Below are 226,651 nucleotides of genomic sequence, written 5' to 3'. Positions count from 1 at the left end.
GGTGCACGATGCCCAACTCGACGAGTTGCGTGCCGCGGGCTGTGCTGAAATCCACCAGGAGCATGGCTCCGGGGCAAGCCGGGCGCGGCCAGTGCTGGCACGGTTGATGCGCGAGATCAAGCCGGGAGAGGTGCTGGTCGTTGTACGTCTGGACCGCTTAGCCCGCTCTGTGGGCCACCTTCTTGAGGTGATCGAGGCCCTTGAGACGAAGAAGGCTCATTTCCGCTCTATCCGGGATCCGATCGACACCTCGACGCCGCAAGGCATGTTCTCCCTGCAAGTGCTTGGCGCGGTCGCGCAGCTGGAGCGCTCCCTCATCTCGGAGCGCACCAAGGCCGGCATCAAGGCTGCCAAGGCGCGAGGCAAGAAGCCCGGGAATCCGGGGATGCGTGAACGCCAGCCGGAGGCCATCCGAAAGATCGCTCTCGCCCGGGAGAAGGTCTATCTCGATGAGCTGATCACCGGTGCTGACCAATGGATGCCGACGGTTCAGCGCATGCGCCCCCAGCACCCTTGGGACGATGTCGTTCGGGTCCTTGCCGACAGCGGGCAGTCGTGGACTGTGGCCCGGCTGCGCCGCGCTGTCGGCAAGCTCGTCTCGCAGCATATGGCGGACCCTGCCCTCCTCCGCCCTGCCCCACGCAAGAACCCAAAGGATCGCCTCATGACGCTGATTGCCGGCATCGCCATGACCGACCCAAGTCTCTCGCTGCGGGATATCGGCGCACAGCTGGAGCGCATGCGGGAGCTCACTCCGCGTGGCGGCCTCACATGGTCAGCCTCCTCCGTGAAGAAGCAACTCGACCGGGCGCGAAAGGTTGGGCTGGCACTGCCAAAGCCCGGCTAAGACATCGTCCCGGTGCCTCGCTGAGAGATGGAGATCTCAAAGGAAGAGGGGCAGCGGGTAACACCAGCAGGGATTGGGTAAAGGCTCTGCGTTTCATAGTGCCTCATGCTCTATGATCGGGTGCCGCCACTCACCTGAACCTTGTGCTGGACGGACAGTGAACCTAGGCAAGATCAGCACCCAGGCAGGTAGTCTATCGGACACTATGATGTCCGCTGGTAAAGCTCTTTCTTCAGTCGAACTGGATGACGTCGCCCCGCCTCTGCTTTCGGCGCAGCCAAATTTGGGGGCTTCGGTCCGCGCCATCCGACAATAGTGATCCCGGCTCATTTGAGGATCAGTGCTACATCACCAAACAGACTCTTCTTAATCGAGGGCACATTAAGCGAGCCCGTGTGGGCGTCGGGGTCGCAGCAGTCGAGGATCAAGTACTGGATCTATTCGTCGGTGGCGCCCTAAGTCTCGCGCGTTCCTTTGCAACGCCCCAATTCAGGGCCGAAATCGAGGGCAACATTACGGATTCGATTTGTTGAAGAACTGGCGGTCGCGCGTGAACCCGAGAGTTGCCCGCGGGCAACTCGAACCTCTCCGCAAGAGCAAACGCTATCGCGGAGGCCGACCGGACGAAGCCCGATATCCCCAATCGTGGAAGACGGGGGATTTGCGGACTTGCCCGACTAAGCCCACAGAACGGAGCTAACCTATGCATGGTAAGCGCTTTCGTAGGCTTAAGGTGTCGCCTGCCAAGAGACACATGGGCCCTCGATGTTCTGGGGACAGAGACCCCATCGATGCGGACCTAGAAGGCCAACGGTGAACAAGCACATGTCTGCAATCATGGCATTAGGGGAAGCTATGCCCCAGACGGGCTGGTCGCCTGCAAACTCGAGAAGTCTGAGGCGGCAGAGGGGAAAAAGTTCGTCAACACCCTTGTGCCCGGCGAAGAACATCGCCAATCGGAGACGACCATTATCATTATGCACCTTCGCAAGATCGCTGCCTATCGCGGCATGTGGACCATCGAAACTTCCGCTGACACCTCAGTCTTCGTACTCAATGAGAGACATAGAACCGACGAAGAAGCGCTAGGGCTCGACATTATCAATCGAGCACGCAACGCAGCCTATTTTTCAGTGACGGCGCAGAAGCAGTCGATTGTCAGTTGAAGCAAGTTGCCACCGTACACTGATCGTTCTCGCTACGCCTTCATGCGGGAAAGTTGCCCGCGGGCAACTTTCCGCCCTCAAAGCGGCTGTGATAATGCTGCGCCGGATCTTGTGCCGGTAAGGATTCGTTTACCTTTAAGTCCTTGCTCACAGGGTAGAATCAGGTAAAGGTCACGAAACTTAACGTTATTGTTAGCCGGAAGCGTATCAACGGATTGCCATCGTGACATCACTCGCGACGCTCAAAAAAACTAACCCGAATACGGCCATCCAGAAGCTCGTCGGCGCACACGCGCGCGAACTCTCTGAGAAGCTGCAAGCTCATCGGCTAAAGCTGTTTCCCCCGACTGCCAAGAAAACGGTGAGGAGGTTCACGTCGAGCGAGGTCGCGGACCTGCTTGGCGTCGACCCCGGCTATCTTCGGCGCATCAATCTTGAAGGCAAGGGACCGCAGCCGGAGGTGACTGGCGGCGGTCGCCGTTTATACACAGTCGAAGATCTCGCGGCGCTGCGCGCACTTTTAGATGAGGGCGCAAAGGGCGGTCGCCGCTACCTTCCTCATCGTCGCCCTGGTGAGCACCTCCAAGTCATCTGCGTGGTTAATTTCAAAGGTGGTTCGGGCAAGACTACGACCACCGCTCATCTGGCGCAGCATCTCGCGCTTCACGGTTATCGGACCCTCGCAATTGATCTTGATCCTCAGGCGTCGTTGTCCGCCCTTCATGGTTATCAGCCCGAATTCGATGTCGGCGAGAACCAAACCTTATATGGCGCGATCCGCTATGATGATCAGAAACGGCCTATCTCAGAGATTATCCAGCAAACCTACTTTCCGAATCTCGATCTCATTCCAGGCAACATCGAGCTCATGGAGTATGAGCACGATACGCCTAAGGCGCTCGCTGACAGCCCTGGACAGGGACTATTCTTCACACGACTCGACAGCGCCTTGTCGGAGGTGCAGGACCGGTACGACGTGATCGTAATCGACTGTCCGCCCCAGCTGGGGTTTCTGACTATGACGGCGATGTGCGCAGCAACGGCTGTCCTCGTAACGGTGCATCCACAGATGCTGGACGTCATGTCCATGTGCCAATTCCTCATCATGACATCGGAACTACTCGAGGTCGTGGCGAACGCCGGCGGCAACACGGGCTACGACTGGATGCGCTATCTCGTGACGCGGTACGAGCCAGGCGACGGGCCGCAGAACCAAATGGTTTCCTTCATGCGGTCAATGTTCGAGGAGCACGTTCTCAATTATCCGATGCTGAAGAGCACCGCGATCTCGGATGCAGGCCTCACGAAGCAAACGCTTTATGAAGTTGGCAGAGAGAACTTCAGCCGATCAACTTACGATCGGGCCATGGAAGCACTCAACAACGTTAACGGCGAAATTGAAAGTTTGATCAAGCAAGCATGGGGGAGGGCATAATGGCTCGCAAAGGTGTCCTTGCAGACCTGATCGAGAAAAAGTTGCCTGCGGGCAACTCGGACACTGACGGGGAATCCGGAGCCGACAAGCAGACACAGACTGCGCCACCTTTCCAGGGTGCCATAGGGACACGCGGAGCCATTGGAGCGATCTCCCGCTCCATCGCCGGATTGACCAACGCAGCGTCCGATGCCGAGAGGCTGCGCACGCAACTGACGTCTGGCCATGCGGTCGTTGAGCTCGATCCGCTGCTGCTCGATCCGTCGCCAATCGCCGATCGCTTGAACGGGCATGACGTCAGAGAATTGCTTGAGTCTATAAAGGCGTCCGGCCAACAGGTCCCAATTCTGGTCCGACCACACCCAGAGACGCAAGGGCGCTATCAGATCGCCTACGGCCATCGCCGCGTCCGAGCACTAGCGCAAATTGGGCACCCGGTGAAAGCCGTTGTCCGCCAGCTGACGGATGAGGAACTCGTAGTCGCCCAAGGTCAAGAGAACAATGCTCGCCGCGACCTCAGCTACATCGAGAGAGCACTCTACGCCTCACGACTCGAGAAAGCTGGCTATAATCGCGAGACCCTGATGGCGGCACTCGCCGTCGACAAGACGCAGCTCTCGAAACTAATCTCCTCGGTCGCGAAGATCCCAATAGATATCATTGAGGCCATCGGACCTGCGCCTGAGATGGGTCGTAACCGTTGGGTCGCGCTGGCTCAGAAATTCGATACCGACGATCAGGCCGTCTTCATCGCGCGCAGTGCAATCAGTTCGGCCGATTTCGGAGATGTCGAAACAGACCGGCGCTTCGAGATCATCGAGAAGACCCTCCAGGAGCCGAGGCCAGAGCGCCCGAAGGCCGAGTCCGTTGTTTCAGCTTCAGGTCGGAAGGTCGGTCGGATTTCCCGTTCCGGGCGCGACCTGAAGATCTCGATTGACAAGAAATTCGACGCCGCGTTCGTGGAATTCCTTGTTTCCAAGCTTCCAATCCTCGCGGACGAATTCTCGAAGGCGAGGAAGAAGGACACGTAGTTATGTAGTGGTGGCAAAGCAAAAAGGCCCACGAAGCGTCAACTTCGAGGGCCTTTCGAACCTCACCAGGGTGGCAAGGCAGTAGTCACGCACTCCTTATGCCATCCCCGAGAATCACGGTCAAGGCACCGATTCGGTGAGCGCTCTCGCTTTGCCCTCGAAAAGGAGGGTAGGGTGCACATTGCATCGACAGGAGGTCGGCGGCTGGTCCATGCCGCTTTGGCCGCGAAGAAGTTTGCCCTAGAGGCGGGCTGTACAGTCACACGTAAAGAACTCTCGGCTGCAGCGCGGGACGCGGAGAAGGCGCTTGGGTTGCGTCCTGCACAGCGCTTGGTTCTATCTGAGCTCGTCGCCTGCTGGGGTGAACAGGAATGGGAGAAACTGCTGGTTTGGCCCTCCAACGATCGCTTGGTGAGCCGCACGGGGCTCAACGCCCGCTCGATCCGGCGCATCATCGTTCAGCTCACGGACCTCAAGCTGATCGTGGCGAAGGACTCGCCTAACGGCAAACGGTTCGCAATCCGGAATTTCGCGGGCGACATCATCGACGCCTATGGCTTCGATCTCACGCCGATTTACGTCAAGCGACGGGAGTGGACCGCGATGCTGGCGGAGCAAAAGGTCATGCGTGAAATCCGCAGGCGGGCTTACGGCGAGGTCACAGTGGCCCGCAGAGCCACAGAAGAGGCTCTTAATGCCTTGGCGCAGCATTTTCCAGGCCTCGACCGCTCAGACATTGAAGGCCGGTACAGGGAGCTCTTGAGCCGCACGCCGACACGTTCGATGGCAGAGCTTCCAGGAGGCCTCCTGCTGGACTGGCAGAATCTGAGAAACCTTGCTGAAGAAGCTTTTTATCAGTCCGGCAATGGCGGACTCGGAGTCCAACATAATGAAACAGATAAAGGATCTCCTAGTGAGACTTGTACAAAGGGCTTTACGAAGACTAGGGCGGTTCTGCCTAAAGAGTGGCCAGGGGAGCACCTGTCATCGGAATTGATCCTGGAGGCCTGCCCCACCGTCTCGGACTATGGCCGTCCCATCCGCACCATCGATGAACTCGTCGGGGCAGGGCGCTACCTGCGGGCCTCCCTGGGTGCCCATGAAAGCGCCTGGACTGAGGCCGTTGCCGAAATCGGGCCGGTGAGTGCCGCGGCCGCTGTCATTTACGTCCTGCAGCTCTACGACAATGATGTCTCAAGTGGCTTACAGAAAATCCGCAATCCCGGCGGCTACTTTCGCGCGCTGGTCCGCATGGTCAAATCCGGCAAGATCAACCTTGAGGTCGAACTGCTCGCAATGCGGCGCAGACGCCTGGCATGATGGGTGTTTCATAAGTTGGAACAGGATGTACATGACCAGCGTGACGACTGCCGAGGCCTCGGCATTTATGGAAGACCAAATGCAGTCGGATCCCGGGTTCCCACTGCCCGCATGCTGGAGGCCGAAGTGGTCCTGCGGTTCGCCGACTTCATCCTGACGCCGTGTGGCGCGGGGGCGATAGCCAGCGCGTCAAAAGGGCATGCATCCGAGTCGTCCTCGTGTCTCAACATTACGCCGGATCAGGGCTGAGCCTTTAGCGAGGACCTGCTTTTAAGGCTTCAATTCGAGCTTTGGTTACCTTTAGCTCTGCCATTACGGGTAAGTTAGCAGTGCTTGACCAGTATCGGACCCACTAGCGTGATTATTGAACAAATCTTGCGTCCCCTTGTGCATTGATTGAAGCGTCTTAAACTGATCGTTTGAAGACGTCTTTCAAGCCATTCTGTTAACCGGCCGGGGAGGGGAGGGCTTCCCCGAAGCCGACGAAAATGCTTTGAAAACAAGAGCTTTAGCGGCTCGGCTGACGGGCAGAGACCGACCGATATCTCCATGGTCAGATCGCACCCGACGCCGCTCACGATACCGTCCGAGAAAACAGCGTGCATCCGTAGGGCACGGCGTAGTGAATTTCTGTTTATCTTCGCGTGTTCCAAACGCACTCAATTATGTCAATAGCTTAGCGTTTAGAACGAAGCGTAGCTTTCGGGATGCGTGAGGCCCGAAGACTTTAGATGAGCGAAGCCTTGCTAGGATCCAAGCCGCTTCTGCTGCGCGATCGAGCCAGGGCAAGAGGCGGCGAGCCGCCCCCTGAGGATTCACGACAGCAGGAGAGGGGTAAACAAGAGCCTCCTCGAAACTGGCTGCCACGCGTTGCGTTATCAGGGTGGCACGGAGTGTGTGTTGAACCTCATGAGGTTTTGCCATGACCATGTCGGAGATCACCAACAAGCTCAAGTACGACATCTCGGATGCGCTCAGGCGTGTGGCCGGCAAGCTGCCGTTCCGCAAGGAAGGGCAGGGTGGCCCGTCTTCCGCGGGTAGCAATCGGTCCGGCTCCAAGACATGAGCCGACGCGGTGGGACGCTCACCGAGCGCCCCACCCTTGACGGATCGGCCAGGGCAGCAGGTTCCAATCTCATCGGTCACCGCAGGAACAGGGGACCCCCCGATTGTCCGGCCGGACGCTTGCGGGCTCGCTGAAGCCTCCTCATATCCAGGGTGTCTTCCGCCCGAACCTTCATATCATGGAGGACCGAATGAAGCTGAAAGGTGTCGATCGAACCATTCTGGTGCAAAGCTCGAACATTGATCTGGGCGACATGCTTCCCGACTATGCCCGGACAAGCATCCTGCAACTGGCGAGCAAGTACTTCGGGCATCTGAGCGCGGCTTCTGTGCACTTCACCCGAGAGGGCGCCACGTATCGGTGCACGATCAACGTTCAGGTGGGCACGCTCAAAATGATGAGCGGCGAGGCCAAGAGTACCGATATCTATGCCGCCTTCAGGCTTGCGCTCGAGAGGGTGGCCAAGCAGCTGCGGCGGGCCAAGCGCGCGTTGCGCGAGGACAAGGCCGAGCGTTTGGATAAGCATCTGGCTTGGCTTGGATCTATGCGGCGTCGGTCCGCCGGTCGTCACCTCGAGTGGCCCGCTCACGGCGGGCCGGTGGGGATCGATCACGGCGGATCCCATCGAATGGCTGCCGAGTAGATCCGGCGTTAGCTCGGCCTCTCGCCAAGTCCCAGCACGGGACGGGAGCAGACTTCCCCTGTGCCCTCCTGTCCCGGCTGAAGAAGGTGCCGCGCGGATCAGGCGATCAGCGGGCTTGACTGGCTCGCCTTAGTCGAGCGGTATCCTTCTCCTGTGCAAACCAGATCGGAGTTCGAAAGCATTCTCGGAGGCCAAGATGCCCAGCACCTTTGTCCCTGATGAGCCTTTGACACCAACCCACCCGCTCCGGGGAGATCCGGCCAACCGCCACTCTGAAAGTCCAGCGGGCCCGAGTACGTCCCCAATCCGATACGACCTGTTCCGAAGCCGGGATGAGCCGGAGCTCTACTGCGCCGTTCCGGAGGACCGACCTGCACCCGCCTTTCTCGGGTCCGAGCCATGGCAGGTGGCTGGTCAGATGACCGAAGCCGACCCAATGCCTTTGGGCTTCGACCGAGAGGCCGCAAGGATTGGGGTGTGCCTCAACGGGTTCTACCTGTTCGTGGCTTTCAGCCCGATTCCAGGACTGAAATCGAATGGGGGATCGCCCGCTATTGCGGCCCACTCAAAGCCTGGGCGCACCCCGCCGGGAGGGCATACTGAGCCCTCTTGAAAACCGAAAAAGTCCTTCCTACCATCAACGATGCCAAGGCTCTTGACGAGCTTGGCGGATCGGGCGCCGGTGGTGTCCGGCGCTCTTGTGGTTACGTTGCTCTAAGGGAGGATGTAGCTATGAGAACGGCGTTTGATTTTTCTCCTCTGTATCGCTCGATGGTGGGCTTCGACCGGCTGTTCGACCTGATCGATCAAACTAATCGTCTCGAACAGGCGCCCAGCTGGCCGCCCTACAATGTCGAAAAGGTCGGCGATGATCAGTACCGCATCACGATGGCGGTGGCGGGCTTCTCGCCTGACGAGATCGAGATCACCCAGAAAGAGAACGTGCTGCTCGTGGCAGGCCACAAGCACCCGGAGCAGGAGAACGGACAGTTCCTGCACCGCGGCATCGCCACACGTGCCTTCAAGCAGAGCTTCAGCCTCGCCGACTACGTGAAGGTCCGGGAGGCGAAGCTCGAGAATGGCCTGCTGACGGTGGATCTGGTGCGGGAAGTGCCGGAGGCGATGAAGCCCCGTCGCATCGAGATCGGGACCGGCGGTAGCCCCAAGACCATCGAGCACGACAAGGCAGCCTAACGGCTTGATCAGGGGTGAGGTCGACGCTGGTCAGGGATCGGCGCTGACCTCAGCCGCTTGGCTCGAACTGAACAGACAAGGAGGATGACACCATGAACATGCGCGATCTCATCCCCTGGGGTCGCAATGAGCAGACGACCCCGAGCCGCTACCGCGAGGAGGGTGATCCCTTCATGACCCTGCATCGCGAGATGAACCGGCTCTTCGACGACGTCTTCCGCGGCTTCGACATGGCGCCGCTCGGCAGCTTGAGCCGGATGGCGGGCTGGCCGCATGTCGAAGTCGTCGACAACGACAAGGATGTCCTCATCTCGGCGGAGCTGCCGGGCCTTGAGGACAAGGATGTGGAGGTCCTGATGGGCGACGGCGTCCTCACCATTCGCGGCGAAAAGAAATCCGAGATCGCGGACAAGGAGCGCGCGTTCAGCGAGCGCACCTACGGCCGCTTCGAGCGCCGCATCCCGCTCGCCTGGGAGGTCGAGGAGGACAAGATCGACGCCAGCTTCAAGAACGGCGTTCTCACCATTACCCTGCCCAAGGCGGTCGTGAGCCCGCCGGAGGTGAAGCGCATCGCGATCAACCGTGCGGGCGAGGAAACCAAGCATTAGCCGCATGAGAGCTGGGCCCGGGAGGCTGGCTGGCTGCCCGGGCCCCACCCTTTGCTCGATGGAGGAAGGACACCATGGATCCAGTGACCGTTGACCTGCAGCTTACCCATGACCCGTCAGCATCGCCCTCTCCACTGCAAGCCCACAGGCGAAGTGAGACGCCCGGAGCTGAGAGCCTTCCGTTCAGAGATCCGCAGGAGGTTCTGATGCACCCTGGCTTGGGCGTCGGCGCGAAGCGGGCCATCCTCGCGGCCTGGGTCTCGGATGCTTGTGCCGTGGAGAACCTGCCGACCTGGCGCAAGCTGCCCGGGACCGGTGCTCTCGTGGCGCTGGACGACATCCTCGACGCCCTACAGGCGCTCGATGGCCGCGCGCTCCACTAGACGGGGAGGGTGCCGTGACCCCATTCAGCCCGCGAGACTGGCCCCGCCTGCCGGACTGGCTCGACCCGCACCAGGGCCGCCGCAGCCCGCGGGAGATCAATCGGTCGGCGCTCGAGCGCTGCTGCATGGCGCTGGCGTTCTGCCTGTGCTTTGCTGCCCTCGCGCCACCGCACCTGATGCCCCTTGCGTTCGCCGGTCTGCTATTCCTGGCCGGGATCGCGTCCATCGGCCTCGCTTTCGTGCGAGGCGACCATCCGCAGACGTCGCACCTGACCGCCTGGGACGAAGCGGCGCTTTTGTTCACCGCGAGCCTTGGGCTGCGCCTCTGGCTTGGGCCGGTCCCGGTCACCTGAGATCTCCAAATCAACATCATCGACTTGCACCTGGAGGAGTGCAATGGAGCAGCAGACGATTGGAACGAGACACAGCCGACTACCACCGGCCTTCCTGACCCGAGAGCACGCTTGGCCTAAGAAAGTAGGGGAGGGCGGTCCCGAGCGCCCGATTGGCCTCTCGCATTGGCCAATCAATGCGCGGGCGGCAGGCGCAAACCCTACTGGAATTGTGCCCTGGGCGTCCCGGCTGCACGACCGCGCCAGCCGCTTGGACGCTCCCTTCCTGCCGGATCTCGACCGGGCCTTCGTCAGTCCAGCGTCCGTCTTCGACACGCCACACGATGTAGTGCGCCATCCACTGCTGACGATCGACTGCAAGCGCGAGATCTTGCAGCGCTGGGCCTGGGACGAATATCTGCTCGACCTTGCCAACACCGAGGGCATGCCGGAAAGCGAGCCCTCGCGACTGGACGAAGTCAAGGCGGCCCTGCGGCTGGTCAACAGCGAGCGCAGCCCCGACCCGGCAGCACCCGCGGCCTTTATCGTCCCTTACCACTGGGATGAGGCAACCCTTGCTGCTTAGCCAGAGTGAGCGTCGCCGAAGGCTCTAAGGCTATGTGGTCACTACGGCGGATGAGATTGCGGTCGGGAGCGAGGAGCAGTTGTGATCGGCCATCGGCGTGGCGCCAGTCAGGAGGCCTTGAGGCAACTTGCCCATTGGAAATAGCCTTGGATCGATTATGGCAGAGCATTCGACAACGGCGAGACTGATGAGGGTAGGGACAGATCGAGTTCTGAGACCGGGGAACAGCCTATGAGACACGCCGATTTCCAGATTGGCTGCGAGTTCACGACTCTCGCCGGCCGCTGGCGCTGCACGGATATCGGCACTCGTACCATCGTGGCGATCAGGACCGACCTGGTTGAGACCAGAACCATCATCGACGGGCACCCAGTCAGACGGTACCTCACGCGGGAAGAGGCTGAACTCGAAGGATGGTTCAACGGCCCACCCTATGTGCTCCCCGAGGTCGTTTTCGATGAGGACGGCATAGTGGAATGCGAACCTGTTCGATCAGGGGACTAATGCCTGATGAGGTGCGCTTCCCGATCAGAGTGGTGCAAACCGTGTCCATCACGCCGGTTGAGCGCAAGACCGGACGCTGCAATCCCGGTGAGCGTGGAACGCCAGGCTGCCATGGCCGGAGCAGGGGCGCTCCTGTCTGCCGCGAGCGAGTGCAGTGAAGGCCTTCTGACTTTTAATCAGAGGGTCCTGGGTTCGAGTCCCAGCGCGCTCACCAAACTATATCAAGCACTTAGCTGCTGATTGGGTTTGGTCCTGCTTCCCAGAAAACCGGATTGGGAAGCGTATGGGAAGCAAGCTCAACTGAGGGAGCTTTTCCTCTGCTATCGCATCGGTTCACCCGCAGGCCGAACCTTACTGCCAGAATCGGTCAACGTCAGGAAGCAGCCAGAGGGCGGACCTTGTTACGGTCGCGCTGAATGACTCAGATTGACCCGATGCGGACTTTTCCTTGGTTGGCTCGCAGTTTCTGCGGCTCTGTTTCAAATGGGTTAGAGCAGCCCCGATAGGCCGGGGGCATGCTGGCAGGTGGAGCAGGTGGCTTTCACCGTGGGTTCCTCAAGCAGCCTCGCTCACATACCCGTTGGGACCGTGCGCCCGCCGCGGTTCGGCTGAAAGGGAGGCTGAGATCGACATTCCGCCTGGGCTGAGACGGCCCCTCTCCAGTAGTGTGGTGAAGGTTCTGCAAATCGCCTGAACGGGGCGGTCATGGCAGGATGGTGATGTCCAAGTCACCCTCCGAGAGGAGCCCCACCATGACCAATGCGAAGGATAAACCTGCCGCTGCCGCCATCAAGGACCTTCTGAGCCACAGCCCGGACGGGCTGCGCGAGATCGTGTGCGCCGTCATGCAGGAGCTGCTCGAAGCCGAGATGACCGACGCCCTCCAGGCCGAGAAGGGCGAGCGCACGGCCGCCCGCCTGGGCTACCGCTCGGGCTATTACAGCCGCACCCTGGTTACCCGCGTGGGTAAGCTCGAGCTGCGCGTGCCGCAGGATCGGGACGGGCGCTTCTCGACCGAGCTGTTCGAGCGCTATCAGCGCTCCGAGCAGGCGCTCGTCGCCACCCTGGCCGAGATGTACGTGCAGGGTGTGTCCACCCGCAAGGTCAAGGCGATCACCGAGGAACTGTGCGGCCACAGCTTCTCGGCTTCGGCGATCTCGGCCATCAACAAGCGCCTCGACGACAGCCTGGCCCAGTTCGCCGCGCGCCGGCTCGAGGAGGCGTTCCCATACCTGATCCTGGATGCCCGTTATGAGAAGGTGCGCGAGGGCGGCATCGTCGCCTCGCAAGCGGTGCTGATTGCGGTGGGCATCGACTGGGACGGGCGGCGCCAGATCCTGGGCGTGGAAATGGCCAACCGGGAAAGCCAATCCTCGTGGCGGACGTTTCTGCTGGGCCTACGTGAGCGCGGTCTCTCAGGCGTTGAACTGGTGGTGGCCGACGACCATGCCGGACTGCGGGCGGCGATCCGCGAGGTGCTGTCAGAGGCCGTCTATCAGCGCTGCTATGTGCACTTCTTGCGCAATGCTCTCGATCACCTGCCGCGCAAGGCCGATGATGACTGCCTGCAGGAGCTGCGCTGGCTGTACGACCGCCGCTCGGTTGAGGAGGCCCGGCGCGATCTGGCGAGCTGGATTGCCAAATGGGAGGCGCGCTACCCGCGTCTGGTGGCCTGGGCCGAGGAGACGATTGAGGAGACGCTGACCTTCTACCGCTTGCCGCGCCAGCACCACAAACATCTCAAGAGCACCAACATGCTCGAACGCCTCAACGAGGAAATCCGCCGGCGCACTTACGTGGTGCGGATCTTTCCCAATGCGGCGTCATGCTGCCGACTGGTGCGGGCGCTGGCGGTGGAGACGCATGAGAACTGGCTCGAGGCGCACCGCTACCTCAACATGGAGGACCTGAAGGAGCACAAGAAAATCGCTCTTCGCGAAGCCGCTTAGCCAGCCTGCTGAGCCGCCCTGCTTTGCAGAACTTGACGCACACAATCGCCTCTCCCTTCTTCGTGCGGCAGAGGCTTATGTCCCGGCTCTACAATTTGAGCCGTTTGGCCGGATCATCCGGAACACCGTCAGTGACGTGTGACCTGGGGGTCACCACGGGCCCGTCGCCCCGCGACAGGGCCCGTTCCATGTCGGCCACGTGATTGGGGTCATCGCATAGCGCTGGAGGCACAGTTCCCTTTCCGCTCGAAACCTCGCCTCTTCATCGAACAAGGGATGACCTCTCGCGGTTTTAGCCTCCAACCGCCCGTCGCTCCGCTCGATGAACCCCAGGGGAAGCCGATGCCCCGCTATGACTTTCACCTGCGCTCCAAGGATCGGTTTGTCTGGGACGAGGAAGGCGTGGATCTGCCCGACCCGACGACCGCCCAAGGGGCAGCCGACAAGGTCGCGGCGGAACTCCACGGCGGCCTGCTGCATGAAAGCAAGGTGGCCTGCTGCTGGACCGTGGCAGTGACGGGCGAGGGCGATCAGCTCATCCATGTCACAGCGCTCTGAGACCCTCGCCGAGACCCAGGTGAGCGACGCCCTCAGGGCCGAGCTGACGGGCTACACGCCTTGTTCTGGCAGGCGTCCGGCGTAGGTGGAATTACGCTTCCTCCCGCGTGAGGATCGCTCTCATTATTCCAAGCTCCCACAGTGGGTGCGGCAACAGTGGGTCGAGCTCCGCGTCAATCTCCTTCATCCGTGTGATCTGCCGTTTGACCTGCGCCCGGAACCGCTGATGTGCCTCGCGAAGTTGCACGGTTTCCAGCCAAACGACCTCAGCGCGCCTGATGAGCGGATCGTCGACGACGTCCGTGATGCAGTCCCTTCATTCCCGATCCCGACGTTTCGGAGGATGCGGAGAGATCGACCGATCCAGCAGCTTGCGAGATGCCTCGATCACGCGTTTGGTCTCCTCGACCGTCTCCCTCGCCAGCTTAAGCGAGAGATCGACAGAGCGCCGATGACTACCGAGGCTTCCCGACCGAGCATGGCGATCAGCCTTCGTCTTACTCATCCTGATGATCGAGCCACTCCGCCGCAAGCGAAAGCGTCGCCTGGAACAGGTAGTGCCCGCCCTCGTCTCTGACCTTCACGGTGAAATCCCGCCGGTCGCCATCGGGCAGTTCATCCCGGGCAATGTCCGGCAGTACCTTGATGGCCGCATCGCGCATCGCTTTGCGGCTCTGGCACAGGTTCCCCACTTCGTCGCGGGTCAAGCGTTCCCCGTCGTTGATGTCGAAATAGAAGCGGTCCATCAGATGCTCCCTCTGCTACAGGCGGGAGCGCACGCATCTCTCAGTCACCGGTGCCCTGATCACTCATACCGGCGATGGTGGACAACGCTGCGGAGATGGTTCCGTTTCGGCGTGCCTCACAGACACGTGTGGCACCTGCTTTCCGGCCATCCCCCTCCTCGGAGCCATCTGCGGAGCTTTGAGGCCCTGGGTGCTACGGCCGAACGCCAAATGTTGCTCTTGTCACGTCTCGGAAGTTGTCCTGATCTGGACCTTCGTGGGCTATCTTGAGTCTTGAACACGGGCTCGAAGGGCCGTGAGAGTATCGCTTGATGCCGAGTGACTGACGTATTATCCCGTATGTTGAAACATGATTAGCACACCTAGGTTGGCCGCCTTAAGCGCAAAGCTGGAGGCCGGTAGCCTGACAAACAATCTTACAGACCGGTCTTTGGAATTGCATGGAGTGCCTGTGTCTGCCGTTCTGACTCGACACAATGTTACGGTTCTCGGCCATGGTGAGCAGCCCATGCTCTTTGCCCATGGCTTCGGTTGCGATCAGAACATGTGGCGCTTCATCACCCCTGCCTTCGAGGACCGTTACAAGATCATCCTGTTCGATCATGTTGGGCATGGTCATTCCGATGCCGCTGCCTTCGACCAGAGGAAGTACAGCTCGCTCGACGGCTACGCCGACGATGTGCTGACGATCTGCCAGGAGCTGAACCTGACGAACGTGATCTTCGTCGGCCATTCCGTCAGTGCCATGATCGGGGTTCTCGCCGCCATTCGGGAGCCGGAGCGGTTCGAGCGATTGGTGCTGATTGGACCTTCGCCGCGCTACATCGACGATGGCGACTACGTCGGCGGCTTCAAGCAGGAGGACATCGAAAGCCTGCTCAACTCCCTCGACAGCAACCATCTCGGCTGGTCGAGCACGATGGCCCCTGCGATCATGGGCAACCCTGCTCGTCCCGAACTCGCCGAGGAACTCACCAACAGCTTCTGCCGCACGAACCCGGAGATCGCGAAGCATTTCGCCCGCGTGACGTTCCTGTCGGATAATCGGGCCGACCTGCCGAAGGTCAGGACGAAGACACTCATCCTTCAGTGCTCGCAGGACGTGATTGCCCCCGAAGCGGTCGGGCGCTACGTGCATCAGAACCTTCCGGGCAGTGAGTTTGTCCTGATGAAGGCGACCGGACACTGCCCGAACTTGAGTGCACCTGAGGAGACGATTGCCGCCATCGAAGCCTTTCTGCGCAGTTCAGCTCTCAACAAGTCGGCGGCAGAGTGAGCATCGACCCTAAGGCGATCATCGAAACCCCGGAGGAACTCTACGAGAGCGCCCCCTGCGGCTATCTCTTGACCCTGCCAGATGGCACCATCATACGAGCCAACCAGACGTTCCTCACCTGGATCGGTATGGAGCGGCAGGACCTTGTCGACCATAAATGCGTTCAGGACCTTCTGAGCATGGGCGGCAGGATCTACTACGACACTCATTTCGCGCCGCTCCTGCGGATGCAGGGCTTTGTGAATGAGATCGCCTTTGATCTGATCTGCGCTGATGGGCGTTCCTTGCCGGTTCTCGCCAATGCTGTCCAGAAGCGGGATACCGGTGGGAACCCTGTCGTCAACCGCATCACCCTCTTCAATGCCACCGACCGGCGACAGTACGAGCGAGAGTTGCTTCTCGCGCGCCAAAAGGCCGAGCAGGCCGTCGAGGAACTCAAGCGCCTGAACGAGACCCTGGAGGAGAGGGTGACGCACGAGGTTGCCGAGCGCTTGAAAGCCGAGGCGGCGATGCGCCAATCGCAGAAGATGGAGGCCGTGGGCCAGCTCACGGGGGGCGTGGCGCACGACTTCAACAACCTGCTCACCGTCATCAAATCGTCGACCGATCTCCTCAAGAGACCGAACCTGTCCGAGGAGCGGCGGGCCCGCTATGTCGCCGCGATCTCCGATACCGTGGATCGGGCCGCCAAGCTCACGAGTCAGCTTCTCGCCTTTGCCCGGCGCCAAGCCCTCAAGCCTGAGACGTTCGATGTGGGGCAGGCCGTTCGGATGCTCGGCGACATGGTCGGCACGCTGACCGGGGCACGGATCCAGATCATCACATACTTGCCCGACGAGCCATGTTTCATCAGTGCCGATCCGAGTCAGTTCGACACAGCGCTGATCAACATCGTGGTCAACGCGCGTGACGCGATGGACAGTGAGGGCCAGATCACGATCACTGTGTGGCCGGCCGAAAGAATGCCCGCCGTCCGGAGACACGCGGCGGTCAAGGCCCCTTACGTGGCGATTTCAATTGCCGACACTGGCTCAGGCATCCCTGCCGATCAGATTGATCAGATCTTTGAGCCGTTTTTCACCACAAAGGGCGTTGGCCAGGGCACGGGCCTCGGATTGTCCCAGGTGTTCGGGTTCGTCAAGCAGTCAGGTGGACAGGTGATTGTCGAGAGCGAGATCGGCCAGGGCACCACATTCACGCTGTACCTGCCCCGTGTCATAGCCCCTCTCGGAGTGGCGGCTCCAGAGGTGGAGACCACTGAAGATGGGCACGGCACCTGCGTGCTGGTGGTCGAGGACAACCGCGACGTCGGCACCTTCGTGACGCATACGCTGGCCGAGTTGGGCTACCGCACGACGTGGGTCGAGAATGCACAAGCGGCGCTCGACGAGCTGGCGACATCTCCAGGCGCCCATGACATCGTGTTCTCGGACGTGGTGATGCCGGGCATGAACGGAGTGGAGTTGGCGCGCCAGGTGCAACGGCTCTATCCCGATCTGCCGCTGGTGCTGACGAGCGGGTACAGCCACGTGCTCGCTGAGGGGGGTCACGGGTTCGAGCTGTTGCAGAAGCCCTATTCCGTTGAGGCCCTGTCACGCGTGCTTCGCAAGGCATCGCAGAAGCTGCGCAAGCAGTCACGGGCCAAATAGCTTAATCCTATGGACCCTTCGAACGGCTTGAGGTTCGGCTTCGGCTCACGGTCCAATTCCTTGTGCTCCAACCTCCGGTAGGTGAAATCGTCTCAGTCGTGGGTCGAAAGGTCGAGCAGATGATCGAAGTCAGCCATTACGCGGTCGATCAGCTTGCGGCGGCGCAGATCGCTTGCATTCAGGCTCTGCGCCAGGAGGCCGAGTAGATAGCGTGCCTTCTCGACCGCCTCCGGCCAATCGGTAGCCGGTGCAGCCGCCAGAAGGTCTTCGAGTTCCGCCTGTCTCGTGCGCAGCGCTTCCTGGTCGGCTTCGACCTCGGACCGCAGCCGTCGGAGGTCAGTGGCCTTCTGGGCTGCCATACCGCGATGGGCGTCGAGATTGATTGGTTGATCAACCATGGCGGGTTCCCCTCTGCTTTGTCGCTTAAGCTCTCTCGGCCAGAAGCCGCGCCAGCGTCTTGGCCGGCTGGACATCCTGGCCGACAGGCTCGGGCGGCACGAGATGCCACGCATGTGCCCGAAGCGCCCATCCCACGTCCGAGAGGCTGCCGAGCGGCTCGTGCGGCCAGGCGGGCTCGCCCGTGGGCGTGAGGATCATGAACTGCCGTGAGGCCTTCATACCGACACGAGCGACATACAGGATCTCATCGCCCTGGCGGAGCAGCGCGACCGGTTCGTAGATCTGCGATCCTTGAAAGAAGGCGTCGCCGCTGGTCAAATGACGGACACCTGGGCCGCGATCTCGCTTTCGCGCACGGCGCGCTCACCGAAGCCGGACGATTTGATGCGGTATGATACTTCACCCGTTTGGTCTGCCGGCATGAGACGCGTCACCTCGTAGATGCCGCTTGCACTTGCACGCTTATCCGAAATACGCGGATGGGTAATGCGAACCAACTGATGAACCTGATACTTATGGGACATTCATTCCTCCTGGGCTTAACTGTGATCGCGCAGGGCAGAGTGGGTAGCCGCTGCTGGTCGTTCGCCTGTACAAACGAAAAAGCCGCCCCACGCGGGAGCGGCTTCAAGGCTTAAAAGCTCAGGTTATGGTCTGAGCCGATCATCAAGATCACGCGTTCTCGATGTTGTTAACGGCGATCTTGCCGGATCGGCGGTCTTCAGCCGTATCAAAGGCAACCTTCTGGCCTTCAACGAGGTTGCGCATGCCGGCACGTTCGAGGGCTGTGGCATGGACGAATACGTCCTTGCTGCCATCGTTCGGCTGAATGAAGCCAAAGCCCTTCATGTCGTTGTAGAATTTTACAGTGCCCGTAATCATAGGGGTGGCCTTTCGCGATTGCTGTAAATGCACGTGAGCAAAGGCGCGCAAGAGCGCGACCGCAACTCAATTCGTCGATGTAATGGTAAGAAAGTCCGAACGTGCGCCTGACAGTGTCAAAAGCGAAACGACCCGATTGTCCGGCCAAAATCCGATAAAAATTATATAGGCTCTTTCTTAATTGATAACAAGTGCTGTGTGTCTTCGTCGTTAGAACTGGACAGAAATTAACAGCGCTCGATGCGATCTAGGGATAGAACTGTGCTTAGCTGGGACCGCGGCTGCTCGGTATTATTTGGCCCATCGCATGTCCCTTCAACTGCCGCCAGCCCGGGTTCCAGCCCACGTGACATCATCGGCAGCGCTACTTTGTGCGAACAGAGGCATTTCAGCTTGGGTACGGCACCTACCTGCGCCAACCGGGAATGTCTTCAAATGGACGAGGCTGACATTCTCTGAACATCTGCTTTCCGTCGCAACTCGGTCGAACTCACGACCGAACAAGCGGATAGGGCATCGTACCTAGTCATGGCCTACTGCGTACGGGGCCAGCGACAGCTCTCCGGCGAGCAAGGCACGGGCGAGCGCATCGCGTTTCGTCTTGGACAGGCGCTGCAGTGCATTGTCCGGTCCCTCTAGCGCCTCGCGCGTGCCGCCCGCCCGCATTAGCTCGGCCAGCCGGGGCGTCTTGCTCTTCGTCATCCGGTCGGAAAGCACCTTCGCACCAGCCCCGACTATCGGAGCGGCCGCCGGCTAGCCTGCCAGAACCCCACTGACCACCGCTGCGGTCGAGGCCGCCGTGCCGAGCGCGCCCGATTGCGGCGCGAGCTCCCGCGGCCGGCATAGGCGGTGAGGTTACGGCTGAGGGAGCCACGCGCGATGCACTCGGCCAACGCACTCTCGTCAGCCGTCATTGCAACTCGGGCAGCGGCGGAGCGGGAACCGCTGCGGAGATCGGATGGCGGCTGCGAGTATAGCCGCAAAGGCTGACCTGAATCCCAGCGGCAATGCCGCAGGTGAAATTAGCAACCCGCCAGGTTCGCTCTGGCGGCCTCCCATAAGTCTCTGGTCTGCGCGATGGGCAAACGAGAACTCAACCGGGTCGAGATCCTGGCTCGCTGGAGAGCGGCCATCTCACTCCAAGCATCACTTGAGACACAAAGAAAAAAGCGTCCCTCGTGAGAAGGACGCTTTAGGGCCTGGCCCGTAGGGGCAGAAGAGAGCCAGAGGGTCATCAACATACGAGCGACAGCTTGGTTCCTTAGAATGGTCTAATAATCCTCGAAGCTAGGTCGCATTCCGGACAAGGTTGATTTTAAGTTAACAACCTCCCGTAGGGGCAACTATGGGCCGGGGGCCGCGCCCAGACTTCATAAGGATCGGGCGCGGCCTATTCCCGGATCGACCCTCTTTCTATCCCGCCCCGCTATACCCTCAGCATGACCTAAGCTGAGGGCTACGCGTTGAAGGGCCCTTGCTCGATCACAAGCGACAGAGCAGCTCGAAGTACCGTCTTGCCGGCTTCATTCCTCACATTCACGACAAAGCTCCGGCGGTCCGCATCTGGGAGAGCATCACTGACCATGTCTGGTAGAGCTTTCTGAGCCTCAATCCTGGCAGCCTCGATATCAGGTAATTCTTGGCCGGTTTTGTCCGGATAGAATTGCTCACCATCAAAGGTATCGAAGAAAAAGCGAGGCATTAGCACTCCAAGCCAGTGATCTGTGGCTATCAACCGAGGAGTGAATGTTTGGTTCAGCCTCTTGTGCGAGACCCGCACTCATCACCTGTTCCCGCGACACCACCGCCATCTCCGAACTCACCGGCCAGCCCGTCAACACCTGGTCTGAGGAATGGCGGTCCCATACGGACCGTTTCGCGAATGCCGTAGGCTCAAGCAGCGACATCCTTCAAGAGGCCGATCACCTGAGAGATCCTGTAGGGCTTCGACAGGATGATCCCTCCAGGAACAGGTTGCATCTGCTCAGCATAGCCTGTCACATACAAGACGGGGAGATCCGGGAAGCGCTCGCGGTAGGCCTTGGCCACCTCCCAGCCATTAGCCTCCGGCATGCGAATGTCGGTCAGCAGGGCATCCAGTGCAATGCCAGCCTGCAGGAGACTGAGGGCCTGTCCGCCAGTTGCCGCTTCCATGACCTCGTAACCGGCATCCTCCAACTCGGTCACGGTCATGTCCCGGACAAAGGGATCGTCTTCAACGACCAGAATTTTCATGATGCTCCCGCCCTATGGTGGGCATACATGGAGCGTTCGGTGAGGGCATCTAGAGGCAAGCATTCCTAAAGCGTCTCATCGGAATTGCACGGCCTGCCGAGGACGACCTACGCCGGAGCCGTGATCCCTTGACCCTCTTCAGGCGCGAGGCCCCAATCGTCCCCTGAGAAGCGGAGCTTGAGCACGGATTGTCGTGGTGCAAACCTCTGCGCCTTCATGCCATGGCCTCGGCATGACCCCTCCACGTGACCCTCTCGGAAGGAGTACCTCGGCGGGGCTAAGGAGAGGTATTCCTAAATAGGATATTCTCCCTCGTGAATAACGGGGGACTTGCATGACCCGAGAGCAAGTCGAGCGTGTGGCAAGAGCGTTCTACGAGGCCGAGCACCCTAGCGAATGGTGCGAGGCTGCCGAAGCTTCCCAGGAGCATTTCCGGGAGCTTGCTCGGATGGCTATCATCACGTTTAACCACCAAATGGCAGCTTACCGGTCAGCTGCGGCACCGAAACGAGTGCCTCAGCTTACTTTGGCGCTCTGAGACTATTGTCGGGATCCCCTCCGCCCTTTCTGGGTTTTATTCCCAGCGCAGGGCTCAGGGAAAATGACAGATAATCGACACGGGGATGAAGCGCTGCAGAGGCTGGCACGCACTCAGGCCAAGCTCTCTCGATATGAACGCAGGATCGGAATGATCCTCGCAGTCCTGACCTTCGCCGCCATTGTGGCGCTCGGGCTGCTGATCGGCCATATCGCGGGCCTGACGTGGCTGTCGCACTAACGGTCCTTTCGCCTCCTGCCATCACCCGGGGCTTGACCGACAGCCGCATTTCTCCACCACTTCAGGGGCATGGCCGCGCCGTCTGAGGCTGTCTTGAATTTGAAGACAAGAGCCCGCTTAGCGGACGGCGCAGGAGGTACGCCAACGCGGGCGGGGCGACAATGGTTAGCGGACTCGATGAGACAGATGCGGCGCGAGATCAGAAGCGACGCGAGCTGAAAGCGCGCTTTGCTCAGGAAACCCGAGTTGGCTGGCCTACTCTGGTTGCCATTCTCATCCCCATCGTCACCGGCACAGCGATAGTAGCTTACCTCCTCCTCAAAACACGCGGCTGAGAAGTTCATGGAAACGGTGCGCAGGCTTGAGGACGCCCGCAGCCGTCGCGGTCACGGAGCCGAGCCGTTTCTGCCAGGACGGCATCGGCGCGGGTCATAAGGCGATCATCCTCAGTGTTCATGCAAAAGAACCTTCTATGTTGATTGTTCTGGCCCAAATGTAGGGGGGAAGGACGCAAGATTAACATGGGTCAAGGACAGACTTACACCTGTCTGTAATGCTCACGGCATCATCAGTAATGGCCACGGTGCCAGGGCTAGACAGTGCGAATGCTACAGTTTTCAGAACTGGAAACGTCATGGTGCCTGCACCTTCCCCGTCCGATCCCCACCCGCTCATCCGCAAGCTGGAGAGCATTGCCGTCCTGACCGACGACGAGCGGCAGGCGCTGCTCGACCTGCCGATGCAGGTGACCGCCATCAAGGAGGATCAGGACATTGTTCGCGAGGGCGACCGCCCCTCCCGCTCGTTTGCGATCCTGAGCGGCTTCACCTGCACCTACAAGATCACCGGAGACGGCAAGCGCCAGATCGTAGCCTTCGGCATCCCCGGCGACATGCCCGACATTCAGAGCCTTCACCTGAAGGTGCTCGACATCGGCGTGGCGACCCTGACTCCGTGCAACGTGGGCTTCATCCAGCATGAGGACCTGTGGGATCTCTGCATGCGCCACCCGCGGCTCGGCGCCATCTTCTGGCGCGAGACCCTCGTGGAGAGCGCCTCTTTCCGTGAGTGGATCCTCAATGTGGGACGGCGGGAGGCTTATCCGCGCATGGCGCATGTCCTGTGCGAGTTGCTGGTGCGCCTCAGAGCGGTGGGCCTGGCAGAGGATCATAGCTGTGATCTGCCGATCACCCAGGTCGAGTTCGCCGACGCACTCGGGATCACGACGGTTCACGCCAACCGGGTTCTTCAGCAGATGCGAGCTGACCGCCTGATCAAGACCAAGGGAAGCCGCCTGAACATTCCCGACTGGGAGCAGTTGAAGGCAGCAGGTGACTTTGACCCGACCTACCTGCACCTCAGACCGGATGAGGTGGTTACATGACCCTCACGCTTCAGCCGGTGCGGGTGGCCACAGGTGCCGAGGAAGAGGGTATGCTGGTCTTTGATCACGAGCGGCGGCTCCGAGCTGTACTGATCCATCTCTCGCCTGAGAACGAGGTGGCTCCTGGGCATTGGTACCTGGAGGCGGGCTTTGACCATCTGGACGGGTCCAACCATCCCACCTTTGCCGATCTCGATGCGGCACAGCATTGGATCAGCCAGCGCCTGGATCACAACAGAGGATGACGAAGGATTATGCCCCGATTCTTGTTTCACCTCAGAGGTGGTCCGAACAGCTTCAGTCCGGACGACAGCGGACTTGAGCTGCCCGACACGGAGGCAGCCTACCTGGAGGCGTTCAAAGCCGCCAAGGATATGGCGCAGGAATGGCTCCGCTCAGGCCACAACCCGAGATCTTACGCCTTTGAGGTGATGAATGCAGCCGGTGAGCTGGTTCTGGAGCTACCCTTCTCCGAGGTCTTGGACCATCAGGCAGGCCATCGGCCGGTCAAGCTGTCCAGAAGCGTCAGGACAGCTAAGAAGCGCGGCAAGCGAATGCTGCGCCTGACGGCTGAGGTGGCGCGGCAGGTCGAGATGGCCCAGGAGAATGTTCGCCGCTCACAGGAACTGCTGAGAGGTTTCGGCAAGAGCAGCGTCATTTAGGGCCGCTTGCCGAGCCTTGCGCTCCTCTTTCCTCTGCCAACGTCTCCAGACGCTTGGCATCGTCGAGGAGTTGGTCCCTGGCCTCGTTGAAGTTGAGCTGTCGAGCCATGGTCCGGATCTTCTCGGCCTCCCGCCGATACTCAGCAGCCATAGTGGCTTGGGGGTGCCAAACGGACATAATCGTAAGCCTCAGGCACTCAAACCGATGCCCATCCTGTCGATCTTAACACATGTTAGTCCGTTGTCTGACGCAAGTTAACCAAGAGTGACAATGTGACCGAAGCCAAGGGCGCGCTTCGGCAACCGGCGACCTTCGACAAACGGCCCCTCCGACGGCAACTCATGCATCGATTTTCCTTGGAGGAACAAATATAAATTGAGTTTTCCTGCCGAAGCACAAAGTTTTTAGGAAAGGCTAACATAGATCAATGGCAGAGATTTATTTATGATATATATTGTTATTATTATCAGCAACCGATCATAGGCGCTGATACCTGAGAGAGACGTGTGCTCCCGCCTGCAAACAGGAGGAGTGTCACATGCACGCTTCTTTCCAGTCCCAAGACAATCCGCTCATCCGCAAGCTGGAGAGCGTCTTCACGCTCACTGCTGAGGTGCGCCAAGCCCTCAGGAACCTGCCGATGCAGCTTGCTGTCATCAAGGACGATCAGGACATCGTACGCGAGGGCGACCGGCCTACCCGGTGCTGCCTGATCCTGAGCGGCTTTGCTGCCACCTACAAGATCACCGCAGACGGCAAGCGCCAGATCACGTCCTTTGGCATCGCTGGTGACATTCCCGACCTGCACAGCCTGCACCTGAAGGTGCTGGACAACAGCGTCAGTACCCTGAGTACCTGCCGGGTCGGCTTCATCATCCATGATGACCTGCGCGATCTTTGCGAACGCTACCCCCGGATCGCCGCCGCCCTCTGGCGCGAAACCCTGATCGACGGGGCGATCTTCCGCGAGTGGATGCTCAACATTGGGCGGCGCGAAGCCTACAATCGGATTGCCCACCTCTTCTGCGAGATGCAGGTGCGTTTGAGCGCGGTCGGCTTGGTTGAGGACTACGCTTATGATTTGCCCATCACCCAAGCCGAGTTAGGGGATGCGCTGGGCATCACCACCGTTCACGTCAACCGGGTTCTGCAACAGATGCGAGCCGACGGCCTGATCGTGACCAAGAGAACACGGCTGGCCATTCCTGATTGGGACAAGCTGAAGGAAGTAGGCGAGTTCAACCCGAGCTACCTTCAACTGGAGCAGGGCGATCTTGCCGCTCCGGACGTAGATCAGGTCTGGCCCAGCCAGCGGCGCGCCTGATGAGCGTGATCGGAAATTCCATTGGCATCCGGAATGTCGCGTTCTGGCACTCCTGAGACCTAAGCTCGAAGGCAGCAATCCTCATCGAACCGGACATTCCGAAAGCGCAAGGAATCTCGGTTCCTGACCCTAACCGGACTATTACAGCCGACACGGTTATTCACGCCGATGAATGCCGCCGAGGCACTCACGTCGAGCCTCAGCCGACATCTTCGACGGGTGTGATCATGATCCCGATTTTGCACCCAGTTCTCGGGCCAAGCCGATAAAGGCCTTCAGGGCAGCCGATGGATTGCGCCGTCCAGGGTAGTAGAGACAGAGCCCACCAAAGGGTGGCGTCCAGTCTTCCAGCACGCGAACGAGGCGTCCGGCTTCGAGGTCAGTACGCACGTCTTGTTCCATGAAGAAGCCGAGCCCGATGCCCTCCAGAACAGCAGTCCGTGCCAGGCTGGCTTCGTCCAGTGTGATCGGACCGCTCACGTTGATCTGGGCCGTCTGGCCGTCTTTCTCGAACTGCCACCGATACAGGGAGCCGTTGGGCAAGCGAACACGAATGCACGGGTGATGGAGGAGGTCAGGCGGAACCCGCGGCTTCCCATGCTTCGCGATATAGGCCGGCGAGCCAACGACGGCATACCGCTGTGGCCGCCCAAGCGAAACCGCAATCATGTCACTGGGCACGAGGTCGGCCCTCCGCACCCCAAGGTCGAAGCCGTCGGCGACAATGTCGACCAGTCGTCCTTCGGTGACGAGATCGACATGTACCTGCGGATAACGGCGCAGGAACTCCAGCACCAGCGGCGAGAGGATCTCGCGTGCCGCCATGGCAAAGGCGTTGATGCGCAGGGTGCCTGACGGCGTGGCCTGCTGCGACCGCACGGCTTCCATGGCACCATGAATGTCCTGCAAGGCAGGGCCGACCTGTTCGATGAACAGGCGTCCGGCATCGGTAAGCGAAACGCTGCGCGTCGTCCGATTGAACAGGCGCACGCCGAGGTTTGCCTCAAGCTTGCCGACGGCATTGCTGAGCGCGGTCGTCGACATGCCTAGTTCGAGCGCTGCGGCCCGGAACGAAGCCTTGCGCGCTATAGCGACAACCGCGTCGAGATCGTTCAATCCGGGTTGGTACATTGTCCTGTTTTTCGAAACGCTTCATCCATTTTTATCCCGCTTATCGAAACAGGTGTCCAGGGCTAAATCGGGGAGGACATTATCTTCGAACCGAAGGAGCTGCCGGATGAACCTACCTTCCCCGATCCAGACCTATTTCGATGCTGACAGGAGAAGCGACGGCGTTGCACTGATTCACGCCTTCTCACCCGATGCCGTCGTCAGGGATGAGGGCCGGTCCCATGCCGGTCATCAGGCCATCGATGCGTGGTGGCATGACGTGAAGACCAGGTATCGGCACGTGATTGAGCCCCTCGAGGTGGCCAGGAACGGCGATTTTGCAAAAGTCCGTGCCAGAGTGGCCGGCCAATTCCCGGGCAGTCCCGCCATGCTCACCTTCGCGTTCCGGCTCGAAGGTGACCAGATCACAGGCCTGGAGATCGGCGCATGACCGGGTTTCTCACACTCGAAGGCAAGCGCGCACTCATTACCTCGGGTACGCGTGGTGCGGGTGCGGCCACCGTCGCGCTGTTTCGCGAACTCGGCGCACACGTCCTGACGGCAGCGCGGTCCCGGCCGGACGCGCTTTCCGAGACGATGTTCGTCGCTGCCGACCTCTCGACCCCTGAGGGCTGCGCCACCCTCGCGGCTGCGGTGCATGAGCGGTTGGGCGGGGTTGATGTCGTGGTCCACATGCTGGGCGGCTCCTCCGCCCCGGCGGGCGGCTTCGCAGCTTTGGGCGACGCGGAATGGGCCAAGGAGCTCGATCTCAACCTGATGGCAGCCGTCAGGCTCGATCGCGAGCTCGTGCCCGCGATGGTCGAGCAGGGCCGTGGGGTCGTCATCCACGTCACGTCCATCCAACGGGAGCTGCCGTTGCCGGAGGCGACGACCGCCTATGCGGCCGCGAAGGCTGCGCTCTCGACCTATAGCAAGAGCCTGTCGAAGGAAGTCTCGCCGAAGGGGGTGCGCGTGATGCGGGTCTCACCCGGCTGGATCGAGACCGAAGCGTCGGTGCGGCTGGCCGAGCGGCTCGCACGGGACGCCGGCACCGATTACGAGGGCGGCAAGCGGATGATCATGGAGTCGCTTGGTGGGATCCCGATCGGCCGGCCTTCGACGCCGGAGGAGGTGGCGAACCTGATCGCCTTCCTCGCCTCCGATCGCGCCGCGACCATAACGGGCGCTGAGTATGTCATCGACGGTGGCACCGTTCCCACCGCCTGAGCGGTGCAGCATGCCCTTTCGTAAGGCCATCGGCGGCAGGAGCGGTGAGTTGGATCGAGAGTTGTTGCGACCGCGCTCTGCATCTCGTTTCAAAAGTGGCCCTGCCGGAATTCGTGCCGCACGCGATTGACGGATAGCGCATGCAACAGCCTCTATGCATCGAAGGTCTCGAATTGGCACTCCTGAGATGTAACCGCGTGGTCCGCTTCAGCGGGGAAAAGCCGACGTTCATCGAGAGGTCGGGAAGTGAAGGTTTGACCCGATGTATGGACCGGCCGTGCGTCGCAAGAGGCTTTTCGAGATGGCGAGGTTGGTCTTGCGCTAATGTATCCGGCCCATGTGGAGCGATTGCTCCTGGCCATCATGGAGATCCGCGCGCATCGGTTCTCATAAGCGGACCGGCCCTTCATGGCCAAACGGGTCACCAGAGCCCAGATGCGACGGCGCGACCGTTCTCCATCTCGTGTTCCTCTCGCAGACCTCGGCGAGTTCCAGGCGGTTGATGCAGGGGAGGGGCGATGCTGCCCTCAACCCATTACAGCCGCTGTCCGTGGTTCATAGGTGCGGTTCTGGCTCAGCACGCTCCAGGCAATCCGCGCCAGCTTGTTGGCTAAAGCCGCCGCCAGCACGTTGTGGTGCAGGCGTGTGGACGCGGCGGTGAGCCATGCCCCGAAACTGTGTTGGCGCCACTTGGCCGGCCAGAGCAGCAGCACGCGAGCGGCCTGAACCAGGAGCGAGCGCAGGTAGCTGTTGCCGCGCTTCGACAGGCGGCCCAGGATCGTGCGGTCGCCCGTTGACGTCTGTTTGGGCACCAACCCGAGCCAGGCGCCGAAATCACGTCCTCGGCTAAAGGCGGCGCCGTTGCCAATGGCGGCTACCATGGCGCTGGCGATGATCGGTCCCACGCCTGGCACGCTCATCAAACGCTGGCAGGCTTCGTCTGCCGCTACGAGAGCTTCAATCTCGTCGGTGACAGCATCGATGCGCTCATCCAGATGATGCCAGTCCTGCATCAAGCCTTCGATCAGGCGTACCATACGCGGCGTGAGGACATCGGCGCGTTTGGCCAGGATATCGGGCAGCGCTTGCCGCAGGGTTCGCAGCCCCTGTCGCACCGCAATCCCGCGCTCGAGCAGGAAGGCGCGGATCTGGTTGACCACGGCCGTGCGCTGGCTGACCAAGCGGGCGCGAACACGATGCAGAGCTTGCAGGTCGAGTTGCTCGACTGTCTTCGTAGGCACGAAGCGCATCGTGGGACGCTCCACGGCTTCAGCAATGGCCTCGGCATCGCGGAAATCATTTTTGTGGCTCTTGCGGAACGGCTTCACGAACTGCGCCGGGATCAGCTTCACATCATGGCCAAGGGCCAGCAACTGACGGCTGAGATGGTGAGCGCCGACGCAGGCTTCCATGCCGATCAGGCAGGCCGGCATATTGGCCAGGCGTGCCTCGATCTGTCCGCGAGAGAGCTTCTGGCGCAGAACGATGGCGCCACGGACATCCAGGCCGATGAGGTGGAAGCTGTTCTTGCCGATGTCGATGCCAAGAGTGGCAATGGGCGGAAGCGGGGCTTTAGGCATGGCTCAGATCCTCGTGCTGGGCGCCCCTGATGAAGGGTGCGCCGGTAAGCACGGCCGGTCCATCCCATTAGCGGACATTGAGGCACGACGGACAAGCATGAGGTCGCAGCGAAAAATCCATGCGCTGCAGGAGTGCACGGTTCATGTTTTATGCGCGGACACCGACCTGCCCGGCGGCGAGGCGCCCACGCAAGCGTGGCGCGGCGAAGTCCAGGAAGCTGCGCATCTTGAGCGGGAGCGCGCCCTGTGTGCTGTGCAGGAGATACACCGGCAGCGGCGCAGGCTCGAACGCCTCAAGGACGATCCGCAGCAAGCCTTCCTGGACGGCGCTTGCAGCCTGATACGACAGCACCCTTGTCACCCCCACGCCCACTGTCGCAGCCGCAAGCGCCGCTTCTGCCGTGTTCACGGATAAGCGCGAGCGCACCGCCACCGTGAGATTTCGGCCCTTCGCGCCACCCGTAAAGGCCCATGTCATCGGAGAGCCAAGCACATCGAAAGTAACACAGGGCATGTTGGCAAGGTCACCCGGCTCCTGTGGAACCCCATGCTTGGCGAAGTAGTCGGGACTCCCGCACGCCACCTGCCGCACGGACCCGACGCGTGTGGCGACCAGGGAGCTGTCGGGCAGGGTGCCGATCCGCAAGGCCACGTCGATGTGGTCTTCCAGCAGGTGCACGTTCCGGTCGGACAGGAGCATTCTGACATGGATGTCGGGAGACATTTCGAGGAACTCACTGACCACAGGCACCACATGGAGCCGGCCGAACACGATTGGCGCGGTGATGACGAGTTCGCCCTTGGGAACCACATGCTCTCCGGCCGCCGCTCGCTCGGCCTCGCCGACCTCATCGAGAATGCGCTTGCACGCCACGACATAGGTTGTCCCTGCATCAGTCAGCGTCAGCCGGCGTGTCGACCGGGTGAGAAGGCGCGTGCCGAGGTGCTCTTCCAGGTCCGCGAGCTTCCGGCTGACGGTTGGCAACGGGATCTTCAGACGTCGGCTGGCACCGGTGAAGCTGCCCGCTTCGACCACGGCAACGAGGATCGACATCGCCTCTAGGCGGTCCATGGACTGTTCCAAAAATTGAGACAATCTCTCTCATAATTAGCAGGTTATATTGACTATCGGAAGAAGCCACCTTGCTCAGACCGGAACAAGCACCGGTCCCAACGCAGCCAGAGGAGTTCCGTCAATGTCCCGTATTGCCATTCCCGCTCTTGACGAAGCGCCGGCCGCATCGGCCCCCCTCCTGGAGGCCGTGAACAGGCAGCTCGGCGTCGTCCCCAATCTCTTCCGGCTGGTCTCAATCAGCCCGGCCGCACTGACTGGCTTAACCACTCTCAGCGGGGCACTCAGCCAGACGCTCGACGTCCGGACCCGCGAGCGCATCGCGCTGGCGGTCGCTCAGGTGAACGGCTGCGACTATTGTCTGTCTGCCCACACCTCTCTTGGCCTCAGCGCCGCCAAGATCAGCCCGGAGGAGATCGCGCTCAATCGCCAAGGTCGCTCCGGCGATCCGAGGGCTGACGCGGCCGTGCGGTTCGCCGCAAAGGTCGCAGAAGCCCGCGGCCGCGTCGGCGATGCCGATCTGCAAGCCGTCCGGGCTGCAGGCTACTCGGACGCGCAGATTGTCGAAATCGTCGGCCTCGTCACGGAGAACATCTTCACCAACCTCATCAACAACGTCGCGCAGACCGACATCGACTTCCCGGTCGTGTCGGCGGCCGAGCTCGGCAAGGCCGCCTGAACGAAAGACGGCATCCGGCGGCCTTCGTGCCGCCGGATGTTCGGTCGGCAGAGGATACGATCATGGCCTACAGCTTCCTGGACATTGCTTCGACTCCAAGCGTGAAGGCGGCCCAAGAGGCCAACGGAAGCCTGGAGTTCTGGTCGGATTTTGCGGGCAACCGAGCGTTCGACCGGTTCACCGCAAGCGAGGCGGCCTTCATCGCCGAGCGTGACAGCTTCTACATGGCAACGCTCTCGGAGAGCGGGTGGCCTTATGTCCAACATCGCGGCGGGCCGGCTGGCCTCCTCCGCGTGTTGGATGAACGGACGCTGGCCTGCGCCGACTTTCGCGGCAACCGGCAATACATCTCGGTCGGGAACCTGGCGGCCAATGATCGGGCGGCTCTCGTCCTGATGGACTATGCCGGGCGTCGGCGACTGAAGATCTATGCGCATGCCAAAGCGGTCAGCCTTGCCGACGCACCGGACCTGGCGTCGGAGCTGGCCCTTCCCGGGTACAAAGCCAAGGTCGAGCGGGCTCTCGTGTTCCGTCTCGAAGCGTTTGACTGGAACTGCCCGCAGCACATCACGCCGCGCTTCACCCTTGCCGAGATTGAACAAGGCCTCGCCGCCATGCGGGACCGGGTCACTCACCTGGAAGCCGAGAACACCGCATTGCGAGCACGGCTCGCAGCCGATGGAGAATAGCCATGCAGGTCACTGATCGTCCGCCTGTGCCCTTTCATCGTCGAGACCGCAACGCAGAAGGCGCGTCTCGCCGAGGATGCCTGGAACAGCCGCGACCCCACCCGTGTGGCGCTGGCCTCCACGCCTGACAGCGAATGGCGGAACCGGACCGGGTTCCTGACGGGGCGGCCTGCCATCGAGGCGTATCTCGCCCGGAAATGGGCCCGTGAACTCGATGATAGGCTGATCAAGGAGCACTGGGACTTCCGGGAGAACCGAATGGCCGTCCGCTTCGGCTACGAGTGGCACGACGACAGCGGCAATTGGTTCCGCGCCTATGGCATCGAGCTGTGGGAGTTCGATGAACAGGGCCTGATGCGGCGCCTAGCCAGCATCAATGACGCGCCGATTGCAGCGACGGATCGCAAGTTCCTCTGGCCCCTCGGCCATCGCCCGGACGATCATCCAGGATTAAGCGATCTCGGTCTCTGATTGTGCAGGGATCTCGGTGTAAGCCAGGAAGGTCCCTTCATGGCACACCTGAGACCTAAACCCGAGGGCGGGATTCCTCACCTAACCAGACATTCCGAAAGGCCAGGGAACATCAGTGCCTGACCCAATGCGGGTCGCACGGGGCCGATGCCGAACTGCTGCATTGGAAATGAGACATCCCAATTGCTCCGCTCTCAGGCAGGCGGCTCGGGTCGGCTACAGCAACTGTATTCCATTTGCTCGAGGGAGTCAGGACGGCCTCCGGGTGTAAGGTCGAACAGCGTCCACAATGGCTCCACTGTACCCAGATGCCTCATGTCCTGGCCCGGATCGGGCGGTTCGAAGACAAGCTCACTCGCCCAATGAAGCCGAATGGTGCCGTCAGCGTCGCGCCTGAACACCGTCATGATCGGGACCGGCTCGCCGTCGGGGCCGTCACCGCCATAGTCACGGCGGAAGCTGTTTGCCGATGCCGACAGCAGCCGCACATGCTTCCACCCCTTATCCTGCGCGAAGGCTGCCACTTTCTCGATCGGTGCCCTCGCCACGATAACGAGACTGCCGCCCAATCCCTCGAAGTGCGGCATCGTGCCCTCCCACATGTCGATCAGGGCGGTGCAGGAGGGACACGGTCCTTCCGCGAGCGGCACGGTCGCCATGGCTCCTCGCGTCGGTCCTGGCCGCGGATCCTGGGAGTGACGGGGGAACATGTAGTGGTAGACCATCAGTGCGTCGCCGCCGCGGAACAGCTCGGACATCTTCACCCTTTGCGGTGTGCCGTCGGCTCCGATGGCGTCGAAAACATAGTCTTCCAGTACTATCCCTCCTGCTGGAAGGCGCCGGAGCTCGGCCGCTACGGCCTCCATCTGACGCCGCAGCGCGATCTCCCTTTGCAGCAGAGTGTTTCGCGCGGTGCGATATTCCGGCGTTTCATTGGGAAAGCTGATGCCCACGCGCGCCTCCGGCTAGCGCTCTGGGCTCGCAATTTAGCACTCCAGAACTCTCGCTGAAAGTCCACACTGGGTCGATTCCGCCGTTCGCGATTGGGCCAGCGAATGTCGGCTTATGGCACACCTGAGACCTATGCTCGAAGGCAGCAATCCTCATCGAACCGGACGTCCAGTAAGCGCAGGTAATCTCTGTTCCTGACTCTGGCTGTTTGCACTTTACGACCGGCGTTGAAGCCCCCGAGCGTAACAGCCGCGGAGGGCGTACCGATTTGCCATCGTTCATCGAACCAACGTGTGTGCAGATCGCCGGAGTCGGCAGCCGCCCGCAGGGGCTGCGCTCGGGAGCTGCCACTCGTCAAGTTCGTCGGTGCGGCCGAATAGCCTCACTCTCTTCGCGCAGCGACTTGTCATTACACCTCATGGCCGTTTGTCCTTGATGACAAGCCTGCCGACCACAAGCTCGTCGATTTCAAGGCGGCCGACCCGCGCCTTTCCAATCACCAACCGTCCAACGGCGAGAGCGCCAACTGCAAACACACCCAATGCCATAGCACCGAGTGCCAAGGCACCTACAGAGGAAGCGCCTATCCGGACCGTTCCGAGTGCTGCATTTCTTATGGTAGCCGAGCTGGCGGCGGTTCCGTTCCGCCTGACTTCATGACGTCCTATGCGATCGCCCATCATTATCCTGGTCTCCGCAAGCTTTGGGAAGCTGGTTCAGGCAGAGATTGCCCGGATGCGGCCGCCCTCGATATGAAACCATCTGGCGAGGCAGAATTCCGATCGTCAAGATCCGCACGAATACGGCACGCTTGTGATGCTGACGATCGGGCTTCGGAAAAGGCCACTACTGGACACGTAGAAATCCTACCGTGCTGGGAGGAGCCCGTGGGGATATGAACCCTCAGGCTGAACAAGCAGGTTGCTGTACTGGCCGGGACTTCCAATCATGTACGGCCGCTCCCGGTACACCGCAGACGAAGGAGCTTGGTCCGCGGAGACGTGAAAGTTTGACCCTGGCTGTCGTCTAATCGCTCGTTGGAATGCAAGCCCTTTTGGTGCCGAGGCTGTGGTTTGCCGGGAGCAGTGTCGTCTTCGCGGTCGACAGCAGTCGCCGCATGATGGGGCTTCGCAGGAGGAACCTTCCAAGGTGTCAAACGCACGCTCCGGGCCTATGGGCGCGTCGGTGCAACAGCCTAGGCGGAATGGTTCATCCACGTCCCGGCAGGGACGCCTCGGCACGCCTCAGGACAGGCGCATAGCAGTTCTGGCCGGTCAGGCGGTGGCGCTGATTGCCCAGTTGAACGGCTGGCCGGATTTCAGCATCGCGTGCATGATGACCGCCAACTTGCGGGCTACGGCCACAGCCGCGCGCTTGAAGCCGACCTCGGCCAGATGGGCCAGGCCATCGGCATCATTGGCGTCGGTTTTGTTGGGCGCCATGGCGAGGGCGGCTTTGGCATGGCGCGCATCGATACAGATCGCCGGCAGCCCCTCGGTCTGGAGCGCATGATAGAACCACACCGCCAAAGGCCCGGTCTCGAACACCACCCGCTGGGCCGCAGGCGCACGCTTGCGGACGATCTCCGCAATCAGGGTTGGATCAGACGGGCATTTGCCGCGCCAGATCCGCTTGCCGTCCCGCCGCACGGAAATCGCCGTCTCTTTCACCGACACGTCAAGACCGATATACTCGCCCATGGGTGTTCTCCGTTCGATGCTTGGGCCCGGCGTCCAGTCGAGAGCCCGTCATTCCATCTTATCGGGGAACAACCACCCGCTCTTCCATGCAGTGACCATCCGGTCTTAGGGCGACTCGCTCCGCGATTACCCAATGTGTCAAAACGCGAACGAGCACCGCCTCCGACGAACTATTTGTACAATTTCATGCTCCTAAACCGGGGATTCCCCGGTCTGTTCAGGCTTGCAAAAAATTAGATTGCTCCACGGAGCCGCGCATTCATATTTTGACACGGTCTCGACCCATTGCGGCCCTAAACGGTGTGATCGGTGAACGCCGTACAGGATGGAAAGCGGACATTGGCGCTTCTCACCATATGCTCTGCATGCCGAGTACTCACCGAAGAACGTTTCGTATGACGGGTTAAGGTATCCCGATGATGAAGATACCAGTGGCCGCCGCGGCGGCTCTGATGCCCGCAAGCGCCATGGCGATGCAGGCCATGCCGGGTTCCGCCCCGGGCGTCACGCGTACCGATCACTCGTGGAGCAATATCGATGCGCGCCTGAATGGTCTCGCGGCCGGGGATGCTGAGGTCGTGCCGCTGCAGATGATCGAAAAGTGAGGAACGCGGGCGGATGGAGGCGAAAGGGTGTCCGCCCGCGTCCCCTCGCTCAGTGGAACGGCTTGAACGCCGCCGTCAGTTCCCGGGCGAAAATCATCGGCTGCTCCCAGGCGGCGAAGTGGCCGCCCTTCTCGGCATGATGATAGTAGATCAGGTTGGGATAGGCCTTCTCGGTCCAGCTCCGCGGCGCCTCATATTGCTCGCCGGGGAAGACGCTCACCGCCACAGGGATCTTGACGCCCTTCGCGTTGAAGAACCCTCCCTTGTACTCCCAATAGAGGCGCGCCGCAGACACGCCCGTATTGGTCAGCCAGTAGAGCGTGATGTTGTCGAGGATCTCGTCCCGCGTCAGCTCGCCGGTGGCGCTCTCATAGCGGCCCAGGGCCTCGGTGACCGCCGCCGCGGGCTGGCCGCCACCGTCACCATGGTCGAGCATATAGGCGGCGAGGGCGACGGGCGAATCGGCAAGGCCGTACAAGGTCTGGGGCCGCTCCGCCATCATCCTATACATGGCCACATGCTTGTAGGTGAAGAGGAGCTGCTCGTAGGCGCGTTTTTCCTCGGCTGAGAGACCGACAGGAGACGGATCGCCGGCCAAGGTCGCCTTGTCGATGTCCGCCGGAACGGTCCCGGGCATGTTGGTATGAATGGCGAGCAGCCCTGGAGGCGCTTGCAAGCCCATCTGGTCCACCACGAAGGCGCCCCAGTCGCCGCCCTGGGCGACATAGCGCTGATAGCCGAGGCGCTTCATCAGCACGTCCCAGGCCTTGGCCATGCGCTCGGGACCCCAGCCGGTCGCAGTCGGTTTGCCGGAGAAACCGTAGCCCGGCATCGACGGGATCACCACGTCGAACGAGTCTTCCACCCTGCCACCATAGGCAACCGGGTCCGTCAGCGGGCCGATCAGCTTGAGCTGTTCGATGATCGAGCCCGGCCAGCCATGGTTGATGATCAGCGGCAGCGCATTAGGATTCTTCGAACGGACGTGGATGAAGTGAATGTCTTGCCCATCGATGGCGGTGACGAACTGAGGCAAGGCATTCAGCTTCGCCTCTGCCGTGCGCCAGTCATAGTCCGTCGCCCAATATCGGGCGAGGTCCCGCATCGTCGCCAGCGGCACACCCTGAGACGAGTCCGAAACGGTCTCCTTCTCCGGCCACTGGGTCGCTGCAATCCGCTGGCGAAGCTCGTTGAGCGCCTGCTGCGAAAAGTGGACTTCTGGGAACGGACGGATCGCCGCGTCTTCGGTGACGTTAGCGGTCGTGGTGGCAGCTGCCGGTGGGCCACTTGCCACCTGAGCCAGCGCGGTCGTTGCAAGCATGGCCGCGGCGGCGGCAAGGGTCGTCATGGTCTTGGTCATGTCATCCTCACTTTCCGGACAAATCGTTGATCACTTCATCCGTCGTCCGGATGGCGTGAGCGAAGGTGGGTCCATTGATTTCATGCGCGGCATGCATCTGCGCGTGCCCGAAGGCGGCGGTCGCGTCGCGCACCAACGTGACGTGGTAGCCAAGCTCCATCGCGTACTTGGCAGTGGTCTCGATGCAGGTGTTGGCCAGCAGGCCGACAATGATCACGTGCGTGATGCCGTGCTGCTTGAGCTTCATGTCGAGATCGGTGTTGGCGAAGCCGCTCTGACCCCAATGCTCGGAAGCGATGATGTCGCCCGGCTTGGGCGCGAAATCAGGGTGGAATTCGCCGCCCCACTCGCCGCGGGCGAAGTGATGACGTTCCATGATCTTGCGCTGGGTGGGGCTGGGATGGTCCCAACTCTCATAATCACCGGGTTCCCAGCGCCGATGCGGGACAATCGCCACCTGGACGCCGGCCGCGCGCACGGCCTTGTCCAGCCGGCGGAGGTTGTCGAGCAGCCCGACCTCCTCGGCGACCGGCTTGAGCTGCGGGAAGACCTTCCCGTCCTCATGCAGGAAATCGTTGAACGGATCGACCAGCAGGTAGGCGGTCCGATCGATGGGATAGCTTTGCTGTGCCATGTTGAATCTCCAGTTGATCTTGTGGATCGTCAGTTCCTGAGCGCGGCCCGCTCGATGCTGGCCGCGAACAGCGGCGTTTCGCTCTGGTTATGGGCGATGGACATCGGCTGGCGCTGCGCGCGGAACAGGTCGAACGGGACACCCTGCCGGTCAAGGAGTGCAATGAACTCCGCGGTGCCGCGCGAGCGGACGTGGTTGGTGAACTCGCAGCGCTGGTCGTCGATGGCCTTCACGCTCAGCTCCCAAAGGACGTGGATCGTGGTCCGGCCGTTGGGGGTGAAGATATCAGAGACCGAGTCCAGGATGAGATGGTGTTTCTCGCCCAGGGTCTCGACATAATGCTGCACCATCGGCACGCCGCCGATGACCTCGACATTGATCGACATCCGCTTGCCGTCGGGCGCGGTGGTGACGCCGGCCGCGACATGGGCCGGGGAACAGCCCTGATACTCATGCTCGGGCAGGGTGAACGCCCATTGGGGCAGGTCGATCGTGTCGATCGGTGCGTTGATGACCGCGGTGAAGCTTGAATCGACGATTTCGTGATCGTCCCATGCGAAGTCCGCGGGAGCCTGTGCCGTTTCCGTCATGGTCATTCCTTTCTGCGCATCGGCCGCAGCGCAGCCTGTTGCATTGCTTTCGACAGTAGCTAGATATACACTATGAAAATCATAGCGACAAGTAACTATGAAAAAGAAAGCGACAATGGACGACACCCACACTCCCCCAACCCTCTGCCCGGTGGCCCGCGCCGAGACGGTGGTCGGCGACCGCTGGACCGTGCTGATCCTGCGCGAGCTGTTCATGGGCAGTCATCGCTTCGAGGAGATCCAAGCCCAAACCGGCGGCACGCCGCAGATGATCGCGGCGCGCCTCAAGACACTGGAAGCGGAGGGGCTGGTCGAACGGCGGCTCTACAACGCGCGACCAAAGCGGCACGAGTATCACCAGACCGCCAAAGGTGAGGCATTCTATCCGGTGGTGTTGGCGTTACGCGCCTGGGGCGAGACCTGGTGCAAGTCGCCCGGCGAGGGCATCGCCGTGCAGTATACCCATCACGCGTGCGGCAAGCCGACGGGAATGGGGCCAGTTTGCGAGAGCTGCGGCAAGCCCTTGGTGCGCGATGAAATGACTGCGAAGCTCAGCCCGGCCTATGCTGAGGAACGCGCCGAACGCACCCGTCGGTTCAAACGCAATGGCTAGGCGCCGGCCCAACGCGGGATCCCTTAGGCTACGCAGTGGCTCCACAAATTCTCGGGTAGGGTCGAGCGCCTGCATAACCCGATCATACGCGTTCAAGCTGTCCGGTTCCTTGCGGTGTGCCGGCTCGATCTCGGCAGTCTGGGTCGAGGGCTGGACCGCGTCGACCACGCTTGCCGTTTCAAGCTCTAACCGGCCCCAGATCAAGCCGCTGCGTCGGGCAGGCAAAGCCGATGCCTCTTGCTGGAAAGCGGATGCCATGACTGCTTGGCTGTTCTAATTCGGGCACTGGTTGACCGTTTCCTTGAGACGCTCGACGAGCCATCGCCCCGCCGGGCCGGGTGGCCGGTCCGAGCGGTGGACGGCATGCATCTGCATTTGCAGGCCGATCGTCCAACCGGAGCTCTCGATTTCGACAAGGGCGCCGCTGTCGAGGTCTGCCTGAACCACTGCCCTCGGCATGCTGCCCCAGCCGAGTCCGTAGCACAGGAAGGCATGCTTGGCACCGAGGTCGGCGAGCCGCCATGTCTTCGGCGACAGTACCCCGAACTCGCGGCCCGCCGACAGTTTCGAGCGATCGGACAGGACGAGCTGCACATGCTCTGCAAGGCGATTCTGGGGGATTGGGCCTGGGATCTGCGCCAGTGGATGACTGGCGGCGGCGACGAGGACGAACGGAACGCCGATCAGGTGCTCCTGCGTCAACTGAGGGGGGATCTCCGGAAGCGATCCAGCCACCGCGAAGGCGCAGCGTCCATCGAGCACCGGCTGAAGGACAGCACCGAGCGCCTCGACCTCAACCCGCAGCGGCGTGTTCGGGAACTCGGCCTGGAAGCCGCGAACGGCATGCGCCAGCACCTCGATCGGAAACATGACATCGACGGCAATCGACAATTCGGACTCAAGCCCGCCGGCGAGGGCGCGAGCCCGCGCCTTGAACCCGCTCATCCCCTGTGCGACAGCCCGGGCGTCTGCGAGAAGAGCACGTCCGGCATCCGTGAGCACGGGGTAGCGTGCGCTGCGGTCGAACAGCTTGACCCCGAGCTGGGCTTCGAGGTTCGCGAGTAGCTGGCTGACGACGGACTGGGCCCGCCCAAGCCGCCGTCCGGCCGCCGAGAAGCTGCCTTCGTCTACTGCGGCCAGGAACGTCCGCACCTGATCGAGCGATACACCGTCCAACATCCACCGGTCCCCGTCCATCTGTTCAGCCGATAGATCGTATCGAAAAATATAGGCTTCTGCAATGGATGAGCCCTGGCTATCTCTAAACCATCCCATTTGGGACGGCGAATTCACAGCGGGCATCCGCCCGCTTTTACAGAGGTGAGAACCATGAAACTTCTCCACGTCGACTCCAGCATCCTGGGCGAGAGCTCGGTCAGCCGCCGCCTGACCGCGCAGATCGTCACCGCCGAGCAGGCTGCTCATCCCGCCATCGAAGTGATCCGGCGCGACCTCGCCACTCACCCGGTTGCGCACCTGTCCGGGGCCCACCTTGCCGGGCAGGGCGCATCGCCGGAGGATCCGTCCCTCCTGCGGGATTTGGCGGAAGGCCAGGCTGCGCTTGAAGAGTTCCTGGCTGCCGACATCGTGGTGGTCGGGGCACCAATGTACAACTTCACCGTGCCAAGCCAACTCAAGGCCTGGATCGATCGCTTGGCCGTGGCTGGCCGCACCTTCCGCTATACGGCCGAGGGGCCGGAGGGCCTCGCAGGCGGCAAGAAGGTCGTCGTCGTTTCCACGCGCGGCGGCTTTTATGGCCCAGAAACCGCGAACGCTGCCCTTGAGCACCAGGAGAGCTACCTGCGCGGCATCTTCGGCTTCTTCGGCATCACCGACCTCAGCTTCGTGCGCGCCGAGGGTGTAGCGGTCGGCGAGCAGCAGCGGGCCGAGGCCCTTCAGGCCGCCGAGGCGCAGATCCGCCGTCTCGCGGCCTGAGCCTACCACTCTCTCGATATCTGGAGACACGAGATGAATACCTATACCTCTTCCGCGTCAGCACTGGGCCGGGTGCTTCTCGCGCTGATTTTCGTGATCAGCGGCTTGGGCAAGATCGCTGCACCAGTAGGCACCGTCGCTTACATCGAGATGACCAGCCTGCCGCTGCCGTGGCTGGCCTATCTCGGAGCCGTGATCATCGAGGTCGGCGGAGGCCTGCTGCTCGCCGTAGGATATCAGACCCGGCTCGTCGCTGGGGTAACAGCCGGCTTCACGATCGCAACCGCACTCGCCTTCCATTACAACTTCGGCGACCAGAACCAAGCGATCCATTTCCTAAAGAACATTGCCCTCGCCGGTGGCCTCCTCCAGGTGGTCGCATTCGGCTCCGGGCATTTCAGTGTCGATGCATGGCTTGGACGCCCAGCATCTGGTCGGATATCGATCGGGGACCGGCAGCGCGCCTGACCGCTTGATCTGGCGCCCTATGCGAGCAGTGCTCTATAGAGCACTGCTCGCATAGGGTATCCTTCCGTTCCCGCTTGCTGAAGGAAGTTGCTCGCTGGCAGTTCAGGAAGGTCCGGTTCTGGCAGATTTCGTTGAAAAAGTCCTCGTGATTGGCGGCAGATCGTGATTCCCTGATGAGGCATTCTCAGCAGGAGGATCGGGCCATGATGGGCGAGCGTCTCGTGATGCAGGAGAGCCTGTTCTATGAGTTTCGGCTCGAGGACCACGTCCCGTCCGATCACCTCCTGCGGCGCATCGACCGCTTCGTCGACTGCTCCGGGCTGCGCCAGCATCTGGCCGGCTACTACAATGCCACCGGCCGACCCTCGGTTGATCCCGAGCTGATGATCCGCATGCTGCTGATCGGCTACTGTCTCGGCATCCGCTCCGAGCGGCGGCTCTGTGAGGAGGTGCACCTGAACCTCGCTTACAGGTGGTTCTGCCGCCTCGGGCTGGAGGGCAAGGTGCCCGACCACTCCACCTTCTCCAAGTGCCGGCACGGGCGCTTTCGCGAGTGTGACCTGTTCCGTCACCTGTTCGAGGCGGTGGTGCAGCGTTGCCTCGACGAGGGGCTGGTGAGTGGTGAGGGCTTTGCGGTCGATGCCAGCCTGATCCAGGCTGATGCCAACAAGCAGCGCTCCCTGGCAGGGTCCGACTGGACCGCGCTCGACCACCCGCAGGATGCTCCGCGGGCCGTGCGCGAGTATCTTGCCACCCTCGATGAGGCCGCCTGGGGTGCGGCGACAGAGGTTGAGCCGAAGTTCGTCTCGCCTTCTGATCCAGCGGCTCAGTGGACCGGAGCACTGCGCGGCCCGGCGTTCTTTGCCTATGCCGACAACTACCTCATCGACCTCAAGGCCGCTGTGATCGTGGACGTGGAAGCCTCTCGCGCGGTACGTCAGGCCGAGGTGGGGGCTGCGCGCTCCATGCTCGAGCGCACCGCTGAGCGGTTCAGCCTCAAGCCCGAGCGGCTGGCGGCGGATAGTGCCTATGGTTCGGCCGAGATGCTGCACTGGCTCGTGGACGAACAGAAGATCGAGCCGCACGTGCCCGTCATCGACAAATCCGAGCGCCAGGATGGCACCTTCTCGCGATCAGACTTCAAGTATGATCCGGAAACGGACGCCTACGTCTGTCCTGAGGGCAAGACCCTGACCACCAGCGGGCGGATCGTGAATGAGGGCACGAACCGGCTCTACCTAGGCAGCACCTTCGATTGCGGTCCCTGTCCGCTGAAGGAACAGTGCTGTCCCAACACGCCGGCGCGCAGGATCCCGCGCAGCATCTATGAGCATGCCCGGGAGGTCGCGCGCTCATTGAGAGACACGCCAGCCTTCGAGCGGTCACGTCAGGGTCGCAAACGCATCGAAATGCTGTTTGCTCATCTCAAGCGGATCCTCAAGATGGGACGTCTGCGGCTGCGCGGTCCGTGCGGGGCTCAGGATGAGTTCCTGCTAGCGGCAACGGCTCAGAATCTGAGAAAGCTTGCCAAACTGGTCACTTCACCAGAGCCTCATATGATCCAAGGAGCCTGAGAAGGCCCGAAGGATACCCCTCACCAGTCCTAACCTCAACAAGGCAAGCTGCATCGCTGCCCTAGCCCGTCTGGATACCGACTTTGTCAACGCTATCGGCACGAAGCCGAAGTAGGCCGAAGGTCCGCTTGAGCTAGGAACACCGGACGCTCGGGAGGCTACGGGAGTTATACTTCCTTGCTCATAGGAGACATTCTTCTGGTTGCAGCACCTCACTCAACAGAGCGAGATTGCGTCAGCCCTGCATCCCAGACCGTCTGTTCCGCCAGATTGCGGGTGTCCTGACGAGCAGGGTATAGAATGCCGGATATGAGGGTTCTGGCGCTCGATCATCTGGTTCTCGCGGTGCACGATGTCGCGCGCACGTGCCGCATTTACGAGCGGGTTCTGGGCATGGAGCCGAAGCAGGAGCGTCCCGGCAAGTGGTCGCTGCATTTCGGAGCCCATAAGATCAGCCTGCAGGATGCCCAGGCTGCCCCCAACATTGCCTGTGACACCGTTCCAGGCAGCGGCAACTTCTGTCTTCTGACCACCACGCCCATCGAAGAGGTGGTGGCGCATCTTGAGCGTGAGGGCGTAGCGATCGTTGACGGACCTGGCGAGCGTGCCGGTGCGACAGGAACCCTCCTGTCGGTCTACTTCAAGGATCCAGACGGCAATCTGGTTGAGATCAGTAATTATCTTCCGTGAACGACTGTGTACGGGAATTTATCTATCGACCTGCGAGGGGCTGACTGGCAGGGCTTGGTCTTCTTGCGGCAGCCGTTGCCCCAATCCTGGATTCCCATGCCGATCCCCCATGGCAACTTCTCAAACCAGAACCGGAAACTCAGGGCGCGTCACACGTCTGAAATGAACCGCATCGGACAATGGGACCTCCTCGACAACCTTGGAGGTTATGGTGTCCGCTTTCACTCGGCGAAGCTTGCTCCAGACCAGCGCCGCCGCCGCGCTGGCCGCGCCCTTCACCGGGTTCAGCACCTCCGTAAGTGTGGCCCAGGGCGCACCCTTGTTCCGGTTTGGTGTTGTGGCTGATCCCCAGTATGCCCCGGTGCCGCCGCGCAGAACTCGGTTCTACTCCCACAGTCTGTGGAAGCTGAGCGATGCAGTCGAGTTCTTCAACGGGCAGGAGGTGCAGTTCGTGGTCACGCTCGGGGACATCATCGACCGGCACTGGGAGAGCTATGACCATATCCTGCCGATCTATGACCGCCTGAAGCACCCTTACTTTTTCCTCCTCGGCAACCACGACTTCGAAGTGGCTTCGGATTATCTCTCATCGGTTTTGCGGGTGACAGGTCTGAAGCGCGCCTACTATGACTTCACGGGCGGTGGGTACCGGTTCATCGTCCTCGACGGCAATGACATCAGCCTGTTTGCCCATGCCAAGGACACCCCGAAACACAAGCTGGCCGCCGAGAAGCTCGACCAACTCAAAGGCGTCAACGCTCCCAATGCGCAAACCTGGAACGGCGGCATGAGCGAGGAGCAATTCAGGTGGCTCCAGCAGACGCTGGATCAGGCTGAGGCGGCCGGCGAGAAGATCATCATCTTCAGCCATTACCCGGTCTACCCTGGCAACGAGCACAATATGTGGGATGATCAGCGCGTCGTCGATCTGGTGTCGAAATACAAGAACTTTGTTGCCTACATGAACGGCCACAACCATGCGGGAAACTACGGCTCTACAGCGGGAAAGCACTTCCTGAACTTCAAAGGAATGGTCGAAACGCCGGCCCAAACGGCCTATGCAGTGGTTGAGGTTTATCCAGACCGCCTGGAGGTGAAGGGATATGGGCTTGAGGAGAGCCGAACCCTCCGCATTGGTTAGCGGCGTCCTGAGAAGGGGCCGGCGCAAGATCTGTGTCTGAACGAGCGCTTAGGTCGAACGGATTGGGAATTTATCAGGCGTGACTTGAAGCCTGATCCTTGATGTTAGAGGGGATCGAGCCCCTCACTCCAGCCGATCCTCCGGGCAGATGCATCCCTCCTGTCAACGTACCCACAGCGCTGTATGGCTGTTCAGATCCCCAAACCAACTCGTGGTAGGCGGTTCGTTAGCTCGACAGGCCTGCTTGAGAGCGCACGTTCCTGCTACGTACTCCGTTAGCGCTCAATCGGGAGCAGATCTTGCGTTGATCCCATACTGGAACGGCCGGATAGATGTATCTTCCGACGTTGCAACAACCCCGGGAGCCTGAGCCGCAGTCGCGGCGGCAGCAGCGGCTACTGGGGATATGAGCACCGTACTGAGCACGGCCGCGGACAGGAATTTGGTAAGCTTAGTCATTTCAATTTCTTCCATTGGCTTGAACTGACGGTCTGTTAGCGGGAAAGGGGCGACGCGAAGTTGACCGCGCTGCATGTCAGATCTCCTGGCGGCCATCGTGCCCGCATCGCTGGGTCCGGCGGCTGGCAAGGACGGCTGCCAGCATCAGACCGCCGATCAGTCCGACATGCGCGAGAAAGCTGTTACGATCGTGAAAGCGCGCGATCGGGTCTGTGATCGTCCAGAAACGGTGGGCGATGAGCGTCGCGAGTCCGGTGAATACGCCGAGCGCCCCTGCTCCGAGCCATGCCCATCGGCCCAGGATAACCAACACCGATCCGCCGAGCTGGACGATAATTGTCATCGCCACGGTCGCCCATGCTGGCTCGAGGCCAAAATGGTGCGCCTCGGCCAGCGCCCCCGGTAGGTCGATCAGCTTGGCGATACCGGCCGTCCAATAGGGCAGCGTGAGCAGCGCACGAGCGAGCGTCGCGAACCAGCGGCCTTCGAGCAGTCGCGCGATTATTGGTGCGGGGGGCATTGTCATACCGCCCAGCAGCCGCATCCAAAGGCACCCCAGAAGGCGCGCATATCAGATGCCGGCACATTGGCCGCGAGCGCGGCCGCATGATCATGGCCGTGGACCGTGCAGGCACTGACGCAGCCGCAGGCCGATGCGAGCTTGGCCGCGGCAGTGGGCGTGCGGCGATGGCCGCCAAAGGTCGCAACCGGTGTCCAGTCAGGCATCGGCTTGGGAAGCTCGGGCGCGAGATCGCGATATTCGCCCTGGCCGTGCACCACCTCGCCCCCAAGCATCGTCAACGCGGAGACGATGTGAACGATTTCGTCTTCGGGCACGCTGAAATAGTCGTCGCTGAGGATCGCGAGATCGGCAAGTTGGCCGGCCTTGATCTGGCCCTTCTTGCCCTGCTCGTTGGAGAACCATGTATTAGCCTCCGTCCAGAGGCGAAGCGCCGTCTCGCGATCAAGCCGGTTGGCGGGCGGATACAAGCGCAGACCGCCCACCGTCCTGCCGGTCACCAGCCAGAAGAGTGAAATCCAGGGATTGTAGCTCGCGACGCGCGTCGCATCGGTGCCTGCGCCCACCGGCACACCGGCCTTCATCATCCTTGCCACGGGCGGCGTCGCCTCGGCGGCCTTCGCGCCGTAGCGCTCGACAAAATACTCGCCCTGATAGGCCATGCGGTGCTGCACCGCGATGCCACCACCCAGCGCCGCGATACGATCGATGTTGCGGTCACCGATCGTCTCCGCATGATCGAAGAACCAGTGGACGCCGTTGAAGGGAATGTCGCGATTGACCTTCTCGAACACGTCGAGCGCGCGGGTGATCGTCTCGTCATAGGTCGCATGGAGTCTCCAGGGCCAGCGGTTCTCGACGAGCAGGCGGATGACCGGTTCGAGATCTGATTCCATATTTGGCGGCATTTCGGGGCGGGAAAAGCGAAAATCCTCGAAGTCGGCGGCCGAATAGACGAGCATCTCGCCCGCGCCGTTGTGGCGATAGCTGTCGTCGCCATGGCCGGGCTTTACCTGGCGGGCCCAGCCCGCAAAGTCGGCCAGTTCTTCCTTGGGCTTTTGTGTGAAGAGATTGTAGCTGATACGCAGCGTCAGTTCGCCGTCGCGGTGCAGTTTTTCGATGATTGCATAATCATTCGGATAACTCTGATACCCACCGCCCGCATCGATCACGCCGGTGACTCCAAGTCGGTTCAACTCGCGCATGAAATGGCGCGTCGAGTTGAGCTGGTATTCGGGCGGCAATTTCGGCCCCTTGGCGAGCGTCGCATAGAGGATCGTCGCATTGGGCTGGGCGAGCAGCATCCCGGTCGGGCTGCCCTGCGCGTCGCGCACGATCTCGCCGCCCGGCGGATTGGGAGTATCCTTGGTATAGCCAACTGCACGCAGCGCTGCGCCGTTGAGCAGCGCGCGATCGTAGAGGTGGAGGATGAAGACAGGTGTGTCCGGTGCGGCGGTGTTCAACTCGTCGAGCGTAGGCAGGCGCTTTTCGGCGAACTGATGCTCGGAAAAGCCGCCGACTACGCGCACCCATTGGGGTGCAGGTGTATTGGCGACCTGCCTCCTGAGCATCGCCATCGCATCGGCAAGAGTGGACACGCCGTCCCAGTGCAGCTCCATATTGTAGTTCAGCCCGCCGCGGATGATGTGCATGTGGCTGTCGATCAGCCCGGGGATGATGCGCCGGCCCTTCGCGTCGATGATGCGCGGATTTTCGCCGGCCGTGGCGCGTACTTCGGCCTCAGTCCCGACGACCGCGAAGCGGCCGTCGCGGATCAGGATCGCTTGGGCCGCGGGATTGGCTCGATTGAGCGTCGTGACCTTCGCATTTGTCAAAATCAGATCGGTGGCAGCCATGGTCTTGCTCCGGGAATGGGCTAAGCGGGGGTGCGCAAGCAGCGACGCGGCGGTTCCGCCGAAAAGCGTGTCGCGGCGGGTGATGCGGGGATCAGGCCTTCCCGTTGGGGTCGTCTGGCAACTGTCCCATGACATGCTCGGCGCATTCGGTCCTGACATAGGCGGCGACCTGATCGCCCTTCATCAGCCGCTTGGCCACAGGCACGATCTGTTCACCCACCAGCATGCCAAACAGGCCGAGTAGCGCGATCGTCGGCGGCGCGGGCGAGCGAACACCCAAGAGGCTGTAAATGACGCCGACGACCAGCCCAGCGCCCAGCGACAATAGATAGGGTTTCATCGGGAGCGGCTCGCTGTTGTGTGGCCGGGGACATTCGACCCCGGCACGTTTTGATCAGTGACCGCCTTCGGACGCGCCGAACATGGTCTTGCCGTAGATGATGCCGAGGCCATAAGCGCCGCCATATTTCATGGCGATGCCCGTGGTGAGTTCATAGGTCTCGGCGCGTGCCCAATCGCGCTGCAGTTCCAGCAGATATTGGAGCGAAGTCAGCGGCCGCACGCCGCCCTGGATCATGCGTTCGACGGCGCGTTCATGGGCTTCGGCGGAAATGTCGCCGCAGGCGTCGGTGATAACGTAAACCTCGAATCCCTGGTCGACCGCGGACAGGGCTGGCCCGACGATGCAGACCGAGGTCCATAGGCCCGCCAAGACCACGCGATTCTTGCCGATCCGGTTGACTTCGGCGATCACCGCCTCGTCTTCCCAGATGTTCATCGATGTTCGGTCGATTTGCGCATGCGCGGAGAAAGGTTCCACCACTTCGTCAAACATCGGGCCCGAAAAACTCTTCTCCGCGACGGTGGTGAGGATCGCCGGCACCTTGAAGCCGGCGGCGCTAGCGGCGATCAGGCCGGCATTGTTGCGCAACTCGACCGCATCGATCGATTTGGTCGCGAATGCCATCTGCGACTGATAGTCGATTAGGATTAGCGCATGATCAGTCGGGCTGATCAGTGTGGAACCTGGTTTGACTTGGGCCAGTGCCATTGGAGCACTCCTTCGTTGCTAAGGTGAGTCGTCCCTGCGTAGCGCTAGGCAGAGAGTATTTCCGCCATGCGCTCGCCGATGAGGATGGAGGGAGCCTGTGTGTTGCCGGTGGTAATCGTTGGCATGATCGAGGCGTCAGCAACCCTGAGGTTCTTGACGCCGTAGACCCGTAAGTGGCCATCAACGACGGACTGATTGTCTTGTCCCATCTTGGCGGTTCCAGAGGCGTGGTGCATCGACGTCACACTGTCACGAATGATGTTGTCGAGCGCTTCTCCGGCCGCATCCACGGGCAGAATTTCACGATGGGCATAGGCGGACATTGCCGCTGAGTTGCCGATCTCGCGGCTGATGACGATCGCAGCACGTAAGGCTTCCAGATCTCGCACGTCGCCGATCATGTTTGCGTTGATCTCCACGGCATCGCGGGAATCGGCGGACTTCAGACGCAAGTAGCCGCGGCTCTTCGGACGAGCCAAGGCCGGCGAGATGGACCAGACGTTGGGACCGGCAAACTGAAGGTTTCGCTCGGACACGTACGGACCCTCGACGTTGAAGATGTGCAGGTCCGGCACATCCAGGTCCGGGTTGCTCTTCGCGAAAAGATTGGCCTCAGCCCCGTTGCTACGGCCGATTATTGGTTCCGACGCCTCCCACAGGACTGAGCTGAAAATCGGGTGGTCCTGCATGTTCCGTCCAACGCCGGGCAGGTCCGAAATCACGGGGATACCGAAACTCTCGAGGTGGGCACGTTCGCCGATACCGGAAAGCATCAGCAGCTTGGGGGTCTGGAATGCGCCGGCTGAAAGCACGATTTCCGAAGCGGCCCGGATCGTGTGAACCTGGCCCTGCCATGCGAATTCCACGCCGACGGCGACCTGGCCGTCGACGATCACACGATTGACGTAGGCCGAAGTCAGGACGGTCAGGTTCGGCCGATCCATCACGGGATAGAGGTAGCTGGCGGCGCTGTTCAGCCGGCGTCCGTCGCGAATGCGCACATTGGTTACTGCGCCGCCACCGGAGCCCACTTCCTGCAATTCGCCATTATGGTCATCGTGGATCGAAAAGCCGCGGCTCGCCGCACCGGCAAGAAACGCGTGGGCGAGCGGGTGCGGGTTCATCGCCGGCTGCACGAAAACCTCACCCCCGGTTCCACGGCGCAACGGATCGGCCGGGCCATGCCAGTCCTCGATGCGCCGATAGATGCCGAGGATGTGGTCGTAGCTCCAGGCGCTATCGCCGGCCGCCTTAGCCCACCCGTCGAAATCATCCTTGTGGCCGCGGGCCCAGACCATGCCGTTGATGCTGGTGCTGCCGCCGAGCGCCTTGCCCATGGCTTGGGCGATCGAGCGTCCATTGACGCTCGGAGATGGCTGCGCGGCGAATTGCCAGTCTGCCGGCGTGCCCTGATTGAAGAACCAGGTCTCGGTCGTCAGAATGCTTTCGGTCAGATCGTCTCCGCCGGCTTCGAGAAGCAGGACGTTGGCGTCCCGGTTCTCGGCAAGCCTACGGGCGACCACGGCTCCCGCGGCTCCAGCCCCAACGATGATGTAGTCGTAATAAGGACGGAGTGCGGCGCGGCGTGCTTCCTGATTGGCCGAAATTGCCAAATACTTGTCCGCAAGGTCAGCTGCCGTCGCGGCAGGCACGCCCGTTATGACTGCTGCCGAAATGAATGCCTGTTTGGTCAGCTCACCCTTGTAAAGCTGCCCCTCGAGGACGCCCAGCATGACGCCATTGAGGTCGGTGTGCGCGGTCATGGTCATTGCCCTTGCTGAAAAGCAGCGCACGGCTGCGAATTGACCTTGACTCTAGGCTCGGCTAATTATGGCAGCAATGACATATAACCCTGACTTTCGGCCATGACGATGGAAGCGAAACCGCGCCTGATTCTCTTCCTGGCCTATGAAGGAATGGGCCTGCTCGATCTCACTGGGCCACAAACTGTTTTCTGGTCTGCCTCCGAAATGATGCGGAAGGAGGGACGTCCCGGCTATGTGCGCCAGACGGTGAGTCTCGAGGGAGGCCTCGTCCGCACGGCGGAAGGCACGGAACTTCGCACCACGCCGATCGGCGAGGTTCAGGATTTCGACACGATCATCGTGCCCGGCTCGCTCCAGATCGAGGCGGTGCTCGAGAAGCATGGCCTAATCGAATGGCTGAAGCGGGCTTCTCACCGCGCGCGCCGGACCGCATCCGTGTGCGCCGGTGCTTTCCTCCTCGCCGAAGCCGGGCTTCTCGATGGCCGCAGGGCCGTCACCCACTGGGCCATGTGCGATGACTTCGCCAGCAGGTATCCGCAAGTCGACGTCGACTCGAATGCAATCTTCGTTCGCCAGGATCCGATCTGGACGTCAGCCGGTGTCAGTGCAGGGATCGATCTTGCCCTCGCGCTGGTTCAGGAGGATTGCGGGCGCGACGTGGCAATGCAGGTTGCGCGCCAACTCGTAATCTACGTCAAGCGCCCTGGCGGACAATCCCAGTTCAGCGAAATTTTGAAGGTGCAGAGTGAAGACACTGACTCTTTCGAGCAGTTGAACCTCTGGATCGAGAAGAACCTGAACCAGAATGATCTCACCGTCGAGAGACTGGCTGAGCAGGCCAGAATGAGTCCGCGCAATTTCGCACGCCGTTACAAGGAAAGGACCGGCCGCACGCCAGCAAAGGCCGTCGAGATTCTCCGGCTCGAAGCCGCCAAACGAATGCTAGAAACCTCGCCCCAAAATGTTGACCACATCGCACGCTCATGTGGCTTTGGCGATGAGGAGCATATGCGCGTCACTTTCCAGAGGCACCTCGGCGTATCGCCGCGAGACTATCGCAGAAGGTTCTCCACAATCGCCTGAACAACGGTGAGGGATGGGGGCAATCTTGGCGGGTTAATACGTGTCGCCAATGCTGTTCCAATAGGGATCAGCGCAAGATCTGCTCCTGATTGAGCGCTAAGGTAGAACGTATCGGCAACTCTTTCGGCGAGGAGATCAGATCTGACTCGCTACATTGAAATAGAGGAACGCTCCCGATCATCTGCTAACACATTGCTACTTCAGCACGAATCCTATGCGCCAGACTCAGCACGACGAGGCCACTCTGACGACGCATTCAGTGGTGCTACCTTTCCCATCCATGTGTTCCACTCAGCGCCACGTCTCAGACATCCAAACCAAGCCGAACAAGGCTTTGAGGAGTTCTATTCGTCTGCTTGAAGACACACGTTCTTGCTACGCACTTCGTTACCGTCCAATCAGGCACGGATCTTGTGCTGATCCCAGGATGGCTGGGTCGAAACGACTGAGGTTGTTGGGCCGGATTAGCCAGCCATTCGGTGCACATTTTTGTATCCGCGTGTATCGGCGCAGGCGCCCTGGGGCAGTCCGATACACGCAAGCCTCATCCCTGAAACATCCGATACACACAAGCAGCGCGATTTTTCCACCAGCGGGAGGCATGGCGCCTCCTCGGAAGGAAGAGCAAATGAAAGCACGCAATCTCTTGATGGCGGCCGGTGTAATCGCAATCGGGGTACTTTCGATTCAAGCGGCCCAGGCTCAGCAACAGCAGATCCAGCGCACCGATCTGGTGCAGAAGGACATCAGCGTTCCAGGGAAGGAAGTTGTCCAGGTGAGAGTCGACATCAATCCGGGTGTCGTATCGGTCAACCACAGCCATCCGGGCGAAGAGGTTGCCTACGTGCTCGAGGGCACTCTCGAGTATCAGCTCGGGGGCCAGCAGCCGGTCACCCTCACAGCAGGCCAGTCGCTGTTCATTCCGGCAGGAGTGGCCCATACCGCCAAGAATGTCGGCACGGGCAACGCCTCGGAGCTGGCAACTTACATCGTCACAAAGGGCGCCCCTCTCCTCGAACCCGTTAAGTGAGGTTTCTGATGGTCCTCGAAAAATGGAGGCACGCTTCTCGAAAGGTACGCTTTGGTCTGCTCGTGCGGGAGTTTTTTGTTGCTCCACTGATCTCTTCAGGATGTGCGCCATGGCTTGACCGGCCGCTTTTGGCAGATTTACGAAGTAGACCGAATGTGTGAGGAAGGGGACAAAGAAATTTTTGATGCATTGGCAATTTCTTCGGGTGACCCACGGCAGGCATTCGCAGTCCAAATTCACGCGAGATAGCCGGAAACGCCGTCCCACAACAGTTTCAACGCCGTCACGACCAGCAAGCCGTAGCAGGCCCGGTAAAGCTGACGCTGGTCCAGCCTGCCGTGAAGCCGCCACCCAAGCCAGACGCCGGTGGGAATGGCAAACAGGCAAGCTGCCATCAAGGTCCAGTCGCTGCTTGCCGGTTTCACCAGCAGCAGCCACGGCACCGCCTTGGTGGCGTTGCCAACCGTGAAGAACAGGCTCGTCGTTCCCGCATAGACTTCCTTGCTGAGGCCGCGCGACAGCAGATACATTGCCAGCGGCGGTCCGCCTGAATGTGCCACCATGGTGCTGATGCCCGATGTGAGACCGGCCGCGATCGCCTTCGGCGACGAACGGGGGCGGATCGTCACCGTGCCGCCTCCCGCAAACCAGAGACCAACGAAAATCAGGGTGATCACCGCCATCACAATCGCGATGGCGCGGTGATCCAGAACACGGAACAGCCAATAGCCGAGCCCGATCCCGATCACCAGCCCCGGCAACAGCCGCACAAGGTCGGGTTTTGACCAGGTTGAGGGCTTCCAGTAGCGCAAGGCGAACAGGTCCATCGCGATAAACAAGGGCGCGAGAAGGCCGCCGGCGGTCACCGGGTCCATCACGAGCGACAGCAGCGGTATGCCGATAATCGCGAAGCCGCCGCCAAACGCACCCCTCATGAAGGCGATCAGGAACACGGCGGCAAAAGCGACCAGGATCGTGGCCGCCGTCAGCTCTGCCGCCGGGGTGGCTATCATCACATTCTCGCCCAGTTGGGAGTGGTCATGAAGCCGTGGACTGCCGCTTCGATCTGGGAGCGCACGAGACCCATGTCCTGAAGGGCGCCGTCGTCGAGCTCGCGAAGCTGTGCAATGGCGGCGCGATGGCCGAAATAGCGCGTGATCCTCGCCCAGCAGGCGGTGAAGGTCCAAAGACCTGCGCCAAAGCGCTTCGTCCCCACAGGCCGCACGATGGTTGAAAGGGTTGCAGTCATGTCTCGTCTCCAGTGCTTGCTCCGCCGCAACTCCCGGTGCAATTTGGTTGATGTAAGTATAATGCTCCTCTAATTTACTCGGCTCAATCAAATCATTGTACTCGGTGCAATAAATGTCGAAGTCCGAATATCTAAAGCTGGCCGATGCCCTCGCGGCGGACATCGCCGATGGCACGCTCAAGCCTGGCGACCGCCTGCCGCCCCAGCGCAGCTTCGCCTACGAGCGCAGGATCGCGGTCTCGACGGCGAGCCGCGTCTATGCGGAGCTCCTGCGCCGCGGCTTGGTGGTCGGCGAAGTCGGCCGGGGCACCTACATCGCGGGTGACGCCAGGCGCGGCTTGGCAGCGCCAAGCGAGCCGCGCGGCATCCGGATCGATCTCGAGTTCAACTATCCGATCCTTCCCGATCAAACGACGCTCATCGCCAAAAGCCTGGAGGGCCTGACAAAACCTGGAGCGCTCGATGGCGCCTTAAGACAGGCGACCAGCGTCGGGACGCCGACTGCCAGAAGCGTCGCCGCCGCGTACCTGTCGCAGGGCGCATGGTCACCCTCGCCGGATCAGCTCGTCTTCACCGGCAACGGACGGCAAAGCATTGCCGCCGCGCTCGCCGCCGTGGTGCCCACGGGCGGCCGCTGTGGCGTGGAGGCTTTGACCTATCCCTTCATCAAGGGGATCGCCGCCCGGCTAGGTATATCGCTGGTGCCGCTGGCGATGGACGAAGCCGGCGTACGGCCTGGTGCGGTCGAAAAGGCGCACCGTGAGGCCCATCTCTCGGCCATCTATCTTCAGCCGGCAGTCCACAATCCTTTGGGCATGACGATGCCCCCGACGCGCAGGGCTGATCTCGTGCACGTGGTCGAGAAGCTCGATCTTCCGGTCATCGAGGACAATGTCTACGGCTTCCTCGACAATGAGCCGCCGCTGGCCGCAATCGCACCGGAATCCTGCATCGTCATCGACAGTCTCTCCAAGAAGGTCGCTCCCGGCCTGGCGCTTGGCTTCATCGTGCCGCCGCAGCGGCTGCGGGAAAGCGTGATGGCATCGGTGCGTTCGGGCGGATGGACCGCCTCAGGCTTTGCGTTTGCGGCGGCTCAGCGGCTCATCAGCGACGGCATTGTTGCCGAGCTGGCGCGGCAGAAGCGTCTCGATGCTCGCGCGCGTCAGAAACTCGCGGCCGATCGGCTTTCGGCGTTCGAGGTCCAGGCGAACGACAAATCCTATCACCTTTGGCTGACGCTGCCGGCGCACTGGCGTTCGCAGACCTTCGTTGCTGCCGCGGCCCGTCGCGACATAGCCCTGACGCCCTCGACGACCTTCGCCGTCACCCCGGGCCATGCGCCGAACGCCGTGAGGCTTGCGCTGGCGGGTCCGACCATGGATCAGCTCGATATTGGACTGCGCACGCTGGCCGCGATGCTGAAGGCCAGGGAGGACGATTACGCTTCGACCGAATAAGCGAGGTACGGTTGTTATCGCAGTGGCTGTTGCGCCGCCATAGCCGTTGGGCTGAACCGACTGACCGATTTTGGCTCCTGGCAGATTTTGTTGAAAAACTCCCGGTGGCTGCTTTGTCGGTCTATTAATAGCGCCAGAGCGCCAGATCAGGCCCAGCATCTTGTATGCTGACCACGCGAGAAACGGCGGTTGCAGACTTTTTCAACAGTATCGGCACTTCACGGAAGTAAAGCAAAGGTCTGCTTGAGATGCGAACACCGAACGTCCTGGAAAGGCCCGGGATTCCCCAGTTTGACCTGGGGCCGCCCTTCCGATGCCTGTCGTAGGATGCCGGTAGCTCATTGCTTGGGAGCCTGGTTACATGTGCTGCCTGTGCGTTTAGAAGGGCGCTTCCAACCGCAAGATCGCAAACTCTTGGCCCGTCTCCTCTACAATCTCGACGGTCAGATTCTCCTGTCGGAGGCGGCGGGGCAAGTAGGCCCGAAAGTGCCTGGCGACCCGGTGAGCCTCGCGCCAGGCGGTCTCCAGATCGGGGAGATGGTGGATCTCGAACTCCTGCACAAAGCAGATGCCACTCGATGCATTGAAGACGTAGCGCGGCATGATCTTTCCCTCGGGCCGGAGCCTTTTTGCGACGATGTCGGACGCTCCGCTATCAACCAGATTAACCTCCCGGCTCTCTTCTGGGCTTGAGCTCGGAGCCAGCCTCTTGGTCCCCCAAAGGACCACTGCCGGGTGAGACCAGCTCGAAAATCGCCTGCGCGTCCGGGATCCCCGGTAGCACGAAGGTTCCAAGCCGCCGTGTGGTCTCCGCCGGAAAGCAGGCCGCCACCTCCCGGGAACACGCCGCGGCCGCGTTCGCGCTCTTGGCGACTGACTCCAGCCGGCTGACGAAGTTGACCGTGGGACCCACGACCGTGAAGTCCAGCCGATCCGGGCTGCCGATATTGCCATAGATCACGGAGCCGACGTGCAGGCAGCCAACAAACCGTAGCCCTGCGATCGGCTCGGCCCCGAGCAGGGCCGCCTCCAATGACCGACGCGCGAGCGCACGCCTGCTCCCATCCACCCTCCTCAACTCGAAAGATGGCCAGCACGCCGTCACCGATGAACTTCAGCACGTCCCCACCCTCGGCCTGCACCGCGCTAACCACCAACTCCTGGTACTGGCCCAGGCGCTCCAGCAGCTCATAGGGAGGTAACTGTTCGGAGAGGGCAGTGTACCCGCGCAGATCGGTCAGCAGCACGGCCGCTTCGATGGCCACCTGATCACCGCGGCGGATGGCGCCGCCGCTAAAAAGGGACTGAGCTCCTCGATGAAGGCCATGGCTGCCGGGCCGAATCCGCCGGGAGCATCGGTGGTGAACGCAGCCCCTTGCACCGAGCCGTCTCCATAGACGATCGGGAGGGCCAGGTAATCGGTGCTGCCATCCGCAGCGAGTTCGAAGAGCACCGGATGGTCATGGGCTGGATCGAGGTCTCCCAGGGAACGCTGGAAGCGGGTTCGCGTCTTGATGACCTGCTCGAAGGGGCTGCCGGTGAATGAGCTTGTCGCCAGGACACGGCGGGGAACGGTGTACTCTTCGGCTCCGGTTTCGCGCATCCAGATCACCCCCCAGGCACCGATCAGCGGATTGATCAGCCGCTGTCCGATCCGAACCCGCCAGAGCGGAATGCCTGCGGCCACGAGCCGTTCGCAGGTTTGGGCAACGATCTCGACGGGGGAGAGAGCCACACGTGCCGCGCCAACCAGCCACGTGGCGAAGTCGACGACATTAAAGTCGGAGATGCGCTGATGGGGCATGGCGTATCCCACCTGTGCGTTGCGGATGCCGGACGGATGCAGCAAACTCATTCGAAGCACTCCCGACGATTATTCGGCCAGCCCTGATATGACACAACCCCGCGTAACGGCAGTCCTTGCATAAGACGGAAGTCAGTCTACTTCCGCATTGAAGCGGTGAACCGACGTTCGAAGGACCGCAGCGACCGAACCTATGCCGCTTTCCCACCAAGGTGAGAAGGCGTATCCTATTCAAGTTCGTTCAAGTCCTCGTGTTGGACCTTGGCTCCCGACGAGCCATTTTTTGATCGACAGCTTTGTCGAAGTCACTCCTGTGCCGCATAGTTTGCGTCATCCGATAGCGTAATCGGTCCGACGGTGTGCCTCTGCTGTGGTTCACGCGCGTGGATGTTTATTGCCACTCTCAAGGCACCCATACCTAAGGAGCCAGACATGAGCAGTACTCAGGTACATGATGAACCCGCAACCGAGCCTCCGCGAGTGCGAGCGGTCGATATGAAGCTCGAGGTCATCGTCATCCCTGTTGCGGACGTCGATCGGGCCAAGCGATTCTACGACGGCTTAGGGTGGAGGCTCGACGCCGACTTCGTCAAGGGCGAGGCATTTCGGGTCGTACAATTTACGCCTTCTGGCTCGCCGTGCTCGATCCACTTCGGCAAGGGCGTCACGTCCGCCGAGCCGGGTTCGGCACAGCGAATGTATCTCGTCGTGTCCGACATCGAGGCGGCGCGCGCCGAACTCGTCGAGCGCGGTGTCGATGTGAGCGATGTGTTCCACCGTGCCGCCGTCGGGGAGGGTCCCCTGAGCGGACCGGATCCGGAGCGGCGCAGTTACAACTCATTCGCCACGTTCAGTGACCCGGATGGTAATAGCTGGCTCTTGCAGGAAATCACCGCGCGACTGCCCGGACGCGTCGATGCGGCTGACACGACCTTCACCTCGGCGGCCAAACTCGCGGCTGCGCTCCGCCGGGCGGCGGCCGCACATGGGGAGCACGAGAAGCGAACCGGCCAGCATAATGAGGGTTGGCCGGACTGGTACGCCGAGTACATCGTGCGCGAGCAGGCCGGCAAGCCGCTGCCCTCATGAGCACTGGCCCGGTGGCCTACCGCTTGCCGTTCGGACAGGATCAACGTGTCGCCCACTGAAAGACATCATTGCGATCCTCAGTGCGGCACTCATCGCAGGCTCGTGCCATGACCCAAGTCTTCGACGCCATCATCATCGGGACCGGACAGGCGGGTCCCTCCCTGGCCGGGGAGACCAAGGGCTTCATGAAGGTGGTCGCCGACGCGGACACGAAGCAGATCCTGGGGGTGGGGCGACGAGGCGATTCACGGCATCCTGGACATTATGAATGCGAGAGCGACCTATCCGGTGCTGCAATGGGCTGTTCCCATTCATCCGACCGTCTCGGAACTGATCCCCACCGTGCTGGGAGACCTGAAACCCTTGAATTGAGGCTGCCGCGTTGCAGGACGTAAATGCTACGCGCGACAGGCTTATCTCGCGAGCCGATGTCCTGATGGCCGCCCGGTGTCCGCTTTTGATGCTGTGGGCCGCTCCCACCTATCGCTGAGGCAGCAGGGCTGCTTTGAGCAGTTAGCGACCCAGGACCAGGTGATCAAGGCCCACCTACCTGAGAAGGAGAGGCTGTCATGCCCTCGCTGACGCAATCCACCATCACCACGCGCCGGGACCAGATGTTTCCCATCCTCAAGCCAGCCGAGATGATGCGCCTGTACCGGTTTGGCGAGGTCCAGCGCTACCGCGCTCATGAGCCTCTGGTCCGGAGCGGGGAGGCGGGTTATGGCCTCGCCGTCATCCTGACCGGCAAGGTCGCGGTGACCCGGTATGACGAAACAGGCCAGCAGGAGCCGATCATCACATATGGTCCCGGTGGGTTCACGGGCGAACTGGCTCAACTATCTGGGCATCCGGCTCTCGTGGACGCCCATGCTCTGGAGCCGGTGGAGGCCCTGATCATTCCCCCCGAGCGCCTCCGGGGGCTTCTGGTGGCCGAGGCGGAACTTGGAGAGCAGATCATGCGAGCTTTGATCCTGCGGCGTGTCGGCTTGATCGAAGCAGGAGTCGGCGGACCGCTGATCATTGGACAGGCCGATGATGGCAATGTGTTGCGGCTCGAGAATTTCCTGGCCCGCAATGGCCATCCGTACAAGAGATTGGATCCCATGGGCGATCCTGCAGCGGGGACACTGATTGAGCGGTTTCATATCGCTTCGGAACATCTGCCGATTATCCTGTGTCCAAGTGGCCAATTGCTGCGCAACCCCACCGAGTTCGAATTGGCCCGCTGCATCGGACTGGTGGGGGCGCTCGATCCAAACCGGATCTGTGATGTGGTTGTCGTTGGGGCGGGGCCCGCGGGACTTGCCACCGCCGTCTACGCCGCGTCCGAAGGCTTATCCGTCCTGGTGCTCGACTGCCGCGCGTTCGGCGGCCAAGCGGGCGCCTCTACCCGAATCGAGAACTATTTGGGCTTTCCGACCGGAATTACCGGCATGGCGTTGATGGCTCGCGCCTACACACAGGCCCAGAAGTTCGGGGCCGAGATGGCGATACCGGACGAGGCCGTTGGGCTTGAGGGCGGCATATCAGGAGGCGGTCCATACGTGGTGCATCTGCTCAATGGCGAGAAAGCCCGCGCCCGGTCTGTGGTGATCGCTACGGGCGCCCGCTACCGGCGGCTTGATGTTCCGGACCTGGAGCGGTTCGAAGGCGCGTGCGTGCACTATTGGGCCTCGCCTTTGGAAGGGAAGCTCTGCTCCGGCCAGGAGATTGCCCTCGTCGGCGGCGGCAATTCCGCGGGTCAGGCCGTGGTCTACCTTGCTAGCCAAGTGGCGAAGGTGTGGCTGCTCGTCCGGGGGCGGGATCTTGGGACGAGCATGTCGCGCTATCTCGTCGACCGGATCGAAGCTCTTCCCAATGTGGAGATCATCACCCAAGTTCAAGTCACCGAGCTGGAAGGACAGCCAGGCCGGCTGGAGGCGGTCCGCTGGCGCCTGGCAACTGGGGAGGAAATCCGCCAGCCGATGCGGCATCTGTTCTTATTCATTGGTGCTTCGCCTAACACTCAATGGCTGGAATCGTCGCAAGTGGCGCTGGACCCCAAAGGTTTCGTTCTGACCGGAGCCGATGTGGCTCCGGGCCGGAGGCCATTGGAGACGAGCCTCACCGGCGTCTTCACCGTCGGGGATGTCCGTTCCGGTTCGGTGAAGCGGGTGGCCGCGGCGGTGGGCGAAGGGGCACAGGTGGTGGCCGCGCTCCATTCATTCCTGACGAAAGACACGATTCTGACCAAGGTCTACAGCGAGACCATGTTGCAATAAACCGTTCTCGGTTCAGTATCGCCGCTGCGGTGTCGCTTAGCACGGGCGAACAGGTTTTGACCGACCAAGCCGCGAAGCGCAAACTCCACATTGGCTCAAGGTCCGGGTTCGAGCAGGACACAGGAGACCGAACATGACCGCTTCAACGTTTCTGTTCGCCACGGGGATCGAGAACAGCTATCCCACGATCAACGGCGGTCGGACCCGCATCGATGAGATGGAGAAGTGCGGACACTACACCCTCTGGAAGACGGACTTTGATCTACTCGACGAGGTCGGGATCCACTATCTCCGCTACGGTCCGCCGATCCACACGACTTGGCTCGGGCACGGGCGCTACGACTGGGACTTCTGCGACCAAACCTTCGGCGAACTCTATCGGCGTAACGTCGTGCCGATCGTCGACCTGTGCCATTTCGGCGTGCCGGACTGGATCGGCAATTTCCAGAACCCCGAGTTTCCCGAACTCTTCGCCGGGTATGCGCAGGCTTTTGCCGAGCGCTTTCCCTGGGTCCAGTTCTACACGCCGGTCAACGAGATGTTCGTTTGCGCCGCGTTCTCAGCTGCCTATGGCTGGTGGAACGAGCAGATGCAAAGCGACCAGGCTTTCGTCACCGCCCTGAAGCACATCGTCAAGGCCAATGTGCTCGCCATGGGGGTGATCCTCGACGTGCGTGCGGATGCCATCTTCATCCAGAGCGAGTCCTCGGAGCACTTCCACCCGGACTGCCCCGGCGCGATCCCGCTTGCCGAGTTCTACAACGCCCGCCGCTTTCTCCCGCTCGATCTCAACTACAGCCGGCGGGTGGACTCGGACATGTTCGTCTACCTCATGGACAACGGCATGAGCCGGGACGAGTACGAATTCTTTATAAGGGCCAACCTCAAGCGCCACTGCATCATGGGCAACGACTACTACGTGACCAACGAGCACCTCGTCTCGGCCAACGGCCACTCTAGCGCCTCGGACGAGGTCTTCGGCTATGCCGAGATCACGCGGCAGTACCATGACCGCTACAGGCTGCCGGTGATGCACACGGAGACGAACGTCAAAGAAGGCCCGAGTGGCGATGAGGCGGTCAAGTGGCTCTGGAAGGAGTGGTCCAACGTTCTGCGCGTGCGCAACTCCGGCGTGCCGATGATCGGCTTCACGTGGTACTCGCTCACCGATCAGGTCGACTGGGATACCGCCCTGCGGGAGGAGAACGGCACCGTCAACCCACTCGGCCTGTACGATCTCGACCGCAACATCCGGGCGGTGGGACGGTCGTACAAACAGCTGATCCATGACTGGTGCCAGGTCCTGCCGGCCCAGAGCGTCTGCCTGCAACTGTCGATCACGCAGCCCCGCGACTTCGACAAGCCGTTCGCTCAACGTGCGCGGAAGTCGATGAAGTGGATCTGCGAGAGAACGCCCAGCGAGCCTCTCATGGCCAGCTAAATCAGTCTCAATAGGTGTTCAACCAGTTTTCACCCTAGGCTGCTATAACGTCATTATCTTTCCACGGCGGGTATTGTTAATGTCCACCAGAGCAAGAGCTATTCCGCACTCTCGCCACTTCGACGATCTTTGCGGAAATGGGAACTTCACCCTTAATTGCCCGTAGTTTGCACTTGAGCCACGTCGGTGGATCCTTCCAAGCTTGGCTGTCACTCATGCTGCAACCCTGGAGCTGAGTTCGTCCAGTTCCGCGTTCATTAGCGCCATGGCACGGGCTCGACAGGCAACCTCGATGGCCGAGCCCAGGTCAGGGTGGAGGAGCTTGGCTACGCGCCGGCGGACCCGGTTGATGTCCGAGCGGGTGGCCGGTTTTTCCGCGTCGATGATCAATCTCGCCGCGTCGCAATACTGCCGGACGCAGATGGCGGTTGTGCCGTTGTCGCTCGAGAATGCAATCGCTTCCGGAAGCGAACCGATGATCGCAATTCTTCGGGACCAAGGCTTCACATCGAACTGTATATTTGAGCCGCTTGTGTCGCCAACAAAGACCACCAGACAACCGCGGCCGTCTGTGATGAGCCGGGCTGACCAGGCAATGGAGTTCTCGTCGACGATCGTGGCCCCGTAAACTCGTGTGCCATGCGAGGAGGCGGGATGCGCCATCAGATACAATCCGAGGGAATGGGTCTCGCCCGAGTTCGGATTCGTGATGTCGAGAGTCAGAAACCTCTTTGCATACGGAAGATCGTTACCGCTGGTAGAATGAGGAGTCTGGCGGCGAACAATCCGCGACAACTTGTCCGTCATAGAAGAGTGACCGGCGACTCTTGCGATTCCTGCCAAAATGGAACCAACCAATAGCATAATAAGATCCTCTAACCCGTTTTACTAAAAGCCAAGACATCTGCACTCGCCTGCCAGTCACCAGCTCTCTCCAGCCGTCATGTTCTTGCGACTTTGCTGCCCAGACTCTGCGGTTTTTGGAGTGCGTGCTGTTTCGGCTACTGGCCTGTCGACGAAGTTACCAAAACGTGCCCTCCAAGCGAAACCCAGTCGAGGCTCTTGTTACCTTCACTCTTGATGTAGACGTAACCGGTCCGATACCACAGCAGCACCTCGTTCCTATTGTTGTCGAGGATGAAGTCGCCGCGGTCCGTGCGGGCCATCAGCACAGCATGGCCCTCGCGGTTCTCATCCAGCACGACGACCATGCGCAGTGCGCGGCGTGAGAGACCAGCGTCCACCAGGATGCGGCGCTTGAGTAGCTGGTAATCCTCACAGTCACCATAGCCGTCGGCCGGATAATCCCAGCGGTCGATCACGCCCCAGTGACTGATGTCTTCACGGGGAGAAACCATGGTATTGACGTGCTTGTTGACGGTTATGATCGTCTTCCAGACCTGATCCGTGAGTTGAATCCTTTCAGTCTCAGACGGGTCGACTGCACACTCGGCTGCCATGCGCACGCAGAATTCATTCCAGGCTGCCGTCGGCTGAACGATCTGATCCGCTGTCGGAATCCACGCTGCTTCATCCCCCTGATGGGATTCATCCGCGTGAGCCCGCGGGGCTTGGACGAGCGCCAGAAGCAAAATAACGGTGATGGCGATGGCTCGCAGAAACCATGCAAGGTTGCCTCGAGATGGGATGTCTGGATCTTTAGCAACGATATGATTGTGCTCTCCATCCGAAGTCGGAGGCATATAGGCCTTCGTATTCATGAAAAGTCTAGCCTGAACCATTGATCGGGCTTGCGGCGGCAGGACTCTGATGGAGACCCGCAGGCGCCGTGGCGATCTGAATTGGCGGACAAGAAGCGTTAACATCGTGCGAGCTCTCCTGAGGCTCCCTGCAATGGCGACAGGCGCAATGTACCGGTGCGCTTTGCGTCATAGAATCCTCAAAGCCGGCACGGGACCGTTGCGCGAGACGGAATAATCCTTGCCCGCCCCGGGACCTCAAGAGACACGGTCGCAGGGAGCGGGAGCTTCGATTGTGGAATCCGACAAGACCTACTTGGCTCCGACAGCAGCGAAAGGCGAAGTGGCAGCCTTCATCGCATCGTACCGGTGAAGATCATCCGTCCAGTTGTGGCACGAGCCAGCATGGCTTGATATCGATCGTCTTCTGTCTGTGTCGCGACTGGGTGGACCGGTTGGCATCACAGACGCAATCGACGGCAGCTATCAGCTCGTCGTCCGATAAGGATAGGTCAAGGCTGTCGATATTGGATCTGCCTGGGGTTAATCTGACCTCCAGCCAAAGCAGAGATACCTGCGACAGTCCCGATAGCTTGGACAGCCGACGCTCGAGGCTCGGATCGTATGGGATCGCGATCGTGCTTGAACTTTCGATCTCAGCCGTCAGAGAGAGTTGAACATGGGCACGACTGGTCTGTTCTCGTTCCAGTCGCGATCCTCATCAGAATTAGGCTCGTATCCCGTCGACGGCGCGAACGGCTGAAGAATTCCATTCCCCATCAACATGAGATCCCTGGATAGGCCATGGCTGCAAGGGAAGGCGTTTCAGAGAGCTGCCCTTGCTGATGCTGATCAGGACCGATCCACATCCAAGACCGCTTCGACGAAGGCCTGCGGCGATTCTTGCGGCAGGTTGTGGCCGATCCCACCGGTGATCAGCCGATGTTCGTACCTGCCCGAGAACTTCCTGGCGTAGGCTGCCGGATCCGGATGGGGAGCCCCATTGGCATCCCCTTCGAGCGTGATGGTCGGCACGGTCACGACCGGGAATTCGGCAAGCTTCTTTTCCAGTGCATCGTATGGCGGCTCGCCGTCTGCCAGCCCAAGCCGCCAGCGATAGTTATGTACGACGACGGCAACGTGGTCTGGGTTCTCGAAGGCTGCGGCGCTGCGGTCAAATGTGGCATCGTCAAAGTCCCACTTCGGTGAAGCGAGCTGCCAGATCAGCTTGGCGAAATCGTGCCGGTATTTTTCGTAGCCGACCCGACCGCGTTCCGTCGCGAAATAGTACTGATACCACCATTCCAACTCGGCCTTCGGTGGTAATGGTACCTTACCCGCCTCCTGGCTGCCGATCAGATAGCCACTCACGGCGACAAGGCCTTTGACACGCTCCGGCCAGAGCGCCGCGACGATATCCGCGGATCGCGCTCCCCAGTCGTAGCCGGCGAGGATCGCCTTCTTGATCTTGAGCGCATCCATGAAGGCAATGAGGTCGACGGCGAGCGCCGACGGCTGACCGTTGCGGATCGTCTCGCTGGACAGAAAGTGCGTTGCTCCATGACCGCGCAGATAAGGGACGAGCACCCTGTACCCGGCGGATGCCAGCAACGGAGCGACATCGACATAGCTATGAATGTCGTAGGGCCAACCGTGCAGAAGGATCACCGGGGCGCCGTCAGTGGGGCCGACGTCCGCGTAACCGACATTCAGGAGGCCGGCGTCGATCTGCTTGAGCGAGGGGAACGATGTGTTCGTCCCCGGCTTAAGGACGGACAGGTATCCCGGCGCTGTCTGGCCGGATCCCGCTATCGCAGAACTGATCACGTCCAAGTCCGCTGCGGCAATGAGAATGGCTGCGGTGCCAAAAAAGCGGCGACGACGCAGATCGATTTTCTCAGGCGTGTCAGTCTTGCGCATCTTGGATCTCCTTCGCTCAACGGTTGGTCGCACAGTGCTGGTTGCCGTCCGGAGGTGGCGACTTTGGCCGCCGCCGATCACGCGTTTTACTCGAAGGCAAAGGTTCATCCGGATACCGGGTCCGTCAGGAGGCAGCGCAGCTGCCGTGCGCTGCCCCCTCACTTCCATCAGCGCAGTGACCGGAACGCATCCCGGATCTCCTGGGTGAAGAGTTCCGGCTGTTCCCAGGCCGCAAAGTGCCCGCCCTTGGGCAGCCGGTTGTAGTGAATCAGCTTGGGAAACGCTTTCTCAGTCCAACTGCGCGGCGCAGTATAGATTTCGTCCGGGAAAGCGCTCACCGCGACCGGAATGCTAACGCCCTTGGGAGCGAAGAATGCGAGCTTGCTCTCCCAAAAGAGACGCGCCGACGAAACACCCGTGTTCGTCAGCCAGTAGAGCGTGACGTTGTCGAGGATATCGTCGCGCGTGATCCCCTCCGACTGCCCATCGAAGACTCGTCCGATAAGCTTCTGGCTGACCGCATCATGGTCGAGCATCCACGCGGCAAGGCCAATGGGCGAATCCTCCAGAGCGTAGAGCGTCTGCGGACGGTTGCCCATTTCGTGCGCGTAACCCACGCGGTGCTTGTAGAAGAAATCCAACTGGTCCCACGCATATTGTTCGTCAGTCGAGAGACCAGAGGGCGCTGGCCCGCCGGCCAGGGCCGCTGAAATATTGTCAGGGAGGGTTCCCGGCATATTGGTGTGGATGCCAAGCAACCCCGCGGGCCTCTGAAGTGCCATTTGCTCGGAGATGGCATCGCCCCAGTCACCGCCCTGTGCGACATATTTCTTGTACCCCAGCCGGTCCATCAGGACGGCCCAGACGCGCGCGATGCGCTGCGGATCCCATCCGAGCTCCGTGGGCTTGCCGGAAAAGCCGTACCCTGGAATGGACGGAATGACGACGTCGAACGCGTCGGCCGCGGTCCCGCCATGAGCGGTCGGGTTGGTCAGCGGGTTGATGATCTTCAGCTGCTCGATAATCGAACCCGGCCATCCGTGCGTGATGATCACCGGCAGCGCGTTAGGATCCCTCGACTTGACGTGGATGAAGTGGATGTCGACGCCGTCGATGTTGGTGACGAACTGCGGCAGCGTGGCGAGCCGCTCCTCGACCTTTCGCCAGTCGTACTGGTTCGCCCAATAATCGGCGAGCTTCTGCATCGTCGCGAGCCGCACGCCCTGCGAGTCGTCCGCCACCAGCTCCCGGCTGGGCCATTTAGTTGCCTGGATCCGCCGCTTGAGGTTGACAAGCTCGTCATCGGACGCGCGGAACTTAAACGGCCGGATCGCTGTGTCTTCCGTCACTGTACCCGCTTGCACGGTCTGCGCGGCCAGAGGCGTGGGGATCAGATCGACGGCGAGCACGGCTGCCGACGCGGCCAGAAATACTGCGGCTGAGCTAGCTAGAGAGTGGCGCCGAGTAGGCGATAACGGTAGTGCCTGCACGATGATTCTCCGTGATAAGATTAAGTTTAGACGGCTGGCCCATGCACGGCCGTTGGGCCGAGACCTAAGATTGGCGGAGGTCGAAGCGAATAGTCGCCATCTGGGAGACACTCTTTCGCGATCCGGTTGAATGGCCGCTTCAGGATCGCTCGAGTTCTATGGTCAACGCGCGAAATCCGCGCAACCAGTCGCGAGATCACCTTCGGGCAACTGGCAAGCGCGCATGAGCGGAGCCTCGGGAGCCCGCGCTATGCGAGGGATGCAACCAGCTCGTCGGACTAGAGAATAGTCTCCCTTAGCTGGCTAGTAGGATAGGGGCTATGCGCGTTCGGACGCTACAGCCCCGGTACGTGGTCTGGCAAGGCGAGCTTGGTCGTAAGGCCGAGCTTTGCCATGCATAGCCCTAGTGGAATTGCCGCAACGCGAGTGAAAGTCTATGATTTGGCTATCATTACTCCTCCAAACGTAAGAATAAGTGGAGGACATATCAGTGGACCGCCTCGACGCCATGAAAGTCTTTGTGGCGGCGCTCGACGAAGGCAGCCTCGCCGGTGCCGGTCGCAAGCTCCGCCGCTCTCCGGCCGCAGTCAGCCGGGCCATCGCCTTCCTGGAGGAGCATGTCGGCACCGAACTCCTGCACCGAACGACACGATCGATCAAGCTCAGCGAAGCGGGGGAGCGCTACGCTGCCGTCTGCCGGCGCGTGCTCACCGATCTTCAGGAGGCCGACATCTTGGCAGTGGGCGAGCGCTCGGTGCCGCGTGGCACGCTCGCCCTGACAGCGCCGGTTTTCCTCGGCGAGACGGTGTTGTGCCCGATCATCGATGCCTTCATGGATGCCTATCCGGCCGTGTCGGTGCGTCTGTATCTGCTGGACCGGCTCGTGAATCTCATTGATGAAGGTATCGACGTTGCCCTGCGCATTGGGCACCTCGCCGACTCGAGTCTGGTGGCGACCCGGGTCGGCGAAGTTCGGCGCATTGTGGCGGCGGCACCGCGTTATCTCGCGCACAATCCCCGGATCATGGAGCCGGCGGATCTTGCAAAACATCAGATCATCGCGTTCGCAGACCTTGGGATTGATTCCTGGAGCTTTCCGCCACTGGACGGATCGTCTGCTCCCCGCACGGTGCACTTCACACCGCGGCTCATCGTCAACAGTATCCGAGGAGCCATAGTCTCTGCCGCCAGTGGCCGTGGTGTGACGCGGTTGATGTCGTACCACATCGACCGACAGGTGCGTGAAGGGTCATTGGAAATTGTACTCAAGGACTACGATGACCGGCCTTTACCTCTCCATTTGGTTTCGCCGCAGGGGCGCCTTTCCGTTCCGAAAGTACGCGCATTTGTGGATATGGCTCTCCCACGGCTCCGAAGTCACTTCGCCCATGCGAGCCGTGATGCCGAGTTTGCAAGAAAGAGCGATTCGCTCACACTCTGAAAAAGACCGCGCCAGAAGCGACTGCTTGCTGATATAGCGACTGAAGCCGCTGCCGCTAGCAGCAGCTGTCCAGTTCGCTCCTGAGTGCAGCCCAGGGAGCGGCGATCCGCCGTCCTCACCACTCGCACTCAACCGTGCAACGAAAAAGTGTCTACCGATCCGCGGCTATTCGCAGCCACATCGAGCGGGACTAGAGCATCGGCGGTTCTGACTGAATCAGAGGCTATGCGGCGTGGCGGCTTCGTGATTCATTTGTCTCAGCCCTCTTCCTGGGAGGAGATGAGCGATGACCAAGTCCTATTCGCTGGATCTGCGCCACCGGGTGGCGCGCTTTGTCGAGGCGGGCCATCCCTGCCATGAGGCTGCCCGCCACTTCGAGGTCTCGGTCGCCTTCGTGGTCCGGCTCATGGCGGCCTATCGAGCCACTGGCAGCCTGGCACCTAAGCCGGAGGGCGGCTGGCGCTACTCCAAGCTCGATCCGCATCGCGAGTTCCTGCTCCAGCGTGTTGCCGAGAAGGGCGACATCACCATGCCGCAGCTCGCGGCTGAATTGGCGGCCTGCGGCACGAAGGTCATGCCTGCGTCGATCTCGCGCTGGTTCATTCGCCAGGGCTACAGCTTCAAAAAAAACGCTGCGGGCCAGCGAGCAAGGACGCGCCGACGTGCGCCAAGCGCGCGATCATTGGCGCAGCAAGCGCCAGCCGCGCATGCAGCAGGAGCCGCATCGTCTGGTGTTCCTGGATGAGACCGGCACCTCCACCAAGATGACGCGCCTGCGCGGGCGCTGCCGCAAGGGAAAGCGGTTATGTATGAGCGCTCCCTTTGGCCATTGGAAAACCCAGACCTTTGTCGCCGGGCTGCGGTGCTATGAGCTGACGGCGCCCTGGGTGATCGACGGGCCGATGACCCGTCAGATCTTCGAGACGTATGTCGAGACGCAACTGGCGCCGACGCTCCGCCAAGGCGACGTGGTCATTCTCGACAACCTGCCAGCCCACAAGAGTGAGAAGGCCGCGCGGTGTCTGAAGCAACAAGGCGCCTGGTTCCTGTTCCTGCCCCCGTACAGTCCGGACATGAACCCAATTGAGCAGGCCTTTGCCAAGATCAAAGCGCTCCTGCGCAGAGCTGAGGCCCGAACCCTCGACGCGCTCTGGCGCGCCATCGGTGACATCTGCAACTTGTTCGAGCCAGGAGAATGCCGCAACTACTTCACCGCCGCAGGCTATGGATTCGTCTGAACGTCCGATGCTCTAATTGTCTGGTGGCGGAACGTTGTTGGGACCAAGTGCGTTGCGCGATTGAGGAGTATGCTTGGCGCTTTGACGGCCTGCGGCGCCGAGCTCCTCATCGCAGGAGGACATGATGCACTCCCTTCATCCGCAAGCCCGCACCACTCCAGCCGTCCGCCAGGAGATTGCCCGCTCATCCGAGCCGACGGGCGTGCTGGCCCAGCGCTTCAGTGTGAGCACCGAGACGGTCCGCAAATGGCGCAAGCGCGGCCCCAAAGACTGTCAGGACCACAGCAGCCGGCCGCACAAGCTGCCCTGGAGGGCCACCGAGGAGGAACGCGCCATCGTCTGCGCCCTGAGGCAGGCCACCGGCTTTCCGCTCGACGATCTGACCTTCGTGGTCACGCATTTCCTGCCGCATCTCAACCGTGATGCGGTCTACCGCATCCTCAAGGCTGAAGGCTTAGGCCGCCTGCCACCGGCGCAGCAGCGCCAGCGCCGGAGCGGCACCTTCAAGGACTACGATCTCGGCTTCGTGCACATGGACATCAAACACCTGCCCAAGCTGAGAACCGCCAATGGCGAGAGCCGCAAACGCTTCCTCTATGTCGCCATCGACCGCTGCTCGCGCTGGGTGCACCTGGCCGTCAAAGACGACGAGCTGGCCATAAGCGCGATTGCCTTCCTCAAAGAAGCGATCCGCGCGTTTCCCTTCAAGGTCACCCACGTGCTCACCGACCGTGGCTCGTGCTTTACCGCTGATGGCTTCGAGGACGCCTGCCACCAGTTGAAGGTGGAGCATCGCAGGACCAAGCCCTACACGCCGCAAACCAACGGTCTCGCCGAGCGCTTCAATGGACGGGTGCAGCGTGAAGTGCTCGGCATCACGATCTACAGCCATGGGGATCTGGAGACGCTGCTCAAGGGCTTCAACCAAGCCTACAACAGAAGACGCCAGCGCGTGCTCAAGGGGCGATCACCGGACGAGGTCGTGCGAAGCCGCTTGGTCGCTGAGCCGAAGCTGGCCAATCGGCGCGCGAAGCCACCCGATCCACACGCTTTGCCTCAAGCCCTCCAGGTCGTCGCTCACGCCAAGGAGGTCTCGCATCCAGACATCTAGCACTACAGTTGCACCTTGCGTTTGCGATGTGAGGTTTGCGCCATCGCCTGATGCGCGCGTCGCCACGCGGACCAGGCGATCACGAAGGCAGGCTCGATCCGACGCTGCTGGAGGCGGGTGGCCACACGGCGGATTTCCTGGACAGACCATCGCACCAGCGCTGGAGCCGGGCTTCGTCGTTTCTTTTTTGGGGTGACGTGAGAGTGTTGGCGCGCTCGCGCACCACCGCCATCATGGCAAAGGCCAGCATCACCAGCGAGACATGCCGGTGCCAGCCATGCCACGAGCGGGTTTCGTTGTGCGTCAGCCCCAGCTCCGTTTTGGCGGTCTCGAACGCATCTTCGATCGCCCAGCGCTGGCCCTCGACCCGCACCAACTCTTCGATCGACGTGCCGGCCGGGCACCAGGTCGAGAAGAACGCCAGATCCCCATCAGCGATGCTGCGTCGGATCAGCAGGCCGCGCGTCCACAGGCCGGTGAGGTCTTCGTTGTACTCATCCGCCTCGAGATCCGCCAACTCTAGATAAGCCCATTCGTACAGGCGCGCTCCCTTGGTGCCGTCTCCCGCCGACAGGCGTCGCCAAGTCCCGGGAGCAAGAGCCTTTGCGATCTGCTCGGCCATGCCGGCCACCTCAGGTTTGTCGCCCCAGGAGTTGAACTGATCGGTCGCATGAGCGCCGAGCACATAGCCCTTGCCGGCCCGGCGCAACAGCATCTCGATGGAGCCCACGCCGTAGATGGAGTCCGTCGCCGCCCAGTCGAACGGCACGTCAGCCGCGATCGCGCGCTCGATCATCTCGGCGGCGATCTCGGGTTTGGTGACAAAGCGAATGGCATCCGGCACCTGAGCCGCCGTGCGGCGCTCGGGCGTGTTGGTCCAGTCCTTGGGCAGATAGAGCTGGCGATCGATGAAGGCGCAGCCCTTCTCCGACACGTAGGTGGCAAACACGCCGATCTGGCAACTGGTGATCTTGCCCGCCGATCCGGTGTATTGTCGGCCTACCCCGCACGAGCGCTGGCCTTGCTTGAGAAAGCCGGTCTCGTCGATCACCAGCACCGCCCCGGGTGAGGCGAGCGTCTCGAGCGCATAGTCGCGCACCATATCCCGCAGCGCATCGGCGTCCCAGTGGCTGCGGCCGAGCACCGCCTGCTGGCGCCAAGGGCCCGAATCGCCGGCGGCTTCCGCGCGCATCCAGCCGGTCTTGCGCCGCTCCGGCCCCAGCAGCCCGTCGAGGAAGGCGGCGGCCGAGGCGGCGATGCTGGGATGGGCAAACAGCGATTTGAGGTGAGCTTTGACCTGACGCAACTCCACGCACCAGAGTTCGAGCATCTGCTCGACGGCCACACCGGTCATGGCAGCCTCCTGTGTCAGATCAGGAGGTAATTAGCGCAAAACCGACGGGTGCAACTGTAGTGCTTCTGTAATGGGCCGTTGGGTGTCAAGCCCCTGAGTGACTGTCCTGTCGCCGAAGTCTTGCTTCTGTTCGGGGTCGACGCGAGGCCGCCCCACCATGCCATCAGAGAGGATGCGGTCAGCCCATCTAAGGCGCGTGTTCCACCTCGATGAGATGCTCACGGCACTACTTACGGCTTGACCGCCTCCATCGTCCCGGCGACGGGACCTCAGGAGAACGGGACGATCGCCGCCCCGTTCCGAACGCTTGTTTCTCCTATGCGGCAACGCCCTCCCGGTTCCAGCGGAAGGTGGTGCCGTCGATCCAGATGCGATGCAAAATGACCGCAAGCTTCCGGGCCAGCGCCACCTTGGCCCGCCGCATGCCGCGCCGCTTGGCCACCTCCAGCGCCCAGCGCTTGAGCGCAGAGAAGCGCACCGCGCGGGTGAGCAGGATATGGGCTCCTTCATAGAGCGCCGTGCGCACCATCGGATCGCCCACCCGGCTCACGGCTCCCGTGATATCCGTCTCGCCCGACTGATACTTCTTCGGGGTCAGGCCAAAATGCGCGCCCACCGCCCGCGAGCGCGAGAACCGCTCAGGATGATCGACTGCGGACGTGAAGGTGACCGCGATCAGCGCGCCAACGCCTGGCACGCTCATCAGCCGCCGGCAGACCTCGTTCTTCCGGGCGATCGCCAGCATGGCCCGATGCAATCGGGCAAACTCCATTTGCAGCGCGTCCCGGGCGCGCAGCATGGCTTCGGCAATCTTCTCCAGCATTTCATGACCGGCCGTGAGGGTGCGCACCCGGGCGGCAAACTGGCCCTTGCTGATCTCGCCGACCTTCAGGCCGAAGCCGCGCAACAGCCCACGCAGGCTGAGCTCGACATCACGCATCTTGGCCTGCAGCTGCTTGCGGGCCATGAGCAGCGCCCGCACTTCTTGCGCCGGCGGCGACTTGCAGTGGACGGGGCGGAACCAGCCCATGCGCAGCAGTTGGGCGATGCCGCGCGCATCGCGCCGGTCGGTCTTGACGATCATGGCCGAGAGCGCCGCCTTGACATGCCGCGTCTCCAGCAGCACGACTTCGAACCCAGCCTGCACAAGGCCGGCATGCAGCCACTGCGAAAGTGGCCCGGCCTCCAGGCCGACGCGGGTGAGCGGTAGGCTCAGGCTGGCGAGAAAGGCCGCAAGCGCCTCCGGCTCGCTGGCGACCTTCGCCTCGCGGACAATCTGTCCGGAGCCATCGAGGATGCAGACGCTGCTCAGTTCCAAAGACACGTCGATTCCGGCATAGTAGTCCATGGCTGTCCCTCATGATGCTTGGGGCCGATCCGCTCGGACCCCGTTCCAACACACATCACTCTGAGGGACAGCCACCCCGCTCCGCTACTGCGTGAGCGGCAGGCCCATTACGGCATCTAACTCTGTGCTCAACAGCATTGTGCACCCTGACTGACAGCGGCACCAGAATTACTCAGGGCGAAGATCCCTATCACTGCTTCCGATTGGCTACGCGAGGAGAGGCAAGGACTCGCGATTGATGCTGAATGGGAAAGAAATGCTGAGGCGCCGTCGCGCTGCTCAGCGTCCGATAAGCACCTGCATTGCTATCGAACCAGAACGCGATCGACATGAGTTCGAATGGAGAGACTGCTCGTATAACAGGCGGCAACTCCCGAAAGGACAGCTTCTATCCATTCAATGTGCGGCAGGACGGGTATTAAGACGACAGCCGGTCAGGAACAGGTTCGCGCACATTCTGGCCCGTGCCGCGATCTCCTCCGCATCGGGCGCGGCGCGTTGGCCTAGCATCACGGCGCGCTGTGGCTCCATGACCATCATGCCGCGCAACATGTCAGCCGCGACACCAGGATCGTCGAGCGCGATCACTCCCTGATCGCATTGCCGACGCAACCAGCCCTCAATGGCCTCACGGGTGCGCCGGAAGGCGCCCTCGTAAAAGGCCGCCCCAAGCTCGGGAAAGCGGTCGCTCTCGCTGGTGACGAGCCGCGTGATGGCGATGACTTCCTGGTCAAGGGCCAAGTTGCCGTACGCGCACAGAATACGCTCAAGCGCCGCCTCAAGCTCGAGGGTTCCGATGACGGCCTCATCGATGGCCAGCATGAAACGTCCGATCCGCTCGGAGCACATGCTTTTGAACAGATCCGCCTTGGTGGGGATAAGGCGGTACATGGTCTTGGTGGAGATCCCGGCCCGTTGGCCTACGGCAGCCATGGTGGTGGAGGCGTAGCCGTTTGCCCGGAATTCCAACGACGCGGCCTCAAGGATCAGATGCCGGGTCTCCTCGTCGGAGCGGATTGGCGGGCGTCCACGAGAGCGCCGGGTCTTCTCTGCAATTTCGCCCATGACGGTTTTCCAAATTCTGATTGACATTGCCGTTATAGAGCTTATTTTGGAAAACATCAAGTTTCCTAAATTGGTCAGGACCGGGATGTCCAGGTCCCCCAAATGGGAAAGGGGTATTCCGATGTCCCAGCAGTCAGCTCCCTTCACGGCCGAAAAGCCTGCTTTAACAGTACTCAGTCCCCACCTGACTAACCGCGCTCCCGAGCCTGATCCAAGCGCCGCGCCCGTTCAGGCGGATCCCATTGGCCGCCCGGCTGGCACTAGGCGCCGGCTGCGCGCTCTCTTGTTGGTGGGTGCCGGTCTCCTCGCCTTGGCGGGAGCCGCCGACTACGGGTGGCGCTACTGGACCGTCGGGCGATTCACGGTGTCGACGGACGATGCCTATGTCCGTGCCGACAACAGCACAATCGCGCCGAAGGTGCCGGGCTATATCGCGGCTGTGCTGGTCGGCGACAATGAGCGCGTCAAGGCCGGCCAGATCTTGGCCCGGATTGACGATCGCGACTATGCGGTGGCGCTGGTACAGGCCAAAGCCGACCTCGCCGCGGCCCAGGCGACAGCAGACAACAAGGAGGCCGCACTCGCCGCTCAGCAGTCGCTGATTGACGCGGCACGCGCGACGATTGCTGTCGATCAGGCCAACGAGGCCTTCGCCGAGCAGGAGGACCGGCGTTACGCCGCCCTTGCGACCAAGGGCTTCGGAAGCGTCCAGAATGCCCAGCAGGCCTCATCCCGGATCGCGGCCGCCCGGGCGGCGGTCACACGCGACGAAGCGGCCCTCGCGAACACGATCCGACAGACCGATATCCTGAAGGCCGAACTGGCTCAGGCCCATGCGGTACTGGCCCGGAGCGCAGCGGCGCTCAAGCAGGCCGAGCTGAACCTGTCTTACACCACCATCACCGCGTCGGTCGATGGTGTCGTCGGGAACCGGACATTGCGGGTGGGCCAGTACGTACAGGCCGGAACGCAGCTGATGGCCGTTGTGCCGGTCGATGCAACCTATGTCATTGCCAATTACAAGGAGACGCAGCTGACCCATGTCCGGCCTGGGCAGCCGGTCGAGATCGATGTCGACACCTTCCCGGGCGCCACCTTCAGCGGGCGTGTCGACAGCATCGCGCCGGCCAGCGGGCAGGAGTTCGCCCTGCTGCCGCCCGACAATGCCACCGGCAACTTTACAAAAGTAGTGCAGCGCATCCCGGTCAAAATTGTTCTCGACTCCGGCAGGCCGCTGGCTGGCCAGCTCAGGCCCGGTATGTCGGTCACCCCCAGCATCGATACCCGGACGCCCGAGCACCGGATCGCTTCGGAGGCCGTCATCAAAGGGTAGCTTCAAAAAACCAGAACGACACACTTGCCAGAGGCACGGCCATGTCCGACATGACGCTCAATTCCTCGCACTCCCCATTATCTGCCACCCGCCCCGCCGACAAGGCCAGCCTGACCGCGTGGGTGGCCGTGTTGGCCGGCATGATCGGGGCGTTCATGGCGATCCTGAACATCCAGATCACCAATGCTTCGCTCCTCAACATCGAGGGCGGCATCGGCACCGGCGTCGACAACGGCGCCTGGATCTCGACCTCCTACCTGATTGGCGAGATCGTGGTGATCCCGCTGACAGACTATCTGAGCCGTATCTTCTCGTTCCGGCGCTACATCATCACCAGTACGATCCTGTTCCCGCTGTTCTCGATTGCCTGTGCCTTCACCCATGATCTCGGTTCGATGATCGTCATGCGTGGCCTCCAGGGCTTAGCCGGCGGCGTCCTGATCCCAATGGCCTTCACGATGGTCCTGACCAAGCTGCCGAAACCGCAGCAGTCAATAGGACTTGCTCTCTTTGCCCTGTCGGTCACCTTTGCCCCGGCGATCGGCCCGACTATCGGCGGCTATCTGACCGAAAACTATGGCTGGCAGACGATCTTCTTGACACTGTCGGCGAATTGCGCGGCGATCTGAGCGGGCGCATGATCTGGAGCTTCACCGAGCAGGAAGGATCAGCCATGAGCCTTCACCCAGAGCCGATCGGCGCGATCCCGACGGAGACTGCCCGCATTGCCCGCGCAGCGTTTCCCAAGAGCACCACCATCATGCGGCTGCGCGACGAGTTCAGCGCGCTCTACAGCGACGCCGACTTCGCCGCCTTCTATCCGTCGCGAGGCCAGCCGGGTCTGGCGCCCTGGCGCCTGGCGCTGGTCACGGTGTTCCAGTTCCTCGAACAGCTGAGCGACAGGCAGGCCGCCGATGCGGTGCGGGCGCGGATCGACTGGAAGTACGCGCTCGGGCTCGAGTTGGCCGACCCCGGCTTTCACTTCAGCGTGCTCGCCGAGTTCCGCCAGCGGCTGGTGGATGGTGGCGCCGAGCATTTGCTGCTCGACCGCATGCTCGAGCACTTCAAGGCACGCGGCCTGGTCAAGCCGCGCGGCAAGCAGCGCACTGACAGCACACATGTGCTCGGCGCCGTGCGTGACCTGCATCTCTTGGAGCTGGTCGGCGAGACACTGCGTGCCACGCTCGACGATTTGGCGGCCGTTGTGCCCGAATGGCTGCGCTCAATCGCCCAGCCGGTCTGGTTTGAGCGCTATGCGCACCGGATCGAGGACGGCCGCCTGCCCAAGAGCCAGGCCAAGCGCGAGGCGCTGGCGCTCGAGATTGGCGCCGACGGCTATCGGCTGCTCGATGTGCTGGATGCGCCCGAAGCTCCGGCTGAGGCGCGCGCGGTGCCGATGGTGGCTCGGCTGCGTCACGTCTGGCAGGTGCATTTTGCCCGAGAGGACGGCCGGCCACGCTGGCGGGCCGGCAAGGAGCTGCCGCCGGTCGGCGAGCGACTGCAGTCGCCCTATGATCCGGAGATGCACTACAGCACCAAGCGCGGGCACGAATGGTCGGGCTACAAGGTCCACGTCACCGAGACCTGCGATGATGACAGCGCCCATGTGATCACGCATGTGAGGACCGGTATGGCCATGCAGTTTGACATGAGCTGCACGGCCGAGATCCACACGAGACTGGCGGCCAAGGGTCTGTTGCCTGCCGAGCATTTTGTCGACTGCGCCTATGTCAATGCCGATCTGCTGGTCGACAGTCGACGCGACCACGCGGTGTCCCTCGAGGGGCCGGTGCGAAGTATCTCGACGTGGCAGATGCGTGAAGGGCACGGCTACGATCTGGCGCAGTTCGTCATCGACTGGGAGCACGAACGGGTCATTTGCCCCCAGGGCAAGATCTCGGTGACGTGGCGCATCCGGCGAGGCCGTGATGGCCTTGAGGACGTCAATGCCCAGTTTAGCCGTTCCGATTGCGGTATTTGCACGGTGCGGGCACTTTGCACGCAGGCCAAGGAGGCCCGCCGCAATCTCTACTTCCGACCTCGCGAGAAGCATGAGGCGCTGAATGCGGCCCGCGCCCGCATGCGCGATCCTGAATGGCAGGAGCGCTACCATATTCGCGCCGGTGTCGAAGCCACGCTGTCGCAGGGCGTGCGCGCCTTTGGCCTGCGGCGCAGCCGCTACATCGGGCTGGCAAAGACCAGCCTTCAGCACGTCTGCACGGCCGTGGCGATGAACGTCTCCCGCATGATCAACTGGCTTGAGGGACGGCCACGTGCCAAGACGCGCGTGACCCGCTTTGCTGCCCTGGTCGCCGCCTGAATTCGCCGACAGTGTCATCTTCTTCATCAACTTGCCGCCCAGTGCCGTCATGGTCGTGGCGCTCTTCCTCACCCTTGAGCGCCAGCCGATGCAGCTGTCGCTTCTGAAGGAGGGTGACTGGGCCGGCATCATCACCATGGCCATCGGCCTATCGGCGCTGCAGACGGTTCTCGAGGAAGGCAATAAGGATGACTGGTTCGCCTCACCGTTCATCGTTCGGCTCGCCATACTTGCCGCTGTCTTCCTGGCTGCCTTTGTGGCGATCGAGCTCACAGTCAGGAAGCCGCTCATCAACCTGCGGCTCCTGACACGCCGCAACTTTGGCGCCGGCGTGCTTGTGCAGGTCCTCGTCGGTTTTGCACTGTTCGGCACGGTCTATATCCTGCCGCAGTATTTGGGCCAGGTGCAGCACTACAATGCCGAGCAGATTGGCAACGTGCTCGCCTGGACAGGACTGCCGCAGCTCCTTCTGATTCCGCTCGTGCCGATTCTCATGAAGCGCTTCGAGCCTCGCTACATCACGTTCGTCGGACTTGGCTTGTTCGCGGCGAGCTGCTTCATGAACACGACGCTGTCGCCGGATACGGCCGGTGACCAGCTCTGGGTTCCGAATATCGTGCGGGCAATCGGCCAGGCTCTGGTGCTGACGCCGATCAGCGCGATTACCACGTCCGGCATTGCACCGAGCGAAGCCGGCGCGGCCTCGGGCCTGTCGAACATGTTGCGCAATCTCGGCGGCGCAGTCGGGACCGCCATCCTTGGCACGATCCTGACCAAACGCGAGCAGTTCCACTCGAACATCATCGGTCAGACGGTGACGCTCTACCGTGAGGAGGTGCGTCAGAGGATCGCCGATCTGACGCAGTACTTCCTGTCGCATGGTGTCTCCGATGCGGCCGCAGCGCAGCACAAGGCGCTTGCAGCCCTCGGCTCCTCCATGCGGCGGCAGGCCCTCATCATGGGCTTCAGTGACACTTACGCCGTCCTCGGCGTGGTGCTGGCGCTGGCCGCCCTGGTGTTGCTGTTCACACGCAAGGTGAAAGGCGCCAGCGATGCCGGCGGCGCTCAGTAAGGACGATCACAATGAACATGTTTCTTGCAGAAATCATTGAGGCTCACGGCGGTCTTGATCGCTGGCGATCGTTCACCCTTGGGGAGGCAACGATCATCACGGGCGGCGGCCTCTGGGGCCTCAAGGGCCTGATCCAGGATCCGAACCCGCGGCGCATGACGGTGTCTCTTCATGAGGAACGCGCCTCGCTCAAGCCATTCGGCGACCTTGACTGGCATACGGAGTTCACACCCGAGCGGATCGCCATCGTTCGGAGCGACGGCTCGATTGTGAGGGAACGTACCCACCCAAGAGCGTCGTTTGCCGGTCATGGCCTCGACACGCCCTGGGACCCGCTGCACCGGGCCTACTTCAACGGATATGCCATGTGGACCTATCTCACGACCCCGTTCCTGTTCAGGATGGCGGGGGTCCGGGTCCAGGAGGTTGAACCCTGGGCCGAAGGGAGCAGGACCTGGCGCGTTCTGCGGGTTGAGTTTCCGGACTCTATCGCCACGCACAGCCGCGTTCAGGACTTCTATTTTGGAGAGGACCTGTCCCTGCGCCGGCATGACTACACCGTCGATGTCGCCGGCGGGTTTGCCGCGGCGCAGATCGTCCACGACTACATCGAGGCCGATGGGATTCGCCTGCCCAGCAAGCGGCGGGCCTATCTGCGCGGGCCTGACCACAGACCCAACCTGGATGTCCTGCTGGTTTCGATTGATGTCAGCGAAGTCCGGTTTACCTAGACTCTCGTATGGCTCGACGGCAGCTATGATCGCCGAACTGACTGGCAATGCCATATGACACTCAGGGCGCAGCAGTGGATGAGCTCCGCGGAACCACAAGCTTCGAGGTGAGTACCTGAACGATTTCGCCCCGCTGATTTCGGGTCTCGCTGCGCAAAATCACGATGCCCCGGTCCGGTTTAGAGCGGGACGGGATGATCTCCATGACCTCACTGACGACATGGAGTTCGTCGCCGGGACGGGTCGGCTTCGGCCACGCGATCTCGCCCCCCGCGCCGACAAGGCCGCCGGCGATGGGTGCGCCGCCGTTCACGAGCATGCGCATCGTGAGAGCGGCCGTATGCCAGCCGCTGGCCGCGAGGCCGGCAAAGAGCGACCGGGCTGCAGCCTCCTCATCGAGGTGAAACGGTTGCGGGTCGAACTCCGCCGCGAAGTGTTTGATCTGCGCGGCATCCAGCCTGTGGGATGCGCTGGTGAAGGTTTGGCCGACGTGCAGGTCGTCAAGAAACAGATGCTCTCGTTTCTGGCTGTTTGAACCGCGCCGGGATTCCCGGAGGCTCCAACTCCTGACAGGATGGAGCCATGACGAAGCGAACACCCCCATATTCACCAGAGGTCCGCGAGCGCGCGGTCCGGATGGTTTTCGATCACCGCGACGAGTACGCCTCGCAGTATGAGGCGATCCTGTCGATTGCGGCCAAGATCGGCTGCTCGCGTGAGACGCTGCGGCACTGGGTGCGGCAAGCGGAGCGCGAGCAGGGCCTGCGCCCCGGGCCGACGAGCGCGGACCAGGAGCGCATCAAGGCGCTCGAGCGGGAGGTGCGCGAACTGCGCCAGGCCAATGAGATCCTGCGCAAGGCCAGTGCGTATTTTGCCCAGGCGGAGCTCGACCGCCGCTCCAAGCCATGAAGGCGTTTATCGACGAGCATCGTGAGATCTACGGGGTCGAGCCGATCTGCCGTGTGCTGCCGATCGCCCCGTCGACCTACCATGAGCACGCCGCCCGCAAGGCCAATCCCGACCGCAGGCCGGCCCGCGAGCGCCGGGACATCGACCTGTGCCAAGAGATCCGCCGGGTCTTCGCGGCGAACTTCGGCGTCTATGGGGTTCGCAAGGTCTGGCGCCAGATGCAGCGTGAGGGCATCGATGTTGCGCGCTGCACGGTTGCCCGGCTGATGCGGCAGATGGGTCTCCAAGGGGTGGTTCGCGGCAAGAGTATCCGGACGACCGTCAGCGATGGCGCAGCCCTATGCCCGCGCGACCGGGTCAACCGGCAGTTCACGGCGCCGCGGCCGAACGCCTTGTGGGTCAGTGACTTCACCTTTGTCGCGACCTGGTCGGGCTTTGTCTATGTGGCCTTCGTAATCGACGCCTTCGCCCGCCGGATCGTGGGCTGGCTTGCGTCGCGCTCGGCCCGGGCCGAGTTCGTGCTCGATGCCCTGGAGCAGGCTCTCCATGACCGGCAGCCCTGGCGAGCCAACCTCATCCACCACAGCGATAGGGGAGCTCAAGGCGGATTCAAACGGTCGTCGCAACAGGGATTCTGTTGACCTGCCGCAGCCACTCGTCAAGCGCCTCTGCAGGGGTTTTCCAGCCCAGCGTCTTTCTCGGCCTTGAGTTGAGGACGGCCGCCACGGCAGCAATCTCCTCGGCGCTGTGCGCACTCAGATCAGTGCCTTTCGGGAATTACTGACGCAGCAGCTCGTTGGTGTTCTCGTTGGTACCACGCTGCCATGGGCTTTGCGGATCGCAGAAGTAGACCTGGACGCCCGCATCAATCTTGAGACGGGCATGCTGAGCCATCTCGGCGCCCTGATCCCAGGTCAGTGATCGGCGCAGCCCTCCCGGTCAGGCGGATTCGTGCCCGGATCCGTTACACTCCTTCGCGGGCGAGGCGCAGAGCGGCCTCTTGGCCCGAGCGCAGAATCGTCTCGGAGAGAGCAGGATCCGTCGCGACGCGGGCAAGCTGTAGCGTGCCGATCATCAGCCCGAAGATCGCATAGGCGGTTTCCGTTGCCTTCTCCTCGGGGAAGGAGGAGGGCAGTTCGGCCGCGATGGTCGCGACGATCTCACTTGCCGCATCGGCCATGATGTTGCGGGTCTTTGGATCGTTGCGGGCAATTTCGGGCGCGAGCGCGGCGACGGAGCAGCCTGCCTCCGGCTGGTCGCGGTGCACCGGGCGCAGATACCGACGCACGATGGCCTCAAGCCCGTCCTCGCCCCGCTCGCGGGCGGCCTTTGCCTCCGTGGCCCATGTCTCGCGACTGCGCGCCTGGGCGGTTGAGAGGGCCTCCCGAACGAGATCGTCCTTCGATTTGAAATGGGCATAGAAGCCGCCATGGGTCAGCCCGGCATCGGCCATCAGGCTGGCGACCCCGGTCCCCTCGATGCCCTTGGCGCGGAACCGCGCTCCCGCAATGTCGAGGACGCGTTTGCGGGTCTGCTCCTTGTGGCCCTTCTCGTAACGCATGGCCGAACTCCGTTGGATCTGGACTTTACATTACGCCCATCATGTTATATGTCAAACATCATATAAAGGAGACGCAGATGTCGTCGCATGATCCGGTCGTGATCGTTTCCGCCGTTCGCAGTCCGCTCGGACGGTTCCAGGGCAGTCTCTCGGGGCTGGGCGCCCCGAAGCTCGGCAGCCATGTCATTCGTGCTGCACTCGATCGCGCCGGGCTTTTGGCCGAAAAGGTCGACGAGGTCCTCATGGGCTGCGTGTTACCGGCCGGTCAGGGGCAGGCGCCAGCCCGCCAGGCTGCCCGCCAGGCAGGCCTGCCGGACGCAGCAGGCGCGACGACCGTCAATAAGGTCTGTGGTTCCGGCATGAAGGCGACCATGCTGGCCCATGACCTCATTCTGGCTGGCTCGGCCGGGATCGTCGTCTCCGGCGGCATGGAGTCCATGTCCAACGCGCCGTACCTTCTGGCCAAGGCACGCAGCGGCTACCGGGTCGGTCACGACCGCCTCATCGACCACATGATGATGGATGGCCTCGAGGATGCCTATGAGGGCGGGCGGCCGATGGGGGATTTCGGCGAGGCGACGGCGGAGGTCTATCAGTTCAGCCGGGCCGATCAGGACGCTTATGCAATCGAGACGCTCACCCGGGCCCGGCAGGCCATCGGGGAGGGGAGCTTTGCAGCCGAGATCGCACCGATCGTCATCACCGGGAAGACGGGCGACACGGTCATCGACACGGACGAGAACCCACTGAAGGTCTCACCGGACAAGATCCCATCCCTGAAGCCGGCCTTCCGGCTCGATGGCACGATCACGGCGGCGAGTTCCTCCGCCAATGCCGACGGGGCGGCGGCGCTCGTCCTCACGCGCCGCTCGATCGCCGAACGCGAAGGCCTCCCGGTCCTGGCAGCAATCCGGGGGCACGTGACCCATTCCCAGGACCCTGCCTGGTTCACCACGGCGCCGATTCCGGCGATCCGCAAGCTCCTCGACAAGGTGGGCTGGAGCGTCGGGGATGTCGACCTATTCGAGATCAATGAGGCTTTCGCGGTCGTCGCCATGGCAGCACAGCGGGATCTCGGCATCCCACGCGACACCCTCAACGTGAATGGCGGCGCCTGTGCGCTCGGCCATCCCATCGGCGCCACCGGCGCGCGCCTGATTGTGACCCTGCTGCATGCGCTGGAGCGCCGGGGGCTGTCCCGCGGGATCGCATCCCTGTGCATCGGCGGCGGCGAGGCAACGGCCATTGCCGTCGAGCGTCCAGCCTGAATGGGCCGTCCAATCACCCGGTTGCGTACTCTCTCATGAAAGGAATGAACCATGAGCCAAGGACAAGGAACAGCGCTGATCACCGGTGCTTCGGCCGGCATTGGGGCGGTCTATGCGGACCGGCTCGCCCAGCGCGGATACGATCTCGTTCTCGTCGCCCGCGACGCGGCGAAACTGAACGAACTCGCGTCTCGTCTGCGCGATGAGACCGGCGTGATGATCGAGGTGCTATCAGCCGATCTCGCCGACGCGAACGATCGTCGCAAGGTGGAGGCACGGCTCCAAGCCGATGACATCACGATGCTGGTCAACAATGCCGGTATCGCGGTCTCCGGTCCAACGATCAGCATGGATCCCGAGCGTCTCGATGCGATGATCCACCTCAACATGGTGGTGGCAACTCGTCTCGCTCGGGCCGTTGCATCGGGTATGGCGCAGCGGCGGAAGGGCGATATCGTGAACATCGCTTCAGTGGTTGCAATTCGAGGAGACCAGCCGGCTATCAGTGTCGGCTACGGGGCGAGCAAGGCCTATCTCCTCGCCTTCAGCGAAGGGCTCGACAGCGAGCTCTCGTCCTACGGTGTGCGCGTGCAAGCGGTGCTACCGGGAGCCACGCGCACGGAACTGTGGGCGAAGGGCGGAATCGACATCAACACCCTGCCACAGGAGGTGGTGATGGAGACGGGCGAAATGGTCGATGCCGCGCTCGCGGGCCTCGATCAGGGAGAGCGCGTCACGATTCCCTCGCTGCCGGACATTGCCGACTGGGTCGCTTTCAAGGCCGACCGCGCGGCGCTCGGTCCCAACCTGTCCCGTCGCCTACCGGCGGATCGCTACGGCAGCAGGAGTTCGGGCTTGGCTCCTCTGCCAAAGGCCTCGTGAGCGTGATGGCTGCCGGTCGGTGTCCTCATCAGCCGGCTCCTCGTCGCGGTGATGGAGGCCGCAGAGTTGTTGCTCACCATTGGCAGACTATCGGCCCTACTTCACCTGGCAGAATAATATGAGGGATGGGCTGTGAAGTCAGGATCTACGAATGGCTGTTTCTGGCACGGGGCTGACCTGGGCCGAACTTTTGCAAGAGCAGAGTGAAGCGGACCTTCGCATGGGCTCGCATAAAGGCTCGGTTTGACCTGCTGCTGACATTCAGCCATTTCCGCTCAGCCGCTCGATGCGCATCATCCCGCAGCCGGGGGCGCGTCGGAAGGGCTGTGGTTGAACCAGTATACAACCAGACCGCCTGATTGATGATCTCGGCCGGGCAGCGGAAGCTGCGGTAAGGGTTTCATGTCGTGCTCATGCCCAGGACCTGCCACAGACCCGAACTCTGGCCAATCTGACAGTACCCGCAGAGCCGTGAGATCCCGATGTTGGACTGATTTGATCTCGACCTACGAAGCACGTCTTCGCATCAACCATCAGTACTGGCTATGCGCCAAGCCGTTTCCTCAGACGTGGGACCGAAAAGTCCAGGAAGGCGCGCAGTTTCAGTGGCACCTGCCGTTGGCTCGGATAGATGAAGCTGACCGGGATGGGAGAGGGCTCATACGTCTCAAGCAGTGTCACGAGCGCACCTAAGTTGACCAACTCGTCGATCTGATAGGACAACACCCGGGCAATGCCGACCCCGGCGGTTGCGGCGCTCACCGCCGCCTCGACCGAGTTCACGACGAGCCGGGATAGGATCGGAACAATCTGCGGGACTCCCACCGAATGGAAATCCCAATTGCTCCCAAGCACCAAGTCTTCGTATGCCACACAGTCGTGCGCGGCCAGATCGGATGGTGTCTTTGGCACACCTCGTATTTTCAAATAGCCTGGGCTGGCGCACAGCACTTGGCGTATCGACGCAACACGCACAGCAATCATGCTGCTGTCGGGCAGTTCGCCGACGCGCAGCGCGAGATCGACATTCTCCTCGAGCAGATTGACATTCCGATCGTTCAAGAGCACGCGCATGTGAATGTCCGGATAGGTACGCAGGAATTCCGCGACGACGGGCACGACGTGGACGCGTCCCATGACTTGCGACACGCTGATGGTCAGTTCTCCCCGGGGGGTCAGGTACTCTCCGGCAGCCGTGCGTTCGGCCTCCGCAATGTCTTCCATGATCCGCCGGCATGAGGCGACGTAGCTGCGCCCAGCGTCGGTCAGTGTCAGTTTGCGGTGGCCACGCAGCAGCAAGCGGATGTTCAGGTGCTCCTCCAGCTCCGAGACCCGTCTGCTGACCGTCGCCAGGGGAAGGCGGAGCTGGCGGCTGGCGGCGGATAGGCTCCCCGTGTCGACTGCGGCAAGCAGGACGGTCATGGCGTCAAGGCGGTCCATAGCCTTTCACCCAGTGAAAGGATGCCTCCCAAGTTTACCGTCTGATCTCCCAAACGGGAACGGCCTATCGTCTGCGCGTCGGCTCTGAAAGCCGGCAAATCCCAGCGCCGCGTGAAGGAGACAATGCAGTCCCCGGTCTTCGTGGATCGAAGCCTGGGACGAGACTCGCTTGGAACAAAGGAACGAAATCGATGCGCAAGGAAATCTTTGCTACCGCGTTTGCCGCTCTGTCATCCAGTGTCGTCTTTGCCCATGCCGAACCCGTGTCTGCCGGATCATCCGTCAGCGGGGCCGTCACCATCGCGCCGACCAGCAAAGCCGACGCAATCCTCCCCTTCCGCGTCCACGTGCCGGATGCGGACCTTGCCGACCTGAAGCGGCGCCTCGCGGCGACCCGCTGGCCCGACAAGGAGACCGTCTCGGATCGTTCGCAGGGCGCGCAGCTCGCGAACCTCCAAGAGCTCGTGCGCCATTGGGCCACGGATTACGATTGGCGGAAGGGCGAGTCTAAGCTCAATGCGTACCCGCAGTTCATGACGAACCTTGATGGTGTGGACATCCATTTCATCCACGTCCGCTCGCGCCACCCGAACGCGATGCCGCTGATCGTCACCCACGGTTGGCCCGGCTCGGTCTTCGAGCAGATCAAGATCATCGCTCCGCTCACCGACCCAACCGCGTTCGGCGGGCGGGCCGAGGATGCCTTCGACGTGGTGATCCCGTCCCTGCCGGGCTACGGCTTCTCGTCGCGCCCCACCGAGACCGGATGGGGCGTGGAGCGCATCGGCCGTGCCTGGGACGTGCTGATGAAGCGGTTGGGGTACACGCGCTACGTTGCCCAGGGCGGCGATTGGGGAGCCGGCGTCGTCGAGGCGATGGCGCGGCAGGCGCCAACGGGACTGCTCGCCGTCCACACGAACCTGCCGGCGGTGTTCCCGCCCGACGCTGCCGAGGTGATCGCCAGCGGCGGGCCCGCACCGGCGGGACTCTCCGCGAAGGAGCGCGCGGAATTCGATGCCATGCAGACATTCATCAAGACCGGGGGCTGGGGCTACCTGACGATGATGAGTGCGCGACCGCAGGCCGTCGGTTACGGCCTGACGGACTCGCCCGCCGGTCTGGCGGGATGGATGCTCGTCCACGGCGGGTTCGGCAAGTGGACCTACGGCAAGGATCCCGAACAGCGGCCGACTCCGGACGAGGTGCTGGACAACTTCTCACTGCATTGGCTGACCAACACCGTATCCTCTGGAGCAAGGCTCTACTGGGAGAATCGCGATCAGAACCTCATCAGCGCGGCTGCGCAGAAGACCGATGAGATCACGGTCCCGGTGGCGATCACGACATTCCCGGACGACGATCTCTTTCGGGCGCCTGAAACGTGGGCGCGCCGCGCCTTCCCCAGCCTGATCTACTTCCACGACGCCGAAAGGGGCGGGCACTTCCCCGCCTGGGAGGAGCCGGTGATCTTCACCCGCGAGCTCAGGGCGGCGTTCAAGCCGTTGCGCGAACCGAACTGAGACGAGCGTGCGGTAAGCAGTTGCCGCTCCGCTCTTTCCCGACAGGCAGGCCCGAACATCGAAACCGGAGGAGATTGCAAATGACCATGCCCACGAACACCCTTGCCGCTATCGCGGCTGGAACGCTACTCGCCACGACCGCCTTCGCCCAGAGCGCGAGGGACGTCCGCGGCGCTACGCCTTACTTGTCCGTCGAGAACGAACCCGCACCCAGACTGATCGTGGATCCGCCTCTCGCCGAAGGATTGGCCCAAGGCGTTTTCTGGGCCCAGTACCGGGTGGAGAACTTGCGCATCGTGCCCGTGTTTGGGGCAGGCGCCCTCCAGGCATCTCCACGGATTGGCCACCTGCACGTCATCGTCGACGACCTGCCCTGGTGGTGGGCCGATGCGAGTGACAACAACACGATCGACATCGCCGGGCTGCCGCCCGGCAAGCACAAGGTGAAGATCGCGCTGGTCGACGCCAACCACCACGTCATCCCCGGCCAAGTGGTGACGGTGCCGTTCACCGTGCCCGCCTCGGCGAAACCCGCTCACGAGCATCACGACGATTAGCCTCCGTGCGCAGCGCCAGCAGGCGCTGCGCACGGAGGCGGAACGCAGAAGGAAACCATGTCATGCCCAACGACGAGGAAGGAGAAAGGCTCATGCTCAAGAATAAGACGGCGCTGATCACCGGTGGCGCTTCGGGAATCGGATTGGCCTCGGCGAAACTGATGTACGAGGCGGGGGCCCGTGTGGCGATCACCGGTCGCGACCAACTCAAGCTGGACAGGGCACGTGCGGCCATCGGGGATGACGTGCTCACGCTCCAGGTCGATGCCCTCTCGACGGAAAGCCTGCGCAACATGGCGGCAACGATCAAAGAAGCGTTCGGAGGCCTGGATGTGTTCTTCGCCAATGCCGGCGTGGCGTACACGACACCGTTGTCGACGACGACCGAAAGTGCGTACGACACCCTCATGGATACCAACGTGAAGTCCGTGTTCTTTTCGCTCCAGGCGGTGGAGCCGATCATGCGTGAGGGCGGATCGGTCATTCTCAATACCGCATGGCTCAACCAGGTGGGCGCCCCTGGCCGCGCTGCGCTTTCGGCGTCCAAGGCGGCGGTCCGTTCCTTCGCCCGGACATTCTCGGCAGAGCTGAGATCGCGGCGCATCCGCGTCAACGCGGTGAGCCCCGGTCTCATCGATACCCCCATTCTCAGGGATGTCGGACAGTCGGAGTTCCCCGGTCAGACGGAGACCGAATTCAAGGAGTACCTTGCCGCGGCCGCGAGACAGATCCCGTACGGCCGGCTAGGACGTCCCGAGGAAGTGGCGGCCGTCGTCCTGTTCCTGGCCAGCGACGCGTCAGGCTACATGCTGGGCTCGGAACTGGTCGTGGATGGTGGCCTCGCTGAACTGTAGGAAGGCGTAACGCCATCGGCCTTCGCGCGGACAAGGTGCGAAGGCCAGCACCGACAGAGCGGTGGTTCAGATCTTGTCGAAGGGAATTCCTTGACGCTTACAACTCGATCCATGCTCTCGCGAGAATTTCCGAGGCGGTATGTTAACTTCGCTTCCTGGTAGCACGCTCAAGATTGCTGGTATGAATCTCCGAGGACCCGCAGAGCAGGGAGGTCCTGGGTGTAGGGCTGGTTTAATCACGGGCTACGAAACCCATCTGGGCATCAACTATCAGTGCTGGCTACACGCTAATCCGCTCCCTCAGACGCGGGAGTGAAAAATCCAGGAAGGTACGTAGCTTAAGTGGCACCTTGCGTTGGTTTGGGTAGATCAGATGAGCTGGAAGGAGAGGAGGTTCATATTCTTCCAGCAATGTCACCAGCAAGCCCGACTTTAGAAAATGACTGGCCAGGTATGACGGGATCCGGGCAACTCCAGCCCCGGCGACTGCGGCGCTAGCGGCGGCCTCGACCGAATTCACGAGGAGCCGGTAGGGGATCGGGACAATCTCGAGCGTCTCTTTCGAACCGAATTCCCAATTTGACCCGCCTGTCCCGGGTATAATCGCACGGTCGTAGGCCACGCAGTCATGCGAGCCCAGGTCGGAGGGTTTCTTCGGCACACCATGGGTTTTCAGGTAAGCAGGGCTGGCACAGAGCATCCGGCGGAAATATCCCACACGCAAAGCAATCATGCTGCTGTCGTCTAGTTCGTAGACGCGGAGCGCAAGATCGACATTCTCCTCGATCAGATCCACCCTCCGATCATTCAGAAACACGCGCATGCGAATATCCGGAAAGGTGCGCAGAAATTCCTCAACGACGGGCATGACATGGACGCGCCCCATGATTTGCGACACGCTGAGGGTCAGTTCTCCCCGTGGCGTCAGGTACTCGCCGGCGGCACTGCGTTCGGCCTCCGCAATGTCTTCCATAATCCGTCGGCATGAGGCGACGTAGCTGCGCCCAGAGTCGGTCAGTGTCAGTTTGCGGCTGCCGCGCAGCAGCAGCCTGATGTTCAGGTGCTCCTCCAGTTCTGAGACCTTTCGGCTGACCGTCGCCAAAGGAAGGCCGAGCTGACGGCCAGCAGCGGAGAGGCTCCCCGCGTCGACGGCGGCCAGCAGAACGGTCATGGCTTCGAGGCGGTCCATAGCCTTTCACCCGGTGGAAGGATGCCTCCCGAGTTTACCGTCTGAACCCCCAAACCGGAACCGCCTATGGTCTGCACGTGAGCCTTAGGACGAGCTCCGTCGCGGCTCACCCATTCGACTGCCGGGACAGGAGCTTCACCGGTTACGGAGGACCACATGTCACCGTCAAACGCAGAAAAGCCCGAGCGCGTCCTGATTGCCGAGTCCAACAAGGTTTTCCGCGAGAGCCTTGCCGAGCGCCTGCGGTCGAGCGGCTTTGAGGTGGTGATATGCCTAACCGGCGAAGGCGCCTTTTCCCTCCTGAGGGATTGGATGCGTCCGATCGACTGGCTGTATGCCAGGGCGGATCTTCCCGGCCTGATTGATGGATGGATCCTGGCGGATGAGTACCACGACCACCATCCCGGTCGGGCTGCGGTGATCGCCGTTTCTGCCGAGCGTCTCTCCGGCCAGGGCCATGTCGTCCTGAGGAAACCATCCCTGGCTGCGGCACTGGACGCTATCCACGCCGTCGCCACGATGGAGAAGCCAGCCCTGTCCGCAGCTGCCGCGGAGGCGGATCCGGAGAACCTCGCTGCATGAACAAGCCTCCACTCACCAATGGGCACACGGGATCGAACCGGCCAGGCAGTGAACAGGCCGGCCATGCGCGTCGACGGCGCGTTCATGGGCGCCCTGCGGGCACAACGACGAAGCCCCCTCTCGGGGCCTACGGGGCTTTCCTCCTGCTCGGCCTGATCTGGGGTACGAATTTCATCTTTATGAAGTGGGCGTCTGCCTCGATCAGCCCGACGCAAATCGTCCTGCTGCGGGTCCTGTTCGGGTTCCTGCCGCTCTTGGTATTCGCGGTCGCGACGGGGACGCTGCACTGGCGTGACTGGCGCCACGCCCACCACTTTCTCGTGATGGCGATGCTGGCGACGGCCTTCTACTACATCGCCTTCGCCAAGGGCACGGCCCTGCTTCTGTCGAGCGTGGCCGGAATGCTGAGCGGCGCCATACCACTCTTCACCTTCGTCACCGCTGCCGTGTTCCTGCGCGAGGAGCCGCTGAATGTCCGCTCGGTTAGCGGAACGCTGCTTGGCTTCCTCGGCGTCCTCCTGATCGCACGGCCGTGGAGTCACGATATCGGCGCGGTGAACGTCGCAGGCGTCCTCTGGATGGTTGCGGGCTCGTTCAGCGTCGGCTGCTCCTTTGTGTACGCCCGGAAGTTCATCAGCCCGCTCCGGCTGCCGCCGCTGGCGCTGACCACCTACCAGATCGGGCTCGCCCTCGTAATCCTGTTGGCCACCACCGATCCCGGCGGTATTATGCAGATCTTCGGCGACATCCGCGCCTCGCTCGGCCTCATCGTTGGACTGGGTTTCCTCGGTACCAGCGTCGCTTACATCCTCTACTATTTGATCGTCGATCGGCTCGGCGCCGTGGCCGCCTCAAGCGTCACTTATATCCCGCCGGTGGTCGCGCTGGTCATCGGAGCGGTCCTCGCGGGAGAGCCGGTGCAGGCGGTTGACGTACTTGCGATGGCTACGATCCTCGTCGGCGTCGGCATTCTTCAGTCGGGCCGGACGATCGGGAAATCCTAGGAGGACTGAGCCCGTAGCCCATTGCGTCGGGCATTCTCCCTAGAAGTCTGGACATACTTCCAAATGAGGAATTGGCCATGCCGACTTACACTGTCAGAACTGCCAATCTGGCCCTTACCGAGGATCAAAAGGAGCGGATCGCGGCGGCGATTACCGCTGCTCACAACGCTCACACCGGCGCACCCGCCTATTTTGCCCAAGTTATATTCGACCCTCTCGACGCTGGCAGTCACTTCCTGGGGGGCAAGCCGAACCCGACCCCGCATGTGTTCGTGCAGGGCCTGATCCGGTCGGGCCGGGCCGTCGAGGTCAAAGCGGGCCTTATCCAGCAGATCGTGGAACAGGTCAGCGCCGTCGCCGGCCTCAGTACCGAAGATGTCTGGGTTTACCTCCAAGACATTGCCGCGACGCAGATGGTTGAGTTCGGGCGATTCCTACCGCAACCGGGCGCCGAGGATGAATGGCGAAAAGGCTTCTCGTCACAGAAGCTCGCGAGCATGGCTCGCGCTGGTATCAAGGTCTGAGGCTTCGGCTCGGGTAGACAGCCGAAACGGCATCATCAGGATGAGTGCGAGCTGATCGCGGCGGTTCATAGGTGAGGGACAAATAAGACCCACCTTTCTCGCTAGGCCCGCCACCGTTTCCCGGCTGATGTAATCAGCCATGCCGTGTGGTTGTGCTTCCGGTTCCCGCTCAGGCTTTATATGGTTGAGGAGATGGTCACTGCCTAAGACATTGCGATCAGCCATACAACCATGCAGCATTGTGGCAACTGACTGGTACGCTATCGCTTGCTGAAGGAAGTTGCACACTGGCAGTTCAGGAAGGCACGGTTACATGCGTCCGACCAAGCTCCTGATCACGACATGCAAGTCTCGATTGCCCAATCCGTCTGCTCCGCCGTGAGATCCGGCATTTCTGCAGACTCTGGACCGTGACCCAGGGGGCTCCGAACCGCTGTGAAGAAGCCTTTCAAGGTGTCCGACTCCCACTGGCCCAGAAAACTTCCTCTTCGATACCCACGGTATAGCTCCATTAATGGAGCCGGACGCTAGCTAAAGGACTGGTTTAAGTCTGGGGGCGGCTGCTAGCGAATGCCAGAAATTTGTCTCACGTCATCAAACTGTGATCCAGAATTGAGACTTTTCTCAAAAGCACTCAAAAGTAATGTTCGCAGACTGATTTAGGGGGCTCATGGAGAGGAGGACCCCACATGCGGAAAAGTTTTCAGCCTGATAGCAGCACCGAGCAACGCAACGGGGAGGACGCGGCCACTATCGGCGTGAGTGAGATCGAGGTGACGGCGCGGACTATCCTGCGAGACCGAATTGAGCGCTCACCCTGGTATCCTAATCTGTCAGAAGAAGATCGCTCCGAGCGCATTGCCCATGACGTAGAATGCTATTGGCCCACAGTGATCAATGAGGCCGCTCGCCGTCTCAATCGACAACGCGTACAGCAGACCAAGCGCAGCGGGTTCTAATACTTCACCCGGGCCTTGTGCGATGTCTTAGACACAGAGGTGTCGCGCCATGACGCACGCCGGCGAGGCTCACCGCTGGGCCGATCAACTGGATAATCTCGTCGCCCGAATTGCTCCCCGCTTTGGTCACATCGAGTCGCGCCGCTATGCCCGGGCTTATCTGCAGGATCTACTCTCGCCGCGTGACTTCTCCTACTCGGCGATCCTGCTATACGGTCGGCGAGGGGGAGAATGAAGATCTGTGAGGCAACAATGTCCCCCTGGGCCTTAGCTCTCGTTGCACTTCTTCAAATGGCTGGATCGCCATATTGCAGTGCAGTCGTCTTCCCAACTGCCCCTTAGATCCTAATGCTCCCCCATTGGCCAGCAGTCGTCGCGGCCGCCATCGCCTGGGATGCCTTGCTGGATCTGACCCCTACTAGCAAAACGAATATCAGGAGCGGCTGCTTTCCAATACATTGCCGCCGCCGGATCTCAATGAAACTCATGAAAAGGAAGCAGCTTGTCTGAATAGGATGCGGCGCTCGCCTGCGGCAGCGAGTAGGCAAACCTATCTCAAAGTGCAGGCAACCCTATCCCAACGTGCAGGTCTATCTGCTTCTTTCGATAACGGACCCTAGCAGGCTGCACGGTATCGGGGGCCCAGGACGTGCGCGATCATGGTCTCGCCACCAGAGGAGCAACAGGAGACAACCATGAACCTGCACAACACCCCACACCCCTCAGTCAAGCACTGCGCCGACAAGGTAAACGCGAGGTACATCCACGGTAGACCGGAGCACGAGTCGGTTCCGTCACGCTACGTGCTGAAGGTCGGCACGATTGACGTGACGGTGGTCAGCGATGGGGTGCTATCGCTGCCAGGCGCGATGTTGGGCCACAATGCCGACCCGGCCGTCCGGGAGGCCTGGCTGGAGGACAAGTTCCTGCCGCCGGATGTGCTCGAGTGGGCGCTGAACGTCGTCGTGGTGCGGAGCGGCGACAGGACCATCCTCATCGACGCTGGGATCGGGGCGGAGTTCCCGGACTTGAAGCGGGCCGGGCGGTTGGTCCAGCGACTGGACGACGCTGGCATCGATCTCGCATCCGTGACTGACGTGGTGCTGACCCACCTGCACATGGACCACATTGGCGGGCTGCTCGTCGACGGGGTGAAGGAAGTGCTGCGTCCGGATCTGCGGATCCATGTGGCGGCCGCCGAGGTCGAGTTCTGGGAGGCGCCCGACTTCTCCCACGTCTCCATGCCGCCGGGGTTCCCGGACGCGCTTCGAGAGTCGGCCAAGCGGTTCTTGAAGGAGTACCGCAACCAGCTGCGGCCGTTCGAGGACGAGCACGAGGTGGCGCCGGGGGTGCGCGTCCAACGCACCGGCGGCCATACCCCCGGGCACAGCGTGGTCCGGCTGGCGTCCGGCGGCGACCGGCTGACGTTCGCCGGCGACGCCGTGTTCGCGGTCGGGTTCGAGCACCCCGACTGGTACAACGGCTTCGAACATGACCCCGAGGAGGCGGCCCGCGTCCGGGTCCGTCTGCTGCGGGAGCTGGCGGCGAACCGTGAGTCGCTGTTGGCCACTCACCTGTCGTTCCCGTCCGTTTGCCATGTGGCGGTTGATGGCGACGTCTTTCGTTGGGTACCGGGCCCCTGGGAGTACTAAACGCTTGTTGGGTTAGGGCCGAACCAGCCTAGATGAGGGCGCCGCGGAGAACCATCGCGCCATGATCGTCTGTTCGTGCAATATGTTGAGCGATCAGGATGTGCGCTCCGCCGTCGCGGCGGAGGCGCCGCGCTCGACCAGCCAGGTCTATGGCTGTCTCGGCTGCCGCGCCCAGTGCGGTCGCTGTGCGCGCACCATCCGCCGCCTCATGGACACGGCGCTCGGTCCTCGCAGTCGTGACTCGGCCGCCGCCGACCGGCCTTCGGGGAGTATTGACCGCTTGTTGAGCTAGGGCCGAGCTAGACAACAATGCGTTTGAACAACCGGTCGATCGCTGCCTCGTACGACAACGCCCGTATTGCGGTGTCGTACGAGTTCGCCGGCTTCGGCTCCTCCACCGCGAGCGGGTCGGCCATCTCGCGCCCGCGCCGGTTCGCGAAAGGCTGTCTGCTCCACCCGTGCGGTCGCTCGCTCCAACGTCACTGAGCGGGCGGTAGGCCGGTCAGCAAAGTGCCGGGGGCGTCCGCCGCAGTCGGACGAGGACCTGGTGCAAGGAGAAAAGGAGTCTGACGCGGCCGTTTATCTCCCTGATATGGCGACACATCCACCCCACTTGGCTTCGGATGCGGAAAGCGCCTGTTCCTGGGTGACCGGTCGATGAGTAGGGGATTGGCTTGAGGTGCGCCATCCAGAATGCCAACGGGAGGGATGGTAGGTGGTTCTCTTCGGAGCACGGACGAACAATCTCGTCGAAGTCTGGCCAGCCTCTTTGGCTCGCTGGCTCTTGCTCGCCAGGCTCGTCGTTGCGCTTGGCGCCTGCGTTGCCCGGCCTGGATCCACGATCCTGGAGCCGGAAGGAGCAAAGCGTAGTGACAGCAGCGTCACCATCTTTCTTGCGACACTGCGAACGCCAGAGCCTGGATTGGGAGCTGCATTCAATAGCGTCCCATACGAGATACTTCGCTTCGCTCGGTACGTGATCTCGATCCCACCAACACACCGAACCGATGAGATCGAGTGGCCAGGTGACCCGCCTGATCCCGCCACTGATTTTGGCACGCCCGAAGCCGAGCGTCTCTCGGAGGCCGAGTTCCGATCGGTGGCGGCGGCACCCGGAGGCCGTCGATGAGCACCGTCTCGTTCCTCAACATCGGCATGCACGGGTACATCAACCCGACGCTTCCGGTCGTGGCAGAACTCGCTCGGCGTGGTCACACGGTGACCTACCACACCTCCCCCGCGTTCGCGGCCCAAATTGAGGCCGCTGGTGCGAAGGTCCAGCTCTATTCTGGGGGCGACCTGCCCCTGCCGGATCCGCCGATCCCCCTCGCGATGCTGGAACAGCTCGCACGGAGCGCCCTCGGCCTGCTGCCCGGCGTGCTCTCGGACCTCAGTGGCACCCGGCCCGACCTGATCGTGCACGGGGCAGCCTGTCCATGGGGCGCGGTAGCCGCGCGTGAGCTCGGTGTGCCGGCGGCGGCCACGTTCACCACGTTCGCGTTCAACAGGCAGGTTCCCAGCCCCACCGGCATCTCCCACGAGTTGGTGGCTGCCGCGGCGGCTCGTCCTCGCATCGGCTGGGGCTACGTCCGCGCGCGCTGGGCCCTGCACCGCGGCTACGACACCGGCGGACTGCCACTGATCGACCTGATGAACGCGCGCGAGCCGCTGAACCTGGTCTTTACCTCTAGCGCGTTCCAGCCCGGAGCCGACGCATTCGACGCCTCGTACCGGTTCGTCGGGGCGAGTGTCGGTTCCCGCCTGACCGATCCGGAGTTCGACGCCGTCCGGCTTGAGGATCCTGTGCTGTACGCGTCGCTGGGCACGGTGTTCGATGGGGGGCCCGCCCTGCTGCGGACCTTCGCGACCGCGCTGGCGCCGCTAGGTGGCACCGTTGTCGTCTCGACTGGGCACACGGAACCGGCAGACCTGGGTCCGCTGCCGGCCAACGTGCTGGCCCGCCGATCCGTGCCGCAGCTCCAAGTGCTGGACCGGGCGGCGCTCTTCGTAACGCACGGCGGCATGAACAGTGTCAATGAGGCCATGCGGGCCGGGGTGCCAACGCTCGTCGTGCCGCAGGGCGCGGACCAGCCGCTGGTGGCCCGGCGGGTCGTCGAACTCGGCGCTGGCCTCGCGCTCCGCACGGAGGATGCCACTGCGGAGACGGTGCTCGCGCTCGCCCGGAGACTGGACGAGCCGCGCTTCCGTGAGGCGGCAGCTGCACAGCGTGCCGCACAGCAGCAGGCCGGTGGCGCCCAGCGTGCGGCCGACGAACTCGAGCAATACCTCGACGCCGCGCGCGGCGGCACCGTGACCGATCGAGCACGGGGGCACTGAACCATGTCGACGACCGTCGTTGTCCTGCTGGTCCTCGCTGGACTGTCCGAGAGTGCCGGGCGGGTGCTGCCCCTGGTGGCGCGCAGACCCAACCTGTCCCCGCGGCTCGTGGCCGGGCTGATGGTGACCGGCACCGTCGTCGAGGGCACGATGATCGCGCTGTGGCCCCTCGCCGCGTGGACCATCGCCGACCTGATTCAGCCGGTCATGGCGCCTGACGCGGCTCCGCTGACCGGCACGACCGGGCTCGTCTGGACACCCGCCCTGGTCGCCCCGCTACTCCTGACCGCCGTCCTCGCGTTCCCGCTCCTTGGGCCGTTCCTGCACATCCTGCTTGTGGCCGGTGTCGGGGCAGGGCTGGCCGGTCCGCTCGCCGCGGCGTCGGGACTGGGCTGGTGGACCGCGGCCGGGTGCATCGCCGTCGCGGGGGTCGGGCTCGCCGCCACGGTCGGGGTGGTCCGGCGGCTGATCGCGAGGATCATCGCGGGCGTGCGGGAGCCGGAGGCGATCGTATGAGCGAGCTCCTCCTGCTCGTCGTCCTCCTGGCGCTCGGCCCGGTCCTGGTCGCCGAGGGCTTGCTCGCCCGCTACGAGCTGATGCTCTACACCATCGGCCGGCGCGGACCGGTCGCTACGCTCCCACCCGAGGTGCCCTACGCCAGGGGGGCCGATCCAAGGCGACCGCCGGACGCCTACGTGGTCTATCTGGACGGGATCGGCAAGCGCCGCTTCACCGATACGCGCGACGGCGGCCAATTCGTCAAGGCCGTCATCGCCGGAGCACCGGAGCTGCGCGTGCTGGGCCAGATCCAGCCCTACTCGCCCCTGGCGGACCCGCTCGTAGGGCGCCCGGTGTGGGACTGGCTCCGGCGGCACGTCGGCATCATGCTGTTCCTGCACAATGTCATGCAGACCTTTGTGGCCGCCGACCGCCGATACCGCCCGCTGTACAACCGGGCAGTGGGCGCCCAGATCGCCGACCAGCTCCGGCTCGCAGGCTACGAGCCCGCCAGTGGCATGCCGGTCGTCCTGCTCTGCTACAGCGGCGGCGCCCAGGTGGCCACCGGCGCGGTTGAGGAGCTTTTCACTCAGCTTTGCGCCCCCCTGTGGCTGATCACGCTCGGCGGTTTCCACAACGGCGCCAACGACCTCACGCATGCGCTCCACCTGTATCGGCTCACCAGCACGAAGGACTGGATCGAACGGGTGGGCATCGGACTCTTCCCCCAGCGCTGGCGCCTGTGGCGGCGCAGCGCCTGGAACCGGGCCCTGGACGCCGGGAAAATCACGGTGCACTCGCTCGATCCGGCAGCCCACATCGGCCCGCAGAGCTACATCAGCCCGACGGCACGGCTCGCCGATGGGCGCAGCTATCTCGACCGCACCACCGAGACCGTGATCGAGATCATCCGGCGCAACTGCACGACGACAATGCTCGGAAGGAGAGAAAGTAATGGATAGAGGTTGAAGCGTTCCTCGACGAGAGCTTGGTTGAGGTCTGGATCAACGAAGGTTGCGTCAAACCGCTCTCCACTTAAGCGGAGCAAATCCACTGGTTGGGCTGTGCCTAAGCCTAGGGTGGCTAGACCCAGTGCTAGGCGCACTATCGAAGCGCAAAGGATACCCTATGCTTCGGCATAGGAGAGTATCGCCTTTTGGTCGGTAGCCGGTCGCTTTCCGATATTGAAAGATGATTGTAGGAGCATTGAAACGCATGAGCGGCAGTTGCTTCAAGGCACTTGATCCAATGCCAATTGGAGGACTGGCAGGTGGTTCTTGACCGAGCAAAGACGAACCATGTCATCGCAGGCTGGTCAGCCCACGCGGTTTGCTGGATCATGGTCGCCACAATCGTGGTTGCGCTGGGCGCGTGTGTCACACGACCTGGACCCGAGGTTCTGCAGCCCGCAAGAGCGAAGTGGGGCGAGAGGAGCGTCACCATCTTTGTCGCGACCCTGCGAACGCCGGAGCCCGGATCGGGAACTGCATTCAGCAGCGGTCAATCGCAGACACTTCGCTTTGCCCGTTACGTGATCTCGATTCCACCGACCCACCAAGCTGATATGATCGAGTGGCCAAGTGATCCGCCTGATCCGATGACCGACTTCGTTACAGTCCACGCGACGCGCCTGTCCGAAGCCGAATTCCGATCCGGCATCGCCGGCACGAAAGGCGACGGGCGGCCCATCCGGCTTTTCGTACACGGATATAATAACAGCTTCCAGGAAACGGTTTATCGGCTCGCGCAGATTGCCGCGGATGCTCACGACAACCGGGTCGCGGTGCTGTTCGCTTGGCCGTCCCAGGGGAAGCCGCTGAGCTATAGCGCCGACAGAGCCGCTGCCGCAGCATCCACGGATGGCCTTGCCCGGACTATCGAAATTCTCGCTGAGGAGCCGAACGCGCGGGTCGTGTTGCTGGCTCACAGCATGGGAGGATGGCTCACAATGGAGACGCTGGCAAAAATGAGCCGCGAGCGTCGGCGAGCCGTGATCGAGCGGTTTTCGAATGTCGTGTTGGCTGCTCCTGATATCGATGTCGTCGACATGGTTCGCCAACTCGAGATCATCGGCCGGCTTCCTCGTCCACTCACCCTGCTGGTTTCGAGCGATGACAGTGCTTTAACCCTGTCTCGCATCATCACCGGTGGCCGGCGTGTCGGTGCCGACGATGTCCACGATCCATGGGTTCAGGCTGCGGCCAGGCGATACGGCGCCCGCGTGATCGACATCTCGGAGCTGACGACGACCGACAGCTTCAAACATGCACGCTTCACCGCAATGGTGGCGCTCTACTCGAAGTTTCAAGCGCAGATCGAAAACCCGCTGGCCAGACGCTACGCTGGACCCGGTGCATTCGTGTTTAGAGCCGCGACCTCGACGCTAGAGCCAGTCGACAGGTAGACGGCCAATCTGATGAGCACACTTGGAGGTGGGCGAGACAAGATGACGTCATTGCAAGGAGCACATGGTGCCGGCATCTCAGCTCCCGGGGTGGATAAGCCTTCTGGAGCCCGGACCACGCTTTATACCGCTCTTGTCCTGGGCCTGATTGGGGTCACGGCCGGGATCCTGCTCGCCATGGGCCGGACGGCGATCTGCACCTGCGGGACGATTGAGCTCTGGCACGGGACAGTCAAGGATTCGGGCAATTCCTAGCACCTGACGGACTGGTACACTCCGTCCCACATCATCCACGGTTTCTTGTTCTATGGCGGAACGTGGCTCGTTGGATCCGTGCGAGGGCGACCACTGCCGCTGGGCATAGCGCTCCTGATGGCTCTCGGGGTCGAGTGCGCATGGGAGATCGCCGAGAACACGAACACCGTCATCGACCGCTACCGGGCGACGAATATCGCTCTCAATTACTACGGTGACAGTGTCATCAACTCGGTTATGGATGTCGGCGCCATGATCCTCGGCTTTTGGCTCGCCCGTATCTGGCCCGTCTGGTTAACAGTAGCGGCTGCTCTACTCATGGAACTGATCGTCGGGTACTGGATCCGGGACAACCTCACCCTCAACATCATCATGCTGATCTATCCCATCCTGGCTATCAACCAGTGGCAAGCGGGGACTTAGCGAGCTCTATTGCAGGCAAGACGATTACTCTGCTTCCGACCGGAACACGGCGATAGAGGTCGATGATATCCTGGTTGAGGAAGCGAACGCAGCCAGAAGAGACCATCGTGCCGATTGTCCATGGCTCAACAGTGCCGTGAAGCCGGTAAAGAGTGTCCTGTCCGTCCCTATACAGATAGAGAGCCCGCGGACCCAGGGGATTTTCAGGTCCGCCCTGCAGACCGCCCGCATGTTTCGCATAGCGTTCTGGATCTCGACGGATCATATCTTGCGTTGGCGTCCAACGCGGCCATTGCACCTTTCGCCCGACCGAGGCGCTCCCCTGAAAGTTGAAAGCCTCCTCCTTGCCGACCCCAACGCCATATCGGATCGCCCGGCCTCCATCCATAACGAGATAGGCATATCGTTCGCCGGGATCGACAACCACGGTGCCGGGTCGTTCCGCCGTGGAGTAGGAAACCTCACGGCGCCAGAATCTCGGGTCAACTTGCGTGAGATCGACGTCCTGAACCGGGTATGGTTCATCATCCAAGGCAGCATACATTTGCGAATAGAAGGGATCGATTCTTGGTTCTGCTGGCTCCATTACGGCGGTTTCAGGACTTGAAACGCACCCTGTGAGCATAGCAGACCCCATCGCCAACACGGCCCGTCTCGTCAACATTGCTTGGCAGTTCCTCAAGATCGGGCTGCACGTAACGTCGAGAGGAGCCGTCAGTCTATTGCCGATGCGCTCATATGCATCATAACTGCGAGGAATAGTCAGGCTTCACGATGCCGCCGGCTGCTTGAGCGGGTCGATGCCCTCAACGGCTTTCAGGCGCGGAACCACGAACTCGGTGAATGCTCTGACGGCAGGGCGCATGAAGCGAACAGACGGGTACGCCATGAAGAGGTCATGTGACCTGATCTCATATTCGGGAAGAGTGCGGACGAGGCTGCCGCTCTCCAATTCGTCACGGACGAGTAGATGCTGGACCGGTCCAGCAACCCTGCCTGACAGGAGAGAGTTCACGATCACATTAGCGTTGTTTGTCCGAAGGTTCGCACGAACGCCTACTTCGACTTCCTTGTGACCACATTGAACGAAGAGGGTGTCGTGTGGGGATAACACCGCCGCGGTCGTCACTAAATCGATACCTGCAAGCCTGTCGAGCGTGTCGATTGGCCCGTGGCAGGTCAGAAAGGCAGGCGATGCGACCAGGATGCGCCGGACATGACCCAGGCTTCTGATGATGAGGCCCTGCCCATCGGGGCGGCCATACTTGATCCCCAGGTCATAGTTCTCGAAGACGAGATCGACAACACGATCTTCGAGAACCAGGTCGATCGAGACGGTTGGATGCCGATCCTGAAACGCCATGACGATGGAGTGAAGATGCTTGGCTCCGATGCATGTTGGCGCGTGGACCCGAAGCAGGCCCTCGATCAATCCCATATTGCGCCGCACACCTTCGAGAGCGGCCTCGATGGAGGCAAGCGCAGGCTGACATCCTTCGTAGAGCGTCAGTCCGAGCGGTGTCGGCCGGACGATACGCGAAGACCGCTCAAGCAGGCGCGCACCAACGTGGGTTTCGAGATTGCGCAAGTGCTTTGTCACGGCAGGTTGCGATACGCCGAGGTCCTTTGACGCAGCGGTCACCGAGCCGCGTTCGACGGTACGAACGAAAGCTCTGAGGGCAAGTGCCAGATCCACTCTAACTTCCTGGTTATGGCCAATCCCGAACATAACGGATCGCCCTTTGAAGCAACCCGAGAGCTCAAGTGAGAATGTTTAGGTGCCGGATCGTTGGGTCCTACGGGTCAATCCGGTGGTGAACTCTGACGGTTGAGCAGCATCGTGCTTACCCGCCCCACCGTGAGCGGCCGAACTGGCCTAATCGTGCGTCCGCAGTTCTGTGATGGCAGCAATCAAGCCGGATTGATACTTCTCCCGTAGGAGCGCCATCACATTGCTGGCACTTCTCTCCCCAACTCTCTTGACCAGAAAGCGGTCTAGGCTGTCCTGTCTGGCACGGCACCGATCAAGTGCTTGCTCTGCAAGTTGCTCTGCCGGCTGGTTCGCCTGAAGCCTGCCCTTTAGGGCAGATGCGGCACAGACCTGCCATTGATCGTTCAGAACTTTCGCCTCCTCATAGACGACGAAAGGGTCGAACTCATCCGCTTCGACAGAGGGACCGACGAGCAATGAGCCGACCAGGCATCCGGCGGCCAACGCACTACGCCAGCCATTCACTCGGGTACGAGCGAATAGACAGTTATCTGGTTGTCCGGCTAGCGGAAGAACGCGATGAGCGGGAGCCAACGGGACATCATGCATGCTCATGCGCACCAGTTGAGATGCTTGAGGCACGCAGCACCTGCTCTACCCAAGCAGCATAATCTGCCTCCGTCTGCCGGGGCTGATCAGGCATGAGGACGCCCTCCATCGCATACGCCAAACACCACCTCGCGAACTGCTCCGCTGCGGAACGGGTGTTCTGAATCTGAATGTCGCCGGGGGCCACATGAGTATCGAGGTACTCCGCGATCCGCTCGACCGTTGGGCCAAGGCTTTGGATGAGGAACTCCTCGCCCAGATTGGGGAACCGGCCAAGGGCACCGATGACCAGGCGTAGGGTAGCCACCGTCGCTGGGACTTCCAGGATCTGGAGAATTGCAATCCCAATCCGCGTCAGAGCAGAGGCTGGATTGGGATCCTCCGGGTCAGGGGATGGCAGGTCGCGTGCAAGTCGCTTTGCTTCCGCATGGATCAGCGACTTGAACATGTCATCCTTGCTGTCAAAATGGTTGTAGAGCGTGCCCTTCGAGACCCCCGCTTTAGCGGCGATCTCGTCCATGCTGGCTTCCGCATAGCCGCTCTGGAGGAAGATCTGGCGAGCGCCGTCGACGATCTGACGCCTCTTGAGGATGATCTGGAGATCAGGGGTTCGCCCGTCACCCGCGGGAGGTATGTTGTCGAGCATGATCCATCCTAGATATTCGTGACATAGTTACGAGTGGGCCCTGGCTGCGGCGGCCAGGGCCCGGCGGGATGCTCATGGAGCCTGCGTGGAGGGGGCACAGGTTCGCACGTTGGGCGTCCCGCAAGGGGAAGCTCGTTGTTGGTCTCGGCCAATGCAGATTCAGCCGAACGCCTGAAGCGGGATTGTCTCCGCCTCTTGTTTGACCGGTGGCCGGGGATGTAACTCAACCGTCCCCAGCGGCTTCGCAGCTTGCGCCTTCGCGTACCGGTGCAGGCCGACCTTGATGGTGACCAACAACGGCGCGGCGATGAGGAAGAGTATTGCGACCGCATTGAACGCCGTATCGAAGGCAATCAAGGTCGACTGACCTGCAACGACCCGGCCCAGCAGGCTCATGGCAGCACGGCTGGCCGCTGCGGCGTCCATGCCTTTTGCCACCAACATGGCCGTCGTTGCCGTTAACCGCTCACTGATCGCCGGAACGCCGGCTGCGACGTGGGAGCCGAGCACCGCGAGGTTGCCCACGACGTTGTGCTCGATCAGGGTCTGGAGCCCGGCAACCCCCATGAGACCGCCAAGCTGACGGCCCGTATTGAAGAGCCCGATGCCGGAGGCAAGATTGGCGCTGTTGAGAGTGCTGAAGGCGATCAGGGTAATCGACAGAAACAGGAAGCCGAGGCCCAGGCCGCGCAGCAGGATGGCGCCCATCATGTCGTCCGCGCCGCTTTGACTGGTCGAGCCAGACAGCATCCACATCGCGACCATGATCATCAGAATGCCGAACGGTACAGTCGCGAATGGAGCAACACGGCGCACCTGGAAGAGGAAAGCGGCGATCAGGAGCGCTCCGACAAAAAGGGCGCCGCTTGGCAACAAGAGTAGGCCGGCATCGGTCGGCGTGAACGCGAGGACGGACACGGCAAAGGACGGGATCAGGAACGCGCTTCCGAACAAAGCGGCGCCGGCAACAAAGCTGACGATGAAGGCAAAGGTAAAATCCTCTGATCGAAACGCAGTAAAATTGAGCAGGCCGCGGGGGCTGGTCATGACTTGTTGACCAAGAAAGGCCAGCAGGGTGGCTGTGCCAATCACGGTCAGCCACAGGATGCGCGGTTCCTCGAACCAGTCCCACCGGCTGCCCTGGCTGAGCACATAAGTGAAGCACAACAGGGTGGTGGAGATCAGCGAGAAGCCGATCCAGTCGAACGGACGCGGCGTAGCCTTGATGGGATCTGGGCCATCGACCATCAGCAGGAGGCCGGCAGCCGCCATGGCTAGCGGAACCACACTGAAGAAGATCCATGTCCAGGAGTGGCTATCGAGCAGCCAGCCTTGGAGAGCTGGCGCGATTGTCGCAGGGGCCACGACGGACCCCATGGCAAACAGAGCCTGTAGGATCGGCTGATAGGATCGCGGATAGGCGAGAAAGATGATCGCCTGGCCCGCAACCAGGAGAATACCGCCGGAAAGACCCTGGAAGATACGAAGCGTGATCAACAGGTCCAGGCGAGCCGTGAAGGCCGCCAGGCCACAGGCCGCGCCCATCACGAGGGTCGCCCCAATGATCAGGCTGCGTAGATTGATCCGGGTCATCAGCCAGGGAGCAGCGACGAACCCGATCATCTTGAGCGCAGTGTAGTGTAGCCGACATCGAGCCAGGCGAACTCATCCGGGGTAGCATAGGTGTCGCCGATGATGTCGGCCCACCCGAGCGACAGGACAGTGCTGGCGATCGCCTCCGTCAGAGCCGCCAGCACGATCCCAGTGACAAGAAGGATTCCAGTCGCAGGCTTGTCGCGGCTCGGCAGGGCGACGACGGCCGCAGTCATGAGCCGCTTCCTTCAGTAATCTCGACCCGCGCCGACAGGCCGGGCACGAGCCGGCCGGGCAACGGATTGTTGGCAAACCGGATCTTGACCGGGACGCGCTGGACGACGCGAACGAAGTTTCCTGTCGCATTGTCTGCGGGAAGCAGGCTGAAGGCAGACCCACTTCCAGGCGCGAAGCTGTCCACGATACCTTCAAGCGCCTCGTTCGGATAGCCATCGACGGAAATCCGGGCACGCTGACCGGGCCGGATCTGTTCGAGCTGGGTTTCCTTGAAGTTCGCCACGATCCAAACATCGGCGACCGGAACGATATCGAGCAGGGCAGCGCCCGGCGCGACAAGCCGGCCGACGCGGACCTGGCGGTTGCCGATCACGCCGCCGACCGGCGCCCGAACCACGGTGTTGTCGAGATCGATCTGGGCGAGATCGCGTGCGGCCTGGGCCTGCGCCACCGCGGCCACAGCCGCTTCACGCTGGGTCACAAGGACACCAATGCGCCGCTGTTGAGCCTCGACCGTTGCGGAGGCCGCTGTGACTCCTGCCTCTGCTCGCAATCGCACCGCGTCGCTTTCATCGATCTGGGCCTGGCTCACGGCATTGCTGCGGATCAGCTGACGATGGCGGTCCGAGGCCTTGGTCGCGCGGTTCAACTCGGCCACGGCCGATTGCTTCTGGGCTTCGGCTTGCCGGATGAGCGCGTGCTGGAGTTCGGTCTCCGCATCGACATTGGTCAGGCGGGCCTGGGCCGCTTCGATATTGGCCACGGCTTGCGCAAGCCGGGCGCGGTAGTCCCGATCGTCGATCCGGAACAAGACGTCTCCTACTCGTACGGGTTGATTGTCCTCAACCTCGACCGCCATGGCATAGCCTGCAACCTTTGGGGCAAGCGAGGTCACGTCGCCGCGGATGTAGGCGTTGTCGGTCGATGTCTCGTCGCTTGAGCGGGCCCAAGCCCAACCGGCCGCCGTGACGACACCGGCGCCAAGGCACAACAGGATGCCGATCCGCTTCTTCTTGCTGAGCTGCGCCATGGCGCCCTCCGGTAATACATATTACCACTGACCTATACGGTAATGTCAGTTACCAGTCAAGGACAGGTTACCGCTTGCTCCAGAAGGATACCTGCACAGGAGAGGCGGCACTATTGAGCCAGTGGCGTGGATGCCCACTCGATAAGTCTACGACGACTATACTGAAGTTTAGGTGTCTCAGGTCAGTTCGCGTCCGCGAGGCACCATAGCCATTTCCAGCTACAGTGCGGTCCAGCCGCCATCGATGGAGATTGCCGCGCCGGTGATCTGGCTGGCAGCATCCGAGCACAGGAAGGCAACGGTGCCGCCGAGTTGAGCTGGAGAGACAAAGGTCAGGGACGGCTGCTTTTCCGCCAGCAGCTCCTTTGTCGCCTCCTTCTCGCTGATATGCCTCTCTGCGGCGATATCGCTGATCTGCTTTTCGACTAACGGCGTTCGCACCCAGCCAGGGCAGATGGCATTGCAGGTCACGCCACTGCCGGCAGTCTCGAGGCCAACCACCTTGGTCAGACCGACAAGCCCATGCTTGGCTGCAACATAGGCGGCCTTATGGGGTGAACCGACGAGGCCATGGGCGGAGGCGATGTTGACGATCCGCCCCCAACCCTGCTTCCTCATCCGGGGCACGGCTGCCGCAATGCCGTGGAACGCGGCTGACAAATTGATCGCCAGAATGGCATTCCATTTGGCGGGCGGGAATTCTTCCACCGGCGCAGTGAACTGGATTCCGGCATTGTTCACCAGAATGTCGACACGCCCGAACGTCTCGACTGTCGTGGCGATCAGTTCGCGCACGGCTTCCCCGTCCGACATGTCGGCGCCGTCGTAAACAACGCGCACGCCGTGGTCGCGTACGAGTCCGCTGCGGGTCGCTTCGATTTCGTCGGCATCGCCAAGGCCATTCAATATGATGTCTGCGCCCAACCGGGCCAGTTCGTTGGCGATCCCCAGCCCGATGCCGCTGGTCGAGCCGGTGACGATCGCTACCTTCCCCTTCAACATGGAATTCCCTTTCGAGGTCCTGATCCTGACCAATGAGATCTGTCGCTGCTCAATCGCCGCGATGTACGTCATGCGTTACAATGCCGAGATCCGGTGGCGGCGGATCCAGACGCCGTGGATCGGCTAGCGTGCGGCGAATGTCGTCCAGTCCGCTCTGCCAGTGACTGCGCATGGCGTTCAGCCCGAATTCATAATCCTTGGAGTGGCCCTCATAGATCTTGGACTGATAGATCAGGTGGATGATGTTGTAAGAGCAGTGGCGGGCCATATCCATGATAGCGCTGATCTCTGGATCGTCCTTTGCGCTCTCCGGCAACTTGTCGATCGTTCGCTGCAAAGCCTGACGCATCTTCTGCATCCGCTTCACCTGGTCGGTGATGGCACGCGTTCGGCTCGAATACTGAATGTCTTTATACCGGCTCGACACCTCCATCATGTCGTTGGGAATACGCCCCTTGGCCGACCAGAGATCAACCTGGAAGGTCAGCGTCTCACGCCGTGGCTCGTCGGCCAGCACGTGCGAAAGAGGTGTGTTCCAGACCACGCCGCCATCCCAGTAATGATCGCCGTCGATTTCGATCGCTGGGAAGCCCGGCGGCAAAGCGCCGGAAGCCATAAAGTGCTTCGGCCTCAACGGCTGTTCGGCCGTGTCGAAATAGGTGAGATTCCCGGTACTGACGTTCACAGCACCGACGCTCACGCGGACCTCGCCTGAGTTCAGCCGGTCGAAATCGACAAGCCGCTCCAACGTCTGGTGCAGCGGGGACGTATCGTAGAAGCTCGTCGCAGCATCGCCCGTAAAGGGCGACCAGAAGGGTAGCGGAAAGCGCGGTTTGAAGAAGCCGGGCTGGCCTTGCAGAAGCGCTCGCGTCGCCGCAACGGCGTTGTGCATCGAGCGAACGTCGAATGCAAAGGGCATGGCGTCAGCCAGCCCTTGGCCCGCGGGCCACTCCACCGGGGTGGCGCAGATGGTTTCCCAGAACTCGCGCAGTCGCTCTACGCGCTCAGGTTCGGGGGAACCGGCGATGATGGCAGCGTTGAGTGCTCCGATCGAGATACCCGCCACCCAATTCGGCCGAATGCCGGCCTCGTGCAAGCCCTCATAAACCCCGGCCTGATAGGCTCCAAGAGCTCCGCCGCCCTGCAGCACCAAGGCCACGACCTCGTATGGCAGCGACTTGGTTTGCGGTGCCCCGGGGCTGATCGAATCGTGCATCATATTCAGCATTATCCAAACTCCGTCATTTCCGGATGTTTCCAGGCCAGCCAGCTGTCGCTTCGGCCAAGGCGGCAATGTCACCACGTGCCGATCGATCGGGAGACAGGTAATCGTGGACCACCGTGCCAAGCCCAAGGGTCAGGTCGGCAACAATGTGCTTCGCCAAAAGCACCTGGAGGACAGGCAGCTCGGCGACAGGCGCCAAAGCGTGCGAGAACAGGTCGAGCGCCGCCGGCCCAGTCCAGGCGCCCTTCACGGTGATGTCCTCGAGGTGGAAGCGCACCAGCTCGCAGATCCGCGCCGTACCATCCACGTGGGGGATGACCTTGACCAGGAAATTGGGTGCGGCGAGCTTGCTGGCTTCGAGCGCGGGATCAAGGGCGCGGTGCTTGTAGCCCATGGTGCCGGTCGCGACCCGAACCGAGCCGTAGTTCAACGTGCCGACCAGCGTATCGGTCTCCACCGCCAGGGTCGGTTGCGCCAGCTTCTTGGGAAAGCCCCACAACTCGCGCCCACCGGCGATTGGCGGGTGATCGTTGAGAAACACCTGATGGGTGTAAGTGCCGGCCCTGCCCTGGAAGGAGACTGGAATCACCTGACCGCTTTCAGTGTAGTCGCCGAAGCCGGTTGAATCCGGCATGCGGATGAACTCGTAGTTCACCACCGGCTCGGCAAGCTCGAGCGGGTCCGGTACCAGCCGGCGCAGCGCCTCGGGATCCGTCCGGTATTGGATGATGAAGTACTCGCGGTTGATGAAGCGGTAGGGGCCGGGTGGAAAAGCAGGGTTTGTCAGCGGCATGGCAAACGCCGTCCCGCGCACAGTGCGTTGGTCCATCGTCGATTATTCCAGGTTGGTCGTTAGGAGGTGAACCGCGCTCAGAGGCAGAGCGCGGTCTATGGTGAGGAGCACCTAGAGGTCCGTGACACGCTCCGGATCGGCTGACGCGAGCGCAGCGGCACGATCGGCGGGCGGCGGATAAATCCACACGGTGTTGATCTCCTGCTTGGTCTTCTTGGCCTCCGCCCCGACCAGTTCCACCTTTCGGTCCCAGCCTCGCGTGAAGATCGCGCCGGCTTCGCCCAGGTCGAGACAGGTGACGTATGTCTTCTGGTGATAGGGCTTGGTCGGAACACCCAACAGGTCAGCCGCAGCATTGTGGCCCGCAAAAGCTCCCATCCGCGTGGCGTGCTGGCACGACATCAGCGCGTAGTTGCCGAGATCGTCGCATGCGGCCCGGGCGGCATCGCCGGTGGCAAAGACGCTTGGCTGCGATGGCAGACGCAAATTGCGATCGACAAGCAGCCGACCGAAATTATCGCGCTCGGCGGGGATCTGCGTAGTCAGCGGTGCGGCACGCATGCCGGCGGCCCAGATCACGGTTGCGCTTTCAATGTGCTCACCGTCAGAGAGCGTGACGCCGGATTCATGCAAGGCTGCGACGCCGGCGCCGAGACGGACCTCGATGCCGAGCTCATGCAGGGCCTCCTCGATGATGGGGCGAGGACGTGGGCCCATGTCAGGAGCGATGACGTCACTTCGTTCAACGATAATGACCCGTGTTTTAGCATTCTCGCCGAGGATCGCACGAAGCCGCGCCGGCATTTCTGTTGCCGCCTCGATGCCGGTGAACCCGCCGCCGGCAACGACGACCGTATCGCGCGCCTTCGATGCGGGGCGATCAGCCAGACTGTGCAGGTGTCGATAAAGCGCGATCGCGTCGTCGAGCTGGTCGACGCTGAAGGCGTGCTCGCCGAGGCCAGGAATGTCTGGGTGAAACAGCCGCGAGCCGGTCGCTATGACGAGCCGATCGTAGGAGAGACTTCCCCGCATGCCGTTGGCTGTCACGCCTTCCACAACGCGGGATGCTGTATCGACAGTCTCGATGTTGCCTTGCACGTAGACCACGTCAATGGCCTTGAAGACCCCCTGGAGAGGAGCTGTGAGGGTTTCGGGCTTCGGTTCGTAGAGCCGCGGCCGAACCACCAGAGTTGGCTCCGGTGCGACCAGGGCGATCTCGAGTTCCGTGGGCGAAACACCCTGGAGGTCGCGCAGGCGGGCCGCGGACAGAGCGGCGTACATGCCGGCAAAGCCGACGCCGATGATGACAAGTCGCATGTGATTTACTCCTGTGGTTTGGGTTTCTCAGACGTACGTGCGGGGCCGCCGCGGCTGCTCGTTGGCGGCGGTGTCCGTCTTCGATCTGATGGGGTTGGACTGCTATTGATGACGATGATCGTGCGCCCGAAGTCCTGCGCTCATGATCATCTCGACTGCCGTGGCCAGCTCGTCCTCGTCCAAATCCGAGAATCCGCAGCTGTCGATCACGGAAAGGCTGCCGTCGGGATACACTTCCAGCCAGAACAGCGGCATGCCCTGTATCTCGGGTGAAGCCTCCGTCAACCGCACGTTCAGCTGAGGCAGGCGAACCACGGTCAGGCTGCGGGATTCCCCACTCTCGCGGGGACGGCAGGCAAGCTGCACATACGCGCGGATGATCCGTTGCTCGATCTCGTCCGCATTCAGCCCTGCCCTAGACACCTCAATGGGCGGGGTTTCCAATCTATTCATCATTAATCTCCGGTAGCAGAGCCTTTCCCGCGAGGTTGACGCGGACGCTCTGCCAAGCGCGCTCCAATGGGAGTTACGCCTGGACCAGCTCGTTCGATCTGAGCCGGAACAGGTGGGGTAAGGAGCTTTGCTGATTTGCGTTACTCGGTTCGGTAATGCTCATTACCATTGACACATAGGGTAACGAGCGTTACCAGTCAAGGACATAGATAGTGATGGGAGGTTCGATGCCTGCAGTAGCAGCAAAGTCAGGACGGCCAAGCACCCGCCGGGAAGCCCTTCTGCAAGCGGCGGCCGAGGTCTTTTTTGAGCAAGGCTATGCGGCGACAAGCATTGACGCGATCATCGAACGCGCCGGCGGCTCGAAGCGCAACATCTACAACGAGTTCGGCAACAAGGAGGGCCTGTTCGCGGCCATCGTCACCGAAAACGCAGATAAGGTGCTCTCAACCTTGGCGGTCGAGGAGATCGAGGGTCGGGATTTGCGGGAGACGCTGACAGCGTTCGGTCGGCATCTCATGGGTGGTTATATGTCGCCAACCCTGATCGGCATCTATCGAATGGCTGTTACCGAAGCCAATCGCTTTCCTGATCTTGTGAAATCGTTCTACGAACAGGGGCCGGGCCGCGCCACGACCCAACTGGCCGAGGTGCTGGAGATTGCCAAGAAGCGGGGGGACATCCGAGCCGACGATTGCCTGCGCTTAGCCGGGCATTTTGTCGGCATGATCCGTGACAACCTTCATCTGCAGGTCATTCTCGGCCTCCGCCGGCCGCCGTCAGACAAAGAAATGCGAGCGGCAGTCGCCTCCGCTGTTGAGCTCTTTTTGAACGGAGTTCGACCTCACTCGGACAAATAGCATGCCTTTAGCCCCCAAGCGTTTCCTTAATGGCAAAACCGCTCGAGTGATTGCCGATATCGCATATGTGACCAAATCATGATGGGACGAGCTGAATCTGGCAATTATACAACAGGGGCATGGCCATGTTCAGGTAGTTTACGCTACACAATTTCAATGGTCAGAGAGATGCGCTTCGGTGGCGAGTCCAGGGTGCGAGCATGAGTTCGCCCGCCCAAAACTCGGGGACAGGTGCTATATTCAGCACTGACAGGCCCCAGGCTTTCTTTGTTCGGCAGGAGCAGCCGATGATGAGAGCGTCTCAATCATCAACCGAAACCGTCTCCGATAACGCGCGTGCGCTGCAAATTCTTGAGAGCATGCCCGGCTTCGCGTGGTCGGCGGACGCCGCCGGTAGGTTCACCTACGTTAGTCCAAGTACCCTGGCGTTCCTCGGCAGTGCGTCCGAAGAGCTCAATGTTTCCGAAGACGAGGATGAGTTTGGCTGGCGTCGGTTCGTCCATCCCGACGACTACGATCGTGTCGCCGCCCGATGGCGGCATTGCCTCAAAACCGGTGATCATTATGACACAGAGCATCGTCTGAGGCGTGCCGATGGTGCCTATCGCTGGTTTCGAAACTCGGGGCGCCCTTCACGGAATAGCCAAGGACGTATTACTCAATGGTACGGCACAACAATAGATATTGAGGATCAAAAGCGGGCCGAGGCGGCGTTGCGCGATCGGGAGCGGGAACTCTCGCAGCTCGTCGACATGGTCCCAAGCCACGTTTGGCGCCTGACACCCGACGGTGAGCCGACCTTCTTCAACAAGCGCATGGTGGATTATCTCGGCTTGGATGTGAGCGATACCGACAAGCCGGGCTTGAGCCGACTGGAGGCGGTCCTGGAGACCGTCCATCCGGAGGACGCGGGGGCGTTTAGAGACACCCTCCAGCGGTGCCTCGTCATAGGCGAAAGCTTTGCGTTGCGGTATCGCTTGCGCCGAGCCGATGGCGTCTACCACTGGATGTCGAGCCGGGCGGAGCCGTTGCGAGATCAGGACGGGGAGATCGTCCAGTGGTACGGCCTCTGTCACGACATCGACGATCAGATGCACGCTGAAGAGGCGTTGCGGCAAAGCGAGCAACAGCTTCAGCAGATGATCGACACCGTGCCGGCTATCATCTGGTGTACGACCCCGGAAGGAATACCGTGCTACCTCAGCAAGCGGGCTACAGATGTCATTGGCGTCACTCTGAAGGACTTGATCGCGCCCGACGGGTCACGGTCCTTGACGGTCGTCCATCCGGATGACCGGGACGCGGTTGATCAGGCGCTCGCACGCTCAATCGCGACGGGCGCGTCCTTCGTGGGGAGATATCGTCAGCGCCGATCTAACGGCCCCAACCGGTGGGTCGAGAGCCGTGCGGAGCCATTGCGCGACGACTCTGGCAAGATCATCCAGTGGTACGGCGTGAGCGTCGACATCGACGACTTGGTGACCGCGCAGGAGGCCTTGCACGACCGGGAACGGGAACTGTCGCAGCTCGTGAACATGGTCCCGGTCCATATCAGGCGTATGACGCCCGAAGGTGAGCCGACCTTCTTCAACAAGCGGTTGCTGGACTTCTTCGGACTGGGAGATTTGGCCGACCTGGATAAGCCCGGCATGAGCCGTCTGGCGGCAGCCATCCAGTCCCTCGTCCACCCCGATGATGCCGCCAGCCTGCTGGCGACAGCTCGCCATTCCTTTGCCACCGGCGAACCCTTCACCATGAAGTACCGTATGCGTCGTGCCGACGGCGCGTATCGCTGGGTTGATACCCGCGGGGAACCGGTGCGAAATCAAAGTGGAGCGATTGTGCAATGGTATGTGATCTCCATCGACGTCGATGATGGGATGCGAGCACAGGAAGCGCTGCACGCCCGGGAGCGGGAGCTCTCGCAGCTCGTGGACATGGTCCCCAGCCTGCTCTGGCGGCTGTCTCCCGAGGGCGAGCCGACTTTCTTCAGCAAGCGCCTGATCGAGTTCTGCGGCTTGAATGTAGGGGACCTCGACAAGCCGGGGATAAATCGCCTAGAGGCCACCATAATGACCTTCCTCCATCCCGACGACATCACCAGGCTGAAGGAAGCACTCACCCACTCTTTGGCCACCGGCGAGAGCTTTTCTCTCAACTACCGCATCCGTCGCGTGGACGGGGTCTACCGCTGGATGTCGGGCCGCGCCGAGCCGCTACGGGATGAGAGTGGACGCATCGTCCAGTGGTTTGGCCTCTCGCACGACATCGACGATCAGGTCCGTGTTGAGGCAGAGCTGCATCTGGCGCGAGAGAGCCTTACACGAGCAAGCCAGGCAGCAAGCCTTGCTGAGCTTTCAGCCGCTATCGCACATGAGGTGAACCAACCCTTGGCCGCGATCGTCGCCAACTCCAATGCATGCCGGCGCTGGCTCTCGTCGGCCCCTCCGAATCTCGAGCGTGCGCAGAAAACGGTAGAACGCATCATCCATAATGCCAATTCCGCCGCCGACGTCGTGAGCCACATCCGCGCCTTGTTCAAGCACTCCGTGAAGGCGAGGACAAACACGACGCTCGAGAGCGTCATCGCCGAGGCGAACAACCTCATGGCCGAAGAGGCGGCGCGGCGCCGCATTCGCATGAACGTTGAGATCGAAAGCGACCTTCCGCCTGTCGCGCTCGATCGCGTCCAGGTTCAGCAGGTTCTTGTCAATCTTTTCCGCAACGGCATGGAAGCCATGGATGCTGTAGCAGGCGACAGAGTTCTCGCAGTAGGTGTGCACCGACGAGGGGATGAGGTTCAGATCGATATCAGCGATCGCGGCCGCGGTATCGAGTTTCCCGAAAAGGTGTTCGAACCATTCTTCACGACAAAGGACCATGGCATGGGCATGGGGCTGGCGATCTGCCGATCGATTGTCGAGTCTCACGGCGGCCGCCTGTGGGCCGAGAACGACGAGCGACAAGGGGCGACGTTCAGCTTCACGCTGCCACTTGAAGGGGAAATGGCGCCATGACGCCCGGACAGCAGAGGGCCGCCTTTCCGCCCTCGCTGCCCTCGGGGAACCAGGAGGCATTCCTATGATCACGCCCAACGCCAAAGCAGATCGCCCGCTGATTCTCATCGTTGACGACGATGAGGAAGTCCGGACTGCGCTCCAGGAGCTCATACTGTCCATCGGCCTCGATGCGGTTTGTTTCGCGTCCCCTCGCGAATTGCTGGAATCGGAGCTCCCCGACCGCCCTGGCTGCCTAGTGCTCGACGTCCGCATGCCCGGGGCCAGCGGCCTCGATCTTCAGCACCAGCTGGCAGCGAAGCGCAACCCGAAGCCGATCATCTTTCTGACCGGCCATGGCGACATCCCGATGACGGTCCAGGCCATGAAAGCCGGAGCCGTCGACTTCCTCACAAAGCCGGTCCGCGACCAGACCCTGCTTGACGCGGTAACAGTAGCCATCGAGAGGGATGTTGAGCAGATGGCGGCTACCCGCCGCGCCAAGCAACACTTCGATCTCTTCGTAACTCTGACACAGCGCGAGCGGCAGGTCATGCGGGAGGTGGCGCGGGGGAGGCTCAACAAGCAGATCGCCTTCGATCTGGGCATCAAGGAGATCACGGTCAAGCTCCATCGCGGTAATGTCATGCGCAAGATGCAGGCAGCGTCCGTCGGCGAGCTGATCCGAGCGTGGGAGACGCTGCCCACCGACCTTCGCGATAAGCTGTGAATCCTAGACCTCGGTATGGTTTCCATGCGTCGTGATTGAGCGCAGCCTCGGAGACGTCGGCCTGCCGGGCTGCAGCAGTAAAGGTCACATGCGTGTTCAATCCGCCTGTCATTGCGGTCGTGGATGATGACGAAGCTATCCGCGATGCCCTTTCCGATCTTCTTCTGGTCATGGGGTACACCTGTTACGTCTTCGACCGGGCTGAAGCCTTCCTGGCCGCCGATGCGCCCGGCCGGTTCGACTGCCTCATCACCGATATCCGAATGCCTGGCATGAGCGGCTTGGACCTGCTGCAGCGCCTCAAGACAAAGGGTTCGACCATACCGGTGATCGTCGTGACCTCCGTAACCGATCCTTTGACCCGAGGCCGGGCACTCGCGGGAGGGGCTCATGCGTATCTGACGAAGCCGGTCACTGACGATGCCCTCCTTCAGAGCCTCCAGACCGCACTACCCAACAGGGACATTCCAGCTGACGATGAGGAAGGTCCGGCTGATGCTTAAGGTCGCCAGGAGGCGGCCCCATACCGAGTGAAACCTAAACTTCGGTATAGGCATCGTAGACTTTTCGAGTGGGTATCCACGCCACCGGGCCAATAGCACGATCTTTGGTAAGCATGCATGCTTCAAACACCTTCATAAAAGCTTCGCTTCTGGAGATCGGCTATGAAGATCGTCATCAACGGTGGAACCGGCCTCATCGGTTCGAAGACAGTTGTACGGTTACGCAGCGCTGGGCATGAGGTGGTTGCCGCGTCACCGCAAAGCGGCTTCAACTCGGTAACCGGCGAAGGAGTCGCTGAAACCCTGAAGGGCGCGCAGGTCATCGTCGACCTGTCGAATTCACCCTCCTGGGAGGATGCCGCCGTTCTCGAGTTCTTCCAGAAGTCGACGGACAATCTCATCGCCGCTGCGAGGGCGAACGGGGTCAAGCATTACGTGGCCTTGTCCGTCGTTGGAACGGAGCGTCTGCAGGCGAGCGGCTATTTCGTAGCCAAGCTGGCTCAGGAAACACTGATCAAGAATTCCGGTGTCCCCTACACCATTGTCCATTCGACACAGTTCTTCGAGTTGCTGGGCTTCTTGGTCAAATCCTGGGAAGTGGGGGACAAGGTAGTTGTGCCCGCCGCCCTGATCCAGCCGATCGCCTCTGACGACGTTGCCAACGTCATGGCGGAGGTGGCGCTGGCCGCACCCCGTAACGGAACGTTCGAGATCGCCGGCCCGGAGCGGTTCACCATCCGTGACCTGATCGCGGAGTATCTGGCGGCGACGGACGATGCCCGCGCGGTCGAAGCCTCAGCGGATGTTCCGTATTCCGGAGCCAAGCTCGACGAGGCCACGCTGGTTTCGGATGACAATCCGCGCCTCGGCAAGATCGATTTCGACCAGTGGTTCGCGTCCCGAGCCAAGGCCGCCTGAGCGCCCGCCATCACAATCGGGCCGACGCAGAAAAGGCATCCACAATGATCAAGACACTCTGCAGCGGAGCCGTCATGCTGCTCCTAACCGCCAGCGCCGCCGGCGCTCACGAGACCGGACAAGCCGCGAAGGTCACGCTCGTCTACGAGCATGAGCTTCCGAACGTGCCAGGCAAGAGCATGAAGGGCGTTCTGGTCGAGTACGGGCCTGCAGGCTCCAACGAGGCCCATACACACCCACCCTCGGCCTTCATCTATGCCACAGTCCTGGACGGCGCGATCCGAAGCCAGGTCAACGACGGACCTGTCAAGACCTACCGAGTCGGCGAAAGCTGGTCGGAAGCTCCGGGCGATCGCCACCTCGTCAGCGCAAACGCCAGCGCGACCGAGCCGGCGCGGCTGCTGGCCGTCTTCGTGGTTGACACCGCTGAGAAGGAACTGGTCCTCCCAATCAAGCCGGCCACACGATAGGACCGCTCTGCTTCCGTCAACAGTTCCGTAAGCCGATGGGGGCAAACATGCATGACAACTACTGCTGCAGGCCGCAGCGGCGTTCATTCCTGACGGCTTTGGCCGGCGGGACGGCAGCGGTGTTCTGAGTCGCGCGGACGGGTTCGCCGTGGCGTGATCTGCACGACAATTTCGACAAGTGGAGCTCGGTCTACCGGCAGTTCCGACGCTGCACGGTCTCCGAGGTATAAGTCTTGACAGTGATGGAGGTGATCGATGGTTCTTATGGTGTTAGCATTCTTGATTGGCGTGATTGCAGGCCTTCGCGCCATGACCGCGCCGGCCGCGGTAAGTTGGGCCGCCTACTTCGGATTCCTCAATCTTGAGGGAACCTGGCTTGCCTTTCTGGGCTACTGGTTCACGCCCTGGATGCTGACGGTGCTCGCCATTGGGGAACTGATTACCGATCAACTCCCGACCACACCGAGCCGCAAGCTGCTCCTGCCCTTCGCCACTCGGATCATCGTGGGCGGCCTCTGTGGCGTGGCGATCGCCGCAAAGAGTGGCTCCCTCCTCGGCGGGATTGTTGCTGGAAGCCTGGGAGCGGTCGTTGGCACGCTTGGAGGGGCGGAAGGGCGGGCGCGTCTAGCCGCTGCCTTCGGCAAGGATCGTCCTGCTGCCCTGATCGAAGATTCAGTGGCGATCCTCGGTGTGATGCTGATCGTGGGAGCTTTCCCATGACCCAGACTTTCGACGCCGTTATCATCGGCGCTGGACAAGCCGGTCCCTCCCTTGCCGTGTGGTTGACCACATTGGGCCCTTCAACCATCGGACAAGCAGCTCAGCGCCCTCGCCAGACATGCATAGAGCTGACGATCGGCGGCATGAGCGACGATCCACCCTCGAACATCCGGATGATAGCTGTGAAGGTGGTTACAGGAGCCGCCCGCTCAAAAGGTGTTCATTCTGCGGAGGGATCGCTCTGACAACCTTTCAACGTACAATCCTGTAGAAATGCAGATGCACCCGAGTGTCGCGAGGGCAATCCTGGTATACCTGAGATCAAATCCTCACGGCCGCGTCCCGCTCGTCGTATCTGCGGAAAGTGGATAGGGAGATCCTGCCCGAGGAGGCAGTGCAATGAGCAAGAGCAGGCTGGAGGGATTCAGCGACGGCGTAATCGCGATCATCATCACGATCATGGTGCTTGAGCTGAAGGCACCGCATGGCGCGGATCTCAATGCTCTCTTTGCCCTTGCGCCCGTCTTCCTCAGCTATGTGCTGAGCTTCCTGTATGTCGCCATCTACTGGCACAATCACCACCATCTCTTCCAAATCTCCTTCAAGGTCGACGGCCGCATCCTATGGGCGAATACCCATCTGCTGTTCTGGCTATCGCTGATTCCCTTTACGACCGCATGGCTCAATGAAGCCCACTTCGCCCCTCTGCCAACGGCGATCTACGGCGTGTCGCTTCTGATGGCGGCGGGAGCCTTTCTGATCCTCCAGGCCGCGATCATCCATGCACAGGGTCGAGAGTCTGAGCTACGGCGAGCGGTTGGGTCCGATCAGAAGGGCAAGATCTCGATTGCGGGCTGCGCTCTGGCGATCGTCCTGGCCTCGGTCGATGTGCGCCTGTCCCTCGCCGTGTACGTCCTGGTTGCCCTCGTGTGGCTCGTTCCCGATCGTAGGATCGAAAGAGGACTGCGCGAAAAGCCCTGACGTGGTTTGGATCGGTGGCTTAGTCGCCCTTGCACAGGTCAGAACTCGACAGAAATGCCTGGTGGTCATCGTCATGTCAGCGCCAATGCGAGCCGGACACGAGCGCTGACGATCCTCGCTGTCTTCGCCGTGCAGGACGCCAGGCCGTTGTAGAAACCGATCGCGCGTGGGGTCGCTCATTGCTGCTGTGCTGGTCAGCCGCCTTCCCCTGATGGGATAGGCGGGATGTCTCCGACAGTATGTGGTCGAGAGTGCGCATGACGCTTTGGGACGTCCTGTCCGGATCAATGAACCCGACCAGACAGGCGATCTCGTAGAAGGTACGGCGGATGTCCTCGATCGTGGGATGTGCCGCTTCGACACGCAGGCGCTCGATGGCTTTCGTGGGCGTCATACCTGCAATGAGACAAAAGCCCGGCTGAACTGCCGAACGCTGAGATTGGCCACCTCAGCGAGACGCTTCACCGAACGATGCTGTGGCAGATTCTCCAGCGCGAAGCTTTGATCGAACTCGAAAAGCGACGAGGAATAGTAGTGTCCATCGTGGGCGATGGGAACCAATCGCAGCCGTCCAATGGCACCTATGCTGTCACCGATACGACCTAAACTTTGGTTTAGTCATACGTAGACTTACCGAGTGGACACTCAAGTCACCCGATCAGTAGCGCGATCTCCGTTCAGCAGACATGCTTCAACACAATGCATTGACAGCGCCTTTTGAGGAGATTGCGCATGGATACAGAGACTTCGGAACATACGAAAGCCTCCCGCAAGCCATCGGGAACGTGCGTGTCAACTCAATCAAAGCGACGGAGCGCCTGATGGCCGATCCGACCGCTTCCAAGCGAGATCCGGCTCGCCGTGATCTCCTCGTACTCGGCCTGAGCGCCACGGTTTTAGCGACCTTACCCGCTCGCCCGGCCGCAGCCCAATCCCATCGTACCAATCTGTCAACCGGAAGGACACAGGACATGAGCACAGTCACCACCACCGACGGCGTCGAGATCTTCTACAAGGACTGGGGTCCCAAAGACGCCCAGCCCATCGTCTTCCACCACGGGTGGCCGTTGTCGGCTGACGACTGGGACAACCAGATGCTGTTCTTCCTGGGCCAGGGGTATCGCGTCGTCGCGCACGACCGCCGCGGCCATGGGCGGTCCGCACAGGTGTCGGACGGCCACGACATGGACCACTACGCCGCCGACGTGGCGGCGGTGGTCAAGCATCTCGACCTCAGGAACGCCGTCCATATCGGGCACTCGACCGGGGGAGGGGAGGCGACCCGCTATGTTGCCCGCCATGGCCAGCCGCAGGGCCGCGTGGCCAAGCTGATCCTGGTCGGCGCCGTGCCGCCGCTCATGGTGAAGACACCAGCCAATCCGGGAGGCTTGCCGATCGAGGCGCTCGACGGCTTACGGGCGCAGCTTGCAGAGAATCGTGCGCAGTTCTATCTCGATTTCGCGAGCGGTCCGTTCTACGGCTACAATCGCCCTGGCGCTACGCCATCGCAGGGGGTCATCCAGAACTGGTGGCGCCAAGGCATGGCAGGCAGCGCCAGGGCTCATTATGACGGCAGCAAGGCCTTCTCCGAAACCGACTTCACCGAGGATCTGAAGATCATCACCGTGCCGACGCTGGTGATGCACGGCGATGACGACCAAATCGTACCGATCGCGAATTCCGCGCTCCTGTCGGTCAAGCTTCTCAAGAAGGGTACGCTGAAGGTCTACAAGGAATTTCCCCACGGCATGCTGACCACCCATGCCGATGTGGTGAATCCCGATCTGCTCGCCTTCATCAAGGCCTAGAAAGCCGTTCTCCACGGGCGAACCAGGGATCGGTCGTAACGTCGACCGATCCACCGTCGCCGGCAGAAGTGTCTTGAACCATCCGCATCCATGTCACAGGCCTCTGAGACTGTGGTGCGCTGCTATTCGGACAAGGTTATGAAGATGTTTGCGACTGATAACAAAGTGCTTGCCGGAGTCTCAGTTCCCGGGACGCCAATCGTTGATCGCGCGCTCGAGTACGCCCGGCAGAGATGTGAGCCATACCTGTATAATCACGTCGTTCGCTCGTGGCTGTTTGCGGCACGGCTGGGACAACTTCAGGGCATTGAGCACGACGCAGAGGTCGTTGCTGTCGGAACCTTGTTGCATGACATTACGCTCAACGAGCGCTTTGCCGGGCCACGCCGGTTCGAGGTGGAGGCTGCCGATCTCGCCAGCAGCTTTGCGAGGGACGGCGGACTCGACGAACACCGTGCCCAGTTAATCTGGGATAGCGTCGCCCTCAACTCAACACCCTCGATCGGGCTCTACAAGGAGGCAGAGGTCGCTCTGTGCACTGCCGGCATTTGCCTGGATGTGATCGGCTGGCAGTATGACCGCATTCCATCAAATGAGATCGAAAGAATTGTCGCGGAGTTCCCGAGGCTCCGAATGAAGCAGCGAATGACGCGCTGCTTCTGTCACATCGCCGAAGTGAAGCCCGAATTGACCTACGATAACTTTGTTCGTGACTTCGGAGAGCGCTTTGTCGCCGACTACAAGGCTCCTTCAGCTGTCGATTTTGTGGCGGACGCCCCGTTTCCAGAGTGACGCGGCAAGACCGGTCTCGCGCCCGTTCGCTACAGTGCGGAGATTAAAATGGATTCTTCGGTGGAGAAAGTTTTCACTATCACGGGCAGAAGTGCTGGTTCTGAAATATGAGGCTGATCGCGAGAGCGATCCTGCAATTGTCAGTATAGGCCCGTCAGTAGACTCAAGTTCAAGCCTTGAAGGAACAAGGTCGTGAACATCGCCTGCGGCAAGGATGACTTAAACGACGGCGGCTCCTATTCACGCCCCGACGTTTTCCGGCTCCACGTCAACGTGCAGGCTCAGTCGGCCGTCGCTTTGTCCGGAGGGGAATTCCATGTTTGACCAGTTCGACGCCCTGCTTCTGGCGCGATTCCAGTTCGCGTTCACCATCTCCTTTCACTTCATCTTCCCGTCATTCTCGATCGGGCTGGCGAGCTATCTCGCCGTGTTGGAAGGGTTGTGGCTGTGGACCGGGCGCGAGGTTTATCTCAATCTGTTCAAGTACTGGCTCAAGATCTTCGCCCTCGCCTTTGCCATGGGCGTGGTCTCGGGCATCGTCATGTCCTACCAATTCGGCACCAACTGGGCCGTGTTCTCCGACAAGGCCGGGCCGATCGTCGGTCCGCTGATGGCCTATGAGGTCCTGACCGCCTTCTTCCTCGAGGCCGGCTTCCTCGGCATCATGCTGTTCGGCATGGGCCGCGTCGGGCGACGGCTGCACTTCGCCGCCACGCTTGCGGTCGCCATCGGCACCTTCATCTCGGCCTTCTGGATCCTGTCCGCCAATTCCTGGATGCAGACCCCGGTCGGCTACAGCGTGAACGAGGTTGGGCAGTTCGTACCCGAGGACTGGTGGGCCATCGTGTTCAACCCGTCCTTCCCCTATCGCCTGATGCATACGGTGATGGCAGCGTACCTCACCACGGCCCTTGTGGTCGGCGGCGTCGGCGCCTGGCATCTCCTGCGCGAGCGCGCCAATCAGGGCGCCCGGGTGATGTTCTCGATGGCCATGGGCATGGTCGCCGTCGTCGCGCCACTTCAGATCTTCGTGGGCGACACGCACGGCCTCAACACCCTCGAGCACCAACCTGCCAAGGTCATGGCCATGGAAGGCCACTTCCAGAGCCACCCGCATGGCGCTCCCGTGATCCTGTTCGGCATTCCCGACCAGGAGGCCGCCACCGTGCGCCACGCTATCGAAATCCCGAAGGTAGGGTCACTCCTCCTCAAGCATGACCTGAATGCTCCGGTGGATGGGCTCGACACGGTCAATCGTGCCAATTGGCCCTACGTGCCTGTGGTGTTCTGGTCCTTCCGCATCATGGTGGGGCTCGGCTTCGCGATGCTAGGTCTCGGGGTACTCAGCGTTTGGGCACGTTACCGTGGTCGGCTCTACGACTGGCGCCCGCTGCACTGGCTGGCGCTGGCTATGGGGCCCGCCGGCTTCGTGGCCGTGATCGCCGGCTGGGTCACCGCGGAGGTCGGGCGCCAGCCCTTCACCATCTATGGCCTGCTCCGGACTGCCGAGTCGGTCTCACCACTTGAGGCTCCGGCGGTCGCCACGTCGCTGCTGACCTTCATCATCGTTTACTTCATCGTGTTCGGGGCAGGCACCGGGTACATCCTCAAGCTCATGAGCAAGGCTCCGCATCCGGGCGAGACCGGACCCGAGGCCGGCCCTGACCATCCCATCCGCACCGCCGGCATCACCCCGGCTCCAGCCGTCGATCCGGACCGCACTCTCGGCGCGGAGGCAAGCTCATGACAACCCTCCTCGATCTGCCCACCCTCTGGGCCTTCGTCATCGCGTTTGCGGTCTTCGCCTATGTGGTGATGGACGGCTTCGACCTCGGCATCGGCATCCTGTTCCCGTTCTTCCGTCCGGGACCGGAGCGCGACAGCGCCATGAACTCGGTCGCACCGGTCTGGGACGGCAACGAGACTTGGCTGGTGTTGGGCGGCGGCGGCCTGATGGCGGCCTTCCCCCTGGCCTATGCCATCATCCTGCCGGCTCTCTATGCGCCGATCATCGCCATGGTGCTGGCGCTGATCTTCCGCGGCGTCGCGTTCGAGTTCCGCTGGCGCGATCCCGGCCATCGGCGCTACTGGGACGTCGCCTTCACGACCGGTTCCGTCGTGGCGACATTAACCCAAGGCATCACGCTCGGCGCCCTGCTCCGGGGTATCGCGGTCGAGGGGCGCTCCTATGCCGGTGGCTGGTGGGACTGGCTCACGCCGTTCAGTCTGCTGGTCGGGGTCAGTCTCGTGATCGGCTATGCCCTGCTCGGGGCGACCTGGCTGGTGATGAAGACCGAAGGTGCCGTTCAGGGTCACAGCTTCCGTCTTGCCGGCAAGCTCGCCATCGCACTCATCGGCTGCATCGGCCTGGTCAGTGCGGCAACGCCGTTCCTCAGCGGTGCATATTATGAGCGGTGGTTCGCCTGGCCGCAGGTCCTGTTCACGGCGCAGGTGCCGCTGCTGGTTGGCCTCTGCTCGGGAGCCCTGCTGGTGAGCCTGGTGCGCCGCTGGGAGTACTGGCCGTTCCTGCTGACGCTGGCGCTGTTCGCCCTCTGCCTGCTTGGGTTGGGCATCAGCATGTTCCCGCACGTGGTGCCGAACGCCGTCACGATCCATGAGGCCGCGGCGCCTCATTCCAGCCTCCAGTTCATGTTGGTTGGCGCCAGCGTGCTGATCCCGATCATCCTGGCTTACACTGGGTATTCGTACTGGGTGTTCCGCGGCAAGACCGGACACGAGGGCTATCACTGATGGGCAACGATCTCGAACAGGGCTCCGCCCTTAGACGATGGCTGTGGTTCGTCGGCCTCTGGATGGCCGGCGTGGGCACGACGGGAGCTGTCGGTCTCGTCATCCGGTTCTGGCTGACCTGACGACCATGCAGGACCCAACATAACCCAACCGACCGCGATCGGCGCGTTGGATTTGTGCATAGATCGCATCACGAAAGAACAGGGTCCGACAAAGCTCGGACTGGCGATTGATGGCCGGCGCTCATTGTTGCCGCGTCAAGGCCACGGGTTATGCGGCTGGCTTTCGAACAAAAGCACGGATCCCGCGCCGGGAGAAGCGAAGGTCATCAAACCCACGTTAGGACCAGAGCTGTGACATTACCGTAGGGAACACGCGCTGGATCGAGAACGAGAGCATACTCGATCCAGCGCAGTGGGCTATTCAGTGCGCCTCGTCCGCCGGCCCGAACAACTCGTAGTGGACCCGGTCGGATGGCACGCCGGCGCGAGCGAGATCGCCGATGAAAGCACGCAGGAAAGGCTTGGGCCCGCAGAGGTAGAAATCCGCTTCATGCAGCGGCGTATTATCCTTAAGCCATTCCATGCTGATAAAACCGTCGGCATCGTGTGACTCACCCACAGCGTCGTCTGGATGCGGTTCGCTGTAAAAAGTCGCGACCCGAATCTTGCCATGTGCCTCGGCGAGTGATCGGACATGAGCGTCCATCGCATGGGTGGCGCTGTTCATGGTACCATGAACGTAATGGGTCTCCAGAGCAGGGTGTTGGTCAGCAATGGTTTCAACCATGCTCACCATTGGCGTCAGGCCCACGCCGCCGGAGAGCAGCACCACCGGCCGCAGTGGTGCTTCGGGTAGGAAGAAGTCGCCAGCTGGCGGTGTCGCTTCCAGGATGTCACCGACTTTGACATCATCATGCAAAAACAGCGATCCGCCTTGGCCATTCGCCTCCCGTTTCACGGAAATCCGATAGGCGTCTGAATTGGGCCCACAGGAGATGGAGTAGTTGCGTTTAAGTTGGGCTCCACTCGCCGGCCGAAAGCGGAAGGTCAGGTATTGCCCCGGCTTGTGCTGTATAACTGGCCGTCCATCGACGGGACGAAGGACAAAAGACGCAATAACCGCACTCTCACGGATCTTATCTGCCACCGCAAATTCCCGCCAGCCCGACCAACCGCCCTCTAGATACTCGATCTCCGCACGAATGGCGGCTTCGCGGGATTTTAAGATTTCGGCGAGGAACCAGTAGGCTTCGCCCCAAGCATTGACGATTTCGTCGGTGGCGGCATCACCCAGCATGTCAGCGATTGCGCCGAGGAGAGCTGTGGCAACATATGGATAGTGCTCAGGGAGAATATGAAAGCCGATGTGCTTATGGGCGACGCGTTCGACGACGGGCGCAAGAGCACCCAAATCCTCGATGTTACGTGCATAGGTCAAAATGGCGGCGGCGAGGGCATGGACCTGTGCTCCACCGTCTCCCTGATTGGCGTGATTAAAGAGTGCGCGGATATGCTCATCCCGGAACAGTCGGGCATACATGAGCTTGGTGATTGTCGTCCCATGCTCCGCAAGGGCCGGTACTGTTGCTTTCACAATCGCGATCGTTTGCGGGCTTAACGGTTGTTGCATTATTAATCTCCTTTGGTGGTCGAATTTGTCAGTAAGTTTTCGCCGGGTGTACGAAGGCGGATGGCAACCTGCAGGCTCTTGGCGATGCGTCGTGCTTTCGCCTGAGCAGTCGTGGCCACCTCGTCGGGCAGCGATTCGCCGGTGGTCTGTTCCCAAAGCTCAAGCCAGCGGCTGAACATGCCAGGGGTGATCCGATGGGCATGGATCAGGTGAATAACGACAGGATTTCCCTTGTAGCGGCCCGAAGCGAGCATCACCGATGACCAGAAATCCTCCAGGCGATCGAGGTGCTCAGCCCAGTCGTGTATGGCGTCGTTGAACAATGGGCCTAGCTCTGCGTCGCATCGAACACGGTCATAGAAGCGCTTCAGGAGCCTTGGCAGATCTGCCTGATCAAGTTGGGGGGCACTGCTCATGGAGGTGCTCTCCATCGGTATTCTCCGAGGTTGTCGCGGCTGAAGCTCCAAGTGATGCTTTGTTTTACGGGTCGCTTGGGACAGCATCGCGTTCGTCTTAAATGTATGGGTTATATGTGCGTTTCGAGTACATACATTTGCACCTCATCATACAAAGCGCTTGCCGACAATGGAGATGTCGGCCCGGGGCTTCTGCGACATTTGGCTTACGATCCTGCATTGCGGCAATGCAGTAATTATACGTATATGCGAAACTGATTGTATGGTTTAATAAAACCATACATGTTGCCCACGGAGTCCAAGGAACAATGATAAATCCGAGTCTCGGCTCCCGCAGCACGGTGCCGCATGGCGCATTTGATCCGGACAGCTTCTTCCGAAGCTGCCTGGCCGAGCTGAAGGCGGACGGGCGTTATCGGACCTTCCTCGAGCTGGAGCGCCGGGCAGGGCAGTTCCCACTCGCCGATGCACCCGGGCGGCCGGCCCCTGTCGTCGTGTGGTGCTCGAACGACTACCTCGGCATGGGCCAGCACCCGGCGGTGCTCGAGGCGATGCACGCGGCCATCGACCGCGCGGGGACCGGCGCTGGGGGGACCCGCAATATCTCCGGCAACACCCGCGACCACGTCCTGCTCGAGCGCGAGCTCGCAGACCTGCACGGCAAGGAGGCGGCGCTCGTCTTCGCCACGGGCTACGTGACCAACGAGGCCGCGCTCTCCACGCTCGCCGGGATGATCCCGGGCTGCATCGTGTACTCGGATGCCCTGAACCACGCCTCCATGATCGCGGGCATCCGCCACTCCAAGGCCGAGAAGCGCATCTTCCGGCACAACGACATGGAGGATCTCGAGCGCCTGATGGCGGTCGACGACCCGGCGCGGCCAAAGCTGGTGTGCTTCGAGAGCGTGTACTCGATGGACGCGGACGTCGGCCCGATCAGAGCGATCTGCGACATCGCCGAGCGCTACGGTGCCATGACCTACCTCGACGAGGTCCATGCCGTCGGGCTGTACGGCGAACGCGGGGCCGGCGTGGCCGAGCGTGAGGGCCAGATGCATCGCCTGACCGTGATTCAGGGAACCTTGGGCAAGGCCTTCGGCTGCGGCGGCGGCTATATCGCCGCCTCGGCTCCGCTGATCGACTTCGTGCGCAGCCATGCGCCCGGCTTCATCTTCACCACGTCGATGCCGCCGGCCGTCGCGGCGGCCGCGCGGGCGAGCGTGGCCCACCTCAAGGCCAGCAGCTCCGAGCGCAAGCGCCATCAGGAGGTCGTCGCCACTGTGAAGAGCCGCCTCAGGGCCGCGGGAATTCCCGTCATGCCATCCGAGACCCACCTCGTTCCGGTGTTCGTGGGCGACGCCCACCGGGTCCGGAGGATCTCGGACGAGTTGCTGACGCAGCACGGGATCTACATCCAGCCGATCAACTACCCCACGGTGCCACGCGGTACTGAGCGGCTGCGGATCACGCCGACGCCGCTTCACACCGATGAGCAGGTGGATCACCTCGTCGAGGCCCTAACGGCGGTGTTCCGGGCGCACGGGCTGGAGATGAGGCAGGCGGCATGACATTCGAGCGCGAGAACGTGCGGCGCCTGGCCGGCTACGTTCCGGGTGAGCAGCCCGCCCGGGCGGTGGCCAAGCTCAACACGAATGAAAACCCGTTTCCGCCAAGTGACGCGGTCCTCGCAGCCCTGAAGGAAGTCGACGGTGAGATGCTGCGACGCTACCCGGATCCCACGGCTTGGGCGTTTCGCACCGCAGCTGCTCGCCTGCACGGCCTGACGCCGGATCACATCATCGCCACCAATGGCGGCGACGAACTCCTGCGGTTAGCCTTGACGACGTTCCTGCCGCCCGGTGCTCCGCTCGGCGTGGCGGACCCGAGCTACTCGCTCTATCCGGTGCTGGCGGCCATCCACGGCAGCCCGAAGTATGCAGTGCCCTTGCACGCCGACTGGTCCGCTCCGGCGGATATCGCACGGCGGTGGAACAAGGCTCGGGCCAGGCTGGCGATGCTGGTCAATCCGCATGCTCCGTCAGGCCGGCTGACCTCGGTGGATGAGCTGGCGGCGATCGCGCGTGCCTTCAAGGGCGTGCTGGTGATCGACGAAGCCTATATCGACTTTGTCGATCCCGGGATCAGCCACAACACCATTGGCCTGGTGTCAGAGTTCGACAACGTCCTGCTCCTGCGCACCATGAGCAAGGGCTATTCCCTCGCCGGGCTGCGCCTGGGCTATGGGATCGGCTCGCCCGGCCTGATCGCACCCATGCTGTCGAAGACAAAGGATTCGTACAACGTGGACGCGGTGTCCCAGAAGCTTGGGGAAGCGGCCCTGCGCCATCGCGCCGAGGCGGTCCGCACCTGGGACTATGTCCGCGTGGAGCGAAGCCGCATGCTGCGGGAACTCTCCGCACGGGGGTTCGCCTGTGCGCCTTCGCAAGCCAACTTCCTTCTGGCCACCGTGCCGGGTTCTTCGGGCACAGCGGAGGGGCTGCTGCGGAGACTCGCGGGGGAGGGGATCTTCGTCCGGTGGTTCAATCAGGACCGGCTCCGCGACAGTCTCCGCATCTCGATCGGGACGCAGGATGAGAATAGCGCGCTCCTCACGGCAGTGGACGGAGTGATGCAGGGTGGTGTCTGAGATTCAGTGTGCCGCCGCCAGGGCAGCCTGGGCTCCGGCCCGCAGGAAGCCCGTGTCAGTCCCGATGGAAACCAGGTCGAAACCCTTTCTCGCCAACTCGCCGCCCCGCTCGCCCGACGAGGCGTAGACGCCGATGAACTTGTTGACGGCTCTGGCCCGAGCGAGCGCGTGATCGAGCGCCGCCAAGGTCGCTTGGCCCGGCGGGTTGTTCTCGGCCCCGTTCGAGAGCGCGATCGACAGGTCGGACGGGCCAACGAAGATCCCGTCGATCTCGGGAGCTCCAAGGATCCCGTCAATTGCGCCAAGCGCCTCGCGGGTTTCGATCAAAGGCGAGCGAGAACCCGTTGGCCTGTGCGAAGTAGTTCTTGGGCTCAAGACCTGACAGGGGCACGGCGGCATGCGGGCCCCAGCTCCGTTGGCCGAGCGGCGGGTACTTGACGAGGCCGCCGAAGCGGCGGGCGTCCTCAACACTGTTGATCATAAGTGCGATCATGGCTGAGGCGCCCGCATCCAGAAGCCGCGAGGCAGTGGCGAACTCACCGACAGGAATTCGCACAAGGGCGGGCTTGCCGGCAGCCGCGATGAGCGGGATCGCCCGCAGGGTGGCGGCGAAGTCGATCGCGCCGTGCTGCATGTCGATGGTGATTGCGTCGAACCCCGCACGGGCGAGCAGGCCAGCAGCGGATGGGTCGGGCAGGCCGCACCAGGCGGCCAAGGCGGGCGTGCCCGACCGAAGCTTGTCGGCGAGGATGCTGATGGTGGACATGGGATTCTCCATTCCAGACAAGCCTGAAGACATCAAACTTTGTGGACAGGTAAGCTGGGTTCGGGCAACAGCGACGAGCTACTGGTTGGCCGATGCCTCCAGGGTCTTGCCGTTCTTCGACGGGAAGTAGGTGTACGAGAGGGTGATGTCGTGCACATCGGCCATGCCTGGGTCGTCCGCGATGGCCGGGTCGATGTAGAACACCACCGCTGCTTCCATGGTCTCGCCCGCCTTGAGGGTGTTCTCCTGGAAGCAGAAGCATTCCAGCTTCATGAAGTGGCCGCCGGCCAGCTCCGGCAAGACGTTGTAGGTCGCCATGGCCGTGGCCGGGGCATCGCCCGCGTTCTGGATCTTGTACGTGATGGTCTGGGTCTCGCCGACCTTGATCTTGATCGCGGGCGTTTCGGGTGTGAAGCGCCAGCGCAGATTGGGCGCGACGTTCGCATCGAACCGGATGGTGAGCGTGCGGTCGAGCACCTTGGCGGCGGGACCGGACGCGAGCATCGGCGTGCCACCGAAGCCGGTGACGGTGCAGAACAGGGTATAGAGCGGAACCGACGCGTACGCGAGGCCGAGCATGCCGGCTGCGACGGCGAGGCAGGTCAGGGCCGTGTTGCGGGTCCGTCTCGCAGGCGAGGGGTTGGTGTCGGACATGGCAGTGGCCTTCCGAAGAGTGGCGTGAAAGGTCAACCGCGGGGATCGCCAGCGCCGGCGGAGGGCAGTCCAGTCCGTGCCGCCGCCGGCTGCGGCGTCCCGAAGCGACTCTCCTCGGCCTTGTAAAAGTACTGGCTTGCAACCAGCATGCCCTTGAAGATCCGGATCGTCGGCACGCAGCTCAGCAACAGGAACGGCAACGTCGTGAACAGGTGCACCCACAGGCCGGGCTCGTAGGCCATCTCGACCCACACGCCGAACGCGGTGGCCGGAATCGCCATCGTCATCATCACGAAGAAGGCCGGCCCGTCGGCCGTGTCGGCGAAGGAGAAGTCGAGCCCACATGATTCACACCGCGGGGCGAGCGTCAGGAAGCCGTTGAACAGCCGGCCCTTGCCGCACCTCGGGCAGCGGCATTTGAGTCCGTACTTGAGGATGGTTTCTCGTGCCGAGAGCGTGGTCATGTCGGATCCTTCTGGTATGCGCCCCTGAGGTTCCCACAGGTGCCCTGGCATGTATGGATTGACTATCCATACATGACGCCGTAATCTCAGTGCAAAGGTTGATCAGAACTAGCGGCCAAAGGTCGAAATTTTGATCAATCTGCTTATAAATTCATGTATGTCTTACATGATCCATACACCTGTAAGACAAGAAGGTCAAGAAAACGTGCTGTCCTGGATGCCGCAGATTGAGAACGAGACCGGGCCCAAGTACTTGGCGATCGCCGGGGCGCTGCTGGCCGACGTGCAGTCCGGGCGGCTCAAGCCAGGCCACCGCCTGCCGCCGCAGCGGCAGCTCGCCAAGGAACTTGGGGTTGATCTCACCACTGTGACCCGCGCCTTCAACGAGGCCCGCAAAATGGGGCTGATCGAGGCGAACACCGCACGGGGCAGCTATGTGCGGGGAAGGGCGCCGGAACAGGACAACGCCGCCCTTGCTGGATCCCCGGTTATCGACCTGAGCATGAACATGCCGCCACAGCCATCGGCCGCGAAGCTGCGTGAACGCGTTCAGGAAGGGATTGCAGGCGTGCTGTCGTCCCCCCACGGGCTCATGCACCTGCACTATCAGGAAAGCGTGGGAGCTGGGCCGGATCGTGCTGCCGCCGCACGGTGGCTTGGGGCTCGCTTGGAATCCGTTTCGGTTGACCGTGTTGTGGTGACCAGTGGTGCCCAGGCGGCGCTCTATGCCGTCATGCGGATCCTGGCCGGGCCCGGTGACGCCATCTGCGTTCCAGACCTCACCTATCCGGGCCTGCGGGCCATCGCCGAGCAGCTCAAGGTGCGGCTGGTCCCAGTGGCCATGGACGGGGAGGGGCTCGATCCCGCTGCTCTTGAGGAGGCCTGTCAACGCGAGAGGCCGAAGGCGGTCTACTGCGTTCCGACCATTCACAATCCGACGACCGCAACCATGTCGGCCAAGCGGCGCGAGGGTCTCGCCGAGGTGGCTCGCCGGCACGCAATCGCGATCATTGAGGACGATGCCTACGGGGCGCTGCCACGGCAAGTTCCGGCACCGGTCGCGGCGCTCGCGCCAGACCTCACTTGGCACATTGCCACTCTATCGAAGTGCGTGACGCCCGCCCTGCGCACGGCCTACGTCATCACGCCGGGCATGGCCGACACCCTACGGCTCGCGGCGGAAATCCGCGCCATGTCCCTGATGATGCCACCCCTCATGGCTGCCCTTGCCTCAAGGTGGATCCTGGATGGCACGCTGGAGGCCATCACGGCGGCCATCCGCGAGGAGAGCGCCGCCCGGCAGGTTATCGCAGGTCGGGTCCTGCACGGCCTCGCGTTCCAGGCGCACCCGGAAGGACATCACCTGTGGCTGACCCTGCCGGAGCGCTGGCGTCGGGCCGACCTCAACCTTTATGCACGGCAGTCGGGCCTTGCCTTGGTGCCGAGTGAGGCCTTCGCCGTTGGATCAGCTCCAGAGGCGATCCGCGTCTCCCTTGGCGCGGCTCAGAACCAGGCCGTGCTGGAACGCGGGCTCAACCTGCTGGCGACGATCTTGTCGCACGGCCCCAGTGCTCTGTCCTCGATCGTATGATCTTGGTGAAGAATCGACACCCTGTGGCATCGCAGAACGATCGTTTCATCCAAGTGCAATTGGTCGCTGGGCGGCGAGCCGACGGACGCCCCCGCTTCATCTGGTGGAACTTCGTCTCGACGCGGCAGGACCGCATCGAACAGGCCAAATCCGATTGGAAGGTGGCACGGTTCGATAGGGTGCCCGGGGACGTTACCAAGTCTATCCCTCTCTGCCCAAGCCGCAACCTCCGCCAGTGCGCTATCCAGACCGGCAATCAATCGTGAACCGGGTTGATCACGGCAGAAGAGCGGAAGTGATCCTGATGCTGCTCATCCAATGACAAGATCGTTGACCTCAGGGTGGTGGCTGACCCAGTTCGCCATGAACGAGCACCGGACAACCGCCTGACGCCCGCTCTCACGAATCTGCCGGAACACTCCCTCTGCCAGTATGGAGCCGATCCCCTGACCGGATAGCTGTTGGGCACTTCGGTGTGAATGAGAACGACCTTGTCATCCTCCAGCCGGTAATAGGCTGCTGCAATCGTGTCTCCGATGGCCATCTCAAAGCGGTGAGCGGCTGTATTTTCAGTGACTCTGTCGTCCAAAGGGTTGCTCCTGTTGGTATGCTGACGGCATAGGCTCTCTTTACTCCTGTCACGATCCCAACGACGCAGTGTGGCTTGGTTTTTGAATGGGCATGGGCATGAAGGTTTAGCCGCCACCATACCAAGGTATAGGTCCATTCGACCGCTGCATAGTCGGGCCGCGCCTTGTCTAAACCAGAACATAGCTTTCGTGATCGGTGGAAAGAGCCATGATTGGACAACTGCCCTTTGAGGAGACAGCCCCAATAGAGGCCTCCTCCGATCGGAGCAGGCTCTCTGAAGCTTAAGGTAAGGGACACACAATGGGACACGTTCTGCCCAGTGGCGGTGGCAAAGCTCTGATGAATGTCGACGACGCAGCGTTGCTCCTGCTCGATCATCAGACGGGTCTCTTTCAGACTGTCAAGGACATCACGGGCGCTGAATTGCGTGCCAACGTGTCGGCACTCGCCCAGATCGCGACTCTGCTGAAGTTGCCGATTATTACAACGGCCTCGGAACCTGAAGGGCCAAACGGTCCCCTGATGCCGGAGCTAGCCGAGCTGGCGCCCCATGCCGTCTACGTGCCGCGGAACGGCGAGGTGAATGCCTGGGACAACGAGCTGTTCGTCCAGACGGTCGAGAAGACCGGTAAAAAGACGCTGATCATGGCCGGTGTCTGGACGAGTGTATGCGTCATGTTTCCAGCCCTCGATGCCAAGGCCACAGGCTTCAACGTTTATGCCGTTGTTGACGCGTCCGGTGATCCCAGCCAAATGGCGTCCCGCACGACCCTTGCTCGGTTCGCTCAGTCCGGCGTCATACCGACAACCACCAACGCGGTGATTTGCGAACTTCACCGCACTTGGCGGCGCCCGGAGGCGGCGGCAATCGCCGACATCTATACCGTGGCCACACCAGACTACCGGACCGTCATGGAGAGCTATCAGAAGGCCAAGGATGTCGGTTCGGCCCAGAAGCAATACCAGGACCGCATGTAAGGGCTTGTGCGCATGGCATTAGCTCAAAACGGAGGATATCCGATGAGAATGATGATGAGTGCCGCAGCGACAGCGTTGTTGCTGACCATGGGAAACGCCGATGCCCAAGCGCCCAGTTCGTCGGATAACGGCATCAAGCTTCCTGGCTCCAAGAACGCGAAAGTGACGGAAGTCTACAAACACGCTTTGCCCGGGATTCCCGGCAAGAGCATCAAGGGCGTTATGGTTGAATACGGACCAGGTGGCTATTCGCCGTCCCACACTCACGCGAAATCCGCAATCATCTACGCAACGGTCATTGAAGGCGCAGTCCGCACCCAGGTCAACGAAGGACCTGTCGTGACCTATCAGACCGGACAAAACTGGACAGAGATGCCTGGCGATCATCATCGGGTTAGCGCCAATGCGAGTGAAACACAGCCGGCCAGGATCCATGCTGTCTTCGTCGTAGATGACGCCGACACCGAACTCACAATCTCGGACAAGCGGTGATGGCCTTCGAGTCCCCGATAAACAGTCACCGAGGAGGCAGATCATGAACGACTTTGGCGCCGAGCGGATCAGGGATGAGGTCATCCTGATCGCGCGTTTCCTGCTTGCCCTGCTGTTTCTGATCTTCGGCTGGGGTAAGCTTGGCGATTATTCAGGGACCGTCGCTTATATGACGCAGAGCGGCGCTCCCCTGCCGACCATTTCCGCCCTCGTGGCGATCATGGTCGAGCTTTTTGTGTCTATCGCAATCATCCTTGGTGTCTGGACGCGACCGCTAGCGGTGGTACTGGCGCTCTATAGCCTTGCGACTGCGTACATCGGCCATCCCTACTGGAACATGGAAGGGGCAGACCGCTTTGCGAACATGATCAACTTCTACAAGAACTTCAGCATGATCGGCGGTTTCATGCTGCTGTATGTGACGGGCCCGGGCAAATACTCGGTCGATGTAAGGCTAGGATCGATTGACGCACCGCCGCTACGCCGCCAGACACACTGAGCTCGCGGAAGCCAGCAATGCCAAGCCGGCCATCGTTCAGGGTCTATATCATCAAGGGTAACATGACCGACGTTGCCGTCCCTCGGCTGATTGCCTGGGTCCTGGAACTGCCCGCCCTGGATCTCGTCGCTCGCCTTGGCCTTGCGTCACCATTTCTGATGAGTGGCGTCGTGAAGCTCATCGACTTCACCGGCGCCCTGAAAGAGGTCGCCGAGCTCGGGCTGAAGCCTGCAGGCCCGTTCGCGGCGGCTGTGATCGTGACCCAACTCGGCGGCTCGCTTTTGTTTCTCACCTCGCGTTACTGCTGGCTGGGCGCTGGCATCCTGGCGGGCTTCACGATCCTGGCGACGCTGCTGGCGCATCCGTTTTGGGCGTTCGAGGGATCGGACCGCGGCCGGCATACCGCCACCTTCTTCGAGCATGTCGCCATCGTCGGCGGGCTTGCCATGATGGCTCTGTTCGTCAACGGGCGGAGCCCCTCTCAATGACGGCGCCGATCACCATGCCGGACAGCTCACCCGCCTCTCCGGCGGGCACGTTCGCACCGCTGCGGCATAGGGTTTTTGCGGTGATCTGGGCCGCTATCGTGCTCGGCAATATCGGCACCTTCATGCGCGATGTCACCTCCGCCTGGCTCGTCACCGACCTCTCGTCCTCACCGGCCGCAGTCGCCATGATCCAGGCGGCCGGCACGCTTCCGTTCTTCCTCATCGCCATTCCGGCCGGCGTCCTGTCCGATATCCTCGACCGGCGCCGCTTCCTCATCGGAACGCAGGTCTGTCTTGCAATCGTAAGCACTCTTCTCGCCTTTCTCGCCTGGACCGGCACGGTCTCTGTCGCGAGCATCGTAACCCTCACCTTTCTCGGCGGTATGGGCACGGCATTGGCGGCGCCGGCCTGGCAGGCGGTCGTGCCGGAACTCGTTCCCCGAACCGACATCAAGGGCGCCGTGGCGCTCAGCCTGCTCGGCATCAATGTCGCCCGTTCCATCGGTCCGGCGCTGGGCGGCTTCCTGCTGGCCGCCTTGGGAGCTGCGGCCGTCTACGGGAATGCCGTGCTCAGCTATGTCCTTGTCATCGGGGCGCTGCTGTGGTGGCGGCGCGACCGTGATGCTGATGAAGGCCTGCAGGAGCACTTCGGCGGCGCCCTGCGGGCAGGCCTGCGTCACGCTCGCGCCAACCGCGAACTGCATCGCGTACTCTGGCGGGCAGCCGTGTTCTTTGCCTTTGCAAGCGCGGTGTGGGCGCTCCTGCCGATCGTGGCACGTCAGGAGATCGGCGGCGGGCCTGGCTTCTATGGTCTGACGCTCGGCGGTATCGGTGCCGGGGCAATCGTCGGCGCACTGCTGCTGCCCCGGGTTCGCGACTGCCTCGGGCAGGATGGACTGGTGCTGGCAGCGTCGCTGGTCACGTCCGCGGCCACCGTGCTGCTGGCGCTCACCGACTGGGAGGTGTTGGGCATTGGCGCGACCTTCGTGCTTGGAAGCGCCTGGATCGCGATGCTGACCACGCTGAATTCGACCGCGCAGGGGATCCTGCCGAACTGGGTCCGCGGCCGGGGTCTGGCGATCTATCTCACCGTGTTCAACGGCGCGATGGCGGCGGGCAGCCTGGGCTGGGGCTTCGTGGCCCAGACCGTTGGCACGGATGCCGCCCTGCTCATCGCCGGAGCCGGATTGGCTGTTGTCGCCGGCGTTGCGTATCGGGCCGCCCTACCGAGCGGGGAGGGCGATCTCACACCGTCCCTGCACTGGCCCGAGCCAGCCGTCGCCGAGCCAGTGGCGCATAACCGCGGGCCGGTGATGATCATGGTGACCTACCGCATCCGGCAACTCGACCGGCCCGCCTTCCTGGCAGTCCTTGGCCGGCTCTCGGAGGAGCGTCACGGGGATGGGGCCTATGCGTGGGGTGTCTCGGAGGACGCGGCCGATCCGGAGCGCGTGGTCGAATGGTTTTTCGTCGAGTCCTGGGCCGAACACCTGCGCCAGCACCGGCGTGTCTCCATGGCCGACGCGAGCATCCAAGCCGAGGTCCGCCGCTTTCATCAAGGACCCGAGCAGCCGATGGTCCAGCACCTCCTAGCGCTCGACCCACGCCGGGCAAGGCGACCCGTCACAGGGGAGGGCGTGTCCTGACAATCCTCAACGGCCAACAGTATTGGACAGCGCTCACTGACACGAGGACGATCGATGACGAATATCCCATCCCTTCTGATCCCGTCTGACTGTGCCCTGCTGCTTATCGACCACCAAGCGGGGCTGGCTTTCGCGGTGGAGTCGATCGACCGTCAGACGCTGCTGAACAACACCGCTGCCGTGGCCCGGACCGCCGTCGTGTTCGGCCTCCCCATCATCGTCTCGACGTCGGCGACGAAGGTCTACAGCGGACCTTTGATGCCCGCAATTCAGACGATCATTCCGGATGTGCAGGCGATCGACCGGAAGAGTATGAATGTGTGGGAAGACGAGCCGGCCCGCACAGCGGTCGCGTCATCGGGCCGAAAGCACCTGCTGGTCTCAGGCCTCCTGACGGAAGCCTGTGTCTCATTCACCGTGATCTCCGCGTTGGCGGAAGGCTACGAAGTGTCCGTCGTCGCAGACGCCTGCGGAGGTCTGACTCCCACAAGCCATGATCTTGCTCTCCGCCGAATGGAATCCGCTGGAGCCCGCATGACATCCTGGATCCAGGTCCTGCTCGAACTGCAGCGCGATTGGACCCGTCACGAGACCTATGACGGCGCACGCTCCATCGTGGAGACTTATGGAGGAGGATACGGTATCGGTCTGCGCTACGCTCGAGACATGATCAAGCCACCAGGCCCGGTCGGATCTGCGAAATGACGTGCTCCTGCCGCCGCGGCGGGCCCGCAAGGCGGCTCATGGCATGGACAAGCCGGAATGCGTGAGGATATTGGCCGGAGTCGCCCGCCTCGTTTGCGCGGAGCAGCTCGTCGAGGTCAGCTTTACTGTGGTGCTCCTGGGCTCATGGCCGGCCGCTCTACGATCAACTGATAGGAAGACCTAAACCTTCGTATGGATTGGCCTGGACCTCGGGCTGTGTAGGCGCCCGGGTCACACCAACCTAAAACTACGATCGGGGGCCGTCGGATCACATGGGCCCGCCGCATTCTCCTCCGAACCGAACCGATCTTGCCTGGGGAGTAAACCGATGAAAATTGTTGTGGTAGGTGGCACCGGCCTTATCGGCTCCAGGTTGGTTGAGGCGCTCCATGACCGAGCCCATGACGTCATGGCGGCCTCGCGGGCAACTGGCGTCGACACGATCACGGGCGAAGGTCTGGCCGATGCGCTATCCGGTGCCCAACTCGTCATTGACGTCTCGAACTCGCCGTCGATCGACGAGGATACCGCCCTGGCATTTTTTGAAACGTCGGGTCGGCATCTGCTGGCAGCCGAGCAAGCGGCCGGCGTCCAGCATCATGTTGCGCTGTCTGCCGTCGGAACCGATCGGTTGCCGGACAGTGGCTACTTTCGCGCGAAGATGGCGCAGGAAAAGCTGATCCGAGCATCGGGCATACCGTACACCATTTTGCGATCGACGCCTTTCTTCGAATACATCACCGGGGTTGTCGAGAACGCCGCCGAGGGCCACACGATCCGCATCTCGCCGGCGGCTGTTCAACCCATAGCCGCCGATGACGTCGTCGCCGCCTTGCTCGAAGTGGCGCTGGGGCGTCCCCAGAACTCCGATCTTGAGATTGTTGGCCCAGATCGTTTCCGTCTTGACGAACTCGCCGAGCAGATCCTCGCGGCCAATGAAGATGACCGACGGGTGATTGCCGACGCCCAAGCCCGGTATTTTGGTGCAGTGCTTCGCGACGACACGCTCGTGCCCGGGGATCACCCGCGGTTTGCCCCAACTCGCTTCGACGACTGGCTCAGATTGTATGTAGCCGACAGGCTGCCCGTGGCGTTTTAGCCCGCTGGCTCAATAGGCGCACTTCTTGGGGCGCACGGGATGTGCTCCAACGCTTAAGGAATGAGATGTTCAAGCACAGCGAATACAAGCCGAAAAGCCGGTTCGAGCGGTGGCTCGAGGCGAGACTGCCCATTATTGGCTTTTCCTATGATACAGCGGTGTCCTATCCGGTGCCGCGGAACCTGAACTATCTCTGGACGTTCGGCGGAATCTTGACCCTCATGCTCGCGTCGCAGATCGCGACCGGCATTTTTCTCGCGATGCACTATGTGCCAAATGCCGACCTGGCGTTTCCGTCGATCGAGCGGATCATGCGTGACGTCAACTATGGTTGGCTCATCCGTTACTTGCACGCGACGGGCGCCTCGATGTTTTTCATCGCGGTCTACATCCATATCTTTCGTGGCCTGTGCTATGGATCGTACAAAGCGCCGCGCGAGATCCTCTGGCTCCTGGGCGTCATTAACTTTCTGATCATGATGGCCACCGCGTTCCTAGGATATGTTCTGCCCTGGGGGCAGATGTCGTTCTGGGGCGCAACCGTGATCACCAATCTCTTCTCGGCAATCCCGCTCGTGGGTGAGACGATCGTTGAATATCTGTGGGGTGGCTACTCGGTCGGCAATGCAACCCTGAACCGGTTCTTCTCGCTCCACTACCTGTTGCCCTTCATGCTTGTTGGTACCGTCACGCTTCACGTCTGGGCGCTTCACCATGTGGGACAGAACAACCCGACCGGTGTCGAGATCACGGATTTCAAGAAAGATACAGTGCCGTTCACCCCAGAAGCCACCATGAAGGACATCTTCTCGATTGTCACCTTTATGGTCTTCTTCGCTTACTGGGTGTTCTACATGCCGAATTATCTCGGCCATGCAGACAACTATATTCCGGCGAACCCGGCCGTCACGCCGGCGCACATCGTGCCCGAATGGTACTTCCTGCCGTTCTACGCGATCCTGCGCGCCATCCCCGATAAGCTCGGCGGCGTTGTCGCGATGACTTGCGCAGTCCTCGTGCTGGCCTTCCTGCCCTGGCTCGACACCTCCAAGGTCCGCTCCATGTCCTACCGCCCGATCGGCCGGTGGATGCTCTGGGCTTTCGTTGTGGCGTTCATCGGCCTTGGGTATCTCGGCAGCAGGCCGGCAGAGGGCGGCTATGTGATTGCCGCTCAAATTCTCACGGTTGTTTACTTTGGCTATTTCGTCGCCCTGCCGGTCGTTGGCCTGTTTGAAACGCCGCTCCCGCTGCCCCTGTCGATCAATGAGTCCGTGCTCGCCCGTCACAAGACCGCTGATCCGGTGTCCGACAGGTCCGTCAGACGCATCCGACAACTTAAGGGTGGTTAGGTCATGCATGTCGGGCGACGCTATAAGATCAATGACTTTCTCGCCTGGACGCGATGGGAGACCAGCTGGATCATTGCCTGGTCACTATTGGCGACCGTGTTTCTCCAGGTCACGGGCTGGAGCTTTCTGACGGTACCAGGGCCGATCCTGACCATTGTAGGGTCGGCGCTTGCGATCAGTCTCGCGTTTAAGAACCAGCAGTGCTATGCCCGCTTCAACGACGGTCTTATCCTGTCCGGTCAGGTCAGTACGACCAGTTTGGTCTTGGCCAATAAGTTGACGGCGATGATCGGCAATCGAGATGCCGGGCCGCAGCCGGAACTGAAAGAGATCTTTTACCGCCATTTTGCCTGGCTGACCGCGCTGCGCTTTTATCTGCGCGAGAAGAGATCCTGGGAAAATACCTTTGACCGGGGAAATGTCAGTTATCTTGCCAGGCTGCCAAGCCCCGAAAGCCAGTCTGTCCTTGAGGATGAACTGCAAACCTATCTGTCAGATGCCGAGCTGCAAAAGTTTAAGGGGCATCGCGGCGACAAGGAAGCTCTCCTTCTTCATTGGCAGTACGAGGCCATCAAGGACATCCATAGCAGAGGCCTTATCAGCGAACTGATCTTGACCGTGTTGGCAAGCGCGCTGGATGAGCTTCTTCGCTTGCAAGGGGGGTTGAAGCGGGTGAAGAACTATCCCTATTCACGCAACTATTATTCGATCGCCGTTATTGTAGTGAAGATTTTCGTCGCGATCGTGCCGTTCGGCCTCTTTCCATACGCCCGGGAACTGGGCGATTCGGCGGGGGTCGCGGCCTGGGCGGCGTGGTTGAACGTTCCGCTCAGCGCGATAGTCGGCTGGATATTCGTCTCGATGGAGAAGGTCGGCGAGAATTCCTCAAACCCGTTCGAAGGAAACGCCAATGATGTGCCAATCTCATCAATCACGCGGCGAATTGAGATTGAGATGCGGGTGATGCTCGGCGAGCAGACGGAGCTCAAACCCATTGAGGCAAAGCATGATATCCTGTTCTAGCGGTCGGGATCACTAGCCAAGACGAGGAGACCATGCCCGACTTCGCGCACTACGACGCGAGTGAGATGCTCGTGTTCACCGGCGATGGCAAGACTGTGCGGCTCATCGCGGGTTCAGTTCTCGGCCCAAGAACGCCGGTGCGGACATCCAGTCCGATGTTCTATGCTGACGTGGCGTTGCAGGCCGGAACCTCGGTGCCGCTGGATCCAACCTACGACGAGCGGGCGATCCACACCATCACGGTCGAGGTCGAGATCGCCGGCGACGTGCTCCCGCCCGTCGAGCTTCTGGTGTCTCTGGTGTCCCGTCCGGGCGACCGCATCACGATCCGCACGTGCAATGACGCCAAGTTCTTGATGCTGGGCAGTAAACCGATGGACGGTTCCCGCTTCATCCTGTGGAACTTCGTCTCGTCGCGCCAAGACCGCATCGAGAGGTCTAAGGCTGACCCGAGATGCCCCAGCGGAACAACCCACGAGGGATATCATGCCCGATTATTCGCTCAGTGACCGCCCTGACCGCCAACCAACCCGCGTCACCCTGTTCCTGTTCGCGACCGGCATCGAGAACAGCTATCCCACGATCCAGCACGGCCGCGTGCGCCGGGACCAGATGGAGGAATGCGGGCACTACCGGCAGTGGCAGCGCGACTTCGAGCTCCTGGAGGACCTGAACATCCGCTTCCTGCGGTACGGCCCTCCGCTGTACAAGACCTTCCTCGGACAGGGCCGATATGACTGGGACTTCGCCGACCTGACGTTCGCCTGGCTGAAGGACCACGACATCGTCCCCATTGTCGACCTGTGCCACTTCGGTGTGCCGGGCTGGATCGGCGACTTCCAGAACCCGAACTTCCCAGCACTCTTTGCCGAGTACGCCAGAGCCTTCGCGCACCGCTTCCCCTGGGTTCAGTTCTACACGCCCGTCAACGAGATGTTCATCTGCGCTCAGTTCTCGGCCGCCTTCGGCTGGTGGAACGAGCAACTGAAGAGCGATCGGGCCTTTGTCACCGCACTCAAGCACATGGCCAAGGCGAACGTGCTGGCCATGTATGCCATCCTGGAGGAACGCCCGGACGCCATCTTCATCCAGAGCGAGTCGACCGAGTACTTCCATGCCGAGAACCCCAAGGCGATCAAGTCGGCGGAGTTCTACAACGCCCGGCGGTTCCTCTCGCTCGACCTGAACTACGGGTATCCGGTCAACTCGCACATGCACGAGTACCTGCTCGACAACGGCATGACCCGGGAGGAATACCATTTCTTCCTCGACAACACCCTGCGCCACCACTGCATCATGGGCAACGACTTCTATCACTCCAACGAGCACCGGGTGGGTGCCGGCGGCGAGATCCGGCCGGCCGGCGAGGTGTTCGGCTACGACGAAATCACGCGGCAGTACCACGACCGCTACGGCCTGCCCGTGATGCACACCGAAACCAACTTCGACCAAGGCCACGAGGGTGATGAGGCCGTCGACTGGCTCTGGAAGCAGTGGGCGAATGTCCTGCGGGTGCGCAACAATCGCGTGCCCATCGTGGGGTTCACCTGGTACTCGCTCACTGACCAGATCGACTGGGACATCGCTCTCCGCGAGCAACGGGGGCGGGTGAACCCACGGGGACTGTACGATCTCGACCGCAACATCCGACCTGTTGGAGAAGCTTTCAAAAAGCTTCTGTCCCAGTGGCGCGAGGTGCTGCCGACCCAGAGCGTCTGCCTGTTCGTGCCGGTCATGCTGCCAAGCGAGTACGACGAACCGGTGGCGGCCCGCCGGCGCGAGGGATGGCGGCGGTACTTGCGCCACGAACTGAAGGCCAAACCTGCGCTGGGTAATTAGTCGTCCGTGAAGAATGTTCTGACGGTTTGAGTCACGCGCCTTGAGGCGATCGACCATATCCTATCAGCAACAGGACAAAGGCACACAAGTGTGCAGCCAGCCATCGCAGCAGGAGCGAGAAGTTGTACCCGACCGCTGCCAGAACGGCATTGATGCGGTCGCCTTCTCGGCCTTTCAGATGGTTGCGGCCCATGCGGTGCTCGGTCTTCAGATGCCCGATCACCGGCTCGATCGCTGCCCGCCGGCGCATCTCGCGTTTGAGGGCCGCCGTGGTCCGGCGCACCTGGCCCGAGATCCAGACCTGGAAGCGGTTCGGGTGATTGTGTCCGCGATAGCCCTTGTCGACATGCGTACGTTTGACTTCAACCCCGGTCATCGCCGCCACATCGGCCACCGCGGCCGCCAGCGTGTGACCATCATACGGATTGCCGTGCAAAGCCCGGGCATGCAGCACGAACTGGCCGCCCTTGGGCTGTGTCACCGGGGTGGCGATGCTGACCTTGCAGCCGAACTCATAGGGTGTACGGGCCTTGCCCTTGCCGATACATTCCACCTCGGGCGCATGCAGCGCGTAGATCTTGGGCCCGCGCTGGCGCTGGGTCTGAGACCGGACCCTCACCGCCAGGGCAAGCAGCAGCTCAAAGCGCTCCTCCAGGGCCGCATTGCCTGTGATCTTGCGGCGCACGTCCCGGATCACCCGCCCGAGCCGGGCGCGCAGAAACCGCAGCTCGCGGTTGGCGCGCTTGAACTGATGCGCATGCTGATAGCGGCCGATCCGGATCAGGGCGTGCTTGGCCACTCTTCGATAGCTCTGGCGCAGCCGGACACCACACCGCCTGGCGAGATCCACCAGCTTGATCAGGGCCCGGTGCATCAGGCGGGCATCGGTGGGATAAGCGATCGCCTTGGGCTGAACCGTGGTGTCGACGGCGACCCGCTCGAGATCCCTGGTCGCCAGAGCTCCAGTCCGATGCGCCACTGAAAGGCTTTCCTGCAGCAGAGCCGTGAGATGCTCCTCGCCCAGCCGCTGGCGCCACCGCGTCAAGGATGAGCGCTCAAACGGCAGCTCATGGCGGAAGCTGACCTCGCCGCAGAAGAACTGCACATAGGGGCTGTCGAGAAAGCGGGCACACAGCGCCTCATCGGACAGGCTCTCCATGTGCTTGAGGATCATCAGTCCGGCGATCAGCCGCAACCGGCAAGGGCGGCTGGCCCGGTCCGGGCTTGTAGACGCCACCGAGCCGCTGTTCGAGGAAGGTCCAGTCGATGCGCTGGGCCAGCAGCACCAGCGGATGCTTCAGATCGATGATGCTGTCCAGTGCGGGGCGGAACAGATCCTTCTGGCGCTCGTCTTTTGGCGTCGACATGGCGCAACTCCGGCCGGGTGGAGTGCTCTTGATTGAATCAGATCCCGGGCCGGAGCGGCAACGAAAAACGCAAGGAATCCACCGCTCTCAGTACACAATCCTGCGAAATCGAAGGCGGGGATGCGCCCGATATCCCACTTGTCTCAACGAGATCGGGATTCTTCACGGACGACTAGTTAGTCCATGCAAATCGGTGTTGTAGACTGACACACGTCATCCTGCCTTAGGTTCTGACGTAGAGATTGCCCCATCGCGCCATAGTCTGTGACCCCTGATGCAATCTCACCAACGTCTTCGACGAATTCGGCACCTTGCGCAGTTTGTGCTCCGTGAAACTACTGCTCGCCTGACGGAAGATCTGCTCAAGCTCCTTGAACCGCTTCATCGCGCCTTGAGTCCATTCGCTGTCCAGTTCGACAAGGAGGCTGCGCCGGTCATCGGGATTGGGGATGCGGCGAATGGAGCCGACCTCTCCAGCAGATCGGGAACCGCGCTTTGCCGTCCGGAGGTCAGGTGCACGTGGGAGGAAATTCGCTTGAAGCTGGCGGCCTCATGCCGGCGGAGGACGGCGCGCAGGGGCTCAGCTCCGCCACGGCGTCAGCCGCGGCAGCCAGCGGCGCACAGCGGCGGCATAGGCCTCGTACTGCGCGCCGTAAGTGCTGCGCAACGTCGGTTCCTCGTAGATCAGCACGAAGAGGTGAGTGACGACGCCAAACGCCAGGGCGTAGATCAGCAGCGGCAGGCAGCCGAGCAGCAGCCCCTGACCGGCGATCAGCGCGATGACTGCGAGGTACATCGGATTGCGCACGTAGCGGTAGGCGCCCGAGACCACCAGCGTCGCCGTGGGATAGATCGGCGCCGGCGTACCGCGGCCCTGCCACGCGAAGCGGGCAAAGGAATCGAGCAGGACTGTGGCGCCGATGAGGATCAGCGCGCCGCCCAGCCAACGGACCGGCTCAAACCCGAGCAGCGGCGCGGACATGTGCCACCCCGTCGTGTACCACGGGATGAAGACGCCAAGCAGACCCGGCGCGGCGACGAGAAACACGATCGAGCCGACAACGGGCATGATGCCGCGAGAAGAGGGCTGGTCCATGACAGACCTCCGTTGCGTCCCGACGGCTATTGAAGCACCGGACGGGGCGGCCGCAAGGCCCATGAGATCTGGGAGCGTCAGGAGCGCACGGGCAGCCCGGACGATCACGGGCTCTAGGCTGACATCGCAGTGGTCATCAGTCCGCCTTGCGTGATTGCGCCAATGTTGATGCTGATGAGGACGATAGCGCCACACGTGAGCTTCATGTGTTCCATCGCTAACCTCATGAGGCGGGGATGCTGAGGCAATCTTGGTCAGGATGCGCTCAGGCCAGAAGCGACAGCACGGTCGCACAGACATTCATGACCACCACAATTCCGGCCAGATACATGGCAACAGGGAAGTGCGACTCAAGGTCAAGATCTGGCAGATCAGCTAAGGTCTCGTTGGAAAGCTTGCTGTCTTTCATGGTCATTTGTCCATCACTCCAGGCAGGGATGAGGTGCTAACGACCTAAAGAGGATGGCACTGAGCTGCGATGTTAGCGGTGCTTTCCCGCACGTTCGGGCACAGGATAGTTGTCTTTTAACAGTCTGAAAGACTTGGTGAATTGACCCGCCCGAGGGCCGGGAGGACACTGCCCATGGGCTGGTACGTTCATTGGTCCTCCCTGAAACTCAGGCTCCCCTACGGAGCCTTTTCTTTGCAAAAGCGACACGTTATGGCCACGGTTGGCCTTAGGTGTCTGCTGACATCTTGGTGTTAGACGTCGATGTGAGCGTTCGCAGACGCTTAGATGTTTGACCCTGTCACGGCAAAGCCCCGCCCGCCAGGTCGATTGCGCCAATCTCGCCGATCTCGTGCCGAGCCATCGCCTCGACGATGACGAGGCCCACGATCTCGCTTATTGCCTCGCGAAAGAGGCCTACAAGCTGAGACACGGGACATGGGCTGAATTAGCGGACGATAAGCGTATGCGGCAGAAGCTGCTCGGAGGGTTTCTCACCTGCCCATAAGGCCTGCAACTGATCCAAGACCTTAGCACCGAAATCCGCGTACGGGATATGGACTGAGGTTAGCCAGGGAGCAATCCAAGCATTGAGCTTGTTATCGTCGACACCCACAATCCTGCATTCCTCAGGGATACGGACACCTGTTTCCGTCGCCAAGCGATAGGCTCCATAGGCCATGAGATCGCTCGGACAGAGCAGCCCCTGAGGCCATGGTTGTCCGTTAACGAGCCTTTGAGCTGCGGCGTAGCCGACTTCCATATGCGTCAGGCCAGGTGCCTCGGCCCGCCGTATTGCTTTTTGGGGTAGGCCAAGCTTTGCAAGGCGTGTAATGAAGCCGCCCACACGATCGTGTGACACCGATGATCCTTGCGTGGGGTAGATAGCAGCAAAGTTTCTGATCCCTTGTGCCCAAAGGTGATCGGCTGCATCGGCTCCGGCACGTCGGTTGTCGATGCCCACAAACGAGCCTCCTCCGTCGGGATTTCGGCGACCGACGAATACAACGGGATCTCCCCGAGCAACCGAGACGGACAGTGCTTCACTGCGTACAGCATTGACGACCACATATCCCTGCACGACCTGTGATCGCATGGCCTGGAGGTATTCATCCTGAAGTTCCGCACGATCGTGGGTGTCGCACAGGATCATCACATAGCCGGCGGAGCGAAGTGCTGTCTCGACAGAGGCTGCGATGGCCGCCATGGCCGGGTTGTCGAGATTGGGTGACAGCATGGCGACAATCCGGCTTTCCCGCCTGCGCAAGGTCCGGCCGACGTAATTAGGCTGGTAGCCGAGGGCCGCCACAACCTTCTGGACCCGCTCGACGGTTTCGGCTGATGCACGGCGGGTCTCGCCATTCACGATCCGGGACACGGTCGCAATCGACACCCCGGCTTGGGCTGCCACCGTCGCCAGTGAAACCGGTTCCTGCCTGACCTGTCTCTGCTTGCTCATCCGGCCTGACCCATCCCTCCAGCCTATCCATTCATGGTCTCGGATACTGCCGTCAAGATGATTACTCTAAAGAATGATAGACAGCTAGGCAAACGTTTGCCAAAGTATGCGCCAACGGTTGCTTTGGGAGTTTCAAGCCTCTGGACGCATGTCCACGGCCTAGCTGTCGCATTGCCGAGAACTGGGCGCCATTCAGTACCTCGCGGAATGCGAGTTTGAACGAAAATTGGCCCGGACGCAGCTCGATCGAATTCCTCCACTGCGGAGGAGTCGGCCGGCTCCACAGCCGGGCTCTAATGAGATCTGACGCCTCTGTGGCGCCACAGATCCAAGCAAATCTCGACGTTCGGCGAGAAAACGAAATGGAGGAAACAATGAAGGGCGCAAGAATGCTCCTGGGCTGTGCCGTACTCGCGGCGAGCCTGGCAGTCGGTCACGCGCAGGCACAGACGACCCTGCGGATGACCTGGTACTCGGACGGCAACGAAGGCGAGGTCATGTCCGACCTACTGCGCCGCTTCGAGGAGCAGAACAAGGACATCAAGGTCGTCCTCGATCAGGTGCCATTCAAGGCTATCAACGAGAACCTGCCCGTACAGCTCGCGGCAGGGCAGGGGCCTGATCTTGCGCGTGTTGCAGACCTCGGCGGCGTCGCCCGCTACATGCTCGACCTGCGTCCCCATTTGAAGGACGCGGCCTATTTCGAAACCAATTTCGGGCCCTTCCTCGAGTGGATGCGGCTGCCGGGCGACACCACCTCGATCCCGGGCTACATGACGCAGCTCACCCTGACGGGACCTTTCGTGAACAAGACCCTGTTCGAGCAGGCGAATGTCGCGATGCCCGGTCCCAAGGCAACCTGGGAGGAGTGGGCCACGGCCGCCAAGAACGTTGCCGCGAAGGTGCAGGCCCCATTCCCGATCGCCATCGATCGCTCAGGCCACCGGTTCTTCAGCCTCGCGATCACGCAGGGTGCAAAGGTGTTCAACGACAAAGGCGAGCCCGCCGTCGTCGATGAGGGTTTCAAGAGAGCCGCGCAGCTCGTCTTCGACTGGCATAAGAACGGCGTGATGTCGAAGGAACTCTGGGGCTCGGTTGCAGGCACGGCCTATCGCGGCGCCAACGACGAGTTCAAGAACGCACAGGTCGTCATGTACGAGTCGGGCTCCTGGCAAATCGGGCAGTTCGACAAGACCATCGGCGCGGACTTTGACTGGGTTGCCGTCCCGACCCCCTGCGGCCCGGCCAACTGCTCCGGCATGCCTGGCGGCGCGGCGCTCGTCGCCATCAAGACGACCCAGCATCCGAAGGAGGTTGCGCGCCTCGTCGAGTACCTTGCCAGCGAGAAGGTGGCTGAGGAATTCTACCAGCGGTCGCTGTTCGTCCCGGGCCACCTTGGCCTCGCCAAGAAAGGGCTTGAGTACAAAAGCGCTTCGCCGCAAGCCAAGGCGGCCCTCAAGGTCTTCAGTGAGGGCGTGTCGCAGCTCTCTCCGGTTGCCAACAAGCTGCAAGGCTATGTCAACAACCGCGTGATCTTCAACGCGGTGATCAGCCGGCTCGGCCAGGCCATTGCCGGCGAGGCCACGCTTGACGAAGCCTACAAGCGCATCACGGCCGATATCGAGCAGCAGATCGCCGAGCGCAACAAGAAGTAAGATCCGGAACGTGTCCCGGGCGAAATTGCCCGGGACATTCTCGCTTCGGCCGGAGGCAGCATGACCCTCACGTCAAAGACCTCTTTAACACCGCCGTCTGATCCAGCAGGCCATCACGCTCAGACCCATGGGTCAAACCCTATCCTGAGACAGGCTGCGCGGATCGTCGACTGGCCTATGGCGGGACTGCAGCGCCTCATCGGCGAGAGGCGAATGCCTTATGTTTTCCTGCTGCCGAATCTCGTCTTCTTCGGCCTGTTCGTGTTCGTGCCGATCGCCATCAATTTCGTCTACTCGGTGACCGGCGGTCCTGCGCTGTTTCCATCCGAACGTCCTTACGTAGGAACCGGCCAATACGCCTATCTGTTCGATTGTGCATCTTATCTTGATCCGAGCACCTGCCGCGAGGACCATTTCTGGCGCGGCGTCTATAATACGCTCAGGTTCACCTTCTTCCAGGTTATCGCGATGGTGGGATTCTCGCTCCTCACAGCCATCGTTCTCAACATGAAGATCCGCGGGCGCGGCTTCTTCCGTGCCGTCTACTTCTTTCCGGTCCTGTTGTCGCCTGTGGTCGTTGCCCTGATCTGGAAATGGATCCTGCAGCGCGACGGGCTTCTGAATGCCGGCATTACGGCGTTCGATGGCGACAAGATCCTGTTCCTCAGCGAACCCGGTTGGGCGATGTTCTGGGCCATTTTTGTGTCGGTCTGGGCCCATATGGGCTTCTACACGCTCATTCTGCTGGCTGGCCTGCAGGCTATCCCATCCGACATCTACGAGGCCGCTGAGATGGACGCGACGCCCCGCTGGCGCGTGTTCTGGCGTCTCACCTTGCCACTGTTGTGGCCGAACTTGATCGTGGTGATCGTGTTGGCCTTGATCCGTGCCGTGCAGACCTTTGACGAGGTCTTCGTGCTGACCGGGGGAGGGCCGGGCACCTCCACCTTGATGGTGGTGCAATACATCTACGAAACTGCGTTCTCGAACCAGGTTCAGAATTTCGGTCTTGCGGCGGCGGCTTCTGTGGTGCTCGGCATCGTGCTGTTCGCGCTGACGCTGACGCAGCTCGCCTTCACGCAACGCAAGTCCTCGTGAGGCTCTCATGAACGTCGCCACTCTCCTCACCGCCCGCCGCAACGCCAAACATTGGCACTGGACCGACATCGCGGCTTATGTGTATCTCCTGATCGGCGTCGTATTGATGTTCGGCCCGGTCCTGTGGCTGGTCATGTCGTCGTTCAAGACACAGGCCGGTTTGCTTGAATTCCCGCCCTCCCTTCTGCCGATGTCGCAGCAGGAAGTCCGCGTGGAAGGCTTCCCGCAGCCATTGCCGCTCTTCAAGGTGACCATGGAGGACGGAACCACGCGTGAGCTCGCCCAGGTCCGCCGCGTCGGGATCCAGGCTCAGATGATCGATCCGGCCAATCCGAGCCAGCAGGTCCGGGTGCCGATCGACAAACGCGTTCCGGTGCGCCAGTTCTCCCTCGCCACGGAAAACTACACCGAGCCGTTGCAACGCTTCGCCTTCCCGCAATTTCTCGCCAATTCGGTCTTTGTGACGGTGGTCGCGACCTTGATCACGCTTCTGATCAACTCGATGGCGGCCTACGCCCTTTCCATCTACGAGTTCAAAGGCAAGAACGCCGCCATGCTGATGGTGATCGGCACACTCATGATCCCCATCACCATCATTTTGGTACCTGTCTATCTGGTGGTGACCAAGCTTGGGCTCGTCAACTCACTCTGGGCCGTGATTCTACCGGGGGCCGCAACACCCACAGGCGTGTTTCTCCTGCGCCAGTACATGCTGACCCTGCCGCGCGACCTTATTGAGGCCGCCCGCATGGATAAGGCATCGGAGTGGCAGATCTACTGGCGTATCGTAATTCCCCTGACGCTGCCTGCGCTGGCGGTCTTAGCGATTTTCTCGATCATGTGGCGCTGGAACGAGTTCCTGTGGCCGCTCGCCGTTCTGACGAAGACGGAATCTTACACACTGCAGATCGGCCTCAATGCCTTCCAAGGCGAGTTACAGACCCAATGGCAGTATCTTCTTGCGATGACCGTCATGACTTTAACCCCGGTCGCGATCGTCTTCGTGTTCCTGCAGCGCTTCATCACCACCGGTATTGCCAATACCGGGATGAAATAATCCGGCTGGTTGAATCATGGCTGACCTCAAACTTACCGAAATCAAGAAGTCCTACGGCTCCGCGACGATCATTCATGGTGTCGATCTCGCGATCGCGGATGGTGAGTTCGTGGTGTTCGTCGGTCCCTCCGGCTGCGGCAAGTCCACGCTTCTGCGCATCATCGCCGGCCTGGAGACAGTCAGCGATGGCGATATCCGGATCGACGGTCAGAGCGTCACGAACGTTCCGGCCTCTGACCGGGGGCTTGCGATGGTGTTCCAGTCCTATGCGCTCTATCCGCATATGAGCGTCTACAAGAACATGGCCTTTGCTCTCGAGAACATGGGGCTCAGCCGGACCGAAATCGACCAGCGTGTCGGCCGCGCGGCCCAGATGCTCCGGCTGACTGAGTACCTCGACCGCAAGCCCAAGGCTCTCTCGGGCGGCCAACGCCAGCGTGTCGCGATCGGCCGCGCGATCGTCCGTGATCCCAAGATCTTCCTCTTCGACGAGCCCCTGTCCAACCTCGACGCGGAACTGCGGGTCGCCACGCGCAAGGAGCTTGCCGCCCTGCACGGGGAGATCGGTGGCACCATGATCTACGTCACCCACGATCAGGTGGAGGCCATGACCCTGGCCGACCGCATCGTGGTGCTGCGGGCCGGCCGCATCGAGCAGGTCGGAACGCCGCTGGAAGTCTACAATCATCCAGCCAATCTTTTCGTGGCGGGCTTCATCGGCTCGCCCCGCATGAACCTGCTCCCGGCGCGCGTGGCGGGTTCGGGACAGGTCGCTCTTGAAAACGACACACGAGCGATTTCCGTATCCTCCACCGGTCAGGCAGCCTCGGGAGCCAGTATCACGCTGGGCGCCCGCCCGGAGCACATCGATGTGGTGGACGAGACCCAGGCGGATCTTGTCATCACGGTCGACCTGGTCGAGCAGCTCGGGGGCGAAACGTACCTGTACGGATCGGCTCCCGGCTTGCCGCAGCTGACCGTGCGCCAGGATGGACAGGCCCGATACGACCGAAGCCAGAGGGTCGGACTGCGGCTTAAGCGCGAGACGCTTCACCTTTTCGATGCGGATGGAAACGCGATCCGCATTCGCTGATATTGCTGAGGAGACAGTTTCGATGAAAGCACTGACGGAGGGTCGCTATCGCGGCCGGGACGGAATCTGGGCCGTGTTCGATCTCGGCTGGGGCGCGGAGCTACGCGTCGGAATCCTCGAGCAGGATATCGGCCGCGTCGTCATGAAGCGCGATGGCGGCTATCGCCTCGACCGCGGCTGGAGCATTGCACCCGGCGGGCTGGAGCCTTCCTTCGAGGGCCGCCTGCGGGACTCAACGGAGGGATTCTCCTGCCCCGAAGCCTCAGTGGCGGAACGGGATGGTACCATCGTGCTCGAAGCTGCCGGCTTGGCCGCGATCGTGACCCTCAACCCCTTCGGTATCGCCTGGCAGCGGACCGGCGAAAGCCGTCCCTTCCTGCGCGACCGTCCGACCCAGGCCTATTTCCTGTCGCGCAAGACCGGCGCGCTTCAGCACGTCATGGCGCGCGAGGAGCACGAGCGCCATTATGGCGTCGGCGACAAGGCGGGGCCCCTCGACCACACGGGTCGGCGCTTCAAAATCGATGCCGTGGATCCATGCGGCTTCGACGCGGAGCTGAGCGATCCGCTCTACAAGATGATCCCGTTCCTCATCGTCGATGGCCCGGCGGGCGCGCACGGCATCTTCTATGACAATCTTGCCATTGGAGAGATGGATCTAGGCTGCACGATTGACAACTATCATGGGCTGTTTCGATCCTACAGCGCGCAGGATGGCGACCTCGACTTCTACGTCATCGCGGGGCCCCGCGTGCCTGATGTGGTGCAGCGCTTTTCCTGGCTGACGGGCGGTCAAGCCTTCGCGCCGAAATGGACGCTCGGCTTCGCCACCACGACGATGACAATCACGGATGCGCCGGATGCCGATGCGAGGATCACCGACTTCATTGAGAAGTGTCGGTACCACCAGATCCCCTGCGACAGCTTTCATTTCGGCTCCGGCTACACGTCCATTGGCCACCGCCGCTACGCCTTCAACTGGAACCGCGACAAGTTTCCCGATCCGGCAGGCACCATGCGCCGGCTGAAGGAGGCCGGCAAGCAGCCCGTCACCAATCTCAAGCCCTGCCTCTTGGACGACCATCCCCGCCTGAACGAGGCACAGGAGCAGGGTATTCTCGTTATGGATGGTGCGACGGGTCAGCCGGCTGTAGCGCAGTTCTGGGATGGTCTGGGCTTCCACGTCGACTTCACGAACCCTGATGGGCGCGCCTGGTGGCGGGATGGAATTCAGACCGCACTGCTCGACTATGGTGTCGTCTCAGTTTGGAACGACAACAACGAGTACGAGATCTGGGACGAGGACGCCATGTGCAACGGCGATGGGCGCCCCTTCCCACAGACCTTGGCCCGGGCGGCACAGCCGCTTCTTATGACGAAGCTGTCCTTCGAGGCGCAGGCCGCCTCCACCCCCGGGAAACGGCCCTATGCGATCACGCGCGGTGGAGCAGCCGGCCTGTGGCGCTATGCCCAGACGTGGTCCGGCGACAACGAGACGGCCTGGAAGACGCTTCGGTTTAATCTCACCCAAGGGCTCAACATGAGCCTGACCGGCATGTTCAACATTGGACACGACGTTGGCGGCTTCCATGGACCCAGCCCAAATGCGGAGCTGTTCTGCCGGTTCGTGGAATTCTGCTCTCTCTGGCCACGCTTCGTTATGAATTCCTGGAAGGTCACTGGTATCGTCAACCTGCCGTGGATGCACGAGAGTGTCATCCCTCAGGTTCGTGGTGCCATCGCACTGCGCTACCGGCTGATGCCCTATCTCTACACACAGATGTGGCGGGCCTCACGTGAGAACGAGCCGGTCGTGCGTCCGTTGTTTTATAATTTCCCCGATGACCGTGCAGCCCTTGATGTCCAGGACAGCTTTATGCTCGGGCCAGACATTCTGGTAGCGCCCGTTCTTGACGAGGGGGCAACGGACCGAAAGGTTTACCTGCCAGAGTATCCGGGCGGCTGGTTCGATTTCCACGACGGACGCCACTTCGAAGGGGGGCAGACGATCACGGTTCCGGCACCTCTCGGCCGCCTGCCTGTTTTCGTCCGGTGCGGTGCCATCATTCCAGTGACCCGGCAAACCGATGGCATCAATCCAAGCGCCGACACGCAGCGCGAGTTGATTGTCTTCGGTGCCCCGCAGGACGTCGCCGATGCATACCTCTACGAGGATGACGGAGATACATCGGACTGGCAGGGCGACGGCCGGCTGGAGCTTCGCTTCCAGCTGCGGCGAAGCGGTAAGGACCTCGTCCTGTCTCTCAGCGCCGTCGGTTCCTACCGGCCAGCGTTCGACACGGTCTCGGTTCATCCCGTGGGCATCGAAGGTCAGATCCGGGTCGAACCACCGGAGGGATCCATTAACGTCGTGCCAGGCACACCGGCGTTCAAAGATTGAGAGCGTACCGCATCGACACTCAAACAGCATGAAGGACGTGATCCATGAGACAAGCTTGGCGATGGTTCGGCCCCAATGATCCGGTAACGCTGGATGCGGTTCGTCAGGCAGGAGCCACGGATATTGTCTCCGCGCTCCATCATGTCCCGCCGGGCGAGGCGTGGTCGCTCAACGATGTTGAGCGCCACCGCGACCTTATTGAGATCACGCCACCTGGGCGCTCGCCGTTGAGGTGGTCAGTGATCGAGAGCATCCCCGTCGCCGACGACATTAAACGGCATGGAGCCGGTGCGAAGCAATCGATCGCGGCGTGGATCGCAAGCCTTGAGGCCGCGGCCCACGGCGGCCTGAAGATCATTTGCTACAACTTCATGCCTGTGGTGGACTGGACCCGGACGGATCTCGATTGGCCGCTTCCGACAGGGGCAACGGCCCTGCGTTTTGACCAGGATGCATTCGCGGCCTTCGACCTCTATATCCTGAAACGTCCCGGTGCCGAGAACTCCTACGATCAGGAGGCTCAGGTGCGGGCGCGGACGGCGGCCGATGCACTCGACGATGCTGCTGTCGAACGGCTGACGAAAACCATCGCAGCAGGCCTGCCCGGATCCACGACCGATGCCTTGAGCCTGGAGGCGTTCCGCGACCGGCTTGCCGCCTATGAAGGTATCGACGCTGCGAAGCTGCGCAAGCACCTGGTCGAGTTCTTGGAGCAGGTTACCCCCGTCGCGGAGAGCCTGTCGGTCAAGCTCACACTCCATCCGGACGACCCGCCACGGCCGCTTTTCGGGCTACCGCGCGTTGCGTCGACGGAGGAGGACTATGCGGCTTTGTTCACGGCCGTGCCGTCTGACGCAAATGGGATGTGCTTCTGCACGGGTAGTCTCGGGGTGCGGGCGGATAACGACCTTCCCGCCATGGCCCGCCGCTTTGCATCGCGCATCCACTTTGCTCATCTGAGGGCAACGCGACGGGAGCAAGATGGACTGAGCTTCTATGAAGCGGACCATCTCGAAGGTGACGTCGGTATGGTTGCAGTCCTTGATGCCCTCCTGAAGGAGGATCGTCAGCGGCCAGAGAGCACGAAGATCCCATTCCGCCCCGATCATGGCCATCGTATGCTTGATGACCTCAATTCAGGCAAGCGCGTTAACCCAGGCTATACCGCAATTGGACGCCTTAAAGGCTTGGCCGAACTGAGAGGAGTGATAAAGGCATTGGATTATTCGCTCAGTCTGAGATGACGGTGCCGCGGCGGCTCTCCTACTCGACGAAACACCGGCGCGACCGACCTGCCTAGGGCACATGTATGTGGCGTGGTTCGCGTCGAGCACGTTGTGAATGACAGCCCAAGCCTTGCGTTCGCCAAGACGATGACCGATGGAAGCCTTCAGAAGGCATACTGTAGATGCTGCTAGGTAACAGCTGAGTCCATTTCCCGCCAGTCCAGTCTTCGGATGGAGCGGCTGGCCGTATGCGTAGCGGCACCCTGTTTTAAGGTCCTAGTACCAGCGGTCTTGGCGGCGTTCGTGGGTTATCGTGCCCGTCGCGGTCCTGATCGTGATCCTCCAGGAGCATGTCGTATCCGGCCTGACCTCCGGCAGCATCAAGGGATAAGGAACTTTTGAGATGACACGCCGAAATATCGGGGAGCTCCGTAGCCAGCGTTGGTTCGCCTCCGACGACATGCGCGGCTTCGCGCATCGCCAGCGCACCCAGCAGATGGGCATGCGTCGGGAGGAGTTCCTCGGGAAGCCCGTCGTTGCGATCATCAATACCTGGAGCGACCTGAGCCCCTGCCATTCGCATCTGCGCGATCGCGCGGAGGCCGTAAAGCGCGGCGTCTGGCAGGCGGGCGGATATCCGGTGGAATTGCCGGCCCTGTCGGTCGGCGAGGTGATGGTGAAGCCCACCACGATGCTCTATCGCAACTTCCTCGCCATGGAGGTGGAAGAACTCCTGCGTTCGCATCCCATCGACGGGGCCGTGCTGCTGGGCGGCTGCGACAAGTCCACGCCCGGCCTTCTCATGGGTGCGATCAGCATGGACATTCCGGTGATCTACTGCCCGGCCGGTCCGATGTCGAACGGACAGTGGCGCGGCCAGAAGACCGGGGCGGGTACGCACACTAAGAAATACTGGGACGAACTCCGGGCGGGCAACATTACGCAAGCCGATTGGGTCGATCTGGAAAGCCGGATGACTCGCTCCATTGGCACCTGCAACACCATGGGAACGGCCTCCACCATGACATCCATCGTGGACGCCATGGGCCTCACGCTTCCGGGCGCGTCCTCGATACCGGCCGCTGACAGCGGCCATCCGCGCATGGCGTCCGCCTGCGGCGAGCGTATCGTGGAGATGATCTGGGAAGACTGGAAGCCATCCCGTTTCCTCGATGCGAAGAGCTTCCGCAACGGGCTTGTTGCTTACATGGCGCTTGGGGGCTCCACCAATGCTGCCGTGCACCTGATCGCCATGGCACGCCGTGCCAATGTCGACCTGAGCCTCGATGACATGTCCGACATGGCAGGCAAGGTGCCGGTCTGTGCCAACCTCTTCCCGTCCGGCGAGTACCTGATGGAGGACTTCTACTTCGCGGGCGGATTGCTCGCGATGCTCAGGAAGCTGGAGCGGCATCTCGACCAGGGTGCCATGACCGTGAACGGCAAGGCGCTGGGTGAGAACATCGCCAGGGCCGAGTGCTGGAATGACGACGTCATCCGTGGAGAGGACAATCCAGTCGTGCCGCTCTCGCGCGGCAAGACGCTGGCCGTCCTGCGCGGCAATCTCGCCCCGAACGGTGCCGTGATGAAGTCCTCGGCGGCGAACCCGAAATTCCTCAAGCATGTGGGGCCGGCGCTCGTCTTCGACAGCCCGGCCGAGATGAACCGGACCATCGACAATCCCGATCTCGACATCACGGAGGATACGGTCATCGTGCTCCGCAATGCCGGCCCTGTCGGGGCGCCGGGCATGCCGGAATGGGGAAATCTGCCGATCCCGAAGAAGCTCCTTCGCCAAGGCGTGCGAGACATGGTCCGCATCTGCGACGGACGCATGAGCGGCACCCATTACGGCACCTGCATTCTGCACGTGGCTCCTGAAGCGGCTGTGGGCGGTCCTCTTGGGCTCCTCAGAACGGGCGATCTCGTGGAACTCGATGTCGAGGCCGGACGCCTCGACATGAAGGTCGACGAGACCGAGTTGGTGCGCCGCCGCGCCGAATGGAAGCCGACCGCGCATGTCTACGACCGGTCCTTCGCGGCGCTCTACCAGCGCCATGTCTCGCAGGCCGATCAGGGCTGCGATTTCGATTTCCTCAGCACGCCCGGCCCGGTGGTCGAGCCGTCAATCTTCTAAGGTCACGTCATGATCGACATCGAGAACCGCTTCAAAGGCTGGCTGAAAGGCGAGGGGCCGCGCCCGCCGCTCGGAACTTGGCTCATGGCAGCAGCCCCCGCGACCGCGGAAGCGATGGGCTATAGCGGCTTCGACTTCCTCGTCGTCGACATGGAGCACGTGCCGATCGAAGTGGCGGACCTGGCCCATATCCTGCGAGCCATCGGCTGCACGCCGGCCGATGCGGTCGTGCGGCTCGCCTGGAACGATCAGGTGCTCGTGAAGCGCGTGCTCGATGCAGGCGCCCAGACGATCATGGTTCCCTTCGTTCAGACCGTGGAGGAAGCCCGCCAGGCCGTCTCGTTTGCGAAGTATCCGCCCGAGGGCGTTCGCGGCGTCGCTGCGGTCCATCGCGGTTCGCGCTTCGGCCGCGCTGCGGACTATCTCAAGCGTGCCAATGACCAGGTCGCGGTGATCGTCCAGCTGGAGACGCCCGAGGCCATCGAGCGGCTGCCTGAGATCGCGGCGGTGCCCGGGATCGACGCACTGTTCGTAGGCCCAGGCGATCTCGCTGCCGCCATGGGGCATATCGGCAATATCGCGCATCCCGACGTTCAGGCGCTGATCGAGAAGGCCGCCAAGATGGCACGCGATGCCGGCAAGCCGGTCGGCGTCGTCGGACCCAACCCGGACATGGTGCGCCGCTTTATCGGCTATGGCTACAGCTACGTGGCAGTGGCATCCGACATCGCCATGATGACGGGCCGTGCTTCCGAATGGCTGGGCGCCCTGCGCGATCAGCCTGTAGCATCGAACGCTCCAGCCGCAGCCTATTGAGGTTTCGTGAAATGCCGCTCACTGTCGCCCTCGATGTTCGCGCACAACTGGGCGAGTGCCCGATCTGGGACGCCGACGAGCAGGCGCTGTTCTTCGTCGACATCAAGTGCAAGGCGCTTCATCGCTTCTGGCCCAGCACGGGCGAGCACATCGTCATGGCTATGCCCGAGGAGATCGGCTGCATCGGGTTCCGGAAGGGCGGAGGCTTCATCGCGGGGTTTCGCTCGGGGCTCTGGTCGCTGGATGCTCTGGGAAAGCCTGAGACGAAGCTGGCCGACAATCCGGAAGATCAGCGCACTAGCCGCTTCAATGACGGCCGTGTCGATCCCGCAGGCCGCTTCATCGCCGGCACCATCGATGAGCCAAAGGATGGCGGCAAGGCTCATCTCTACCGCTACGACCGGCGAGGGCTTGCGGAACTCGCAGGCGGTCTTCTCACGTCGAACGGCGTCGCCTTTTCGCCGGACGGGCGCACGCTCTATCATTCCGATACGCCGACATTCACCGTATGGCGCTACGCCTATGATCCTGCGACCGGCGCGGCGACGGACAAGACCCTGTTCGCGCGCCTTGAGCCGACCGAGACCAACCGGAGCCGCCCCGACGGCGCGGCGGTGGATATGGAGGGCTGCTATTGGACGGCCTTGTTCGAGGGCGGACGGATACAGCGCTACGCGCCCGATGGCCGTTTCCTGGCGGAATATCCTGTTCCGGCCCGGTGCCCCACCATGGTCTGTTTCGGAGGCCATGATCGGAAGACCCTTTACGTGACCTCCGCCCGCACCGGCCGCTCTGTCGAAGAACTCGAAGCCTTTCCGCATTCGGGGAGCCTGTTCGCCATGCCGGTCGATGTGCCGGGCCTGCCCGAAACCCGCTTTGATCCATCCGTTTAAGGCCGCTTCGCGATGTCGTTCGATTACTCAACGGTTCAGTACCGCTCCCTTCAAGATCGCTCCGTCGTCATCACGGGCGGTGCGTCCGGGATCGGCGAGGAGATGGTGAAGGCCTTCGTGGCGCAGGGGGCACGGGTCTCCTTCATCGATATCGCGCAGGAGCCGGGCAATGCCCTGGCAGATGCAACGGGAGCCACTTTCCACCCCTGCGACGTCACCGACATTCCGGCGCTCCGCGAGGTGCTGGCCAGGATCGAGAATGATCTTGGCGGCGTGGATGTGCTCGTCAACAATGCCGGCAAGGATGACCGGCACGACATGGCCGAGGTGGAGCCGGATTACTGGCGGAGCGCGCTTGCCCTGAATCTCGACCATCAGTTCTTCGCAACGCAGGCGGTTGTGAAGGGCATGGCGGCACGGGGCGCAGGCTCCGTCATCATGCTCGGCTCCATTTCGTGGATGCGCGGCCGCCCCGGCATGGTCGGATACACGACCGCGAAGGCGGCCATCAACGGCATGACCCGCACGCTCGCCCGCGAGTTGGGACCGTCCAATATCCGGGTCAACTGCATCGTGCCCGGCGCAATCCTCACGGAACGCCAGAAGCAGCTCTGGCTGACGCCCGAACTGAACCAGCAATTCCTCGATCTCCAGGCATTGAAGTTCCGGCTCGATGCCAGCCATGTGGCGAAGATGGCCCTCTTCCTCGGCTCCGACGAGAGCGGCGGCTGCACTGGCGCGAATTTCATCGTCGATGCCGGCTTGACCCAGAACTGAGAGCGTCCCATGCAGATCCACACGACCGACAACGGCTTCGATCTCGTTCTCGACGGAAGGCTTGTCCTGCGTCATCGCAGCGATGCGCCGTGCCTTTTCGTAGGGCAGGGCGATGCGCGGATGGACATGTACCGCGGCAATTTTGATATCGAGGATTACATCATCGAGCGGACGCCGCTCGCCCATGCGGTCGTATCCGGCTCCCACATCGCCTTTTCTGCAGCCCCAGGGCAGCCCGTTCGACTGATCCTTCAGGTTTCCGGCGACGGCAGGAATGGCGCCATTGCCTTTCGGGCTGAGGATGCCGCCCTTAATAGGATCTGGATTCGCATTCATGCGGAGCAGGGCGAACATGTGTGGGGCGGCGGCGAGCAGATGTCGTATTTCGACATGCGCGGGCGCCGCTTTCCTCTCTGGACGTCCGAGCCCGGGGTCGGACGTGACAAGACCACGGAAATCACCTTCAAGTCGGACGTGACCGGAAAATCCGGTGGCGATTACTGGAACACCAATTATCCGCAGCCCACCTATCTGTCGTCCCGTCGGTATGCGCTGCACGTGGAGACGAATGCCTATTCGGCCTTCGACTTCCGCCGCGCCGGCTTCCACGAAATCGAGATCTGGGCCGTGCCGGAGCGAATCGAGCTCACGGCCCGTCCCACCTTCATCTCTCTCGTTGAAGCCATGTCAGAGCGCTTCGGCCGCCAGCCGCCGCTGCCTGAATGGGTTTATGGCGGCGCGATCATCGGCCTGAAGGATGGCGCCAATTCCTTCGACCGGCTGGAGGCCATCATTGCGGCTGGCACGAAGGTCTCCGGTCTCTGGTGCGAGGATTGGGTGGGCCTGCGCCACACCTCATTCGGCGCGCGTCTGTTCTGGGACTGGAAGGCCAACGACGACCGCTATCCGGGCCTGCGCCAGCGCATCGCGGAGCTGGAAGACCGCGGCATTCGCTTCCTCGGCTACGTGAACCCCTACCTTGCCGTCGATGGCTCCCTGTTCCCCGAAGCGGACGCTGCGGGCTATTTCGCAAAGGACGAGGCCGGAAAGACGGCTCTTGTCGATTTCGGCGAATTCGATTGCGGCGTCGTCGACTTCACTAATCCGGATGCGGCCGCCTGGTTCGCCGAGCGCGTGATCGGGCAGAACATGCTCGACTACCGGCTCTCCGGCTGGATGGCCGATTTCGGAGAATATCTGCCGATCGATGTGAAACTCGCCAATGGTGTCGATGCGAAGCTGATGCACAATGCATGGCCGACGCTCTGGGCTGAGGTAAATGCACGTGCGGTGGCGAGCCGGGGCAAGACCGGCGAGGTTCTGTTCTTCATGCGCGCCGGTTTCACGGGCGTTCAGAAGCACTGCCCCCTGCTGTGGGGAGGAGATCAGTCGGTCGACTTCACTCGTCACGACGGGCTCGTGACCGTGATTTCGGGTGCGCTTTCATCCGGGCTTCTCGGTAATGCCTATCACCATTCGGACATTGGCGGCTATACGAGCCTCTTCGGCAATGTGCGTACGGCGGAACTCATCATGCGTTGGGCCGAGATGGGCGCATTCACGCCCGTCATGCGCACCCATGAGGGAAATCGTCCGCGCGACAATCTGCAGATCGACCAGGATCCGCAGGTCCTCGCGCATTTCGCGCGGATGACGAAGATCTACGTGCATCTCGCGCCCTACCTGAAATCTCTGGTGGCGGAAGCTTCCACGCGTGGTCTACCGGTGCAGCGTCCGTTATTCCTCCATTTCGAGGAGGATCCCCGCACCTATGCGATCCAGGATGCCTATCTCTACGGCGCCGACCTGCTCGTCGCGCCTGTCTGGCAGGCTGGGAAGACGGAGTGGAGCACCTATCTTCCGGAAGGAGCGGAGTGGGTCCATGTGTGGTCCGGCAAGACATTTGGGGGAGGGCAGGACGCCACGGTGCCTGCGCCCTTCGGCGAGCCGCCGGTGTTCTATCGGGCCTCTTCGAACTTCGCAGCTCTGTTCGCGGGCTTGAGGAACCTCTGAGCGATGTCGTCTGCGGAGCTCATCGGGTTTCTCGTTCTCGCGGGCTTCGCCGCCTATGCGCAGACCCTGACCGGCTTCGCCTTCGGGCTCATCACCATGGGCGGCGTCGGGCTGACCGGGCTGCTGTCACTGCCCGATGCCGCCGTGATCGTGAGTGTGCTGACGCTGGTGAACGCCACGCAGATGCTCCTGAAGGGCTGGCGCGATGTGGCCTGGCGCGAGTTCGGCTTCGTCATGGCGGCCAGTATTCCATTGCTTTTCGTCGGATACTGGCTGCTGGAATGGCTTGCCGGGACGCAGGCGGATGCTTTGCGTCTGATCCTCGGTCTTGTGATCATCGTCTCGAGCCTGCAGCTCGCACGAAAGCCGGAGCCCCTGGCGAAGCAGTCGCCTGATGGATCGTTCCTCTTCTTCGGTGGCATTGCCGGATTGATGGGCGGGATGTTCTCAACGGCAGGTCCGCCCCTCGTCTATCATTTCTATCGCCAGCCGATGCCGCTGATCACGGTGCGGGAGACGCTCGTTACCGTCTTTGCGCTCAATGCCGTCTTCCGCATCGGTCTCGTGGTGTTCTCTGGCGATCTGCCGTCCGGATCCACCCTCACGGGCCTCCTCGCCATTCCGGCGGTGATGGGCGCGACCTACGCCGCGCGCCGCTGGCCGCCTCCTGTTTCGCCAACCATGATGCGCCGCATCGTGTTCATTCTCCTTTTTCTATCGGGCGTATCCCTTGGAGCGCCTGCCGTCACTCATCTTCTGGGAGCCTCAAAATGACCGTACATGCGAAGCCCGTGGAGCGCTGTGTTCTAGCATTGGAGACCCTGTCCTTGCTGGTGGAACAGGCCTATGTAGCCGGCGCGTGGATCGCTGCCCCGGACGGCAAGACATCGAGGACCTCCTCGAATTCAAATACCTCTGCCTCCCTGGGTTGTAACGCCCTGAACCGGATCATGGAAGGAGGAACGCATGGCTGACTTCGTGCTGGCTCTCGACCAGGGCACCACGTCTTCCCGTGCCATCGTCTTTGACGGCACCTACAGGATCCGCGGCCTTGCGCAGCGCGAGTTCCCCCAGATCTATCCGAAACCCGGCTGGGTCGAGCACGATCCCCAGGACCTCTGGCAAACGATCGTGGAAACCATGCGGTCCGCCCTGGCCGATGCCGGACTGGCAGCCTCGGACATCGCGGCGATCGGCATCACCAACCAGCGCGAGACTGTGCTCGTCTGGGATCGCGAGACGGGACGTGCCATTCACAATGCCATCGTCTGGCAGGATCGGCGGACTGCAGATCTCTGTGCTGCATTGAAGGCCGATGGATCCGAGAAGCTGATTACCGATCGGACTGGCTTGCTCGCGGATCCATACTTTTCTGCCACAAAGATTGCGTGGATTCTGGACAATGTCGAAGGCGCTCGGACCCGTGCCGAACGCGGCGAGCTTGCCTTTGGGACTGTGGACACTTGGCTTCTCTGGCATCTCACCGGCGGGCGGCGGCACGTGACCGATGCGACCAATGCCTCCCGGACCATGCTGTGCAATATCGATACGGGCGAGTGGGATGAGGATCTGCTGCGCCTGTTCCGCGTGCCGCGCGCCATCCTGCCCGAGATCAGGGATTGCATCGACGATTTCGGCACCACGGATCCGAGTCTGTTCGGTGTCGCGATTCCCATCCGCGGTGTGGCCGGCGACCAGCAGGCTGCCACCGTGGGACAGGCCTGCTTCTCGCCCGGGATGATGAAGTCCACCTATGGCACAGGCTGCTTCGCGCTGCTCAACACGGGGCACGAACGTGTGCCTTCAACGAACCGTTTGCTGACCACCATTGCCTACCGCATCAAGGGTCGGACGACCTATGCGCTCGAAGGCTCGATTTTCATTGCCGGCGCCGCCGTTCAATGGCTGCGGGATGGACTCGGCATTCTCCAGCGTGCGGACCAATCCGGATCATTTGCCGCACAGGCCGACCCGCAGCAGGAGGTCTATCTCGTTCCCGCCTTCACAGGCCTCGGAGCGCCATGGTGGCAACCCGATGCACGTGGAGCGCTCTATGGCCTCACGCGCAATACCGGCCCCAATGAAATCGCGCGGGCGGCGCTGGAATCCGTGTGCTTCCAGACGCGGGATCTTCTGGATGCCATGCGTCAGGATTGGTCAGCCGCGGCCGACACGGTTCTGCGTGTGGACGGCGGCATGGTGGCGAGCGATTGGACGATGCAACGGCTTGCCGACATTCTGAACAGCCCCGTCGATCGACCCGTCATTCTCGAAACCACTGCTTTGGGGGCAGCCTGGCTCGCCGGTTGTGGCGCCGGAGTCTGGCCGGATAGCAAGGGATTTGCCAGCAGTTGGCGGGCCGATCACCGGTTCGAGCCATCGATGGCCGGCGACGAGCGGGAGCGGTCACTCGCCGGGTGGCGACGCGCGGTGCAGCGGACGACCTGGCCAGGGCCCTAAGCAGCGCTGGCAGGATCGCATCTGAAGGGAATCGCTATGGCTCACTCAGAATTTGACATCGTCGTGATCGGCGGCGGCATCAACAGCTGCGGAATCGCCCGTGATGCGGTCGGGCGGGGTTACAGCGTTCTTCTCGCTGAAATGCAGGATCTGGCCAGCGGGACGTCATCGGCCTCCACCAAGCTGATCCATGGCGGGTTGCGCTACCTCGAGCATTATGAATTCCGCCTGGTCCGGGAATCCCTGATGGAGCGCGAGGTGCTCTGGACGATGGCGCCCCATATCATCTGGCCACTTCGCTTCGTCCTGCCTCATCACCAGGGCCTGCGGCCGGCCTGGCTCCTGCGGCTCGGTCTGTTCCTGTACGATCATATCGGCGGCCGGAAGCTGCTCCCGAAAACGCGAACGCTCGATCTCGCGCGTGATCCGGCCGGAAAACCTCTGCGCGCGGGGTATACCAGGGCCTTTGAATACTCAGACGCCTGGGTGCAGGATGCCCGGCTTGTCGCCCTCAATGCGCGGGATGCCGCGGACCGGGGCGCCGAGATCCTGACACGTACGAAAGTCACCCAGCTCCAGCGCCGTGAGGGAGGTTTTCTGGTCGAGTTGACGGATCAGGAGACGGGGCAGATCCGCGAGGTGACGGCGAAGCTCGTGGTGAATGCCGCCGGACCATGGGTCGATCAGGTTCTCCGTCAATCGACCGGTGAAGGCGAACGCCGCCATGTTCGGCTCGTCCAGGGCAGCCATATCGTGGTCCGGAAGCTGTTCGATCATGATCGGGGCTACATCTTCCAGAACAAGGACAACCGCATCATCTTCGCCATTCCCTACGAGGGCGATTTCACCCTAATCGGAACGACCGACCGGGATTTTGGCGCGAGCCCCGACAGGGTACAGATTTCGAACGAGGAAATTGCCTACCTGTGCGAGGCGGCATCCGAGTATTTCGAGCGTGGCATCACGCCCGGCGATGTGGTCTGGAGCTATTCCGGTGTTCGTCCCCTGTACGACGATGGTGCGTCGATGGCTCAGGAAGCCACGCGGGATTATGTCATCAAAGTCGATGGAACGGGCCAGGATGGCGCCATCGTCAACATCTTCGGCGGGAAGATCACCACCTACCGGCGCTTGGCCGAATCCGTCCTGAAGAAGATCGAAGAGGTGCTCGGCGCCCGCGGAGCCGCTTGGACGGCTGGGGCGACGCTGCCCGGAGGCGACTTCCCCGTCCAGGGATTCGAAGCCTTGGTGTCTCAACTCAAGAAGGAGGCACCTGCTGTCCCCGAAACAACGATCCGCCGGCTGGCTCGCAATTATGGGACGCGGGCCCGGCAGATTCTTGGTGCCACGGGAGAACTAGGACGGATCTTCGATGCAGATCTCGGCGAAAACGAAGTTGACTACCTGATCAATCAGGAATGGGCACGAGATGTGGAGGATGTCTTGTGGCGCCGCTCAAAACTCGGGCTCAGGTTCTCGCCTGATAAGGCGGCTGCTCTCACAGCCCATATGAAGGCGCGACTAACTGCGCGTGATCGGGCAGACAAAAGCATTAGTACGAGCAACAGCGGATACTTTTAGTTTCAAGGTTTAGCTTGGGTTCGCATCAGAACAGGCTGCCTACGCAAGTGTGAACGACGAAACCAAATATGGAGGCCGTGATGCTGCCGCGCTTGAGCAATGCCATAACCGACCATCTCCCACCAAGTGTCCGACGCCCTCGGTATGATAGGAGAGCCGTCACTACTGGGATCGTTCATCTAGGTGTGGGGGCGTTCCATCGGGCGCACCAAGCTGTCTATACGGACGATGTTCTAGCTCAAGATCCGCGTTGGGGCATTGTGGCTGCAAGCCTACGCAGCCCGGAGACCTACGATGCGCTTGCATCTCAGGACAGCCTCTATACCGTTTCAGTTCGATCACAAGCTGGGGAAGATTTGCGTTTGGTTGGTGCTATCCAGCGCATCATCGTCGCACCAAGAGCTCAGGATGATCTTTTGGATGTGATGACCGATCCGCGGGTTCGAATTGTGTCCCTCACAGTGACCGAAAAGGGCTATTGCCACGACCCAGCGACTGGTGCCCTGAACGAAGCCCACCCGGATGTTGTGCACGATCTCACTCATCCTGCCATTCCACGATCCGCGCCCGGCTTCATCATTGAAGCACTGCGTCGCCGCCAGGCAAAAGGTGTACTGCCATTTACAGTACTCTCCTGTGATAACCTCCCGTCGAACGGCCAAACAGTGCGGCAGGTCCTCACCCGCTTCGCCGAACTGGTCAATCCGGACCTCGGCCGCTTCGTGGCGAACGAGGTCTCCTGTCCCTCCACCATGGTGGACCGGATCGTGCCGGCAACCACCGATCAGGATCGCGCGCGCATCGGGGAGGCTCTCGGCATCGAGGATGCATGGCCGGTCGTGACCGAGCCTTTCACACAGTGGGTGATCGAGGATCGTTTCCCGCAGGGACGACCGGCCTGGGAGACGGCAGGCGCCGAGTTCGTCGTGGACGTCGAGCCCTATGAGCACATGAAGCTCAGGCTGCTCAACGGCAGCCACTCGACGCTGGCCTATCTCGGCTATCTCGCAGGCTACGAGACGGTGGCGGACACCATGGCCGACCCGGCTTTCGTGCGGCTGATCGAGGGGCTCATGGACGTGGAGGTCACTCCGACGCTGCACATGCCGCCGGGCGCCGATCTGACCTCCTACAAGCGGGCTCTCATCGAGCGCTTCAAGAACCCGGCCCTGAAGCATCGCACCTGGCAGATCGCCATGGACGGCTCGCAGAAGCTGCCGCAGCGCCTCCTGGGAACGGTGCGCGACCGCCTGCGCGAGGGCACCTCCATCGCACGGCTCTCCCTCGGCGTGGCGGCCTGGATGCGCTATGTCACGGGCGTGGACGAGAACGGCGCGCCAATCGACGTGCGCGATCCCATGGCGGCGCGACTGCGGGAACTCGCCGACCGGGCAGGGCGCTCGGCCGAGAACCTGGCCGGCGCACTGTTCGCCGTGCGCGAAATTTTCGGGGACGATCTTCCCCAGGACTCGCGCTTCACTGGCGCTGTGACGAATAGCCTAAAGAGCCTGTACGAGAAAGGCGCCAAACGAACGGTTAGCAATCTTCCAGGCCGATGAAAACGATGACCAGAGGCGATCAACGAAGTAGCTCTTGTTTGGAGCAGCATAACCTAACCGTCGGTTCTCCTCGCCGAGATAATTGAGACAGATAGATACCGTTAAAATCCGTCGCGCTGACGCAAGCGACAGGAACAGATAGGAGATACAGAGATGTTTGACTCTGCCGTTCTTAAGCAGCTGTTTCCTTTCGAGAACGATATGCTTACCGAGCATCAGCCCCCATCTTCGGTTCATCAGCGCGTATATCTCGTTAACGGGGAGCTTCGGTCTTGGACAGGGCCTGTCGAAACGGTCCGGTCACCTGTGTGCGTGCGTCGCCCTGACGGTTCGTTAGAGCAGATCGAGCTCGGGAGCTATCCGGTCGGGGGAGAACCGGAAGCCGAGGAAGCTCTGGCCGCGGCGGTGGCGGCTTACGATGAGGGTCGCGGCATCTGGCCGACCATGACAGTCGCCGACCGCATCGCCTGCATGCAGGCCTTCACGAACCAGATGATTGCAAGACGCCAGGAGGTGGTTAGCCTCATCATGTGGGAGATCGGCAAGAGCCAAGCCGACTCGGAGAAGGAGTTCGACCGGACCGTCGACTACATCCGGGCCACCATCGAGGCGTTAAAGGAGCTCGACAATAGCAACTCGCGCTTCCACATCGTTGAAGGCACCATCGGGCAGATTCGGCGCACCCCGCTCGGCGTCGTTCTCTGCATGGGACCGTACAACTATCCGCTCAACGAGACGTTCGCTACACTGATCCCGGCGCTGATCATGGGTAATACCGTCGTGTTCAAGCCACCCCGGTATGGCGCATTGCTGTTCTACCCGCTGCTTGAGGCGTTCCGCAGCGCTTTTCCGAAAGGGGTCATCAACACCGTCTACGGACGCGGCTCTGTAATCGTGCCCCGCCTGCTGGATTCCGGGAAGGTGAACGTGCTGACCCTGATCGGATCGAGCAAGGTCGCCGATCATCTGAAGAAGCTACACCCGAAGGCGCATCGTCTGCGGGCGATCCTTGGTCTCGACGCCAAGAATGCTGCCATTGTCCTGCCAGACGCCGATATCGAGCTGGCCGTCAAGGAATGTCTCCTCGGAAGCCTGTCCTTCAACGGCCAGCGCTGCACAGCGCTCAAGATGCTGATTGTTCATCAGTCGGTCATCGAGCCCTTCCTGCGCCGATTCACAGAGGAGTTGGGCAAGCTCAAGGTCGGCATGCCTTGGGAGAAGGGCGTGAGCATCACGCCGCTGCCAGAGCCTGGCAAGGTCGACTACATGACCCAGCTTGTTGAGGACGCCAAGGCCAAGGGAGCTCGTGTTGTCAACGAAGGTGGCGGGACGGTCTGTGGAACCTTGTTCTACCCGGCGGTTGTCTATCCGGTGAAGGAAGGCATGAAGCTCTACCGGGAAGAGCAATTCGGACCAGTCGTCCCCGTCATGCCGTTCGAGGATCTCGAAACAGCGCTTGAATACGTCATCACGTCGGAGCACGGCCAGCAGGTCAGCATCTTCAGCTCAAGCCCGGATCAGATCGGTCGTCTCGTTGATCCACTCGTCAACCAAGTCTGCCGCGTGAACATTAATGCCCAGTGCCAGCGCGGGCCGGATGTGTTTCCCTTTACTGGACGCAAGGACTCAGCCGAGGGCACATTGTCCGTTACCGATGCTCTGCGCTCGTTCTCGATCCGCTCCATGATCGCCACGAAGCAGACAGAAGCCAATAAGCAGTTGCTGGACGCCATTGTGACCGAGCACAAATCCAACTTCATCAACACGCGGTTCATCTTTTGACGGGTACTGGATTGGGGTGGAACCGAAGGTAGCCGATCATCTCGATGAATGAACCCACCAACCCTCGCGACCGGCCGCTGCGTGGCATCGTCCTCATGCTGGCCGCGCTGGCCTTCTTCTCCTGCTCGGATGCGGCCTCCAAGCTCATGACCGCGACCCTGCCAGCGGTGGAGGTGGCGTGGCTGCGGTTCTGCGTGTTCACCCTCCTGATGCTGGGGACTGCAATCGGCACGGGACAAGCGCATGCTCTCCGCTCTAAGCGACCGATCCTGCAAACCCTGCGGGCGCTCGGTGTGCTCGGCTCGTCCATCTTCTTCATCATGGGACTGGCCTTCCTGCCGATGGCCGAGGCCACGGCCATCGCGTTCATCTCGCCGATGCTCGTGACCGCCCTGTCGATCCCGATCCTTGGAGAGGTGGTCGGGTGGAGGCGCTGGAGCGCGGTCATGGTGGGGCTGCTTGGCGTCCTCATCGTTGTGAGGCCCGGAGCAGGGGCATTCGATCCGACTGCGATATTTCCCATTCTGTCGGCTGCCAGCTGGGCTGTTGCGCTGGTGGTGACGCGCAAGATGAGCGGATCTGACGGGCCTCTGATTTCCCTCACCTATGCGGCCATCGTGGGTTTGCTGGTTACTTCAGCCCTTGTGCCGTTCACGTGGGTGATGCCGGGATGGCGTGAGGTCGGCCTGGGGCTTGTCACGGGTGTAGCCTCCACTATCGCGCAGTGGCTGGTCGTGCTGGCGTTCCAGCAGGCACGCGCCTCCGTCCTCGCGCCGTTTTCCTACAGCCAGCTCGTCTGGTCCGGACTGCTAGGCTACGTCATCTTCGGCAACGTGCCGGACCAATGGACCTTAGCTGGTGCGAGCGTCATCATCGCCAGTGGCCTCTACACCGCCCATCGCGAGCGCACGGTCCGGGTGTCGTCCGCTCTTGCAAAGTAGATCAGTGCACGGGGCAGATCTCTGCTCTGCTACCGCCTGAACCCGCCGGCGCCTATGACCTGTTCCTGCATGACAACATCATTGCGGGCGTGGTCAGGGACGGCTCGCGCCAACCCAACACCTGGCCCGCCGAGTTGCCGGAGGATCGGAAGCGGAACAAGCGGCCCTCGCGCTTCCGGGAGATTGAGCATGATTTCCCGTCCCTGGACGAGGTGTGCGCCTGGCTAGGCCACCCGGCGGTGAAGACCAGCAACCGGCACACCGCCTCTGGGCGTGTGATCGTGCAGCAACTTCTCTGCGGATACCTTCGTCATACAGGAAAGCAGTTCATCCGTGCGCACTACCCCTAAGAGAGCGCCCCGGCGGAAGCGCTGTCTCATGCCTCCACCAAGGCGCTCGTGTGCCAAGGGAATGACGCACGTCTTCAATGTAGGCTGCTCAGACGGATCGACAATCCTGCATTCCTCACCAGTGCTATCCGGCATGGCTCATCAGCGTGATCTTGCTATGCGTGTCAGCCTAGACCCATCGCACCACGCAATCCATCGCAATGACCGATCCTCAGATCTTCGCCTTTCTGGTGATGCCGTTCCTGTTCGTGCTGACCTGCAGCATGGTGTTCTTCAGCCGTGACGGAACGAAGCCCGAGCAACCTGCCGATCCGCCCGAGGCTGTCACAAGGCCGAAGGCATACACTCGCAGACCACGCAAAAGAGGATCAGCAGCCAAACAAGTTGATACAGCAGAGGATTAGCGTCACTGCATCAGGCAGAGCCCTGCCGAGATCCCGCCTCGAATGGCTCGCAATCATTATTGCTGTCGGCCGCTGGAAGGTCTCACGAGGCGGGTTCAATCTGAGGCTGAATCGCTTCTGTTTCCAACAAAACAGGACGGCCCGCAATCAGTTGCACGAAGGCCAGTCCTGTGTCCTGCAAGCTACAGACAGCAGCGCGCAAATCGGACAGATGAACGCCCGCCGAGTAGCTCGCTCGATCGGATGTTTTGTCGATTTTCCAGAACCAGCTGAATTGCTTGAAGGTGTTCCTTATGCCTCAGACAGAAGTCGCAGCGCCTGCTTTTCCTCCTGTGCCCGTGCCCACGTCCACGCGTGCTGCCATCCGATTTGTCGCGTCTTTTGCGGCCTTGATCGGCATCAGCCTTCTGCTAGCCAGCCTCTGACGGCGCATCTTCGGCACCTGTGCCCTTTTCGGTACAGCCACAGTTGCGCTTATCGGGCATTCTGATCCGGTCCACGAGGAGCGGCTGGAGGGCGGTCCTCCCTGGAACTCAAGCGCCTCTGCCACACGCGAGTCGCTTCTCTTTGTCGGACGTAGCGGCTGCAGGCCAGCCCCTCGTCCAGACGCAGCTTTCATTCTCATGATTGAGCCCTAGCTTAGGGCAGGGCATCAGCCCGTCACCCGCCTATCAGAGAGGCCACACCGCGGGGGCACGCATCGCCTGTTCATCATCGCTCCATCTCTGGCGCGCCTGATCCGGAAGGAGAGGGGAGGCGAGCACGTGATCGAGGGCTATTTCAGCGACCAGCCGCAGCGCAGCACCTTCGTGCAGATCGAGGAGACCGGCAGCCGCCTGATTCTGGAGGCCGGGGAGGGCGCAGCGTCCGAGGAGCAGGCGGACCTGCCGCTGGCCCTGCTCGCGGTCAGCCAGGGCCAAGTGGAGTACCTGCGGACCAGGCTCTCCATCGGCTCGCATGAGATCCAGGCTCTTCATTTCCTCAGGCCCAGTGCAATGGATCTGATTGCGGAAACTGTTGCACCCGAGGACGGGCGAGGACTCGCCTCCGCTGTCCTGGTTTGGCCCGGAGGTCAGCGCCGAGCACGCCTACCAGCGCCGGCGGCTGGCTCTGGATGGCCATCCAGACATCCCGGAGGTGGATGTCTCAAATGCGGCTCTCAACAGTCTGCTCGACCTGCTGGAGGACCGCTTCTCGACGTGGCCGCAGTCAGGGCAAGTCATGGAATCGGACGCATCGGCGGCTGATGCCTCGCCACGCACGGAGAGCCCTGCCCCCGAGCCGGACTCCATCCTCGCGCTGGCCCGCTCTCTACAGCCGCGGTGGGGCTGATAGATGGTAGCCCTTCCGATAGGAGGTTCAGCCTTCGTGTCACGGCCGCTCGATCGCACCCTGGATCCTGGTTAGACAGCTCCTGGAAGCCTTGCTACAGGAGCGCCGTGCGGCAGGGCGTGTCCGACCCGCTGCCAGAGAGGGGAACGAGATGTCCGACTGTTTGCACTGTGACATCAATCAACTCGTGCAAGAGCGCTTTGATCGCGGCGACACCGACCTCGTCGAGATGGCGTCCATGATCGTCGAGAGCCTCGCCGATCTGATCCTGCTCGCGCCCGAAAGCGACCAGTCCAACTTGATGGCGCATGCGCTCTCGGCCTTCGGGCAAATCGTCTTGGAAAAGAGTGGTGCGCTCGAAGGCGGCTCCAACGCCACACATTGATCCCCAGTCTAACGGTCTCCTCGCGGTTCGGCCCAGCCCGGCTCTTCACAACAGGAAATGTTTGCTCCAATTGGCACCTGCTCCGGGCCGTTAGAACACTCCGAGACTTATCCCTGCCGCAAGGGCAGCCCCAAGCGCTTCGCAGCGCTTTAGATCATCAGGGCTGATGACCTTGGGAGCAAGGATCGCGTCCGGTGTCTGCGCGTGGGTGCAGACGATCAGCGGATCCGCCACGGCTTCGAGCCGCCATCCGATTCCGATGCGCTCAACCTGACGGGCTGCGTTATGACCGTCACTGCCCGCGCAGATCAGCATTGCGTAGGGACGCCCGTTGATGCGATCCAGAGCCGGATAGTAGGTGCGGTAGAAGAAATTCTTCATCAGTCCGGCCATGGCCGCCAGGTTCTCAGGAGTACCAAAGAGATAGCCGTCTACATCGAGAAGATCGGCGGGTTGCGCATCCCGGAGCCGGAAGCACGCGGACGCGCACGGTAGGCTCCAACGCTGCTCCACGGGCAGCGGCCTCCACCATCTGACGGGTGCCTCCGGTCATCGAATGCTACACGATCAGAAGCGTCTTCGTCGTGCCTGAATGCAGTGGGCCGGCCATCGGCCGAGATCCTGGACTTGATGGATGATGGCCGCAAGTGTGTTAACACGCGCAACTCAATAGAATGCTGAGAGTCTTGATTTTCCAGTTATTTCAAGCGGTTAGGTTCCATAATGTTTGTTACGCCTCAAAACGGTGTAGGCGCAGAGTTAAAATGTCAGCCCTGAGCAAAGTCAAAATGTCAGTCTCCTGCCCTCTGGGATCGAGGCACGGAGGCGGCAGATCAGATGAGCGTGGTGCTGATGAGCAAACGAGAACTCAACCGGATCGAGGTTCTGTCGAAGGTTGTCGAGCGCCGCATGACGATCGTTGTGGCGTCCTATATCCTGGCCGTGAGCCCTCAGCAGGTCCGCCGACCGATCAAGAGGGTGCGAGCCGACAGCCGCCTCAGAACGTGCCCGAGGCCGCAACACAACTGGGGTTTTGTGGCAGTGTCACAGCTATCCTGGTCGAGCACATGGGCGCGTTGTGCGGTTCGACCAAATCCTGAAGCTCTTTCGCTCAGGCGGCGATCGCACTCCAACACATCGCTGCGATCGCATTGCGCTCTGCGGGCAACAGCGTTGATCCGTCGACGCGCCGCCATTTCAGCGTGTTGCGAATACCACCGCCAATGAAGCCGCCCATATCCGAGACCGGCAGGTTACGCAGCACGCCCGCGGCGCGGGCTTCCGTCACAAGACGGGCAGTGAAGGCAGTAATTGGTGCAAACAAGTTGCGCAGGTCCTCGGCCGGAATGAGTGGTATATTGGACAGGTATTCGAACAGGATTGCACGGTCCGGGTCAGCCCAGATGAAAGTAATGTAATCGTCAATATAGCGGCGGATGCGCATCTCGTGCGAAACGTCCGGGCCGTGCTCGACGACCAGCGCCGCCAGTGCCTGCTCCGTCAGGCGGCCGTAGACCCCACGGATCAGGTCTTCCTTCGACTTGAAATAAAGATACACCGTACCGGTCGCGACACCGGCGACCTGGGCGATCTCCACCATCGAACATTGCAGGCCGTTCTTCACGATCAGGTTGGACGCGGCGGCCAGGATGCGTTCGCGCTTATCGACGACGTGATCCAAAGGTCTCTCCAATCCGAATTGAATGAACGTTCATTCAGCTGTCATGAACCTGGATTAACTGCTCTCTTGTTCTCGCGCAAGCCCCGACCCTGGCGGTTGGCGTGCCTCACAGGATCCGACGCTTATGTCCGCAAACTCGCTCACTTTCGTGCACATCACCGATCTTCACATCGGCAACCCGAACGTTCAGGACGATCATCTCTATTCCGATACGGAAGCCACGCTGCGGGCGATCCTGGCCGACATCAAGTCGCTGCAGCCGGCGCCCCGCTTCATCGTCGCCAGCGGCGACTTGACCAACCATGGCGAACCGGAAGCCTATCAACGCCTGAAGAGCATCATGGACGGCGCTGGCCTCGAGATGCCGGTTCTCTACACGCTGGGCAACCACGACAAACGCGAGGGCTTTTACCCGGTGATGCTCGGCTGCACAGATGAGACGAGCGCGCCGTACGACCATGCCGCCGTCATTGACGGCATCCACATTGTGCTGATCGACTCCAGTAAGCCATTCAAGATCGGCGGCCATTTCGAAGACGGCCAGATCGACTGGCTTGCCGCCGAGCTCGACCGCCATCCGGAACTTCCGAAGCTCATTGTTATGCATCACGCGCCGGCACTGGATGAGAATGTCGAGCTTGAATGGGAGGCGTTGTCGATTGCCGATACGCAGGCCTTGCGCGACTTGCTGAAGGGCCGCGAGAACATCCTCGGCATCTTGTCCGGCCACATCCACTACGACCGTGTCAGCAACTGGTATGGCATCCCAGTGGTCGTCGGTATCGGCCAGCATGCCGCGACTGACGTGCGCTACCTGCATGAAGGTCTGCGGATGGTCTCCGGCGCATCCTTTGCCATCGGCACCGTTCGGCCCTCGGGGCTGACGATCTCTTTCGTGCCGCAACCGGCCGAGCGCCGCGAACTCAAGGTCCACACCTTCGCCGGCATGACCGAAGTGATCCGCTTCTACGAGATGCAGGCGCAAGAAGCCGCTGCCATCGCAGCCGAATAGATTTCTCGATTGGAGCTCACCCCATGGACCGCAAGACATTCCTGACCGGCTCGCTTGCCCTGCTTGCCACATGCGTCGTTCTTCCCGCTTTCGCCGGGGAGATCCCGGCAATCATCGATCGACCGGTGACCATCAGCTACTATAACTACAATCTCGCCTCCGCCGGTAACGGCGCGGAAGCGACCAAGCGGATGATCGCCGCGTTTGAGAAGGCCAATCCGAACATCAAGGTTGAGGGCGTTGGCGCGAGCTCGGCCGATATCACCAGCCGCATTCAGGCCGACGTCGCGGCCGGCCGCATCCCCGACGTCGTGCAGATGGTCTTTTCCGACCTCAACTTCACGGTCGACAATCTCGGCGCGGTGGCGCTCGAGGACACCGTCCCGGAAGCCGAGCTCAAGCAGCACTTCGAAGGCATCGCACCGAACGGCCTGCAGCTTGGCGTCATCAACGGCAAGACCTATGGCCTGGCCTACACCTTCTCCACACCGGTGCTGTTCTACAATGCCAACCTGTTCAAGCAGGCCGGGCTTGATCCGGATAAGCCACCAAAGACCTGGGCTGAGGTCAAGCAGGCAGCGCTGGCCATCGTCGACAAGACCAAAGCCGAAGGCATCGCTACCGGGATCTTCGGCCCTTCGGCCGGTGATTGGCTGTTCCAGGGCGTCCTGCGCTCGAACAACGGCGGTTTGATGTCCGAAGACCGCAAGCGGCTGGCCTTCGCCCAGCCGGCCTCCGTGGAGGCGGTGGCGATGCTGCGCGACCTCTATGACAGCGGCGCCTACACCAATCTCGAATTGCAGGCAGCCATGGAAGGCATGGCATCGGGCAATGTCGGCATGTATCTCCAGACTTCCGCGATCCAGGGCTTTCTGGTGAAAGGCGCGGAAGGCAAGTTCGACCTGCGTGCGACCACCATGCCGCGCTTCGGCGACAAGACGCAGCGGCCGAACAATTCGGGCAGCGCCCTGGTGATCCTGAGCCGCGACCCGCTGAAGCAGCGCGCCGCCTGGGAGCTGATGAAGTTCATGACCTCGAAGGAGGCCTACACGGTCATCACCTCCGAGATCGGCTATCTGCCGTTGCGGACCGACATTGTCGACGACCCAAAATATCTCGGCGACTGGGTCAAGAAGCATCCGCTGATCAAGCCGAACCTCGAGCAGCTTGCGATCCTGGAACGGTGGGAGTCCTTTCCCGGCTCGAACTACCGGCAGATCCAGAAGATCATGATGGAAGGCGCCGAGATGGCCGTCTTCGGCGGCATGGACCCGGCGAAGGCCATGCGGGCGGCACAGGACAATGCCCAAACCCTGATGCCGAAATAACACGACGAACTGCCGGCATCAGACAGCTTCAACTGCGCGCCTGATGCCGGCACTCGGCCTTATCAGATCCGGAGGCAACCGATGACAGACACAGCGCTCAGCCCGCTGCTGCCGGCCCGCGGCTTCGCAGCGCCATCCCGGCGCACCAACCTGCGACACCTCGCGCCCTGGCTGTATCTTGCGCCGGCTGCGATCACGCTGATCATCTGGGTCTACTGGCCGCTGATCGACGCGGTTCGATTAAGCTTCTACGAATGGAACATGCTGCCGACCTCCCCAATGAGGTTCGTCGGCTGGCAGAACTACGCCAACATCTTCGCCTTGCCGAAATTCTGGCAGGCGCTGTCCAACACGCTGGTCTACGTCCTCGGCCTGCTGCCCATGGCGATCCTCATCCCGCTTGGCATCGCCATCTATACCCATGACCTGCCGGCGCGCTCGCGCAATGTCTACCGGGCAATTATCTTCGTGCCGATGATCATTGCACCCGTCGTGGCTGCCGCGATCTGGCGCTGGCTGCTCGATCCTGGCCACGGCATGGTCAACGAGGTGGTCAGCCTGTTTGGTTACCGGCCCGTCCGTTTCCTGCAGGATCCCAAGGTGGCGATCTGGACGATCATCGGGCTCACCGGCTGGAAGCTGATCGGCTTCTCGACGTTGATCTTTTCGGCTGCTAACGCCAACATCAATCCGTCGTTGATCGAGGCCGCCCGCATGGACGGCGCCTCGCGCTGGCGGATCATCCGCGACATCCGCCTGCCGCTGCTGCGCTCGACCATCCTGTTCCTGACGCTGATGACGATCCTGCTCGGCGCACAATGGAGCTTCTCGTACATCCATGTGCTGACCGGCGGCGGGCCGCTCGGGGCAACCACCAACATCTTCTACATCCTCTGGGATTTCGGCTTCTCGACAATGTCGGTCGGCTGGAGTTCAGCCGCTGCTGTGATCCTTTTCCTCGGCTTCGGAGCCGTCGCTTTCATCCTCTTCCGGCTGATGGACAGGTACTCGTTCCATGACAACTGATGCACTCTATGCTCCCGCCCGATCGCAGGTCGCGCCGCGCAAACGAGCGACGGGCAAAGCCGGGATCCGCTGGAACACCGCCGCCGGCCACGTCGTCATGATCGTTCTGTCAATCCTTTGCCTGTTCCCGGTCTACTGGATGATCGTCTCGTCGTTTCGCCCGGCCAATGCGATCTTTGAGACGACGCTATGGCCGAGCGCGGCATCGCTCGACAACTACGTCCATGCGATCAATGCGATCCCAATTGGGACAATGCTCCTCAACACCTTTCTGGTGTCGTCCATCGTCACCATCGTGCAGCTCTTCACCGGCCTGCTTGCAGCCTATGCCTTCGCGCGCTGGCGTTTCCCCTTCGACAAGATCATCTACACGCTGATCGCGCTGACATGGCTTGTGCCATTCCAGGTGGTGATGATCCCGAACTATCTCCTGGTCGCCGATCTCGGCCTCCTCGACAGCATCGCCGCGCTGATCCTGCCGCACTTTGCCGGCGCGCTGGCCGTGCTCATGCTGGCCCAGGCCATGCGTTCCTTCCCTGCCGAGATCATCGAGGCTGCACGCATGGATGGGGCGAAAAGCTGGCGCATCCTATGGGAGGTCATCGCGCCGAACCTGCGCGGCACCATCGCCTCGCTTGCGATCCTGCTCTTCATCTCGACCTGGAACGAATATTTCTGGCCGCTGCTTCTCTCACGCACCCCTGAGAACAGCGTCGTCCAGATCGGCATCCAGATGTTCATCACCTCCGAGGGGACCGCATGGGGACCGCTGATGGCAGCATCTACGCTGGCGAGCCTGCCGATCCTCTTCATTTACGTTGTCCTGCAGCGGCAGGTCATCCAGTCCTTCATGAAATCGGGAATTCGTTGATGCAACCCCAGTTCGAACGACATTTTGTCGTTGCCGGCACCTTCAACATTCGTGATCTCGGCGGCTATGCCTCAGGGGAGGGGCAGACTCGCTGGCGGCGCCTGCTCCGCGCTGATGGTCTGCATCGGCTCGATGCCGCGGGCATGGCTATGCTCACCGACGAAGGCGTTCGGACTGTCATCGACCTGCGCCGCGATCATGAACTCGAAAGCCATCCGAACCCGTTTCGTGACAATCCGGTCGTTGCCTACCACAACGTCTCGCTCTTCGATGCGTTGGATCCGGCCGCGATGACAGGCGGCGACGTGTTGCTCGATCTCTACCTCGCCGCACTTATGACCCGCCACGGTGCGGTTGCGCAGGTCCTGACACTGATCGCCGATGCGCCCGAGGGCATCGTGCTGTTTCATTGCACCGCTGGCAAGGATCGCACAGGCCTCATCGCGGCACTTATGCTGGCCTTGGCGGGAGTCGAGGCGGCCGTGATCGTCGAGGACTACGCGTTGACCGGCCCGATGATCGCGCCATTGCTGGAGACCTTCGTGGCTGATGCGGTCGCTCGCGGAACCGACATTGAGTCCTTCCGGCCGCTGCTTGCCTGCAAGCGGCAGACGATGGTCGCCACACTCGCCTTCCTGATCGATCATCACGGTTCCGTCGAAGACTACTTGAGATCGATCGGGCTTGGACATGACACCATCGACCGCCTCAAGATGCGGCTGACGAGGGAGGTATAAGATGGGACGGCTGACTCTTTCCGGTCTCAAGAAGGTCTATAACGGCAAGCAGGTGCTGCACGGCATCAACGCCGAAATCTCGAATGGCCAGTTCGTCGTCATCGTCGGCCCGTCCGGTTGCGGCAAGTCAACCTTGTTGCGCATGATCGCCGGGCTTGAGGACATCACCGAGGGTGAGATTGCACTCGATGGGCGCCTCCTCAATGATCTCGAGCCGGCAGATCGCGACTGCGCCATGGTATTTCAAAATTACGCGCTCTATCCGCACATGACCGTTCGCCAGAACATCGCTTACCCGCTGAAGATCGCCGGTGTGGCAAAGGAGGAGCGCAACCGCCGCGCCGCGGAGGTGGCAGCAATCCTTGATCTCTCCCCATATCTTGATCGCCGACCGGCAGAACTGTCTGGCGGCCAGCGTCAGCGCGTTGCAATGGGCCGTGCAATCGTACGCGAGCCGGGTGTCTTCCTCTTCGACGAGCCTTTATCCAATCTCGATGCCAAACTGCGGGTCAGCATGCGCATCGAGATCAAGCGCCTGCACAAGCGCCTGGGTGCGACCTCAATCTTCGTGACCCATGACCAGGTCGAGGCAATGACGATGGCCGATGTGCTGATCGTCATGAACAGTGGCGTGGTCGAGCAGATCGGCAGCCCAGGCGAAATATATAACGAGCCGTCCTCGACCTTCGTCGCAGGATTCATGGGTGCACCGGCCATGAACCTTATGCCATCGACCTTAAGGCGGGGTCGCGCCGTTCTCGACGCTGCGCCGGAGGCAGTGCTCGAACTGCCCTTCGCCCAACTGGCTGATGGGCAGGCACTGACGCTTGGCATACGGCCAGAGGACATCGTCGCCTCGCTTGCCCCTGCTTCAAGCGGGCTTCTGGCGATGGTCGAACTGGTCGAGGAACTCGGCGGCAACCGTGTGGCCTACTGTTCACTGGCAGAGCAGCAGCTTGCTGTGGTTCTGCCAAAGAGCTTTGAAGTCCGCAATGGCGGAGTTCTCTATCTGACCTTCCCGGAAGACGCCCTGCATGGCTTCGATGCCACCTCGGGCAAGCGCCTTGCCAAGTCGGCCATCGAACAGCTCGGGCTCGTTCCAGCCTGAGCAGGCCTCAGGTGATCAAGCCTATCTCACGAATTCATTACTCTATCGCTTGAGCGTCCGCCTCATTGAGCGGGTGGAGGTCTCGGACCATGTGGTGGAGGCGGGAGGTGTCGAGATGGGTGTAGATCTGGGTGGTCTCGATGCCGGCATGGCCGAGCAGTTCCTGCAGCACCCGCAGGTCCGTGCCGCCGGCATGCATGTGGGTGGCAAAGGCATGCCGCAGCACATGTGGCGACACTCGCTCGGGGCTGGCCAGCCCTGCGGCCACCGCCGCCTCCTTGATCTCCAGCAGAGCCGCTTGGCGTGTCAGCGCCTTGGTGCCGTTGCGGACTGAGTGAAACAGCCAGGGGGAGGGCGCTCCACCGGAATAGGCCTCCGCCAGCTTCTGCCAGAGGGCGAGCGCGTCAATCGCCCGCTCGTGCAGCGGTGCCAAGCGCTGCTTGTCGCCCTTGCCGCGCACCAGCAGCATCCGGGTGCCGGGAGAAGCCGCGTCGGAGGGCAAGGACAAAGCCTCGCTGATGCGCATGCCGGAGGCATAGAGGGTCTCGAACAGAGCAGCCCGGCGGGCATAGCCGGCCTGCCGGTACAGCCCCACCGAGGGATATCGGCCGCGAGGGTGTGGGCGGTTTCCAGGAGCGCTTCCGTCCCGGCAATGGAGAGCACGAAGGGCAGCTTGCGGGCCCGGCGCATGGTTGACAGATTGCTCGTCGGGTCCCGGGAGCCGAGCTCCTCGGCGACCAGGAACTTGTGCAAGCCGCGCGCCACTGTGATCCTACGGGCGATGGTCGATCCGGCGTAGCCGCGCCCATCGAGCGCGGCAATGTAGTCCCGGATCTGCTCCAGGCCGACATTGTCCAGGCCGAGGCTGTTTTCATCGAGCCAGACCAGGTAGCAATTCAGATCGTCGGTATAGGTGGCGATGGTCCTGGCCGAGGCACCAAGCTCGGTGGTCAGAGCATCCAGCCAGAGCTGGGCCAGCCGCTGATTGGTCCGCATGAGATCCTCCTGGGAGAGGATCCTGCCGCAGCACTGGTTACGGACTTCGTGTCAAAATGCGCGTTCAACGAAATCGTGTTGTAGCCGCCAAGTTGATATGTCCGGTGGCCTGCAAAGCAACCATGTCACCTCCCCGCATTTGAACCCTCGGGAAAGACTGGTTTAGCGACGAACTTAGGTCCCGGAATTGATCGCTGCCTTGATCCGTGGCAACCCCTCTGAGGTCACGGGGTCGATCCTCAGGATCGGGTGCCCTCCTGAGGAATGGCGCTGCGAGAATACAAGACGGACATAGCCGCTGTCGGGAAGAGGGAGGTAAAAGATCCCGTCAGACTCTCCCTTCAGAAAACAGCGGAGTCCGATATAGAAGCTCTCCTCGTATCCTCTCATGGCGGTACGAATGGCCGGGTGGATAACCAGAGTAATGCTTTTGCGCTCGCAGACCTCTTCCACGGTTTTGAAACTCAACACGATTGAACCTCGTCTTTAGACGGCCAAGCAGCCTCTGATGGTTCAACGTCCCTCCTGAGAATCCGGTTCTCCTCGAGCTCACTTATCTAAAAGGATGGACTTGCAGCCCTCCCTGCAGCATGATTATCTCCTGTTAGCACTCTCATGCGTCGAGTGCTAACGCTGCTGCCCGGCGCAGACGAGTGCCCCCAATCTCAAGAACGAGGAGGCACATCCATGAAGTTCCGTCCGCTGCACGACCGTGTTGTCGTCCGCCGCATCGAGGCCGAAGAGAAGACGGCCGGCGGCATCATCATCCCGGACACCGCCAAGGAAAAGCCGCAAGAGGGCGAAGTCGTCGCCGTCGGCCCCGGCGCCCGTGACGAGAGCGGCAAGGTGGTCGCCCTCGACGTAAAGGCTGGCGACGGCGTGCTCTTCGGCAAGTGGTCCGGCACCGAGGTGCGTATCGATGGCCAGGATCTCCTGATCATGAAGGAATCCGACATCATGGGCGTGATCGAGCAGTCTGCTGAAGCGCAGAAGGCTGCCTGAGCACTGCAATCGGAACCAAGAACCGTCAGAATAGGAGGAATAACTATGGCTGCCAAAGAGGTGAAATTTGCTGCCAATGCGCGTGAGAAGATGCTGCGCGGCGTCGATATTCTCGCCGATGCCGTGAAGGTCACGCTCGGTCCCAAGGGCCGCAACGTGGTGCTGGAGAAGAGCTTCGGCGCGCCCCGTGTTACCAAGGACGGCGTCACCGTCGCCAAGGAAATCGAGCTGGCCGACAAGTTCGAGAACATGGGCGCCCAGATGGTGCGCGAAGTGGCGAGCAAGACCAGCACGGTGGCCGGTGACGGCACCACCACTGCGACGGTTCTGGCCCAGGCGATCGTCCGCGAGGGCGCCAAGGCGGTTGCCGCCGGCATGAACCCGATGGACCTCAAGCGCGGCATCGATCTCGCCACCGCCGAGGCCGTGAAGGACATTCAGTCCCGCGCCAAGAAGGTGGCCTCCTCCGAGGAGATTGCCCAGATCGGCACCATCTCGGCCAATGGCGACGCCGAGGTCGGCCGCATGCTGGCGGAAGCCATGCAGAAGGTCGGCAACGAGGGTGTCATCACCGTCGAGGAGGCCAAGACGGCTGCGACCGAACTCGACGTCGTGGAAGGCATGCAGTTCGACCGCGGCTATCTCTCGCCGTACTTCATCACCAATGCCGAGAAGATGATAGCCGAGCTCGAGGATCCCTACATCCTCATTCACGAGAAGAAGCTCTCTTCCCTACAGTCGCTGCTGCCGATCCTGGAAGCCGTGGTGCAGACCAGCAAGCCGCTGTTGATCATTGCCGAGGATATCGAGGGCGAGGCCCTTGCGACATTGGTCGTGAACAAGCTGCGGGGCGGCCTCAAGATCGCGGCCGTGAAGGCTCCGGGCTTCGGCGACCGCCGCAAGGCCATGCTCGAGGACATCGCCGTCCTCACCGCCGGCCAGACGATCTCCGAAGACCTCGGCATCAAGCTCGAGAATGTCACGCTGGACATGCTCGGGCGGGCCAAGCGCGTCCGCATCGAGAAGGAAAACACCACGATCATCGACGGCGCCGGCCAGAAGGCCGACATCGAGGCTCGTGTGGCTCAGATCAAGGCGCAGATCGAGGAGACCACCTCGGACTACGACCGTGAGAAGCTCCAGGAGCGTCTGGCCAAGCTGGCCGGCGGTGTGGCGGTGATTCATGTCGGTGGCAGCACCGAGATCGAGGTGAAGGAGAAGAAGGACCGCGTCGATGACGCACTGCACGCCACCAAGGCGGCGGTCGAGGAGGGCATCGTCCCCGGCGGCGGCACGGCGCTGCTGCGCGCCAAGGCGGCGGTCGCCAAGCTGAAGAGCGACAACCCGGATATCCAGGCCGGCATCAGCATCGTGCTACGGGCGCTGGAGGCTCCGATCCGTCAGATCGCTGAGAATGCCGGTGTCGAGGGCTCGATCGTGGTCGGTAAGATCACTGACAACACGAAGTCCGAGACCTTCGGCTTTGATGCTCAGGCGGAGGAGTTCGTCGATCTGGTCCAGGCCGGCATCGTTGATCCGGCAAAGGTCGTCCGCACGGCCCTGCAGGATGCTTCTTCCGTCGCCGGCCTGCTCGTCACCACCGAGGCTATGGTCGCCGAGCTGCCGAAGAAGGAAGCCGCTCCGGCGATGCCGGGCGGAATGGGTGGCATGGGCGGCATGGACTTCTAATCCAGACACATGCGGTGCGAGGCCCTGGAGAAATCCGGGGCCTCGCTTTATGGCCTGCCGGCCTCTCACCGAACAGCTGCGGCTGCTGACTGTGTCGCAGCACGGGAGCCTCGGATCCGTATCGGATGCATTGCCTGGATTGACCTAAGGCCTCTCCAGGCAACCCCATCGGTTCGTAAACCTTGGGGGAAAGAATGGATTGCCCTGGTGCACTCGCCCCGAGCTGCCGGGGCCCACAAGAGTAGTCCTGAGCCCAGAGAGGCGCAGCGACTGCAAACCGCGCTCTCTCTATAGTCGTTCCAGTCTAGTCCTTGGAAACGCTTCGCTGCATGACCCGTGCGAGCCGTTGCGAAAATGCCTTCGCATCCGCCGGCAACTCGCCATCCAAGATTCGTGCCTCGTCCAGCAGGAGATGCGCGGCATCTTCACGGAGTGTCTGCTCGACATCTCCGAGATCCGCCAAGGCGACAACGAGGTCATGGCGTGGGTTGATCTCCAGGACTGGCTTTGCGGCCGATCCCAGTTGTCCTGCCCGCGCCAGGAGCCGTTCAAGCTGCCGGTCCATGCCGGTCTCAGATGCTACCAGACAGACGGCGCTTTCCGTGAGACGCTCAGAAGCACGGACATCGGCGACGGCGTCCCCGAGAATGGCCTTCACGGCTTGAATGAAGCGCGATACCACCTCCGTTGCCGGCGCGTCCGCATTGTCCTTGGCATCAACCAGCGGGATTAGCGCCAGATCCGCGCCGCCCTGAGTGATGGACTTGAACGGCTTGCCCTCGTAATCGACGCCAGCCGTGACCCAGAAGCTGTCGACGGCATCCGGAAGCAGAAGGACTTCAATGCCACGCGCCCTGAAGCCTTCAAGCTGAGGCGAGGCCTCGAGACGCGCAAGATCCGTTCCGGTCACGTAGTAGATGGCCGTCTGGTTCTCCTTGAGGGAGCCGACATAATCCTTGAGCGAGTGCCACCCACTGCCGGAGGCCGTCGTCTTGAACCGCGCCAGTCCCAACAATGTCGAGCGCCGCTCAAAATCCTCATAGAGCCCTTCCTTCAGCACTGGGCCGAAGATCTCCCACACCTTGGTGTAGGCCTCCGCATCGTTCTGGGCGAGCTTCTCGAGCTCGCTGAGCACGCGGCTGGTCACACCCTTCTTGATCGCAGCCAGAAGCGGGCTTTCCTGGATCATCTCGCGCGAGACGTTGAGCGGCAGATCGGCCGAGTCGACGAGCCCACGCACGAAACGCAGGTAGCGTGGGACGAGCTCGGCCTCGTCGGTGATGAAGACCCGCTTCACATAGAGCTTCATCCGCCCGTGGCGGTCGGGATCGAACAGGTCGAAGGGCGTGGAGCCCGGCACGAAGGCCAAGGCCGTGTATTCGTGGCGGCCCTCGGCCCGGAAATGCACCGTCAGGGCCGGCTCATCGAACTGATTAGCCACGCTGCGGTAGAAATCCGTGTACTCCTCGGGCGTGATCTCGTTGCGCGACTTCACCCAAAGCGCGGCGCCGTCGGCGACCTCCTGCGGCTCCGCCCCGGGCTTCTCGACAAGAGAGATCGGCACGGGGACATGCCCCGACTGCTCCTTGACAATGCGCTCGAGCCGGTAGCGCTCGGTGTAGGACGTGGCGTCCTCCATCAGGTGCAGGATCACCCAGGTGCCGCGGGTCGGCGCCTCATCCAATGCGATCGCCGCGACCGTGTAGGAGCCCTTGCCGTCGGATGACCAGATCGTAGCCTCGTCACTGCCGGCCCGGCGTGAGATGACATCAACCCGCTCGGCCACCATGAAGGCCGAGTAAAAGCCGACGCCGAACTGGCCAATCAGCTGGGCCCCTTCGCCGCCTTGGGCGGCCCGGATCCGCTCCATGAAGGCCTTGGTGCCCGAGCGGGCGATGGTGCCGAGCGCCTCGATCATCTCGTCCCGGCTCAGGCCGATGCCGTTGTCCTCGATGGTGAGGCGGCGGTTGTCGGCATCGATCAGCAGCGTGATCCGGGCCTTGGGATCATCGCCGAGCAGGGCGGGATGGGAGATCGCCTCGTAGCGCAGCTTCTCGCAGGCATCGGCCGCGTTGGAGATCAGCTCGCGCAGGAAGATGTCCTTGTCGGAATAGACCGAGTGCACCATCAGGTGCAGCAGCTTGGCGACATCGGCCTCGAACGTGTGGTTCTCAGGGGCGGGCGTGGTGTCAGCAGTCGTCATGGCGTGAGATGAACCTTGTTGCTCCGGCGGGCGATGAGATGGCGGCCTACAGTCAAGATTTCAAGGCTGGGATCAACCCCGGATGAGGAGCACCTCTGAGATATGGTGGCCGTCGGCTAGCGTGCTGACCGGAACCGCTCGAAGGCGGTGATCCTCTGAGTGTAGGGCTCGACCTCGCGCCGGTAAACCTCGCGCCGGAGAAAGGCGAGTTCGGCCTCGCCAGCCTCCTCGTCAACCTCCACCCACCACGCTTTCGGCCGGCCGTCGCTGCCGTCGTTCCAGCGGTACCCTCGCGCCTTCAGTACATCCTTCATGTCGAACGGGCTGGCCTCGGCCCAGATGCGCACGAGCACCTTTCGTGCCGAGGTTAGCAGATGCCCGAAGGGGAGCCCGGCCTCGGAGGGGAGGGGGGAGGCCAGCACCTCGAGCAGGGCGTGGCAATCCTCGACGGCCCGGTGCCCCTGGTGGAACCAGCCGCACTGGGTCAGGAGGTACCCGAGCTTCGATCCCTCAAAGCCGAACCCGCTCCAGGCGATCTCGGAATGGGAGCAGGCCCAGGCCTTGACCCGAAAGCCCTTCGACAGGCGCTCACAGAAGGGGCGGTCGAAGCGCGCATTGTGCGCGATGATGAGATCCGCCGGTGCGATGAACCGCTCAATCGCCTCAAGGTCGAGCACCTGGCCGGCGACCATATCGGGCGTGATGCCGGTCAGACGGGTGATCTCAGGGCTGATGGGCACGCCCGGCTCGCGTAAGCCATTGAACGTGCCGATCACGTTGCCGATGCGGCCTTCCTCACCGTACACGAAGGCGACCATGCCGAGTTCGATGACCTCGTCCCGTGTGTGATCGAGGCCCGTGGTTTCGGTGTCCAGGATGACGGCGATCTTCTCGCTTTCACAAGGCGTACGCGAAACGACGTGCCGGGGCTGCAACCGGCGGAGAACACGATAGTCACCGGTGGCCTCCAACATCCGGGCAGCAGTCCCATAATCAGGAGCTTCGAAGGATTCGCTGCGTGGCCTGGCCTTGACGATGATCTCGTCCGCGGGCCTTCGGATCGGGCTTGGCGGTGCGTCGTAGTCCAAGAAAAGATCGGCTTGGCCTCGCATTCCCGCACCTTCCACCTGTGGTAACAGGCTCATGCGTGAGCCTCGCGGCGAAGATTAGAAGGTGCGGGTCGCCAGATCGTTAATGCACAAGGTCATGAAGGAGGGAGTAAAACCGTGGAGTGGGTGGTTTGTCCGCCATCCGTGCGGGCCAATCAGGTAAAGATTGAAATGGGAGCACCTTGAAACTGGTCCGGGTTTACGATCTGACTCTTGTTTTCCCGGAAGCCCAATCCGATTTCACGTGGTCCTGACGATGAATCGGACCCATGACCATTCATTTGCCCTTCGACAATACCTACGCACGCTTGCCTGACAGGTTCTACACGCGCGTAGAACCGACATCTGTGACGGCTCCGAGACTCATCCGGCTGAACCGAGGCCTCGCCTTACAGCTCCGCCTCGACCCCGATCGCCTCTCCAGTCCTGATGGGGTTGCGCTTCTGTCTGGCAACTGGGTTCCGGATACGGCGGAGCCTATCGCCATGGCCTATGCCGGGCACCAGTTCGGGCAATTCGTACCGCAGCTCGGTGACGGCCGAGCCATTCTTCTCGGCGAAGTGGTTGATCGAGATGGCATCCGCCGGGACATTCAGCTCAAAGGTTCAGGTCCAACACCTTATTCGCGCCGCGGTGATGGGCGTGCGGCGTTGGGGCCTGTTCTGCGCGAATACCTCCTCAGTGAAGCGATGGCGGCACTTGGGCTGCCGACAACGCGGGCGCTCGCCGCCGTCTTGACGGGAGAGACGGTTGTCCGCGAGACGCTGCTTCCCGGGGCCGTTCTCACCCGGGTGGCTTCGAGTCATATCCGGGTCGGCACATTCCAGTTCTTCGCAGTCCGGCAGGATGTGGAGGGATTGCGCCTCCTTGCGGACTACGTCATCGGCCGGCACTACCCACAGGCTTCCGAAAGTGACCGGCCCTATCGCGCGCTCCTGGACCAGGTCATTGCGGCCCAGGCAGACCTCATTGCCCGCTGGCTGCACATCGGCTTCATCCATGGGGTCATGAACACCGACAACATGTCCATTGCGGGCGAGACGATCGACTATGGCCCATGCGCTTTCATGGACGCCTATGATCCTGCAACGGTCTTCAGCTCCATCGACCAGCACGGCCGCTATTCCTATGGCAACCAGCCGCGCATCGGCCTCTGGAACCTGACGCGGCTGGCCGAGGCGCTTCTGCCGCTCCTGTCCCAGGATGAGGAAAAGGCTGTCGCGGAAGCGAACGAAGCGCTTGAAGCTTTCTCGGACAAGTTCGAGATGGCCTATCACGCAGGGCTCAGGCGCAAGCTCGGGCTGCTGACCAAGCGCGAGGAGGACTCGACGCTCGCCGGGGATCTTCTGAAGGCCATGGCCGAGAACCAGGCGGACTTCACCCTGACTTTCCGGCGTTTGAGTGAGGCCGCTGCCGGACCCGAAGCGGACGAGGCCGTCCGAAACCTCTTCATCAACCCGCTTGCTTACGATGCCTGGGCTGCTCGCTGGCGGGAGCGGCTGAGCCAGGAACCGCAAGACGCTGCAACCCGCCAAGCTGCCATGCGAGCCGTCAATCCGGCCTATATCCCGCGCAACCACCGCGTGGAGGCTGTGATTCAAGCTGCGGTGGAACGGAACGATTTTGCTCCCTTCGAGGAGCTTCTGATGGTCCTCTCGCAGCCCTTGAGGATCAGCCGGCGTTTGCTCACTACGCCGACCCGCCGGAGCCGAGCGAGCGCGTCTATCGGACGTTCTGTGGAACGTGAGGCGGGACAAGCTACAAGCCCCCAGACTTGATCATTGGCAACTCAGGATCGAGAACGCCTGCGCTTTTGGCAATCAACCCCGGCCTTTGATCCCCGTCAGCCTGTCTTTGGGCCCAGGCGTCTCGGGCGCACCTCGAGATGACGGCGGGAGATCAGACCGATGCCACCCAGAGGAGCCCAATGGGTCCACCGCGTTTCCGGTCCCCAGTGCCATTGCCCATGCGGGGTCAAACCAAGGCGGTGGCCCTGCGCCCCAATATCAACGCCAATCGGCACACGAGTGACGCTCTGGTGCTCCCATTCGTGACGTTGGTACCGGATCTCCCGTCGGCAGTGGGGGCAGCGTGACGCGAGCACCTTTCTGAAGGGCCATGGACTGTCTGCGAGGTCAGGAAGAGCCACTTGAGCCCTGGCATACGCTGCCACATAACCCGGCATTGCCTGGATCGCCTCAACGTCGATTAACTTTCTCTGGGGCGTTTCGGCCCTGTAGGCGAGGAGAACCCTCTTCCGGCAGGTGCGATGCCAACACTGGTCTTCACGAAGCACGAGCGTGACGATCCCATGTCGGCCATTGCCATACCAGTGGAGCTGACCGCTGAGCGCACCAGAGACAAATTCAGGGATGCTCAGCGACAAGCCATCGATATGCACCTGCGCGTCTGGCCGACCATCGTGATCTTTCCCGATCGCGGTCCTGAAGGCCGGCAGAGACGGATCGGGCTTAAGCCAGTAGCGATGCAAGGCTGCGGGCTCATGAGCAACCAGCCAGAGGGCACGGATGCCCGAGGCTGCATAGCGCTCTTGCCGCTGACGGTAGGTTTCCTCCCCCTGCAGCTGGACCTGGGCCTCAAGGGCGATAGTCCATGACTTGCCGGGCCGGCGGCACAGGACGTCAGCCCGCCAGTCCTGACCATCCGGCGTCCTCCCTGATTGCTCTGGGAGCGCGTCCCAACCTGCGGCTCGGGCTCCCATCAGGCTCTGTGCTTTGATGTGAAGATGAAGGTCGCTTTCCTTTGCCCCTGCAGAAGTCTGTCCAGGAGGATGAGCGAAGAACCGCGTTCCCAGGCGCGAGGCCTTAGGGACAGCCCGTCCTTTCCCATGAGGCATCCACGCATCACGGTTTCGTGCTGATCTCAGTTGCTCCCATTCTTGATCGGTCATTAAGGGAGCTACAAGAGGTTCTCCTGAGTGGGTGTAGGCGAGCAGCGGCATGGTCCATGCTTATACTATCTCGAGGTGTTTGTATGGCGCCGCTCTCTAGGATCGCCTGCGCTCACAGCATAGAGGTACTGGCTTCGCTCTTGATCACGTTCCGGGGCATGTTGCGAGCGCGGATAGCAGCCTTGCGCGGAAGCTGATTCAGCTTGGCGAAGGTCTGCGCGACTGGTTCAACTCCGATGGGTCGGGGCGGAGGGCCATCCCGAGGGTGACGCCGTTCGCAACACCAACTTGCCCGTGGTCTCACCCGACTCCAGAGTTCGATGCGCTTGCGCTACATCTTCAAGTGCAAACGAACATACCTTTGGCGCCCGAATGCTCCCTGCTTCTACCCAGGCGGTGAGGTCGTTCACAGCAGCATGCAGCAGGTCGGTGCGGCCAAAGAGAAATGACAAGTTGAACGCCACCACGCCTTTGTTCTCGCTTGTCATCACGAGCGGGTTGAAGCGCGGCATCCGCAGCATTCCAAGGACGGCCTTGGGGTAGTTGAAGCGCCCACCCTGTTTGGGCAACAAAGTGTGAAAGCCATAGACCAACAGCTTTCCCGTCGGCCTCAGATGGACGTAGCTCTGTGCCAGGGTTTCAGGGCCGTTTGCATCAAAGACCAGGTCGTATCCGTCAGGGCAGAGGCGCTTGGCTTCCAGCCAGAGCGACTGAGTGGATTTGTCGATCACGGCGTTTGCGCCGAGTTGGCGCACATACTCGACCTTGTGACGTCCTCCCACGACGCCGGTTACGTGCAGATTGTGCAACTTGCACAGTTGGATGAGCGCCGAACCCACTCCGCCGCCAGCCGAATGCACAAGCACCCTCATGCCGGGCCGGATCACCACGTTCTGCAGCAGTCCATGATAGGCAGTCAGGTATACGGCCAGGAAGCCGGCGGCGGCCTCGAAATCCAGAGCCTGAGGCTTCGGCCATACCAGGTCTGCCGGGGCACACACGTGCGTGGAATACCCGTTGAAGAGAGTGACGCCAAACACCGGGTCGCCGGGCTTCACATGCTCGACCTCACGGCCAACCTCTTCCACCCAGCCTGAGTATTCGAAGCCGGGCGTGATCGGCCAGCCTACGAACCGGCGGGCAGACTCGTACACGCCCCAACGAACACAGACGTCCGCATAGTTCACGCCGACCGCCTCGGTGCGGATCAGAACCTGTCGATCGCCGGGCTTCGGCACCGGATGAGATTCGAGCTTCAGCTGCTCGTAACCGCCAGCCTTGTGAATGACCACTTTGTACATGGATTCTAACGGCATCATCTTTCGGCCTACGGTTTCGACATCAATTTCCCGCGCCGGCGACGACGGCGCTTATCATGGGCGTCGGCGCAGCGCTCCAACGATCGGCCCCATAGGCATCAGCGTGTCCATCCGGTCCAGGGAAGGGGCATAGAGACTGGAGACACTTCCATCCAGGAACAGAGCATTGGCACAGTCCAGCTCATCCCGGAACAAGCGAGCGAATGTGCTGAACGTGACCGGATCTTCGGAAATCGCGAACACGACCGTGCCTTGGCCTTTCACTCCAACGCCGTTGCGGATCTTGCGCGAGGTGCTTTGCTCTGAGAATTGAGGGTGGATCTGCCCATTGATGACGAGCATTGGGCCCGATTGTGTCGCGAAATCCGGCTTGATGTTCCGCTTCAGAAAAACGCCCGTCTCGAGGACGCCTGCGTGACGGCCTTTGACATAGAAGATGCCGTTCGGCTTGAGATGAAAGTTTCCGGGTCCATTCCTTGTGTTGGCCGCCTTCAACTCCTTGCCGTTTTCGACGTAAAGTCCCACGGGCGAGCGATCCTCATGGTACATGCCGGCGTTCATTGCGAAAGCGACGCGTGAACCCTCCGGCATCTGTTTCAAGCGATCGAACGAGCCGAGCACGTCCCCGCCTGGCCCGCGCCAGAACAGCCTGACCTCGTATTTTCGGAGATCCGCCGTGCAGACCACGAAGGTGCTGTCAGCAAACTGGATTGGCCGGCACGGATCACTATCAGGCTGAGCCGCAGCTCGTCTGGTAAGCAGGCCGACGGAAACCAGGATCACAAGCAATATGATGGCTGTCCAGGATAGCAAGCGGCCCAGGATGAGACTGATCAACATCATTTGCAGCTAAGGTCCCCTCAGCGTCCGAGATACCGTTCCTTCAGGTGAGCGCGGAAGATCTCCGTCGTCAGCGGTCGCCCGGTTGCAGCAACCAGAAGCTCGTCGGACGTCAGCAGACTCCCCTTCGAATGGACGTTGGCGCGCAGCCAGATCTGAAGCGGCGTGAAATCGCCCTTCGCCAAACCCGGAAGGATCTCCGCATCGGTCTGACACGCCGCCCTGAAAAGTTGAGCCGCCGTCATGGCGCCAAGCGTGTAGGTCGGGAAGTAGCCCCATGCACCGCCGGGCCAGTGGATGTCCTGCAGGCAACCCAGGCTGTCGTCGGGCACCGTGATACCAAGGAGTCTTCTGACCTCGTCATTGAAGGCCAACGGCAGGTCTTGGATTGGGAGATCACCAGCGATCAGGGCCTTCTCGAGCTGGTAGCGGATCAGGATGTGAGCCGGATAGGTGATCTCGTCCGCATCCACGCGGATGAAGCCCGGCTCCACCTTGGTCAGGATGCGATGGAGATTCTCTGGACTCCAGGCCAAGCCCTCTCCCTGGAAAGTCTCCCGCACAAGGGGAGCCAGATAGGTGACAAACTCCCAGCTCCGGCAGGCCTGCATCTCGATGAGCAGGGACTGGCTCTCGTGCAGGCTCATGCCGCGGGCCAGCCCGACTGGCTGACGGCGCCATGTCTCCGGGCGGCCCTGCTCGTAGAGCGCGTGCCCGGTCTCATGCAGCACCCCCATGAGCGCGCTCATGAAGTTTGCTTCGCTATAGCGGGTGGTGATCCGGACATCGCCCGTGGATCCGCCGCAGAAGGGATGCAGGCTGACATCGAGCCGCCCCCGGTTGAAATCGAACCCAGCGGCCTTCATCAACTGCTCGCCGATGCGGCGTTGATCATCGACAGGGAAGGGGCCGGCGAGCGGCTGGATGGCAGGAAGGCTCTTCTGGCGCTCCTGGGCCTCCTGGATCAGGGCCGGCAACTCGGCACCGAGTTCGGCGAAGAGCGGATCAATGGCCGCCTGGCGAAGACCGGGGTCGTAGCTGTCGAGGAGCGCATCGTAAGGGGCAAGCCCCAATGCCTCGCCCTTGACCTGGCCGATCTGCCGCTGGAATGCGAGGACCTGAGACAAGGTGCGGCAGGAGCAGGGCGAAATCGCCGTTCTGACGGGCCTCGCGCCACACCAGCTCCGCCCGGGATACCGCTCTTGAGTTGGCCTCGACGAGGTCGGCCGGAACCGCGGCGGCATGGAGGTAGATCCGCCGCATCTCACGCAGGTTGGCGCGCTGCCAATCGTCGAGAAGGCTGCTGTCCTGATCGGCTCGGTCCAGGAGGTCACCCGTGTCGCGTGCGGTGAGAAGCTCATGGGCGAGACCCTTGAGCGTTGCGAGCTGATCGGAGCGGCCATCAGCAGCTCCGTCTGGCATCATGGTTTCGGCATCCCATTGCAGAATGCCAATCGCGTCCTCAATCGAGCTAATGCGGGCGAAGCGTTCTTCCAATGTCTTGTAGGCTTGCATGGGAATGAGAATTCCGTTTCGGGTTGATCTCGCAGGCTGCTGTGCGAGTGGAGTGCATCCTCAGCCGGCACGGCTGAAAGCACCGGCTGCATTCGAGCCTGTCTCTGGGGCGCTGTTCTGCGCCTATTCCGGCTGCTTGTGGATCGGATCGATCCAGTAGACCTCCTCCGGCTGTTCGACCGGGTCCACATCGGTGATGTTCACTACGACGGCTTCGTTGTCGCTGCGCACCAGAACGCACTTGAGAGGCTCGTCGCGGCTGGCATTGATCTCCTGATGCGGCACGGCGGGCGGCACATAGATGAAATCGCCCGGTCCGGCCTCTGCGACGAACTCCAACCGTTCGCCCCAGCGCATGCGAGCCTTGCCCCGCGCCACATAGATAACGCTTTCCAGCTCACCGTGGTGGTGCACTCCGGTCTTGGCATTCGGCTGGATCGAAACCGTGCCTGCCCAGATCTTCTGGGCGCCGACCCGAGCGTGATTGATCGCAGCCTGGCGAAACATGCCAGGAGTCTGGGCCGTGTTCGGATCAAGTCGGTCACCTTTGATCACCTGGACGCCATGATGGGTAGATTCTATTCTGAAGTGCGAATTCCGTTACAAACAAGGGTTTGCACTCGGAGGCCGCATGACCCTGCCCTACATCCACCTGAGCCTGGCTGACCGGCGCGAGATCGCCCGCATGCACGCAGCCGAGGTCCCGATCCGTGTGATCGCTGAACGCCTGCAGCGGCACCGATCGACCATCTACCGCGAGATCAAGCGGAACTGGGTTCACGATGAGGAGCCGTTGTATCGCGGCTATTTCCATGTGGCCGCCGACATGCAGGCGCGAGCCCGGCGTCAGAGTCTGAGCAAACTCTCCCGCAAACCGGTGCTGGCGGTCTACGTCATGGACCGCCTCAAAGCTGGATGGTCGCCAGAGCAGATCGCTGGCCGGCTGCGGACATCCGGGGCGCCTGAACGGCTGTCGCATGAGACGATCTACCGGTTCGTCTACAGCCCTCAAGGGCAAAAGCTCGGGCTGTACCAGGATCTGCCCTTGGCGCGGCGCCGGCGGCGAGCGCGCTACCAGCGTAAACCTCGCGGGCTCTTCATTCCGGCGGGCAATACCATCGAGCAGCGTCCGGCAGAGATCGCCGACCGCACGAGCTTTGGTCACTGGGAAGGCGATCTGATGATGTTCCGTAAGGATCTGGGCAAGCACAACCTCACGTCACTGATTGAGCGCCAAAGCCGCTACACGATCCTGACCCGCAACCCGGATCGCAACTCAACTGGGGTCATGACTGGCGTGATCGAGAAGCTGAAAGTCCTGCCGGAAACGGCGCGTCTGTCGATCACTTTCGATCGCGGGACAGAGTTTGCTTATTACCCGTTGCTCAAGCAGCAGCTCGGCATGGACAGCTACTTCTGCAAGGCGCAGGCCCCCTGGCAGAAGGGTTCGGTGGAGAACACCAATGGCCGGGTCCGGCGCTACCTTTCACGGGACACGGCCATTGCCGCTTTGCCTGAGCAGGCTCTGCTTGAGATCTGTGACCGGCTCAACTCGACCCCACGCAAATGCCTGGGCTATCGCACGCCCCAAGAGGTCCTGATGAGCTCTCTGGATCCGAGACTGCCGGGGCTGTGCAACCCAGACCAGCTCCGCCCCGGCAGTCCCTGACCGACCGGGAACCGATGGCGCACCAACTGTCGCACTTCGGCTTGATTCCACATTCATAATTGGTCCAATTCAATGCCCCCTCTCCTTGGAGAACGGTGAGTTTCTTCAGCTTCGCTCTAACAACCGTGATGGGGTTTGCTGGAGGGGCGCCATAGCCCATCCTGTCGCACAATCTTTGCAGGTAGAACGGAACGCCGAGTTGCCATTTGGCATTAAATCTCCTATATGGTGCCATATGGGAGATGCTGCTATGGCCGCCTTACTGCCCGTCGACACTGCACCTCGGGATTTCAGGCCCTCGCCGATTACTGATGACGAGGCTGCCGCGATGTTTCGCGCTGCGCTCAATCTGTTCCGTCTGTGGGACATCACGGATGAAGAGGCGGCCACCCTGCTCGATTTGCCGGTGCGCACCTATCGTCGCTGGAAGGCGGGTGATATCGGCCGCATCGACCGCGACAGCAAGGCCCGGTTGTCAAACCTTATGGGCATCCACAAGGCCCTGCGGATCATCTTTCGCGAACCGCAGCGCGGTTATGCTTGGATCAAGAAGCCTAACTCCGCATTCGCAAAGAGATCGGCCCTTGAGGTCATGCTCGGCGGTGAACTTACCGACCTGATGCGGGTCCGTCGCTATCTGGACGCGGAACGGGGCACTTGGTGATCGATATAAATTCGATTCCCATCTCGGAAATCAGGTGGCGTGGCTCCGTTCGGATCATCCGAAGCATCTTTCCACCGATCGACCTGTTCGAGGACATTGCTGACCCAGCTGATTGGCCCCTGATCATCTCGGCCGAGCAGAAGACCAATCCACGCCTCATGGAGACCATCGGCAATCTCGACCTTGTTCCCGAGAACCGCCGCGTCGCCGGTCCGGGGGCGAGTTACCTCATGGCGCCTTTCACCCATGTAAGCCCTGATCGCCCCAGCCGATTCAGCGATGGCACGTTTGGAGTCCTCTACGCGGGCAACTCCTTTGAGGTCGCCCTGTTCGAGACGATTCACCACCACGGGCGGTTCATGGCTCGTACGAATGAACCGGCTGGGTGGACCTCTCAGTTTCGGGAGATCGTCCTCGACATGAATGCACAACTGCATGATCTCAGGGGCAATATAGCCGACCATTCGGAGCTGCTCCGGCCGGACGCTTATGAGGCGAGCCAAACATTAGGTTCTCAGCTTCGTGCGACAGGCTCGGATGGAGTCGTTTATCCGAGCGTCCGCTATCCCGGTGGCGAGTGTGTGGGCGTGTTTTATCCAGACTGCGCCGCAAATCCAATCCAGGGCCGGCATCTCGACTATCACTGGAATGGTACGGCCGTTGATCTCTACCGGAATGCGAACACCGGTCAGGTGTATCGGATAGCCTAACCGGCTGCTGGCAACGCCGGCGCAGGCTACTACGATCAGGATAAGAGCGGCCCGCTCATATTTAATTGTTAACCCCAAACTGTAAGGTACGCATCCGCCGACGACCGCGGAATTTCGGCTGCGGCGTGGTAAAGTGGCCGCATGGAGATCGACCACGACAAGATCGATGAGGCGGTTCTCGCCCTGATGTGGCTGACGCTGCATGATGGATGCCGGGCCTGGAAGAGCTTTGACTGGGACGCAACAGACCGGCTCTACCAGAAGGGGTTCATCTGCGATCCGGCTAACAAGGCCAAATCCGTCGTGCTCACCGAGGAAGGGATGCAGAAAGCGGAGGAGCTCTTCAAGGCGCTCTTCACCCGAAAGTCCTGAGCCTCAAGCGGCCGCCTGCTGATCCCGCAAGACTTTCCAATTCCAGGGCAGGAGCTCATCAAGGCGCTTGGCTGGATGCTCTGGCAACCGCGCCAGCACGTCGGCGAGCCAGGCGCGGGTCGACCTCATTCAGCTTGCAGGTCTCGATCAGCGTGTACAGGGCCGCCGCCCGATGCCCGCCCACATCCGAGCCCGCAAACGTCCAGTTCCGGCGCCCGACCGCAATCTCCTGGTCATTCTGCCTATGTCGGGCAGGAAGTGATCGTCCATTATCGTTGGCATCCTTTGTATGGGCGGTGCGTTTCCCTCCGCCGCACGGAACACCGTGTCTCCGGACGCTTCGTGCAGATTGAAGCAGAGCCTGGCGTCGTGCTGGTAGTGGCGGCCTGGATGCTCGACCCGCTCGCCTGCGCCGAGATGCAGGTAGGTTCCCGCCAGGTGTCGGTGAGCGCGCTCGCCGATCTCCATCGCCTTCTGCATGAGCGCGGATATCGGCGAAGATCTCCAGACGACCCGGTCGTCCAGGAGGCACAAGATTGAGAGCATGAGGTTTGGTGGGGCAGGTATGAAGCGCTTGCGGGTAGGCCCCATTGACCGGCGGGGAGACGTGTTGAGATGGCGGGATCCTGAAACAGATCCATGCCCGGGTGCCCTACAAATCCCTATGCTCCCTAGGAATGGTCGTCCTGGCTGCTTCTCCGCACGGGCGCAAATTCGTACAGCCCACGAATACAAGAATCTAAAAGCAGCCTCGCGCAAAGGCGCGAGAACATCGATGCAGCGAGATTCTTCGGGCCAATACAGAACCAAGCAGAACCCGAGAAGGGCATTCGGCAGAGCCGAGGCGGGTGAGGGAAGGGCGGAGCTGGGTTCCTAAGGTCTACAGGATATATCCAAGCCCATACAGTAACAGTGTGGCCGCTATCGCACCACCCAGCGCAAGCAGGAGCCACGTTGAATATCCGCCGAAGTCATCCATCGTGAACTCCTTCGCAGCCGGGAGACCGGGGAGATGAATGAGCTAGGATCGTGATGGACGACGAGCGTTCCCCTATCCGGTTCCGTCTTGTGCTGCACCGGATCGACCCGGAGCAGGGCATCCGGCGCTTCTACTCCCTCATGATCGAGCGGGATCTGTTCGGGACCGTGCGCCTGGTGCGCAACTGGGGCCGTGTATGGACGCCTCCCGGCTTGCAAGGGTTTTCTTGAGATCCTGAGCGAGCATTGGACGTGCGGTCGTGTATCCGGCCTGTTCATGCGGCTGGCACGCCGCTGGCCCTGATGGAATCCGCGGTTCGGCGCCCCATCGGATCGGAGAGCTTCATCGCTCAGCCCCAGTTTCGGGTTGAGCCGAACCCAGTTTGCCTGTCTCGCCATCACCTCATTCTACCCTCGCACCCTTCAGCGACCGTGGCCGGTCACTGATCCATTAGCCAGCCAAAGAGGCCTTTGCCGGCTCATAACTCACCGAGCGTGTCAGCACCGCCCATGCAATCCGCGCGTTCTTGTTGGCAATGGCCACCGTCGCGATGTTGGTCGAGCGCCGGGAGGTCAGGCCGGCGACCCACGCCGAGCGCGCCTCGCCCGTGGAGTGCCGGATGAGAACCGATCGGGCTCCGTGGATCAGAAGACGGCGCAGATAGCCGTCCCCGCGCTTCGAGATCCCGCCGAGCTTTGGCTTGCCGCCAGTGGAGAACTGGCGCGGCACAAGCCCGAGCCACGCCGCCAACTGCCGCCCGGACTTGAACTGCGTTGCCGAGCCGATCCGCACCAGGTCGATCAGGGCCCGGACCCCTTCGCACCCCTTGCCGCCGATCAGGCCGAATTCGGCACAATGACCGCGAAGGGCGTTGACCAGCATCGTGCGCTGGCGACCGAGAAGATCGCGTGACCGGTGAAGCGTCAGGACGGCCTGCTGATCCATGCTCTTGGCGGGAACGAAGCGCATTGTGGGGCGCTGGATGGCCTCGCAGATCGCCTCCGCGTCGGCGGTATCATTCTTGTTGGTCTTGACGAAAGGACGGACGTATTGCGGCGGTACCAGTCTGACCCGGTGACCGAGTTTGCTGAGCTCCCGCGCCCAATGATGCGCACTTGCACAGGCCTCCCTCCCGACAAGGCAGGGCGGAAGCGCCTCAAAAAAGGCTTGCACCTGAGCGCGTCGGAGCCTCTTTCGGATCAGTGGGCGCCCTTGGGCGTCTGCGCAGTGCACTTGAAAGACATGCTTCGCGAGATCAAGGCCGACAGTGGCAACTGCCATGGTTGGATCCTCCGGTCATGCCAAGCGCTCCAGCGTAACAGAACGCGCTCCAGGAGGGAGGCGTCCATCCGATCGGATCGGGATCAAGGGACAGGAGCTGGTCGAGATCCATGAAGATGAGGTCGCGGCAGGGCAGGCGCTGGAGGCGGTCGCCCGGGCGAAGCGGTGGCGCGGATACCGGGATTTGTAGAGCCGGATCATCGGAAATGGGGCGAGGCGGATGCCCTGATGACAGCGTGAACCGATTCCCCCACAGGAAATAAGAAGTGACCGTCCACGGCCGGGTTATCCTCGCTCCGCATTGCTGATTCACGAGGAAAGCCGATGACCAGTGCGGGCGGTAATCCCCTTGAGTTCACGGCTCGCGCCCTGTTGCGTGAGCGGATTGAGGCCACACCCTGGTTTCGGGTCAAGATGACCCAGGAACGGCGCCGAGACGCCATCAAGCGGGAAGTCGATGCCTATTGGCACCTGTTCATTGCCGACGCCGCAGAGCGGTTGCTCGGGCCCGACACAGCGAACCAGCACGCAAAGCATTAGCTCAAATGAAGCGGCGGCGCGGCTATCCGGATCTCTGATTGCCAAGGATTGGCCCCATTGGGCGAGTAGCCCAGGTTCATGGCTGAACAGAACACGCAATCTCTCGATGCAGCAGTTGAGGAGACGATTGAACTGGCCCTGCAAGCAATCGAGCAGACCCGTGCTGAAATCGCTCGCTCGCAGGCTTTGAGCCAAGCCGAAGCTGATCTGGCGCAGACAATCGAACGCATGGTCGATGATCATGACGGCTGTGCGCACGAGCAATGAGGTCAGATCAATCGATACCGTCGCTTAACCCGGCACGGGTACAAAGCTGACAAGCCGGGTAGCGTATCAGGCTCAAAAACCCAGAACCCCCGTTCGGACGCTCAGCCGGACGGGGGTCTTGTTAGAGGTTTGTTAACCATACCACGGCGACCATGCTGTGGCTGATCCGCTGGGCTCCGGATCAGCAACCTCCCATGGAGCAGGCGAGGCGATCCATCCGCGTCTCGCCTGTTTCGGGGATGTAAGCGTCAAGGCGCAGTAACTATCCCGTAACCACGACCACAATCGAACCTGATCCAAGCGGGAGGCACGGCGTTGCTCCTGTGCCTGAACGGGAGAGGACTGCCCATGACTATTCTCGATCCGATCACCGGAAACCTCGTCACCATCGACACATCGAGCCGGCCCCGCCGCTGATGCCTTTCAGTGACTGGAGGATGGTGATGAAGCGATCCTCAGCACGACGGGCCAGACGCTGGGTCGTTCAAGAGCTGACCCGCTGGCTGGATCAGTGCTCCGATCCCTCTGTTTAAGGCAACTTTGTCGGCTGACGGCAACCGCAATTAAAAAACCCTGCCCTTGCAGGGCAGGGTTGAGTTCTCCTCGCCTTCGGGTGTCACTCCGAAAACAGACCCAGTACCGCACGCACCCGCCACACTGTCAAACACTACGGAAGTATTAACGGGCGTAACGATGCGTACAGGCCGCTAGATTCGTCAGCAAAGCGTCTAAATCCCAGCAGTGTTGCGGCTTTACCATAGTCAGAATTCATTCTTGAACCATACTCTGCACCCGCGACTCCTCGCACAAGGGATGAATTGCTTATGAAGACGCGTATTCTTGGTCTGCTTGCCGCAACAGCCCTCTCAACGGCGGCTGTCTCGTCCGTGTCCGCCGCTGACCTGCCGGCCCGTGCGGCTCCTCCGCCGGTCATCGCGGCCGTTCCGGTCTTCACCTGGACCGGCTTCTATGTCGGTGGCAACCTCGGCTGGGGCTGGCGTGATGACGATAGCGAAACCGTGGTGCTGACCGGCCCGGGCATTCCGGCCGGCCTCGTGGGCACGCTCAACTTCGACAACGGCAACGACGGCAACTTCACCGGCGGCGGCCAGATCGGCTACAACTACCAGATCGGCTCGTTCGTGATCGGTGCCGAGGCCGACATCCAGTGGATTGACACCGACGACAATGATGCGGTGTTCGTCGCGGGCCCGGGCAATGCCGGCACCTTCGTGCCCGGCGAGTTCGAGGACTCTTCGGATTGGTGGGGCACGGTGCGCCTGCGCGCCGGTGTCGCCTTCGACCGCTTCCTGGTCTACGCCACCGGTGGTCTGGCCTACACCGACAACAACACCGGCTGGACGGCCGGCGGTGGTGTCGAGTGGGCCCTGCCGGTGAACTGGTTCGGCTCCTCAGCCGTCACCCTTGGCCTGGAGGGTCTGTGGGTCAGCATCGATCAGGACGATGATGACGACGGCCGCATCGGCACCTTCACGCCGACTGGCGGAGCGCCGGTCGATGTGTTCCTGCCGCGGGACAATGACGAGCAGGACTTCTTCGTCGCCCGGGCCAAGCTGAACTTCAAGTTCGGCACCTACTAAGAGCGCCGCAGCACCAGCAGCCGAAGAGGCCCGGGGCAACCCGGGCCTTTTTGTTGCTGGAGAGCATGAGGTTCTGTGGGGCAGACTGGTAACGGGTCGGCGGTACAACGTTCCCGGCCAGACGCAACCAGGCTGCGAGACACCTTCATTTGCCAAAGCGCGCCCCATCCAGTCCCGCTCCGCTTGATCCTTCTCCAGCTCCGGAGATTCTGCAGCTCAAGATTTGGCTGCTCGGGATCAGCCCCATGATCTGGCGGCGGGTTCAGGTGCCAGCCAGCCTAACGCTGCGTGAGCTGCACGGCGTCATTCAGGTGGCAATGGGCTGGGAGGGCATCCATCTGTTCCAGTTCATGCTCCGGGCCAGACGGCTCGGCTCTCTGGAGTTGGCGGCTCGGTCTCCTGATGTCCCGCTCTCCGAGCTTCGCCTCCGTGTTGGTACCCGCTTCCGCTACGAGTACGATCTCAATGGTCCATGGGAGCACGAGGTACGCCTCGAGGGCCGACATGAGGCTGACCCTGGGAGTAGCTATCCCATTTGCCTGGATGGGGATGGATTCTGCCCGCCGGAGGACTGCGGCGGGGTGCCGGGCTTTCTGGCCCGGCGTGAGGCCTGGACCGCTCCGGAGACCAGTCGTGACTTCGCCGTCTTGGCCGATTTCGTTGATCAGCTCGCTCTCAAGCGAAGCACGGGCACCTCCATCGATGCCGAGGAAGTCGATCAGGTCCGGGAGGCTGAACCGCGCCGGGCTTGCGCGGAATGAGCGAAGGGGCCACCACCGTACAGGGATAGCCGAGACTGGTGATGAGCCGGTGCAAGCCGTAGCCAGTCGGGCCGGCCTCAGAACAGAAATGGACGCGATCATAGGTGGAAACCAGCCGCTTCACGAAGCGCCGCATGCTCTCCTCGGACGCATCGATTTCCCCCAAATAGCGAACTTCGCCGCCCGCTCGCCATCAGCAACTGCAACGGCATTGCGCGCTTTGGCGACATCGATGCCGACGAAAACTTCTAGACTGTCCCATGGCTCGTCCTCCTGCGGCGAGGATCGGCTCGGCCCACCCGAGTAACCCTCGGATGCGCAGAGTAGGGCGAGCCACCGTCTCAACATAGGCGGACATACGGTCTTACGCTCTTCTGATACAGTCTAGCTTGCATTATTATGCCGTAGAATGCTTCCAGGTCACTCTTGGGAATGTAACAATGACCAAAGACATTGAAAGAGGTTATCCGCCGTCTCTGAAGCGAAGCCTGCAGAATGTTATTGACAGGAGATGTTCATCGCGGCCCACCAAGGGGCCCGATGATCTCGGCATCTTGGACTATGCCCGATATGGCATTTGAGGCCCATTACACGCTCGTGGCCAGTTCAGTGTTTGGGCCGGTGCGGGAGCTGTCAAAAGATGATCATGTGAAATGAACCTAATCGTGATGCGACTGATCTTGTATTTACCTGTACATTCTCCAGGCCAAACCGCAGCCTTCGGAGAAGTAGACTGATGAGTTACGGGATCTCAACAACGTATTGGGATCTGGAAGGATTTGTATTCCTGATTTTATTTGTATTCTCATTTATATTTGGCTTCCGATTGAGCGTTGTCGGGCTCTGCCTCGCCTTGATTACGTTTGTTGTTTGGTATGGTGTTGCCGCAGCCATGCAGGGGAAAGAACTTGTGGAGGTAATAGTTAACGTCGTTCTCGGAGCCATTATACTACAAATAGGATATCTTCTATCAATCGCTGTGCAGGTGCTCATCAGGATCTGGCGATCAAGGCGAGAAGGGACTACGCCTTGCGATAAGGGATCCGAGTGACTGTTGGTATTATGGGCTGACGCACCAGCACCAATCCCGTAGTTGTCTGGTGGCGGAACGTTGTTGGGACCAAGTGCGTTGCGCGATTGAGGAGTATGCTTGGCGCTTTGACGGCCTGCGGCGCCGAGCTCCTCATCGCAGGAGGACATGATGCACTCCCTTCATCCGGTACTGTCAAGTTGGCGAGAGGCGGCGATCTATGGCAGGGTCACGGGCATGAGCACGCCATCCAACACCTATCGGGGCTTCCGCTATCCCGCCGAGATCATCAACCAAGCAGTCTGGTTGTATCACTGCTTCAGTCTGAGCTTGCGGGAAGTCGAACTGATCCTCGCGGCGCGAGGCATCGTGGTCAGCTACGAGACGATCCGCGGGTGGAGCTTGCGCTTCGGACGGACCTACGCCAAGACCCTCAAGAGGCGGCGGCCGCGGCCCGGCGACAAATGGTTTCTGGACGAGGTGTTCGTTCGCATCAGGGGCAAATTGCATTATCTCTGGCGAGCGGTTGATCAGCATGGCAATGTGCTCGACGTGCTGGTTCAGAGCCGCCGTAACATGAAGGCCGCCAAGCGCTTCTTTCGCAAGCTGCTGAAGGGCTTGTGCTACGTGCCCAGGGTGATCGTGACAGATAAACTTGGATCCTATGCTGCCGCCAAACGCGAGATCCTGCCGGGCGTTGAACATCGGCAGAGTCGTTATCTCAACAACCGCTGTGAGGTCTCGCACCAACCGACCCGACGGCGCGAACGCCACATGAGGCAGTTCAAGTTAGTCCAGCATGCCCAGCAGTTTCTCTCCATCCACACTCCGATCCACAACCACTTCCAGCTCCGCCGTCATCGCCTCTCCGCCAGTGAGTATCGGGCTGCGCGGAATCGCGCCTTTGCTACGTGGCGCGAGGCCACCGGTGCTGCCTTGGTAGGCGGATGTGGACCGACTTGATGGCTGTCCCAGCGGCAAATTCGTCTACTTACGCCAACTTGACAGTACCGCGGATACCGTGATCTGGCCACACTGATGTGGATGACGATGCCCCAGCACAGGCGCGGCTGTCGAGCCACTCGGAGGGCGTCCATGGACATAGATCGTAATCCTACGCGCCGCTCTGCACTTGCCAACCTATGTTAATGCCCCATCTCTGGGGTCAAGAAGCAAGAACAATGAGAGGAAATCGTGCCCAAGCAATCGAAGCAGCTCTATCGCATGTACTCGCCGAGCCTCGACACCATGATGCGCGAGGTTCTCCATACCCTTGGCGACATTGACTTTGCAAACGAGGTTGAACTGGAACAAGTAGAGGAGAGCGTCCTCGACCCAGACCTGAGAGAATCCATCAAAGATAAGGTCAGAACCGCCCATCAGAAGAGGCGCCAGCCGTACGCAGACCTCCTGGAGACGCTTCGGCGGCAACAGCACCGTCAATCCTTTGCCGCCTGACCATTCGCGTTGGGAGTTCCGGGCAACCTGTCAGATGACCGGAGGAGGGATGCCGCGAATGCACCAAACCAATACCGCATTGAGCGGGAACCACACTCGACCCTGTATCGCCTCGTATTGTCTTCAGTTGACTGAGGTTGCACGCAGCGCCAGCGATGAAGAAGTCAAAAGACACGTCCCGCAAAAAGCGAAAGCGGCGCATCGCAACCGACGTCAGCCTGACGCTGCATCAGCTTGAGGAGCTTCGGCAGCAGCAACATCGTCAGCCCTTCGTCCTCTGAAGGGATCTGAGGAAGCCACCCTCTCCGGGCTGCGGGGGCCTGTCTCGACGGCCAACCGCAACTGAGCATCGGCACTACATATAAGTGTCACCCTCATGAGCGAGTGTTGCGTCAAGCCCAGCAACACCCCAACTGTACCAAAACTAGGCCACGCCAATGACCCATAACCATCGGAGGAAAGCCATGTCCGCTAACACGGAATACCGTCCTTCGCACGCCGGAATGGGCGCTCCCCATTTGTATCCATCAGAGCTTTTGCCTTCACTGCAAGCGCTCTTGGCAACTCTGGCCGACATTGATTTCGAGCACGAGAGCGATGTGGAGACGATCAGGAATAGCTCGGTGGACGAATGGCTGAAGCAGAAGACGATGAGGAAGTTGCAAGAACGTCATTGCGAGCGGCGGATGCCCTACGTTGCACAACTTGAACGCGTGCAGAAGCAGATTCAGGCCCTGGCTGCCTGACCAACGTAAGCCAAGGCAGCCGATAGAGTTCCGCTTAGGCCCTTTAACAACACGCCATCTGGTACCTATGCCAGCCGCTCCTCTTACGATGGGTCGGCGGGCCGAGACCATCATTGGCGCGACCGATTTTCCAAGCAGACATCTGGGGATTGGCACATGACGGCACATAACGTTGTCACGAAGACGACTGTGCTTCTGGTGGAGAATGAACCGGTAGTCCGCACGGGCATAGCCACTGTTCTGAACGAGGCCGGGTTCAATGTCATTGAGGCAAACAGCATCCCGGAGGCGTGGACGACACTGGAGGCGCGGCCCGGAGTGCAAGTCCTGTTTGCCGATCTCGATGTTTCTACCGAAGCGGAGGGCCTGGATCTTGCCCGAAAGGTTCACGACCGCTGGCCATCCATTGGGCTGGTGATGACTTCGGGCCACCTTCGGCATCTTCGTCCCGCCGACGTTCCTGGAGAGGGCTGCTTTCTGCCCCGTCCGTTTCCGAAGGAGATCCTGTTGCGCGAGATTCGCGCAGCGGCGCACCAATAGGCAGCCTCGGTAGCGAAGCCAGTGGATCTTCATATCTGATACTGCTCCGGAAGGAGCGTGGCCTCTCCGGCTCTTTCCACCGTGCGGAATTCAGATCAGCCTCTTCCGTGGTCCAACTGGATCTTTTCTAACCCAGCATGGTCCGGCAGTCGCGATGCCCGGTCCGAAACTGGATAGGCTGTCGGTGCCATGCGCATCTCGCTCCTCTTCTTGGGTAGGGCACAACAGGGAACCTCCCCTGTCCTTGCGCGATGATATCGATTCCGTGCTCTTCTGGCTGCGAGATCAGCCATGCCCGATGCCCCTGAAAAGACCTTACAGGAGTTGCGTCAGCGAATTACCACCGAGGGTCTGCCGAGGCTCTCCACAGAAGCATTGCGCTCATACAAGCGGCAGGAACGGCATCGTCCCAAGCTCATGCAGCCGACCGCTTTCAAGCCTCCTCTCAGCCTGTCAGAAGAGGCACGGCGTCTGTTCCATAAGAAGAGCGATCCAGAGTGGCCGTGGCGACGATGATCGTGCTCCGGAAGAGCCTGCCGCGAAATCATTTTGAGAGGACGAGCGTCGCGCCCTCGGTTGCCGAAGCTACCCCGTCACCGCATGGCTGCCCCGAACAGCAGCTTCTCTGGGCACTATCCCATACCAGCCCAAGACTGTGAGATAGAGATTGCTACTGCACTCACCTAATGCCTGGAACCTGACACGCTGGCCTGCCGCGTCCCTGTTATTCTCTTCGTCCGAATAATGCAGAAAGCAGACCTCCCTGCTTGCGGGCGGGCTGAGACTCAACATCGACTTGATCCAATTCAGAATTGCCTTCCGCTTCAGGTATTCGTTCAATCTCAGGTTCCGATTGGACATCCAGTTCCCCCAGATGCTGCTCGTCGGCTGCTCGCACGGAGCCTTCGGGTGCTTTTAACGAGATTGGAGCGGATGCGGGCTCCCTCTCCACGTCCTGTTCTGCGGTGGCCAGTACCTCGATCCGACCAGGGAAATCCTTCCAGCACTCATACTGGACATAATCGTGGAAATTGGGCCTGATCCGGTGCGGTTGATCAAGAAGGACCTCATTCCGGACTTCGAGCACGAAGAAGCGCCCTTCCGCAGTGGTCATATCCACCCGCTTGACCACGCCTTCGGAAAAGCTCTTCCATGGACCGGGCGGATGGAAGTGGACGCGAACCTCGTCGCCAACGGCGATCTTCATCGTCTTTGCCTCAGCCATTCACCGATGCTCCACCTCGCTGCGTTAGGCGCTGCGAGGCCCACATGGCAGCCTGGGTGCGATTGGTGGCCCCGATCTTGCGCAGAATGGCTTTGACGTGGACCTTGATGGTGGCTTCGGTGATCTCCAGCTTGCGGGCGATGACCTTGTTGGGCTCGCCTTTCGTCAAGCATCCCAGGATTTCCAACTCTCGTGCTGAGAACTTGCAAGCCTTCAGGTCAGACAGCCTCGGCTCTGCCATGTTGTCCTGGAGCGGTTCGTTTCGGTGCGGGGCAGCCCCAGTCGCAATTGAGCGGAGCACCACTGAGGGCACCACAGTCTCGCCGAGCATGATGAGTTCCAATGATTTTGTCAGAACCTCGGGAGAAGTGGCTGCCAGACAGAAGCCATCCACGCCCACCTCGTGTCCCAGCCGCACCAAGCTGAGATCGAACTGATCCGCCAGAACCACGATCCGAGCCTCCGGAATCCGTTCTCTCACCTGCCTGACGATCTCAAGCACGCGCCTGGGGTTCTGGCTGGCCTCGATGATCACCAGGGCGGGCTGTGAAACGAATTCCCGGAGCCGTCGTGGCCCGGCGACAGGAGCGGTCTCGGCAACGACAAAGTGGGTTCCCGACAATATCTGCTGAAGTCCTGAACGGAGCAGAGAGTTGTCACAGATCAGAGCCGTAGGAATTATGAAAGTGGTGGACGGGGTTTCCGACTGAGAAAAGTGATCGTGTCCGAGCGTCAGCGTTTGCACAGTCATACGCGCCCCTGTTTGGTTCTCCAAGTTCAGAAGAAGTAAACAGGTCGCAGAAGATATGTCTGTCGGATATCCGACCGAAGCAATCAGCCAACAGTCCTAGCGTCGCCAATTGCTAACTTCATTTCTCTTAACTTAGCAATATAAACCTCGACTGGAGATCTATGCTGAGCTTACTGAGTAATTTTAGTTCAGAGGCGTAAACGACTCAATGTAAGCAGAACCAATGGCATTAGCCAGCCGCTGACCTACTCCCTAATCTGCTCCCTCCGTACGAACCGCTCCACGAGTTCGGCCAGCCGAGCCGGGAGGGGAGCCTCAAGCGAACCATAGGTCAGCCGCAGCCGATCCCCAAGCATCTGAAGTTCATCGGAGCCCAGCGCTTGGCTCGACATATTGTCGGACGGGAAAGGAAGTGCGGCTGCCGGGGCATTGGTCGGGGACAGAGCTTGCATTGAGACACTCTCGTTGGGGCGTTGTCACGTTAACTGGCATCGGGCGCGCTGAGGCAAACTCGGTCATCCGACGGGCTCACGTGGCAACGCAGGCCGCAGATTTCCAGGCCGCCATAGCATCGAGGCGGTGACGATGGGTAGCGAGAGCAGAGCGGTGAGAGCGGGACGGAACGAAGAGGTTGCGGACAGCCGAGAAGACACTGACGAACCGCTGCAAGCCTCCCGGTGACCGGAAGCCTTGCATCCCCCGCTCTCGCCGGCGCAAGGGCAGATGTGAATTCTCCGCCCGATTGTTGAGCCCTTTATGGGAGCGGTGTTCGACCGCTGGCAGGATCTGACGCCGGGCCGCCGCATAGGAGCCGGGCTTGTCGGTGATCAGTCGCCGGGGCGGGCAGCCTTGCTTCTTCAACAGACGCTTCAGCAAGCGCTTGGCTGCCTTGGTGTCGCGGCGCGTCTGGACAATTTCATCGAGCACATAGCCGTCCTGATCGACGGCTCGCCACAGCCAGTGCGTCCTGCCGGCGATGGTGACCACGACCTCGTCCAAATGCCAGATGTCGCGAGGGCTTGGCGTCTTGCGCCTGAGGCGGCGGGCGTAAGACGGCCCAAACTTCAGAGCCCAACGGCGGACTGTCTCATAGGAGACGAGAACGCCCCGCTCAAGCAGCATCTCCTCGACCAATCGCAGGCTCAGAGGAAAGCGGAAGTACAACCAGACCGCATGGGCGATGATCTGAGGTGGGAAGCGGTGGCGCTTGTAGCTGACGGGCTTGGACATGCCAGTCGATCTACACGGCTTGCTTTCATACCTGAGTTAACGTGACACCGCCCCAGGAAGCAGGACCAAGAATGGGCGTAAGAGCTGCACCGTAGGCTCCCTGATCTCGCTCTTGCCAAGGTCACTCGTCCGGTCAATCCTGCGAGTAACCTCGGTAAGGATATCAAGCGTTCGAAGTCGCAACCTTCGTGACGATGTCTGAGCGCGCTTCAAGGGTTCGATGGACTGAGCACTTGTCAGCGATCTCTGCGATCTTGTCCGTCACCGCAGGGCCGGGATCGGTTTCAAAGGTGATCCGCCGCACGAACTGATCGATCTTGCCGGTATGACCCTCCGTGCAGCTCAAGCAGTCTTCAGCATGAACTTTGGCGTGCCGAACCTCGACCGTATATGGCGGCAGCTGCCATCCTTTCCGCTCGGCATAAAGCTGGAGCGTCATCGACGTACACGCTCCGAGCCCCGCCGATAGGAAGTCGTAAGGACTGGGTCCGCTGTCCAGTCCGCCATAGCTCTCAGGCTCGTCGGCAAGGAACCGGTGCCGCCCGGCTTCGACAACCTGCTGGAAGCGGCCCTCACCCGACGCCCGCACGAGGACGCCATCGTGATTGGCAACCGCCTCTGCATGGGACGAACGCGCCAGATGCCGGCCGTACCAGGCGCTGATCACCTCTGCGACAAAGGCCGCGTCCTCATGGCGGGTCAGGAGATGATCCGCGCCGTCGAGGGAGACGAAGCTCTTCGGATGCTGGGCAGCCTCAAAAATTCGCTTGGCGTTATCGACTCCAACGATGTCGTCATCGGGAGCGTGCAGGACAAGCAGCGGACGACCAAGACTGCGGATCTTCGTCTCGAGATGCTGCCTGCGGACGTCATCCAGAAACTGCTGCTGGATGGCGAAGCGGCATCCAGCCAGCTGCACCTCGGCCTCTCCCTGACTTTCGATGGCGGGCACATGGCTGCGAAAGCTTGAGATCACGTGCGCAGTATCAGCCGGAGCCCCGATCGTGACCACCGCCCGGACCTCGGGCAGCTCTGGGGCCACCGCAAGCACGGCGGCGCCACCGAGGGAGTGGCCGACAAGGAGTTCGGCGGGACCAAAGTGCCTCGTGAGATACTTGGCAGCTTGCCGGAGATCCTCGACATTCGAGGAGAAGTTGGTTTTAGGGAACTCGCCGCCCGAGGCCCCCAGGCCGGTGAAATCGAACCGCAACACCGCGATGCCCCGCATGGCGAGCTCGAACGCGATGCGCCGGGAGGCAAAGAGATCCTTGGAGCAGGTGAAGCAATGGGCGAAGATCGCATAGGACCGGATCGGGCCGAGCGGGAGTTCAAGCCGGGCGGAAAGCGGGTCACCACGGAACCCTGGAAAGGCTACCTTGAGGCTCTGCATCTTCGTTTCCTATGTGCGAATGAAGGGTTCTACGGTTCCCCGATAATGATGTAGGAATATTCCACGCAACACGGTGCGTCCGAGTTGTACCCTGAGACCCGGCTCACGCAGTGCCGGGTCTCAGATGTCTATGTCACATTCAAAGGAACCGGCGGCGGTCAGTGGCTTGCCGCAGCCAGCGGCACGGCGCGGAAACTGATCGCCAAGCGGTTGAAGGCGTTCATCAAGCCGATCGCGATGGTCAGGTCGGCGAGTTCCTTCTCCGAGAAGGTGGCGCGAGCTTCGGTATAGGCCTCCTCGGGCACATGCGTGTCGCTGACCCGCGTGACCACTTCGGCCCACTTCAACGCCGCGCGTTCGCGATCACTGAACAGGGTTCCACCTTCGTCCCAAGACTGGACAAGCACGAGCTTCTCGACCGGCACTTCGGCCTTGAGCAGGTCGCGGCTGTGCATGTCGATGCAGTAGGCGCAGCCGTTGATCTGCGAGATGCGCAGATACACCAGTTCGATCAGGGCTGTCGGCAAACCGCTTTGGGCTACATAGCTGTAGACCGTGCCAAGGGCCTTCATGCCGCCCGGGGCGGCGGCCGCATAGTTCATCCGCTGAGACATGATGGCAATCCTTACTTCTGATCCGGAACGACCAGGGAATCTCTAGGATCGACGACGAAGACGGCGAGCAGCTTTGCCGGTTCGCTGTCGCTGGCGTTCTCGCTCACTCTGTGGTGCGAGCCGGGATTCTCGTACCAACCTTCGCCGGTCCGGTAGACTTTGGTTGGCTCCTCGCCGACCTGGCTGCGAATGGCGCCGGAGACCACATGCGCATAGATGAAGGCGGAGTTTGGATGATAATGGGAAGGCGACTTGCCGCCCGGCGTATAGGTCACCTCAAGGGCAATCAGGCTCTTGCCCGGGATATGCGGGATAGCGCGCTCAAAGACCGGTTTCACAGTCTCACCGTTGGCCTGCGCCGAAGCTGTCTGCGAAACTGGTGTTGTCGTGGCATGCTCCGGCCCGTGTGCGGACACGGTCGTACCCGCGAGAGTGATTGCGATGCCCGCGGCGCCGGCCAAACTCGAAACTTTGATCATCGTCATTGTCTAAGCCTCATGTTGGGATCAGGAATGCCGTGATCTTGCCGCTGGCATGGACTTCTCAACAGGTCCAAGAACGAGTAAAAAGGCTGTACCATCGACGCGGCCCTCTTGGCTGGCTCAACCCGTCTGGAACTCGCAACCCGCCCCGAGGGAGTCGGTTACTTGAACCTGCTTCATCGAGCGGCGCACCCGGCCACCTCGATCCTCACGTCCTTGAAGCGGGATTCGAGTTCCCGCCGGAGAGACTCAAGTTTCTTTTGCCGACATCGGCCATGTCATTTGCGATCCCGCACTCCTCGCAGGGAGCAGGAAGTATAGGGCTGGTCACGTCGTCCGGTCAGCTATTTGGCGACCGGACATGGCTTTGAAGCCGTGACGTCTCACGCTAAGCCCTTGGCGAACGCAAGTCGCACGAGCATGACGCAAAACAGTGTGGCGCCGGCGAGCCAGACAATGGCGGCCGCGACGGCCGGTATCGGCTGACCATAGGTTATCAGCAGGTAGATGCCCGCCGGAAACATGATGCCGCTTGGCGCCGAAAGCAAAAAGTGAGCTTTCGCCAGTCTTCCTTCGGCCAGAGCCGGATAGGCACGGTAGGTGAGCCCAAAGAGCGCCATCGACACCCATCCGACGAGATTCAGGTGAGAGTGAAGGTGGCTGAGCGAGAAATCCTGCGCGAAGCCCATTCCAAGGCCAAGGGAGACACTCAGCACCAGGCACAAGCTTGCGAGCGTGAGAAAGTAAACGTCGATGTTACGCAAGATATGTATCTCCGCCTTGACCGAGCAGCAGCCCGGCCAAGGCACCAGTTGTGTCTACATTGAGGTTAGGGGGACGATCACGAAGTCCGGGTTGGCGACAGCAAAGGCTGCGTTGCGATCAGCCCGAGGCGGGTAAATCCACGTCGTGTTGATCTCTTGCTTTAGAGCCTTGCCAGCGTCTCGCGTCAGATGCACCTGGCGGTCCCAGCCCTCGGTGTAGAGAGCCCCCCCAAGGACCGATATCGAGGCAGGTGACGTATTTCGGCTGGCTGTACAGGTGCAACGGCAATCCAATCAGTTCCGCGGCGGCGTTATGACCGGCAACGCGACCAAGGCTTTGTGCGTGCTGGCATGACATCAACGTGGTGTTGCCAACGCCGTCCGTTGCCGCGCGAACGACGTCGCCGGTGACGAAGATGTCGTTCACCTCTGCGGCATGGAGGAAAGCATCGCCGATCACCCGGCCGAAGCGGTCGCGCTCGCCTGGGATTTGGGCGGCAAGTGGGTTGGCGCGGGCTCCGGCGGTCCAGATGACGGTGTTCGTCTGAATGCGCTCCCCGGATGAGAGGGTAACGCTGCCGGCAGAAACGATGTTAACCGCAGCGCCGGTGATGATCTCGACCCCACACTCGGCCAGAGCCTGTTCGATGACCGGCCGCGGAACTGGACCGAGGTCGGGACCGATGTGCGGCGCCTGTTCAACGACGACGACCCGGATGGCAGCGTTGCTTCCCAGAATTGCTCGCAGCCGCTCCGGCATCTCGGCAACGGTCTCGATCCCCGTAAAGCCGCCTCCGGCGACGACAACTGTGTTGCGTGCGACGGTCTCAGGACGGTCCGCGAGGGATTTCAGGTGGCTGTCGAGCCTGCGAGCGCTCGCTAACTGATCGACATTGAACGTATGCTCCGCCAGCCCTGGCACCGGCGGCTGAAAGAGGCAGCTACCTGCGGCCAGTACGAACTTGTCGTAGGGCAGGCGTAGCTGTGTCCCGTCGTTCTTGCCGATTTCGATGAGGCGGGCGCCGGCATCGATCGTCTGCACCAGCCCAGCCATGTGGCGGACCCCGACAGCGTCGAACAACGGCGCGAGGTCCGGGTTCATGTTCTCGAGAACCGCTTCATAGAGACGGGGCCGGATCGTCAGGCTGGCCGTGGGTGACACGACGATCACCTCAATGTCCTTTTCCCTGCCCGCAAGCGACACCGCCCGAGCGGCGGAGACGGCAGCCCACATGCCGGCAAAGCCCGAGCCGGCGATCACAATCTTCTTGGTCATGATACTTCTCTGTCTCAGCCGGACGTGTGAAGCCATTCCGTCAAGCTGATGCCCAACGGGTTCTCGGCAGGTCCGGCAAGGTGCCGAGAAATTCTAGATGTTTGAGGTGAGGGCGGCTGACCGCCGCAGGATCAACCCGGCGGCTCTTTGGATCGGCGGATGCGACCGGGGCGACGGGCATCGAGGCGGTCCGACATCCAGTCTTGAACCTGGCCGAGAAAACCTGATGGGGCTTTGCGTCCGAGTGCTGCATGCACGTCGGCCAGCGATTGGGAGGCCAGTGTGTCTCGCATCGCCTTCTCGGCCTGCAGCATGACCGCATGGACGGCGCAGACACCGTTGCTCGACCATGCCGGCGGCTTGCCCTTGAACACGGCGCAGCGGCCCCTGATCTGCTGACAATCGAAAAGAGGCTTGTCGCCTTCAATCGCGTCGACGATCTCAAGGAAGGTGATGTCCTGGGCCGGACGTGCGAGGCAGTAGCCTCCCCGTGCGCCTTCGCTGGCCGTGACGATCCCCGCCTTTTCGAGCTTGGGAAAGATCTTGGCGAGGAAACCGGGCGAGATGCCCTGCAGCTCGGCGAGATCCCGGCTGCTGAGGGCTGCATCAGAGTCGACAAGCCACAGGAGGCAATGGATGCCATACTCAACGCTGACGGTCAGGTGTGCCATGATATCGGTATGTTGCGTCTGCCAGCAATCGGAGTTGCGATAAACACGGACCATATTCGTCCGTGTTTATCGACGCAAGTGCAAAAACGCGTACTAGGTTTGTCCGAGTTAATCTGCCGCTGCGTACAATCCGGGTCGGCCCTGGCGTTTCCCTCCCAGGGCCGTTTGGTTCAACAGAGGCTGCTTCCCGTATGACATGACTCAGTGACCGGCAGATCGGCGAGCAGGCCGCGACGCCGTGTATTCGGTAGCGGGCGGCCGCATCCGGTCTTCAGCCTGGCGCAGCGCCTCGAAGGCTTGCTTGTTGGCTCGACCCTCCGCAATGGCGCGCTCCCAGCGGCCATCCCGCATCATGGCCTCAACCTCGCGGTTGACACGGTCGCGATCTGTCTTACCACCCATTTCGGCTAGGGCGATGCTCGGGAGAAGAAGAAGAGGCAGGGTCAAAGCAATCTTCCTAAACATGCGACACTCCATGAAAGCCGGTCCACAGCCGGCGCCTGAGGGAGGTTGCAATCAGCGAGAGCCGATCGAGCCTGAGGCGATCTTGCAGCTGTCCTGGGCGGCAAAACAGGACCGAGACCGACCGAAAAGACTGCACCATTGACGTTGATCGCTCCCCACCGTCGGCGCTCGGAGAACTTTCAGAGTGACGGGCAGCAGCGGGGACGATCACATCCTCCGAATTGGCATGCCAAAGGTGGCGTTGCGATCCGCTGCAGGCGGGCAGATTCAGGAGACGGGTCGACGATCGAGCCCCGTAGACTCGTGATCGGAGCAGCTATAAAACCCAGTGCAATCAGGATCTCACCTACATCCAGGGCGATCCGATCCCCAAGAATTGGCCGGGAGGCACGCATGCTCAAGATATTCGGCGCGGTCGGATCGGGCTCAGTTCCGATCGAGGCCACGCTGACTCTGCTCGGAGTTCCTTACGAGGTGATTGAGGCGGTCACTTAGGAGGATGAAGCGGCGCGCAAGCTGGTCGAGACGGTCAATCCGCTGCGCCAAGTCCCGGCGCTGATGCTGCCGTCCGGCGAGGTCATCACCGAAAGTGCTGCGATCCTGATCTATCTCGCCGATCTCTATCCACAGGGACGGCTGGCGCCAGGGCTCAACGACCCCAAGCGCGCACAATATCTACGCTGGATGGCCTACGTGTCGGCGGCTATCTACGCGTTTGCCTGGATTAAGGACGACGCCATGCGCATCGCTGCCAGCAAAGAAGATGCGCCGGCGATCATTGATCGCATTCATGACCGCATTGCCGCCTGTTGGCACATGATGGACGAACAGATCACACCTGGCCGCTACATCCTCGGCGACGAACTCTCGGTGCTGGATCTCTATGTCACGGTGATCTCGCGCTTCGCTCCCTGGCGCTCGCGCTTTTACAAGAGTGCGCCCAAGATGGCCGAAATCGTCCGACAGGTCGATGCCGATCCCCGTCTCAAAGAATTCTGGGCGAAGCGATTTCCATCTGATGAGGGGTGGGAGCGGTAAGCGTTACATCACGAGCCATGCTTAAGAACCAGCGGCGGCGATGAGTGCACATCGCCGCCGCGGGTCCACTTGGGTGTGAGTTCACCGCCTGGCCACACGGCCTAGACAGGCGCACGCGTTCCCACTGCTTTGAGGTGACGATGCTGCTGGAGGAAGTCGCCCTTCGCAAGATCATCGGCCACCGTCATCGTCTTTGGATCAAATGCTTCGGGATCACTCTCCTGGTTGAGCGAGCGGTGCAGTTGTTTCTCATCGAGAGCGCCTTCCCATTTGGCAACAACGACGGTTGCCAAGCCATTGCCGATCAGGTTGGTGAGCGCCCGCGCCTCAGACATGAAGCGGTCGATCCCAAGGATCAGAGCGATACTCGTGACCGGAATCGTGCCGACCGAAGCCAGCGTCGCCGCCAGCACGATGAAGCCAGAGCCGGTCACGCCAGCTGCTCCCTTCGACGTGAGCAGAAGAACGGCGATGATCCCAATCTCTTGGGACAGGGTTAGGTCGGTGTTGGTCGCCTGTGCCAGGAACACGGCCGCCATGGTCAGATAGATGCAGGTTCCATCAAGGTTGAACGAGTACCCGGTGGGGATCACCAGTCCGACAACGGAGGGCCCGCAACCGAGTTTCTCCATCTTCGCTATCATACGCGGCAGCACCGACTCCGAGGACGACGTCCCGAGGACGATCAACAACTCTTCCTTGATATAGCGGATAAACTTGAAGATCGAGAAGCCGCACAATGCTGCGATGCTGCCCAACGTGACAAAGACAAACAGCAGACAGGTTGTGTAGAACGCCAGCATGAAGTTGCCGAGCGACAGGAGGGTTCCGACGCCATACTTGCCGATCGTGAACGCCATTGCACCGAAGGCGCCGACCGGAGCGAGCTTCATGATGATACCGACGATGCGAAAGAAGATTTGCCCGAGGGTGTCGATGAGGTGCAGCACCGGTTCGCCACGCGTGCCGAGGGCTTGCAACCCGAACGCAAACAAGAGTGCGACGAAGAGAACCTGAAGGATTTCTCCGTTCGCGAACGCGCCGACAACGGTCGCGAGGATGATTTCCATCAGGAACGCGACCGTACTTTGGTCTTTCGCTTTTTCGGTAAAGCTTGCGATGGCCGAGGTGTCGATCCGGGAAAGATCGACATTGACCCCGACGCCCGGCTGCCAGAGGTTGACGACGACCAATCCGATAATGAGGGCAAGGGTTGTCACGACCTCGAAATAGATGAGGGCCTTTAAACCGACCCGGCCGACCTTCCTCATGTCTTTCATGCTGGCGATGCCATGCACGATGGTGAAAAAGATGATGGGCGCGATGAGCATCTTGATGAAAGCATCACCCAGGGGCTTCATCGCTTCGCCGAGGGAAGGGTAGAAATGGCCCCAGGAGGACGCCTGCCAGGATGGCGCCCAGGACCTGGACATAGAGATGTTGATACCAGCGGCCTTGACGGTGGAGCGCCAAGGCCGTCGTCGTTGGAGTTGCTGTTTTCATTGCACGTCCTCATTTCTGCCGGGGTTGAGATCGGCATGAGGTGATCCTGTCTGCGGATCGGGCGATGAAACAGACCCAAGAACAAGCCAGATGGATGTACCATTGGCCTGCCAAATATCACGGCTGGCACCGAGGAGCTTGTCTGTATTCCGAATTCTTCATCGGAATGCGAAGCAAGCCGCCCAGTTCTTGGGCTGAGGCGCATGAAGGGACGTGAAGTAGTTTGGGCTCAAATGGCTTGGCAATGTCGGCCGGTAGAGCCGGTGGAGGCGGCGTCGCTCCGTTTACGTTCTAAAGACGATCATCTTCTCCGCGGTCATTTCCTTCATCGTCCAGGGAATTCCGCCGACGCCATGCCCGGACACGTGCCGTCCCGCGAACGGCATCCAGTCCGTCCGAAAGGCTGTGTGATCGTTGATCATCACAGCCGCAGCGTCGACCCGCTCGGCTGCGTCGAGGGCGGTTCGCAGGTTCTCGGTGAAGATGCTCGCCTGGAACGCCACCGGCAGCGAATTGGCAGCGGTGATCGCCTCGTCGAGCTGCGTGAATGGGTAGATGCAGGTTGTCGGGCCAAAGACCTCGAGCGTCGAGACCTTGGCCTCCCGGGGCGGATTGATCAGGATCGATGGACGCAGCGTGGTGTGGCTGAGACGTCCCCCGCCGATCAGGCGGGCCCCGCTCGACACAGCCTCCTCAATCCAGGACGAGACCCGATCAGCCTCGCGAGGCGCAATAAGCGGGCCGACCTCAGTCTCGGGCAGGGTCGGATCGCCAACTTTGAGAGCTTCCACGCGTGCGGCAAAGCGGTCGATGAATGCGCTCTCAAGGTCCGCGTGCACAAAGATGCGCTGAGTCGACACGCAGACCTGGCCGGCATGATAGTAACCACCCTTCGCCAAGGGCTCGACGATCCGGTCAAGATCCGCAGTTCGGTCGATGATCGCAGGGGCGACGCCGCCGTGTTCCAGGGCACAGCGGGCCCCCGGCGCCAGCTTCGAGCGCAGATACCAGCCGACCCGACTTGAGCCAATGAAGCTCAAGAATGCAATCCGAGGATCGGTTGCGAGTGCCTCGGCGAGCTCACTGGTCTCCGGCAGAAAGGTCTGAACCCAGCCGGCCGGCATCCCGGCCTCATGGACAAGCGTCACGAAGTCGACGCAGCACAGCGGCGTTGCCGTTGCCGGCTTGACGATCACTGGACAACCGGTGGCAATCGCAGGAGCGACCTGATGGACGATCAGGTTCAGGGGATGGTTGAAGGCGGAAATGGCCGCCACAACGCCAATCGGCTCATGGATGGTGAAGGCCCGGCGGTCAATGCTCGCCCGCGTCAGGCCCATCGGGATCTCCTGGCCGGCTGCGACACGCAGCATGTCAGCCGCATTCCTTACGCCGTCGATGGCTCGGTCGGCCTCGACCAACGCGTCCGTCAAAGGCTTGCCACCCTCGCGAGCGATCTGATGCCCGAAGTGCTCACGCTTGCCCTCCATCAGCACGGCAAGCCGGCGAAGGATCTCAATTCGTTCGTAGGGTTTGAGCCATGCCCCTCGATCTTTGAACAGCCGCCTGGCGGTGGTGATCTTGTCCTCGAGCGCCCCTGCTTCATCGCTGTCGAGTTGGGTGATCGGTGCCCGATCGAAGGCCTGGACGACTTCAATCATTGGAGCCTCCACTCTGGGCCTGGGTACGCAGCTCCTCGACGAGAACCCGCATGTTCTCCGAGTAATCCACCGGGACGGTAACGAGTTGAATGCCGCCATCGGCAAAGGCAGCCTCCAGCGTCGGCGCGAGGTCATCGGGGCCCTCCACCCGGCTGCCCTTGACGCCATAAGCCTTGGCGTAGGCCACAAAGTCGGGATTGCCGAAGGTCAGGCCAAAGTCGGAATAGCCGTCCACGGCCTGCTTCCAGCGGATCATCCCATAGGCGTTGTCCTGCAGGATCAGCACCACCAGATTAAGTTTAAGACGCGCTGCCGTTTCCAGTTCCTGGGAGTTCATCATGAACCCGCCATCCCCACAGACCGCGAGAACGCGGCGTTCGGGGTAGAGCAGGGCCGCCATCATAGCCGAAGGCAGGCCGGCACCCATGGTGGCGAGCGCATTGTCGAGCAGCAGCGTGTTGGCGACCCGGGTGCGATAGTTGCGGGCGAACCAGATCTTGTACATGCCGTTGTCGAGGCAGACGATGCCGTCCTCCGGCATCGCCTTCCGCACGTCGTGCACGATGCGCTGCGGGGTCGGCGGATAGCGGCTCTCCTCCGCCCGATCGGCGATCCGGGCCAGGATCTCCTCTCGCAGGCCAAGCAGCGCGCCTGCGTTGGGCAGCTGACCTTCGAGACGGTCGGCCAGCAGCCCGAGGCTCGGCCCGACGTCGCCCACTACCTCGGCATGGGGGAAAAAGACCTCCTCGACCGTCGCTGGCAGGTAACCCACATGCAGGACGGTCGGTCCCTTCGGGCCCATCAGGAAGGGCGGCTTTTCGACCGTGTCGTGGCCGATTGCGACGATCAGATCGGCGCGGTCGATCGCCCGGTGCACGTGATCGCGCTCCGAAAGGGCGGCGGTGCCCAGGTACAACCCGGACCCGCCGGACACCGATCCCTTGCCCATCTGCGTGTTAAAGAACGGGATCTGCAGACGCTTCACGAAGTCCGACAGCGCCTCCGTCAGGCGCGGGCGGCTCGCGGCGGCGCCGAGCATCACCAGCGGCCGCTCGGCCTTAAGGATCAGCTCGGCCGCCCGATCCAGGGCCTCCGGCGGAGCAACAGGCGGATCGATCGGATGAGGGGGCACCAGTAGCGGAGTCGCCGCAACGGGATCGGCAGCAATGTCCTCCGGCAGCTCGAGAAGCACCGGCCCTGGCCGCTCCTGCTGGGCGACCCGGAAGGCCTCCCGCACAGCCGTGGGGATCGTCGCTGGGCTGACAATCTGGCGCGCCATCTTGGTCAGCGGCGTCATGGTCGCGACCATGTCCACGATCTGGAAGCGCGCCTGTTTGCGGCTCAGGATGCCCTTCTGGCCCGTGATCATGACCATCGGCATGGCGCCGAGCAGGGCATAGGCCGCGCCGGTCGTGAGGTTGAGCGCACCCGGACCGAGCGTCGACAGGCAGACGCCCGGCTGACCGGTCAGCCGGCCATGCGTCGCCGCCATGAAGGCGGCTGCCTGCTCGTGGCGGGTCAGCACCAGTTCGATGGAGGATTGCCGCAGCGCCTCGACAAGGTCGAGGTTCTCTTCTCCGGGAACTCCGAAGATCCGGTCCACGCCTTCGTTCTCCAAAGCGGATACAAGCAGTTCTGCGCCGTTCATGGGACACTCCTCAAGCTGACACGATGGCGTCGGTGTATCAGACGGCGGTAAAACCCGATCAACGACGACCTCGCTCCCGGTCATCAAAAGGAGACCAGTCGGATGCAAATGGAGTCAAAATCACGCAGCTCAACCCACTCTCAGGATGATCAATTGAGGATATCGGTATAGAGCTCGGACGGATCGGGCTCCGGATCCTGCGTGGCGAACTCAGCTGCCTCGTTGACGATCTCGCGAATCCGGCTGTCGATGGCCTTCACTTCGTCTTCCGACAGCTTCCAGCGTGTTAAAAGGCGCTGGCGGACCTGCTCGATTGGATCGCGTGCCTCGCGCACCTGATCCACCTCGTCCCTTGTGCGGTATTTCGCCGGGTCGGACATCGAGTGACCGCGATAGCGGTAAGCCAGCATCTCCAGGATAAAGGGGCCCTTGCCGGAGCGGGCATGCTCGATGGCCCGCTGGCCGGCGGCGTAGACAGCGCGGACGTCCATGCCGTCCACCTGCTCGCCGGGGATGCCGAAGGACACGCCCCGCTTCGAGTAATCGGTCTGGGCCGAGGCGCGGCTCATCTCCGTACCCATGGCGTAGCGGTTGTTCTCAATCACGTAGACCACGGGCAGCTTCCACACAGCCGCCATATTGAAGCTCTCGGAGACCTGGCCCTGGTTGGCTGCGCCCTCGCCGAAATAGGTCAGGCAGACATTGCCGTTCTCGCGGTAGTGGTTCGCGAACGCAATGCCCGTACCGAGCGACACCTGGGAGCCGACGATGCCGTGGCCGCCGTAGAAATGCTTCTCCTTGGAGAACATGTGCATCGAGCCGCCCTTGCCTTTCGATAAGCCGGCACGGCGGCCCGTGAGTTCAGCCATGACGCCCTTCGGATCCATGCCGCAGGCGAGCATGTGTCCGTGATCGCGATAGCCGGTGATCACCTGGTCGCCGTCCTTCGTCGCCATCTGCATGCCGACGACAATGGCTTCCTGGCCGATGTAGAGGTGGCAGAAGCCGCGGATCAGGCCCATGCCATACATCTGGCCGGTCTTCTCCTCGAAACGGCGGATCAGCAGCATCTCGCGGTACGCGTGCGTCTCCTGATCCTTGCTCAATACCTCCTGTTTCTTGTTAGATTTGGGTGCCATGATGTTCTCCAAACGTCGGATGGGGCTATCTGGCCGGAGGGATGGTCGAACTACTCCGCAGCGAGCGCTGGCTGGTGCTCACGTTGATAAGATATCATTCTTTCAAGCATCATTGGGCGAAAATGGCGGATGAGTCCCTGCACGGGCCAAGCGGCAGCATCGCCGAACGCACAAATCGTATGGCCTTCCATCTGTTTGGTCACTTCCTCCAGCAGATCGATCTCGTGTGGATCGGCGCGGCCTTCCACCATCCGATACATGACCCTCGTGATCCACCCTGTTCCTTCGCGGCAGGGGGTGCATTGGCCGCAGCTTTCGTGCTTGAAGAACGCACTTAATCGGGCGATAGCCGCAATCAGGTCCGTCGACTTGTCCATGACAACGACAGCAGCGGTACCCAAACCGCTCTTGACATCTCGAAGGGCGTCGAAGTCCATCAGCAGCGTATCGCAAATGCTCTTCGGCAACAGCGGCATCGAGCCACCGCCGGGGATAACGGCAAGTAGGTTATCCCATCCTCCACGGACTCCGCCGGCATAGGTGTCGATCAGTTCGCGCAAGGGGATGCTCATTGCCTCCTCGACATTGCATGGCCGGTTCACATGACCGGATATCGAGTAGATCTTGGTCCCTACATTGTTCGGCCGACCAATGCCTGCGAACCAAGCAGCTCCCCGCCGCAGGATGGTCGGCACCACTGCAATGGTCTCGACATTGTTCACCGTGGTCGGGCAGCCGTACAGACCGATCGCCGCCGGGAACGGTGGCTTCATCCGTGGCATCGCCTTCTTGCCTTCGAGGCTCTCGAGCAAACCTGTCTCTTCTCCGGCGATGTAGGCACCGGCACCGCGGTGCAGGTAAAGATCGAAGTCCCACCCGGACCCGCAGGCGTTTTGGCCGATCAGGCCGGCCTCGTAGGCCTCGTCAATGGCCCGCTGCAGATGACGGGCCTCATCAATGAACTCGCCTCGAATGTAGATGTAACAGGCATGCGCGCCGATGGCGAAGGACGCGAGCAGACAGCCTTCCACCAGTTTGTGGGGATCCCCGCGCATGATCTCCCGGTCCTTGCAGGTTCCCGGCTCGGACTCGTCGGCATTGACGACCAGATAGCTCGGGAGCCTATCGGACACCTTCGGCATAAAGGACCATTTCATGCCAGTGGCAAAGCCTGCGCCTCCGCGTCCACGGAGCCCTGATTCCTTGGTCTCATTAATGATCCAGTCCCGTCCTTGCGCCAGGAGAAATGCCGTACCATCCCAGTCGCCGCGCATCCGGGCACCGGCAAGGCGCCAATCGTGGAACCCATACAGGTTGGTGAAGATCCGGTCCCTGTCGCTGAGCATGACCAACTCTCCCCTTTCGTCCGAAGATACCTTATGGCCTCAAAAATCCCGCTGGACCCGCAGGCGGGCTTCAAGGGCGTCCTCAGAATTGATGATGCTGTCTGATGCGGGATCGTTGTTCACGAACACCCGGCCCTGCGGGTCGACCCTACGATAGAAAGTCTCGACTCCAAGATAGAGACCGCTCACCGGGAGCCAGCCGAGATTGGTGCCGATTCGCCACTCGGAGGTGTCCGGGAACCCGAGGGCGCCGCCTGCAGGCGCGGTTACCACGCTGCCCTCCGGGTAGTTGATCACACCATAGGAACCGAACACCGCATGCCGGATCTGCGGCGTCCAATAGTGCAGGAACACCGCCGTCGCGGCCCAGCCCCTGGACCGTTGCACTGCTCCGTCGGCATCCACATAAGCATCAGTCTGATCGAGGATGATGTCGTTGATTGATGAGTTGCCGAGGCCGAGATAACTCAGGGCGCCATCGGCATAGGCGGCCTGGAGCCAAAGTTCGTCGCCGTCAGCAATCATGGGGAGTTCGACCTGGACTCCAGCCTGTACCGCAAAGCCGTACTCGGTGTCGACGAACGGAGCCAGAGCGGGTCCGGGAACGAGATTGTCGCCGCGGATCTGGTGCAACGCCGCCGAGAGTTGGGCCTTGCCCCAGTCCGGCTCCCACAGCAGCCGTCCAACGAGATCCGGAACACGTGCACCGGCTGGGCTGAACTCCTGGCCGGGAAACCCTGGTCCATTCGGGGCGGAGAACTGCCGCCGCTCGATAGAGTCTTCCAGCGAAATCGTTGCCGAGAGGTCGGAGCCCAACATCGCCGTATAGGCGAATACATTGGTCTTGACCTCGGAGACGATGAGATCCGCGAAGTTGAAGTCATTGGTATAGAAGTCGAAGAAGGATTCCAGGCGGCCGGCGGTCAGTCCGCCGAATTCGATAAAGGCCTCGTCGAGACGGAAGGTATCGGGCCCGTTATTGCCGGTGTTGTGTGTGAACTCATACTGCGTCTTGGCGCGCAGCAGGCCGTAAGATGTCCGGGTACGGGCGTCGAGGGCGATCCGGCCTCGGGTCCGGTAGCCGATCGCATCGTCGGCACGGCTGCCGGGTTCGAGATACCGGATTTCTCCGCGGGCCCGACCGCCGATCCGCAAGCATGTGTCGGTTCCTGGGATGGTGAAGAAGCCGGCGCCGTGGGTGGAGCAGATGCGCACAGCCTCGACGGGAGCCGTGTTCCTAGCGGGCAGATCGAGAGCCTGGGACGTCGTCGTGACAACACACCCGCTGATGGCTAACGCACAGGCGATTATTCCAGTGCGGACTTTTCGGAACGCATCCATTCGGTCTCCTTTTCTTGCGTTTAGGCCACCAGAACTGGCTCTTTCTAAGAGTTCACCGCGAGAACGATCTTTCCCTTGGATAGCGGACGAAAGTCGTCCAGCATGAGATGAGCCTCCCGCGCCTCAGCAAGGGGCATGACTGTGCCCACCCGCGTCCTCAGGTCGCCACGATCGATCAAGGCGGCAATTTCCGTCAGGTATTGTGTCGAGACTTTGACCAGAAAGAAGGCTGCATCGACCCCATGGCTCTTCGCCAGATCCTGATCCGGGTGAGATACGGCCGAGATCAGCTTGCCGCCGCGCCGCAGGACCTGAAACGAGCGCTGTTGCGTCTCTCCGCCGACCAGATCGAAGACGGCATCAACATCCCGGGCCACGTCCTCAAAGCGCTGGGAGTTGAAGTCCACCACGATATCGGCTCCCAGTTCACGCACAAAAGCATGGTCGTCAGCGGCAGCTGTCGCGATGGTCCGGAGGCCTGCCCGGTGGGCGAATTGCACCGCGTAGGCACCCACGTTGCCGGCGGCCCCGTGGATGAGCACTGTCTGACCGGCCTTGAGCTGTGCCTGATCAAACAGGCCCTGCCATGCGGTGACGGCAATGACCGGGACGGAGGCTGCTTCGAGGTCGTCGATCGCGGCCGGCTTTCGCGCGATCATTGCGGCCGAGGCCAGCGCATATTCGGCATATGCCCCGATAAAGCGCGGATTCGTGACTCCATAAATCTGGTCTCC

At 61.6% G+C, this 226,651-nt stretch carries 216 protein-coding genes, 1 tRNA gene, 23 pseudogenes and 1 other annotated feature (2 of these 241 only partly in view); of the genes and pseudogenes, 146 read left to right on the top strand and 94 right to left on the bottom strand.

The window, feature by feature from the left end; translation table 11 throughout:
• The 15 genes from JO965_RS39015 to JO965_RS38945 form a co-directional block, all read left to right on the top strand.
• Window positions 1-847, top strand: the 3' portion of a protein-coding gene (locus tag JO965_RS39015) for a recombinase family protein (RefSeq protein ID WP_203446108.1). Its footprint begins 65 nt before the window's first position; 847 of the gene's 912 nt are visible here — the last part of the coding sequence; the start codon falls outside the window, past its left edge; its stop codon occupies window positions 845-847.
• 1,389 nt (window positions 848-2,236) lie between these two features.
• Window positions 2,237-3,448: a plasmid partitioning protein RepA gene (gene repA, locus JO965_RS39010; protein WP_203446107.1), complete on the top strand. Its 1,212-nt coding sequence runs from the start codon at window positions 2,237-2,239 to the stop codon at window positions 3,446-3,448.
• Entirely contained in the window at window positions 3,448-4,479 is a 1,032-nt protein-coding gene (repB, locus tag JO965_RS39005; protein ID WP_203446106.1) for a plasmid partitioning protein RepB, read from the top strand. Before repA ends, repB begins: the two co-directional genes overlap by 1 nt.
• Before the next feature lie 174 nt (window positions 4,480-4,653).
• Entirely contained in the window at window positions 4,654-5,799 is a 1,146-nt protein-coding gene (gene repC, locus JO965_RS39000; protein ID WP_203446105.1) for a plasmid replication protein RepC, read from the top strand.
• A gap of 922 nt (window positions 5,800-6,721) precedes the next feature.
• The gene (locus tag JO965_RS38995) at window positions 6,722-6,865 is read left to right on the top strand and encodes a hypothetical protein (protein WP_203446104.1); all 144 of its coding nucleotides are present in this window, start codon (window positions 6,722-6,724) and stop codon (window positions 6,863-6,865) included.
• Between the two features lie 190 nt (window positions 6,866-7,055).
• Window positions 7,056-7,508 carry a ribosome hibernation-promoting factor, HPF/YfiA family gene (hpf, locus tag JO965_RS38990; protein WP_203446103.1) on the top strand — a complete coding sequence of 151 codons (453 nt, stop codon included), beginning with the start codon at window positions 7,056-7,058 and terminating at the stop codon, window positions 7,506-7,508.
• A gap of 732 nt (window positions 7,509-8,240) precedes the next feature.
• Window positions 8,241-8,702 carry an Hsp20 family protein gene (locus tag JO965_RS38985; RefSeq protein WP_203446102.1) on the top strand — a complete coding sequence of 154 codons (462 nt, stop codon included), beginning with the start codon at window positions 8,241-8,243 and terminating at the stop codon, window positions 8,700-8,702.
• 92 nt (window positions 8,703-8,794) lie between these two features.
• Window positions 8,795-9,310 (top strand): Hsp20/alpha crystallin family protein, encoded by a 516-nt coding sequence (locus JO965_RS38980; RefSeq protein ID WP_203446101.1) that lies wholly within the window; start codon window positions 8,795-8,797, stop codon window positions 9,308-9,310.
• A gap of 206 nt (window positions 9,311-9,516) precedes the next feature.
• Window positions 9,517-9,693 (top strand): hypothetical protein, encoded by a 177-nt coding sequence (locus tag JO965_RS38975; protein ID WP_203446100.1) that lies wholly within the window; start codon window positions 9,517-9,519, stop codon window positions 9,691-9,693.
• Window positions 9,694-9,707: 14 nt separating this feature from the next.
• Complete coding sequence (locus JO965_RS38970) at window positions 9,708-10,046, top strand: hypothetical protein (RefSeq protein WP_203446099.1); 339 nt, start codon at window positions 9,708-9,710, stop codon at window positions 10,044-10,046.
• A 43-nt stretch (window positions 10,047-10,089) separates the two neighbouring features.
• On the top strand, window positions 10,090-10,611 hold the full coding sequence (locus tag JO965_RS38965; protein WP_203446098.1) for a hypothetical protein: 522 nt from the start codon (window positions 10,090-10,092) through the stop codon (window positions 10,609-10,611).
• A 231-nt stretch (window positions 10,612-10,842) separates the two neighbouring features.
• Window positions 10,843-11,115 carry a hypothetical protein gene (locus JO965_RS38960; RefSeq protein ID WP_203446097.1) on the top strand — a complete coding sequence of 91 codons (273 nt, stop codon included), beginning with the start codon at window positions 10,843-10,845 and terminating at the stop codon, window positions 11,113-11,115.
• A 143-nt stretch (window positions 11,116-11,258) separates the two neighbouring features.
• Window positions 11,259-11,329: transfer RNA gene (locus tag JO965_RS38955), tRNA-Lys, on the top strand.
• Window positions 11,330-11,867: 538 nt separating this feature from the next.
• Entirely contained in the window at window positions 11,868-13,064 is a 1,197-nt protein-coding gene (locus JO965_RS38950) for an IS256 family transposase (RefSeq protein ID WP_203446096.1), read from the top strand.
• A gap of 342 nt (window positions 13,065-13,406) precedes the next feature.
• Window positions 13,407-13,622 carry a hypothetical protein gene (locus tag JO965_RS38945; protein WP_203446095.1) on the top strand — a complete coding sequence of 72 codons (216 nt, stop codon included), beginning with the start codon at window positions 13,407-13,409 and terminating at the stop codon, window positions 13,620-13,622.
• Between the two features lie 497 nt (window positions 13,623-14,119).
• Here the strand turns inward: JO965_RS38945 and JO965_RS38940 are convergent, their stop codons facing one another.
• Window positions 14,120-14,368, bottom strand: coding sequence for a hypothetical protein (locus tag JO965_RS38940; protein ID WP_203446094.1), 249 nt, complete (start codon window positions 14,366-14,368; stop codon window positions 14,120-14,122).
• 508 nt (window positions 14,369-14,876) lie between these two features.
• Between JO965_RS38940 and JO965_RS38935 the strand changes: the two genes are divergently transcribed.
• On the top strand, window positions 14,877-15,644 hold the full coding sequence (locus JO965_RS38935) for an alpha/beta fold hydrolase (protein WP_246777148.1): 768 nt from the start codon (window positions 14,877-14,879) through the stop codon (window positions 15,642-15,644).
• Window positions 15,641-17,293 (top strand): PAS domain-containing hybrid sensor histidine kinase/response regulator, encoded by a 1,653-nt coding sequence (locus tag JO965_RS38930; protein ID WP_246777147.1) that lies wholly within the window; start codon window positions 15,641-15,643, stop codon window positions 17,291-17,293. Before JO965_RS38935 ends, JO965_RS38930 begins: the two co-directional genes overlap by 4 nt.
• 92 nt (window positions 17,294-17,385) lie before the next feature.
• Here the strand turns inward: JO965_RS38930 and JO965_RS38925 are convergent, their stop codons facing one another.
• From JO965_RS38925 to JO965_RS38895, 7 genes are all read right to left on the bottom strand, one after another.
• Window positions 17,386-17,691 carry a hypothetical protein gene (locus JO965_RS38925; protein ID WP_203446092.1) on the bottom strand — a complete coding sequence of 102 codons (306 nt, stop codon included), beginning with the start codon at window positions 17,689-17,691 and terminating at the stop codon, window positions 17,386-17,388.
• 25 nt (window positions 17,692-17,716) lie between these two features.
• Entirely contained in the window at window positions 17,717-18,010 is a 294-nt protein-coding gene (locus tag JO965_RS38920) for a hypothetical protein (RefSeq protein WP_203446091.1), read from the bottom strand.
• On the bottom strand, window positions 18,007-18,216 hold the full coding sequence (locus JO965_RS38915; RefSeq protein ID WP_203446090.1) for a hypothetical protein: 210 nt from the start codon (window positions 18,214-18,216) through the stop codon (window positions 18,007-18,009). The genes JO965_RS38920 and JO965_RS38915 overlap by 4 nt, the downstream gene beginning before the upstream one ends.
• Window positions 18,217-18,364: 148 nt before the next feature.
• Entirely contained in the window at window positions 18,365-18,574 is a 210-nt protein-coding gene (locus JO965_RS38910; protein WP_203446089.1) for a cold-shock protein, read from the bottom strand.
• 522 nt (window positions 18,575-19,096) lie between these two features.
• On the bottom strand, window positions 19,097-19,276 hold the full coding sequence (locus tag JO965_RS38905) for a hypothetical protein (RefSeq protein ID WP_203446088.1): 180 nt from the start codon (window positions 19,274-19,276) through the stop codon (window positions 19,097-19,099).
• A gap of 754 nt (window positions 19,277-20,030) precedes the next feature.
• The gene (locus JO965_RS38900; protein ID WP_203446087.1) at window positions 20,031-20,276 is read right to left on the bottom strand and encodes a hypothetical protein; all 246 of its coding nucleotides are present in this window, start codon (window positions 20,274-20,276) and stop codon (window positions 20,031-20,033) included.
• Between the two features lie 191 nt (window positions 20,277-20,467).
• Window positions 20,468-20,809, bottom strand: coding sequence for a response regulator (locus JO965_RS38895; protein WP_203446086.1), 342 nt, complete (start codon window positions 20,807-20,809; stop codon window positions 20,468-20,470).
• A 1,412-nt stretch (window positions 20,810-22,221) separates the two neighbouring features.
• On the opposite strand from JO965_RS38895, the gene JO965_RS38890 reads away from it, so the two are divergent.
• The 4 genes from JO965_RS38890 to JO965_RS38875 all read left to right on the top strand — a co-directional run bounded on the left by JO965_RS38890 (window position 22,222) and on the right by JO965_RS38875 (window position 24,958).
• Complete coding sequence (locus tag JO965_RS38890) at window positions 22,222-22,971, top strand: Crp/Fnr family transcriptional regulator (protein ID WP_203446085.1); 750 nt, start codon at window positions 22,222-22,224, stop codon at window positions 22,969-22,971.
• Complete coding sequence (locus JO965_RS38885; protein ID WP_203446084.1) at window positions 22,968-23,216, top strand: hypothetical protein; 249 nt, start codon at window positions 22,968-22,970, stop codon at window positions 23,214-23,216. The genes JO965_RS38890 and JO965_RS38885 overlap by 4 nt, the downstream gene beginning before the upstream one ends.
• A 9-nt stretch (window positions 23,217-23,225) precedes the next feature.
• Window positions 23,226-23,633 (top strand): hypothetical protein, encoded by a 408-nt coding sequence (locus JO965_RS38880; RefSeq protein ID WP_203446083.1) that lies wholly within the window; start codon window positions 23,226-23,228, stop codon window positions 23,631-23,633.
• A 539-nt stretch (window positions 23,634-24,172) separates the two neighbouring features.
• Complete coding sequence (locus JO965_RS38875; RefSeq protein WP_203446082.1) at window positions 24,173-24,958, top strand: Crp/Fnr family transcriptional regulator; 786 nt, start codon at window positions 24,173-24,175, stop codon at window positions 24,956-24,958.
• Between the two features lie 225 nt (window positions 24,959-25,183).
• Here JO965_RS38875 and JO965_RS38870 read toward each other — a convergent pair whose 3' ends face one another.
• Window positions 25,184-26,089, bottom strand: coding sequence for a LysR family transcriptional regulator (locus tag JO965_RS38870; RefSeq protein ID WP_203446081.1), 906 nt, complete (start codon window positions 26,087-26,089; stop codon window positions 25,184-25,186).
• Window positions 26,090-26,195: 106 nt separating this feature from the next.
• Between JO965_RS38870 and JO965_RS38865 the strand changes: the two genes are divergently transcribed.
• Window positions 26,196-26,519: a nuclear transport factor 2 family protein gene (locus JO965_RS38865; protein WP_203446080.1), complete on the top strand. Its 324-nt coding sequence runs from the start codon at window positions 26,196-26,198 to the stop codon at window positions 26,517-26,519.
• Window positions 26,516-27,295 carry an SDR family oxidoreductase gene (locus JO965_RS38860; protein ID WP_203446079.1) on the top strand — a complete coding sequence of 260 codons (780 nt, stop codon included), beginning with the start codon at window positions 26,516-26,518 and terminating at the stop codon, window positions 27,293-27,295. The genes JO965_RS38865 and JO965_RS38860 overlap by 4 nt, the downstream gene beginning before the upstream one ends.
• A gap of 527 nt (window positions 27,296-27,822) precedes the next feature.
• Here the strand turns inward: JO965_RS38860 and JO965_RS38855 are convergent.
• Both JO965_RS38855 and JO965_RS38850 read right to left on the bottom strand, forming a co-directional pair.
• Window positions 27,823-28,875, bottom strand: a complete 1,053-nt coding sequence (locus JO965_RS38855; protein ID WP_203445809.1) for an IS110 family transposase — start codon at window positions 28,873-28,875, stop codon at window positions 27,823-27,825.
• A 148-nt stretch (window positions 28,876-29,023) separates the two neighbouring features.
• Window positions 29,024-29,947, bottom strand: a complete 924-nt coding sequence (locus JO965_RS38850) for a LysR family transcriptional regulator (protein ID WP_203446078.1) — start codon at window positions 29,945-29,947, stop codon at window positions 29,024-29,026.
• 124 nt (window positions 29,948-30,071) lie between these two features.
• Here JO965_RS38850 and JO965_RS38845 point away from each other — a divergent pair, with 124 nt between their 5' ends.
• The 3 genes from JO965_RS38845 (at window position 30,072) to JO965_RS38835 (ending at window position 31,786) form a co-directional block, all read left to right on the top strand.
• Window positions 30,072-30,626 carry a carboxymuconolactone decarboxylase family protein gene (locus tag JO965_RS38845; protein ID WP_203446077.1) on the top strand — a complete coding sequence of 185 codons (555 nt, stop codon included), beginning with the start codon at window positions 30,072-30,074 and terminating at the stop codon, window positions 30,624-30,626.
• 62 nt (window positions 30,627-30,688) lie between these two features.
• Window positions 30,689-31,315, top strand: a complete 627-nt coding sequence (locus JO965_RS38840; RefSeq protein ID WP_203446076.1) for a pyridoxamine 5'-phosphate oxidase family protein — start codon at window positions 30,689-30,691, stop codon at window positions 31,313-31,315.
• Window positions 31,316-31,327: 12 nt separating this feature from the next.
• Entirely contained in the window at window positions 31,328-31,786 is a 459-nt protein-coding gene (locus tag JO965_RS38835; protein WP_203446759.1) for a nuclear transport factor 2 family protein, read from the top strand.
• Between the two features lie 194 nt (window positions 31,787-31,980).
• Here the strand turns inward: JO965_RS38835 and JO965_RS38830 are convergent, their stop codons facing one another.
• Complete coding sequence (locus JO965_RS38830; protein ID WP_203446075.1) at window positions 31,981-32,739, bottom strand: DUF899 family protein; 759 nt, start codon at window positions 32,737-32,739, stop codon at window positions 31,981-31,983.
• Window positions 32,740-34,107: 1,368 nt separating this feature from the next.
• Window positions 34,108-34,437: pseudogene (locus JO965_RS38825) on the bottom strand (transposase); the annotation flags it as partial.
• 416 nt (window positions 34,438-34,853) lie between these two features.
• Between JO965_RS38825 and JO965_RS38820 the strand changes: the two are divergent.
• Window positions 34,854-35,042, top strand: a complete 189-nt coding sequence (locus JO965_RS38820) for a hypothetical protein (protein ID WP_203446074.1) — start codon at window positions 34,854-34,856, stop codon at window positions 35,040-35,042.
• 49 nt (window positions 35,043-35,091) lie between these two features.
• Here JO965_RS38820 and JO965_RS38815 read toward each other — a convergent pair whose 3' ends face one another.
• From JO965_RS38815 to JO965_RS38805, 3 genes are read right to left on the bottom strand one after another with little or no spacing between them, the layout of a single operon-like run.
• Window positions 35,092-36,402, bottom strand: coding sequence for an epoxide hydrolase family protein (locus tag JO965_RS38815; protein WP_246777146.1), 1,311 nt, complete (start codon window positions 36,400-36,402; stop codon window positions 35,092-35,094).
• Window positions 36,403-36,409: 7 nt separating this feature from the next.
• On the bottom strand, window positions 36,410-37,036 hold the full coding sequence (locus JO965_RS38810) for an isochorismatase family cysteine hydrolase (RefSeq protein WP_203446073.1): 627 nt from the start codon (window positions 37,034-37,036) through the stop codon (window positions 36,410-36,412).
• A gap of 29 nt (window positions 37,037-37,065) precedes the next feature.
• Entirely contained in the window at window positions 37,066-37,632 is a 567-nt protein-coding gene (locus JO965_RS38805) for a hypothetical protein (RefSeq protein WP_246777145.1), read from the bottom strand.
• 91 nt (window positions 37,633-37,723) lie between these two features.
• On the opposite strand from JO965_RS38805, the gene JO965_RS38800 reads away from it, so the two are divergent.
• The gene (locus tag JO965_RS38800; protein ID WP_203446072.1) at window positions 37,724-38,239 is read left to right on the top strand and encodes a helix-turn-helix domain-containing protein; all 516 of its coding nucleotides are present in this window, start codon (window positions 37,724-37,726) and stop codon (window positions 38,237-38,239) included.
• A gap of 273 nt (window positions 38,240-38,512) precedes the next feature.
• Here the strand turns inward: JO965_RS38800 and JO965_RS38795 are convergent, their stop codons facing one another.
• The gene (locus JO965_RS38795; RefSeq protein WP_203446071.1) at window positions 38,513-39,418 is read right to left on the bottom strand and encodes a LysR family transcriptional regulator; all 906 of its coding nucleotides are present in this window, start codon (window positions 39,416-39,418) and stop codon (window positions 38,513-38,515) included.
• A gap of 150 nt (window positions 39,419-39,568) precedes the next feature.
• Here JO965_RS38795 and JO965_RS38790 point away from each other — a divergent pair, with 150 nt between their 5' ends.
• The 5 genes from JO965_RS38790 (at window position 39,569) to JO965_RS38770 (ending at window position 44,047) form a co-directional block, all read left to right on the top strand.
• Window positions 39,569-40,174: an FMN-dependent NADH-azoreductase gene (locus JO965_RS38790; RefSeq protein ID WP_203446070.1), complete on the top strand. Its 606-nt coding sequence runs from the start codon at window positions 39,569-39,571 to the stop codon at window positions 40,172-40,174.
• A 33-nt stretch (window positions 40,175-40,207) separates the two neighbouring features.
• Window positions 40,208-40,642 (top strand): DoxX family protein, encoded by a 435-nt coding sequence (locus tag JO965_RS38785; RefSeq protein ID WP_203446069.1) that lies wholly within the window; start codon window positions 40,208-40,210, stop codon window positions 40,640-40,642.
• A gap of 203 nt (window positions 40,643-40,845) precedes the next feature.
• Window positions 40,846-42,216, top strand: a complete 1,371-nt coding sequence (locus JO965_RS38780; protein ID WP_203446756.1) for an IS1182 family transposase — start codon at window positions 40,846-40,848, stop codon at window positions 42,214-42,216.
• A 309-nt stretch (window positions 42,217-42,525) separates the two neighbouring features.
• On the top strand, window positions 42,526-42,906 hold the full coding sequence (locus JO965_RS38775; protein ID WP_203446755.1) for a VOC family protein: 381 nt from the start codon (window positions 42,526-42,528) through the stop codon (window positions 42,904-42,906).
• Window positions 42,907-43,117: 211 nt separating this feature from the next.
• Window positions 43,118-44,047 carry a metallophosphoesterase gene (locus JO965_RS38770; RefSeq protein ID WP_246777144.1) on the top strand — a complete coding sequence of 310 codons (930 nt, stop codon included), beginning with the start codon at window positions 43,118-43,120 and terminating at the stop codon, window positions 44,045-44,047.
• 282 nt (window positions 44,048-44,329) lie between these two features.
• Here the strand turns inward: JO965_RS38770 and JO965_RS38765 are convergent, their stop codons facing one another.
• From JO965_RS38765 to JO965_RS38740, 6 genes are all read right to left on the bottom strand, one after another.
• Window positions 44,330-44,581 carry a hypothetical protein gene (locus JO965_RS38765; RefSeq protein WP_203446067.1) on the bottom strand — a complete coding sequence of 84 codons (252 nt, stop codon included), beginning with the start codon at window positions 44,579-44,581 and terminating at the stop codon, window positions 44,330-44,332.
• A 1-nt stretch (window position 44,582) separates the two neighbouring features.
• Complete coding sequence (locus JO965_RS38760) at window positions 44,583-45,026, bottom strand: DoxX family protein (RefSeq protein WP_371826977.1); 444 nt, start codon at window positions 45,024-45,026, stop codon at window positions 44,583-44,585.
• Between the two features lie 2 nt (window positions 45,027-45,028).
• Complete coding sequence (locus JO965_RS38755) at window positions 45,029-46,882, bottom strand: amidohydrolase (protein WP_246777143.1); 1,854 nt, start codon at window positions 46,880-46,882, stop codon at window positions 45,029-45,031.
• Between the two features lie 91 nt (window positions 46,883-46,973).
• A complete protein-coding gene (locus JO965_RS38750; protein ID WP_203446065.1) occupies window positions 46,974-47,222 on the bottom strand; it encodes a XapX domain-containing protein in 249 nt (82 codons plus the stop codon).
• Between the two features lie 54 nt (window positions 47,223-47,276).
• On the bottom strand, window positions 47,277-47,933 hold the full coding sequence (locus tag JO965_RS38745; protein ID WP_203446064.1) for a hydrolase: 657 nt from the start codon (window positions 47,931-47,933) through the stop codon (window positions 47,277-47,279).
• Between the two features lie 44 nt (window positions 47,934-47,977).
• On the bottom strand, window positions 47,978-49,696 hold the full coding sequence (locus JO965_RS38740; RefSeq protein ID WP_246777142.1) for a GMC family oxidoreductase: 1,719 nt from the start codon (window positions 49,694-49,696) through the stop codon (window positions 47,978-47,980).
• Between the two features lie 108 nt (window positions 49,697-49,804).
• Here JO965_RS38740 and JO965_RS38735 point away from each other — a divergent pair, with 108 nt between their 5' ends.
• Window positions 49,805-50,782, top strand: a complete 978-nt coding sequence (locus tag JO965_RS38735; RefSeq protein ID WP_203446752.1) for a GlxA family transcriptional regulator — start codon at window positions 49,805-49,807, stop codon at window positions 50,780-50,782.
• A gap of 628 nt (window positions 50,783-51,410) precedes the next feature.
• The gene (locus tag JO965_RS38730) at window positions 51,411-51,812 is read left to right on the top strand and encodes a cupin domain-containing protein (RefSeq protein WP_203446063.1); all 402 of its coding nucleotides are present in this window, start codon (window positions 51,411-51,413) and stop codon (window positions 51,810-51,812) included.
• Window positions 51,813-52,048: 236 nt separating this feature from the next.
• Here the strand turns inward: JO965_RS38730 and JO965_RS38725 are convergent, their stop codons facing one another.
• Both JO965_RS38725 and JO965_RS38720 read right to left on the bottom strand, forming a co-directional pair.
• On the bottom strand, window positions 52,049-52,825 hold the full coding sequence (locus tag JO965_RS38725) for a sulfite exporter TauE/SafE family protein (RefSeq protein ID WP_203446062.1): 777 nt from the start codon (window positions 52,823-52,825) through the stop codon (window positions 52,049-52,051).
• Window positions 52,825-53,061, bottom strand: a complete 237-nt coding sequence (locus JO965_RS38720; RefSeq protein WP_203446061.1) for a DUF1127 domain-containing protein — start codon at window positions 53,059-53,061, stop codon at window positions 52,825-52,827. Before JO965_RS38720 ends, JO965_RS38725 begins: the two co-directional genes overlap by 1 nt.
• Window positions 53,062-53,174: 113 nt before the next feature.
• Here JO965_RS38720 and JO965_RS38715 point away from each other — a divergent pair, with 113 nt between their 5' ends.
• Entirely contained in the window at window positions 53,175-54,518 is a 1,344-nt protein-coding gene (locus tag JO965_RS38715; RefSeq protein ID WP_203446060.1) for a PLP-dependent aminotransferase family protein, read from the top strand.
• A 378-nt stretch (window positions 54,519-54,896) separates the two neighbouring features.
• On the opposite strand, the gene JO965_RS38710 is transcribed toward JO965_RS38715, so the two are convergent.
• The 3 genes from JO965_RS38710 to JO965_RS48600 form a co-directional block, all read right to left on the bottom strand.
• Window positions 54,897-55,121: a hypothetical protein gene (locus tag JO965_RS38710; protein ID WP_203446059.1), complete on the bottom strand. Its 225-nt coding sequence runs from the start codon at window positions 55,119-55,121 to the stop codon at window positions 54,897-54,899.
• A 61-nt stretch (window positions 55,122-55,182) separates the two neighbouring features.
• Window positions 55,183-55,587 carry an adenylate/guanylate cyclase domain-containing protein gene (locus tag JO965_RS48605; protein WP_246777141.1) on the bottom strand — a complete coding sequence of 135 codons (405 nt, stop codon included), beginning with the start codon at window positions 55,585-55,587 and terminating at the stop codon, window positions 55,183-55,185.
• Window positions 55,588-55,755: 168 nt separating this feature from the next.
• Window positions 55,756-56,373 carry a hypothetical protein gene (locus JO965_RS48600; protein ID WP_246777140.1) on the bottom strand — a complete coding sequence of 206 codons (618 nt, stop codon included), beginning with the start codon at window positions 56,371-56,373 and terminating at the stop codon, window positions 55,756-55,758.
• A 381-nt stretch (window positions 56,374-56,754) separates the two neighbouring features.
• On the opposite strand from JO965_RS48600, the gene JO965_RS38700 reads away from it, so the two are divergent.
• The 4 genes and pseudogenes from JO965_RS38700 to JO965_RS38685 all read left to right on the top strand — a co-directional run bounded on the left by JO965_RS38700 (window position 56,755) and on the right by JO965_RS38685 (window position 61,113).
• Window positions 56,755-57,411 carry a VOC family protein gene (locus tag JO965_RS38700; protein ID WP_246777139.1) on the top strand — a complete coding sequence of 219 codons (657 nt, stop codon included), beginning with the start codon at window positions 56,755-56,757 and terminating at the stop codon, window positions 57,409-57,411.
• 167 nt (window positions 57,412-57,578) lie between these two features.
• A pseudogene (locus JO965_RS38695) lies at window positions 57,579-57,783 on the top strand (pyruvate/2-oxoglutarate dehydrogenase complex dihydrolipoamide dehydrogenase); the annotation flags it as partial.
• Window positions 57,784-57,980: 197 nt separating this feature from the next.
• Window positions 57,981-59,672 (top strand): FAD-dependent oxidoreductase, encoded by a 1,692-nt coding sequence (locus JO965_RS38690; protein ID WP_203446058.1) that lies wholly within the window; start codon window positions 57,981-57,983, stop codon window positions 59,670-59,672.
• Window positions 59,673-59,805: 133 nt separating this feature from the next.
• Entirely contained in the window at window positions 59,806-61,113 is a 1,308-nt protein-coding gene (locus tag JO965_RS38685; protein ID WP_203446057.1) for a family 1 glycosylhydrolase, read from the top strand.
• Between the two features lie 213 nt (window positions 61,114-61,326).
• On the opposite strand, the gene JO965_RS38680 is transcribed toward JO965_RS38685, so the two are convergent.
• The 4 genes from JO965_RS38680 to JO965_RS38665 form a co-directional block, all read right to left on the bottom strand.
• Window positions 61,327-61,908: a hypothetical protein gene (locus tag JO965_RS38680; RefSeq protein WP_203446056.1), complete on the bottom strand. Its 582-nt coding sequence runs from the start codon at window positions 61,906-61,908 to the stop codon at window positions 61,327-61,329.
• A gap of 206 nt (window positions 61,909-62,114) precedes the next feature.
• Entirely contained in the window at window positions 62,115-62,834 is a 720-nt protein-coding gene (locus JO965_RS38675) for a transglutaminase-like cysteine peptidase (protein WP_246777138.1), read from the bottom strand.
• Window positions 62,835-63,665: 831 nt separating this feature from the next.
• A complete protein-coding gene (locus JO965_RS38670; protein WP_203446055.1) occupies window positions 63,666-64,733 on the bottom strand; it encodes an alpha/beta fold hydrolase in 1,068 nt (355 codons plus the stop codon).
• A 167-nt stretch (window positions 64,734-64,900) separates the two neighbouring features.
• A complete protein-coding gene (locus JO965_RS38665) occupies window positions 64,901-66,082 on the bottom strand; it encodes an epoxide hydrolase family protein (protein ID WP_371826999.1) in 1,182 nt (393 codons plus the stop codon).
• 631 nt (window positions 66,083-66,713) lie between these two features.
• On the opposite strand from JO965_RS38665, the gene JO965_RS38660 reads away from it, so the two are divergent.
• From JO965_RS38660 to JO965_RS38650, 3 genes are all read left to right on the top strand, one after another.
• A complete protein-coding gene (locus tag JO965_RS38660; RefSeq protein WP_203446054.1) occupies window positions 66,714-67,664 on the top strand; it encodes a LysR family transcriptional regulator in 951 nt (316 codons plus the stop codon).
• Window positions 67,665-67,950: 286 nt separating this feature from the next.
• Window positions 67,951-68,902, top strand: a protein-coding gene (locus JO965_RS38655) for an IS630 family transposase (RefSeq protein WP_203446053.1) whose coding sequence is annotated in 2 segments (ribosomal slippage) — window positions 67,951-68,325 and window positions 68,327-68,902 — 951 coding nt in all. Because the reading frame shifts where the segments join, the coding sequence is not laid out codon by codon here.
• Between the two features lie 124 nt (window positions 68,903-69,026).
• Entirely contained in the window at window positions 69,027-70,013 is a 987-nt protein-coding gene (locus tag JO965_RS38650; RefSeq protein WP_203444297.1) for an IS481 family transposase, read from the top strand.
• Between the two features lie 187 nt (window positions 70,014-70,200).
• Here JO965_RS38650 and JO965_RS38645 read toward each other — a convergent pair.
• The 3 genes and pseudogenes from JO965_RS38645 to JO965_RS38635 all read right to left on the bottom strand — a co-directional run.
• Window positions 70,201-71,367 (bottom strand): annotated as a pseudogene (locus tag JO965_RS38645) (IS701 family transposase); the annotation flags it as partial.
• Between the two features lie 316 nt (window positions 71,368-71,683).
• Window positions 71,684-72,715, bottom strand: a complete 1,032-nt coding sequence (locus JO965_RS38640; protein ID WP_203439776.1) for an IS110 family transposase — start codon at window positions 72,713-72,715, stop codon at window positions 71,684-71,686.
• A 396-nt stretch (window positions 72,716-73,111) separates the two neighbouring features.
• A complete protein-coding gene (locus JO965_RS38635; RefSeq protein ID WP_246777137.1) occupies window positions 73,112-73,780 on the bottom strand; it encodes a TetR/AcrR family transcriptional regulator in 669 nt (222 codons plus the stop codon).
• A gap of 121 nt (window positions 73,781-73,901) precedes the next feature.
• On the opposite strand from JO965_RS38635, the gene JO965_RS38630 reads away from it, so the two are divergent.
• From JO965_RS38630 to JO965_RS38610, 5 genes and pseudogenes are all read left to right on the top strand, one after another.
• Window positions 73,902-75,113, top strand: a complete 1,212-nt coding sequence (locus tag JO965_RS38630) for an HlyD family secretion protein (protein ID WP_203446051.1) — start codon at window positions 73,902-73,904, stop codon at window positions 75,111-75,113.
• Window positions 75,114-75,154: 41 nt separating this feature from the next.
• Window positions 75,155-75,709: pseudogene (locus JO965_RS38625) on the top strand (MFS transporter); the annotation flags it as partial.
• Window positions 75,710-75,786: 77 nt separating this feature from the next.
• Window positions 75,787-77,433, top strand: a complete 1,647-nt coding sequence (locus JO965_RS38620) for an IS1182 family transposase (RefSeq protein ID WP_203446748.1) — start codon at window positions 75,787-75,789, stop codon at window positions 77,431-77,433.
• 16 nt (window positions 77,434-77,449) lie between these two features.
• Window positions 77,450-78,505, top strand: a pseudogene (locus JO965_RS38615) (MFS transporter); the annotation flags it as partial.
• Window positions 78,506-78,516: 11 nt separating this feature from the next.
• Window positions 78,517-79,236, top strand: a complete 720-nt coding sequence (locus JO965_RS38610; RefSeq protein ID WP_203446050.1) for a hypothetical protein — start codon at window positions 78,517-78,519, stop codon at window positions 79,234-79,236.
• Between the two features lie 61 nt (window positions 79,237-79,297).
• On the opposite strand, the gene JO965_RS38605 is transcribed toward JO965_RS38610, so the two are convergent.
• Window positions 79,298-79,747 (bottom strand): MaoC family dehydratase, encoded by a 450-nt coding sequence (locus JO965_RS38605; RefSeq protein WP_246777209.1) that lies wholly within the window; start codon window positions 79,745-79,747, stop codon window positions 79,298-79,300.
• A 71-nt stretch (window positions 79,748-79,818) separates the two neighbouring features.
• Between JO965_RS38605 and JO965_RS38600 the strand changes: the two are divergent.
• Window positions 79,819-80,747, top strand: a pseudogene (locus JO965_RS38600) (IS3 family transposase); the annotation flags it as partial.
• Window positions 80,100-80,216, top strand: a sequence feature (AL1L pseudoknot). Its footprint overlaps the pseudogene before it by 117 nt.
• A gap of 7 nt (window positions 80,748-80,754) precedes the next feature.
• Here JO965_RS38600 and JO965_RS38595 read toward each other — a convergent pair.
• Window positions 80,755-81,084, bottom strand: a pseudogene (locus JO965_RS38595) (IS30 family transposase); the annotation flags it as partial.
• Window positions 81,085-81,109: 25 nt separating this feature from the next.
• Window positions 81,110-81,706 (bottom strand): TetR/AcrR family transcriptional regulator, encoded by a 597-nt coding sequence (locus JO965_RS38590; protein ID WP_203446048.1) that lies wholly within the window; start codon window positions 81,704-81,706, stop codon window positions 81,110-81,112.
• Window positions 81,707-81,783: 77 nt separating this feature from the next.
• On the opposite strand from JO965_RS38590, the gene JO965_RS38585 reads away from it, so the two are divergent.
• Both JO965_RS38585 and JO965_RS38580 read left to right on the top strand, forming a co-directional pair.
• Window positions 81,784-82,974, top strand: a complete 1,191-nt coding sequence (locus JO965_RS38585; RefSeq protein WP_203446047.1) for an acetyl-CoA C-acyltransferase — start codon at window positions 81,784-81,786, stop codon at window positions 82,972-82,974.
• A gap of 51 nt (window positions 82,975-83,025) precedes the next feature.
• On the top strand, window positions 83,026-83,856 hold the full coding sequence (locus JO965_RS38580; RefSeq protein ID WP_203446046.1) for an SDR family oxidoreductase: 831 nt from the start codon (window positions 83,026-83,028) through the stop codon (window positions 83,854-83,856).
• Window positions 83,857-84,399: 543 nt separating this feature from the next.
• On the opposite strand, the gene JO965_RS38575 is transcribed toward JO965_RS38580, so the two are convergent.
• Complete coding sequence (locus JO965_RS38575) at window positions 84,400-85,296, bottom strand: LysR family transcriptional regulator (protein ID WP_203446045.1); 897 nt, start codon at window positions 85,294-85,296, stop codon at window positions 84,400-84,402.
• A gap of 191 nt (window positions 85,297-85,487) precedes the next feature.
• On the opposite strand from JO965_RS38575, the gene JO965_RS38570 reads away from it, so the two are divergent.
• From JO965_RS38570 to JO965_RS38560, 3 genes are all read left to right on the top strand, one after another.
• The gene (locus JO965_RS38570) at window positions 85,488-86,816 is read left to right on the top strand and encodes an epoxide hydrolase family protein (protein ID WP_203446044.1); all 1,329 of its coding nucleotides are present in this window, start codon (window positions 85,488-85,490) and stop codon (window positions 86,814-86,816) included.
• An 80-nt stretch (window positions 86,817-86,896) separates the two neighbouring features.
• Complete coding sequence (locus tag JO965_RS38565; protein ID WP_203446043.1) at window positions 86,897-87,373, top strand: DUF6130 family protein; 477 nt, start codon at window positions 86,897-86,899, stop codon at window positions 87,371-87,373.
• Window positions 87,374-87,465: 92 nt separating this feature from the next.
• Window positions 87,466-88,227: an SDR family oxidoreductase gene (locus JO965_RS38560; RefSeq protein ID WP_203446042.1), complete on the top strand. Its 762-nt coding sequence runs from the start codon at window positions 87,466-87,468 to the stop codon at window positions 88,225-88,227.
• Between the two features lie 280 nt (window positions 88,228-88,507).
• On the opposite strand, the gene JO965_RS38555 is transcribed toward JO965_RS38560, so the two are convergent.
• Window positions 88,508-89,416, bottom strand: a complete 909-nt coding sequence (locus tag JO965_RS38555; RefSeq protein WP_203446041.1) for a LysR family transcriptional regulator — start codon at window positions 89,414-89,416, stop codon at window positions 88,508-88,510.
• Window positions 89,417-89,572: 156 nt separating this feature from the next.
• On the opposite strand from JO965_RS38555, the gene JO965_RS38550 reads away from it, so the two are divergent.
• The 13 genes and pseudogenes from JO965_RS38550 to JO965_RS38490 all read left to right on the top strand — a co-directional run bounded on the left by JO965_RS38550 (window position 89,573) and on the right by JO965_RS38490 (window position 100,054).
• Entirely contained in the window at window positions 89,573-89,998 is a 426-nt protein-coding gene (locus tag JO965_RS38550; protein ID WP_203446040.1) for a hypothetical protein, read from the top strand.
• Window positions 89,995-91,002, top strand: coding sequence for a DMT family transporter (locus JO965_RS38545; RefSeq protein ID WP_203446039.1), 1,008 nt, complete (start codon window positions 89,995-89,997; stop codon window positions 91,000-91,002). Before JO965_RS38550 ends, JO965_RS38545 begins: the two co-directional genes overlap by 4 nt.
• Before the next feature lie 77 nt (window positions 91,003-91,079).
• Window positions 91,080-91,526 (top strand): tautomerase family protein, encoded by a 447-nt coding sequence (locus JO965_RS38540; protein ID WP_203446038.1) that lies wholly within the window; start codon window positions 91,080-91,082, stop codon window positions 91,524-91,526.
• A gap of 132 nt (window positions 91,527-91,658) precedes the next feature.
• Window positions 91,659-91,730 (top strand): annotated as a pseudogene (locus tag JO965_RS38535) (IS6 family transposase); the annotation flags it as partial.
• A gap of 485 nt (window positions 91,731-92,215) precedes the next feature.
• A complete protein-coding gene (locus tag JO965_RS38530) occupies window positions 92,216-92,485 on the top strand; it encodes a hypothetical protein (RefSeq protein WP_203446037.1) in 270 nt (89 codons plus the stop codon).
• Between the two features lie 49 nt (window positions 92,486-92,534).
• Window positions 92,535-92,720 carry a hypothetical protein gene (locus JO965_RS38525; protein WP_203446036.1) on the top strand — a complete coding sequence of 62 codons (186 nt, stop codon included), beginning with the start codon at window positions 92,535-92,537 and terminating at the stop codon, window positions 92,718-92,720.
• Window positions 92,721-93,144: 424 nt separating this feature from the next.
• Window positions 93,145-94,137 (top strand): MBL fold metallo-hydrolase, encoded by a 993-nt coding sequence (locus JO965_RS38520; RefSeq protein WP_203446035.1) that lies wholly within the window; start codon window positions 93,145-93,147, stop codon window positions 94,135-94,137.
• Window positions 94,138-94,198: 61 nt separating this feature from the next.
• Window positions 94,199-94,429 carry a bacterioferritin-associated ferredoxin gene (locus tag JO965_RS38515; protein ID WP_203446034.1) on the top strand — a complete coding sequence of 77 codons (231 nt, stop codon included), beginning with the start codon at window positions 94,199-94,201 and terminating at the stop codon, window positions 94,427-94,429.
• 833 nt (window positions 94,430-95,262) lie between these two features.
• Window positions 95,263-96,474 carry a macrolide family glycosyltransferase gene (locus tag JO965_RS38510; protein WP_203446033.1) on the top strand — a complete coding sequence of 404 codons (1,212 nt, stop codon included), beginning with the start codon at window positions 95,263-95,265 and terminating at the stop codon, window positions 96,472-96,474.
• Between the two features lie 3 nt (window positions 96,475-96,477).
• The gene (locus JO965_RS38505; protein WP_203446032.1) at window positions 96,478-96,990 is read left to right on the top strand and encodes a hypothetical protein; all 513 of its coding nucleotides are present in this window, start codon (window positions 96,478-96,480) and stop codon (window positions 96,988-96,990) included.
• The gene (locus JO965_RS38500) at window positions 96,987-97,934 is read left to right on the top strand and encodes a hypothetical protein (RefSeq protein ID WP_203446031.1); all 948 of its coding nucleotides are present in this window, start codon (window positions 96,987-96,989) and stop codon (window positions 97,932-97,934) included. The genes JO965_RS38505 and JO965_RS38500 overlap by 4 nt, the downstream gene beginning before the upstream one ends.
• A 308-nt stretch (window positions 97,935-98,242) precedes the next feature.
• Window positions 98,243-99,376: an alpha/beta hydrolase gene (locus JO965_RS38495; protein WP_246777136.1), complete on the top strand. Its 1,134-nt coding sequence runs from the start codon at window positions 98,243-98,245 to the stop codon at window positions 99,374-99,376.
• 75 nt (window positions 99,377-99,451) lie between these two features.
• Window positions 99,452-100,054, top strand: a pseudogene (locus JO965_RS38490) (DUF2585 domain-containing protein).
• Here JO965_RS38490 and JO965_RS38485 read toward each other — a convergent pair.
• The 11 genes and pseudogenes from JO965_RS38485 to JO965_RS38435 all read right to left on the bottom strand — a co-directional run bounded on the left by JO965_RS38485 (window position 100,029) and on the right by JO965_RS38435 (window position 110,661).
• Complete coding sequence (locus JO965_RS38485) at window positions 100,029-100,691, bottom strand: L,D-transpeptidase (RefSeq protein ID WP_246777208.1); 663 nt, start codon at window positions 100,689-100,691, stop codon at window positions 100,029-100,031. The pseudogene JO965_RS38490 and the gene JO965_RS38485 sit on opposite strands and share 26 nt — an antisense overlap.
• 132 nt (window positions 100,692-100,823) lie before the next feature.
• Window positions 100,824-101,750, bottom strand: a complete 927-nt coding sequence (locus tag JO965_RS38480) for a LysR family transcriptional regulator (protein WP_203446029.1) — start codon at window positions 101,748-101,750, stop codon at window positions 100,824-100,826.
• Between the two features lie 180 nt (window positions 101,751-101,930).
• Window positions 101,931-102,380, bottom strand: coding sequence for a hypothetical protein (locus JO965_RS38475; protein ID WP_203446028.1), 450 nt, complete (start codon window positions 102,378-102,380; stop codon window positions 101,931-101,933).
• A complete protein-coding gene (locus JO965_RS38470; RefSeq protein WP_203446027.1) occupies window positions 102,367-103,020 on the bottom strand; it encodes a TetR/AcrR family transcriptional regulator in 654 nt (217 codons plus the stop codon). The genes JO965_RS38475 and JO965_RS38470 overlap by 14 nt, the downstream gene beginning before the upstream one ends.
• A gap of 159 nt (window positions 103,021-103,179) precedes the next feature.
• Window positions 103,180-104,849, bottom strand: a pseudogene (locus tag JO965_RS38465) (MFS transporter).
• Complete coding sequence (locus JO965_RS38460; RefSeq protein WP_203446026.1) at window positions 104,846-105,880, bottom strand: HlyD family secretion protein; 1,035 nt, start codon at window positions 105,878-105,880, stop codon at window positions 104,846-104,848. The pseudogene JO965_RS38465 and the gene JO965_RS38460 overlap by 4 nt, the downstream one beginning before the upstream one ends.
• Before the next feature lie 219 nt (window positions 105,881-106,099).
• A complete protein-coding gene (locus tag JO965_RS38455; protein ID WP_203446025.1) occupies window positions 106,100-106,882 on the bottom strand; it encodes a 3-hydroxybutyrate dehydrogenase in 783 nt (260 codons plus the stop codon).
• 49 nt (window positions 106,883-106,931) lie between these two features.
• Entirely contained in the window at window positions 106,932-108,101 is a 1,170-nt protein-coding gene (locus tag JO965_RS38450) for a patatin-like phospholipase family protein (RefSeq protein ID WP_246777135.1), read from the bottom strand.
• Between the two features lie 22 nt (window positions 108,102-108,123).
• A complete protein-coding gene (locus tag JO965_RS38445) occupies window positions 108,124-108,936 on the bottom strand; it encodes an acetoacetate decarboxylase (RefSeq protein WP_203446024.1) in 813 nt (270 codons plus the stop codon).
• A 75-nt stretch (window positions 108,937-109,011) separates the two neighbouring features.
• Entirely contained in the window at window positions 109,012-110,217 is a 1,206-nt protein-coding gene (locus tag JO965_RS38440) for an NAD(P)/FAD-dependent oxidoreductase (RefSeq protein ID WP_203446023.1), read from the bottom strand.
• A gap of 102 nt (window positions 110,218-110,319) precedes the next feature.
• Complete coding sequence (locus JO965_RS38435; protein ID WP_203446022.1) at window positions 110,320-110,661, bottom strand: hypothetical protein; 342 nt, start codon at window positions 110,659-110,661, stop codon at window positions 110,320-110,322.
• Between the two features lie 236 nt (window positions 110,662-110,897).
• On the opposite strand from JO965_RS38435, the gene JO965_RS38430 reads away from it, so the two are divergent.
• The 14 genes and pseudogenes from JO965_RS38430 (at window position 110,898) to JO965_RS38370 (ending at window position 124,321) form a co-directional block, all read left to right on the top strand.
• Window positions 110,898-111,530: a TetR/AcrR family transcriptional regulator gene (locus JO965_RS38430; RefSeq protein ID WP_203446021.1), complete on the top strand. Its 633-nt coding sequence runs from the start codon at window positions 110,898-110,900 to the stop codon at window positions 111,528-111,530.
• A gap of 287 nt (window positions 111,531-111,817) precedes the next feature.
• A complete protein-coding gene (locus JO965_RS38425) occupies window positions 111,818-114,547 on the top strand; it encodes a PAS domain-containing sensor histidine kinase (RefSeq protein WP_246777134.1) in 2,730 nt (909 codons plus the stop codon).
• A 64-nt stretch (window positions 114,548-114,611) separates the two neighbouring features.
• The gene (locus JO965_RS38420) at window positions 114,612-115,256 is read left to right on the top strand and encodes a response regulator transcription factor (protein WP_203446019.1); all 645 of its coding nucleotides are present in this window, start codon (window positions 114,612-114,614) and stop codon (window positions 115,254-115,256) included.
• A gap of 92 nt (window positions 115,257-115,348) precedes the next feature.
• Window positions 115,349-115,759, top strand: coding sequence for a response regulator transcription factor (locus JO965_RS38415; RefSeq protein WP_246777133.1), 411 nt, complete (start codon window positions 115,349-115,351; stop codon window positions 115,757-115,759).
• A gap of 162 nt (window positions 115,760-115,921) precedes the next feature.
• The gene (locus JO965_RS38410) at window positions 115,922-116,677 is read left to right on the top strand and encodes an SDR family oxidoreductase (protein ID WP_203446018.1); all 756 of its coding nucleotides are present in this window, start codon (window positions 115,922-115,924) and stop codon (window positions 116,675-116,677) included.
• A 74-nt stretch (window positions 116,678-116,751) separates the two neighbouring features.
• Complete coding sequence (locus JO965_RS38405) at window positions 116,752-117,147, top strand: cupin domain-containing protein (protein WP_246777207.1); 396 nt, start codon at window positions 116,752-116,754, stop codon at window positions 117,145-117,147.
• Window positions 117,148-117,275: 128 nt separating this feature from the next.
• Window positions 117,276-117,368 (top strand): annotated as a pseudogene (locus JO965_RS48595) (transposase); the annotation flags it as partial.
• Between the two features lie 34 nt (window positions 117,369-117,402).
• Entirely contained in the window at window positions 117,403-117,867 is a 465-nt protein-coding gene (locus JO965_RS38400; RefSeq protein ID WP_203446016.1) for a DUF4126 domain-containing protein, read from the top strand.
• A gap of 399 nt (window positions 117,868-118,266) precedes the next feature.
• The gene (locus tag JO965_RS38395; protein WP_203446015.1) at window positions 118,267-118,848 is read left to right on the top strand and encodes a TMEM175 family protein; all 582 of its coding nucleotides are present in this window, start codon (window positions 118,267-118,269) and stop codon (window positions 118,846-118,848) included.
• Between the two features lie 971 nt (window positions 118,849-119,819).
• Window positions 119,820-120,656: an alpha/beta fold hydrolase gene (locus tag JO965_RS38390; RefSeq protein WP_203446014.1), complete on the top strand. Its 837-nt coding sequence runs from the start codon at window positions 119,820-119,822 to the stop codon at window positions 120,654-120,656.
• A 144-nt stretch (window positions 120,657-120,800) separates the two neighbouring features.
• Entirely contained in the window at window positions 120,801-121,448 is a 648-nt protein-coding gene (locus JO965_RS38385) for a hypothetical protein (protein ID WP_203446743.1), read from the top strand.
• A gap of 316 nt (window positions 121,449-121,764) precedes the next feature.
• Window positions 121,765-123,195: a cytochrome ubiquinol oxidase subunit I gene (locus JO965_RS38380; RefSeq protein ID WP_203446013.1), complete on the top strand. Its 1,431-nt coding sequence runs from the start codon at window positions 121,765-121,767 to the stop codon at window positions 123,193-123,195.
• On the top strand, window positions 123,192-124,199 hold the full coding sequence (gene cydB, locus JO965_RS38375) for a cytochrome d ubiquinol oxidase subunit II (RefSeq protein WP_203446012.1): 1,008 nt from the start codon (window positions 123,192-123,194) through the stop codon (window positions 124,197-124,199). The genes JO965_RS38380 and cydB overlap by 4 nt, the downstream gene beginning before the upstream one ends.
• Window positions 124,199-124,321 (top strand): DUF2474 domain-containing protein, encoded by a 123-nt coding sequence (locus JO965_RS38370; RefSeq protein ID WP_203446011.1) that lies wholly within the window; start codon window positions 124,199-124,201, stop codon window positions 124,319-124,321. Before cydB ends, JO965_RS38370 begins: the two co-directional genes overlap by 1 nt.
• Before the next feature lie 301 nt (window positions 124,322-124,622).
• Here JO965_RS38370 and hmpA read toward each other — a convergent pair whose 3' ends face one another.
• Both hmpA and JO965_RS38360 read right to left on the bottom strand, forming a co-directional pair.
• Window positions 124,623-125,831 (bottom strand): NO-inducible flavohemoprotein, encoded by a 1,209-nt coding sequence (gene hmpA / locus JO965_RS38365; RefSeq protein WP_203446010.1) that lies wholly within the window; start codon window positions 125,829-125,831, stop codon window positions 124,623-124,625.
• Between the two features lie 2 nt (window positions 125,832-125,833).
• Window positions 125,834-126,247 (bottom strand): group III truncated hemoglobin, encoded by a 414-nt coding sequence (locus JO965_RS38360; protein ID WP_203446009.1) that lies wholly within the window; start codon window positions 126,245-126,247, stop codon window positions 125,834-125,836.
• A 308-nt stretch (window positions 126,248-126,555) separates the two neighbouring features.
• On the opposite strand from JO965_RS38360, the gene hemA reads away from it, so the two are divergent.
• Together hemA and hisC are read left to right on the top strand one after the other, a co-directional pair.
• Window positions 126,556-127,815 (top strand): 5-aminolevulinate synthase, encoded by a 1,260-nt coding sequence (gene hemA / locus JO965_RS38355; protein WP_203446008.1) that lies wholly within the window; start codon window positions 126,556-126,558, stop codon window positions 127,813-127,815.
• Window positions 127,812-128,894, top strand: a complete 1,083-nt coding sequence (gene hisC, locus JO965_RS38350) for a histidinol-phosphate transaminase (protein ID WP_203446007.1) — start codon at window positions 127,812-127,814, stop codon at window positions 128,892-128,894. Before hemA ends, hisC begins: the two co-directional genes overlap by 4 nt.
• A 3-nt stretch (window positions 128,895-128,897) precedes the next feature.
• On the opposite strand, the pseudogene JO965_RS38345 reads toward hisC, so the two are convergent.
• From JO965_RS38345 to JO965_RS38335, 3 genes and pseudogenes are all read right to left on the bottom strand, one after another.
• Window positions 128,898-129,660 (bottom strand): annotated as a pseudogene (locus tag JO965_RS38345) (HpcH/HpaI aldolase/citrate lyase family protein).
• A 78-nt stretch (window positions 129,661-129,738) separates the two neighbouring features.
• Window positions 129,739-130,314, bottom strand: coding sequence for a cytochrome c oxidase assembly protein (locus JO965_RS38340; protein WP_203446006.1), 576 nt, complete (start codon window positions 130,312-130,314; stop codon window positions 129,739-129,741).
• A 32-nt stretch (window positions 130,315-130,346) separates the two neighbouring features.
• Complete coding sequence (locus tag JO965_RS38335) at window positions 130,347-130,778, bottom strand: DUF983 domain-containing protein (RefSeq protein WP_203446005.1); 432 nt, start codon at window positions 130,776-130,778, stop codon at window positions 130,347-130,349.
• Between the two features lie 217 nt (window positions 130,779-130,995).
• Here JO965_RS38335 and JO965_RS38330 point away from each other — a divergent pair, with 217 nt between their 5' ends.
• Both JO965_RS38330 and JO965_RS38325 read left to right on the top strand, forming a co-directional pair.
• Complete coding sequence (locus tag JO965_RS38330) at window positions 130,996-132,369, top strand: PLP-dependent aminotransferase family protein (protein ID WP_203446004.1); 1,374 nt, start codon at window positions 130,996-130,998, stop codon at window positions 132,367-132,369.
• 50 nt (window positions 132,370-132,419) lie between these two features.
• Window positions 132,420-132,635 (top strand): annotated as a pseudogene (locus tag JO965_RS38325) (pirin-like C-terminal cupin domain-containing protein); the annotation flags it as partial.
• Window positions 132,636-132,680: 45 nt separating this feature from the next.
• Here JO965_RS38325 and JO965_RS48590 read toward each other — a convergent pair.
• Window positions 132,681-132,788 (bottom strand): N-acetyltransferase, encoded by a 108-nt coding sequence (locus tag JO965_RS48590; protein WP_246777132.1) that lies wholly within the window; start codon window positions 132,786-132,788, stop codon window positions 132,681-132,683.
• Between the two features lie 472 nt (window positions 132,789-133,260).
• Between JO965_RS48590 and JO965_RS38315 the strand changes: the two genes are divergently transcribed.
• The 11 genes from JO965_RS38315 (at window position 133,261) to JO965_RS38265 (ending at window position 143,078) form a co-directional block, all read left to right on the top strand.
• Entirely contained in the window at window positions 133,261-133,938 is a 678-nt protein-coding gene (locus JO965_RS38315) for an isochorismatase family protein (RefSeq protein WP_203446002.1), read from the top strand.
• Window positions 133,939-134,025: 87 nt separating this feature from the next.
• Complete coding sequence (locus JO965_RS38310) at window positions 134,026-134,430, top strand: cupin domain-containing protein (protein ID WP_246777206.1); 405 nt, start codon at window positions 134,026-134,028, stop codon at window positions 134,428-134,430.
• 43 nt (window positions 134,431-134,473) lie between these two features.
• Entirely contained in the window at window positions 134,474-134,929 is a 456-nt protein-coding gene (locus JO965_RS38305) for a DoxX family protein (RefSeq protein WP_203446001.1), read from the top strand.
• 62 nt (window positions 134,930-134,991) lie between these two features.
• A complete protein-coding gene (locus JO965_RS38300) occupies window positions 134,992-135,417 on the top strand; it encodes a DoxX family protein (protein WP_203446000.1) in 426 nt (141 codons plus the stop codon).
• Window positions 135,414-137,063 (top strand): MFS transporter, encoded by a 1,650-nt coding sequence (locus tag JO965_RS38295; RefSeq protein WP_203445999.1) that lies wholly within the window; start codon window positions 135,414-135,416, stop codon window positions 137,061-137,063. Before JO965_RS38300 ends, JO965_RS38295 begins: the two co-directional genes overlap by 4 nt.
• A 54-nt stretch (window positions 137,064-137,117) precedes the next feature.
• Complete coding sequence (locus JO965_RS38290; protein ID WP_203445998.1) at window positions 137,118-137,768, top strand: hydrolase; 651 nt, start codon at window positions 137,118-137,120, stop codon at window positions 137,766-137,768.
• 328 nt (window positions 137,769-138,096) lie between these two features.
• On the top strand, window positions 138,097-138,867 hold the full coding sequence (locus JO965_RS38285; protein ID WP_203445997.1) for an SDR family oxidoreductase: 771 nt from the start codon (window positions 138,097-138,099) through the stop codon (window positions 138,865-138,867).
• A gap of 65 nt (window positions 138,868-138,932) precedes the next feature.
• The gene (locus JO965_RS38280) at window positions 138,933-140,216 is read left to right on the top strand and encodes a cytochrome b N-terminal domain-containing protein (RefSeq protein ID WP_203445996.1); all 1,284 of its coding nucleotides are present in this window, start codon (window positions 138,933-138,935) and stop codon (window positions 140,214-140,216) included.
• Window positions 140,217-140,219: 3 nt separating this feature from the next.
• Complete coding sequence (locus JO965_RS38275) at window positions 140,220-141,239, top strand: bestrophin family ion channel (RefSeq protein WP_203445995.1); 1,020 nt, start codon at window positions 140,220-140,222, stop codon at window positions 141,237-141,239.
• 32 nt (window positions 141,240-141,271) lie between these two features.
• The gene (locus tag JO965_RS38270) at window positions 141,272-141,748 is read left to right on the top strand and encodes a pirin-like C-terminal cupin domain-containing protein (protein ID WP_203445994.1); all 477 of its coding nucleotides are present in this window, start codon (window positions 141,272-141,274) and stop codon (window positions 141,746-141,748) included.
• The gene (locus JO965_RS38265; protein ID WP_203445993.1) at window positions 141,726-143,078 is read left to right on the top strand and encodes a family 1 glycosylhydrolase; all 1,353 of its coding nucleotides are present in this window, start codon (window positions 141,726-141,728) and stop codon (window positions 143,076-143,078) included. The genes JO965_RS38270 and JO965_RS38265 overlap by 23 nt, the downstream gene beginning before the upstream one ends.
• A 31-nt stretch (window positions 143,079-143,109) precedes the next feature.
• Here JO965_RS38265 and JO965_RS38260 read toward each other — a convergent pair.
• The 3 genes and pseudogenes from JO965_RS38260 to JO965_RS38250 form a co-directional block, all read right to left on the bottom strand.
• A pseudogene (locus tag JO965_RS38260) lies at window positions 143,110-144,445 on the bottom strand (IS5 family transposase).
• A gap of 580 nt (window positions 144,446-145,025) precedes the next feature.
• The gene (locus JO965_RS38255) at window positions 145,026-145,541 is read right to left on the bottom strand and encodes an isoprenylcysteine carboxylmethyltransferase family protein (protein ID WP_246777131.1); all 516 of its coding nucleotides are present in this window, start codon (window positions 145,539-145,541) and stop codon (window positions 145,026-145,028) included.
• Between the two features lie 265 nt (window positions 145,542-145,806).
• The gene (locus tag JO965_RS38250) at window positions 145,807-145,956 is read right to left on the bottom strand and encodes a hypothetical protein (protein WP_203445992.1); all 150 of its coding nucleotides are present in this window, start codon (window positions 145,954-145,956) and stop codon (window positions 145,807-145,809) included.
• 334 nt (window positions 145,957-146,290) lie between these two features.
• Here JO965_RS38250 and JO965_RS49785 point away from each other — a divergent pair.
• Window positions 146,291-146,416: pseudogene (locus JO965_RS49785) on the top strand (uronate isomerase); the annotation flags it as partial.
• A gap of 21 nt (window positions 146,417-146,437) precedes the next feature.
• Here JO965_RS49785 and JO965_RS38245 read toward each other — a convergent pair.
• Window positions 146,438-147,448, bottom strand: a complete 1,011-nt coding sequence (locus tag JO965_RS38245) for a LacI family DNA-binding transcriptional regulator (RefSeq protein WP_203445991.1) — start codon at window positions 147,446-147,448, stop codon at window positions 146,438-146,440.
• A gap of 374 nt (window positions 147,449-147,822) precedes the next feature.
• Here JO965_RS38245 and JO965_RS38240 point away from each other — a divergent pair, with 374 nt between their 5' ends.
• The 18 genes from JO965_RS38240 (at window position 147,823) to JO965_RS38155 (ending at window position 170,937) form a co-directional block, all read left to right on the top strand.
• Window positions 147,823-149,103: an ABC transporter substrate-binding protein gene (locus JO965_RS38240; protein ID WP_203445990.1), complete on the top strand. Its 1,281-nt coding sequence runs from the start codon at window positions 147,823-147,825 to the stop codon at window positions 149,101-149,103.
• Window positions 149,104-149,163: 60 nt separating this feature from the next.
• Complete coding sequence (locus JO965_RS38235; protein WP_203445989.1) at window positions 149,164-150,201, top strand: carbohydrate ABC transporter permease; 1,038 nt, start codon at window positions 149,164-149,166, stop codon at window positions 150,199-150,201.
• 7 nt (window positions 150,202-150,208) lie between these two features.
• Complete coding sequence (locus JO965_RS38230; RefSeq protein ID WP_203445988.1) at window positions 150,209-151,258, top strand: carbohydrate ABC transporter permease; 1,050 nt, start codon at window positions 150,209-150,211, stop codon at window positions 151,256-151,258.
• A 16-nt stretch (window positions 151,259-151,274) separates the two neighbouring features.
• Window positions 151,275-152,351, top strand: coding sequence for an ABC transporter ATP-binding protein (locus JO965_RS38225; protein ID WP_203445987.1), 1,077 nt, complete (start codon window positions 151,275-151,277; stop codon window positions 152,349-152,351).
• A gap of 22 nt (window positions 152,352-152,373) precedes the next feature.
• On the top strand, window positions 152,374-154,752 hold the full coding sequence (locus JO965_RS38220; RefSeq protein ID WP_203445986.1) for a TIM-barrel domain-containing protein: 2,379 nt from the start codon (window positions 152,374-152,376) through the stop codon (window positions 154,750-154,752).
• A gap of 44 nt (window positions 154,753-154,796) precedes the next feature.
• Window positions 154,797-155,996, top strand: coding sequence for a mannonate dehydratase (gene uxuA, locus JO965_RS38215; RefSeq protein WP_203445985.1), 1,200 nt, complete (start codon window positions 154,797-154,799; stop codon window positions 155,994-155,996).
• A gap of 385 nt (window positions 155,997-156,381) precedes the next feature.
• The gene (gene araD / locus JO965_RS38210) at window positions 156,382-158,115 is read left to right on the top strand and encodes an L-arabinonate dehydratase (RefSeq protein ID WP_203445984.1); all 1,734 of its coding nucleotides are present in this window, start codon (window positions 156,382-156,384) and stop codon (window positions 158,113-158,115) included.
• 9 nt (window positions 158,116-158,124) lie between these two features.
• Window positions 158,125-158,931 carry an HpcH/HpaI aldolase/citrate lyase family protein gene (locus JO965_RS38205; protein ID WP_203445983.1) on the top strand — a complete coding sequence of 269 codons (807 nt, stop codon included), beginning with the start codon at window positions 158,125-158,127 and terminating at the stop codon, window positions 158,929-158,931.
• 11 nt (window positions 158,932-158,942) lie between these two features.
• Entirely contained in the window at window positions 158,943-159,824 is an 882-nt protein-coding gene (locus JO965_RS38200) for an SMP-30/gluconolactonase/LRE family protein (RefSeq protein WP_203445982.1), read from the top strand.
• Between the two features lie 12 nt (window positions 159,825-159,836).
• The gene (locus JO965_RS38195) at window positions 159,837-160,601 is read left to right on the top strand and encodes an SDR family NAD(P)-dependent oxidoreductase (RefSeq protein ID WP_203445981.1); all 765 of its coding nucleotides are present in this window, start codon (window positions 159,837-159,839) and stop codon (window positions 160,599-160,601) included.
• A gap of 9 nt (window positions 160,602-160,610) precedes the next feature.
• Window positions 160,611-162,614 carry an alpha-glucosidase gene (locus tag JO965_RS38190; RefSeq protein WP_203445980.1) on the top strand — a complete coding sequence of 668 codons (2,004 nt, stop codon included), beginning with the start codon at window positions 160,611-160,613 and terminating at the stop codon, window positions 162,612-162,614.
• A 3-nt stretch (window positions 162,615-162,617) separates the two neighbouring features.
• On the top strand, window positions 162,618-163,388 hold the full coding sequence (locus tag JO965_RS38185) for a sulfite exporter TauE/SafE family protein (protein WP_203445979.1): 771 nt from the start codon (window positions 162,618-162,620) through the stop codon (window positions 163,386-163,388).
• Complete coding sequence (locus JO965_RS38180) at window positions 163,385-163,588, top strand: hypothetical protein (protein WP_203445978.1); 204 nt, start codon at window positions 163,385-163,387, stop codon at window positions 163,586-163,588. The genes JO965_RS38185 and JO965_RS38180 overlap by 4 nt, the downstream gene beginning before the upstream one ends.
• The gene (glpK, locus tag JO965_RS38175) at window positions 163,581-165,074 is read left to right on the top strand and encodes a glycerol kinase GlpK (RefSeq protein ID WP_203445977.1); all 1,494 of its coding nucleotides are present in this window, start codon (window positions 163,581-163,583) and stop codon (window positions 165,072-165,074) included. The genes JO965_RS38180 and glpK overlap by 8 nt, the downstream gene beginning before the upstream one ends.
• A gap of 36 nt (window positions 165,075-165,110) precedes the next feature.
• On the top strand, window positions 165,111-166,655 hold the full coding sequence (glpD, locus tag JO965_RS38170; RefSeq protein ID WP_203445976.1) for a glycerol-3-phosphate dehydrogenase: 1,545 nt from the start codon (window positions 165,111-165,113) through the stop codon (window positions 166,653-166,655).
• Window positions 166,656-166,735: 80 nt separating this feature from the next.
• Window positions 166,736-168,214 carry a mannitol dehydrogenase family protein gene (locus tag JO965_RS38165; RefSeq protein ID WP_203445975.1) on the top strand — a complete coding sequence of 493 codons (1,479 nt, stop codon included), beginning with the start codon at window positions 166,736-166,738 and terminating at the stop codon, window positions 168,212-168,214.
• Window positions 168,215-168,367: 153 nt separating this feature from the next.
• Entirely contained in the window at window positions 168,368-169,996 is a 1,629-nt protein-coding gene (locus JO965_RS38160) for an NADP-dependent glyceraldehyde-3-phosphate dehydrogenase (protein WP_203445974.1), read from the top strand.
• Between the two features lie 44 nt (window positions 169,997-170,040).
• Window positions 170,041-170,937, top strand: coding sequence for a DMT family transporter (locus JO965_RS38155; RefSeq protein WP_203445973.1), 897 nt, complete (start codon window positions 170,041-170,043; stop codon window positions 170,935-170,937).
• 1,425 nt (window positions 170,938-172,362) lie between these two features.
• Here JO965_RS38155 and JO965_RS38150 read toward each other — a convergent pair.
• Window positions 172,363-172,668 (bottom strand): hypothetical protein, encoded by a 306-nt coding sequence (locus JO965_RS38150; protein WP_203445972.1) that lies wholly within the window; start codon window positions 172,666-172,668, stop codon window positions 172,363-172,365.
• 40 nt (window positions 172,669-172,708) lie between these two features.
• On the opposite strand from JO965_RS38150, the gene JO965_RS38145 reads away from it, so the two are divergent.
• Together JO965_RS38145 and JO965_RS38140 are read left to right on the top strand one after the other, a co-directional pair.
• Complete coding sequence (locus JO965_RS38145; protein ID WP_203445971.1) at window positions 172,709-173,023, top strand: hypothetical protein; 315 nt, start codon at window positions 172,709-172,711, stop codon at window positions 173,021-173,023.
• Between the two features lie 151 nt (window positions 173,024-173,174).
• Window positions 173,175-173,408 (top strand): hypothetical protein, encoded by a 234-nt coding sequence (locus JO965_RS38140; RefSeq protein WP_203445970.1) that lies wholly within the window; start codon window positions 173,175-173,177, stop codon window positions 173,406-173,408.
• A 90-nt stretch (window positions 173,409-173,498) separates the two neighbouring features.
• Here the strand turns inward: JO965_RS38140 and JO965_RS38135 are convergent.
• Window positions 173,499-173,961, bottom strand: a pseudogene (locus tag JO965_RS38135) (flavodoxin family protein).
• Window positions 173,962-174,519: 558 nt separating this feature from the next.
• Window positions 174,520-175,089, bottom strand: coding sequence for a TetR/AcrR family transcriptional regulator (locus JO965_RS38130; protein ID WP_203445969.1), 570 nt, complete (start codon window positions 175,087-175,089; stop codon window positions 174,520-174,522).
• Between the two features lie 124 nt (window positions 175,090-175,213).
• On the opposite strand from JO965_RS38130, the gene JO965_RS38125 reads away from it, so the two are divergent.
• From JO965_RS38125 to JO965_RS38100, 6 genes are all read left to right on the top strand, one after another.
• Complete coding sequence (locus JO965_RS38125; RefSeq protein WP_203445968.1) at window positions 175,214-176,101, top strand: metallophosphoesterase; 888 nt, start codon at window positions 175,214-175,216, stop codon at window positions 176,099-176,101.
• A 23-nt stretch (window positions 176,102-176,124) separates the two neighbouring features.
• Window positions 176,125-177,429, top strand: a complete 1,305-nt coding sequence (locus JO965_RS38120) for an ABC transporter substrate-binding protein (RefSeq protein ID WP_203445967.1) — start codon at window positions 176,125-176,127, stop codon at window positions 177,427-177,429.
• A gap of 81 nt (window positions 177,430-177,510) precedes the next feature.
• A complete protein-coding gene (locus JO965_RS38115; protein ID WP_203445966.1) occupies window positions 177,511-178,455 on the top strand; it encodes a carbohydrate ABC transporter permease in 945 nt (314 codons plus the stop codon).
• Entirely contained in the window at window positions 178,445-179,326 is an 882-nt protein-coding gene (locus JO965_RS38110) for a carbohydrate ABC transporter permease (protein ID WP_203445965.1), read from the top strand. The genes JO965_RS38115 and JO965_RS38110 overlap by 11 nt, the downstream gene beginning before the upstream one ends.
• A complete protein-coding gene (locus JO965_RS38105) occupies window positions 179,326-180,063 on the top strand; it encodes a tyrosine-protein phosphatase (RefSeq protein ID WP_203445964.1) in 738 nt (245 codons plus the stop codon). Before JO965_RS38110 ends, JO965_RS38105 begins: the two co-directional genes overlap by 1 nt.
• A gap of 1 nt (window position 180,064) precedes the next feature.
• On the top strand, window positions 180,065-181,171 hold the full coding sequence (locus tag JO965_RS38100; RefSeq protein WP_203445963.1) for an ABC transporter ATP-binding protein: 1,107 nt from the start codon (window positions 180,065-180,067) through the stop codon (window positions 181,169-181,171).
• A gap of 37 nt (window positions 181,172-181,208) precedes the next feature.
• Here JO965_RS38100 and JO965_RS48585 read toward each other — a convergent pair whose 3' ends face one another.
• From JO965_RS48585 to JO965_RS38090, 3 genes and pseudogenes are all read right to left on the bottom strand, one after another.
• A complete protein-coding gene (locus JO965_RS48585) occupies window positions 181,209-181,766 on the bottom strand; it encodes a tyrosine-type recombinase/integrase (RefSeq protein ID WP_246777130.1) in 558 nt (185 codons plus the stop codon).
• Between the two features lie 194 nt (window positions 181,767-181,960).
• Window positions 181,961-182,167: pseudogene (locus JO965_RS48580) on the bottom strand (site-specific integrase); the annotation flags it as partial.
• A gap of 174 nt (window positions 182,168-182,341) precedes the next feature.
• Window positions 182,342-182,638, bottom strand: a complete 297-nt coding sequence (locus tag JO965_RS38090; protein ID WP_203445962.1) for a hypothetical protein — start codon at window positions 182,636-182,638, stop codon at window positions 182,342-182,344.
• A gap of 216 nt (window positions 182,639-182,854) precedes the next feature.
• On the opposite strand from JO965_RS38090, the gene groES reads away from it, so the two are divergent.
• Window positions 182,855-183,169 carry a co-chaperone GroES gene (gene groES / locus JO965_RS38085; protein ID WP_203445961.1) on the top strand — a complete coding sequence of 105 codons (315 nt, stop codon included), beginning with the start codon at window positions 182,855-182,857 and terminating at the stop codon, window positions 183,167-183,169.
• 45 nt (window positions 183,170-183,214) lie between these two features.
• Window positions 183,215-184,858 carry a chaperonin GroEL gene (gene groL, locus JO965_RS38080; RefSeq protein ID WP_203445960.1) on the top strand — a complete coding sequence of 548 codons (1,644 nt, stop codon included), beginning with the start codon at window positions 183,215-183,217 and terminating at the stop codon, window positions 184,856-184,858.
• A gap of 304 nt (window positions 184,859-185,162) precedes the next feature.
• Here the strand turns inward: groL and htpG are convergent, their stop codons facing one another.
• On the bottom strand, window positions 185,163-187,061 hold the full coding sequence (gene htpG / locus JO965_RS38075) for a molecular chaperone HtpG (protein WP_203445959.1): 1,899 nt from the start codon (window positions 187,059-187,061) through the stop codon (window positions 185,163-185,165).
• Between the two features lie 116 nt (window positions 187,062-187,177).
• Window positions 187,178-188,173: a 3'-5' exonuclease gene (locus JO965_RS38070; RefSeq protein ID WP_203446740.1), complete on the bottom strand. Its 996-nt coding sequence runs from the start codon at window positions 188,171-188,173 to the stop codon at window positions 187,178-187,180.
• Between the two features lie 266 nt (window positions 188,174-188,439).
• On the opposite strand from JO965_RS38070, the pseudogene JO965_RS38065 reads away from it, so the two are divergent.
• Both JO965_RS38065 and JO965_RS38060 read left to right on the top strand, forming a co-directional pair.
• Window positions 188,440-189,917, top strand: a pseudogene (locus JO965_RS38065) (YdiU family protein).
• A gap of 522 nt (window positions 189,918-190,439) precedes the next feature.
• Window positions 190,440-190,787 (top strand): hypothetical protein, encoded by a 348-nt coding sequence (locus JO965_RS38060; protein WP_203445958.1) that lies wholly within the window; start codon window positions 190,440-190,442, stop codon window positions 190,785-190,787.
• A 521-nt stretch (window positions 190,788-191,308) separates the two neighbouring features.
• Here JO965_RS38060 and JO965_RS38055 read toward each other — a convergent pair.
• The 4 genes and pseudogenes from JO965_RS38055 to JO965_RS38040 all read right to left on the bottom strand — a co-directional run bounded on the left by JO965_RS38055 (window position 191,309) and on the right by JO965_RS38040 (window position 195,337).
• Entirely contained in the window at window positions 191,309-192,382 is a 1,074-nt protein-coding gene (locus JO965_RS38055) for a medium chain dehydrogenase/reductase family protein (protein ID WP_246777128.1), read from the bottom strand.
• A gap of 72 nt (window positions 192,383-192,454) precedes the next feature.
• On the bottom strand, window positions 192,455-193,243 hold the full coding sequence (locus JO965_RS38050; protein ID WP_371826975.1) for a phosphodiester glycosidase family protein: 789 nt from the start codon (window positions 193,241-193,243) through the stop codon (window positions 192,455-192,457).
• Window positions 193,244-193,260: 17 nt separating this feature from the next.
• Window positions 193,261-194,755 (bottom strand): annotated as a pseudogene (locus JO965_RS38045) (carboxypeptidase M32).
• A 123-nt stretch (window positions 194,756-194,878) separates the two neighbouring features.
• Window positions 194,879-195,337 (bottom strand): cupin domain-containing protein, encoded by a 459-nt coding sequence (locus JO965_RS38040; RefSeq protein ID WP_203446737.1) that lies wholly within the window; start codon window positions 195,335-195,337, stop codon window positions 194,879-194,881.
• A 49-nt stretch (window positions 195,338-195,386) separates the two neighbouring features.
• On the opposite strand from JO965_RS38040, the gene JO965_RS38035 reads away from it, so the two are divergent.
• From JO965_RS38035 to JO965_RS38020, 4 genes are all read left to right on the top strand, one after another.
• The gene (locus JO965_RS38035; protein WP_203445678.1) at window positions 195,387-196,424 is read left to right on the top strand and encodes an IS30 family transposase; all 1,038 of its coding nucleotides are present in this window, start codon (window positions 195,387-195,389) and stop codon (window positions 196,422-196,424) included.
• A 250-nt stretch (window positions 196,425-196,674) separates the two neighbouring features.
• Complete coding sequence (locus JO965_RS38030) at window positions 196,675-197,088, top strand: MbcA/ParS/Xre antitoxin family protein (RefSeq protein WP_203445957.1); 414 nt, start codon at window positions 196,675-196,677, stop codon at window positions 197,086-197,088.
• Entirely contained in the window at window positions 197,085-197,798 is a 714-nt protein-coding gene (locus JO965_RS38025; RefSeq protein ID WP_203445956.1) for an RES family NAD+ phosphorylase, read from the top strand. The genes JO965_RS38030 and JO965_RS38025 overlap by 4 nt, the downstream gene beginning before the upstream one ends.
• Window positions 197,799-197,939: 141 nt before the next feature.
• The gene (locus JO965_RS38020) at window positions 197,940-198,170 is read left to right on the top strand and encodes a DUF6429 family protein (RefSeq protein WP_203445955.1); all 231 of its coding nucleotides are present in this window, start codon (window positions 197,940-197,942) and stop codon (window positions 198,168-198,170) included.
• A 3-nt stretch (window positions 198,171-198,173) separates the two neighbouring features.
• Here JO965_RS38020 and JO965_RS38015 read toward each other — a convergent pair.
• Window positions 198,174-198,396, bottom strand: a pseudogene (locus JO965_RS38015) (transposase domain-containing protein); the annotation flags it as partial.
• 116 nt (window positions 198,397-198,512) lie between these two features.
• On the opposite strand from JO965_RS38015, the gene JO965_RS38010 reads away from it, so the two are divergent.
• Together JO965_RS38010 and JO965_RS38005 are read left to right on the top strand one after the other, a co-directional pair.
• Entirely contained in the window at window positions 198,513-198,710 is a 198-nt protein-coding gene (locus tag JO965_RS38010) for a hypothetical protein (protein WP_203446767.1), read from the top strand.
• Window positions 198,711-199,202: 492 nt separating this feature from the next.
• Window positions 199,203-199,379, top strand: coding sequence for a WGR domain-containing protein (locus tag JO965_RS38005; protein ID WP_203446736.1), 177 nt, complete (start codon window positions 199,203-199,205; stop codon window positions 199,377-199,379).
• A 220-nt stretch (window positions 199,380-199,599) separates the two neighbouring features.
• Here JO965_RS38005 and JO965_RS38000 read toward each other — a convergent pair whose 3' ends face one another.
• A complete protein-coding gene (locus JO965_RS38000) occupies window positions 199,600-200,430 on the bottom strand; it encodes an IS110 family transposase (RefSeq protein WP_203445954.1) in 831 nt (276 codons plus the stop codon).
• On the opposite strand from JO965_RS38000, the gene JO965_RS37995 reads away from it, so the two are divergent.
• The 5 genes from JO965_RS37995 (at window position 200,429) to JO965_RS37975 (ending at window position 203,599) form a co-directional block, all read left to right on the top strand.
• A complete protein-coding gene (locus tag JO965_RS37995; protein WP_203445953.1) occupies window positions 200,429-200,620 on the top strand; it encodes a hypothetical protein in 192 nt (63 codons plus the stop codon). The two genes, JO965_RS38000 and JO965_RS37995, sit on opposite strands and share 2 nt — an antisense overlap.
• A 134-nt stretch (window positions 200,621-200,754) precedes the next feature.
• Window positions 200,755-200,970: a hypothetical protein gene (locus tag JO965_RS37990; protein ID WP_203445952.1), complete on the top strand. Its 216-nt coding sequence runs from the start codon at window positions 200,755-200,757 to the stop codon at window positions 200,968-200,970.
• Window positions 200,971-201,048: 78 nt separating this feature from the next.
• Window positions 201,049-201,237, top strand: a complete 189-nt coding sequence (locus tag JO965_RS37985) for a hypothetical protein (protein ID WP_203445951.1) — start codon at window positions 201,049-201,051, stop codon at window positions 201,235-201,237.
• Window positions 201,238-202,061: 824 nt separating this feature from the next.
• Entirely contained in the window at window positions 202,062-202,838 is a 777-nt protein-coding gene (locus JO965_RS37980; RefSeq protein WP_203445950.1) for an outer membrane protein, read from the top strand.
• 149 nt (window positions 202,839-202,987) lie between these two features.
• A complete protein-coding gene (locus JO965_RS37975; protein WP_256451932.1) occupies window positions 202,988-203,599 on the top strand; it encodes a plasmid pRiA4b ORF-3 family protein in 612 nt (203 codons plus the stop codon).
• Here the strand turns inward: JO965_RS37975 and JO965_RS37970 are convergent.
• Window positions 203,580-203,833: pseudogene (locus JO965_RS37970) on the bottom strand (IS110 family transposase); the annotation flags it as partial. The gene JO965_RS37975 and the pseudogene JO965_RS37970 sit on opposite strands and share 20 nt — an antisense overlap.
• Before the next feature lie 502 nt (window positions 203,834-204,335).
• Here JO965_RS37970 and JO965_RS37965 point away from each other — a divergent pair.
• The 7 genes from JO965_RS37965 (at window position 204,336) to JO965_RS37940 (ending at window position 207,889) form a co-directional block, all read left to right on the top strand.
• Window positions 204,336-204,650, top strand: a complete 315-nt coding sequence (locus tag JO965_RS37965) for a hypothetical protein (protein ID WP_203445948.1) — start codon at window positions 204,336-204,338, stop codon at window positions 204,648-204,650.
• A 216-nt stretch (window positions 204,651-204,866) separates the two neighbouring features.
• On the top strand, window positions 204,867-205,592 hold the full coding sequence (locus tag JO965_RS37960) for an IS6 family transposase (protein ID WP_203446735.1): 726 nt from the start codon (window positions 204,867-204,869) through the stop codon (window positions 205,590-205,592).
• Between the two features lie 231 nt (window positions 205,593-205,823).
• Window positions 205,824-206,087, top strand: coding sequence for a hypothetical protein (locus JO965_RS37955; RefSeq protein ID WP_203445947.1), 264 nt, complete (start codon window positions 205,824-205,826; stop codon window positions 206,085-206,087).
• Window positions 206,088-206,242: 155 nt separating this feature from the next.
• Complete coding sequence (locus tag JO965_RS49070) at window positions 206,243-206,368, top strand: hypothetical protein (RefSeq protein WP_256451931.1); 126 nt, start codon at window positions 206,243-206,245, stop codon at window positions 206,366-206,368.
• A 183-nt stretch (window positions 206,369-206,551) separates the two neighbouring features.
• Window positions 206,552-206,833, top strand: a complete 282-nt coding sequence (locus JO965_RS37950) for a hypothetical protein (RefSeq protein WP_203445946.1) — start codon at window positions 206,552-206,554, stop codon at window positions 206,831-206,833.
• Between the two features lie 156 nt (window positions 206,834-206,989).
• On the top strand, window positions 206,990-207,373 hold the full coding sequence (locus JO965_RS37945; RefSeq protein WP_203445945.1) for a response regulator: 384 nt from the start codon (window positions 206,990-206,992) through the stop codon (window positions 207,371-207,373).
• Between the two features lie 291 nt (window positions 207,374-207,664).
• Window positions 207,665-207,889 (top strand): hypothetical protein, encoded by a 225-nt coding sequence (locus JO965_RS37940; RefSeq protein ID WP_203445944.1) that lies wholly within the window; start codon window positions 207,665-207,667, stop codon window positions 207,887-207,889.
• A 208-nt stretch (window positions 207,890-208,097) separates the two neighbouring features.
• On the opposite strand, the gene JO965_RS37935 is transcribed toward JO965_RS37940, so the two are convergent.
• From JO965_RS37935 to JO965_RS37885, 11 genes and pseudogenes are all read right to left on the bottom strand, one after another.
• Window positions 208,098-208,598 (bottom strand): hypothetical protein, encoded by a 501-nt coding sequence (locus tag JO965_RS37935; RefSeq protein ID WP_203445943.1) that lies wholly within the window; start codon window positions 208,596-208,598, stop codon window positions 208,098-208,100.
• On the bottom strand, window positions 208,591-209,220 hold the full coding sequence (locus JO965_RS37930) for a response regulator transcription factor (protein WP_203445942.1): 630 nt from the start codon (window positions 209,218-209,220) through the stop codon (window positions 208,591-208,593). The genes JO965_RS37935 and JO965_RS37930 overlap by 8 nt, the downstream gene beginning before the upstream one ends.
• 374 nt (window positions 209,221-209,594) lie before the next feature.
• Window positions 209,595-209,801 (bottom strand): hypothetical protein, encoded by a 207-nt coding sequence (locus JO965_RS37925; RefSeq protein ID WP_203445941.1) that lies wholly within the window; start codon window positions 209,799-209,801, stop codon window positions 209,595-209,597.
• Between the two features lie 76 nt (window positions 209,802-209,877).
• Window positions 209,878-210,579 carry an IS6 family transposase gene (locus JO965_RS37920; RefSeq protein WP_203445940.1) on the bottom strand — a complete coding sequence of 234 codons (702 nt, stop codon included), beginning with the start codon at window positions 210,577-210,579 and terminating at the stop codon, window positions 209,878-209,880.
• Between the two features lie 163 nt (window positions 210,580-210,742).
• Entirely contained in the window at window positions 210,743-211,969 is a 1,227-nt protein-coding gene (locus tag JO965_RS37915; RefSeq protein ID WP_203445939.1) for a bifunctional alpha/beta hydrolase/OsmC family protein, read from the bottom strand.
• A 158-nt stretch (window positions 211,970-212,127) separates the two neighbouring features.
• Window positions 212,128-212,583: a carboxymuconolactone decarboxylase family protein gene (locus JO965_RS37910; protein WP_203445938.1), complete on the bottom strand. Its 456-nt coding sequence runs from the start codon at window positions 212,581-212,583 to the stop codon at window positions 212,128-212,130.
• A gap of 11 nt (window positions 212,584-212,594) precedes the next feature.
• Entirely contained in the window at window positions 212,595-213,068 is a 474-nt protein-coding gene (locus JO965_RS37905) for a cupin domain-containing protein (protein ID WP_203445937.1), read from the bottom strand.
• Window positions 213,069-213,448: 380 nt separating this feature from the next.
• Complete coding sequence (locus tag JO965_RS37900; protein WP_203445936.1) at window positions 213,449-213,829, bottom strand: hypothetical protein; 381 nt, start codon at window positions 213,827-213,829, stop codon at window positions 213,449-213,451.
• Between the two features lie 54 nt (window positions 213,830-213,883).
• Window positions 213,884-215,105, bottom strand: a pseudogene (locus JO965_RS37895) (NAD(P)/FAD-dependent oxidoreductase).
• Window positions 215,106-215,236: 131 nt separating this feature from the next.
• On the bottom strand, window positions 215,237-215,776 hold the full coding sequence (locus JO965_RS37890) for an Rrf2 family transcriptional regulator (RefSeq protein WP_203445935.1): 540 nt from the start codon (window positions 215,774-215,776) through the stop codon (window positions 215,237-215,239).
• 201 nt (window positions 215,777-215,977) lie between these two features.
• A complete protein-coding gene (locus JO965_RS37885; protein ID WP_203445934.1) occupies window positions 215,978-216,241 on the bottom strand; it encodes a hypothetical protein in 264 nt (87 codons plus the stop codon).
• Window positions 216,242-216,799: 558 nt separating this feature from the next.
• Here JO965_RS37885 and JO965_RS37880 point away from each other — a divergent pair.
• Window positions 216,800-217,279, top strand: a complete 480-nt coding sequence (locus tag JO965_RS37880; protein ID WP_371826974.1) for a glutathione S-transferase family protein — start codon at window positions 216,800-216,802, stop codon at window positions 217,277-217,279.
• 101 nt (window positions 217,280-217,380) lie between these two features.
• On the opposite strand, the pseudogene JO965_RS37875 reads toward JO965_RS37880, so the two are convergent.
• The 7 genes and pseudogenes from JO965_RS37875 to JO965_RS37845 form a co-directional block, all read right to left on the bottom strand.
• Window positions 217,381-218,782 (bottom strand): annotated as a pseudogene (locus JO965_RS37875) (dicarboxylate/amino acid:cation symporter).
• 284 nt (window positions 218,783-219,066) lie between these two features.
• Window positions 219,067-220,443 carry an aldehyde dehydrogenase family protein gene (locus tag JO965_RS37870; protein ID WP_203445933.1) on the bottom strand — a complete coding sequence of 459 codons (1,377 nt, stop codon included), beginning with the start codon at window positions 220,441-220,443 and terminating at the stop codon, window positions 219,067-219,069.
• Window positions 220,436-222,091: an acetolactate synthase large subunit gene (locus tag JO965_RS37865; RefSeq protein WP_203445932.1), complete on the bottom strand. Its 1,656-nt coding sequence runs from the start codon at window positions 222,089-222,091 to the stop codon at window positions 220,436-220,438. The genes JO965_RS37870 and JO965_RS37865 overlap by 8 nt, the downstream gene beginning before the upstream one ends.
• A gap of 149 nt (window positions 222,092-222,240) precedes the next feature.
• Window positions 222,241-223,230 carry a pyruvate dehydrogenase (acetyl-transferring) E1 component subunit alpha gene (gene pdhA, locus JO965_RS37860; protein WP_203445931.1) on the bottom strand — a complete coding sequence of 330 codons (990 nt, stop codon included), beginning with the start codon at window positions 223,228-223,230 and terminating at the stop codon, window positions 222,241-222,243.
• 50 nt (window positions 223,231-223,280) lie between these two features.
• The gene (gene nuoF / locus JO965_RS37855; RefSeq protein WP_203445930.1) at window positions 223,281-224,576 is read right to left on the bottom strand and encodes an NADH-quinone oxidoreductase subunit NuoF; all 1,296 of its coding nucleotides are present in this window, start codon (window positions 224,574-224,576) and stop codon (window positions 223,281-223,283) included.
• A gap of 39 nt (window positions 224,577-224,615) precedes the next feature.
• Entirely contained in the window at window positions 224,616-225,917 is a 1,302-nt protein-coding gene (locus JO965_RS37850) for a porin (RefSeq protein WP_203445929.1), read from the bottom strand.
• Between the two features lie 44 nt (window positions 225,918-225,961).
• Window positions 225,962-226,651 carry the 3' portion of an NADP-dependent oxidoreductase gene (locus JO965_RS37845; protein ID WP_203446734.1) on the bottom strand. The gene runs 243 nt beyond the window's last position, so the window shows 690 of its 933 coding nt (coding positions 244-933); its start codon lies off the right edge, out of view; it ends in the stop codon at window positions 225,962-225,964.

The sequence above is a fragment of the Microvirga sp. VF16 genome (assembly GCF_016864375.1).
Taxonomy (GTDB): domain Bacteria; phylum Pseudomonadota; class Alphaproteobacteria; order Rhizobiales; family Beijerinckiaceae; genus Microvirga.
This window is presented reverse-complemented; position numbering and strand designations above follow the sequence as displayed.

Excerpts from the sequence above, each read along its gene's own strand:
- JO965_RS38965 (WP_203446098.1), top strand. The coding sequence starts at position 10,090 with ATGGAGCAGCAGACGATTGGAACGAGACACAGCCGACTACCACCGGCC.
- JO965_RS38230 (WP_203445988.1), top strand. The coding sequence starts at position 150,209 with ATGAACGTCGCCACTCTCCTCACCGCCCGCCGCAACGCCAAACATTGG.
- JO965_RS38340 (WP_203446006.1), bottom strand. The coding sequence starts at position 130,314 with ATGTCCGACACCAACCCCTCGCCTGCGAGACGGACCCGCAACACGGCC.
- JO965_RS38570 (WP_203446044.1), top strand. The coding sequence starts at position 85,488 with ATGCGCAAGGAAATCTTTGCTACCGCGTTTGCCGCTCTGTCATCCAGT.
- JO965_RS38900 (WP_203446087.1), bottom strand. The coding sequence starts at position 20,276 with ATGCCTCGCTTTTTCTTCGATACCTTTGATGGTGAGCAATTCTATCCG.
- JO965_RS38935 (WP_246777148.1), top strand. The coding sequence starts at position 14,877 with ATGCTCTTTGCCCATGGCTTCGGTTGCGATCAGAACATGTGGCGCTTC.
- JO965_RS38545 (WP_203446039.1), top strand. The coding sequence starts at position 89,995 with ATGAACAAGCCTCCACTCACCAATGGGCACACGGGATCGAACCGGCCA.
- JO965_RS38725 (WP_203446062.1), bottom strand. The coding sequence starts at position 52,825 with ATGATAGCCACCCCGGCGGCAGAGCTGACGGCGGCCACGATCCTGGTC.
- JO965_RS37985 (WP_203445951.1), top strand. The coding sequence starts at position 201,049 with ATGGCTGAACAGAACACGCAATCTCTCGATGCAGCAGTTGAGGAGACG.
- JO965_RS38635 (WP_246777137.1), bottom strand. The coding sequence starts at position 73,780 with ATGGGCGAAATTGCAGAGAAGACCCGGCGCTCTCGTGGACGCCCGCCA.
- JO965_RS38885 (WP_203446084.1), top strand. The coding sequence starts at position 22,968 with ATGACCCTCACGCTTCAGCCGGTGCGGGTGGCCACAGGTGCCGAGGAA.
- JO965_RS38710 (WP_203446059.1), bottom strand. The coding sequence starts at position 55,121 with ATGCCGCGCTACGTCTTCAATGCATCGAGTGGCATCTGCTTTGTGCAG.
- JO965_RS37980 (WP_203445950.1), top strand. The coding sequence starts at position 202,062 with ATGAAGACGCGTATTCTTGGTCTGCTTGCCGCAACAGCCCTCTCAACG.
- JO965_RS38240 (WP_203445990.1), top strand. The coding sequence starts at position 147,823 with ATGAAGGGCGCAAGAATGCTCCTGGGCTGTGCCGTACTCGCGGCGAGC.
- JO965_RS38780 (WP_203446756.1), top strand. The coding sequence starts at position 40,846 with ATGATGGGCGAGCGTCTCGTGATGCAGGAGAGCCTGTTCTATGAGTTT.
- JO965_RS38960 (WP_203446097.1), top strand. The coding sequence starts at position 10,843 with ATGAGACACGCCGATTTCCAGATTGGCTGCGAGTTCACGACTCTCGCC.
- JO965_RS38405 (WP_246777207.1), top strand. The coding sequence starts at position 116,752 with ATGCTGCTCCTAACCGCCAGCGCCGCCGGCGCTCACGAGACCGGACAA.
- JO965_RS38400 (WP_203446016.1), top strand. The coding sequence starts at position 117,403 with ATGGTTCTTATGGTGTTAGCATTCTTGATTGGCGTGATTGCAGGCCTT.
- JO965_RS38940 (WP_203446094.1), bottom strand. The coding sequence starts at position 14,368 with ATGGACCGCTTCTATTTCGACATCAACGACGGGGAACGCTTGACCCGC.
- JO965_RS38125 (WP_203445968.1), top strand. The coding sequence starts at position 175,214 with ATGTCCGCAAACTCGCTCACTTTCGTGCACATCACCGATCTTCACATC.
- JO965_RS38590 (WP_203446048.1), bottom strand. The coding sequence starts at position 81,706 with ATGCGTTACGAGAAGGGCCACAAGGAGCAGACCCGCAAACGCGTCCTC.
- araD (WP_203445984.1), top strand. The coding sequence starts at position 156,382 with ATGACACGCCGAAATATCGGGGAGCTCCGTAGCCAGCGTTGGTTCGCC.
- JO965_RS37850 (WP_203445929.1), bottom strand. The coding sequence starts at position 225,917 with ATGGATGCGTTCCGAAAAGTCCGCACTGGAATAATCGCCTGTGCGTTA.
- JO965_RS38225 (WP_203445987.1), top strand. The coding sequence starts at position 151,275 with ATGGCTGACCTCAAACTTACCGAAATCAAGAAGTCCTACGGCTCCGCG.
- JO965_RS37885 (WP_203445934.1), bottom strand. The coding sequence starts at position 216,241 with ATGTTTAGGAAGATTGCTTTGACCCTGCCTCTTCTTCTTCTCCCGAGC.
- JO965_RS38070 (WP_203446740.1), bottom strand. The coding sequence starts at position 188,173 with ATGCGAGGCCAAGCCGATCTTTTCTTGGACTACGACGCACCGCCAAGC.
- JO965_RS38250 (WP_203445992.1), bottom strand. The coding sequence starts at position 145,956 with ATGACCATGAAAGACAGCAAGCTTTCCAACGAGACCTTAGCTGATCTG.
- JO965_RS38360 (WP_203446009.1), bottom strand. The coding sequence starts at position 126,247 with ATGAGCAGTGCCCCCCAACTTGATCAGGCAGATCTGCCAAGGCTCCTG.
- JO965_RS38200 (WP_203445982.1), top strand. The coding sequence starts at position 158,943 with ATGCCGCTCACTGTCGCCCTCGATGTTCGCGCACAACTGGGCGAGTGC.
- JO965_RS38395 (WP_203446015.1), top strand. The coding sequence starts at position 118,267 with ATGAGCAAGAGCAGGCTGGAGGGATTCAGCGACGGCGTAATCGCGATC.
- JO965_RS38330 (WP_203446004.1), top strand. The coding sequence starts at position 130,996 with ATGCCGCAGATTGAGAACGAGACCGGGCCCAAGTACTTGGCGATCGCC.
- JO965_RS38575 (WP_203446045.1), bottom strand. The coding sequence starts at position 85,296 with ATGGACCGCCTTGACGCCATGACCGTCCTGCTTGCCGCAGTCGACACG.
- JO965_RS38610 (WP_203446050.1), top strand. The coding sequence starts at position 78,517 with ATGAACATGTTTCTTGCAGAAATCATTGAGGCTCACGGCGGTCTTGAT.
- JO965_RS37920 (WP_203445940.1), bottom strand. The coding sequence starts at position 210,579 with ATGTCCAAGCCCGTCAGCTACAAGCGCCACCGCTTCCCACCTCAGATC.
- JO965_RS38235 (WP_203445989.1), top strand. The coding sequence starts at position 149,164 with ATGACCCTCACGTCAAAGACCTCTTTAACACCGCCGTCTGATCCAGCA.
- JO965_RS38540 (WP_203446038.1), top strand. The coding sequence starts at position 91,080 with ATGCCGACTTACACTGTCAGAACTGCCAATCTGGCCCTTACCGAGGAT.
- repB (WP_203446106.1), top strand. The coding sequence starts at position 3,448 with ATGGCTCGCAAAGGTGTCCTTGCAGACCTGATCGAGAAAAAGTTGCCT.
- JO965_RS38110 (WP_203445965.1), top strand. The coding sequence starts at position 178,445 with ATGACAACTGATGCACTCTATGCTCCCGCCCGATCGCAGGTCGCGCCG.
- JO965_RS38945 (WP_203446095.1), top strand. The coding sequence starts at position 13,407 with ATGCCCCGCTATGACTTTCACCTGCGCTCCAAGGATCGGTTTGTCTGG.
- JO965_RS38745 (WP_203446064.1), bottom strand. The coding sequence starts at position 47,933 with ATGGCACTGGCCCAAGTCAAACCAGGTTCCACACTGATCAGCCCGACT.
- glpD (WP_203445976.1), top strand. The coding sequence starts at position 165,111 with ATGGCTCACTCAGAATTTGACATCGTCGTGATCGGCGGCGGCATCAAC.
- JO965_RS38505 (WP_203446032.1), top strand. The coding sequence starts at position 96,478 with ATGTCGACGACCGTCGTTGTCCTGCTGGTCCTCGCTGGACTGTCCGAG.
- JO965_RS38105 (WP_203445964.1), top strand. The coding sequence starts at position 179,326 with ATGCAACCCCAGTTCGAACGACATTTTGTCGTTGCCGGCACCTTCAAC.
- JO965_RS38905 (WP_203446088.1), bottom strand. The coding sequence starts at position 19,276 with ATGACGAAGAGCAAGACGCCCCGGCTGGCCGAGCTAATGCGGGCGGGC.
- JO965_RS38840 (WP_203446076.1), top strand. The coding sequence starts at position 30,689 with ATGGCCTACAGCTTCCTGGACATTGCTTCGACTCCAAGCGTGAAGGCG.
- JO965_RS38975 (WP_203446100.1), top strand. The coding sequence starts at position 9,517 with ATGCACCCTGGCTTGGGCGTCGGCGCGAAGCGGGCCATCCTCGCGGCC.
- JO965_RS38380 (WP_203446013.1), top strand. The coding sequence starts at position 121,765 with ATGTTTGACCAGTTCGACGCCCTGCTTCTGGCGCGATTCCAGTTCGCG.
- JO965_RS38000 (WP_203445954.1), bottom strand. The coding sequence starts at position 200,430 with ATGGCAGTTGCCACTGTCGGCCTTGATCTCGCGAAGCATGTCTTTCAA.
- JO965_RS37915 (WP_203445939.1), bottom strand. The coding sequence starts at position 211,969 with ATGCAGAGCCTCAAGGTAGCCTTTCCAGGGTTCCGTGGTGACCCGCTT.
- JO965_RS38245 (WP_203445991.1), bottom strand. The coding sequence starts at position 147,448 with ATGAGCAAGCAGAGACAGGTCAGGCAGGAACCGGTTTCACTGGCGACG.
- JO965_RS38030 (WP_203445957.1), top strand. The coding sequence starts at position 196,675 with ATGGCCGCCTTACTGCCCGTCGACACTGCACCTCGGGATTTCAGGCCC.
- JO965_RS38690 (WP_203446058.1), top strand. The coding sequence starts at position 57,981 with ATGCCCTCGCTGACGCAATCCACCATCACCACGCGCCGGGACCAGATG.
- JO965_RS38560 (WP_203446042.1), top strand. The coding sequence starts at position 87,466 with ATGCTCAAGAATAAGACGGCGCTGATCACCGGTGGCGCTTCGGGAATC.
- uxuA (WP_203445985.1), top strand. The coding sequence starts at position 154,797 with ATGAGACAAGCTTGGCGATGGTTCGGCCCCAATGATCCGGTAACGCTG.
- JO965_RS38875 (WP_203446082.1), top strand. The coding sequence starts at position 24,173 with ATGCACGCTTCTTTCCAGTCCCAAGACAATCCGCTCATCCGCAAGCTG.
- JO965_RS38640 (WP_203439776.1), bottom strand. The coding sequence starts at position 72,715 with ATGGACTACTATGCCGGAATCGACGTGTCTTTGGAACTGAGCAGCGTC.
- JO965_RS38855 (WP_203445809.1), bottom strand. The coding sequence starts at position 28,875 with ATGCCTAAAGCCCCGCTTCCGCCCATTGCCACTCTTGGCATCGACATC.
- JO965_RS38020 (WP_203445955.1), top strand. The coding sequence starts at position 197,940 with ATGGAGATCGACCACGACAAGATCGATGAGGCGGTTCTCGCCCTGATG.
- JO965_RS38925 (WP_203446092.1), bottom strand. The coding sequence starts at position 17,691 with ATGGTTGATCAACCAATCAATCTCGACGCCCATCGCGGTATGGCAGCC.
- JO965_RS38390 (WP_203446014.1), top strand. The coding sequence starts at position 119,820 with ATGAGCACAGTCACCACCACCGACGGCGTCGAGATCTTCTACAAGGAC.
- JO965_RS38755 (WP_246777143.1), bottom strand. The coding sequence starts at position 46,882 with ATGGCTGCCACCGATCTGATTTTGACAAATGCGAAGGTCACGACGCTC.
- JO965_RS38335 (WP_203446005.1), bottom strand. The coding sequence starts at position 130,778 with ATGACCACGCTCTCGGCACGAGAAACCATCCTCAAGTACGGACTCAAA.
- JO965_RS38585 (WP_203446047.1), top strand. The coding sequence starts at position 81,784 with ATGTCGTCGCATGATCCGGTCGTGATCGTTTCCGCCGTTCGCAGTCCG.
- JO965_RS37925 (WP_203445941.1), bottom strand. The coding sequence starts at position 209,801 with ATGCAAGCTCTGTCCCCGACCAATGCCCCGGCAGCCGCACTTCCTTTC.
- JO965_RS38815 (WP_246777146.1), bottom strand. The coding sequence starts at position 36,402 with ATGACCAAGACCATGACGACCCTTGCCGCCGCCGCGGCCATGCTTGCA.
- groL (WP_203445960.1), top strand. The coding sequence starts at position 183,215 with ATGGCTGCCAAAGAGGTGAAATTTGCTGCCAATGCGCGTGAGAAGATG.
- JO965_RS38370 (WP_203446011.1), top strand. The coding sequence starts at position 124,199 with ATGGGCAACGATCTCGAACAGGGCTCCGCCCTTAGACGATGGCTGTGG.
- JO965_RS37890 (WP_203445935.1), bottom strand. The coding sequence starts at position 215,776 with ATGGCACACCTGACCGTCAGCGTTGAGTATGGCATCCATTGCCTCCTG.
- hpf (WP_203446103.1), top strand. The coding sequence starts at position 7,056 with ATGAAGCTGAAAGGTGTCGATCGAACCATTCTGGTGCAAAGCTCGAAC.
- JO965_RS38520 (WP_203446035.1), top strand. The coding sequence starts at position 93,145 with ATGGTCTCGCCACCAGAGGAGCAACAGGAGACAACCATGAACCTGCAC.
- JO965_RS38530 (WP_203446037.1), top strand. The coding sequence starts at position 92,216 with ATGCGGAAAAGTTTTCAGCCTGATAGCAGCACCGAGCAACGCAACGGG.
- JO965_RS38470 (WP_203446027.1), bottom strand. The coding sequence starts at position 103,020 with ATGCTCGACAACATACCTCCCGCGGGTGACGGGCGAACCCCTGATCTC.
- JO965_RS38525 (WP_203446036.1), top strand. The coding sequence starts at position 92,535 with ATGACGCACGCCGGCGAGGCTCACCGCTGGGCCGATCAACTGGATAAT.
- JO965_RS38140 (WP_203445970.1), top strand. The coding sequence starts at position 173,175 with ATGTCCGACTGTTTGCACTGTGACATCAATCAACTCGTGCAAGAGCGC.
- JO965_RS38675 (WP_246777138.1), bottom strand. The coding sequence starts at position 62,834 with ATGAATACGAAGGCCTATATGCCTCCGACTTCGGATGGAGAGCACAAT.
- JO965_RS38050 (WP_371826975.1), bottom strand. The coding sequence starts at position 193,243 with ATGATGTTGATCAGTCTCATCCTGGGCCGCTTGCTATCCTGGACAGCC.
- JO965_RS38795 (WP_203446071.1), bottom strand. The coding sequence starts at position 39,418 with ATGTTGGACGGTGTATCGCTCGATCAGGTGCGGACGTTCCTGGCCGCA.
- JO965_RS38100 (WP_203445963.1), top strand. The coding sequence starts at position 180,065 with ATGGGACGGCTGACTCTTTCCGGTCTCAAGAAGGTCTATAACGGCAAG.
- JO965_RS38485 (WP_246777208.1), bottom strand. The coding sequence starts at position 100,691 with ATGGGGTCTGCTATGCTCACAGGGTGCGTTTCAAGTCCTGAAACCGCC.
- JO965_RS38915 (WP_203446090.1), bottom strand. The coding sequence starts at position 18,216 with ATGTCCCATAAGTATCAGGTTCATCAGTTGGTTCGCATTACCCATCCG.
- JO965_RS38005 (WP_203446736.1), top strand. The coding sequence starts at position 199,203 with ATGGACGACGAGCGTTCCCCTATCCGGTTCCGTCTTGTGCTGCACCGG.
- JO965_RS38450 (WP_246777135.1), bottom strand. The coding sequence starts at position 108,101 with ATGATGCACGATTCGATCAGCCCCGGGGCACCGCAAACCAAGTCGCTG.
- JO965_RS38860 (WP_203446079.1), top strand. The coding sequence starts at position 26,516 with ATGACCGGGTTTCTCACACTCGAAGGCAAGCGCGCACTCATTACCTCG.
- JO965_RS38775 (WP_203446755.1), top strand. The coding sequence starts at position 42,526 with ATGAGGGTTCTGGCGCTCGATCATCTGGTTCTCGCGGTGCACGATGTC.
- JO965_RS38265 (WP_203445993.1), top strand. The coding sequence starts at position 141,726 with ATGCCCGATTATTCGCTCAGTGACCGCCCTGACCGCCAACCAACCCGC.
- JO965_RS38190 (WP_203445980.1), top strand. The coding sequence starts at position 160,611 with ATGCAGATCCACACGACCGACAACGGCTTCGATCTCGTTCTCGACGGA.
- JO965_RS38785 (WP_203446069.1), top strand. The coding sequence starts at position 40,208 with ATGAATACCTATACCTCTTCCGCGTCAGCACTGGGCCGGGTGCTTCTC.
- JO965_RS38055 (WP_246777128.1), bottom strand. The coding sequence starts at position 192,382 with ATGTACAAAGTGGTCATTCACAAGGCTGGCGGTTACGAGCAGCTGAAG.
- JO965_RS38550 (WP_203446040.1), top strand. The coding sequence starts at position 89,573 with ATGTCACCGTCAAACGCAGAAAAGCCCGAGCGCGTCCTGATTGCCGAG.
- JO965_RS37945 (WP_203445945.1), top strand. The coding sequence starts at position 206,990 with ATGACGGCACATAACGTTGTCACGAAGACGACTGTGCTTCTGGTGGAG.
- JO965_RS37935 (WP_203445943.1), bottom strand. The coding sequence starts at position 208,598 with ATGGCTGAGGCAAAGACGATGAAGATCGCCGTTGGCGACGAGGTTCGC.
- JO965_RS38910 (WP_203446089.1), bottom strand. The coding sequence starts at position 18,574 with ATGATTACGGGCACTGTAAAATTCTACAACGACATGAAGGGCTTTGGC.
- JO965_RS38980 (WP_203446101.1), top strand. The coding sequence starts at position 8,795 with ATGAACATGCGCGATCTCATCCCCTGGGGTCGCAATGAGCAGACGACC.
- JO965_RS38800 (WP_203446072.1), top strand. The coding sequence starts at position 37,724 with ATGAAAAAGAAAGCGACAATGGACGACACCCACACTCCCCCAACCCTC.
- JO965_RS37965 (WP_203445948.1), top strand. The coding sequence starts at position 204,336 with ATGAGTTACGGGATCTCAACAACGTATTGGGATCTGGAAGGATTTGTA.
- JO965_RS38285 (WP_203445997.1), top strand. The coding sequence starts at position 138,097 with ATGAAAATTGTTGTGGTAGGTGGCACCGGCCTTATCGGCTCCAGGTTG.
- htpG (WP_203445959.1), bottom strand. The coding sequence starts at position 187,061 with ATGACGACTGCTGACACCACGCCCGCCCCTGAGAACCACACGTTCGAG.
- JO965_RS38440 (WP_203446023.1), bottom strand. The coding sequence starts at position 110,217 with ATGCGACTTGTCATCATCGGCGTCGGCTTTGCCGGCATGTACGCCGCT.
- JO965_RS38280 (WP_203445996.1), top strand. The coding sequence starts at position 138,933 with ATGTTCAAGCACAGCGAATACAAGCCGAAAAGCCGGTTCGAGCGGTGG.
- JO965_RS38475 (WP_203446028.1), bottom strand. The coding sequence starts at position 102,380 with ATGAGCATGCATGATGTCCCGTTGGCTCCCGCTCATCGCGTTCTTCCG.
- JO965_RS38515 (WP_203446034.1), top strand. The coding sequence starts at position 94,199 with ATGATCGTCTGTTCGTGCAATATGTTGAGCGATCAGGATGTGCGCTCC.
- JO965_RS38195 (WP_203445981.1), top strand. The coding sequence starts at position 159,837 with ATGTCGTTCGATTACTCAACGGTTCAGTACCGCTCCCTTCAAGATCGC.
- JO965_RS37865 (WP_203445932.1), bottom strand. The coding sequence starts at position 222,091 with ATGAACGGCGCAGAACTGCTTGTATCCGCTTTGGAGAACGAAGGCGTG.
- JO965_RS38700 (WP_246777139.1), top strand. The coding sequence starts at position 56,755 with ATGAGCAGTACTCAGGTACATGATGAACCCGCAACCGAGCCTCCGCGA.
- JO965_RS37910 (WP_203445938.1), bottom strand. The coding sequence starts at position 212,583 with ATGTCTCAGCGGATGAACTATGCGGCCGCCGCCCCGGGCGGCATGAAG.
- JO965_RS38555 (WP_203446041.1), bottom strand. The coding sequence starts at position 89,416 with ATGGACCGCCTCGAAGCCATGACCGTTCTGCTGGCCGCCGTCGACGCG.
- JO965_RS37870 (WP_203445933.1), bottom strand. The coding sequence starts at position 220,443 with ATGATTGAAGTCGTCCAGGCCTTCGATCGGGCACCGATCACCCAACTC.
- JO965_RS38205 (WP_203445983.1), top strand. The coding sequence starts at position 158,125 with ATGATCGACATCGAGAACCGCTTCAAAGGCTGGCTGAAAGGCGAGGGG.
- JO965_RS38790 (WP_203446070.1), top strand. The coding sequence starts at position 39,569 with ATGAAACTTCTCCACGTCGACTCCAGCATCCTGGGCGAGAGCTCGGTC.
- JO965_RS38035 (WP_203445678.1), top strand. The coding sequence starts at position 195,387 with ATGACCCTGCCCTACATCCACCTGAGCCTGGCTGACCGGCGCGAGATC.
- JO965_RS38420 (WP_203446019.1), top strand. The coding sequence starts at position 114,612 with ATGATCACGCCCAACGCCAAAGCAGATCGCCCGCTGATTCTCATCGTT.
- JO965_RS38750 (WP_203446065.1), bottom strand. The coding sequence starts at position 47,222 with ATGAAACCCTATCTATTGTCGCTGGGCGCTGGGCTGGTCGTCGGCGTC.
- JO965_RS38160 (WP_203445974.1), top strand. The coding sequence starts at position 168,368 with ATGTTTGACTCTGCCGTTCTTAAGCAGCTGTTTCCTTTCGAGAACGAT.
- JO965_RS38185 (WP_203445979.1), top strand. The coding sequence starts at position 162,618 with ATGTCGTCTGCGGAGCTCATCGGGTTTCTCGTTCTCGCGGGCTTCGCC.
- JO965_RS38715 (WP_203446060.1), top strand. The coding sequence starts at position 53,175 with ATGTCGAAGTCCGAATATCTAAAGCTGGCCGATGCCCTCGCGGCGGAC.
- JO965_RS38425 (WP_246777134.1), top strand. The coding sequence starts at position 111,818 with ATGATGAGAGCGTCTCAATCATCAACCGAAACCGTCTCCGATAACGCG.
- JO965_RS38870 (WP_203446081.1), bottom strand. The coding sequence starts at position 26,089 with ATGTACCAACCCGGATTGAACGATCTCGACGCGGTTGTCGCTATAGCG.
- JO965_RS38385 (WP_203446743.1), top strand. The coding sequence starts at position 120,801 with ATGTTTGCGACTGATAACAAAGTGCTTGCCGGAGTCTCAGTTCCCGGG.
- JO965_RS38455 (WP_203446025.1), bottom strand. The coding sequence starts at position 106,882 with ATGTTGAAGGGGAAGGTAGCGATCGTCACCGGCTCGACCAGCGGCATC.
- JO965_RS49070 (WP_256451931.1), top strand. The coding sequence starts at position 206,243 with ATGAAGAAGTCAAAAGACACGTCCCGCAAAAAGCGAAAGCGGCGCATC.
- JO965_RS38300 (WP_203446000.1), top strand. The coding sequence starts at position 134,992 with ATGACCGACGTTGCCGTCCCTCGGCTGATTGCCTGGGTCCTGGAACTG.
- JO965_RS38180 (WP_203445978.1), top strand. The coding sequence starts at position 163,385 with ATGACCGTACATGCGAAGCCCGTGGAGCGCTGTGTTCTAGCATTGGAG.
- JO965_RS38290 (WP_203445998.1), top strand. The coding sequence starts at position 137,118 with ATGACGAATATCCCATCCCTTCTGATCCCGTCTGACTGTGCCCTGCTG.
- JO965_RS37990 (WP_203445952.1), top strand. The coding sequence starts at position 200,755 with ATGACCAGTGCGGGCGGTAATCCCCTTGAGTTCACGGCTCGCGCCCTG.
- JO965_RS37940 (WP_203445944.1), top strand. The coding sequence starts at position 207,665 with ATGCCCGATGCCCCTGAAAAGACCTTACAGGAGTTGCGTCAGCGAATT.
- JO965_RS38310 (WP_246777206.1), top strand. The coding sequence starts at position 134,026 with ATGGGAAACGCCGATGCCCAAGCGCCCAGTTCGTCGGATAACGGCATC.
- JO965_RS38950 (WP_203446096.1), top strand. The coding sequence starts at position 11,868 with ATGACCAATGCGAAGGATAAACCTGCCGCTGCCGCCATCAAGGACCTT.
- JO965_RS38315 (WP_203446002.1), top strand. The coding sequence starts at position 133,261 with ATGGGACACGTTCTGCCCAGTGGCGGTGGCAAAGCTCTGATGAATGTC.
- JO965_RS38500 (WP_203446031.1), top strand. The coding sequence starts at position 96,987 with ATGAGCGAGCTCCTCCTGCTCGTCGTCCTCCTGGCGCTCGGCCCGGTC.
- JO965_RS38155 (WP_203445973.1), top strand. The coding sequence starts at position 170,041 with ATGAATGAACCCACCAACCCTCGCGACCGGCCGCTGCGTGGCATCGTC.
- pdhA (WP_203445931.1), bottom strand. The coding sequence starts at position 223,230 with ATGGCACCCAAATCTAACAAGAAACAGGAGGTATTGAGCAAGGATCAG.
- hemA (WP_203446008.1), top strand. The coding sequence starts at position 126,556 with ATGATAAATCCGAGTCTCGGCTCCCGCAGCACGGTGCCGCATGGCGCA.
- JO965_RS37960 (WP_203446735.1), top strand. The coding sequence starts at position 204,867 with ATGAGCACGCCATCCAACACCTATCGGGGCTTCCGCTATCCCGCCGAG.
- groES (WP_203445961.1), top strand. The coding sequence starts at position 182,855 with ATGAAGTTCCGTCCGCTGCACGACCGTGTTGTCGTCCGCCGCATCGAG.
- JO965_RS38120 (WP_203445967.1), top strand. The coding sequence starts at position 176,125 with ATGGACCGCAAGACATTCCTGACCGGCTCGCTTGCCCTGCTTGCCACA.
- JO965_RS38760 (WP_371826977.1), bottom strand. The coding sequence starts at position 45,026 with ATGCCCCCCGCACCAATAATCGCGCGACTGCTCGAAGGCCGCTGGTTC.
- JO965_RS38820 (WP_203446074.1), top strand. The coding sequence starts at position 34,854 with ATGATGAAGATACCAGTGGCCGCCGCGGCGGCTCTGATGCCCGCAAGC.
- JO965_RS38985 (WP_203446102.1), top strand. The coding sequence starts at position 8,241 with ATGAGAACGGCGTTTGATTTTTCTCCTCTGTATCGCTCGATGGTGGGC.
- JO965_RS38685 (WP_203446057.1), top strand. The coding sequence starts at position 59,806 with ATGACCGCTTCAACGTTTCTGTTCGCCACGGGGATCGAGAACAGCTAT.
- JO965_RS38060 (WP_203445958.1), top strand. The coding sequence starts at position 190,440 with ATGCCAACACTGGTCTTCACGAAGCACGAGCGTGACGATCCCATGTCG.
- JO965_RS37995 (WP_203445953.1), top strand. The coding sequence starts at position 200,429 with ATGGTTGGATCCTCCGGTCATGCCAAGCGCTCCAGCGTAACAGAACGC.
- JO965_RS38115 (WP_203445966.1), top strand. The coding sequence starts at position 177,511 with ATGACAGACACAGCGCTCAGCCCGCTGCTGCCGGCCCGCGGCTTCGCA.
- JO965_RS38150 (WP_203445972.1), bottom strand. The coding sequence starts at position 172,668 with ATGAAGAGCCTGGATCTCATGCGAGCCGATGGAGAGCCTGGTCCGCAG.
- JO965_RS37950 (WP_203445946.1), top strand. The coding sequence starts at position 206,552 with ATGTCCGCTAACACGGAATACCGTCCTTCGCACGCCGGAATGGGCGCT.
- JO965_RS38995 (WP_203446104.1), top strand. The coding sequence starts at position 6,722 with ATGACCATGTCGGAGATCACCAACAAGCTCAAGTACGACATCTCGGAT.
- JO965_RS38810 (WP_203446073.1), bottom strand. The coding sequence starts at position 37,036 with ATGGCACAGCAAAGCTATCCCATCGATCGGACCGCCTACCTGCTGGTC.
- JO965_RS37880 (WP_371826974.1), top strand. The coding sequence starts at position 216,800 with ATGCTGCCGTCCGGCGAGGTCATCACCGAAAGTGCTGCGATCCTGATC.
- JO965_RS38740 (WP_246777142.1), bottom strand. The coding sequence starts at position 49,696 with ATGACCGCGCACACCGACCTCAATGGCGTCATGCTGGGCGTCCTCGAG.
- JO965_RS38255 (WP_246777131.1), bottom strand. The coding sequence starts at position 145,541 with ATGGACCAGCCCTCTTCTCGCGGCATCATGCCCGTTGTCGGCTCGATC.
- JO965_RS38305 (WP_203446001.1), top strand. The coding sequence starts at position 134,474 with ATGAACGACTTTGGCGCCGAGCGGATCAGGGATGAGGTCATCCTGATC.
- JO965_RS38275 (WP_203445995.1), top strand. The coding sequence starts at position 140,220 with ATGCATGTCGGGCGACGCTATAAGATCAATGACTTTCTCGCCTGGACG.
- JO965_RS38720 (WP_203446061.1), bottom strand. The coding sequence starts at position 53,061 with ATGACTGCAACCCTTTCAACCATCGTGCGGCCTGTGGGGACGAAGCGC.
- JO965_RS38730 (WP_203446063.1), top strand. The coding sequence starts at position 51,411 with ATGAAAGCACGCAATCTCTTGATGGCGGCCGGTGTAATCGCAATCGGG.
- JO965_RS38445 (WP_203446024.1), bottom strand. The coding sequence starts at position 108,936 with ATGGACCAACGCACTGTGCGCGGGACGGCGTTTGCCATGCCGCTGACA.
- JO965_RS38850 (WP_203446078.1), bottom strand. The coding sequence starts at position 29,947 with ATGGACCGCCTAGAGGCGATGTCGATCCTCGTTGCCGTGGTCGAAGCG.
- JO965_RS38895 (WP_203446086.1), bottom strand. The coding sequence starts at position 20,809 with ATGAAAATTCTGGTCGTTGAAGACGATCCCTTTGTCCGGGACATGACC.
- glpK (WP_203445977.1), top strand. The coding sequence starts at position 163,581 with ATGGCTGACTTCGTGCTGGCTCTCGACCAGGGCACCACGTCTTCCCGT.
- JO965_RS38620 (WP_203446748.1), top strand. The coding sequence starts at position 75,787 with ATGAGCCTTCACCCAGAGCCGATCGGCGCGATCCCGACGGAGACTGCC.
- JO965_RS38805 (WP_246777145.1), bottom strand. The coding sequence starts at position 37,632 with ATGACCATGACGGAAACGGCACAGGCTCCCGCGGACTTCGCATGGGAC.
- JO965_RS38890 (WP_203446085.1), top strand. The coding sequence starts at position 22,222 with ATGGTGCCTGCACCTTCCCCGTCCGATCCCCACCCGCTCATCCGCAAG.
- JO965_RS38765 (WP_203446067.1), bottom strand. The coding sequence starts at position 44,581 with ATGCAGCGCGGTCAACTTCGCGTCGCCCCTTTCCCGCTAACAGACCGT.
- JO965_RS38565 (WP_203446043.1), top strand. The coding sequence starts at position 86,897 with ATGACCATGCCCACGAACACCCTTGCCGCTATCGCGGCTGGAACGCTA.
- hisC (WP_203446007.1), top strand. The coding sequence starts at position 127,812 with ATGACATTCGAGCGCGAGAACGTGCGGCGCCTGGCCGGCTACGTTCCG.
- JO965_RS38295 (WP_203445999.1), top strand. The coding sequence starts at position 135,414 with ATGACGGCGCCGATCACCATGCCGGACAGCTCACCCGCCTCTCCGGCG.
- JO965_RS38650 (WP_203444297.1), top strand. The coding sequence starts at position 69,027 with ATGCACTCCCTTCATCCGCAAGCCCGCACCACTCCAGCCGTCCGCCAG.
- JO965_RS48600 (WP_246777140.1), bottom strand. The coding sequence starts at position 56,373 with ATGAGTTTGCTGCATCCGTCCGGCATCCGCAACGCACAGGTGGGATAC.
- JO965_RS38880 (WP_203446083.1), top strand. The coding sequence starts at position 23,226 with ATGCCCCGATTCTTGTTTCACCTCAGAGGTGGTCCGAACAGCTTCAGT.
- JO965_RS37905 (WP_203445937.1), bottom strand. The coding sequence starts at position 213,068 with ATGACGATGATCAAAGTTTCGAGTTTGGCCGGCGCCGCGGGCATCGCA.
- hmpA (WP_203446010.1), bottom strand. The coding sequence starts at position 125,831 with ATGCAACAACCGTTAAGCCCGCAAACGATCGCGATTGTGAAAGCAACA.
- JO965_RS38410 (WP_203446018.1), top strand. The coding sequence starts at position 115,922 with ATGAAGATCGTCATCAACGGTGGAACCGGCCTCATCGGTTCGAAGACA.
- JO965_RS38270 (WP_203445994.1), top strand. The coding sequence starts at position 141,272 with ATGCCCGACTTCGCGCACTACGACGCGAGTGAGATGCTCGTGTTCACC.
- JO965_RS38845 (WP_203446077.1), top strand. The coding sequence starts at position 30,072 with ATGTCCCGTATTGCCATTCCCGCTCTTGACGAAGCGCCGGCCGCATCG.
- JO965_RS38580 (WP_203446046.1), top strand. The coding sequence starts at position 83,026 with ATGAGCCAAGGACAAGGAACAGCGCTGATCACCGGTGCTTCGGCCGGC.
- JO965_RS38670 (WP_203446055.1), bottom strand. The coding sequence starts at position 64,733 with ATGCGCAAGACTGACACGCCTGAGAAAATCGATCTGCGTCGTCGCCGC.
- JO965_RS38165 (WP_203445975.1), top strand. The coding sequence starts at position 166,736 with ATGCTGCCGCGCTTGAGCAATGCCATAACCGACCATCTCCCACCAAGT.
- JO965_RS38430 (WP_203446021.1), top strand. The coding sequence starts at position 110,898 with ATGCCTGCAGTAGCAGCAAAGTCAGGACGGCCAAGCACCCGCCGGGAA.
- JO965_RS38865 (WP_203446080.1), top strand. The coding sequence starts at position 26,196 with ATGAACCTACCTTCCCCGATCCAGACCTATTTCGATGCTGACAGGAGA.
- cydB (WP_203446012.1), top strand. The coding sequence starts at position 123,192 with ATGACAACCCTCCTCGATCTGCCCACCCTCTGGGCCTTCGTCATCGCG.
- JO965_RS38630 (WP_203446051.1), top strand. The coding sequence starts at position 73,902 with ATGTCCCAGCAGTCAGCTCCCTTCACGGCCGAAAAGCCTGCTTTAACA.
- JO965_RS38510 (WP_203446033.1), top strand. The coding sequence starts at position 95,263 with ATGAGCACCGTCTCGTTCCTCAACATCGGCATGCACGGGTACATCAAC.
- JO965_RS38220 (WP_203445986.1), top strand. The coding sequence starts at position 152,374 with ATGAAAGCACTGACGGAGGGTCGCTATCGCGGCCGGGACGGAATCTGG.
- JO965_RS38460 (WP_203446026.1), bottom strand. The coding sequence starts at position 105,880 with ATGGCGCAGCTCAGCAAGAAGAAGCGGATCGGCATCCTGTTGTGCCTT.
- JO965_RS38735 (WP_203446752.1), top strand. The coding sequence starts at position 49,805 with ATGGAAGCGAAACCGCGCCTGATTCTCTTCCTGGCCTATGAAGGAATG.
- nuoF (WP_203445930.1), bottom strand. The coding sequence starts at position 224,576 with ATGCTCAGCGACAGGGACCGGATCTTCACCAACCTGTATGGGTTCCAC.